177 protein-coding genes and 1 pseudogene are annotated in these 184,697 nt (G+C 65.5%); 105 read left to right on the plus strand and 73 right to left on the minus strand.

Translation table 11 applies throughout. The annotated features are described in order from the left end of the window. The 8 genes from AC1D02_RS19060 to hutC form a co-directional block, all read right to left on the minus strand. Positions 1-202: transposase (locus tag AC1D02_RS19060; RefSeq protein ID WP_477319769.1), on the minus strand; the 202-nt coding region annotated here is incomplete at its 3' end. Positions 203-278: 76 nt separating this feature from the next. Further along, on the minus strand, positions 279-749 hold the full coding sequence (locus AC1D02_RS19065) for a hypothetical protein (RefSeq protein WP_477319771.1): 471 nt from the start codon (positions 747-749) through the stop codon (positions 279-281). A gap of 184 nt (positions 750-933) precedes the next feature. Further along, on the minus strand, positions 934-2,685 hold the full coding sequence (locus AC1D02_RS19070; protein ID WP_477319773.1) for an ArnT family glycosyltransferase: 1,752 nt from the start codon (positions 2,683-2,685) through the stop codon (positions 934-936). Between the two features lie 100 nt (positions 2,686-2,785). Continuing rightward, positions 2,786-3,055, minus strand: a complete 270-nt coding sequence (locus AC1D02_RS19075) for a type B 50S ribosomal protein L31 (RefSeq protein ID WP_477319775.1) — start codon at positions 3,053-3,055, stop codon at positions 2,786-2,788. A 148-nt stretch (positions 3,056-3,203) separates the two neighbouring features. Then, a complete protein-coding gene (locus tag AC1D02_RS19080) occupies positions 3,204-3,446 on the minus strand; it encodes a hypothetical protein (RefSeq protein WP_477319777.1) in 243 nt (80 codons plus the stop codon). Between the two features lie 201 nt (positions 3,447-3,647). Continuing rightward, complete coding sequence (rho, locus tag AC1D02_RS19085) at positions 3,648-4,910, minus strand: transcription termination factor Rho (protein ID WP_305506505.1); 1,263 nt, start codon at positions 4,908-4,910, stop codon at positions 3,648-3,650. A gap of 139 nt (positions 4,911-5,049) precedes the next feature. Then, the gene (trxA, locus tag AC1D02_RS19090) at positions 5,050-5,376 is read right to left on the minus strand and encodes a thioredoxin TrxA (RefSeq protein ID WP_169465639.1); all 327 of its coding nucleotides are present in this window, start codon (positions 5,374-5,376) and stop codon (positions 5,050-5,052) included. Between the two features lie 270 nt (positions 5,377-5,646). Beyond that, positions 5,647-6,366, minus strand: coding sequence for a histidine utilization repressor (hutC, locus tag AC1D02_RS19095; protein WP_477319780.1), 720 nt, complete (start codon positions 6,364-6,366; stop codon positions 5,647-5,649). A gap of 128 nt (positions 6,367-6,494) precedes the next feature. Here hutC and ada point away from each other — a divergent pair, with 128 nt between their 5' ends. The 10 genes from ada to AC1D02_RS19145 all read left to right on the plus strand — a co-directional run bounded on the left by ada (position 6,495) and on the right by AC1D02_RS19145 (position 19,002). Further along, positions 6,495-7,553, plus strand: a complete 1,059-nt coding sequence (gene ada / locus AC1D02_RS19100; RefSeq protein WP_477319782.1) for a bifunctional DNA-binding transcriptional regulator/O6-methylguanine-DNA methyltransferase Ada — start codon at positions 6,495-6,497, stop codon at positions 7,551-7,553. Next, positions 7,502-8,236, plus strand: coding sequence for a 2OG-Fe(II) oxygenase (locus tag AC1D02_RS19105; protein WP_477320096.1), 735 nt, complete (start codon positions 7,502-7,504; stop codon positions 8,234-8,236). Before ada ends, AC1D02_RS19105 begins: the two co-directional genes overlap by 52 nt. Positions 8,237-8,503: 267 nt before the next feature. Then, positions 8,504-10,162, plus strand: a complete 1,659-nt coding sequence (locus tag AC1D02_RS19110) for an amidohydrolase (RefSeq protein WP_477319784.1) — start codon at positions 8,504-8,506, stop codon at positions 10,160-10,162. A gap of 89 nt (positions 10,163-10,251) precedes the next feature. Further along, the gene (gene hutU, locus AC1D02_RS19115; RefSeq protein WP_477319786.1) at positions 10,252-11,961 is read left to right on the plus strand and encodes a urocanate hydratase; all 1,710 of its coding nucleotides are present in this window, start codon (positions 10,252-10,254) and stop codon (positions 11,959-11,961) included. Next, positions 11,951-13,486, plus strand: a complete 1,536-nt coding sequence (gene hutH, locus AC1D02_RS19120) for a histidine ammonia-lyase (RefSeq protein ID WP_477319788.1) — start codon at positions 11,951-11,953, stop codon at positions 13,484-13,486. Before hutU ends, hutH begins: the two co-directional genes overlap by 11 nt. 15 nt (positions 13,487-13,501) lie before the next feature. After that, positions 13,502-14,284, plus strand: coding sequence for an N-formylglutamate deformylase (gene hutG / locus AC1D02_RS19125; protein ID WP_477319790.1), 783 nt, complete (start codon positions 13,502-13,504; stop codon positions 14,282-14,284). Further along, positions 14,281-15,663 (plus strand): formimidoylglutamate deiminase, encoded by a 1,383-nt coding sequence (locus AC1D02_RS19130; RefSeq protein ID WP_477319792.1) that lies wholly within the window; start codon positions 14,281-14,283, stop codon positions 15,661-15,663. The genes hutG and AC1D02_RS19130 overlap by 4 nt, the downstream gene beginning before the upstream one ends. Further along, positions 15,660-16,253 carry a HutD/Ves family protein gene (locus AC1D02_RS19135; protein ID WP_477319794.1) on the plus strand — a complete coding sequence of 198 codons (594 nt, stop codon included), beginning with the start codon at positions 15,660-15,662 and terminating at the stop codon, positions 16,251-16,253. Before AC1D02_RS19130 ends, AC1D02_RS19135 begins: the two co-directional genes overlap by 4 nt. Continuing rightward, the gene (gene hutI / locus AC1D02_RS19140; protein ID WP_477319796.1) at positions 16,250-17,476 is read left to right on the plus strand and encodes an imidazolonepropionase; all 1,227 of its coding nucleotides are present in this window, start codon (positions 16,250-16,252) and stop codon (positions 17,474-17,476) included. Before AC1D02_RS19135 ends, hutI begins: the two co-directional genes overlap by 4 nt. 62 nt (positions 17,477-17,538) lie before the next feature. Next, positions 17,539-19,002: an ABC transporter permease/substrate-binding protein gene (locus tag AC1D02_RS19145; RefSeq protein ID WP_477320098.1), complete on the plus strand. Its 1,464-nt coding sequence runs from the start codon at positions 17,539-17,541 to the stop codon at positions 19,000-19,002. Between the two features lie 496 nt (positions 19,003-19,498). On the opposite strand, the gene AC1D02_RS19150 is transcribed toward AC1D02_RS19145, so the two are convergent. Together AC1D02_RS19150 and AC1D02_RS19155 are read right to left on the minus strand one after the other, a co-directional pair. Continuing rightward, positions 19,499-19,996, minus strand: a complete 498-nt coding sequence (locus AC1D02_RS19150; RefSeq protein WP_477319798.1) for an N-acetyltransferase family protein — start codon at positions 19,994-19,996, stop codon at positions 19,499-19,501. Then, positions 19,993-20,931, minus strand: coding sequence for a DMT family transporter (locus tag AC1D02_RS19155; RefSeq protein WP_477319800.1), 939 nt, complete (start codon positions 20,929-20,931; stop codon positions 19,993-19,995). The genes AC1D02_RS19150 and AC1D02_RS19155 overlap by 4 nt, the downstream gene beginning before the upstream one ends. Positions 20,932-21,087: 156 nt before the next feature. Here AC1D02_RS19155 and AC1D02_RS19160 point away from each other — a divergent pair, with 156 nt between their 5' ends. After that, positions 21,088-21,222, plus strand: coding sequence for a hypothetical protein (locus AC1D02_RS19160; RefSeq protein WP_477319802.1), 135 nt, complete (start codon positions 21,088-21,090; stop codon positions 21,220-21,222). Here AC1D02_RS19160 and AC1D02_RS19165 read toward each other — a convergent pair whose 3' ends face one another. Continuing rightward, positions 21,223-21,669 carry an Mpo1 family 2-hydroxy fatty acid dioxygenase gene (locus tag AC1D02_RS19165; RefSeq protein WP_477319804.1) on the minus strand — a complete coding sequence of 149 codons (447 nt, stop codon included), beginning with the start codon at positions 21,667-21,669 and terminating at the stop codon, positions 21,223-21,225. It lies immediately after the preceding gene. 88 nt (positions 21,670-21,757) lie between these two features. Between AC1D02_RS19165 and AC1D02_RS19170 the strand changes: the two genes are divergently transcribed. After that, positions 21,758-22,261: a DNA-deoxyinosine glycosylase gene (locus AC1D02_RS19170; RefSeq protein WP_477319806.1), complete on the plus strand. Its 504-nt coding sequence runs from the start codon at positions 21,758-21,760 to the stop codon at positions 22,259-22,261. Positions 22,262-22,278: 17 nt separating this feature from the next. Here the strand turns inward: AC1D02_RS19170 and AC1D02_RS19175 are convergent, their stop codons facing one another. Beyond that, positions 22,279-22,965: a GNAT family N-acetyltransferase gene (locus AC1D02_RS19175; protein WP_477319808.1), complete on the minus strand. Its 687-nt coding sequence runs from the start codon at positions 22,963-22,965 to the stop codon at positions 22,279-22,281. 154 nt (positions 22,966-23,119) lie between these two features. On the opposite strand from AC1D02_RS19175, the gene AC1D02_RS19180 reads away from it, so the two are divergent. Both AC1D02_RS19180 and AC1D02_RS19185 read left to right on the plus strand, forming a co-directional pair. Further along, positions 23,120-23,818: a tetratricopeptide repeat protein gene (locus AC1D02_RS19180; protein ID WP_477319810.1), complete on the plus strand. Its 699-nt coding sequence runs from the start codon at positions 23,120-23,122 to the stop codon at positions 23,816-23,818. Between the two features lie 37 nt (positions 23,819-23,855). Further along, the gene (locus AC1D02_RS19185; RefSeq protein ID WP_477319812.1) at positions 23,856-24,614 is read left to right on the plus strand and encodes a hypothetical protein; all 759 of its coding nucleotides are present in this window, start codon (positions 23,856-23,858) and stop codon (positions 24,612-24,614) included. Here the strand turns inward: AC1D02_RS19185 and AC1D02_RS19190 are convergent, their stop codons facing one another. Then, complete coding sequence (locus AC1D02_RS19190) at positions 24,615-25,472, minus strand: HDOD domain-containing protein (RefSeq protein ID WP_477319814.1); 858 nt, start codon at positions 25,470-25,472, stop codon at positions 24,615-24,617. Positions 25,473-25,605: 133 nt separating this feature from the next. Here AC1D02_RS19190 and AC1D02_RS19195 point away from each other — a divergent pair, with 133 nt between their 5' ends. Beyond that, on the plus strand, positions 25,606-26,172 hold the full coding sequence (locus tag AC1D02_RS19195; protein WP_477319816.1) for a DNA-3-methyladenine glycosylase: 567 nt from the start codon (positions 25,606-25,608) through the stop codon (positions 26,170-26,172). A 72-nt stretch (positions 26,173-26,244) separates the two neighbouring features. Here AC1D02_RS19195 and AC1D02_RS19200 read toward each other — a convergent pair whose 3' ends face one another. Together AC1D02_RS19200 and AC1D02_RS19205 are read right to left on the minus strand one after the other, a co-directional pair. Then, a complete protein-coding gene (locus tag AC1D02_RS19200) occupies positions 26,245-27,942 on the minus strand; it encodes a methyl-accepting chemotaxis protein (protein WP_477319818.1) in 1,698 nt (565 codons plus the stop codon). Positions 27,943-27,978: 36 nt separating this feature from the next. Next, a complete protein-coding gene (locus AC1D02_RS19205; protein ID WP_477319820.1) occupies positions 27,979-28,428 on the minus strand; it encodes a cache domain-containing protein in 450 nt (149 codons plus the stop codon). 192 nt (positions 28,429-28,620) lie between these two features. On the opposite strand from AC1D02_RS19205, the gene AC1D02_RS19210 reads away from it, so the two are divergent. The 5 genes from AC1D02_RS19210 to AC1D02_RS19230 all read left to right on the plus strand — a co-directional run bounded on the left by AC1D02_RS19210 (position 28,621) and on the right by AC1D02_RS19230 (position 35,166). Then, positions 28,621-30,591 (plus strand): FAD/NAD(P)-binding protein, encoded by a 1,971-nt coding sequence (locus AC1D02_RS19210; RefSeq protein ID WP_477319822.1) that lies wholly within the window; start codon positions 28,621-28,623, stop codon positions 30,589-30,591. 3 nt (positions 30,592-30,594) lie between these two features. Beyond that, the gene (locus AC1D02_RS19215; RefSeq protein ID WP_477319823.1) at positions 30,595-31,839 is read left to right on the plus strand and encodes a YbfB/YjiJ family MFS transporter; all 1,245 of its coding nucleotides are present in this window, start codon (positions 30,595-30,597) and stop codon (positions 31,837-31,839) included. Beyond that, a complete protein-coding gene (locus AC1D02_RS19220) occupies positions 31,784-32,632 on the plus strand; it encodes a fumarylacetoacetate hydrolase family protein (RefSeq protein WP_477319824.1) in 849 nt (282 codons plus the stop codon). The genes AC1D02_RS19215 and AC1D02_RS19220 overlap by 56 nt, the downstream gene beginning before the upstream one ends. Further along, the gene (locus AC1D02_RS19225) at positions 32,629-33,183 is read left to right on the plus strand and encodes a carboxymuconolactone decarboxylase family protein (RefSeq protein WP_477319826.1); all 555 of its coding nucleotides are present in this window, start codon (positions 32,629-32,631) and stop codon (positions 33,181-33,183) included. The genes AC1D02_RS19220 and AC1D02_RS19225 overlap by 4 nt, the downstream gene beginning before the upstream one ends. A gap of 312 nt (positions 33,184-33,495) precedes the next feature. After that, positions 33,496-35,166, plus strand: coding sequence for a methyl-accepting chemotaxis protein (locus AC1D02_RS19230; RefSeq protein ID WP_477319828.1), 1,671 nt, complete (start codon positions 33,496-33,498; stop codon positions 35,164-35,166). Between the two features lie 99 nt (positions 35,167-35,265). Here the strand turns inward: AC1D02_RS19230 and AC1D02_RS19235 are convergent, their stop codons facing one another. The 5 genes from AC1D02_RS19235 to yjgA all read right to left on the minus strand — a co-directional run bounded on the left by AC1D02_RS19235 (position 35,266) and on the right by yjgA (position 37,783). Then, positions 35,266-35,463 carry a hypothetical protein gene (locus tag AC1D02_RS19235; protein WP_477319830.1) on the minus strand — a complete coding sequence of 66 codons (198 nt, stop codon included), beginning with the start codon at positions 35,461-35,463 and terminating at the stop codon, positions 35,266-35,268. A gap of 21 nt (positions 35,464-35,484) precedes the next feature. Continuing rightward, positions 35,485-35,751 (minus strand): hypothetical protein, encoded by a 267-nt coding sequence (locus tag AC1D02_RS19240; RefSeq protein WP_477319832.1) that lies wholly within the window; start codon positions 35,749-35,751, stop codon positions 35,485-35,487. 135 nt (positions 35,752-35,886) lie between these two features. Continuing rightward, the gene (locus AC1D02_RS19245; protein ID WP_477319834.1) at positions 35,887-36,555 is read right to left on the minus strand and encodes an alpha/beta hydrolase; all 669 of its coding nucleotides are present in this window, start codon (positions 36,553-36,555) and stop codon (positions 35,887-35,889) included. Positions 36,556-36,567: 12 nt separating this feature from the next. Beyond that, complete coding sequence (gene mog, locus AC1D02_RS19250) at positions 36,568-37,185, minus strand: molybdopterin adenylyltransferase (RefSeq protein ID WP_477319836.1); 618 nt, start codon at positions 37,183-37,185, stop codon at positions 36,568-36,570. Further along, positions 37,166-37,783: a ribosome biogenesis factor YjgA gene (gene yjgA / locus AC1D02_RS19255; RefSeq protein ID WP_477319838.1), complete on the minus strand. Its 618-nt coding sequence runs from the start codon at positions 37,781-37,783 to the stop codon at positions 37,166-37,168. The genes mog and yjgA overlap by 20 nt, the downstream gene beginning before the upstream one ends. Positions 37,784-37,875: 92 nt before the next feature. On the opposite strand from yjgA, the gene pmbA reads away from it, so the two are divergent. The 3 genes from pmbA to AC1D02_RS19270 all read left to right on the plus strand — a co-directional run bounded on the left by pmbA (position 37,876) and on the right by AC1D02_RS19270 (position 42,844). Further along, complete coding sequence (pmbA, locus tag AC1D02_RS19260) at positions 37,876-39,228, plus strand: metalloprotease PmbA (protein WP_477319840.1); 1,353 nt, start codon at positions 37,876-37,878, stop codon at positions 39,226-39,228. An 82-nt stretch (positions 39,229-39,310) separates the two neighbouring features. Then, positions 39,311-40,408, plus strand: a complete 1,098-nt coding sequence (locus tag AC1D02_RS19265; RefSeq protein ID WP_477319842.1) for a TRAP transporter substrate-binding protein — start codon at positions 39,311-39,313, stop codon at positions 40,406-40,408. A 216-nt stretch (positions 40,409-40,624) separates the two neighbouring features. After that, entirely contained in the window at positions 40,625-42,844 is a 2,220-nt protein-coding gene (locus AC1D02_RS19270) for a TonB-dependent receptor plug domain-containing protein (RefSeq protein WP_477319844.1), read from the plus strand. A 39-nt stretch (positions 42,845-42,883) separates the two neighbouring features. Here the strand turns inward: AC1D02_RS19270 and AC1D02_RS19275 are convergent, their stop codons facing one another. Beyond that, complete coding sequence (locus tag AC1D02_RS19275) at positions 42,884-44,014, minus strand: M14 family metallopeptidase (protein WP_477319846.1); 1,131 nt, start codon at positions 44,012-44,014, stop codon at positions 42,884-42,886. A 160-nt stretch (positions 44,015-44,174) separates the two neighbouring features. Between AC1D02_RS19275 and AC1D02_RS19280 the strand changes: the two genes are divergently transcribed. Continuing rightward, positions 44,175-44,435: a DUF2442 domain-containing protein gene (locus tag AC1D02_RS19280; protein WP_477319848.1), complete on the plus strand. Its 261-nt coding sequence runs from the start codon at positions 44,175-44,177 to the stop codon at positions 44,433-44,435. A gap of 143 nt (positions 44,436-44,578) precedes the next feature. Beyond that, positions 44,579-45,901, plus strand: coding sequence for a glucoamylase family protein (locus tag AC1D02_RS19285; RefSeq protein WP_477319850.1), 1,323 nt, complete (start codon positions 44,579-44,581; stop codon positions 45,899-45,901). On the opposite strand, the gene AC1D02_RS19290 is transcribed toward AC1D02_RS19285, so the two are convergent. The 3 genes from AC1D02_RS19290 to paaX all read right to left on the minus strand — a co-directional run bounded on the left by AC1D02_RS19290 (position 45,882) and on the right by paaX (position 49,122). Then, positions 45,882-47,534 (minus strand): cation acetate symporter, encoded by a 1,653-nt coding sequence (locus AC1D02_RS19290; protein WP_477319852.1) that lies wholly within the window; start codon positions 47,532-47,534, stop codon positions 45,882-45,884. The two genes, AC1D02_RS19285 and AC1D02_RS19290, sit on opposite strands and share 20 nt — an antisense overlap. Next, positions 47,531-47,836 carry a DUF485 domain-containing protein gene (locus AC1D02_RS19295; protein WP_477319854.1) on the minus strand — a complete coding sequence of 102 codons (306 nt, stop codon included), beginning with the start codon at positions 47,834-47,836 and terminating at the stop codon, positions 47,531-47,533. The genes AC1D02_RS19290 and AC1D02_RS19295 overlap by 4 nt, the downstream gene beginning before the upstream one ends. Before the next feature lie 365 nt (positions 47,837-48,201). Continuing rightward, on the minus strand, positions 48,202-49,122 hold the full coding sequence (gene paaX / locus AC1D02_RS19300; protein WP_477319856.1) for a phenylacetic acid degradation operon negative regulatory protein PaaX: 921 nt from the start codon (positions 49,120-49,122) through the stop codon (positions 48,202-48,204). Between the two features lie 189 nt (positions 49,123-49,311). Between paaX and paaA the strand changes: the two genes are divergently transcribed. The 17 genes from paaA to paaZ all read left to right on the plus strand — a co-directional run bounded on the left by paaA (position 49,312) and on the right by paaZ (position 65,628). Further along, entirely contained in the window at positions 49,312-50,298 is a 987-nt protein-coding gene (gene paaA / locus AC1D02_RS19305; RefSeq protein ID WP_477319858.1) for a 1,2-phenylacetyl-CoA epoxidase subunit PaaA, read from the plus strand. Positions 50,299-50,317: 19 nt separating this feature from the next. Beyond that, complete coding sequence (gene paaB / locus AC1D02_RS19310) at positions 50,318-50,602, plus strand: 1,2-phenylacetyl-CoA epoxidase subunit PaaB (RefSeq protein ID WP_477319860.1); 285 nt, start codon at positions 50,318-50,320, stop codon at positions 50,600-50,602. Then, a complete protein-coding gene (gene paaC / locus AC1D02_RS19315) occupies positions 50,599-51,357 on the plus strand; it encodes a 1,2-phenylacetyl-CoA epoxidase subunit PaaC (protein ID WP_477319862.1) in 759 nt (252 codons plus the stop codon). Before paaB ends, paaC begins: the two co-directional genes overlap by 4 nt. Next, entirely contained in the window at positions 51,357-51,878 is a 522-nt protein-coding gene (gene paaD, locus AC1D02_RS19320; protein ID WP_477319864.1) for a 1,2-phenylacetyl-CoA epoxidase subunit PaaD, read from the plus strand. The genes paaC and paaD overlap by 1 nt, the downstream gene beginning before the upstream one ends. A gap of 8 nt (positions 51,879-51,886) precedes the next feature. Beyond that, positions 51,887-52,963 (plus strand): 1,2-phenylacetyl-CoA epoxidase subunit PaaE, encoded by a 1,077-nt coding sequence (gene paaE / locus AC1D02_RS19325; protein ID WP_477319866.1) that lies wholly within the window; start codon positions 51,887-51,889, stop codon positions 52,961-52,963. A 20-nt stretch (positions 52,964-52,983) separates the two neighbouring features. Then, positions 52,984-53,775 carry a 2-(1,2-epoxy-1,2-dihydrophenyl)acetyl-CoA isomerase PaaG gene (gene paaG / locus AC1D02_RS19330; protein ID WP_477319868.1) on the plus strand — a complete coding sequence of 264 codons (792 nt, stop codon included), beginning with the start codon at positions 52,984-52,986 and terminating at the stop codon, positions 53,773-53,775. A gap of 3 nt (positions 53,776-53,778) precedes the next feature. Continuing rightward, a complete protein-coding gene (paaH, locus tag AC1D02_RS19335) occupies positions 53,779-55,338 on the plus strand; it encodes a 3-hydroxyacyl-CoA dehydrogenase PaaH (RefSeq protein ID WP_477319870.1) in 1,560 nt (519 codons plus the stop codon). Beyond that, positions 55,331-55,762 (plus strand): hydroxyphenylacetyl-CoA thioesterase PaaI, encoded by a 432-nt coding sequence (gene paaI / locus AC1D02_RS19340; RefSeq protein WP_477319872.1) that lies wholly within the window; start codon positions 55,331-55,333, stop codon positions 55,760-55,762. The genes paaH and paaI overlap by 8 nt, the downstream gene beginning before the upstream one ends. Before the next feature lie 29 nt (positions 55,763-55,791). Continuing rightward, a complete protein-coding gene (paaK, locus tag AC1D02_RS19345; protein WP_477319874.1) occupies positions 55,792-57,105 on the plus strand; it encodes a phenylacetate--CoA ligase PaaK in 1,314 nt (437 codons plus the stop codon). Positions 57,106-57,133: 28 nt separating this feature from the next. Further along, entirely contained in the window at positions 57,134-58,339 is a 1,206-nt protein-coding gene (gene pcaF / locus AC1D02_RS19350) for a 3-oxoadipyl-CoA thiolase (protein ID WP_477320100.1), read from the plus strand. Between the two features lie 33 nt (positions 58,340-58,372). Beyond that, the gene (locus AC1D02_RS19355; protein ID WP_477319876.1) at positions 58,373-59,524 is read left to right on the plus strand and encodes an ABC transporter substrate-binding protein; all 1,152 of its coding nucleotides are present in this window, start codon (positions 58,373-58,375) and stop codon (positions 59,522-59,524) included. Between the two features lie 9 nt (positions 59,525-59,533). Further along, positions 59,534-60,409, plus strand: coding sequence for a branched-chain amino acid ABC transporter permease (locus tag AC1D02_RS19360; RefSeq protein ID WP_477319878.1), 876 nt, complete (start codon positions 59,534-59,536; stop codon positions 60,407-60,409). After that, on the plus strand, positions 60,406-61,347 hold the full coding sequence (locus AC1D02_RS19365; RefSeq protein ID WP_477319880.1) for a branched-chain amino acid ABC transporter permease: 942 nt from the start codon (positions 60,406-60,408) through the stop codon (positions 61,345-61,347). The genes AC1D02_RS19360 and AC1D02_RS19365 overlap by 4 nt, the downstream gene beginning before the upstream one ends. Then, positions 61,347-62,102, plus strand: coding sequence for an ABC transporter ATP-binding protein (locus AC1D02_RS19370; protein WP_477320102.1), 756 nt, complete (start codon positions 61,347-61,349; stop codon positions 62,100-62,102). The genes AC1D02_RS19365 and AC1D02_RS19370 overlap by 1 nt, the downstream gene beginning before the upstream one ends. Before the next feature lie 10 nt (positions 62,103-62,112). Beyond that, entirely contained in the window at positions 62,113-62,841 is a 729-nt protein-coding gene (locus AC1D02_RS19375; protein ID WP_477319882.1) for an ABC transporter ATP-binding protein, read from the plus strand. Between the two features lie 16 nt (positions 62,842-62,857). After that, positions 62,858-63,457, plus strand: a complete 600-nt coding sequence (gene paaY, locus AC1D02_RS19380) for a phenylacetic acid degradation protein PaaY (RefSeq protein WP_477319884.1) — start codon at positions 62,858-62,860, stop codon at positions 63,455-63,457. A gap of 119 nt (positions 63,458-63,576) precedes the next feature. After that, complete coding sequence (gene paaZ / locus AC1D02_RS19385; RefSeq protein ID WP_477319886.1) at positions 63,577-65,628, plus strand: phenylacetic acid degradation bifunctional protein PaaZ; 2,052 nt, start codon at positions 63,577-63,579, stop codon at positions 65,626-65,628. On the opposite strand, the gene AC1D02_RS19390 is transcribed toward paaZ, so the two are convergent. Continuing rightward, positions 65,603-66,874, minus strand: a complete 1,272-nt coding sequence (locus AC1D02_RS19390) for an AI-2E family transporter (protein WP_477319888.1) — start codon at positions 66,872-66,874, stop codon at positions 65,603-65,605. The genes paaZ and AC1D02_RS19390 overlap by 26 nt on opposite strands. Positions 66,875-66,976: 102 nt before the next feature. On the opposite strand from AC1D02_RS19390, the gene AC1D02_RS19395 reads away from it, so the two are divergent. After that, complete coding sequence (locus tag AC1D02_RS19395; protein WP_477319890.1) at positions 66,977-68,338, plus strand: MBL fold metallo-hydrolase; 1,362 nt, start codon at positions 66,977-66,979, stop codon at positions 68,336-68,338. Here the strand turns inward: AC1D02_RS19395 and AC1D02_RS19400 are convergent. Together AC1D02_RS19400 and AC1D02_RS19405 are read right to left on the minus strand one after the other, a co-directional pair. After that, entirely contained in the window at positions 68,306-69,829 is a 1,524-nt protein-coding gene (locus tag AC1D02_RS19400; RefSeq protein ID WP_477319892.1) for a hypothetical protein, read from the minus strand. The two genes, AC1D02_RS19395 and AC1D02_RS19400, sit on opposite strands and share 33 nt — an antisense overlap. A 47-nt stretch (positions 69,830-69,876) precedes the next feature. Further along, a complete protein-coding gene (locus tag AC1D02_RS19405) occupies positions 69,877-70,176 on the minus strand; it encodes a hypothetical protein (RefSeq protein WP_477319894.1) in 300 nt (99 codons plus the stop codon). Between the two features lie 140 nt (positions 70,177-70,316). Here AC1D02_RS19405 and AC1D02_RS19410 point away from each other — a divergent pair, with 140 nt between their 5' ends. Continuing rightward, a complete protein-coding gene (locus AC1D02_RS19410; RefSeq protein WP_477319896.1) occupies positions 70,317-71,099 on the plus strand; it encodes an EAL domain-containing protein in 783 nt (260 codons plus the stop codon). A gap of 155 nt (positions 71,100-71,254) precedes the next feature. After that, positions 71,255-71,725, plus strand: coding sequence for an RcnB family protein (locus AC1D02_RS19415; protein ID WP_477319898.1), 471 nt, complete (start codon positions 71,255-71,257; stop codon positions 71,723-71,725). Positions 71,726-71,761: 36 nt separating this feature from the next. Here the strand turns inward: AC1D02_RS19415 and AC1D02_RS19420 are convergent, their stop codons facing one another. The 3 genes from AC1D02_RS19420 to argH all read right to left on the minus strand — a co-directional run bounded on the left by AC1D02_RS19420 (position 71,762) and on the right by argH (position 75,450). Beyond that, entirely contained in the window at positions 71,762-73,378 is a 1,617-nt protein-coding gene (locus AC1D02_RS19420) for a TRAP transporter large permease (RefSeq protein ID WP_477319900.1), read from the minus strand. Positions 73,379-73,466: 88 nt separating this feature from the next. Beyond that, positions 73,467-74,036 (minus strand): TRAP transporter small permease subunit, encoded by a 570-nt coding sequence (locus tag AC1D02_RS19425; RefSeq protein ID WP_477320104.1) that lies wholly within the window; start codon positions 74,034-74,036, stop codon positions 73,467-73,469. Positions 74,037-74,052: 16 nt separating this feature from the next. After that, entirely contained in the window at positions 74,053-75,450 is a 1,398-nt protein-coding gene (gene argH / locus AC1D02_RS19430) for an argininosuccinate lyase (RefSeq protein ID WP_477319902.1), read from the minus strand. 114 nt (positions 75,451-75,564) lie between these two features. Here argH and AC1D02_RS19435 point away from each other — a divergent pair, with 114 nt between their 5' ends. Beyond that, positions 75,565-76,131, plus strand: a complete 567-nt coding sequence (locus AC1D02_RS19435) for a hypothetical protein (RefSeq protein WP_477319904.1) — start codon at positions 75,565-75,567, stop codon at positions 76,129-76,131. A 63-nt stretch (positions 76,132-76,194) separates the two neighbouring features. Further along, positions 76,195-76,620, plus strand: coding sequence for a GNAT family N-acetyltransferase (locus AC1D02_RS19440; RefSeq protein ID WP_477319906.1), 426 nt, complete (start codon positions 76,195-76,197; stop codon positions 76,618-76,620). 1 nt (position 76,621) lies between these two features. Here AC1D02_RS19440 and AC1D02_RS19445 read toward each other — a convergent pair whose 3' ends face one another. Further along, positions 76,622-78,013 (minus strand): YfcC family protein, encoded by a 1,392-nt coding sequence (locus AC1D02_RS19445; protein WP_477319908.1) that lies wholly within the window; start codon positions 78,011-78,013, stop codon positions 76,622-76,624. Continuing rightward, positions 78,010-79,128, minus strand: coding sequence for a succinylglutamate desuccinylase/aspartoacylase family protein (locus tag AC1D02_RS19450; protein ID WP_477319910.1), 1,119 nt, complete (start codon positions 79,126-79,128; stop codon positions 78,010-78,012). The genes AC1D02_RS19445 and AC1D02_RS19450 overlap by 4 nt, the downstream gene beginning before the upstream one ends. Positions 79,129-79,474: 346 nt before the next feature. On the opposite strand from AC1D02_RS19450, the gene AC1D02_RS19455 reads away from it, so the two are divergent. The 3 genes from AC1D02_RS19455 to AC1D02_RS19465 all read left to right on the plus strand — a co-directional run bounded on the left by AC1D02_RS19455 (position 79,475) and on the right by AC1D02_RS19465 (position 83,042). Further along, positions 79,475-80,728: a cyanophycinase gene (locus tag AC1D02_RS19455; RefSeq protein WP_477319912.1), complete on the plus strand. Its 1,254-nt coding sequence runs from the start codon at positions 79,475-79,477 to the stop codon at positions 80,726-80,728. 159 nt (positions 80,729-80,887) lie between these two features. Further along, positions 80,888-82,303, plus strand: coding sequence for an IgA Peptidase M64 (locus AC1D02_RS19460; protein WP_477319914.1), 1,416 nt, complete (start codon positions 80,888-80,890; stop codon positions 82,301-82,303). Between the two features lie 250 nt (positions 82,304-82,553). After that, entirely contained in the window at positions 82,554-83,042 is a 489-nt protein-coding gene (locus tag AC1D02_RS19465) for a hypothetical protein (RefSeq protein WP_477319916.1), read from the plus strand. Between the two features lie 92 nt (positions 83,043-83,134). Here the strand turns inward: AC1D02_RS19465 and AC1D02_RS19470 are convergent, their stop codons facing one another. After that, positions 83,135-83,893: an SDR family NAD(P)-dependent oxidoreductase gene (locus AC1D02_RS19470; RefSeq protein ID WP_477319918.1), complete on the minus strand. Its 759-nt coding sequence runs from the start codon at positions 83,891-83,893 to the stop codon at positions 83,135-83,137. A gap of 115 nt (positions 83,894-84,008) precedes the next feature. Here AC1D02_RS19470 and AC1D02_RS19475 point away from each other — a divergent pair, with 115 nt between their 5' ends. Then, a complete protein-coding gene (locus tag AC1D02_RS19475) occupies positions 84,009-85,121 on the plus strand; it encodes an acyltransferase family protein (RefSeq protein ID WP_477319919.1) in 1,113 nt (370 codons plus the stop codon). Between the two features lie 10 nt (positions 85,122-85,131). On the opposite strand, the gene parC is transcribed toward AC1D02_RS19475, so the two are convergent. Beyond that, positions 85,132-87,528, minus strand: coding sequence for a DNA topoisomerase IV subunit A (parC, locus tag AC1D02_RS19480; RefSeq protein WP_477319921.1), 2,397 nt, complete (start codon positions 87,526-87,528; stop codon positions 85,132-85,134). A 179-nt stretch (positions 87,529-87,707) separates the two neighbouring features. After that, a complete protein-coding gene (locus AC1D02_RS19485) occupies positions 87,708-89,705 on the minus strand; it encodes a DNA topoisomerase IV subunit B (protein WP_477319923.1) in 1,998 nt (665 codons plus the stop codon). A gap of 592 nt (positions 89,706-90,297) precedes the next feature. Here AC1D02_RS19485 and AC1D02_RS19490 point away from each other — a divergent pair. Together AC1D02_RS19490 and AC1D02_RS19495 are read left to right on the plus strand one after the other, a co-directional pair. Beyond that, positions 90,298-90,750: pseudogene (locus tag AC1D02_RS19490) on the plus strand (response regulator); the annotation flags it as partial. Next, a complete protein-coding gene (locus tag AC1D02_RS19495; RefSeq protein WP_477319925.1) occupies positions 90,651-91,823 on the plus strand; it encodes a gamma-glutamyl-gamma-aminobutyrate hydrolase family protein in 1,173 nt (390 codons plus the stop codon). The pseudogene AC1D02_RS19490 and the gene AC1D02_RS19495, both read left to right, overlap by 100 nt. Before the next feature lie 39 nt (positions 91,824-91,862). Here the strand turns inward: AC1D02_RS19495 and AC1D02_RS19500 are convergent, their stop codons facing one another. From AC1D02_RS19500 to AC1D02_RS19520, 5 genes are all read right to left on the minus strand, one after another. After that, complete coding sequence (locus AC1D02_RS19500; protein WP_477319927.1) at positions 91,863-92,978, minus strand: YbdK family carboxylate-amine ligase; 1,116 nt, start codon at positions 92,976-92,978, stop codon at positions 91,863-91,865. Beyond that, positions 92,968-94,158 carry a cation:proton antiporter gene (locus tag AC1D02_RS19505; protein WP_477319929.1) on the minus strand — a complete coding sequence of 397 codons (1,191 nt, stop codon included), beginning with the start codon at positions 94,156-94,158 and terminating at the stop codon, positions 92,968-92,970. The genes AC1D02_RS19500 and AC1D02_RS19505 overlap by 11 nt, the downstream gene beginning before the upstream one ends. 180 nt (positions 94,159-94,338) lie before the next feature. Beyond that, a complete protein-coding gene (locus AC1D02_RS19510) occupies positions 94,339-95,508 on the minus strand; it encodes a vWA domain-containing protein (protein WP_477319931.1) in 1,170 nt (389 codons plus the stop codon). Beyond that, positions 95,502-96,089 carry a GNAT family N-acetyltransferase gene (locus AC1D02_RS19515; protein ID WP_477319933.1) on the minus strand — a complete coding sequence of 196 codons (588 nt, stop codon included), beginning with the start codon at positions 96,087-96,089 and terminating at the stop codon, positions 95,502-95,504. Before AC1D02_RS19515 ends, AC1D02_RS19510 begins: the two co-directional genes overlap by 7 nt. A 4-nt stretch (positions 96,090-96,093) precedes the next feature. Then, positions 96,094-96,960: an AAA family ATPase gene (locus AC1D02_RS19520; protein ID WP_477319935.1), complete on the minus strand. Its 867-nt coding sequence runs from the start codon at positions 96,958-96,960 to the stop codon at positions 96,094-96,096. Between the two features lie 150 nt (positions 96,961-97,110). Between AC1D02_RS19520 and AC1D02_RS19525 the strand changes: the two genes are divergently transcribed. Then, complete coding sequence (locus tag AC1D02_RS19525; RefSeq protein ID WP_477319937.1) at positions 97,111-97,437, plus strand: c-type cytochrome; 327 nt, start codon at positions 97,111-97,113, stop codon at positions 97,435-97,437. A gap of 10 nt (positions 97,438-97,447) precedes the next feature. Beyond that, the gene (locus tag AC1D02_RS19530; RefSeq protein ID WP_477319939.1) at positions 97,448-97,792 is read left to right on the plus strand and encodes a c-type cytochrome; all 345 of its coding nucleotides are present in this window, start codon (positions 97,448-97,450) and stop codon (positions 97,790-97,792) included. A 67-nt stretch (positions 97,793-97,859) separates the two neighbouring features. Here the strand turns inward: AC1D02_RS19530 and AC1D02_RS19535 are convergent, their stop codons facing one another. From AC1D02_RS19535 to AC1D02_RS19545, 3 genes are all read right to left on the minus strand, one after another. Next, on the minus strand, positions 97,860-98,288 hold the full coding sequence (locus AC1D02_RS19535) for a DUF1841 family protein (protein WP_477319941.1): 429 nt from the start codon (positions 98,286-98,288) through the stop codon (positions 97,860-97,862). A 119-nt stretch (positions 98,289-98,407) separates the two neighbouring features. Continuing rightward, entirely contained in the window at positions 98,408-99,934 is a 1,527-nt protein-coding gene (locus AC1D02_RS19540) for a retroviral-like aspartic protease family protein (RefSeq protein WP_477319943.1), read from the minus strand. Positions 99,935-100,082: 148 nt separating this feature from the next. After that, positions 100,083-100,694, minus strand: coding sequence for an RNA pyrophosphohydrolase (locus AC1D02_RS19545; protein WP_477319945.1), 612 nt, complete (start codon positions 100,692-100,694; stop codon positions 100,083-100,085). A gap of 213 nt (positions 100,695-100,907) precedes the next feature. Here AC1D02_RS19545 and AC1D02_RS19550 point away from each other — a divergent pair, with 213 nt between their 5' ends. The 3 genes from AC1D02_RS19550 (at position 100,908) to AC1D02_RS19560 (ending at position 104,025) form a co-directional block, all read left to right on the plus strand. After that, positions 100,908-102,641, plus strand: a complete 1,734-nt coding sequence (locus tag AC1D02_RS19550; RefSeq protein WP_477319947.1) for a proline--tRNA ligase — start codon at positions 100,908-100,910, stop codon at positions 102,639-102,641. 59 nt (positions 102,642-102,700) lie between these two features. Next, on the plus strand, positions 102,701-103,246 hold the full coding sequence (locus AC1D02_RS19555; RefSeq protein ID WP_477320106.1) for a lytic transglycosylase domain-containing protein: 546 nt from the start codon (positions 102,701-102,703) through the stop codon (positions 103,244-103,246). 167 nt (positions 103,247-103,413) lie between these two features. Next, the gene (locus tag AC1D02_RS19560) at positions 103,414-104,025 is read left to right on the plus strand and encodes a DUF2442 domain-containing protein (protein ID WP_477319949.1); all 612 of its coding nucleotides are present in this window, start codon (positions 103,414-103,416) and stop codon (positions 104,023-104,025) included. 97 nt (positions 104,026-104,122) lie between these two features. Here AC1D02_RS19560 and AC1D02_RS19565 read toward each other — a convergent pair whose 3' ends face one another. Together AC1D02_RS19565 and ffh are read right to left on the minus strand one after the other, a co-directional pair. Continuing rightward, entirely contained in the window at positions 104,123-104,518 is a 396-nt protein-coding gene (locus AC1D02_RS19565; protein ID WP_305506319.1) for an SWIB/MDM2 domain-containing protein, read from the minus strand. Between the two features lie 224 nt (positions 104,519-104,742). After that, the gene (gene ffh, locus AC1D02_RS19570; RefSeq protein WP_477319951.1) at positions 104,743-106,110 is read right to left on the minus strand and encodes a signal recognition particle protein; all 1,368 of its coding nucleotides are present in this window, start codon (positions 106,108-106,110) and stop codon (positions 104,743-104,745) included. 130 nt (positions 106,111-106,240) lie between these two features. On the opposite strand from ffh, the gene AC1D02_RS19575 reads away from it, so the two are divergent. The 11 genes from AC1D02_RS19575 (at position 106,241) to AC1D02_RS19625 (ending at position 119,091) form a co-directional block, all read left to right on the plus strand. Then, on the plus strand, positions 106,241-106,981 hold the full coding sequence (locus tag AC1D02_RS19575) for a substrate-binding periplasmic protein (protein WP_477319953.1): 741 nt from the start codon (positions 106,241-106,243) through the stop codon (positions 106,979-106,981). 92 nt (positions 106,982-107,073) lie between these two features. Continuing rightward, on the plus strand, positions 107,074-108,048 hold the full coding sequence (locus tag AC1D02_RS19580; protein WP_477319955.1) for an ABC transporter substrate-binding protein: 975 nt from the start codon (positions 107,074-107,076) through the stop codon (positions 108,046-108,048). A gap of 12 nt (positions 108,049-108,060) precedes the next feature. After that, on the plus strand, positions 108,061-108,879 hold the full coding sequence (locus AC1D02_RS19585) for an ABC transporter permease (RefSeq protein WP_477319957.1): 819 nt from the start codon (positions 108,061-108,063) through the stop codon (positions 108,877-108,879). A 1-nt stretch (position 108,880) separates the two neighbouring features. Beyond that, complete coding sequence (locus tag AC1D02_RS19590) at positions 108,881-109,678, plus strand: ABC transporter ATP-binding protein (protein ID WP_477319959.1); 798 nt, start codon at positions 108,881-108,883, stop codon at positions 109,676-109,678. 71 nt (positions 109,679-109,749) lie between these two features. Further along, positions 109,750-110,553, plus strand: coding sequence for a cytochrome C assembly family protein (locus AC1D02_RS19595; protein ID WP_477319961.1), 804 nt, complete (start codon positions 109,750-109,752; stop codon positions 110,551-110,553). Further along, complete coding sequence (locus AC1D02_RS19600; RefSeq protein ID WP_477319963.1) at positions 110,550-110,795, plus strand: PP0621 family protein; 246 nt, start codon at positions 110,550-110,552, stop codon at positions 110,793-110,795. Before AC1D02_RS19595 ends, AC1D02_RS19600 begins: the two co-directional genes overlap by 4 nt. Before the next feature lie 5 nt (positions 110,796-110,800). Further along, positions 110,801-112,456 carry a sensor histidine kinase gene (locus AC1D02_RS19605; protein ID WP_477319965.1) on the plus strand — a complete coding sequence of 552 codons (1,656 nt, stop codon included), beginning with the start codon at positions 110,801-110,803 and terminating at the stop codon, positions 112,454-112,456. Between the two features lie 13 nt (positions 112,457-112,469). Beyond that, positions 112,470-113,873: a sigma-54-dependent transcriptional regulator gene (locus AC1D02_RS19610; protein WP_477319967.1), complete on the plus strand. Its 1,404-nt coding sequence runs from the start codon at positions 112,470-112,472 to the stop codon at positions 113,871-113,873. A 76-nt stretch (positions 113,874-113,949) separates the two neighbouring features. Further along, the gene (ampD, locus tag AC1D02_RS19615) at positions 113,950-114,612 is read left to right on the plus strand and encodes a 1,6-anhydro-N-acetylmuramyl-L-alanine amidase AmpD (RefSeq protein WP_477319969.1); all 663 of its coding nucleotides are present in this window, start codon (positions 113,950-113,952) and stop codon (positions 114,610-114,612) included. Positions 114,613-114,914: 302 nt separating this feature from the next. Beyond that, entirely contained in the window at positions 114,915-117,836 is a 2,922-nt protein-coding gene (locus AC1D02_RS19620) for a ribonucleoside-diphosphate reductase subunit alpha (protein WP_477319971.1), read from the plus strand. 151 nt (positions 117,837-117,987) lie between these two features. Further along, complete coding sequence (locus AC1D02_RS19625; protein ID WP_477319973.1) at positions 117,988-119,091, plus strand: ribonucleotide-diphosphate reductase subunit beta; 1,104 nt, start codon at positions 117,988-117,990, stop codon at positions 119,089-119,091. A 1,126-nt stretch (positions 119,092-120,217) separates the two neighbouring features. Here the strand turns inward: AC1D02_RS19625 and AC1D02_RS19630 are convergent. Beyond that, complete coding sequence (locus AC1D02_RS19630; RefSeq protein WP_477319975.1) at positions 120,218-120,898, minus strand: hypothetical protein; 681 nt, start codon at positions 120,896-120,898, stop codon at positions 120,218-120,220. Further along, positions 120,883-121,116, minus strand: coding sequence for a hypothetical protein (locus tag AC1D02_RS19635; RefSeq protein ID WP_477319977.1), 234 nt, complete (start codon positions 121,114-121,116; stop codon positions 120,883-120,885). The genes AC1D02_RS19630 and AC1D02_RS19635 overlap by 16 nt, the downstream gene beginning before the upstream one ends. A 110-nt stretch (positions 121,117-121,226) precedes the next feature. Here AC1D02_RS19635 and AC1D02_RS19640 point away from each other — a divergent pair, with 110 nt between their 5' ends. Together AC1D02_RS19640 and AC1D02_RS19645 are read left to right on the plus strand one after the other, a co-directional pair. After that, positions 121,227-121,754, plus strand: coding sequence for a YggT family protein (locus tag AC1D02_RS19640; RefSeq protein ID WP_477319979.1), 528 nt, complete (start codon positions 121,227-121,229; stop codon positions 121,752-121,754). Further along, on the plus strand, positions 121,754-122,068 hold the full coding sequence (locus AC1D02_RS19645; protein WP_477319981.1) for a DUF167 domain-containing protein: 315 nt from the start codon (positions 121,754-121,756) through the stop codon (positions 122,066-122,068). Before AC1D02_RS19640 ends, AC1D02_RS19645 begins: the two co-directional genes overlap by 1 nt. A gap of 95 nt (positions 122,069-122,163) precedes the next feature. Here AC1D02_RS19645 and AC1D02_RS19650 read toward each other — a convergent pair whose 3' ends face one another. From AC1D02_RS19650 to AC1D02_RS19685, 8 genes are all read right to left on the minus strand, one after another. After that, positions 122,164-123,102, minus strand: coding sequence for a carbohydrate kinase family protein (locus AC1D02_RS19650; protein ID WP_477319983.1), 939 nt, complete (start codon positions 123,100-123,102; stop codon positions 122,164-122,166). A 9-nt stretch (positions 123,103-123,111) separates the two neighbouring features. Further along, entirely contained in the window at positions 123,112-124,290 is a 1,179-nt protein-coding gene (locus AC1D02_RS19655; protein WP_477319985.1) for a zinc-ribbon and DUF3426 domain-containing protein, read from the minus strand. A 7-nt stretch (positions 124,291-124,297) separates the two neighbouring features. Beyond that, positions 124,298-125,242, minus strand: a complete 945-nt coding sequence (gene prmA, locus AC1D02_RS19660; RefSeq protein WP_477319987.1) for a 50S ribosomal protein L11 methyltransferase — start codon at positions 125,240-125,242, stop codon at positions 124,298-124,300. Beyond that, the gene (accC, locus tag AC1D02_RS19665) at positions 125,239-126,636 is read right to left on the minus strand and encodes an acetyl-CoA carboxylase biotin carboxylase subunit (RefSeq protein ID WP_477319989.1); all 1,398 of its coding nucleotides are present in this window, start codon (positions 126,634-126,636) and stop codon (positions 125,239-125,241) included. Before accC ends, prmA begins: the two co-directional genes overlap by 4 nt. A 93-nt stretch (positions 126,637-126,729) precedes the next feature. Then, positions 126,730-127,194 (minus strand): acetyl-CoA carboxylase biotin carboxyl carrier protein, encoded by a 465-nt coding sequence (gene accB / locus AC1D02_RS19670; RefSeq protein ID WP_477319991.1) that lies wholly within the window; start codon positions 127,192-127,194, stop codon positions 126,730-126,732. An 89-nt stretch (positions 127,195-127,283) separates the two neighbouring features. After that, entirely contained in the window at positions 127,284-127,721 is a 438-nt protein-coding gene (gene aroQ / locus AC1D02_RS19675; RefSeq protein ID WP_477319993.1) for a type II 3-dehydroquinate dehydratase, read from the minus strand. A 154-nt stretch (positions 127,722-127,875) separates the two neighbouring features. Next, complete coding sequence (locus tag AC1D02_RS19680; protein ID WP_477319995.1) at positions 127,876-128,397, minus strand: TlpA family protein disulfide reductase; 522 nt, start codon at positions 128,395-128,397, stop codon at positions 127,876-127,878. 14 nt (positions 128,398-128,411) lie between these two features. Next, on the minus strand, positions 128,412-129,023 hold the full coding sequence (locus tag AC1D02_RS19685) for a hypothetical protein (protein ID WP_477319997.1): 612 nt from the start codon (positions 129,021-129,023) through the stop codon (positions 128,412-128,414). Between the two features lie 109 nt (positions 129,024-129,132). Between AC1D02_RS19685 and mpl the strand changes: the two genes are divergently transcribed. The 9 genes from mpl to corA all read left to right on the plus strand — a co-directional run bounded on the left by mpl (position 129,133) and on the right by corA (position 137,570). Further along, the gene (mpl, locus tag AC1D02_RS19690) at positions 129,133-130,500 is read left to right on the plus strand and encodes a UDP-N-acetylmuramate:L-alanyl-gamma-D-glutamyl-meso-diaminopimelate ligase (protein WP_477319999.1); all 1,368 of its coding nucleotides are present in this window, start codon (positions 129,133-129,135) and stop codon (positions 130,498-130,500) included. Then, entirely contained in the window at positions 130,497-131,075 is a 579-nt protein-coding gene (locus AC1D02_RS19695; RefSeq protein ID WP_477320001.1) for a YqiA/YcfP family alpha/beta fold hydrolase, read from the plus strand. Before mpl ends, AC1D02_RS19695 begins: the two co-directional genes overlap by 4 nt. Further along, a complete protein-coding gene (locus AC1D02_RS19700; RefSeq protein ID WP_477320003.1) occupies positions 131,072-131,653 on the plus strand; it encodes a chorismate--pyruvate lyase family protein in 582 nt (193 codons plus the stop codon). The genes AC1D02_RS19695 and AC1D02_RS19700 overlap by 4 nt, the downstream gene beginning before the upstream one ends. 3 nt (positions 131,654-131,656) lie before the next feature. After that, on the plus strand, positions 131,657-133,711 hold the full coding sequence (locus tag AC1D02_RS19705) for a ribonuclease catalytic domain-containing protein (RefSeq protein ID WP_477320005.1): 2,055 nt from the start codon (positions 131,657-131,659) through the stop codon (positions 133,709-133,711). A gap of 88 nt (positions 133,712-133,799) precedes the next feature. Next, positions 133,800-134,651: an energy transducer TonB gene (locus AC1D02_RS19710; protein WP_477320108.1), complete on the plus strand. Its 852-nt coding sequence runs from the start codon at positions 133,800-133,802 to the stop codon at positions 134,649-134,651. Continuing rightward, on the plus strand, positions 134,648-135,454 hold the full coding sequence (gene aroE / locus AC1D02_RS19715; protein WP_477320007.1) for a shikimate dehydrogenase: 807 nt from the start codon (positions 134,648-134,650) through the stop codon (positions 135,452-135,454). The genes AC1D02_RS19710 and aroE overlap by 4 nt, the downstream gene beginning before the upstream one ends. After that, positions 135,451-136,158, plus strand: a complete 708-nt coding sequence (gene mtgA, locus AC1D02_RS19720) for a monofunctional biosynthetic peptidoglycan transglycosylase (protein WP_477320009.1) — start codon at positions 135,451-135,453, stop codon at positions 136,156-136,158. Before aroE ends, mtgA begins: the two co-directional genes overlap by 4 nt. Then, positions 136,155-136,532, plus strand: a complete 378-nt coding sequence (locus AC1D02_RS19725; protein WP_477320011.1) for a DUF4124 domain-containing protein — start codon at positions 136,155-136,157, stop codon at positions 136,530-136,532. The genes mtgA and AC1D02_RS19725 overlap by 4 nt, the downstream gene beginning before the upstream one ends. 72 nt (positions 136,533-136,604) lie before the next feature. Next, the gene (gene corA, locus AC1D02_RS19730) at positions 136,605-137,570 is read left to right on the plus strand and encodes a magnesium/cobalt transporter CorA (RefSeq protein WP_477320013.1); all 966 of its coding nucleotides are present in this window, start codon (positions 136,605-136,607) and stop codon (positions 137,568-137,570) included. A gap of 191 nt (positions 137,571-137,761) precedes the next feature. Here the strand turns inward: corA and AC1D02_RS19735 are convergent, their stop codons facing one another. The 3 genes from AC1D02_RS19735 to thiD form a co-directional block, all read right to left on the minus strand. Continuing rightward, on the minus strand, positions 137,762-139,033 hold the full coding sequence (locus tag AC1D02_RS19735; RefSeq protein WP_477320015.1) for an NRAMP family divalent metal transporter: 1,272 nt from the start codon (positions 139,031-139,033) through the stop codon (positions 137,762-137,764). Between the two features lie 155 nt (positions 139,034-139,188). Beyond that, positions 139,189-140,484 (minus strand): glutamate-1-semialdehyde 2,1-aminomutase, encoded by a 1,296-nt coding sequence (hemL, locus tag AC1D02_RS19740; RefSeq protein ID WP_477320017.1) that lies wholly within the window; start codon positions 140,482-140,484, stop codon positions 139,189-139,191. A 26-nt stretch (positions 140,485-140,510) separates the two neighbouring features. Further along, on the minus strand, positions 140,511-141,341 hold the full coding sequence (thiD, locus tag AC1D02_RS19745) for a bifunctional hydroxymethylpyrimidine kinase/phosphomethylpyrimidine kinase (protein WP_477320019.1): 831 nt from the start codon (positions 141,339-141,341) through the stop codon (positions 140,511-140,513). A gap of 98 nt (positions 141,342-141,439) precedes the next feature. Between thiD and AC1D02_RS19750 the strand changes: the two genes are divergently transcribed. The 6 genes from AC1D02_RS19750 to AC1D02_RS19775 all read left to right on the plus strand — a co-directional run bounded on the left by AC1D02_RS19750 (position 141,440) and on the right by AC1D02_RS19775 (position 150,710). Then, complete coding sequence (locus tag AC1D02_RS19750) at positions 141,440-141,592, plus strand: rubredoxin (RefSeq protein WP_133112224.1); 153 nt, start codon at positions 141,440-141,442, stop codon at positions 141,590-141,592. Positions 141,593-141,698: 106 nt separating this feature from the next. Then, positions 141,699-142,094, plus strand: coding sequence for a response regulator (locus AC1D02_RS19755; protein WP_305506245.1), 396 nt, complete (start codon positions 141,699-141,701; stop codon positions 142,092-142,094). Between the two features lie 23 nt (positions 142,095-142,117). Then, positions 142,118-142,492 (plus strand): response regulator, encoded by a 375-nt coding sequence (locus AC1D02_RS19760; RefSeq protein WP_477320022.1) that lies wholly within the window; start codon positions 142,118-142,120, stop codon positions 142,490-142,492. A gap of 1 nt (position 142,493) precedes the next feature. Beyond that, positions 142,494-143,027, plus strand: a complete 534-nt coding sequence (locus AC1D02_RS19765) for a chemotaxis protein CheW (RefSeq protein ID WP_477320024.1) — start codon at positions 142,494-142,496, stop codon at positions 143,025-143,027. Positions 143,028-143,099: 72 nt separating this feature from the next. Next, positions 143,100-145,409: a methyl-accepting chemotaxis protein gene (locus tag AC1D02_RS19770; protein WP_477320026.1), complete on the plus strand. Its 2,310-nt coding sequence runs from the start codon at positions 143,100-143,102 to the stop codon at positions 145,407-145,409. Positions 145,410-145,421: 12 nt separating this feature from the next. Next, positions 145,422-150,710: a hybrid sensor histidine kinase/response regulator gene (locus tag AC1D02_RS19775; protein ID WP_477320028.1), complete on the plus strand. Its 5,289-nt coding sequence runs from the start codon at positions 145,422-145,424 to the stop codon at positions 150,708-150,710. Between the two features lie 7 nt (positions 150,711-150,717). Here the strand turns inward: AC1D02_RS19775 and AC1D02_RS19780 are convergent, their stop codons facing one another. Beyond that, entirely contained in the window at positions 150,718-152,136 is a 1,419-nt protein-coding gene (locus AC1D02_RS19780) for a cryptochrome/photolyase family protein (RefSeq protein ID WP_477320030.1), read from the minus strand. Between the two features lie 179 nt (positions 152,137-152,315). On the opposite strand from AC1D02_RS19780, the gene AC1D02_RS19785 reads away from it, so the two are divergent. From AC1D02_RS19785 to AC1D02_RS19810, 6 genes are read left to right on the plus strand one after another with little or no spacing between them, the layout of a single operon-like run. Further along, complete coding sequence (locus AC1D02_RS19785) at positions 152,316-152,975, plus strand: YqgE/AlgH family protein (protein WP_477320032.1); 660 nt, start codon at positions 152,316-152,318, stop codon at positions 152,973-152,975. Next, positions 152,975-153,370 carry a Holliday junction resolvase RuvX gene (gene ruvX, locus AC1D02_RS19790; protein ID WP_477320034.1) on the plus strand — a complete coding sequence of 132 codons (396 nt, stop codon included), beginning with the start codon at positions 152,975-152,977 and terminating at the stop codon, positions 153,368-153,370. Before AC1D02_RS19785 ends, ruvX begins: the two co-directional genes overlap by 1 nt. Then, positions 153,354-153,884 (plus strand): bifunctional pyr operon transcriptional regulator/uracil phosphoribosyltransferase PyrR, encoded by a 531-nt coding sequence (gene pyrR / locus AC1D02_RS19795; protein WP_477320036.1) that lies wholly within the window; start codon positions 153,354-153,356, stop codon positions 153,882-153,884. The genes ruvX and pyrR overlap by 17 nt, the downstream gene beginning before the upstream one ends. Beyond that, positions 153,877-154,842 carry an aspartate carbamoyltransferase catalytic subunit gene (locus AC1D02_RS19800; protein WP_477320038.1) on the plus strand — a complete coding sequence of 322 codons (966 nt, stop codon included), beginning with the start codon at positions 153,877-153,879 and terminating at the stop codon, positions 154,840-154,842. Before pyrR ends, AC1D02_RS19800 begins: the two co-directional genes overlap by 8 nt. Beyond that, positions 154,839-156,125: a dihydroorotase gene (locus AC1D02_RS19805; protein WP_477320040.1), complete on the plus strand. Its 1,287-nt coding sequence runs from the start codon at positions 154,839-154,841 to the stop codon at positions 156,123-156,125. Before AC1D02_RS19800 ends, AC1D02_RS19805 begins: the two co-directional genes overlap by 4 nt. A gap of 51 nt (positions 156,126-156,176) precedes the next feature. Next, positions 156,177-156,902 (plus strand): lysophospholipid acyltransferase family protein, encoded by a 726-nt coding sequence (locus tag AC1D02_RS19810; protein ID WP_477320042.1) that lies wholly within the window; start codon positions 156,177-156,179, stop codon positions 156,900-156,902. On the opposite strand, the gene AC1D02_RS19815 is transcribed toward AC1D02_RS19810, so the two are convergent. Further along, positions 156,903-157,748 (minus strand): symmetrical bis(5'-nucleosyl)-tetraphosphatase, encoded by an 846-nt coding sequence (locus tag AC1D02_RS19815; protein ID WP_477320044.1) that lies wholly within the window; start codon positions 157,746-157,748, stop codon positions 156,903-156,905. Between the two features lie 118 nt (positions 157,749-157,866). Between AC1D02_RS19815 and rfbC the strand changes: the two genes are divergently transcribed. The 7 genes from rfbC to AC1D02_RS19850 all read left to right on the plus strand — a co-directional run bounded on the left by rfbC (position 157,867) and on the right by AC1D02_RS19850 (position 164,500). Then, the gene (gene rfbC, locus AC1D02_RS19820) at positions 157,867-158,412 is read left to right on the plus strand and encodes a dTDP-4-dehydrorhamnose 3,5-epimerase (protein WP_477320046.1); all 546 of its coding nucleotides are present in this window, start codon (positions 157,867-157,869) and stop codon (positions 158,410-158,412) included. Between the two features lie 178 nt (positions 158,413-158,590). Continuing rightward, entirely contained in the window at positions 158,591-159,685 is a 1,095-nt protein-coding gene (locus tag AC1D02_RS19825; protein WP_477320048.1) for an MraY family glycosyltransferase, read from the plus strand. An 83-nt stretch (positions 159,686-159,768) separates the two neighbouring features. Further along, a complete protein-coding gene (locus tag AC1D02_RS19830) occupies positions 159,769-160,077 on the plus strand; it encodes an H-NS histone family protein (protein WP_305512133.1) in 309 nt (102 codons plus the stop codon). Between the two features lie 184 nt (positions 160,078-160,261). Continuing rightward, a complete protein-coding gene (locus AC1D02_RS19835; RefSeq protein WP_477320050.1) occupies positions 160,262-161,641 on the plus strand; it encodes a phosphomannomutase/phosphoglucomutase in 1,380 nt (459 codons plus the stop codon). 14 nt (positions 161,642-161,655) lie between these two features. Then, on the plus strand, positions 161,656-162,636 hold the full coding sequence (waaC, locus tag AC1D02_RS19840; protein ID WP_477320052.1) for a lipopolysaccharide heptosyltransferase I: 981 nt from the start codon (positions 161,656-161,658) through the stop codon (positions 162,634-162,636). Then, positions 162,633-163,901, plus strand: coding sequence for a lipid IV(A) 3-deoxy-D-manno-octulosonic acid transferase (waaA, locus tag AC1D02_RS19845; RefSeq protein ID WP_477320054.1), 1,269 nt, complete (start codon positions 162,633-162,635; stop codon positions 163,899-163,901). Before waaC ends, waaA begins: the two co-directional genes overlap by 4 nt. A gap of 53 nt (positions 163,902-163,954) precedes the next feature. Continuing rightward, entirely contained in the window at positions 163,955-164,500 is a 546-nt protein-coding gene (locus AC1D02_RS19850) for a YcxB family protein (protein WP_477320056.1), read from the plus strand. A 4-nt stretch (positions 164,501-164,504) separates the two neighbouring features. On the opposite strand, the gene AC1D02_RS19855 is transcribed toward AC1D02_RS19850, so the two are convergent. The 11 genes from AC1D02_RS19855 to miaB all read right to left on the minus strand — a co-directional run bounded on the left by AC1D02_RS19855 (position 164,505) and on the right by miaB (position 176,678). Beyond that, on the minus strand, positions 164,505-165,401 hold the full coding sequence (locus tag AC1D02_RS19855) for a M48 family metallopeptidase (RefSeq protein ID WP_477320058.1): 897 nt from the start codon (positions 165,399-165,401) through the stop codon (positions 164,505-164,507). A gap of 44 nt (positions 165,402-165,445) precedes the next feature. Continuing rightward, positions 165,446-166,186 (minus strand): lysophospholipid acyltransferase family protein, encoded by a 741-nt coding sequence (locus AC1D02_RS19860; protein WP_477320060.1) that lies wholly within the window; start codon positions 166,184-166,186, stop codon positions 165,446-165,448. A gap of 21 nt (positions 166,187-166,207) precedes the next feature. Continuing rightward, complete coding sequence (gene gmhB / locus AC1D02_RS19865; RefSeq protein ID WP_477320062.1) at positions 166,208-166,762, minus strand: D-glycero-beta-D-manno-heptose 1,7-bisphosphate 7-phosphatase; 555 nt, start codon at positions 166,760-166,762, stop codon at positions 166,208-166,210. Between the two features lie 5 nt (positions 166,763-166,767). Beyond that, positions 166,768-168,855, minus strand: a complete 2,088-nt coding sequence (gene glyS, locus AC1D02_RS19870; RefSeq protein WP_477320064.1) for a glycine--tRNA ligase subunit beta — start codon at positions 168,853-168,855, stop codon at positions 166,768-166,770. 25 nt (positions 168,856-168,880) lie between these two features. Continuing rightward, the gene (gene glyQ / locus AC1D02_RS19875; protein ID WP_477320066.1) at positions 168,881-169,795 is read right to left on the minus strand and encodes a glycine--tRNA ligase subunit alpha; all 915 of its coding nucleotides are present in this window, start codon (positions 169,793-169,795) and stop codon (positions 168,881-168,883) included. Positions 169,796-169,899: 104 nt separating this feature from the next. Continuing rightward, positions 169,900-171,456, minus strand: coding sequence for an apolipoprotein N-acyltransferase (lnt, locus tag AC1D02_RS19880; RefSeq protein ID WP_477320068.1), 1,557 nt, complete (start codon positions 171,454-171,456; stop codon positions 169,900-169,902). After that, on the minus strand, positions 171,456-172,334 hold the full coding sequence (locus AC1D02_RS19885; protein WP_477320070.1) for an HlyC/CorC family transporter: 879 nt from the start codon (positions 172,332-172,334) through the stop codon (positions 171,456-171,458). Before AC1D02_RS19885 ends, lnt begins: the two co-directional genes overlap by 1 nt. 158 nt (positions 172,335-172,492) lie before the next feature. Beyond that, entirely contained in the window at positions 172,493-173,698 is a 1,206-nt protein-coding gene (locus AC1D02_RS19890) for an NAD(P)/FAD-dependent oxidoreductase (RefSeq protein ID WP_477320072.1), read from the minus strand. Positions 173,699-173,825: 127 nt separating this feature from the next. Continuing rightward, positions 173,826-174,290: an rRNA maturation RNase YbeY gene (ybeY, locus tag AC1D02_RS19895; protein ID WP_477320074.1), complete on the minus strand. Its 465-nt coding sequence runs from the start codon at positions 174,288-174,290 to the stop codon at positions 173,826-173,828. Then, entirely contained in the window at positions 174,274-175,320 is a 1,047-nt protein-coding gene (locus AC1D02_RS19900) for a PhoH family protein (protein ID WP_477320076.1), read from the minus strand. Before AC1D02_RS19900 ends, ybeY begins: the two co-directional genes overlap by 17 nt. After that, positions 175,317-176,678 (minus strand): tRNA (N6-isopentenyl adenosine(37)-C2)-methylthiotransferase MiaB, encoded by a 1,362-nt coding sequence (miaB, locus tag AC1D02_RS19905; protein ID WP_477320078.1) that lies wholly within the window; start codon positions 176,676-176,678, stop codon positions 175,317-175,319. Before miaB ends, AC1D02_RS19900 begins: the two co-directional genes overlap by 4 nt. A gap of 634 nt (positions 176,679-177,312) precedes the next feature. Between miaB and AC1D02_RS19910 the strand changes: the two genes are divergently transcribed. Then, positions 177,313-177,654: a hypothetical protein gene (locus AC1D02_RS19910; protein ID WP_477320080.1), complete on the plus strand. Its 342-nt coding sequence runs from the start codon at positions 177,313-177,315 to the stop codon at positions 177,652-177,654. A 109-nt stretch (positions 177,655-177,763) separates the two neighbouring features. On the opposite strand, the gene AC1D02_RS19915 is transcribed toward AC1D02_RS19910, so the two are convergent. Together AC1D02_RS19915 and AC1D02_RS19920 are read right to left on the minus strand one after the other, a co-directional pair. Next, positions 177,764-178,609, minus strand: coding sequence for an HDOD domain-containing protein (locus AC1D02_RS19915; RefSeq protein WP_477320082.1), 846 nt, complete (start codon positions 178,607-178,609; stop codon positions 177,764-177,766). Beyond that, entirely contained in the window at positions 178,606-178,941 is a 336-nt protein-coding gene (locus tag AC1D02_RS19920) for a hypothetical protein (protein WP_477320084.1), read from the minus strand. Before AC1D02_RS19920 ends, AC1D02_RS19915 begins: the two co-directional genes overlap by 4 nt. A 139-nt stretch (positions 178,942-179,080) precedes the next feature. On the opposite strand from AC1D02_RS19920, the gene AC1D02_RS19925 reads away from it, so the two are divergent. The 5 genes from AC1D02_RS19925 to AC1D02_RS19945 all read left to right on the plus strand — a co-directional run. Then, the gene (locus AC1D02_RS19925) at positions 179,081-180,649 is read left to right on the plus strand and encodes a sensor histidine kinase (RefSeq protein WP_477320086.1); all 1,569 of its coding nucleotides are present in this window, start codon (positions 179,081-179,083) and stop codon (positions 180,647-180,649) included. 99 nt (positions 180,650-180,748) lie between these two features. Continuing rightward, positions 180,749-181,357: a glutathione transferase GstA gene (gene gstA, locus AC1D02_RS19930; RefSeq protein WP_477320088.1), complete on the plus strand. Its 609-nt coding sequence runs from the start codon at positions 180,749-180,751 to the stop codon at positions 181,355-181,357. Then, positions 181,358-181,906: a DUF1697 domain-containing protein gene (locus tag AC1D02_RS19935; RefSeq protein WP_477320090.1), complete on the plus strand. Its 549-nt coding sequence runs from the start codon at positions 181,358-181,360 to the stop codon at positions 181,904-181,906. A gap of 539 nt (positions 181,907-182,445) precedes the next feature. After that, positions 182,446-184,410: an AAA family ATPase gene (locus AC1D02_RS19940; protein WP_477320092.1), complete on the plus strand. Its 1,965-nt coding sequence runs from the start codon at positions 182,446-182,448 to the stop codon at positions 184,408-184,410. A gap of 83 nt (positions 184,411-184,493) precedes the next feature. Next, positions 184,494-184,697, plus strand: a 204-nt coding sequence (locus AC1D02_RS19945) for a transposase (RefSeq protein WP_477320094.1), incomplete at its 3' end; no start/stop codon positions are given.

The following is a 184,697-nucleotide window of genomic DNA, read 5'->3' on the forward strand; positions in this document are numbered from 1 at the left end:
GGACCGACAGCTTGAAGTCGGCGCTATACGGGCCGACCTGATTGCCCGCGATGAACGTGCCATGAGCCTGGAACCAGCTAATCCAACGATGGACCATCGAATGCGCAAGCCCGCGCTGCCTGGCCAGCTGCTTGTAGCCTATATCGCCATCAAGATACTGACGGACGACGGCCAGCTTGAATTGCTCGTCATACTTTGTCATAAACCACCTAAAAGTTGGCGTCCAACTTTTAGGTGGCACTTCAGACCTGACCCCAGGTCTTGGTCCGCGGCTGATGTCAGGCGGCGAGCTTCTGCTGCAGCATCCGCAAGGTCGCGAACGGGCCGCCGACCAGGATCGCATGCTCGTGCACGGTGATTGCGATCGCGTTGCCCTTCATGTGGAACAGCGTCGGCTTGCGGCTGTAGACGCGGATGCACTCGGCCGGCGATTCGGCCGGCGCGTAGCCCATCGCGAGGATGGTCTCGTCGAGCGTCTTGATGAAGTGATGCGCGTGGAAGCGGGTGAACACTTCGAACTTGGCCGGCAGCGCGGCGAACACCGGCACCATGCCGCCCAACAGGACCGGCACCAGGATGAAGCCGACCGGCGTGGTCGGATCGAACGCCATGAACAGCGCCGCGATCAGGGTCAGGCCGATCACCAGCGTGAGCGCCAGCGACAGCGTATCGCGCCAGGACTGCACCGGTCCCAGCGCGCGGTAGCACTCGTTGGACCTGACGACCTGCGACAGCGATACGCTTTTCATGGTGTGCTCCTGAAAGAGAATCGAATGGACAGCCTTCATTCTCGACGCCAAGTCCGATAACGAATTGATATTTCTCAAGTCGAATAGCGGTCTCGGCACGCGAAATCGCGCGCCAGCACAAGGCTTATGCAGGGTGGGTAAAACGCGAGCGCAGAGGCCGGCTATGAGCCGGTCGCCGCGATGATTACGGCGCCGGAGCGGGCGCCCCGGCCGCGCCGGCGACGCGGCGATACAGGCGGAAGCGCTCGATACGGTCGATCGCGCGCCGGCCTTCCCACAGCAGCGACCACTGCTTGCCGCGGAACGCCTGCTGGATCTCGCGATCGTCCTTGACCAGCACGCTGTCCTGCAGCAGCAGCACGTCGCACTTGGCGCCGTCGGCGCCGGCGAACGCGAGTCCGCCGTAGTAGGCGAACGAGGCGCGCTGCGCCGGACCGACATTGGTGGCGATGCAGCCGTCGCCTTGCGGCAGGTGCGCGGCGATCTGCTGCGCGACGGTGCGGTAGCTCTTGCCGAAGTTCAGCTGTGGCAGCAGCAGCGTCATCAACAGCACCCAGAACAGGATCAGGCCGCCCGACGACAGCACCACCGCGCGCCACAACACCGCCGGCTGGCGCGAGATGCGCCAGTGCACCAGCACGAACCAGCCGATGGTGGCCGCGGCGGCGACCAGGAAGGACAGCAGGCCGAACTCGGCGTGGAAGCCGGGCAGCAGGCGCGCCGCGTTCTTCGCCAGCTGGTGCGGCCAGCCGGTCAGCGTGGCGATCCACCACAGCCAGGTCACGGCGGCGATCATGGTCAGCACCATCACCGAGAACCAGTCGATCGCGTTGATGGCGCCGCGCTTCATCGCCGGCAGGCCGAAGGCGGCCATGATCGCCAGCGGCGGCAGCAGCTTGAGCAGGTCGCCGTTTTCGGGCGACGGGTCGAACAGGATCAGCAGCGCGAGCGCGCCGACGAACGACAGCGGCAGCACGATGTGCAGCAGGTGGCGCTGGCGCCGCCAGGCGTAGATCGCCCACAGCGCGAACGGCCAGGCCGGCCAGAAGAACCAGATGCCGACCTTGAAGAAGGTCTTGAGCGACTCGCGCGACGGCAGCCCGATCTGGCTGAAGTTCCAGGCCATCCAGGCCTCGACCGGCGACAGGTTCAGCGGATGCAGCACGGCCGACGGCACGATCCACAGCAGCACGATCAGCAGCGCCACCAGGGCGGCCGTCGCCAGGTCGCGCAGCGTGCGCGCCATCGGCATGTCGAGAAAGCGCGTGCACAGCGCCAGCGCCAGCGTCAGCGTGACGGGCGACAGCCAGCCGCGCGTGAGCGTCAGCGTCCCCAGCGCCACGCCGACCAGCACGGCGTTGCGCGGACCCGGCGATTCGACATAGCGCACCGCGCGGTAGAGGAAATACGCCAGCAGCGAACCTTGCAGGGTGACCGCCAAGGTTTCGTGGCTATGCAACAACAGTCCGAGGCAGCCGAGGTAGATCAGGGTGGCGGTGTCGGCCAGGGTGCGGCCGTAGTCGTTCGGCTCGGGCTGGCCGCCGAAGGCCAGGCGCAGCGGCTGGGCGTCGGCGCGCCGGCCCAGGTGGAAGGCGGTGTACCAGACCGACAGCGCGCCGGTCACGAAGATGCCGATGGTCGACACGCGCGCGGCCATCACGTCGCCCAGCAGCCAGCCGAACAGCTTGATGCACAGGGCGCCGAGCCAGAATGCCAGCGGGCCTTCCTCCGCGGCCGGCAGGCCGGCGATATTGGGCATCAGCCAGTCGTTGATGCCGCCGTGCGCCATGGTCCACATGATGCCGAAGCTGGCCGCATCGTCCTTCCACGGATCGCGCCCGATCAGCCCCGGCAGGATGTAGAGCAGGCCGAGGCCGAAGATGGCCCAGCGTGGCAGGGCGAGGGTGGCGGCGGCGGGGAGGCGGACTGGCTTCATCGATAACATTGGTAGCGGGCTCAGCCCTTAATTTGCTTAGTGCGTAGTATCCGCGAAAAAAAAGCAGCCGTAGCTGCTTTTTTCACGTGCTGCGGAAAACTTAGCCGTTGGCGACTGCAGTCTTCGAACCGACAGCGCCGAATTTCTGGCGGAATTTCTCAACGCGGCCAGCGGTGTCGACGATCTTGTGCTTGCCGGTGTAGAACGGGTGCGATTCAGCCGAAACTTCGATCTTCACCAGTGGGTACTCAGCACCTTCGTGGGTGATTTTCTCGCGGGTCTGGATGGTCGAACGGGAGATGAATTTGAAGTCGCACGACACGTCGTGGAACACAACATCGCGGTAATCTGGGTGGATATCTTTACGCATGGTCTTGCCTCTTGAATGTTGGTAGCCAAACTGCACTTCGTCGGTCGTCTTGCCTCTTGACCCGATTGCCGGTCACTTGCCAGGGGTTAGTTACTGCAACCGGCGATTATAAACTAGGCGGGGGCGGGAGGCAATCGGAACTGTGCAGCTAGCCGCCGAGACGCCCGCTACTTAGCAAAGCGGCAATAACTCCGGCGAAGCCGATCAGCATGCTGATTGCCAGTCCCACGATCCAGTGGGTCATCGTAGTGAATGATTTGTGCATGTCGACTTCGAGCCTCGAAATACGTTCGTCGAGCTGCGAGCGCAGCTCGATAAGGTCGGACTTGGTCGCAAGCGTCGGCAGGATTACATCGAAACGGGTTTCGAGGATGATTAATCGCCTATCCATTTTATGATAGTAGGCAGCGGGGTCGCCGTTGGCAAGCTCAGGCTCGGGGGATATCTGAAGGTGCGCTCATGGCAGCGAATGGCTGGTCGGAATACACCACTGTCGCATCGAACCATCGCTACAGGCGTGATCTGCATCTATCGTGCGCCGGGAACTAAAAAGGGACGCCGAAGCGTCCCTTTGTCGATGCTTCCAATGGCGTTAGCCGCCGCGGCGCATCAGGTCGAAGAACTCCACATTGTTCTTCGTCGCCTTCATCTTGTCGAGGATGAACTCCATCGCCTCGATCTCGTCCATCGAGTACAGCAGCTTGCGCAGGATCCAGATCTTCTGCAGCTGGTCCGGCTTGATCAGCAGTTCCTCGCGGCGGGTGCCCGACTTGTTCAGGTTGATCGCCGGGTAGACCCGCTTCTCGGCGAGGCGGCGCTCGAGGTGCACTTCCATGTTGCCGGTACCCTTGAATTCCTCGAAGATCACGTCGTCCATGCGCGAGCCGGTTTCGATCAGCGCGGTGGCGATGATGGTCAGCGAGCCGCCTTCTTCGATGTTACGCGCGGCGCCGAAGAAACGCTTCGGACGCTGCAGCGCGTTGGCGTCGACACCACCGGTCAGCACCTTGCCGGAGGCAGGAATCACGGTGTTGTAGGCGCGCGCCAGGCGGGTGATCGAGTCGAGCAGAATCACGACGTCCTTCTTCATCTCGACCAGGCGCTTGGCCTTTTCCATCACCATCTCGGCGACTTGCACGTGGCGCGTGGCCGGCTCGTCGAAGGTCGAGGCGACGACTTCGCCGCGCACCGAGCGCTGCATCTCCGTCACTTCCTCTGGACGCTCGTCGATCAGCAGCACGATCAGGGTGCAGTCAGGATGGTTCGCGGTGATCGCGTGCGCCATGTGCTGCAGGATGACCGATTTGCCCGACTTCGGCGATGCCACCAGCAGGCCGCGTTGGCCTTTGCCGATCGGCGCGATCAGGTCGATGATGCGGCCGGTGATGTTCTCCTGGCCCATCATCTCGCGCTCGAGGCGCAGCGGCTCGTTCGGGTGCAGCGGCGTCAGGTTCTCAAACAGGATGCGGTGCTTCGACGCTTCCGGCGATTCGCCGTTGACCTTGTCGACTTTGACCAGCGCGAAATAGCGCTCGCCGTCTTTCGGCGTGCGCACTTCGCCTTCGATCGAGTCGCCGGTGTGCAGGTTGAAGCGGCGGATCTGCGACGGCGAGATGTAGATGTCGTCGGTCGAAGCCATGTAGGACGCGTCGGGCGAGCGCAGGAAGCCGAAGCCGTCCGGCAGCACTTCGAGGGCGCCGTCGCCGAAAATTTGTTCGCCCGACTTGGCGCGCTTTTTCAGGATCGCAAACATCAGTTCCTGTTTGCGCAAGCGAGCCGCGTTGTCGATGTCGAGGCCAATGGCCATCTCGAGAAGTGCCGAGACGTGCATTGCCTTCAGTTCAGATAAGTGCATGAGTTGAGTCCCGTGACGGGAATTAAAGGTAGGGGAGGGAGTTACGTGGGTTAATCAAGGGGGAGGAGTCAGACGAGGGCTGGTTCTCTTCCCGGCCGGATCGGGCGGCTAGCGCGGGCGCGCTGCCGCCGGCATCATATCAGATGTTGCTGTCGATGAAGGAAGTCAGCTGGCCTTTGGCCATTGCGCCAACTTTCTGCGCGGCGGCGACACCGTTCTTGAACAGGATCAGCGTCGGGATGCCGCGGATGCCGAACTTGGCCGGCACGGCCTGGTTCGCGTCGACGTCCATCTTGGCGATCAGGATCTTGCCGTCGTATTCCTTGGCCACTTCTTCCAGGATCGGGCCGATCGCCTTGCACGGACCGCACCACTCGGCCCAGAAGTCGACCAGCACCGGGCGCTCGGACTTGAGCACGTCGGCTTCGAAAGATGCATCGCTGATGTGTTTGATATTTTCGCTCATGTTCTTTCCTCAACAGAGGGTGGGGTCAAATTACGCCTTGGCTGCGGACCTCGGGTCGGCATGCCAGCCAGCTTCCTTTTCTTGCAACACTTATGGTGGCGACGGAGTGCGCAAATTCAATAAGTGGAGGGGTGACAAGGGGGCGTCAGGCGGGGAATTAGACGAAATAATAACCTATTTTCCCAAAAAGGGGCGTGGCTTTGCACGAAAAGTTAGGGTTTGTGCAAGCGCCCTTGCTCTGGGCCGAATTCGGGCCGGCTCGACGGAACTTTATCCGACGCTGCCGGTGTATTGATATAGTGCGCCCGGATGCCACATCGTCACCACCGAGGCGACCTTGCCCATCGACGTGGTGCGGCGCTTGAGCACCAGGCAGCTCTCGTGCGGCGCGATCGCCAGCATCTCGGCCACGTCGCGCGGCGCCGCCAGCGCCTCGATGCTGTAGGTGGCGCCCTGCAGCGGCGCCGCTTCCATCAGGTGCTGGTTCGGGGTGATGGCGCCGAAGTCCTGCTCCAGGTAACGCGGCGCGCAGGCCGGGTTGACCCAGCGGTCCTCGACCTGGATCGGAATCGCGTTTTCGAAGTGGACGATCACCGAGTGGAACAGCGCGCTGCCCGGCGCCAGATCGAACTGCTGCGCCAGCGCCTCGCCGGCCTTGGCCTGCTCGAGCAGGCGCAGGCTGCTGGCGTGGACGTGGCCGCGCGCGCGGATCTCGTCGGCGATGCTCTTGATCTCGACCAGCGTGGCCTGGTATTTTTTCGGCGCGACGAAGGTGCCGGAGCCCTGGCGGCGCGTCAGCACCTGTTCGGCGGTCAGCTCGCGCACGGCGCGGTTGACGGTCATGCGCGAGACGCCGAACTGGCGCACCAGCGCCTGCTCCGACGGGACCACCTCGCCTTCCTTCCAGCGGCCCGCGGCGATCTCGCCGGTGAGGTAGTCTTTGATACGCTGGAAAATAGGCGTGCTGTCTTGCGCGATCTGGTCTTCCAAACTACTCTCCGAAGGGCGGTCCTAAAATTCGATTCTAGCACTGGAATTCAAAAGCAAGACCCGGGGTGACTTGATCTGCCGCGGGGCGCAGCATGATGGTTCGAGCATGAACCGACAGAGGCAACACGATGACAGCATCACACTACACAAGCGAGGCGGCGCGCTGGGAAGCGGTCCAGCAGCGCGACGCCCGGGCCGACGGCCAGTTCTGGTATTCGGTCCGCAGCACCGGCGTCTACTGCCGGCCTTCGTGCGGCGCGCGTCCGGCGCTGCGCAAGAACGTCGCCTTCCACGCCAGCTGTGCCGATGCCGAGCTGGCGGGCTTTCGGCCCTGCCTGCGCTGCAAGCCCGACCAGCCGCCGCTGGCCGAGCGCCATGCGCAGGCGGTGGCCGCGGCTTGCCGCCTGATCGACGCCAGCGAAGACGAGCCGGACCTCGACAGCCTGGCGCAGGCCTGCGGCATGAGCCGCTTTCACTTTCACCGCATCTTCAAGGCGCACACCGGCATCACGCCGAAGGCCTACGCGGCGGCGCGGCGCGCGCGGCGCATGCAGCAGGAGGTGGCCGGGGCGCCCAGCGTCACCGACGCCATCTACGCGGCCGGCTTCAATTCGAGCGGGCGCTTTTATGCCGCCGCCGACGGGGTGCTCGGCATGAGCCCGAAAGCGTTCCGCGCCGGCGGCAGCGGCGCCTCGATCCGCTTCGCCATTGGCGCCTGCTCGCTTGGCGCGATCCTGGTCGCCGCCACCGACAAAGGCATCTGCGCGATCCTGATCGGCGACGACCCGGACCTGCTGGCGCGCGATCTGCAGGACCGCTTCCCGCGCGCCGAACTGCGCGGCGCCGAGTCCGATTTCGAACAGACGGTGGCCAAAGTGGTCGGCTTCGTCGAGCATCCGGCGATCGGGCTCGATTTGCCGCTCGACGTGCGCGGCACCGCCTTCCAGCAGCGCGTGTGGCAGGCGCTGCGCGCGATCCCGGCCGGCGAAACCGTCAGCTACGCCGAACTGGCCGAGCGGGTCGGCGTGGCGCAGGGCGCGCGCGCCATCGCCGGCGCCTGCGCGGCCAATCCGGTGGCGGTGGCGATTCCGTGTCACCGCGTGGTGCGGCAGGACGGATCGATCTCCGGCTATCGCTGGGGCGTCGAGCGCAAGGCCGCACTGCTCGAACGCGAGAGCGGCGCGTGAGGCTCGAGTGGGAGCGCATCGCCGCGGAACTCGATGAACACGGATGCGCGGTGGCGCCTGGACTGCTGACGCCAGCCGAATGCGCGGCCTACGCCGCCAGCTATGCGTCGTCCGAGCTGTTTCGTAGCCGGGTGGTGATGGAGCGGCACGGTTTCGGGCGCGGCGAGTATCGATATTTTGCATACCCGCTGCCGGACGGACTAGCGCAGCTGCGCGCCGAACTGTATCGGCCGCTGGCCGCCATCGCCAATCGCTGGCACCGGGCGCTCGGCATCGACACGCGCTTCCCGGAGCGGCATGACGAATTCATCGCGCGCTGCCATGCGGCGGGCCAACTGCGTCCGACGCCGCTGATGCTGCAGTATCGCGAGGGCGACTACAACTGCCTGCACCAGGACCTGTATGGCGAGCACGTGTTCCCGCTGCAGGTGGCGGTGCTGCTGTCGCGGCCGGGCGAAGATTTCAGCGGCGGCGAATTCGTGCTGACCGAGCAGCGGCCGCGGATGCAGTCGCGGGTCGAGGTGGTGCCGCTGCGGCAGGGCGACGCCGTCATCTTCCCTGTAAATTTGCGGCCAGTGAACGGCGCGCGCGGGCGATACCGGGTCGCGATGCGCCATGGCGTGAGCCGGCTACGCTGCGGGCTGCGCCACACCCTCGGCATCATCTTCCACGACGCGACCTAGTCATAATAACAATTTGGGGTCAGACCCGTGTTTTTGGAGGCTCTTTGCAGTTTGGTCCGAATTTTAAGCGGGTCTGACCCCGATTTGTTGGACGCGACTCAGGGTGGGAAGGGGCTGACCCAGATGGGTCAGGCCGAGGTTTCTAATAATTGGGGGTCAGACCCGTCTTTTTGGAGGCTCTTTGTAGTTTGGTCCGAATTTTAAGCGGGTCTGAACCCATTTGTTTCCGCTACACTCACGAAATAAAATTCTTTCGGAGATCTGTCGATGCGCCTGACCACGCTGTTTACCCTCGCTTCCATCGGCGCCTTGTCCGCCGCCCACGCCGCGACCATCATCGACCGCGCCAACGGCTACACACTCAATAGCAAGGGCGAACTGGTGCACTTCGTGTCGCTCGCGTTCGATGACAAGGGCAAGATCATCGCGCTCGGGGGCGCGCCCGAAGTCGCAGCCAAGGTGCCGAAAGCGCGCCACATCGACATGCAGGGCAAGACCGTGCTGCCAGGCCTGATCGACGCGCACGGCCACGTGTTCAGCCTCGGCGACATGCTGACCCAGCTCGATCTCTCCGGAACCGCGACGCTGGCGGACGCGCTCAAGGCGGCCGGCGCCTACGCCAAGGCCAACCCGAACCAGGCCTGGCTGCGCGGACGCGGCTGGAACCAGGAGGTCTGGAAGCTGGGCCGCTTCCCGACCGCGGCTGAACTGGACGGCGCCGTGTCCGACCGCCCGATATGGCTCGAACGCGTCGACGGCCACGCCGGCTGGGCCAACCGCCGCGCGCTGCATCTGGCCGGCATCACCAAGTCGACGCCCGATCCCGCCGGCGGCAAGATCATGCGCGACGCCAGCGGCAATGCGACCGGCGTGCTGGTCGACGCGGCCATGGACCTGGTCAACAAGGTGCTGCCGAAGCAGACCGAGGCCGAAGCACGCGTTACGCTGGACCGCTCGCTGGCCGAGATCGCGCGGGTCGGCCTGACCAGCGTGCACGACGCCGGCATCGAAGTCGGCAACGATACCCTGTTCCGCGACTACGCCGACCACGGCAAGCTCACCGCGCGGATCTACGCCATGATCGGCGGCACCGAGCGCGATTTCGACCAGCTGTCCAAAAAAGGCCCGCTGAAAACCTACGCCGACGATATGTATGCGCTGCGCGCCGTGAAGCTGTATTCGGACGGTGCGCTGGGCAGCCGCGGCGCGGCGATGCTGGAGCCATACAGCGACGAGAAAACCTCGCACGGCCTGCTGTTCCACAGCGACGCCGATCTGCGCGCGATGATGCAGAAGGCGATGAAGAAGGGCTACCAGGTCAACGTGCACGCGATCGGCGACGCCGGCAACCACCAGGTGCTCGCGGGCTTCGAGCAGCTGGTGCCGAAGACCGCGACGTCCGGCCTGCGCCACCGCATCGAGCACGCGCAGGTCGTCGCGCTGGCCGACATTCCGCGCTTCCGCGACATCGGCATCATCCCGTCGATGCAGCCGACCCACGCCACATCCGACATGAACATGGCCGAGCAGCGCGTCGGCGCCGAACGGATCAAGGGCGCCTACGCCTGGCGTACCTTTCTCAAGCAGGGTTCGCACATCGCCTGCGGCTCCGACTTCCCGGTCGAATCGCCCAACCCGTTTTACGGCATCCACGCCGCCGTCACGCGCCAGGACGCAAAAAGCCAGCCCGCCGCCGGCTGGCACGCGGAACAGGCGATGAAGCTGCGCGAAGCGTTCCGCTGCTTCACGCTGGACGCCGCCTTCGCCGCCCACCAGGAGAACCTGGTCGGCACGCTGGAGGCGGGCAAGTGGGCCGACTTCATCGTGGTCGACCGCGATATGTTCACCATCGCGCCGGCCGATATCGCCAAAACCGTCGTGCTGCAAACCTGGGTCGCCGGCCGCCAGGTGTTCCAGAAGAAGTGATGCCGGCCGGGTGAAGCGCTGAAAAAGGTTGACTGGCTTGTATAGACAACTTAGACTTTCAGCTAACTTCACCCACTCCAGGAGCTGTCATGAGCACCGACGTCGATCCCCGCTTCGATTCCACCCGCGTGATCCACGCGCCACGCGGCACTGAGCTGTCCTGCAAAAGCTGGCTCACCGAGGCGGCCTACCGGATGCTGCAAAATAACCTGGACCCGGCGGTCGCGGAGAATCCGCAGCACCTGGTGGTCTACGGCGGCATCGGCCGCGCCGCCCGCAACTGGGCCTGCTTCGACCAGATCCTTGCCTCGCTGCGCACCCTCGAAGACGACCAGACCTTGCTGATCCAGTCGGGCAAGCCGGTCGGCGTATTCCAGACCCACAGCGAAGCGCCGCGCGTCCTGATCGCCAATTCGAACCTGGTGCCGAAGTGGGCGACCTGGGAGCATTTCAATGAGCTGGACCGCAAGGGCCTGTTCATGTACGGCCAGATGACGGCTGGCAGCTGGATCTACATCGGCACCCAGGGCATCGTGCAGGGCACCTACGAGACCTTCGCCGAAGCCGGGCGCCAGCATTTCGGCGGCGACTGGGGCGGCCGCTGGATACTGACTGCGGGCCTGGGCGGCATGGGCGGCGCGCAACCGCTGGCGGCCAGCTTCGCCGGCGCCGTCTCGCTGAACATCGAGTGCCAGCAGAGCAGCATCGACTTCCGCCTTCGCACCGGCTACCTGGACAAGCAGGCCGCGAACATCGACGACGCGATCGCGCTGATCAAGCAGCACACCGAAAAGCGCGAGGCGGTGTCGATCGGATTGCTGGGCAACGCGGCCGACGTGCTGCCGGAACTGGTGCGGCGCGCCAAGGCCGGCGGCGTCGTGCCGGACCTGGTCACCGACCAGACCTCGGCGCATGACCTGATCAACGGCTACCTGCCGATCGGCTGGAGCGTGGCCGAATGGAAGGCGGCGCAGCAGGATCCTGGCCAGCACGCGCGCCTGCGCGACGCGGCCGCGGCGTCCTGCGCGCAGCACGTGCAGGCGATCCTCGACTTCCACGCGATGGGCGTCAAGGCGGTCGACTACGGCAACAACATCCGCCAGGTCGCGTTCGACCAGGGCGTGGCCGACGCGTTCTCGTTCCCCGGCTTTGTGCCGGCGTATATCCGGCCGCAGTTCTGCGAAGGCCGCGGGCCGTTCCGCTGGGTGGCGCTGTCGGGCGACCCGGAGGACATCTACAAGACCGACGCCAAGATCAAGCAGCTGTTCCCCGAGCAGAAGCAGGTGCATCACTGGCTCGACATGGCGCGCGAACGCATCGCGTTCCAGGGCCTGCCGGCGCGCATCTGCTGGCTCGGACTGGGCGAGCGCCACATCGCAGGCCTGGCGTTCAACGAGATGGTGCGCACGGGCGAGCTGAAGGCGCCGATCGTGATCGGCCGCGACCACCTCGACACCGGCTCGGTCGCCAGCCCGAACCGCGAAACCGAGAGCATGCGCGACGGGACCGACGCGGTGTCCGACTGGCCGCTGCTGAACGCGATGCTCAACACCGCCGGCGGCGCGACCTGGGTGTCGCTGCATCACGGCGGCGGCGTCGGCATGGGCTACTCGCAGCACGCCGGCATGGTGATCGTCGCCGACGGCACCGACGCCGCGGCCAAGCGCCTGGCGCGCGTGCTGGTCAACGACAGCGGCTCGGGCGTGATGCGCCACGCCGATGCCGGCTACGAAACCGCAATCGCCTGCGCCGAACGCAATGGCCTCGACCTTCCAATGATCAAAAAAGATGACCGATAAAATGTGGACCCTGACCCCTGGCGCGATGACGCTGACCGACCTGCGCGCCGTGTGGGAAAACGCCGCGCCGCTGGCGCTGGCCGACAGCGCCTGGCCGGTGATTGAAGCATCCGCCGCCTCCGTGCGCGCGATCGTCGCCAAGGGCGATGCCGCCTACGGCATCAACACCGGCTTCGGCATCCTGGCCAAGTCGCGCATTCCCGACGACCAGCTTGAAAAGCTGCAGCGCAACCTGATCCTGTCGCATTCGGTAGGCACCGGCGAACTGCTGTCGGACGCCGTGGTGCGCCTGATCATGCTGATGAAGATCGGCAGCCTGGCGCGCGGCTTCTCCGGCGTGCGCCCGGTAATCGTCGAAACCCTTATCGCGCTGTACAACAAGGGCATCATGCCGGCGATTCCGGCCAAAGGTTCGGTCGGCGCCTCGGGCGACCTCGCGCCGCTCGCGCACATGACGCTGGCGATGCTCGGCGTCGGCGAGGTGCGCGTCGACGGCAAACTGATCGACGCGACCGAAGCGCTGGCCGCGGCCGGCATCGCGCCGGTGGTGCTGGCCGCGAAAGAAGGACTGGCGCTGATCAACGGCACCCAGGTGTCCACCGCGCTGGCGCTGCACGGCCTGTTCATGGCCGAACGCCTGCTGGAAGCGGCGATCGTCGCCGGCGCCTTGTCGCTCGACGCGGCCAAGGGCAGCGACGCGCCGTTCGACGCGCGGGTGCACGAGGTGCGCGGCCAGCCGGGCCAGATCGCCACCGCCAAGATCTATCGCGACCTGGTGACGGGGAGCGCGATCCGCGCCTCGCACCTGGTCGGCGACGAGCGCGTGCAGGATCCGTACAGCCTGCGCTGCCAGCCGCAGGTGATGGGCGCGGTGATGGACATCATCGGCAATGCCGGCCGCACCCTGCTGATCGAGGCGAACGCGGTGACCGACAATCCGCTGATCTTCGGCGGCGAGATCATCTCGGGCGGTAACTTCCACGCCGAGCCGGTCGCCTTCGCGGCCGACACGCTGGCGCTGGCGATCGCCGAAATCGGCGGCCTGGCCGAGCGCCGCATCGCGCTGCTGATCGACGCCACCTTGTCCGGCCTGCCACCGTTCCTGGTGCGCGAGCCGGGCGTCAATTCCGGCTTCATGATCGCCCACGTCACCGCAGCCGCGCTGGCGTCCGAGAACAAGTCGCTGGCCCATCCGGCCAGCGTCGACAGCCTGCCGACGTCGGCCAACCAGGAAGACCACGTCAGCATGGCCACCTTCGCGGCGCGCCGGCTTGACGATATGGCGCACAATACGGCTGTCATCATCGGCATCGAACTGCTGGCCGCGGCGCAGGGCATCGATTTCCACCGCCCGCTGACCAGTTCGGACCACCTCGAGCACGTGCATGAGCAGCTGCGCCGCGACGTGCCGTTCTTCGAGGCGGACCGCTTCTTCGCGCCGGACATCGAGGCGGCCAAGCAGATGGTGATCAAGGGGACGCTCAGCGCGTCGTGCAAGGAGCTGTTCACGGCGCTTCATCAATAAGGAGCAGGAGTGGCGATGGATTTCGAGTTCAAGGCCGGCAGCCTTCCGATCCTGGTGTCGATGCCGCACGCCGGCGCAGACATCCCGGACGACATCGCCGCGCTACTCGCGCCGTGCGCGCTCGCGCGGGCCGATACCGACTGGCACCTGCCGGAGCTGTACGGCTTCCTCGCCGAGATGGGCGCCTCGACCATCGCCGCGCGCTGGTCGCGCTACGTCATCGACCTGAACCGCCCGCCGGAGGACACCAACCTGTACCCAGGGATGGACACCACCGGCCTGTGCCCGGTCGACACCTTCGGCCGCGAGCGCCTTTATCTGCCCGGGCGCGCGCCGTCCGAAGCGGAGATCGCGCGCCGCCTCGAACTGTACTGGCGCCCCTACCACCAGCAGCTGCGCACCGAACTCGATCGCCTGCTGGCGCTGCACGGCAGGGTGGTGCTGTGGGACGCCCATTCCATCGCCTCGGTGGTGCCGCGCTTTTTCGAAGGCCGGCTGCCCGACCTGAACTTCGGCACGGCCAACGGCGCTTCGTGCGATCCGAGCCTGACCGAGGCCGTGGTCGCGCAGGTGCCCGATCGTTACAGCGTCGCCGTCAACGGCCGTTTCAAGGGCGGCTACATCACGCGCCATTACGGCGAGCCGGCATCGGGCGTCCACGCCATCCAGCTCGAGATGTGCCAGTGCCTGTACATGGACGAAGCCGTGCCTTTCGCCTACCGGCCCGACCTCGCGGCCGAAGTGCAGCCGGGCCTGCGCGACATGATCGCGGCCGCCGCCGACTGGGTGCGGTCATGAGCGGCGCGCTGTTCGCCCGCCGCGCGCTGCTGCCGCAGGGCTGGGCTGCGGACGTCTTGATCCAGTGGGACGACGCCGGTGTGCTGACCGCGGTGACGCCAGGGGCGGGGTCAGGTCCGGCGGACCTGACCCCGGGGCAGACGGCGGAGTTGGTATTGCCCGGCATGGTGAACCTGCACTCGCACGCGTTCCAGCGCGCTCTGGGCGGGCTGACCGAAACGGCCGGCGACAATCCGGACAGCTTCTGGACCTGGCGCGAACTGATGTACCGGTTCGCCCGCAACATCAAGCCGGAGCAGATCGAAGCGATCGCGGCGCAGCTGTTCTCCGAATGCCTGCGCCACGGGTATACATCGGTGTGCGAATTCCATTACGTGCAACGCGACCCGAGCGGCGCGCTTTACGCGCGTCCGGCGGAAACGGCCGAACGCGTCGCGTCGGCGTCGCGCGCAGCCGGCATCGGACTGACGATGCTGCCGGTTCTATATAGTTACGCCGGCTTCGGCGCGCTGGCGCTGGGCGGCGACCAGCAGCGCTTCCGGACGGATCCCGACCAGGTGCTGCGCATGGTCGAGGCGCTCGAGCCGCTGCGCGGCGGCCAGTTCGAAGTCGGCGCGGCGCCGCATTCGCTGCGCGCGGCCTCGGTCAGCCAGATCCTCGAACTGACCAGGGCGTTGCCGGCCGGTCGCCCGCTGCACATCCACATCGCCGAACAGCAGGCCGAAGTCCTCGGCTGCGTCGAATTTTCCGGCATGCGTCCGCTGCGCTACCTGACCGAGCACGTTGCGCTCGATGCGCGCTGGTGCCTGGTGCACGCGACCCATATCGACGCCGATGAAGTCGACCGCATCGCCGACAGCGGCGCCGTCGCCGGCCTGTGCCCGACCACCGAAGCGAACCTGGGCGATGGCATCTTCCCGCTCGAGCAATTCATCCACGCGGGCGGGCGCTTCGGCATCGGCAGCGACAGCCACGTGTCGCAAAGCCCGGTCGAAGAACTGCGCTGGCTGGAGTACGGCCAGCGGCTGCAGCATCAACGCCGCAACGTCGCGGTTTCGCACACGCAGCGCCGGGTTGGCGAATTCCTCTGGCAGGGCGCCTTGCAAGGCGGCGCGCAGGCCAGCGGACGGCCGGTGGGCAGCCTCGAAGCGGGACGGCGCGCCGACCTGCTGGTGCTCGACAACGAACATCCGAACCTGGATGGCGCGGCGACAGACGATGTATTGGGCGCCTTCGTCTTTGCGGGGAACGACAACCTGGTGCGCGATGTGCTGGCGGGCGGGTGCTGGGTGGTGCAGGGTGGCCGCCACGTCGACCAGGACGCCATCACGCGACGCTACAAACAAGCCCTTGCCGAACTGCGGGAGTTTCGCTCATGACCATGCTGATACCGTTTGCCAGCCTTGCCCCGGTGCCTTGGAAGAACGGCGGCGGCAGCACGACCGAGATCGCGGTCGAACCGCCGGAGTCGCAGTTCCATGACTTCGACTGGCGCATCAGCCTTGCGACGGTCACGCAGGACGGCCCGTTCTCGCTGTTCCCCGGGATCGACCGCACGCTGGCGCTGGTGGAAGGTCCGGGCCTGCTGCTCGACATCGACGAGTGCCGCCGCTTCGTGCTGGGCGACGAAGACACGGTGATAGAATTCCCGGGCGAGGCGGCGGTGCAGGCGACCCTCAACGGCGGGCCGACCATCGACTTCAACGTGATGACGCGGCGCGAACGCTGTCATCACAAGTTCGGGCGCCGGCGCGTTGAAGGCAAGTCGGGCTTCGCGCCGCGCGCCGACCGCACCGTGCTGTTCCTGGCCGAAGGCGAGAGCCTGTCGGTCAGCAGCGACAACGAGCGCATCGGCCTGGTGCGCTTCGACGCCATCGTGTTCGACACCGAAACTGTCTGGACGCTCGAAGCGTCCGAGGAGGCAACCATCTTCATCGTCGACATCTATCTCGGGCACGACGAGTCATGACGGGGGGCGTCACCGTCTTCACCAACCTGCACCTGGCCACGATGGCCGACGGCTATGGCGAATTGCGCGATGGCGCCGTGCGCGTCGAGCAGGGACGAATCGTGTGGGTAGGGCCGCGCGCGCAGGCGCCGACCGACTGCGCGGCTATCGTCGATGGCGCCGGCTGCTGGCTCACGCCGGGCCTGATCGACTGCCACACGCACATCGTCCACGCCGGCAACCGCAGCGGCGAATTCGAGGCGCGCCTGAACGGCGCCAGCTACGAGGACATCGCGCGCGCCGGCGGCGGCATCATGTCCACCGTGCGCGCCACCCGCGCCGCGTCGGAGCAGGAGCTGCTCGATCAAAGCCTGCCGCGCGTGGCCAGCCTGCTGGCCGAAGGCGTGACCACCATCGAGGTCAAGTCGGGCTATGGACTCGAGCTGGAATCGGAAGCGAAGATGCTGAGGGTGGCGCGGCGCATTGGCGAGAGAGTGCCGGTCGACGTCGCGACAAGCTTCCTCGGCGCGCATGCGCTGCCGCCGGAGTATGCGGGCCGGCCGGACGAGTATATCGACGCCTTGTGCGAGCAGATGCTGCCGAAACTGGCGGCGCAAGGATTGGTGGACGCGGTCGACGCGTTCTGCGAGCGCATCGGATTCTCCAATGCGCAGACCGAGCGCCTGTTCGAGGCGGCGCGCAAGCTCGGCCTGCCGGTCAAGCTGCACGCCGAGCAGCTGTCGGACCAGCGCGGCGCGCAGCTGGTGGCGCGTTACGGCGGTTTGTCCGCCGACCATTTGGAGCACCTGAGCGAAGACGGGGTGGCCGCGATGGCCGCTGCCGGCACCGTGGCGGTCCTGCTGCCCGGCGCCTACTACTTCCTGCGCGACACCACGCCGCCGCCGGTTGCGCAGCTGCGCGCGGCCGGCGTGCCGATGGCGGTGGCGACCGACTGCAATCCCGGCACTTCGCCGTTGACGTCGATCCTGCTGGCCATGAACATGGCCTGCACCCTGTGGCGCCTGACGCCGATGGAGGCGGTGGCCGGCTGCACGATCCACGCCGCGCGGGCGCTGGGGCGCGAGGCCGACATCGGCACCATCGAAGTAGGCAAGCGCGCCGATTTCGCGCTGTGGGACATCGCGCGGCCAGCCGACCTTTCTTATGCGATGGGCTTCAATCCATGCCGGGGCGTCGTCAATGCGGGCGTGCTGCGCGCGCCGATGGTAAGCTGGCGCGATTGACGATACCTGGAGAGTGCGTGCGCACCAGACTTGACGCGGCCCTTCGCTGGCTGGCGGTTTTCATGATCGCGTCCTGCGTGAACGCTTACGCCGACGACGGCGTGCTGCGCGTCGGCTCCAAGCGCTTTACCGAATCGTACATCCTCGGCGAGGTGCTGACCCAGACGGCGGCCCCGCATGGCAAGGCCGAACATCGCCAGGGCCTGGGCAACACTGCCATCGTGCTCGCCGCGCTGCAAGGCGGCAGCATCGACGTCTATCCCGAATACCTCGGCACCATCGACCTCGAGATCCTCAAGAACGACAAGCCCACTTCGCTGGGGGAGATGCGGGCGGCGCTCGCGAAGATCGGGCTTGGCGTCGGCGTGCCGCTCGGCTTCAACAACACCTATGCGCTGGCCACCCGAAGCGACGGCAAGGTCAGCAACCTGTCCGACCTGGCGCGGCATCCCGAACTGAAGCTCGGACTGTCGCACGAATTCATCGGCCGCGCCGATGGCTGGCCCGGGATGGCCAAGCGCTACGCGCTGCCGCAGCAGCCGCGCGGGCTCGATCACGGCATCGCGTACGAGGCGCTGGCGCAGCGACAGGTGGACGTGATCGACATCTATTCGACCGACGCCAAGATCCGCCAGTATGGACTGCGCGTGCTGGACGACGACCTGCACTACTTCCCGCGGTACGACGCCGTGCTGCTGTACCGGCTCGATGCGCCGAAGCGCTTTCCTGCGGCATGGCGCGCGATCGGGCAGCTGGAAGGGCGCATCTCGCCGGCCGCGATGATCGCCATGAACGCCGCGGTGGAGCTGGAAGGCCAGAGCTTTGCGAAGGTCGCATCGAACTGGCTGGCGGGCGCCCAGGCCAAGGCGGGGCCGCGCAGCGCGCTGATGGCCAAGATGTTCGACGCCAGCCTGTGGAAGCTCACGCGTGAGCACATCACGCTGGTGCTGCTGTCGGTAGCGCTGGCGTGCCTGGCCGGCATCCCGCTCGGTGTGCTGGCCGCCTTCGTGCCGCGGCTGCGGCAGCCGGTGCTGGCGCTGACGGGCGTACTGCAAACGGTGCCTTCGCTGGCGCTGCTGGCGATGCTGATTCCGCTGCTCGGGATGATTGGCACGGTGCCGGCGCTGGTCGCGCTGTTCGTGTATGCCTTGCTGCCGATCGTGCGCAACACCTGCACCGGCCTGCTGCAAGTGCCGCCGGGCCTGCGGATGGCTGCGCTGGCCTTGGGGATGGAGCGGCGCGATCGCCTGGTGCACATCGACCTGCCGCTGGCGCTGCCGGTGATCCTGGCGGGCGTGAAGACGGCGGCGGTGATGAGCGTCGGCACCGCCACGATTGCCGCGTTCATCGGCGCCGGCGGTTATGGCGAGCGCATCACGATCGGCCTTGCTCTCAACGACAACGACATGCTGCTGGCTGGCGCAATTCCTGCGGCGGTGCTGGCCTTGCTGACCCAGGGCGCCTTTGAAATGCTGGAATGGCTGCTTTCCGCGCGCACAGCACAAAAGCAGAAGTTCGCGGCTTAGATCGCGACAAACCCCTAAGACCAAGCGGTCAGACCCGATTTTTGTTTCGAATCAGGTCAAGATACCGAAAAAAAATCGGGTCGGATCCGGCGCCGCCAATTGTTGTTTCGAATCGAGCCAAGAAGCGCACGAAAAAGCGGGTCTGACCCCGGTCTTGAAGGGCCTGCAGAACATGCGGGTCAGACCCGATTTTTGTTTCGAATGGGGTCGAAAAGCCGAAAATAAGAGCGGGGGGCGATCGGACCTCGGCAATTGTTGTTTCGAATCGGGCCAAAAAGCGGAAGAAAAAGCGGGTCTGACCCCGGTATTGAAGGGTCTGAGAAGGTGCAGAACAATTGATTAGGATCAACCCGAAGTTTTCCAGCCGGATAATGATGGAAGCAACGGTTGCACAGTTTCGCTGTACAGCCTTTCCGAGTCTCCCCTCCCATCCTAGACAAATGGGTTTCACCCACGGTGTTCCTTCCCGTGGGTTTTTTATTTCAGGGCAAGGAAATCAGCGCGCGTTGGCGGCCAGCTGGGTCAGCGCGTCGCCCGTCACGCGGCAGATGCGCCACTCCGGCATCACGTCCGCGCCCACGCCCTTGTAAAACTGGATCGCCGGTTCGTTCCAGTCCAGCACCGACCACTCGAACCGGCCGCAGCCTCGCTCGACCGCAATCTGCGCCAGCCGCACCAGCATCTGGCGGCCGTAGCCCTTGCCGCGGTGGACTTGTTTGACGTACAGGTCTTCCAGGTACAGGCCCTTGCGGGTGAGGAAAGTCGAGAAATTGTGGAAGAACAGCGCGAAGCACACCACCTCGTCGCCCTCGACGCCGACGATCGCCTCGCACGATGGATGCGCGCCGAACAGGCCCTCATGCAGCAGCGCTTCGGTCGCCACCACCATGTGTTCCAGTTTTTCGAATACGGCCAGTTCGACGATCAGCGCGTGGATGTGGGCGACGTCGGACGGCTGGGCCGGACGCACAAGGAAGGCAGGGGATACGGTCATGGAGTCTCTAAAACAGGAGTGGATGGAACAGGGGAAATGGGACGCGGCGCCGGCGCGCGCACGGCCCAGGCGACGCTGGCCAGGCACAGTACCATGCCCAGCCACTCGAACGGACCGGGCCGGTAATGTTCGAGCCGGATCGACAGCAGCACTGAAATCACCGGCGTGACGACGCCGATGTACACGGCTTTCTGCGAGCCGATCCGGTTGATCAGCGTGAAGTAGGCCATGAAGGCGATCACCGAGCCGAAGATCGACAGGTAGAACAGGCCGAGCCAGTAGCGCGGCGCGGCCGGCGCCGCCAGCGGCTGGCCGGTCAGCGCGATCCACGCCAGCACCAGCGCGGTGCCCCAGAACATCGACCAGGCCGTGGTCAGGATCAGGTTCGACGATTGCTCGCGCACCTTGCCGACGATCACGCTGCCGGCCGAGCTGGAGATGGTCGCCACCAGCGCGAGCGCCAGCCCGAGCAGGAAGTGGCCGCTGCCGCCAAGCCCGATGTCGCGCCAGGCTGCGCCGATCGAGCGCGAGAACAGCAGCGCCACGCCGGCTGTGGCGACGGCGCCGGCCGACCAGGTGCGCGTGCCGATCGGGGCGCCGAACAGGAGGCGCGCGCAGATCGGCGTCCAGAACACCATCAAGGCGAACAGCACCGCCACCAGCGCGGAGACCAGGTATTGCTCGGAACCGTAGGTGCACACGTATGACAGGCCGAAACTGAGGAAGCCCTGCAGCATCAGCCAGCGCTGGGCGCGCCACGGCAGGCGCAGGCGGTCGCCGCGCAGCAGGCACCAGGCGAACAGGGTTGCCGCGGCGATGCCGAAGCGATAAGCGACCGACGCCGCCGGCGCCACTTCGCCCAGTTGCAGCGTGATGGCCCAGAAGGTCGAGCCCCAGATCAGCGAGCAGACGGTAAACAGGAGGGGAGAGGACATCGCGAAAGTATACGGTCTTTCGCAGTTTCTTGTTAGACATGGCCTCGAAACGACAGCGCCATCGCGCACGATTGAGATGCCGCAAGGCGCGCCGGAATCCGCACTGGGGCGCCGATTCGGACCGGTATCATGGTGCCATCTGCGCTGAGGCCTCCCATGAAACCGTCCATCCCCCTTCGCATCCTGATCCTGCTCGGCTACGTCGTCCTGTGCACCACGCTGGTGCTGCTCGAACAGGCCGACGGCCCGGCCCAGGTCAGCCAGGCGCCCGCGGCCGAGGAGTACGAATGATCAGTACTGAACGTTCAGGCGGCGGTACAGGAAGCTGAGCACGAACAGCGGCCCGATCAGCAGGAAGCGCAGGTCGTCCAGGAACGACGGCTTCCTGCCTTCGATCTTGTGGCCGATGAACTGGCCGATCCAGGCCAGCACGAAGATGGCGATCGACAGCGGCAGCACGGTCGCCGGCGGCAGCGCGCGCAGCAGGCCCAGCATCAGCGCCGTCATCACCAGCATGCCCATTGCGAACGGGCGCGACAGCTGGAAGTAGTACCACAGCGCCGCCGCGCTGACCGCCAGCGCCAGCAGCGGGTGGACCGCCCAGATGATGCCGAGCAGCGAAAACACGATGACCGGCACGCACACGAAGTGGATCAGCTCGTTGGTGTGATTCAGGTGGCTCTCGCCGTATTTGGCCAGCAGCGTGTCGATGTCGCGCGCTTGTCCCGTTTCGAGCATGATGGTCTCCGTCTGTTTTGTTGTGATTTTGGCCGTGCGGGACGATTCTACACCGGGCAACGCCAGCGCCATCGGCTAGAATCGCGGCATGCCCGCACCCAGCACATCCACGGCCAGCCTGACCGGACTGGCGCCGGTCGTCGACGCCGGCACCCGCATCCTGATCCTCGGCAGCTTCCCGGGCGCGGCGTCATTGGCGGCGCAGCAGTACTACGCGCATCCGCGCAACCAGTTGTGGCCGATCCTGTCGACGCTGACCGGCGAAGACCTGGCCGCGCTGCCCTACGCCGACCGCTTGCCGCGCCTGCTCGCGCATCGCTTCGGCCTGTGGGATGTGCTCGGCGCCTGCGAGCGCGAAGGCAGCCTCGATTCTGCCATTCGCAAACCGGCGGCCAATGATTTCGAGCGCCTGCGCGAACTGTGCCCGCAGCTTCGCACGGTGGGCTTCAATGGCCAGACCTCGGGAAAATTCGCGCGCCAGTTCGCCGACGCCGGCTACCGCACGCTGGTCCTGCCATCGACCTCGCCGGCGCATGCATCGCTGTCGCTCGCGCACAAGATGGAGCACTGGCGCCTGCTGCTGGATGGTTGATCGTCCACGATGATGCGCTAGCCCTGTAACGCCACCACCCGCACCACCGTTTCCAGGTAATCCTCGAAGCCCATGCGCAGGTACAGCTGGTGCGCCGCTTCGTTCGCCCGCATCACGTGCAGGAATGGCACTTCGGCGCGCGCCATCTGGCGCTGCACCAGCTTCGCCATCAGCTTGCGCGCCAGGCCGCGGCCCTGGTAGTCGGGGTGCGTGCACACGCCGCTGATCTCGCGCAGGCCCGGCGCGTTCATGCGCTCGCCAGCCATCGCGATCAGCCGTTCGCCGTCGAAGTAGCCGAAGTATTCGCCCAGCTCGATGGTGCGCGGTCCGAACGGTCCCGGGCGCGTCAGCGTCGCCAGCGCGACCGCCCGCCCGGCGTGCGCCGGCGTCAGCGCGATCGCATCCGGCGCCTCGTCGGCGGTCGGCGCCGCGGCGTTCCACACCATCCGGAACATGGTCGCTTCGGCCTCGATGCGCCAGCCTTCCGGCGCGGCGCCGGTCCAGCTGTCGCAGTAGAAGCGCTCGCCAGGCTCGCAGTACGGCGTCAGCGCGGCGAAGTCGGGCTGGTCCGCATCGGCAAAGGCGAGGATCGGCGAGAAGCCGCGCGCATACCGCCGCGCCCCGCCGGCGCCGGCCGCGTAGCGCGCCTGTGGTCCGGTCAGGGTCTGCCAGAAAATGTCGTCGAGAAGAGGATTGCGTTCCATGCGGATCTGGCGAAGAGAAAAAATGATTGTATTACAGCGCCCGCCGCAGGAAATACGCCGCGTCGTCATGATCAATTCGAAATATTGCAATAAAATAATAGCTGGAATACACTGAAAGCCGCCAGCCATCCGAACCGGAGCCGCCATGCGAGTCTTGCAGTCCATCCTTCTGCCCTTCTTCCTGTTGGCGCCCGCCGCCGTCGTTGCGCAAGATGTCCCGCATGGCGCCCCCGCGCCGCCGGAGGCAGTCATCCTGACCGACAAGGCGATCAGCCTGCACAACAATTTCCGCATGCGGCCCGACGAGACCGACAGGAACGTTCAGTACCAGTACGGCCTGCGCTACGAAACCGGCAACGGCGTGCTGATCGATCTGCCCCAGGCGGCCCAGTGGTACCGCAAGGCGGCGATGCGGGGTCACGTCGATGCCATGCTGGCGCTTGGCCAGATGCACCAGAGCGGCCGCGGCCTCGAACAGGACGACGCCCAGGCGGTCGACTGGTATCGCCGCGCCGCCGCGGAAGGATCGCTGCCGGCGCAATACAACCTGGCGCTGATGCTGGCGCACGGCGCAGGCGTGCCGCAGGATTATTCGAAGGCCGCCGACCTGTACGAACGCGCCGCCCAGCGCGGCTTCGCCAAGGCCCAGTACAACCTCGCGGTCATGCTGGCGCTCGGCCAGGCCGGCGAACCGGACGTGGAAGCCGCTTACAAGTGGTTCCGCATCGTCGGCAACGACGGCAACACGCTGGCGCAAACCAACATGGCGCGGCTCGCCGCGCGCATGAGCGCGGACCAGCTGGCGCGCGCCGAACAACTGGCCAGGCAGTGGCGGCCGATCAAGCCTGACTGACACCAGCGCATTTCCCCTGTCTTGCGGAGGCTGCGACATGAGAACCATGGATTTCGGATCGGCACGACCATCGCGCCAGGCGAAACGGGCGGCCACGCTGGCGCTGGCGGTGCTGGTGCATGTGCTGGCGCTGGTCGTGGTGGTCAATTCCGGCATGATGCGCTTTAACGCCGGCGCCGCGCAGCAGGGCGCGCCGGCGCGGTTCTTTGTCGACGTATACCTGCCGAAGCCGGCGCCGCATCCGGCTCCGGTGCCGGCCGCAGCCGTCACCGGGGCGGCCGCGACGGTTGCCGCGCCTGCCCCGCACATCGCGCCGCGCAGCGCCGTCGAAGTGGTCATCCTTCCGCGCGAGACGCCCGACACCGTGCACCTGCCGCTGCCGCCGTCGGTCGCCGAGGCGCCGGCGGCCAGTCCCGCCGAAATCGCGGCGGCCAGCACCGATGCGGGCGCGGCGTCCGGACAGGCCGGCGTGAAGGACGACGCGCCGAAGGTCATCGCCATCGAGACCATCGGCACCCGCTCGGCCACGTATTCCATACCCGCATTGAGCACGCAGGGGCCGGGAGCCAGGCCGCAGGTGTTCAAGGTCGACATCGGCAACTACAGCGACATCGAACTGGCCATCATCGACCATCTGATCGAGCAGATCCGCGCGCGCTATCCGGACGAGATCACGTGGGAGTCGAAGGCGCGCGGCGGCATCATTCGCGTGTCGATGCGGCGCGAGGATCACGACGCGCTGGTGAAATTCCTGCGCGCCGAACTGTTCGCCAAAAAGAAGGCGACGCCTTACTGATTACTGGCTGAATGCGTCCAGCAGCTGGTCGATCAGGTCGGTGACTTCGTCTTCGGCCAGACCGAGATAGGCGCAGGCGCGCTCGCCGCCCTTGTCCCACTCGGGCGACTTGGCGTGGCCCTGGTAGGCCTGCAGCGCGCGCTCGGCGAGCAGGGACAGCGCGACCAGCGAGCGCACCGCGTCGTCGCTGGCGCGGTCGTCGATCACGCCGTAGTCGTGGTGGTGCAGGATCGCCCACGCGACGTCGGCCGACAAGCCCCAGTTACGCGCCAGCAGGCAGCCGATCGCGGCGTGGCTGGTGCTGTGGCGCTCGTGCTCGATGTCGGTGAAGCGGCGCTCGTTATCGGCCGCGGCGATCTCGAAGGTCGCGCCGTAGCCGTCGAAGCGATCCAGCAGCAGCGCCACGCCGGTGTCGCAGAACAGGCCGAAGGTGTGCGCCACGTCCGGCGCGCCGATGCGCAGGCGGCGCGACAGGAACACCATGGCCTGCGCGCGCCGGGTCGACAGGTCCCAGAACGCCGCCAGCGAGACTTTGCCCGAGGCGATCGCTTCGCGCGCCAGGAGGCCGGTCATCAGCGCCGCGACCTGGTTGATGCCGAGGAAAGCGATGGCCTGGTCGACCGACTTGGCCTGGCGCTTGCCGCCGTAGAACGAGGAATTAGCCAGCTTGAGCAGGGCGCCGGCCATGCCGACGTCGCTCGCGATGGTGCGGCCGATCGCCGCCGGCGACGGCTCAGCCGAAGCGAGCTCGCCTTGCAGGTCGGCCAGCAGGCTTGGACGCGGCGGAATCCGGATCGACTTGATCAAGGCGTCGACCGGGTCGGCGTCCGGCTGCGCGAGTACTGCAAGGTTGTTCATGGGATCACTAAGAATTCATTGCTTTTGGGAACTAATCGACATGATAGCCCAGCCCCGGCGCGGCCGCACCCTTCCCGCGCAATCTGTGGCTTTCCGAACTGAACAAGACGCGCGCGCATTATAAAATTGCCACATGAGCAAATCGATTGTGGCCGGTATCGACTTTCGCGCGCCCTCGGACGAGGTGGCGCGGCAGCTGATCGGCGTGCTGGTGCTGGTCGACGGCGTGGGCGGGCGCATCGTCGAAACCGAGGCTTACGACCGCGCCGATCCGGCCTCGCACAGCTACTCCGGGCCGACCGAGCGCAATCGCGCCATGTTCGGCGCGCCGGCGCACGCCTACGTGTACCGCTCCTACGGCATCCACTGGTGCCTCAACTTCGTCTGCCGCGAGGAAGGCCACGGGGCGGGAGTGCTGATCCGCGCGCTCGAGCCGCTGGCCGGCCTGGACGAAATGCGCGAGCGGCGCGGCCTGGACGACGTGCGCCTGCTGTGCTCCGGTCCCGGCAAGCTGTGCCAGGCGCTGGGGGTGACGCGCGCGCACAACGGCATGGCGCTGGCGCTGCCGCCGTTCGAGCTGACGCCGGGCGCCGGCCCGGTGGAGGTGGTGGCCGGTCCGCGCATAGGCATCTCGAAGGCGAAGGAGACGGTGTGGCGGTTCGGGCTGGCCGGCTCGCGCTTCATCAGCCGCCCGTTCTGATTGCGCGAAAATTCCGCTGCGCCGTGCGACCCCGGGGTCAGGTCCGGCGAACCTGACCCGCACCAAGGCCGTTCAGCCGTGCTTGCGGCGTGCAGTACGATGTCCCAGCTTGAGCGGCGCCGCGCCCCGCATGCCGCTGCCCGGCGCCCGCCGCTCCTGCGGGTCGCGGAAGGTATCGGCGGCCGGCGCATCCGCTTCCTCTGCCGCCTGCGCCTCGTCCTCCATCCCGTCGATCTTGAAGATCGACACCGCCTGCGCCAGGTTGATGGTCTGCTCGTGCAGGCTGGCCGCCGCCGCCGCGGCCTCCTCGACCAGCGCGGCGTTCTGCTGCGTCATGTCGTCCATCTGCCCGACCGCGTGATTGACCTCGGCGATGCCCTCGGCCTGCTCCGAGCTGGCCACGCTGATGCGCGCGATGATGTCGTTGACTTGCTGGACCGACGCGACGATGCTGCCCATGCTGCTGCCCGCTTCGTTGACCGAGACGCTGCCGCCGTCGATGATCGCCACCGACGCCGCGATCAGCGCCTTGATCTCCTTGGCCGCTGCCGCCGATCTTTGTGCCAGCGTGCGCACTTCCGACGCCACCACCGCGAAGCCGCGCCCCTGCTCGCCGGCGCGCGCCGCTTCCACCGCCGCGTTCAGCGCCAGGATATTGGTCTGGAACGAGATCCCGTCGATCACGCCGATGATCTCGACGATCTTGCGCGAGCTGGCCTTGATCGACTCCATCGTCGTCACCGCGCGGTCGACCGCCTTGCCGCCGTTGGCCGCCAGCGTCGCCGCCGACGCCGCCAGTTCGGTCGCCAGGCGCGCGTTGTTGGCGTTGTCCTTCACAGCGATGGTCAATGTCTCCATCGCGCTGGCGGTCTGCTCGAGCGAGCCGGCCTGCATTTCGGTGCGGGTCGACAGGTCCAGGTTGCCGGTGGCGATTTCCTGCGACGCCGTGTCGATCGAGCGCACCGACGACAGGATGCGGCGCAGCGAGTCGGTCAGCTTGCCGATGGTGTGGTCGAGCGCGCGCGAGGTGGCGGCGATTTCGTCGCGCCCGTCGGTGCCGGCGCCGCCCACCAGGCGCCCCTCGGCCAGCTCGCCCACCACATCGGCGATCGCCCGGATGTCGCCCAGCATCGCGCGCCGCACCAGGAAGGTGGCCAGCATCGACAGCCCGATCGACAGCAGCACCAGCAGCGCCATCGTCATCACCAGCGTGCGGAACTCCGACTTGGCCGCGGCGAACGCATGCTCCGACAGCGCGCGCTCCAGCGCCGACAGCTGCACCAGCTGGCTATTGAGCAGGCCGAACTCCTTCTCCGCCTTGCTCATCGACGCGGTGGCGGTCGACTGGTCCACCTGCGCCAGTTCCATCGTCTGCTGCACGCTCTTGCGGTAGCCGACCAGTGCGGCGCTCGATGCGTCGATGATCTTGCGTTCGGCCGGCTCGGCCACCGCCGCCATCTCCGCCAGCCGCGCCGCGATCGCCGCGTGCTTGCGGCCGATGTCGACGCTCAGCGCATCGACCCGCGCCTTGGCGAAACTGCCGTTGATCCACGCCAGCAGCTGGTAGATGTTGGCGTGCGCGTACTTGGCATCGCCCGACACGTCGGCCGCCGCCTTGAGCCGCGCGGCGCGCACCTGCACCAGGTTTTCCAGCGACGCGTTCTGGCGCACCATGCCGTAATAGGCGCTGCCGGCGGTGACGATCAGCAGGATCAGGACCAGCCCCGGCGCCAGCAGCAACTTGGGACCAATGCGTAATTTTTTCAGCATGCCGACTCCTGCCTGTGGTGATTCCGACGACGACGACTACTTCTTGTAGATGCCCGCTTCGAGCGTCACGTCGCCGACCAGCTGGATGTAGGTGGTCTTGGCCTCGACCTTGCCGCTGGCCGGATTCTTGAACTTGTAGTCCACCCAGCCCTTGCCCTTCTTCTTGGCCAGTTCGAGGATCTCGCGGCGGAACAGCTTGCCGTCGGCGTCGGGCACGTCGACCAGGTCCTTGCCGATCATCGCCGCGTTGACCGGATTGGCCAGGATCACGCCCTTGGCGTCGCGCATGGTCAGGTACAGCGCGCCCTGCACGTAGTCGGGATCCTTGGCGTTGATGCGCTTGATCATTTCCTCCTTGCTGCTCGATTTCATGAAGGCGGCGCCCTTTTCGACCATCGAGACCGCATCCTTCTCGGACGGATCGGCGTAAGCGCAAGGGGCCCAGGCGAGGGCGGCGGTGAGGACGGCGGCGCTGAGCAGTTTCATTATTTCCTCCGGGAAATTCATTGACGGTATCTACTGTACCGCCGGCCCGCAAACGCCATTTGCGTATTCTCAAACGCACTGTTCGCCCACAATTGATTGCGGTCCCGCAACTTGCCCGCTGGCATCCGCACCTATGATTCCTCTTCGGAAATAATTCGATTCCGCGTGCACTCCCACCTGATGAGGACTCACATGGTCAAGATTGCGATTATCGGCCTCGGGCCGCGTGGCATTTCGGTGTTCGACCGCATCATTGCCTACGCGCGCAACGACGCCAGCGCGACGCCGCTCGAGCTCTACCTGTTCGACAGCAAGGAGTTCGGTCCCGGCTGCCATACGACCGACCAGGCCGACCACTTGCTGGTCAACACCGTGGCCTGCCAGATGACCCAGTTTTCCGACGACACCGTGCGCGGCGCCGGCCCGCTGCTGTACGGGCCTTCGTTCTCCGACTGGCTCGCCAGCCGCAACAGCATCAGCGGCATCGGCCCCAAAGAGGAGATCGACCGCAACGGCTATTACTCGCGCGCGCTGTTCGGCGACTACCTGCGCTGGGGCTTCGAATACCTCAAGAAGCTGGCGCCGCCGCACATGACGATCTTCCTGCACAACTACGCCGGCGTCGACGACCTGGAATGGAAGGGCGAGCGCTGGCAGGTCTCGTACGACGGCTGCGCCTACCCGGCCGACTTCGTGTTCCTCACCACCGGCCACGCGCGCAAGGTCCTGTCCGAGCCGGAACGCGCGCTGACGGCGAAAGTCGAGGCGGCGCGCGTGCGCAATCCGCGCCTGCAGCTGGTGCTCGAGCCTTACCCGATCCGCAACGCCGTATCGAGCGTGACGGCCAGCGACACCATCGCCATCGAAGGCATGGGCCTGACCAGCTTCGACCTGATCTCGCAGCTGACCGCGGGCCGCGGCGGCAAGTTCGAATCGTGCGGCAAGATGGAACCGGCGGCGCGCCTGCGCTACCGGCCGTCGGGGCAGGAACCGAAGATCCTGCTGTACTCGCGCTCCGGCCTGCCGCTGACGGCGCGGGCGGTCAACCAGAAGGGCGTGTTCGGGCAGTACAAGCCCAAGTTCCTCACCTTCGCCAAGGTCGAACAGCTGCGCCGCGAGTCCGGCGGCGGCCAGCTCGATTTCGAAAAGCAGATCATCCCGCTGCTGTGGTGCGACATGCAGTTCGCCTATTACTTCGCCTACCTGCACCACAAGCGCGACAAGATCGCCGCGCTCATGTTCAGCAACGAGTTCATGGCCTGCGAAAGCGGCAAGGCGCGCCAGGCGCTGATCGACCGCCACATCGACCGCCGCGAGCAGCTGTCGTGGGAAAAGCTGGTCGACCCGATCCCGCCGCTGGCGCTCAAGAGCCGGCGCCAGTTCGACGACTGGCTGCGCGGCCACATGTGGCGCGACGTCGAGCATGCGCTGCGCGGTAACCTCGACAGCCCGGTCAAGTCGGCCTGCGACGTGCTGCGCGACGTGCGCGACGTGGTGCGCAGCGCGATCGACTTCGGCGGCCTGTACGAACACTCGCACCGCTGGGTGCTGTCCGAATTCCTGCCGATCATGAACCGGCTTGCGGTCGGCCCGCCCAAGGAGCGCATCGCCCAGCTGCTGGCGCTGATGGACGCCGGCACCGTGATCGCCGACTTCGGGCCCGGCGCCCACAGCACCCTCGACGAAGGCAATGGCTGCTTCGTGGTGCACAGCCACTGGAAGGGCGATCCGGCCACCGCCAACGTGCTGGTGCGCGGCCGGGCCTCGCTGCCGGGACCGATGGAAGACAAATCGCCGCTGATGCGCAAGCTGGTGCAGCGCGGGATCGTGCGGCCCTTCATGAACGGCCAGTTCCACCCGGGCGGGATCACGGTCGACCGCAACATGAACGTGGTGGCGCAGGACGGTTCGTCGCAGACCACGCTGTGGGCGCTCGGCACCCTGGTCGAAGGCTGCAAGTTCTACACCTTCGTGCTGCCGCGGCCCGGCGCCAACTCCACCACCATGGTGGACGCGGGCCGCGCGGTCGGCCTGATGATGGACGCCATCGCCGAGCGCTGCGCCGTGCCCGCGCCGGAAGTGTTCGAGCCGGTGGCGCTGCGCCTGGTGCCCGAACCGCAGCCGGCGCCAGCGCCGAGCGGCGCCGCGATGGTCCAGAACTGAGCGATGAAGCGCGCGATCCCGGCCGGCCTGTGCGGCATGGCCGCCACGCTGGCCGGGGTCGGCATCGGCCGCTTCGCCTACGTCGCGATCCTGCCGCTGCTGGTGCAGCAGGCCTGGTTCAGCCGCACCGAGGCCGGCTGGCTGGGCGCGGCCAATCTCACCGGCTACTTACTCGGCATCGGCATCGCGGCGTGGCTGGCGCGCTCGATGACGGCGGCGCGCATGGTGCAGCTGGCGATGCTGCTGTGCGCCCTGAGCTTTTTCGGCTGCGCCTGGCGCGGCGGCGGCATCGCCTGGTTCATCGGCTGGCGCGCAGTCGCCGGCGCCTGTGGCGCCATCCTGATGGTGCAGGCGCCGGTGCTGATTTTGCCGCGCACGCCGGTCGAACGGCGCGGCCGCGTTGGCGGGCTGATTTTCTCCGGCGTCGGCCTCGGCATCGTCGCCGCCGCCACGGTGGTGCCCGCGCTGCTGCACGAAGGCCTGACCGCCACCTGGATCACGCTGGGCCTCATCTGCCTGCTGCTGACCGCCATCACCTGGAATTTCTGGACGGAGGCGCCGGAAGCGCCGCAGCCCGAATTCGCGCTGAACTGGCGCCTGCCCGCGCCGGTGATGCTGCTGCTTGCCGCGTACGCGCTCAACGCGGTCGGATACCTGCCGCACACCTTGTTCTGGGCCGACTACATCACGCGCGAGCTGCACCGGCCGCTGGCGCAGGCCGGCTTCTTCTGGGCCTGCTTCGGCGTCGGCGCCGCCTGCGGGCCCTATCTGACCGGCGTGGTGGCCGACCGCATCGGCCTGACGAGTACCCTGTTCATCGGCTTCTCGCTGAAAGCCGTCGGCGTGGCGCTGCCGCTGGCGGCGAACGGCGATGCGGCGCTGCTGGTGTCGTCGGTGCTGGTCGGCTTCTTCGCGCCCGGGATCGTCGGCGCCGCATCGGGCTACGCGCTGGAAATCGGCGGCGCCGGCGCGCACCGGCGCAACTGGACCGCGATGAACTGCGGCTTCTCGCTGGCGCAGGCCGGCGCCGCCGCCATCATGGTGTCGGTCATGAGCGGGCGCCAGTCGTACGCGCTGCTGTTCGCCGCCAGCAGCGCCGCGCTGGCGCTGTCGGCGCTTTGCATCGTCGCCATTGCGCTGCTGCGCGAACGGGTAAAATGCCAGCCTGGCATCCTCCCTTCGAAAGCAGAAAATGAAATTGGTCCGCTATGGCCGTCCCGGCAAAGAGAAACCTGGCCTGATCGATGAATTCGGCCGGCTGCGCAGCCTGGCCGGCGTGATCGACGACATCGGACCGGCGCTGCTGTCGGACAAGGCGTTGCGCAAGCTGGCCAAGGTCGATCCAGACAGCCTGCCGCTGGTGCGCGGCGAACCGCGCTTCGGCGTGCCTTTGAGCGGCGTGGGCAAATTCATCGGCATCGGCCTCAATTACGCCGACCACGCCGCAGAAACCGGCATGGCGATTCCGAAAGAGCCGATCGTGTTCATGAAGGCCGTCTCCAGCCTGTCCGGCCCGGACGACGACGTGGTGCTGCCGCCCGGCGCGAAGAAGGGCGACTGGGAAGTGGAGCTGGGCGTGGTGATCGGCACCCGCGCGCAGTACGTCGGCGAAGCCGATGCGCTGAACTACGTCGCCGGCTTCTGCGTCGTCAACGACGTGTCCGAGCGCGGCTACCAGTTCGAAAGCTCGCAATGGGACAAGGGCAAGGGCTGCGATACCTTCGGCCCGGTCGGCCCGTGGCTGGTCACGCGCGACGAAGTGATCGACCCGCAGCGGCTCGACCTCTATCTCGAATTGAACGGCAAGCGCATGCAGACCGGCTGCACCGAGACGATGATCTTCACGGTGGCGCAGCTGGTCAGCTACCTGTCGCGCTTCATGACGCTCGAACCGGGCGACATCATCGCCACCGGCACGCCGCCCGGCGTGGGCGTGGGCCGCACGCCGCAGCGCTTCCTCAAGGCCGGCGACACGCTGCGCCTCGGGATCGCCGGCCTGGGCGAACAGCAGCAGAAAGTGGTCTCGAAGGCAGCGCGATGAACGACCGCCTCGGCCCGATGGACGCGGACCAAATGACGCCGGAGCAGCGCGCCGCGGCGCAGGTGATCATCGACGGCCCGCGCGGCGCCCTGTACGGCCCGTTCGTGCCGCTGCTGCGCAGTCCCGAGCTGATGGAAAACGCCCAGCGCATGGGCGAACACCTGCGCTACCGCAGCGCGATCGGCACCCGCCTGTCGGAGCTGGCGATCCTGGTCACCGCGCGCCAGTGGAACCAGAAGGTCGAGTGGGCGATCCATGCGCCGATCGCCGAACAGAATGGCATCCCGGCCGACGTGATCCATGCCATCGCCGAACGCCGGGAGCCGCCCGCGCTGCGCGAGGACGAAGCGGCGGTCTATGCGTTCTGCACCGAACTGCAGCAGCAGAAGCGCGTCTCCGATCCGACCTACGCCGCGGCGCTGGCGCTGTTCGGCGAACACGGCGTGGTCGACCTGATGGGCATCAACGGCTACTACACCTTCCTGGCGATGGTGATGAACGCCGCCCAGACCGCGCTGCCGGAAGCATCCGCCTGGATCTTGCCGGACTGACCACAGGCGCGGCCAAAACGCGTTGCCACGTATTGACATGCCACTTCGACAGCGTCGCGCGGTCGCCACGAATAAATGTAACCACGCAATCGTAGTGCTCGTTTTCGCTTGCTTGGAAGCAAGTTCTGACCGTACCATGACTTCATGCTGTCGCGAGTGCGCGCAAGCGTGAATTCCGTAGCGGCCCCATCCCTGCCGAACGCAACGCGGTAAAGACCGCGGTTCCCATCCTGGTTTCCCTCGAGCTTCTCCGTCGCCGGAGCTGAGCGTGAACCGGCGTCGGCTTTTCGATCAATGTATAAGGAAGCAACAATGTCGTTTTCAAGTTTGAAGATTGGTGCGCGGCTCGGCCTCGGGTTTGCCCTGGTGCTTGCCTTGCTGGCTGCAATCGCGGGGCTGGGGTTGGTGTCGATGGGCCGTATCGACACGCGCATGGCGCAGATCGTCGACAACCACAACGTCAAAATCGCTTCGGCCAGCGCTATCAGTGAAAACTTCCGCGATCTCACCGGCGTGGTGTCTAACCTGGTGCTGGTGAGCGATCCGGGCGACGTCAAGGAGCAGGTCGAGAAGCTCGCTGCGGCCCGTGCACGCTACGGCAAAGCGAAGAAGGAGTTCCTCGCCACCGAGCAGAACGACAAGGAAAAGGCCTTGATGGCCAAGCTCGACGCCGCCATCGCTTTCGCCAAGCCGAAGGTCGACAAGACCGTGGAAATGGGCATGGAGGGCAAGCGCGAAGAAGCCACCGACTACATGCTTAAGGAATCGGCGCCTGGCACCGCCGCGGCCATCGTCGTCATCGATGAAATCGTCGCTTATGAAAAAGCGCAGGCGCGCGCCGCCGCCGCGGATGCCAAGTCGCAGTACAACACCGCCAATATGCTGATGCTGATGCTGGCCGCGATCGCCATCGTGGCAGGCGCAGCCATCGCCTGGTTCATCACCCGCTCGATCACCGGTCCAATCGGCCACGCCGTGACGCTGGCCGAGGCGGTCGCCGCGGGCGACCTGAGCACCAATATCGTTGTCAGCGGCCGGGACGAAACGGGTCAGCTGATGGCGGCGCTCAAGCACATGAGCGACAGCCTGAACACGATCGTCGGCGAAGTCCGCGCCGGCACCGATTCGATTTCGACCGCCTCGGCCGAAATCGCCAGCGGCAACCTGGACCTGTCGGCGCGCACCGAGCAGCAGGCCGGCGCACTGGAAGAAACCGCATCGTCGATGGAAGAATTGACCTCGACCGTCAAGCAGAACGCCGACAACGCGCGCCAGGCCAATGTGCTTGCCGGCTCGGCGTCGGAAGTGGCGGTCAAGGGCGGCCAAGTCGTGTCGCAGGTGGTGGACACGATGGGCGCGATCAACGCGTCGGCCAGGAAGATCGTCGACATCATCGGCGTCATCGACGGCATCGCCTTCCAGACCAACATCCTGGCGCTGAACGCTGCCGTCGAAGCGGCGCGCGCCGGCGAGCAGGGACGCGGCTTCGCCGTGGTGGCGACCGAAGTGCGCAACCTGGCGCAGCGCTCGGCCGCGGCGGCGAAAGAAATCAAGGTACTGATCGGCGATTCGGTCGCCGCGGTGGAAACCGGCTCGAAGCTGGTCGACGAAGCCGGCGCCACGATGGACGACATCGTCTCCAGCGTCGCCCGCGTGACCGATATCATGAGCGAGATCACGGCCGCCAGCCACGAGCAGGAAGCGGGCATCGAACAGATCAACCAGGCGATCGGCGAGATGGACTCGGTGACGCAGCAGAACGCCGCGCTGGTGGAAGAAGCCGCCGCCGCCGCAAGCTCGCTGCGCGAGCAGGCCGGCAACCTGGCGCAGGCCGTTGCGGTGTTCAAGCTCGATGCGGCGCAGGCGCCGGTCAAAGCTCCGGTGCGACCGATCGCCAGCGCGCCGCCGAAAAAGGCAGCGGCCGCGCCAAAGCGCATCGCCAGCCCGAAAGCGGCGGTCAACGACAGCTGGGAAGAGTTTTGATGTAACGGAAAGATTGGGTCAGGTCCGCCGGACCTGACCCCTGGCGTGCAGGGTAGAGACTTCTGGGGCAGGTCCGATCGGATCTGGCCCCAGCTTTTTTTATGCCAGCGCTTCCTTGGCCGCTTCTTCCGGCGTCAGGCCGTCATAGAACTGGTCGGTGAACCACTCGACCTGCTCCTCGATGTGATCCTGCGCTTCCTTGATGGTGGCCCCGCCGGCGACGAGATGCTTCTCCACCTCGATGCACCAGTTAATCAGCGCCATCGTCTCTTCGTCCAGCTCTTCTTTCTTAGCCATCGTAGTTCCCCTTGATCGAATTTACGCCGCCAGGCCCTTGGCCAGCAGTTCGCCGACCAGCGTGTTGAGGTCGACCGCGCGTTCCTTGGCCTGATCCTGCAGCTGCTTCACCAAGTCGGCGTTCAGTTTGACGGCGAACGGCATCAGTCCCGCGGCCTGATCGAGCTTGCGCTGTTCGCGACGGTCGACGGTGGCGGGCGCGCTGTTGCCGAAACCGCCGGCAACCGGGGCCGACATATTGCCCATCAATTTCTTGGCGTCGCTCTTTGCCATGCCGGTTTTTTTCATGTGATGCTTTCTGGGTGAGGGTGTTCGGGGGATTTTACGCCGCCAGGAAAATCACGGCGTTTGATAGATTCGCTACGCGCGAAGCAGTCGTCCCTGCGCAGGCGGGAACGACGGTCTTGAAGTAAGCGGGAAAGCTTACGCTATAACTTTTTTGAGCCAGGCGCCGATATGCTCGACCTCTTCCTGGCACAGCGAGTGCTGCATCGGATAGTCGTGCCACTCGACCTGGTAGCCGATCGACTTGAGCAGGTCGCGCGACTGCTCGGCGCGCGCAATCGGGATCACCCCGTCGGCTTGGCCGTGCACCATGAAGATCGGCGTGTCGATCGACGCTTCGCTGCGCTCGGACGGCACGGTCGCCGACAGCGGCACGTAGCCGGACAGGCACATCAGGCCGGCCAGCTTTTCCGGATGGCGCAAGCCGGTCTGCAGCGCCATCGCGCAGCCCTGCGAGAAGCCGGCCAGGATGATGCGGTCGGCCTTGATGCCGCGCGCTTTCTCGCGCTCGATCAGCGCCTCGACCTGCAGCTGCGAGCGGCGCAAGCCGCCTTCGTCTTCGCGCCGGCCCAGGTCCGAGTGCACGATGTCGTACCAGGCGCGCATCACGTAGCCGCCGTTGACCGTCACCGGCATCGTGTCCGCATGCGGGAACACGAAGCGGATGCCGGGCAGGCCGGCGAGGTCGAGTTCGCGCACCAGCGGCACGAAGTCGTTGCCGTCGGCGCCCAGGCCGTGCATCCAGATAATCGCGACGGTCGGATTCGGCGCGGTTTCGATTTCGATATTTTCGAGCAGCTTGGTCATGCGTTATTCCATTCAGTTGGTTTGCGGGCGCAGCGCCGTCTTCGGGCGCCACGCCTTGCACACGGCCGGATCGGTTTCCATGTACGGGCCGCCGATCAGGTCCACGCAATACGGCACGGCCGCGAAGATGCCGCCGACCAGCTGCTTGCCGTCGGCGTCCTTCAGGCCTTCCATGGTTTCCTTGATCGCCTTCGGCTGGCCGGGCAGGTTCATCACCAGCGCCGCGTGATCCGGCGTCTCGCGGATCACCGCGACCTGGCGCGACAGGATCGCGGTCGGCACGAACTGCAGGCTGATCTGGCGCATCTGCTCGCCGAAGCCGGGCATCTCCTTGGTGCCGATCGCCAGCGTCGCCTCTGGCGTGACGTCGCGCCGCGCGGGACCGGTGCCGCCGGTGGTCAGCACCAGGTGGCAGCGCTGCATGTCGACCAGATCGACCAGCGTGCGCTCGATCTCGGCGCGTTCGTCCGGGATCAGGCGCGTCTCGACGCGGAACGGCGTCGTCAAGGCGGACTTCAGCCAGTCTTCGAGCGCGGGGATGCCCTTGTCTTCGTACACGCCGCCGCTGGCGCGGTCGGAGATCGACACCAGGCCGATCACCAGTGGATCGTTATTCGTCGTCGTGCTCATCGTCTTCCGCGTCGATGTCGAGGTCTTCGTCGTCGCCGTCGGCCTTGGCGGCCTGGCCCTTCTTCGACAGGTCCTTGAGGATCTGGAAAATCTCGCGATAGGCTTTCGGCGGCTTGTTCTCGCCTTGCTCCTTGCGCGCATTGCGGATCAGCGCGCGCAGGTGCTGCACGTCGAGTTCCGGATGCTCGGCCAGCAGCACCGTCAGCGCCTTGTCGTCGGCCAGCAGCTTGTCGCGGCGGCGCTCGAGCGCGTGCAGCGCCGCGGTGTCGGCCTTCGACATGCCTTTCCAGCTGTCGATGGTGCGCTGGATGACCGCGATTTCCTCTTCATCGAGGGTGCGCATCTTCTTGCCGACGAATTGCATCTGGCGGCGACGGCCTTCGTGATTGGTGATGGTCTGGCACATCAGGATCGCGTCCAGCACGTCCTCCGGCATCGGCACGCGCTTGACGCGGTCGCGCGGCGCGTTGACCAGTTCCTCGCCCAGCTTCTGCACTTCGAGGCTCTGGCGCTTGGCTTCGGACTTGGATGGACGCTCGTACTCTTGTTCGAATTCGGAGGATTGGAACCCGCAGGCACCGCGGTTTGGATTTGGCATGATATGGATCCAGAAGGCGCAAGGCCGACCAGTAAAAACAGTAAACGACTGCTATCATAACTGTTTTAGCGCCCAACCGAAGAAAACACCCCATGAGCGAATCCGTCTTTATCCATTCCCAGGACCAGCTGAAACAGCTCGCCGCCGACGTTCTGGCGTTCGCGCGCGAGAAGGGCGGCACCGACGCCGCGGTCGAAATCAGCGAAGGCAGCGGTCTGGCGGTGACGGTTCGACGGGGCAAAATCGAGACGATCGAGCAGAATAAGGACAAGGGCATGGGCGTGACGGTCTACATCGGCCAGAAGCGCGGCAATGCCAGCACCTCGGACTTTTCGCCGGCGGCGCTGCGCGCCACGGTCGATGCGGCGTACAACATCGCGCGCTTCACGGCCGAAGACGACTGCGCCGGCCTGCCCGACGCCGACCTGCTCGAAATGGCGCCGCGCGACCTGCGCCTGTGCTACCCGTGGCGCATCTCGACCGAGGAAGCCGTCGCGCTGGCGCAGCGTGCCGAAGGCGCCGCGTTCGAGGTCGACCCGCGCATCACCAACAGCGAAGGCGGCAGCGTGCACGTGCAGCAGTCGCACTTCGTGGCGGCCAATTCGCGCGGCTTCTCGGGCGGCTACCCGTTCTCGCGCCACACGCTGTCGGTGGCGCCGATCGCCGGCAAGGGCGCAAAAATGCAGCGCGACGACTGGTACACCTCGGTGCGCGACGCCAGCAAGATGGCCTCGCCGGAGTCGGTCGGCCGCTACGCCGCCGAACGCGCGCTGGCGCGCCTGAACGCGCGCAAGCTCGATACCCGCAGCTGCCCGGTGCTGTTCGAAGCGCCGCTGGCCGCCGGCCTGCTCGGCGCCTTCGTCCAGGCCACCTCGGGCGGCGCGCTGTACCGCAAATCCACCTTCCTGCTCGATTCCCTGGGGCAATCGGTGTTTCCGAAACACATACAGATTCTGGAAGACCCGCACCTGATCGGCGGCGTCGGCTCGGCGCCGTTCGACGAAGAGGGCGTGCGCACGGTGCGCCGCAAGGTCGTCAAGGACGGCGTGGTGCAGGGCTATTTCCTGTCGACCTACTCGGCGCGCAAGCTGGGCATGCAGACCACCGGCAACGCCGGCGGCTCGCACAACCTGTCGATGACGTCGACCGACACCCGGCGCGCCGACGACTTCGCCGGCATGCTCAAGAAGATGGGCCGCGGCCTGCTGGTCACCGAGCTGATGGGGCAGGGCACCAACTACGTCACCGGCGACTACTCGCGCGGGGCGTCCGGCTTCTGGGTCGAGAACGGCGTGATCCAGTACCCGGTCGAGGAAATCACCATCGCCGGCAACATGAAGGACATGTTCCGGCAGATCGTCGGCATCGGCAATGACGTCCTCATCCGCGGCAACAAGTCGACCGGTTCGATCCTGATCGAAAACATGGTGGTGGCCGGCAGTTAATTTTTTCCATTGCAAGGTTTTCTTCGCGCTAATACACTAGCCCCGGGCAATACCCGCGATAAAACCAACAGGAGACTATGCAATGGAACGTCGTTCCTTCCTCAAGAAAGCGGCCGTCAGCGCCGGCGTGGCCGGTGCAGCCGTTGCGCCGACCCTGGCGCAGGCAGCAGACCTGCCGACCATCAAATGGCGCCTCGCCAGCAGCTTCCCGAAAAACCTCGACACCATCTTCGGCGCGTCCGAGATCTTCACCAAGCGCGTCTCCGAGCTGACCGGCGGTAAATTCCAGATCCGCGCGTTCGCCGCGGGCGAGATCGTGCCGGCGCTCGAAGTGATGGACGCGGTCCGTTCCGGCACCGTCGAAATGGGCCACACGGCTTCCTACTACTACGTCGGCAAGGACCCCACGTTCGCGTTCGACTGCGCCGTGCCCTTCGGCCTGACCTCGCGCCAGCAGCAGGCCTGGTTCGAATTCGGCGGCGGCAAGCAGCTGATGCGCGAGTTCTTCAAGGACTACAACATCATCAACTTCATGGGCGGGAACACCGGCACCCAGATGGGCGGCTGGTTCCGCAAGGAGATCAAGACCGTCGCCGACCTGAAGGGCCTGAAGATGCGCATCAGCGGCCTGGCCGGCAAGACGATGGCGCGCATGGGCGTGGTGACGCAGCAGCTGGGCGCCGCCGACATCTATCCTTCGCTGGAAAAGGGCACGATCGACGCGGCCGAATGGGTCGGCCCGTACGACGACGAAAAGATCGGCATCTACAAAGTGGCGCCGTTCTACTACGCGCCGGGCTGGTGGGAACCCGGCCCGCAGCTGTCGTTCTACATCGGCCTGAAGGAGTGGGAGAAGCTGCCGAAGGAGTACCAGGCCGCGATCGAGACGGCGACGTACGAAGCCCACGTCTACATGCAGGCCGACTACGACGCCAAGAATCCGGCCGCTCTGGCGCGCCTGATCAAGAACGGCGCCAAGGTCCGCTTCTTCTCGAAGGAGATGATGGATGCCGGCTTCAAGGCCGCTACCGAGATGATGGACGAGGAAGCTGCGAAGAACGCCAAGTTCAAGAAGATCTACGAGCCGTGGAAGGCGTTCCGCAAGGAGCAGAATACGTGGGCGTCGGTGGCCGAGGCGACCATGCAGAACTACCTGATCAGCGCAACCCGCGGCAAGTAGCGAAGCCGGGGTCTGGTCCTGCGGACCTGACCCCATTTGTATTTACGGCGAAGTCAAATCGTGTCAGGTCCGCGGGACCAGACCCTTCAAATGCGCACTTCGCCACACATATCCCGCATTCCGTCGCATTTCCCCCCATTCCCCGCGCTCGTTCTGCGATGATGGCGCCCGTGGTCGATAACGGCCATTCCGCTTACTCAAAACAGATCGAATTCAATGCACAAGCAATCCCTCTGCCTGCGACTGCTGCTCGCGGCGCCGGCCATCTTCGGCGCGTTCGCAGCCCACGCCGCCGGCCAGCAAGACACCGCCGTCCAGGCGTCCGCTCCGATCCAGAAAGTAGAAATCAAGGGCGCCGCGGCTTCGTATGACGCGCGCCGCAACGACACCGCCACCAAGATCGTCGTCTCGCAGGACGAAATCCTGCGCAACGGCGACACCACCATCGGCGAAGTGCTCAAGCGCCTGCCGGGCGTGACGATCGGCGGCGTGCAGGGCCGCGGCGGCGACATCCGCATGCGCGGCCTGGGCAGCGGCTACACCCAGATACTGCTCAACGGCGAGCCAAGCCCGCCCGGCTTCTCGCTCGATTCGATCTCGCCCGACATGATCGAGCGGATCGAGATCATGCGCGCGGCCACCGCCGAATACAGCACCCAGGCGATCGCCGGCGCCATCAACATCGTCCTCAAGCGCGCGATCGTCACGGCGCAGCGCGAGATCAAGGCCGGCTTCCAGGAAGAGCACGGCCATTACGGCACCAATATCAATTATCAGCTGGCGGACAAGAAGGGGCCGCTGTCGTATGCGATCGGCGGCGCCGTCACTTACGCGAAGTTCGCGCGGCCTTCGGAAGTTGTGACCGAGGGCAGCAACGCCGCCGGCGTTCAGACCACGCTGCGACGCGCCGATCAGATCAATGACGGCAGTTTTGCGGCATTCAACGTGTCGCCGCGCGTAAACTGGACGCTGGGCCCGGGAGACGTGATCACCTCGCAAAGCTTCGTCAACGTCAATCGCTTCACCGGGGCGAACACGGAACGTGTCCGCACGCTGGTCGGCGACGCCCCGCGTTTCAGCAGCACCATCGTCGATATCGAGTCCAGTTCGGCGCTGTTGCGCAGCGATTTGACCTGGGCGCGCAAGCTTTCGCAGGGCGCCAAGCTCGATTTCAAAGCCGGCGTCAATTACGGCAAGCGCGAAACGCGCGCGCCGTCGCTCAATTTCGACGCAGCCGATACGCTCATGCTGACACGCCTGATCACTTCCGACGTGACCGACAAGGGATTTTCCGCCACCGGCAAATATTCGACGCCGATTTTCGAAGGCCACGCGCTCGCCGCCGGTTGGGACGGCGCTTACAGCAAGCGCTTCGAAGACCGCATCCAGCGCGAAAAATCGGCGCTGCCTTGCCCGTTCCCTGCCACGGACGCGCGCAGCGTGAGTTGCCCGCGCGACCTCGACCAGGTGTTTAACGCCAATGTCTCGCGCCTGGCGCTGTTCGCCCAGGACGAATGGACCGTTACGCAGCGCTGGTCGGTATATTTCGGCCTGCGCTGGGAAGGCATCGAGACCCGCAGTGAAGGCGTGGGCTACGCGGCGGTCGACAACAAGTCGAGCGTATGGAGCCCGCTGTTCCAGACCTTGTGGAAAATTCCCGGCTCGAAGAGCGACCAGGTGCGCGTGGGCCTGACCCGTACCTACAAGGCGCCCGGCGTCGGCAGCCTGATTCCGCGCCGCTTCGCTTCCAACAACAACACGCAGACTTCGCCGGACCAGCAGGGTAATCCGCTGCTCAAGCCGGAACTCGCGTGGGGCCTCGACCTGGCGTATGAACATTACCTCGAAGGCGGCGGGCTGCTCACGGCCAGCACCTACGTGCGCCGCATCGAAGACATCATGCACAACACCGTCTCGCGGGTCGACGGGCTGTGGGTCTCGATGCCCGTGAACGACGGCGTGGCCAACACGCGCGGCATCGAGCTCGAAGCCAAGCTGCCATTGCGCACGCTGGGCAAGACGCTGCCGAACGTCGACTTCCGCGCCAACATGGCGCGCAACTGGTCGACCTTGACCACGGTGCCGGGCCCGAACAACCGCCTCGATTCGCAGACGCCGTTCAGCGCCACCGTCGGCGCGGACTGGAAGCTCGACAAGCTGCCATTGACGCTGGGCGCCAGCTACAGCTTCCAGAACGGCGGGCCGGTACGCATTTCGGAAAACCAGTATTCCTACTCGGTGCCAAAGCGCTCGCTGGATATGTACGGGCTGTGGAAGTTCAATCCGAAGAACCAGCTGCGCGTATCGGTGGCGAACGCGCTGCATCAGGAGAATGTACAGCAATCGGCGTATGCCGATGCGAACGGACGCCTGAGCGACACGACGATTACTCCGACCTACGTCGTGGTGCGCGCGCTGATGGAAATGAAGTTCTAAGAGAGGATGGGGTCAGGTCCGTCGGACCTGGCCCCATTTTTATTTGAGTCGGCGAACAGCTTGCAGGATCGGCTGCAGCACCGCGGCGCCAAGCCGCGCACTGCGCGCGCCGTCCCAGCCGGTGTGCGCGTCAGGATCGTTGGCGTTGTCCTTGAACGGCAGCTCCAGCGTCAGCGACAGGCAGCCGAACGCGTGGGTGATGTGCGGCGAACCCATGGTCAGCACCTCGTCGGTGTACGGCGCCGGCGGATAACCGTGCACGTCCTGGAAGTCCGGGCTGGCTATCTTGAAATCGTCCGAGAACTGCTTCTGCGCCGCCGCCTGCTCGGCGCTGAAGGTCGGCAGGGCGTCGCTGCCGGCCACGAACACGTACGGCAGGCCTTCGTCGCCATGCACGTCGAGGAACAGGTCGCAGCCGGTTTCCTTCATCTTCTGCTTGACCAGGAACACCTCGGGGCTGCGCTCCATCGACGGCGCATTCCACTCGCGGTTCAGGTTCGCGCCGGCCGCGTTGGTGCGCAGGTTGCCGCGCACCGAGCCGTCCGGATTCATGTTCGGCACCACGTAGAACACGGCTTCCTTCAGCAGCTGGCGGCCGAACGCGTCGGCCGGGTCGAGCAGCGCGTCGAGCATGCCTTCGACCAGCCACTCGGCCATCGTCTCGCCCGGATGCTGGCGCGCGATCACCCACACTTTTTTTCGCGCCGCCGGGTCGCCGACGACCAGCAGGTTCATGTCGCGGCCTTCGACCGTGCTGCCCAGGTCGAGCATGCGCACGTGCTCGGACATCTGCGCGCGGTCCAGCAGCTCGAGGTGGCGCTCCCAGGAATACGGCTCGAAGTAGGCGTAGTAGACGCTGTCCATGCCCGGCGTGTGCTCGATCGTCATGACCTGGCCGTCGAAAGTGGTCGGCACGCGGAACCAGTTCACGCGGTCGTAGCTGGCCATCGCCTGGTAGTCGTTCCAGCCGTCCGGATACGCGGTCTGGCCGGCGTTCAGGAAGCGCAGCGTGCACGCCTCGCCTTGCGCGCCCTGCAGGCGGAAGTAGAACCACTGGGTGATGTCGGCGTGGGAATCCTTGCGGATGTTCAGGTCGATGGCGTTGGCGCTTTTGGCGTTGACGACTTCGATGGCGCCGGCGTCGAACTGGCAGCTGATCTTGATAGACATGGTAAGTCCTGTAGATGGAAGAAGCGTGAACCCTGCATGATACTGGAAGCGGCCGGACGGCAGCGCTTGTGCTATGTCAAATCGCTGACGCGGGCATTTTGCTACCGTTGATTTTTGGGGCGCGCACGGGGCGCGTCCGAAGGGTTTCGTGGAGAGTGTCATGAGCGCCATTTGTTTTTCGCACGCCGAGGTCACCAGCATCAGCCGGCTCGGTTTCTGGCTGCAGTTCGGCGACGAGGAACTGTACCTGGCGTTTCTCGAATTCCCCCGTTTCGAGCATGCCACCGTCGCCCAGATCACCCACGTGATCTGCGCCAGCACCAGCCGGGTGTACTGGCCGGCGCTCGACCTCGACCTGTCGCTCGAGTCCATCCGCGATCCATTGGTGCGCGAGTACGGACGCGCCAATCACGACTGCTGACGGACGGAAGATGGGGTCTGGTCGCGCGGACCTGCCCCCATCCTGACCGCGGCAGCAGTCGTGCTGCACGAAACCGCAAACTATTTCATAATCGGCACGCCTGCCTTTGCGAACGCCATGGCGGCCCGACGTGGAGTAGCTCAATGCGCCCGAAACCGCCGTCGACCGACATCGAACTGGAAATGCTCCAGCGCGAGTCGTTCCACTATTTTATGCAAGAGGCCAACCCGGAGAACGGACTGGTGGTCGACAAGTGCGCGCCCGGCTGGCCGGCCAGCATCGCCGCCGTCGGCCTCGCGCTGGCCGCGTACCCGGTCGGCGTGGAGCGCGGCTTCGTCACCCGTGCCGCGGCCGTCGAACGCGTGCTGGCGACGCTGCGGTTCTTCTGGCGCAGCCCGCAAGGCACGGAGCCGGACGCCACCGGCTACCGCGGCTTCTATTACCACTTCCTCGACATGCGGACCGGCCGCCGCGCATGGCAGTGCGAGCTGTCGACCATTGACTCCACCTTCCTGCTGGCCGGCGCGCTGGCGGCGGCGAGCTACTTCGACGGCGCCAACGGCGAGGAGGAAGAGATCCGCGCGCTGGCCGATGCGCTCTACCGTCGTGCCGACTGGGCCTGGGCCCAGGTTGACGGCGGCGCCGTCTCGCTCGGATGGAATCCGGAAACCGGATTCCTGCCGTATCGCTGGCAGGGCTATGACGAGGCGATGCTGCTGTATGTGCTGGGACTGGGCTCGCCGACCCATCCGCTGTCCGCGCAGAGCTATCAGGACAAGGTCGCGGGCTACCAGTGGCAGCACAGCTACGGCCACGATTACCTGTATTCCGGTTCGCTGTTCACCCACCAGCTGTCGCACATCTGGATCGATTTTCGCGGCATCCAGGACGGCTTCATGCGCGGCAAGGGCATCGACTACTTCGAAAACAGCCGCCGAGCCACGTACGTGCAGCGCGAGTACGCGATCGACAATCCGCTCGGCTTCGCCGGTTACTGCGCATGCTGCTGGGGCATCACCGCCAGCGACGGTCCGGGTCCGGCGGTCCTCGACATCAGCGGCAAAAAGCGCGAATTCTACGATTACGTCGCGCGCGGCGCACCGCACGGCCCCGACGACGGCACGGTCGCGCCGTGGGCGGCGGTGGCTTCGCTGCCGTTCGCGCCGGAGATCGTGCTGCCCGCGATCGACCACCTGGTGCATGAACTGGATCTGAAGGCCGGCCACGCCTATGGCTTCAAGTCGACCTTCAACGCGACCTTCCCGCGCAACTGCGCCAATCCGCACGGCTGGGTCTCGCCCTGGCACTACGGCATCAACGAAGGCCCGGTGGTGCTGATGGTGGAGAACTTCCGCAGCGAGCTGCCGTGGCGCCTGATGCGCGGCTGCCCGTACATCGTCGACGGCTTGCGGCGGGCCGGCTTCGCCGGCGGCTGGCTGGACCGGTTCAATGGCCGGCCGTCGTGACGGCGCCGATTCCCGTTTCCGAACGCACCTCCTGGGCCTCGTAGCCGGCCCGGTCGATGCCCGCGCGGGCGCTGTGGTCGAGGATCGAGAACAGCCAGATCCCGACGAAGCCGGCGGTCATCGAAAACAGCGCCGGCGACTGATACGGGAAGATGGCCGCCTCGTACCCGAACACGTCGACCCACAACGACTTCGACACGATGGTCAGGCCGACCGCGGTGAACAGGCCGAGAAAGCCGCCGATGGTGGCGCCGCGCGTGGTGCAGTTCTTCCACAGCACCGACATGAACAGCACCGGGAAGTTGGCCGACGCCGCGATCGCGAACGCCAGCGACACCATGTAGGCGATGTTCTGTTTTTCGAACACGATGCCCAGCAACACCGCGACGATGCCCAACGCCACGGTGGTCAGGCGCGAGACGCGCAGCTCGTCGATGCTGGTCGCCTTGCCCTTCTTGAAGACAGTCGCGTACAAGTCGTGCGACACGGCCGAAGCGCCGGACAGCGTGAGGCCCGCCACCACTGCCAGGATCGTCGCGAAGGCGACCGCGGACATGAAGCCCAGGAACACGTTGCCGCCGACCGCGTTGGCCAGGTGGATCGCCGCCATGTTGTTACCGCCAAGGAGTTTGCCGCCTGCGTCCATGAAGGCCTGGTTGGTCCCGACCAGCACGATGGCGCCGAAGCCGATGATGAAGGTCAGGATGTAGAAGTAGCCGATCCAGGTGGTGGCCCAGAACACCGACTTGCGCGCTTCCTTCGCGCTTGGCACTGTGAAGAAGCGCATCAGGATGTGCGGCAGGCCGGCGGTGCCGAACATGAGCGCCATGCCGAACGAGATGGCGTAGATCGGATCGGTGATGAAATTCCCCGGCCCCATGATGGTCTGGCGCTTCGGATGGACCCCGACCGCCTTGGCGAACAGCGCCTCGGGGCTGAAGTGGAATTGCGCCATCACGGCCAGCGCCATGAAGGTGGCGCCCGACAGCAGCAGGCCGGCCTTGATGATCTGAACCCACGTGGTGGCCGTCATGCCGCCGAACAGCACGTACACCATCATCAGGGTCCCGACGATGACCACGGCGATCCAGTACTCCAGCCCGAACAGGAGCTTGATCAACTGGCCGGCGCCGACCATCTGCGCGATCAGGTAGAACGCGACGACGACCAGCGTGCCGGAGGCGGCGAAGGCGCGGATCGGCGTCTGCGCGAAGCGGTACGCGGCGACGTCGGCGAAGGTGAAGCGACCGAGATTGCGCAATCGCTCGGCCATCAGGAAGGTGATGACGGGCCAGCCGACCAGGAAGCCGATCGAGTAAATCAGGCCGTCGTAGCCGTTCAGGAAAACCGCCGACGAAATGCCGAGGAATGAGGCCGCCGACATATAGTCGCCCGCGATCGCCAGGCCATTCTGGAAGCCGGTGATGCCGCCACCCGCGGTGTAGAAATCGGCGGCCGACTGCGTGCGCTTGGCGGCCCACTTGGTGATGAACAGGGTGAAAATGACGAAGGCGGCGAACATGCCGATGGCGGTCCAGTTGGTGGGCTGCTTCACGGTGGGGCCGATCACGTCGGCGGCGAGGGCGGCGCCGGCCGCCGTCAGCGCCAGCAGCGTGGCGGCCAGGCGTTTCATAGCACCTCCCGGCGGATGGTGTCGGTCAGGTCGTCGAACTGCTTATTCGCGCGCCAGACGTAGATGCCGGTCAGGATGACGGTAAACACGATGACGAACAGGCCCGCCGGAATGCCCCAGGTCAGCACGCCGTCGCCGACGCGCCTGGCCAGCAGCTCCTTGTCGAACGCGATCAGCAGAATAAAGCCGTAATAGACGATCAGCATCAGCGCGGTAAGTGTCCAGCCGAACCAGGTTCGGATCCGCACCAGTTTCTGATAGCTCGGGTTCGCGACGATTTTCTGGACGAGGTCTTCGTGCATGGCGGTACTCCGGTTGCGCGTTCCATATCGTTTTGACCGCGCCCCTGCCCAACAGTTCCCGCACCTGAAAAACGATCGGGGTCAGACCCGCTTTTTCGATGGCATTGTTCGCATTTCACCGTTAAAAAAGCGGGTCTGACCCCGGGGGATTTGCGTCTGATTGAGATCGGTCTAGCCCGCCGAAGCGCTGGAAGAAGGCGGCGTCGGCCAGCGGCGCGTCCGAATCCTCCCGCCGCATCGCCGCCACCACATGTTGTTCGTCGGCACCGGACGATCAGGGTCAGACCCGCTTTTTCGATGGCATTGTCCGCATTTCACCGTTAAATAAGCGGGTCTGACCCCGGGGGATTTGCGGCGAATCTACATCAGTCGAGCCCGCCGAAGCGCTGGAAGAAGGCGGCGTCGGCCGGCGGCGCGTCCGGATCCTCCCGCCGCATCGCCGCCACCACATGTTGTTCGGCGGCGCCGCAAATTGACCGATAAAGCGCGCGCGCCAATTCGTACGCGCGCGCGCCCGGCCATGGATCGGGCAGCAGCTCCACCGGCAGCATCGGATCGTGCAGCTGCACGCGCCGGTAAGCGTGAATGAGCAGCGTGCGGATGACGAACGCCTGTTCCGGCGGCAGCCCCGCTTCCTTCAGCGCCAGCAGCGGCTCGAACTGGTCGATGAACTGCTGGTAGCCGGCGATCACGTCCGATAAATCCCATCCTTCGCCGACCAGCTCCGGCAGTGGCCGGCCCGGCACCTGCGCCAGCGCCTGCGCGCCGCAGATGAACAGCTTGCCCTCGGCGCCCAGGCGCACCAGCACGTCGCGCAGCACCTCGGTGTCGCCGGCCGGATGGCCGTACACGCCCGGCGACAGCTGCGCGTAGCCTTCCCACAGTAGCTCCTTGCGCAGCGCAGCGCGCAGCGGCGCCTCGATCGCGCCGCCGGCCGACAGCAGCAGCGTCCACAGGCCGTCCCAGTGCACCTCGAGCGGCGCGTAGATGCGGCGGTTGGCGCGCTCGAAGCGCGGCAGCGCCCGCGCCGGAATCGAATACGAACTGCGGCGCCGGTCGCGGTTGGCCACCAGCCAGCCGTCCTGCGCCAGCCGCGACACGCTGGTGCGCAGCAGCCGGTCATTCACGCCGAACGGCGCCAGCAGCTCGATCAGGCTGCCCAGCCACACGGTGCCGCCGTGCGGCGCCACGGCATCGCCGAAAATCGTCATCACCAGCGACTTGGAGCGCGGCGGGTCGCTGGCCAGGAAGTGGGCGATCCATTCGGTGCTGGTCAGTTGTTTCATAGAGGAAAAGTGTCCTTTTGTCAGGCCTTGCCGCAGTTTACTTTAGTGGCGGATCGGCGCAGGATTAATTTTCAGACATTAAAGAATGACTACAGGATACAGAAAATAAATGTGACACAAAATTTCTGTGTACTTCTCGTTTTTTGTATCGTATTATGGATTTTCAGATTCAGCAAATGGAGAGTGAGCATGTACGCACAACTGGTCGAAACCGGGCTCAAGAAAGTCCAGTCGATTGCCGACATGGGCGAGGAGGAGCGCGCGTTCCAGGATCGCATCGACGCCGGCATCAAGATCGAAGCGAAGGACTGGATGCCCGACGCCTACCGCAAAACCCTGATCCGCCAGATTTCGCAGCACGCGCACTCGGAAATCGTCGGCCAGCTCCCCGAAGGGAACTGGGTCACACGCGCGCCTACCCTCAAGCGCAAGTCGATCCTGCTGGCCAAGATCCAGGACGAGGCGGGCCACGGCCTCTATTTATATAGCGCCGCCGAAACGCTGGGCGTGTCGCGCGACGAGTTGCTGGCCGCCCTCCATTCCGGCAAGGCCAAGTATTCGTCGATCTTCAATTACCCGACCCTGTCGTGGGCCGACATGGGCGCGATCGGCTGGCTGGTCGACGGCTCGGCCATCATCAACCAGATCCCGCTGTGCCGCTGCTCGTACGGTCCGTACGCGCGCGCCATGATCCGCGTCTGCAAGGAAGAATCCTTCCACGCGCGCCAGGGCTACGACATCATGATGAGCCTCGCCAAGGGCACGCCGGAGCAGAAGGCGATGGCGCAGGACGCCCTCAATCGCTGGTGGTGGCCGTCGCTGATGATGTTCGGCCCGTCGGACGCCGAGTCGGTCAACAGCGCGCAGTCGGCGCAGTGGCGCATCAAGCTGTTCTCGAACGACGAACTGCGCCAGCGCATGGTCGACCAGACCGTCCCGCAAGCCGAATTCCTCGGCCTGACGGTGCCCGATCCCGACCTCAAATTCAATGCCGAAACCGGCCACTACGAATTCGGCGAGATCGACTGGAGCGAGTTCCACAACGTCCTCAAAGGGAACGGCCCTTGCAACAAGGAGCGCCTGCGGACCCGCGTCAAGGCCTGGGACGACGGCGCCTGGTTCCGCGAGGCGCTGGTCGCCCACGCGGACAAAAAAGCGGCGCGCGCCGCGGCATAACGAGATTACGGAGCAAGCAATGAGCAAAGAATGGCCCCTGTGGGAAGTCTTCATCCGCAGCCAGCACGGCCTGGCGCACAAGCACGTCGGCAGCCTGCACGCGCCGGATGCCGAGATGGCGGTCAATAACGCCCGCGACGTCTACACCCGCCGCAACGAAGGCGTGTCGATCTGGGTCGTGCGCGCCACCGACATCGTCGCTTCCAGCCCGTCCGACAAGGGCGCGCTGTTCGAGCCGGCCAACAACAAGGTCTATCGCCACCCGACCTTTTTCCCAATGCCTGAAGAAGTGAAAAACCTGTGAACGCCGCCGACAAAATCGACTATCTCCTGCGCCAGGGCGACAACGCGTTGATCCTGTCGCAGCAGCTCTCGCAGTTGTGCGGCAAAGGTCCCGCGCTGGAAGAGGACATGGCGCTGACCAACGTCGCGCTCGACCTGCTGGGCCAGACCCGCATGTGGTACGCCTACGCCACCGAACTCGAAGGCGCCGGCCGCAGCGAGGATGACCTCGCATTCCTGCGCGACGCGCCGGCCCTGCGCTGCTGCCTGCTGGTCGAACAGCCGAACGGGAACTACGCCGACACCATGATGCGCCAGTTCTTCTTCGATACCTGGCACTACTTCCTGATGCTCGCGCTGACCAAATCGAGCGATGCGCGCGTCGCCGAAATCGCCGAGAAGTCGATCAAGGAAGTGACCTATCACCTTCGCCGCAGCGGCGACCTGATCGTGCGCCTCGGCGACGGCACGCCGGAAAGCCATGCCAAGTGCCAGGCCGCGGTCAACCAGCTGTGGGCCTACACCGGCGAGATGTTCATCTACGACGCGGTCGACCTGGCGATGGTCGCGGAGGGCGTCGCTCCCGCGGCCGAACTGCTGCGCGCCGACTTCATCGAGCACGTCTCCGAGATCTTCACCGAAGCCACGCTGGAGATGCCTCCCGCCGACGCCTGGATGCACCGCGGCGGCAAGAAGGGCGTGCACAGCGAGCACCTCGGCTACATCCTCGCCGAGATGCAGTTCCTGCAGCGCGCCTATCGCGGAGCCGAGTGGTAATGAGCCAGCAGGCAGTGAGCACCGCGCAGGTCTGGGACTGGCTCGGCCAGGTCACCGACCCCGAGATCCCGGTGATCTCGGTGGTGGACCTCGGCATCGTGCGCAACGTCGAGTGGCAGGATGACGAATGCGTCGTCACCATCACGCCGACCTACTCCGGCTGCCCGGCGATGCAGGTGATCGCCGAATCGGTGACCGAGGCGCTGCACCAGCATGGCGTGACCAACGTGCGGCTGGTGAACCAGCTGTCGCCGGCGTGGACCACCGACTGGATGAGCGATGCCGGCAAGGCCGCGCTGAAAGGCTACGGCATCGCGCCGCCGGCGCAGCAGGTGATCGACATCAGCGGCCTGCACGCCGGCGTCAAGCGCAATGCGCTGCAGCCCAGGCTGACGGTGGCCTGCCCGAACTGCGGTTCGACGCACACGGAGCTGACCAGCCAATTCGGATCGACGCCGTGCAAGGCGCTGTACAAGTGCCTCGACTGCCGCGAGCCGTTCGACTATTTCAAGTGCCACTAAGGCCAATCATGAGCAAATTCTACCCATTGTCGGTCGCCGCGGTTCACAACGAAACGCGCGACACCATTGCCGTCACCTTCAACGTTCCGCCGGAACTGAAGGACAGCTTCAAGTATCAGCAAGGCCAGCACCTGACCCTGCGCGCCCTGATCAACGAAGAGGACGTGCGCCGGTCCTACTCGATCTGCTCCGCCGTTCACGACAGCCTGCTGCGCGTGGCGATCAAGCGCACCCAGGGCGGCCTGTTCTCGACCTGGGCCAACGACACCTTGAAGCCTGGCGCCACCCTCGAAGTGATGCCGCCGATGGGCCACTTCAACGTGCCCCTGAACGCCGAGCAGTCGCGCAACTACGTCGCATTTGCGGCCGGCAGCGGCATCACGCCGATCCTGTCGATCATCAAGACCACGCTGGCGACCGAGCCGCACAGCCGCTTCACCCTGTTCTACGGTAACCGCGCCTCGTCGACGGTGATCTTCAAGGAGGAGCTGACCGACCTGAAGGACATCTACATGGACCGCCTGCAGCTGGCCTACGTGATGAGCCGCGAGCAGCAGGACATCGAACTGTTCAACGGCCGCATCACCAAGGAAAAGACCGAGCAGCTGCTGAAGCACTGGGTCCGCGTCGAGGACATCGACGTCGCCTTCATCTGCGGCCCGGAAGACATGATGCTCGGCGTCTCCGCCGCGCTGCAGGAAGCCGGCATGCCGAAGCACGACATCAAGGTCGAGCTGTTCGCCGCCAGCATCCCGAAGCACCAGCACAAGCCGCGCGCGATGGCAGCCGACGTGCCGCACGAGACACAGGTCACCGTCATCATGGACGGCAACCACACCAGCTTCACGATGGACAAGGACAAGGAGTCGATCCTCGACGCCGGCCTGCGCGCCGGCATCGACATGCGCTACTCATGCAAGGGTGGCGTATGCTCAACCTGCCGCTGCAAGCTCCTCGAGGGCAAGGTCGACATGGACGTGAACTACGCGCTGGAAGACTACGAGATCGCGCGCGGCTTCGTGCTGTCGTGCCAGAGCTTTCCCGTCACCGACAAAGTGGTGGTCGACTTCGACCAGGCCGAATAAGAACAAAACAAGGAGACCGCATGAACTACGAGAACATCCTGTTCCAGATCGAGAATGGCATCGCCAAGCTGACGCTGAACCGTCCCGACAAACTCAATAGCTTCACCCAGGCCATGCACATCGAAGTGCGCCACGCGCTCGCGCTGACGGCCACCGATCCGACCGTGCGCGTGCTGGTGCTGACCGGCGCCGGCCGCGGCTTCTGCGCGGGCCAGGACCTGGGCGACCGCGCGGTCGAACCGGGCCAGCAAGGCGTCGACCTGGGCGCCTCGGTCGAGCAGTTCTACGCGCCGCTGGTGCTGTCGCTGAAAGCGCTGCCGATGCCGGTGATCTGCGCCGTCAACGGCGTCGCCGCCGGCGCCGGCGCCAACCTGGCGCTGGCCAGCGACATCGTGCTGGCCGCGAAATCGGCCAGCTTCATCGAAGCGTTCTGCAAGCTGGGCCTGATCCCGGACACCGGCGGCACCTGGCATCTGCCGCGCCTGATCGGCCACGCGCGCGCCACCGGCCTCGCCATGCTGGGCGATAAGCTGCCCGCCGAGACGGCGGAGCAGTGGGGCCTGATCTGGAAGTGCATCCCCGACGCCGCGCTGATGGACGAGGCAATGGCCATGGCCGAACACTTCGCGTCCGCGCCGACCAAGGGTCTCGCCTTCACCAAAAAGGCGCTGCAGGCCAGCTACGCCAACACCTTGCAGGAACAGCTCAAGTTAGAGGGCGAGATGATGCGCGAGCTTGGCTACAGCCACGATTACAAGGAAGGCGTCGCCGCGTTCATCGCGAAACGCCCGGCCCACTTCAAGGGAGAATAAGCGATGGCGCTCGACAAAGGCAGTGTGGTCGCCGTCATCGGCAGCGGCGCGATGGGTTCCGGTATCGCCCAGGTGGCGGCAGCGGCCGGCCATCCGGTGGTGCTGTTCGACACCCGTGAAGGCGCCGCCGCCAAGGCGATCGCCGACATCGGCAAGGTGTTCGGCAAGCTGGTGGAGAAGGGCCGCATGACGGGCGCCGACGCCGAAGCGGCCAATGCGCGCCTGCGCGTCGCCGACAGCCTGGAAGACGTGCGCGGCGCCGCCATTGTCGTCGAAGCGATCGTCGAAGACCTCGACGTCAAGCGCAAGCTGTTCGCCGAACTGGAAGCCATCGTCGGCGACGACTGCATCCTCGCCACCAACACCTCGTCGATCTCGGTCACCGCCATCGCCGCGCAGCTGCGCCGTCCGCAGCGCCTGGTCGGCATGCACTTCTTTAACCCGGTGCCGCTGATGGCGCTGGTCGAAGTGATCAGCGGGCTGGCCACCGAGCAGTCGGTCGCCGACACCGTGTTCGCTACCGCCGCCGCGTGGGGCAAGAACCCGGTGCACGCCAAGTCGACGCCGGGCTTCATCGTCAACCGCGTCGCCCGCCCGTTCTACGCCGAGGCGCTGCGCCTGTTGTCCGAGCAGGCCGCCGATGCCGCGACCATCGACACCATCGTGCGCGAGTCCGGGGGCTTCCGCATGGGCCCTTTCGAGCTGATGGACCTGATCGGCCACGACGTCAATTTCTCGGTGACGAAGTCGGTACACCAGGCCTACTTCGGCGATCCGCGCTTCACCCCCTCGGTGCTGCAGCAGGAGATGGTCAACGCCGGCTTCCTGGGCCGCAAATCCGGCCGCGGCTTCTACCGCTACGGCGACGACGCCAGCGTGCCGGCGCCGCAGACCGAGCCGGCGATGGCGAAACCCGATTCCGTCAGCGTCAGCATCGAACCTGGCGTGCTGCACCCGATCACCGACCCGATGGAGCAGCGCCTCAAGGCCGCCGGCTACACCGTCACCCACCGCAAGCCCTTGCCCGGCGCGGGCGAGCACGAGGCGCCGGCCTTCCACTGCAACGGCGCCGCCGTGTTCCTGACCGACGGCCGCACCGCGACCGAGCGCGCCACCGCCAACAAGCATCCGGACACCGTGCTGTACGACCTGGTGCTTGATTTTGCCGGCGCCAGGCGCATCGCGCTGGCGCGCGCCGACCAGTGCAGCGACAACGGCTACAACGCCGTCGTCGGCCTGTTCCAGTCGGCCGGCTTCGCGGTCACCCGCATCGACGACGTGCCGGGCATGGTCGTGATGCGCACCGTCGCCATGCTGGCCAACGAGGCGGCCGACGCCGTCAACCAGGGCGTGTGCAGCGCCGCCGCGGTGGACACCGCCATGCAGAAGGGCGTGAACTATCCGCGCGGCCCGCTGGCGTGGACCGACGCGATTGGCGTTGCGCAGGTCGTCACCGTTTTGTCGAACCTCGCCGCCGGCTATGGCGAAGACCGCTACCGCGTCTCGCCGCTGCTGCGCCGCAAACTGGCCGCCGCGCCGGCAGGAGCGCGTTTTCATGCATAACGATCCCCAGGCTTTGGCCGAACTGGCCGGCAAGACAATGTACGAGCGCGACCCCGCCAGCCAGGCGCTGGGCATGCTGCTGGCCGAAATCCGTCCCGGCTACGCGCGCATGACCATGCCGGTGCGTCGCGACATGTTGAATGGCCACGCGACCTGCCACGGCGGCTACATCTTCATGCTTGCCGACAGCGCCTTCGCGTTCGCCTGCAATTCGCACAATCACAACACGGTGGGCGCCGGCTGCACGATCGATTACCTGGCGCCGGGCCGCGAAGGCGACCTGCTGACCGCCGAAGCGACCGAGCAGGCCCTGTCCGGCAAGACCGGCGTGTATGACATCAGGGTGCACAACCAGGACGGGCGCACCATCGCGCTGTTCCGCGGTAAGTCGCACCGGGTCGCGGGGTTGGTCGCAGAAGTCTGATTTCAGTTTCGAGAACGAGGGAGACAACCATGGTTCAACGCACACCCGCTCCAGGCGACCTGGAGCCGATCGAACGCGCCAGCCGCGACGAATTGCAGGCGCTGCAGCTCGAGCGCATGAAGGCCACGCTCAAGCGCGCCTACGACAACGTGCCGCATTACCGGGCCGCGTTCGACGAGAAGGGCGTTCATCCTGACGATCTGAAGACCTTGGCGGACCTGGCGAAATTCCCGTTCACTGAAAAGAAGACCCTGCGCGAGAACTATCCGTTCGGCCTGTTCGCGGTGCCGCGTGAAGAAGTGGTGCGCATCCACGCGTCGAGCGGCACCACCGGCAAGGCCACCGTGGTCGGCTACACCCAGAACGACATCGACACCTGGGCCGGCGTGGTGGCGCGCTCGATCCGCGCCGCGGGCGGGCGCAAGGGCGACATGGTCCACATCGCCTACGGCTACGGCCTGTTTACCGGCGGCCTGGGCGCCCACTACGGCGCCGAGCGCCTGGGCTGCACCGTGATCCCGATGTCGGGCGGCCAGACCGAGAAGCAGGTGCAGCTGATCTGCGACTTCAAGCCGGACATCATCATGGTGACGCCGTCGTACATGCTCAACATCATCGAGGAATTCCAGCGCCAGGGCATGGACGCGGCCGACTCCTCGCTCAAGGTCGGCATCTTCGGCGCCGAGCCGTGGACCGACGCGATGCGCGGCGAGATCGAAGCGCGCGCCGGCATCGACGCGGTCGACATCTACGGCCTGTCCGAGGTGATGGGCCCTGGCGTGGCCAGCGAATGCATCGAATCGAAGGACGGTCCTGTCATCTGGGAAGACCATTTCTATCCCGAGGTGATCGATCCCGAGACCGGCGAAGTGCTGCCGGACGGCGAAGAGGGCGAGCTGGTATTCACCTCGCTGACCAAGGAAGCGCTGCCGATCATCCGCTACCGCACCCGCGACCTCACGCGCCTGCTGGCGCCGACCTCGCGCTCGATGCGCCGCATGGGCAAGATCACCGGCCGTTCGGACGACATGCTGATCATCCGCGGCGTGAACGTGTTCCCGACCCAGATCGAGGAGCTGATCCTCAAGATGCCGGCCCTGGCGCCGCACTACCAGCTGATCGTCTCGCGCGACGGCCACCTCGACAAGCTCGAAGTGTTCGGCGAACTGCGCGACACCAGCATGGCGCAGGAAGCCGTGGCCCTGCTGGGCCGCGACCTCGAACACCAGATCAAGACCTTCGTGGGCGTGTCCACGCGCGTGACCTTGATGGCCTCCAATGGCATCGAGCGCACCATGACGGGCAAGGCCCGCCGCGTGATCGACAAACGCCCGAAATCTTAATTAACAGGAGCAGCCAGTGACCCAACAAATTAACGACGCATTCATCTGCGACGCCATCCGCACCCCGATCGGCCGCTTCGGCGGCGCCCTTTCCACCGTGCGCGCGGACGACCTGGCAGCCTTGCCGATCGCCGCGCTGATGGCGCGCAATCCCGGCGTCGACTGGTCGAAGGTCGATGACGTCTACTACGGCTGCGCCAACCAGGCCGGCGAAGACAACCGCAACGTCGCCCATATGGCGAGCCTGCTGGCCGGGATTCCGGTCGATGTCCCCGGCAGCACCATCAACCGCCTGTGCGGCTCCAGCCTGGACGCAATCGGCATCGCCGCGCGCGCCATCAAGTCCGGCGAAGCGAACCTGATCATCGCCGGCGGCGTCGAGAGCATGACGCGCGCGCCTTTCGTAATGGGCAAGGCCGACAGCGCATTCTCGCGCGCCGCCAAGATCGAAGACACCACCATCGGCTGGCGCTTCGTCAATCCGCTGATGAAGGCGAAGTACGGCATCGACTCGATGCCCGAGACGGCGGAGAACGTCGCGCGCGAGTTCAATGTCAGCCGCGCCGACCAGGATGCGTTTGCGATCCGCAGCCAACAGCGCTGGGCCGCCGCGCACGCCGCCGGCTTCTTCAAGGACGAAATTGTGCCCGTGTCGATTCCGCAGAAGAAAGGCGAAGCGCGCCTGTTCGAGACCGACGAGCATCCTCGTCCGGAGACCACCATCGAGATGCTGGCCAAGCTGAAGGGCGTCGTGACGCCGGACGGCAGCGTCACCGCTGGCAATGCCTCGGGCGTGAACGACGGCGCCTGCGCGGTCCTGATCGCATCGGGCAGCGCGGTCGAACGTTTCGGCCTCAAGCCGCGCGCCCGTATCGTCGGCATGGCCACCGCCGGCCTGGCGCCGCGCATCATGGGCTTCGGCCCGTCGCCGGCATCGAAGAAGGTGCTGGCGATGGCCGGCCTGACCATCGACCAGATGGACGTGATCGAACTGAACGAAGCCTTCGCCGCCCAGGGCCTGGCGGTCACGCGCGACCTCGGCCTGGCCGACGACGACGCCCGCGTCAACCCGAACGGCGGCGCGATCGCGATCGGCCACCCGCTCGGCGCTTCCGGCGCGCGCCTGGTGACGACCGCCGTCAACCAGCTGCACCGCACCGGCGGCCGCTACGCGCTGTGCACCATGTGCATCGGCGTCGGCCAGGGCATCGCCATGATCATCGAACGCGTTTAAACAAAACAAAACCACCACCCCGAGGAGACAAAGATGTTCAAGACCATGCTCAAGAAGTCCGTCCTGTTCGCAGCCATGGCGCTTGCCGCCGCCAGCGCATCGGCCGCCGACCCGATCAAGATCGGTTCGGTGCTGTCGGTATCCGGACCGGCCGCCTTCCTCGGGGACCCTGAACTAAAAACCCTGCAGCTGTACATCGAGAAGATCAATGCCGAGGGCGGCGTCCTTGGTCGCAAGCTGGAGCTGGTGCACTACGACGACGGCAGCGACGCTGCCAAGGCCAACAGCTTCACCAAGCGCCTGATCGAGTCCGACAAGGTCGACGTCCTGATCGGCGGCACCACCACCGGCGCGACCATGGCGATGGCGCCGCTGGTCGAGAAAGCCAGCCTGCCGTTCATCTCGCTGGCCGGTGCGGTGGTCGTGATCGACCCGGTCAAGAAGTGGGTCTTCAAGACGCCGCACACCGACCGCATGGCGGCCGAGAAGGTTTTCGAGGACATGAAGAAGCGCGGCATCACCAAGGTCGGCCTGCTGTCCGAGACCAGCGGCTTCGGCGCCTCCGGCCGCAAGGAGACCCAGGCGGTCGCCGCGAAGTACGGCATCACGCTGGTGGCCGACGAGACCTACGGCCCGAAGGACACCGACATCACCGCGCAGCTGACCCGCATTAAAAGCACGCCGGGCGTGCAGGCAGTGTTCGTGTTCGGCCTGGGCCAGGGCCCGGCGGTCGTCACCAAGAACTACGGCCAACTGGGCATGACCGCGGTGCCGATGTACCAGTCGCACGGCGTCGCATCCGACGAGTACCTGAAGCTGTCCGGCAAGGCCGCGGAAGGCGTGCGCCTGCCGACGCCGGCCCTGCTGATCGCCAACGCGCTGCCAGCCGGCGACGCGCAGAAGACCATCGTCACCGGCTACGACAAGGCTTACAAGGACAAGTACAAGGTCGATCCTTCGACCTTCGGCGGCTACGCGCTCGACGCGCTGAACCTGTCGGTGGATGCGATCAAGCGCGCCGGGGGCACCGACCGCGAGAAGGTGCGCGCCGCACTGGAGAGCACAAAGGGCTTCGTGGGCACCACCGGCGTCTTCAATATGTCGCCGACCAACCACATGGGCTTGGACCTGTCCGCGTTCCGCATGGTCGAGGTCAAGAACGGCGACTGGGTCCAGCTCAAATAAGGCCTTGCGATGCTCGCTCAATTCCTCCAGTTCCTTTACTCGGGAATGACGGTCGGCTCCACCTACGCGCTTGCCGCGCTGGGCTTCACGATCATCTACAACACCAGCGGTGTGATCAACTTCGCCCAGGGTGAGTTCATCATGATGGGCGGGATGCTGGCGGCCGTCATGGCCGGCGCCGGCGTTCCGCTGCCGCTGGCGATCGTCGGCGCCGTCATCGGCACCGCCATCGTCGGCCTGGTGATGGAGAAGGCCGTGATCGAGCCTGCGCAGAACGCCCAGGTGGTCACGCTGATCATCATCACCATCGGCGCGTCGCTGACGATCCGCGGGCTGGTGCAGATCTGGCTGGGAAAGGGCACGCATTCGCTTGCGCCGTTTTCGGGCGACACGCCGATCATGCTGTTCGGCGCCAGCCTGTTGCCGCAAAGCCTGTGGGTGCTGGGCGTCACGCTCGCCATCGTCGGCGCGCTGGCCTGGTTCTTCGGCCGCACCTTGCTCGGCAAGGCAATGCTGGCTACCTCGCACAACAAGCTGGCGGCGCAGCTGGTCGGAATCAACACGCGCCGCGTACTGCTGCTGTCGTTCGGCCTGGCCGCGCTGCTCGGTGCATTCGGCGGCATCCTGGTCGCGCCGATTACCTACACCTCGTATGACGCCGGCATCATGCTGGGCCTGAAGGGCTTCGTCGCCGCGGTGCTGGGTGGCCTTGGCGGCGGCCTTGGCGCGGTGGTCGGGGGGCTCATCCTCGGCATCGCCGAAGCCATGACGGCCGGGTACATCTCGTCGTCGTACAAGGATGCGGTGCCGTTCGTGCTGATCCTGCTGATCCTGTTCTTCATGCCGCGCGGCCTGTTCGGCGCCAGGATCTCGGAGCGCGTATGAAGCTGCTTCAATCCCGGCACGGCGGGCTGCTGGTGCTCGCGGTGGTGCTGGCGGCGCTGCCGCTGGTGCTGCCGAACTCGTTCTACGTCGACGTGGCGATCCGCATCGCGCTCAACGCCATCGTGGTCATCGCGCTGAATCTTCTGATGGGCTACACCGGCCAGATCAGCCTCGGCCACGCTGGTTTCTACGGCCTTGGCGCGTATTCGTCCGCCGCCCTGACGACGCATTTCAACTGGCCGCCGCTGGCCGCGCTGGCTGCCGGCGCCGCCGCGACCGGCCTGCTGGCGTGGGTGCTGGCGCGCCCCGTGCTGAAACTGAAAGGCCACACGCTGGCGATGGCCACGCTGGGCCTCGGCATCATCATCGCCATCGTCATCAACAACGAGCAGCAGTGGACCGGCGGCCCTGACGGCATGGCGGTTCCATCGTTCACGCTGGGGACCTTCGCGGTCGCAGGCGAGACCGCCTGGTACGCGGTGGTCGCTGTCCTGCTCCTGCTGATGACGTGGCTGGCGCTGAACCTGATCGACTCCCCGGTCGGCCGCGCTCTGCAGGCGATCCATGGCTCCGAAATTGCCGCGCGCGTCGCCGGCGTCGACACGACGAAGTTCAAGGTGCGCGTATTCGTCCTGTCCGCGGTGGTGGCCAGCATCGCCGGCTCGATCACCGCCCACTATTCCGGCTTCATCACCCCCAACATGGCCGGCTTCTTCCACTCGATCGAGCTGGTAACGATGGTGGTGGTGGGCGGCATGGCGTCGGTGTTCGGCTCCATCATCGGCGCCGCGCTGCTGACCGTGCTGCCGCAGCTGCTGCAGACTTTCGAAGGCTGGGAAGTGGTGGTATTCGGCGTGATCCTGATGGCCACGATGATCTTCCTGCCGCGCGGCCTGGTGCCGAGCATCGCGCAGCGCATGCGCGCGAGGAGCAAATGATGCTGGCGATCGAACACCTCAGCAAAAGCTTCGGCGGCGTGCACGCGGTGCAGGACGTGAGCTTCAACGTGCGTGAAGGCGCGATCCATTCCGTGATCGGGCCTAACGGCGCGGGCAAGACCACGCTGTTCAACCTGGTCAGCGGCATCTACACGCCGACCACCGGCAAGATCATGTTCAACGGCGAGAACGTCGCCGGCATGGCGCCCGATGCGTTGGCGCGGCGCGGCTTGAGCCGCACCTTCCAGAACCTCCAGGTGTGCATGAACATGAGCGCCATCGACAACGTGATGGTCGGCTCGCACCTGCGTCTGAATCAGAACATGTTCGCGTCGATGCTGCGCCTGCCGGCCGTGCGCCGCGCGGATGCCGAATGCCGCGACGAAGCGGCGCGCCTGATGCAGTTCGTCGGAGTCGGCAAGTACCTCGGCGCGGACGCCAGCCAGATGCCCTACGGCGCCCTCAAGCGCCTCGAGATCGCGCGCGCACTGGCGGCGGCGCCGAAGATCCTGTTGGTGGACGAGCCGGCGGCGGGCCTGAACCACACCGAGACCGGCGAAATCGAAGACCTGATCCGCAAGGTCGCGCAGTCCGGCGTGACGGTGCTGCTGGTGGAGCACGACATGAAACTTGTGATGAACCTGTCGGACCACATCCTGGTGCTCGACTACGGCAAGACGCTCGCCGAAGGCACGGCCGCGGAAGTGCGCGCCAACCCCGACGTCATCGCCGCCTATCTCGGCGCGGCCGCGTAAAGGAATGACCATGCCAGATTTTTCCGCCGCGCCGCCGGTGCTGCAAATTCAGGGGCTGCACAGCCGCTACGGGCCGATCCAGGCGCTGCACGGCGTCGACATCGAAGTGCGCCAGGGCCAGCTGGTGGCGCTGGTCGGCGCCAACGGCGCCGGCAAGACCACCTTGCTGCGGGCGATATCGGGGGTGCAGCCGGTCAGCGCCGGCGCGATCCGCTTCGGCGGCGCGGACATTACGCGCATGAGCGCCGACGCCCGCGTGCGCGCCGGTATTTGCCAGGTGCCGGAAGGGCGCCAGGTGTTCGGCCCGATGTCGGTGGAAGACAACCTGCGCCTGGGCGCCTACACCCGCCCGAAAGGCGAGCTGGCGGCGGACCTGGAGCGCGTGTTCGGTCTGTTCCCGGTGCTGAAGGAAAAGCGCGCGCTGACGGCCGGCATGCTGTCCGGCGGCCAGCAGCAGATGCTGGCGATGGCGCGCGCGCTGATGGGACATCCGAAGCTGCTGCTGCTCGACGAGCCGAGCATGGGCCTGGCGCCTCTCTTGATCCGCGAGATATTCCGCATCGTCGAAGAACTGCGCGACGCCGGCATCACGATCTTCCTGGTGGAGCAGAACGCCCACGCCGCATTGGCGATCGCCGATGTCGGCTACGTCATCGAGACCGGCGCCATCGTGCTGTCCGGCCCCGGTCCCGAACTGCTGGACAACGAGCAGGTGCAAAGCGCCTACCTCGGCATGTAAACTAATCGAGAGATCTATGGTCAAAGTATATGAGATCAACGGCGTCACCCCAGTCGTCCACCCGTCGGCGTACGTGCATCCAAGCGCGGTGCTGATCGGCGACGTGATCGTCGGCCCGCGCTGCTACATCGGCCCCCTGGCGTCGATGCGCGGCGACTTCGGACGGCTGATCCTGGAAGAAGGCGCCAACCTGCAGGATTGCTGCGTGATGCACGGCTTCCCCGGCGACGACACCGTGGTCGAAGTCGATGGCCACATCGGGCACGGCGCCGTGCTGCACGGCTGCCGCGTCAAGCGCAACGCGATGGTCGGCATGAACGCGGTGGTGATGGACCAGGCGGTGGTGGGGGAAGATTCGATCATCGCCGCGATGAGCTTCATCAAGGCCGGCATGATCATCCCGCCGCGCAGCATGGTGATGGGATCGCCCGCCAAGGTGGTGCGCCAGCTGGAAGACAAGGAAATCGCGTGGAAGAGCTTCGGCACCACGCAGTACCACGAACTCGCGGTGCGCTCGATGAAGACCATGCGCGAAGTCGAATCGAAGGACGAAGTGGAGCCGGACCGCAAGCGGATCGAGTTCGGCTTCGACATGCACAAGCCCAAAGACCAATAACCGCGTCGTTCCTGCGGAGGCAGGAACCCTTGCTGAGCGTGCAGAAGAGGTGGACGCAAATTCAGCATAGGTATCTGCCTTCGCAGGTACGACGATCCAGAAAACGACGGAGAGAACATATGACCAACGTATCAACCCTGCAAAGCCTGATCGGCGGCCGCTGGCTCGGCGCCGAGCCGCACGTGCCGCTGCACAGCGCCATCAACAGCAACCTGATTTACCACACCCACGCCGAGAAGATCGACTTCGAGGAAGCCGTCGTATACGCCCGCCGCACCGGCGTGCCGGCCCTGATGCAAATGGACTTCCAGACCCGCGCCCAGACGCTCAAGGCGCTGGCGCTCTACCTGATGGACCGCAAGGAAGAGCTGTACGCGATCTCGATGCACACCGGCGCCACGCGACCGGACAGCTGGGTCGACGTCGAAGGCGGCATCGGCACCCTGTTCGCGTTCGCCAGCATGGGCAGCCGCGAGCTGCCGTCGTCGAACGTGCTGCACGAAGGCCCCGCCATCGCGCTGGGCAAGCGCGGCGGCTTCGCCGGCACCCACATCCTGGTGCCGCGCGGCGGCCTGGCGGTGCACATCAACGCCTTCAACTTCCCGATCTGGGGCCTGCTCGAGAAGTTCGCGCCAAGCTTCCTGGCCGCGATGCCGTGCATCGGCAAGCCGGCCACCGCGACCAGCTACCTGACCGAGGCGGTCGTGCGCATGATGCACGAATCTCGCCTGATGCCTGACGGCGCGATCCAGCTGGTGATCGGCAGCACCGGCGACCTGCTCGACCGCCTGAACGGCGCCGACGTGGTGACCTTCACCGGTTCGGCCGACACCGCGATGAAGCTGCGCTCGAACAAGAACATCCTGTCCAACTCGATCCCGTTCACCGCCGAAGCCGATTCGCTGAACTGCGCGATCCTGGGACCGGACGTGACGCCTGACGACGCCGAGTTCGACCTGTTCGTCAAGGAAGTGGCGCGCGAGATGACCGGGAAGGCCGGCCAGAAATGTACCGCCATTCGCCGCATCATCGTGCCGGAGAACCGTGTCGATGCGGTGGCCGAGCGCCTGCGCGACCGGCTGTCGAAGATCGTCGTCGGCGATCCGAAGCTGGAAAACGTGCGCATGGGCGCCCTGGCGTCGAAGGACCAGCAGCGCGATGTCGCCGAACGCGTCGCCATGCTCGCCGAGGGCAACGAGATCGTCTACGGTGCAGGCGATGATTTTGCGCCGCTGGGCGAGGGCGCCTCCGAAGGCTCGTTCTTCGCGCCGACCCTGCTGCTGTGCCGGAATGCGATGGACAACGACGCGGTTCACGACATCGAGGCGTTCGGCCCGGTCAGCACGATGATGACCTATTCCGGCCTCGACGAGGCGATCGAACTGGCGCGCCGCGGCAAGGGCAGCCTGGTGTCGACCCTGTGCACCAGGGATCCGATGGTTGCCGCACGCGCGGTGCCTGGCCTGGCCGCGTATCACGGCCGCGTGCTGGTGCTGGACCGCGAGGCGGCGGTCGATTCGACCGGCCACGGCTCGCCGCTGCCGCAACTGAAGCACGGCGGCCCGGGCCGCGCGGGCGGCGGTGAAGAACTGGGCGGTGTGCGCGCCGTGCGCCACTTCCTGCAGCGCGCCGCGCTCCAGGGTTCGCCGACGATGCTCGCTGCGGTCACCGGCGAATACGTGCGCGGCGCCGCGGTGCAGGAAAGCGACCTGCACCCGTTCCGCAAATACTTCGAAGACCTGCAGATGGGCGACTCGCTGCTGACGCACCGCCGCACCGTGACGGAAGCGGACATCGTGGCGTTCGGCGGCATCTCGGGCGACTTCTTCTACATGCACTTCGACGAAATCGCGGCGAAGGATTCGCAGTTCGGAAAGCGCATCGCGCACGGCTACTTCGTGCTGTCGGCCGCGGCGGGCCTGTTCGTCTCGCCGGCGCCGGGACCGGTGCTGGCCAACTACGGCCTCGACAACCTGCGCTTCATCACGCCGGTGGCGATCGGCGACACGATCCGCGCGCGCCTGACCTGCAAACGCAAGGTCGACCGCAACCGCACCGACGAGCGCGGCGTGGGGCAGGGCGTGGTGGCGTGGGACGTGCAGGTCACCAACCAGAACGACGAACTGGTGGCCAGCTACGACATCCTTACGTTGGTGATGAAGAAGAACTAACCAGGCCGGGGTCAGGTCCTTCGGACTTGGCCTCTTCCTCCTTCTGGGTAGCGTTCTCCTGCAGTTTCTTCTCTTCGGAGATCTCCAGCGCGATGCCGGCGGCTTCTTCGGCCGGCATGCCGTCGGTGCGTCTCAGGTATTCCTCTTCGCCGATCACATCGTCCGCTTCGATTTCATCATCCTTTGCCTGCATCGTCTCGCCCGGCATCTCGACCTTCAATTCATCGATCAGCATCAGCAGCGTCGCGGCGACCGGCAGTGCCAGCAGTGCGCCCGCGATTCCGTACAGCGTGCCGCCGGCGATCAGCGCGAACAGCACGATCGATGAAGGCAGCCGCAGCGCGCGGCCATACACGACCGGGATCAGCACCCGGCTTTCGAATTCCTCGTAGCACAGCAGCAGCACGAACACCACGGTGGCGGCGAAGCTGCTGGTGGCCATCGCCGCCAGCACCGCCGGGACCATTGTCAGGAAGATGCCGATGAACGGGAGCACGTCGGCGATGCCGCCGAACGCCGCGATCGCCACCGCGTTGGGCACGCCGCACGCGGTCAGCAGGACGAACAGGAAGATCGCCATCATCGCGCAGGTGATGACCTGGCCGCGCACGTAGCCGCCGACGATGGTTTCCAGGTTGAGCAGGATGCGCGACAGTTTGATGTGATGCGCGCGCGGGATCGCCGCGTACAGCGCGCCGCGCAGGCGGTCGCGGTCGATCATGATGTACAGCGCCAGGAAAAATGCACCGGCGCCGTAGGCCACGATCTCGAACAGGTCCTTCGAGATCGCCATCGCTTCGGCGCTGTACGACTTGAACAACGCCGCGTATTTAATGCTGCGGATGCTCTCGGCCAGCGATCCGGTCAGTGGATACGACGACAGGAAGTGCACCAGCTGCGCGCGCAGTTTAGGCTCCTGCTGGATCAGGCTCGCTACCTGTTCGACCAGGGCCGGGACGGTGAACACCGCCAGCAGGCCGAAGACGACCAGCATCGCCGCGAACACCACGCCGATCGCCACGTTGCGGTGAATCTTGCGCCGCTCCAGCGACTCCACTGCGGGATTGAGCGTCCCGACCAGCATCAGCGCCGCGATCAGCACCAGGATGACCGGCACCAGCCGGGTGAGCAGGGCGACCGCCACCACCATCGCGACGATGGTAATCAGGGTTTTCGGCGCCAGCTCGATGCGCAGCGTGCGCCTGCCGACTTCGGGATCGGTCTTGTTGGAGGATGGGTCGGTCATTGCAGCGGCCTTCAATATGGGATTGTATGGACAGCATCCACCGTTTTCCCGGCCGCATCTGTGCGCTACCGCTCCAATGGGCGCACGGTCTATACTGGGCGGATGTCCCTGACCATTTCCCGCATCCTCCACGCCGGCTACCTGTTCGGCTGCGACGGCGCGCAGATCGCTTTCGACCCGATCTTCGAAAATCCGTTCAGCCGCAATTGCCACGCCTTCCCGCAGGTCCGCTTCGACCTGGACCAGGTGCGCAAGCTGGACCTGGCCGCGGTGTTCATCTCGCACTTCCACGACGACCACTGCTCGCTCGAGAGCCTCGACCTGCTGGACCGCGCGACGCCGATCTACCTCTACTGCCTGTTCGACGAGCTGTTCGCCATGATCCGCGAACTGGGCTTCGAGCAGGTTCACCAGCTGCGCACCGACCAAGCGGTGCAGGTCGGGCCGTTCACCGTCACGCCGCGAGAGGCGCTCGATGCGGACGTCGATTCGATGTTCCAGATCGAGGCGGCGGGCCTGAGGGTGCTCAACGTGGTCGATTCGTGGATCGCGCCGGCGGCGCTAGCCGAGCTGGCGCGCCTGGCGCCGTGGGACATGGTCCTGTGGCCGTTTCAGACAATGCGCGAGATCGAGGTCATTTCGCCGATGCGCGCCGACCACTCCGCGCCGGAGATTCCGCAAGAATGGATGGACGAACTAAAAATTCTCGCGCCTCGCTACGTCGTGCCCAGCTCCTGCCAGTTCGTGCAGGAGCCGTGGTCCTGGTACAACCATGCGATGTTCCCGATCAGCTACCGCCAGTTCGGCGACGCCGTCGCGGCTGCGCTGCCGGCGACGCGGGTGATGCGGCTTGACCCATCGGTGTCGTTCGTGCTCACCGCGGATGCGCTGACCGCCGCGCCGCCATTGAGCTGGGTGCTGCCGGTGGGCGACCAGGATGTCGATTACGACTACCGGCCCGACGCGGCGCCGCCGACCACCGCCGACATCGCGCGCCGCTTCGATCCGCTCACCGCCGCGCAAACCGAACTGGTGATGGCCTGGTGCCGCACCGGCCTGCCGGAAAAATACCGGTCGATGGAACTGCCCGAGGACAGCTACTTCGCGAAGCCGCGGCACTGGCGCCTGGCGGTGTACGACCACACCGGCGCCGCGGTGCATTTCGATTACCGCGTGCAGGGAGACGCCATCGAACCGGCCGGCGACGGCGCCATCGGCTGGCTGACCGAGATGTCGGTGGCGAAGATCTACGCCGCGCTGGCGCTGGGCGAGTCGCTGACGTCGATGTACGTGCGGATCAACGACACGGTGTTCGACGCAAAAACCGAGGAAGAAATCGAGGCGGCCGACGTGGTCGACGATCCCCTGATCCGCTGCCTGTTCAGCGACGCCTTCGGCGCCTACCAGGCCGCGCAGCTGCGGCGCCTGAAATCAGCGGCGCAGCTGCCGGGCGATCGCCAATAGCGCATCGCGGGAGGCGTCATCGACGCCTGGTGCGGCCAGGTCGTACAGCATGCCGTCGGAGAGCCACATCAGTCGCGTGATGGTTTTCTTCTCGCTGCCTTGCTGGCTGATCATCATCCCCGGCGCGCCATTGACGTCCGCGTTAATCAGCTCCCTGGTGAAGATTGCTCCGCCACCACGCGTGAGCAGATCGGTCTCCTCCAGCCGCACCCGCCCAAGTTGCGGATGACTGAACAGGCGCGACAGCCCGCTCCATGACTTATTGTTGTAGACGCCGTGTGTAGTCGCCCCCAGCAGCGCTTGTCCCTTCAACGTGGTGGCATCGAGATTTGCCGGCGAAAAGGTGATCGAGGGGACCGCCTGGTTCCGGGCGCGGTGCTCGGCTTCGATCACGGCGAAGTCGGGCACTTCATGTTCGGCTGCCGGGATCACCTTGTGCTCCTTCAGGAATTGCACCCTGGCGCGTATCTTTTCCTTTTCCGGCTCCGGAAGGTTCTGTTCGTCGATCGACTTCAAGGACAACCCGCCCGGCGCCGTGGCCCTGGCGGGTAGAGGATCCGCGGCCATGCCCGGAGCGCGCGCGAGCCAGTGCAGGACGTTCAGCAGGAACTGCGCGTTCTGGCCGGCGGCCGGCGCGTTCATGCCGAAAGGCCGCGCCTGCGGGCCTGCCAGCTGGGCGGTGAACATGCCGGCTTCGCCGAACACCGCGACACGGCCCTTGCCGAGCGGGAGCAGCGCGCCCTGCGACCACCCGGCAATCGGTACGCGCGGCGTGGTGGCATCGAACTTGAACGGCTCCTTCGACTCCAGCGAGACAAATCCGGGCGCGAACGTCATCACCGGAATCGCGCCGGCGGGGAGCTTGAAAGCCGAGCCGGTAAAGCTGACCACATGGCGCACGCGCTCCGACGGGTTACGGCCCTCGGTGACCGCGCTGGGCAGGAGTCCGTGGGTAAAATCGAAGTCGATCGGCCCGACGTTTCCGTCTGCGCGGCCCGCGAAACCATTGGAAAATTCAACGCCGAATGCACGGGCCAGCGTGGCGGCGGCGCCGGCAAAGGGCATGTGGTCGGCGATCAGCATCAGAGATCCGCCGTTGTTCACCCACGCGCGCAGCGCGGCGATTTCGGCGTCGTTGAAAGCGGCGGGATTCGGCAGCCGCCAGTCGCGCTGGTTGGCTTCGTTGAGCGCATTGACGACGACCAGCACGTCGATGCCCGCCAGTGACTGCGCGGACAGCGCCGCGCCGGTTCCGGCGACGCGGAAGCCGTCGCGGCGCAGCAGCTGGGCGAACGGCTGGTACCGGCCACCGACAGTATGGAAGTTATGGTGGCCCGAATCGATGGCGATGCGCGGCCCGGCGTTTTCTTCGTAGGCGGGAGCATTCAGCGTCGGGCGATACGAGAGGTCCGCGACTTGCTGCGCCTGCGCTCCACTAGCGCAAAGGGCCAGTAAGGCGGCACCGAGGCATCGATATGCGGTAGCGGCCACCCCGGGGTCAGGTCCGGCGGACCTGACCCCATCGTTCAGAAACCGTCTCATTTGGCTGCCGCGAGCGCCGGCATCGGCGTCGCAATTACAATCTGCAGGCTTTGTTCGGCCGTGAAGCCCTTCTTGCGCAGCGCATCGAACAGGTTCTTCTTGAAGCTCGCCACCCGCTCCGCGGTCTCGGGACGCTCGGCCACTTTGAGCTGCGCGGCGATCTGGGTCTCAATCGTGCGTTCAAGCGTGGCGTCGGTCACCTGCAGCATCTCGCCGGGACTTGGGCGCGATGGCATTTGCGCGAAGGCGGCGCCGCAGACGGCGATCAGGAAGGCTGGCAGATATTGGCGGCGCATGGTGTCTCCGTGGGGTGCGATGGCCTCAATCTATCAGCGGGCGCCACGAATGTCCATTACAGCAAGCCCATGTTTTCGCGCGCGGCCGCTTTGCCGGGCTCTGCTAGAATTCCCTGGTCGTCAAAACGAGGAACCGCAACATGATTGAGATTGTGCCCGAGAAGGTGCGGCTGGCCGCGAATGTGGCTTGCCCAGGCTGCCGCGATGGCGAACCGGTCGGTTTCGAGTTTGAGTATGCCTACCAGCCGATCGTCGATTTCTCCGGCCGCACGATCTACGCCCATGAAGCGCTGGTGCGCGGCCCGCAAGGCGAATCGGCGGCCAGCGTGCTGGCACAGGTCACGGCCGACAATGTATACCGTTTCGACCAGGCCTGCCGCGTCAAGGCGGTGGCCGGCGCGGCCCGCCTCGGCATGCGTGAACTGTTGTCGATTAATTTCCTGCCGAATGCGGTGTACCGGCCGGAGGTGTGCATCCGCAGCACTTTCGAGGCGGCGCGGGTGCACAACTTTCCGATCGAGCGAATTATCTTCGAAGTCACCGAGGGCGAGCGGGTGCAGGACCGCGAACACCTGGTGAACATTTTCCGCGAATATCGGCGCTTCGGCTTCCAGACCGCGATCGACGACTTCGGTGCCGGCTACGCGGGCTTGAACCTGCTGTCGGAATATCAGCCCGACCTGATCAAGATCGACATGGACCTGGTGCGCAATATCGACAGCAGCGCGCCGCGCCAGGCGATCGTGCGCGCCGTGACTGCAATGTGTCGCGAGCTGGGCATCCGGGTGCTGGCAGAAGGCATCGAAAGCCGCGCCGAACGCGACTTCCTGGCCGACGCCGGCATCAGCCTGATGCAGGGTTATTTCTTTTGTAAACCGGTGTTCCAGGGACTCGGGGAAATCGATCCCGCAGCCTGGGAGTAGGAGCCTGTGCGGGCGTGGCGCCGTCAGCTGCACTGATACGTCTTGTAAGGTCGCTTACCTGAGCGCGATAGATTCGCGCCAGGCAAGCTGGTCTAATAGAGTCGTTAGTGCAGCAAAGCGGATGTCCTCCGTTCCCACATCACAAAGGAATCCTAATGAACACCAAAACTGTTATCTCTGGCCTGATGGCTGTGTGCATGATGGCAAGTGCTCCCGCTTTCGCTCAACGCTACGATCACGGCGGCGACCGTTACGACCAGGCGCAGCGCGGCACCGATTACAACCGCTATCAGGACCGCAATCAAACCGAGCGCCGCGACTGGAACGCGCGCAGCGACCGCCATGACCGCAACGACAACTACGGTCGCAACGACTACGGCCGCAACAACTACAGCCAGTCGCGCTATTCGTACAACGACGGACGCCATGACGGCTACCGCCAGGAGTTTCGCCGCGGCGGATATCTGCACAGCGAGTACCGCGGCAGCCGCTATGTGGTCAGCGACTGGCGCGCCCGCCGCCTGAGCGCGCCGCCGTACGGCTACCAATGGGTGCAGGCCGACGACAACTACGTGCTGGCGGCCATCGCCACCGGCCTGATCGCCCAGGTCCTGTTGAATAACTAAGCGCCACGCTGGCTGCCGTTCGCGGCAGCCAGTTTCTTATTTCACTTCCGGCTCGTACGACGGCGCCGGCATGTCCTGCTGCGGCACGTCGATCTTCAATTCCAGCTGTTCCTTCATGTCGGTCTTCTTCTCCACGGACACCAGGCGCGGGAACGCGATAATCAGCGCTACCATCACGACCTGGATCAGCACGAACGGAATTGCGCCCCAGTAGATGTCGGTCGTCTTGACTTCCTTGGGCGCCACCGAGCGCAAATAGAACAGCGCGAAGCCGAACGGCGGGTGCATGAACGAGGTCTGCATGTTCACGCCGAGCAGCACCCCAAACCAGATCAGGTCGATGCCGAGCTTCTCCGCCACCGGTCCGACCAGAGGCACCAGGATGAACGCCAGCTCGAAGAAATCGAGGAAGAACGCCAGCAGGAAGAACATGATGTTCACCACCACCAGGAAGCCGGTGGCGCCGCCCGGAAGGCTGGTGAGCAGGTGCTCGACCCACAGGTCGCCGCTGACGCCGCGGAACACCAGCGAGAACACGGTGGAGCCGACCAGGATGAAGATGACGAAGGCCGACAGCCGCGTGGTCGACATCATCGCCTGGCGCACCAGGCTCCAGGTCAGGCGCCGGTTGGCGGTGGCCAGGATCAGCGCGCCGGCCGCGCCCATGCCGCCGCCCTCGGTCGGCGTGGCCAGGCCGATGAAGATGGTGCCTAGCACCAGGAAGATCAGCGCCAGCGGCGGAATCAGCACGAAGACGATTTTTTCGGCCATGCGCGACAGCAGGCCAAGCTTGAGGTGCCGGTTTGCCAGCGCGAACGCGAAGGCGGCGGCGGTCGCCACGCCGGCCGAGAAAATACCCAGTTCATCTCCCGCGAGATTCGGGTGGCGCGCGCCGTACCAGCTGGCGAAGCCAAAGCCGATCGCCACCGTCGCCAGCGTCAGCGCCAGCAGCGAACGCACGCCGCTGTCGCCGTTCGGCTCCTTCAGGTTGCGCGCCTCGGGCGGCAGCGCCGGCACGTGCGAGGGCCTGAAGATCGACACCGCCAGCACGTAGCCGGCGTACATCGCGGTCAGCAGCAGGCCGGGCACGAAGGCGGCGCGGTACATGTCGCCGACCGAGCGGCCGAGCTGGTCGGCCATCACGATCAGCACCAGCGACGGCGGGATGATCTGCGCCAGCGTGCCCGACGCGGCGATCACGCCGGACGCCAGGCGCTTGTCGTAACCGTAGCGCAGCATCACCGGCAGCGAGATCAGGCCCATCGAGATCACCGAAGCGGCCACCACGCCGGTGGTCGCCGCCAGCAGCGCGCCCACGAAAATCACCGCATAGGCGACGCCGCCACGGATCGGCCCGAACAGCTGGCCGATGGTGTCGAGCAGGTCCTCGGCCATGCCGGATCGTTCGAGGATCAGGCCCATGAAGGTGAAGAAGGGGATCGCCAGCAGCGTGTCGTTGGCCATGATGCCGAAAATCCGGTTCGGCAGCGCCTGCAGCAGTTCGGGCTTGAGCAGTCCCAGCTCGATGCCGACAAATCCGAAGAACAGGCCGTTGGCGGCCAGGGAAAACGCTACCGGAAAACCCGACAGCAGGAAGATGACCAGCGTCCCGAACATGATGGGCGCCAGGTTGGCGATGATGAATTGTTCCATGTGTCTCCGGCGTTGTTCTTATTGTGGTTGTTCGGCGGTTGGCGTCAAACCCGGGGTCAGGTCCGGCGGACCTGACCCCATGTTTTCGCTACAGCTGGTTGGCTGTTTTGATCGCTTCGATTTCTTGTTCGGGCGTGGTGACCTGCTTGGCGAATTCGTGGCCGTCGATGCGCCCGGCGAGGAAGGCGATGCGCTTGATGATCTCGGAGATCCCCTGCAGCATCAGCAGCGCGAAGCCGACCGGCACCAGCAGCTTGACCGGCCAGACGATCAGGCCGCCCGCGCTCGACGACATCTCGGCGCTGACGAAGGAGTAGCGCGCGAACGGGATGCCGTAGTAGAGAATCAGCAGGCACACCGGCATCAGGAACAGCAGGAAGCCGGCCAGGTCGATCCAGACCTGGGTGCGCCTGGAGAAGTGGCCAGTGACGACGTCGATGCGCACGTGCTCGTCGCGCCGCAGCGTGTTGGCGCTGGCCAGCATGAACACGGCGGCGAACAGGTACCACTGGATTTCGAGCCAGCTGTTCGAGCTCATTTTGAAGATGTAGCGCACCAGCGCGTTGCAGGCGCAGATGATCACCGCGGCGAGCAGCGCCCAACTCACGGCGCCGGCGATTTTCTCGTTGAGGGTGTCGATGGCGCGCGACAGGGACATGAACATCTGCTGCTCCTTATTGACCCAGCTGGCCGCGGATGCGGGCAATCGCCGCGCGTACCTGGTTCGGCGCGGTGCCGCCGACGTGGTCGCGGGCCGCGACCGAGCCTTCCAGCGTCAGCACGGCGAACACGTCGTCCTCGATCAGCGGGGAGAACTCGCGCAGGCGCTCGAGCGTCATTTCGGACAGGTCGCACCTGGCGTCGTCGCAGGCACGCACGGCGCGCGCGACGGCTTCGTGGGCGTCGCGGAACGGCAGGCCCTTCTTGACCAGGTAGTCGGCCAGGTCGGTCGCGGTGGCGTAGCCCTGCAGCGCCGCGGCGCGCATCGCGTCCGGCTTGACGGTGATCCCGCCGGCCATGTCGGCGAAGATGCGCAGCGTGTCGGTCACGGTGTCGACGGTGTCGAACAGCGGCTCCTTGTCTTCCTGGTTGTCCTTGTTGTAGGCCAGCGGCTGGCCTTTCATCAGGGTCAGGAGGCCAGTCAGGTGGCCGTACACGCGGCCGGTCTTGCCGCGTGCGAGTTCCGGCACGTCCGGGTTTTTCTTTTGCGGCATGATCGACGAGCCGGTGCAGAAGCGGTCGGCGATGTCGATGAAGCCGACCCGTGGGCTCATCCAGATGATCAGTTCTTCCGACATGCGCGACACGTGCATCATCACCAGCGCGGCGGCGGCGCAGAACTCGATCGCGAAGTCGCGGTCCGAGACGGCGTCCAGCGAGTTGTGGCAGACGTCGTCGAAGCCCAGCGTTTTTGCCACACGCAGGCGGTCGATCGGGAAGGTGGTGCCGGCCAGCGCGGCGGCGCCCAGCGGCAGGCGGTTGACGCGCTTCCGCGCATCGAGCATGCGCTCGACGTCGCGGCCGAACATTTCGACGTAGGCCAGCATGTGGTGGCCGAAGGTGATCGGCTGGGCCACCTGCATGTGGGTGAAGCCGGGCAGGATGGTGTCGGCGTGCTTGTCGGCGACGTCGACCAGCGCGCCGCGCAAGGCCTGCAGCAGCTCCACGATGTCGTCGATCGCCGCGCGCACGTACAGTCGGATGTCGGTCGCCACCTGGTCGTTGCGCGAACGGCCGGTGTGCAGGCGCTTGCCGGCATCGCCAACCAGTTCGGTCAGGCGCTTCTCGATGTTCAGGTGGACGTCTTCCAGGTCGAGCAGCCATTCGAAGCTGCCGGCCTCGATTTCGCCCTTGATCTGGGCCATGCCGCGCTCGATTTCGGCGCGGTCGGCGGCGCTGATGATGCCCTGCGCGGCCAGCATCTCGGCGTGCGCGAGCGAACCCTGGATGTCGAACATCGCCAGGCGCTTGTCGAAGAAGACCGAGGCGGTGTAGCGTTTGACGAGGTCGGAGACCGGTTCGGAGAAGCGCGCCGACCAGGCTTCGGCCTTCTTGGAGAATTGTTCTGTCATGATTTGGGGCCTTGTTTGATTTACCTGATTATAAACAAGGTAAGCGGGAAGGCGTGACTTTCGGCCCGAAATGCCCGATCATTTCGGCCACCAGACCAATAACAGGAGATATGCATGAAGCCTTCGGTACCGGCAGCACTGATCATCGCCATGGCGCTCGGCGCCTTCACCGCTCCGGCCGCGCTGGCGCAGGACGCCAAGCCGGCGCCGGCCACCGTGATGCCGTTCGCCCAGCCGGCCGACGTCGGTTCGTCCGACGCCATCCTGGCCGCGCTGTACGACGTAATCTCCGGCCCGGCCGGCAAGCAGCGCGACTGGAACCGACTGCGTTCGCTGTTCGCGCCGCAGGGCAAGCTGATGGCGGTCGCCAATCGACCGGACGGCAGCATGCCGTTGATCGTGATGACCGTGGACGACTACATTGGCCGCAACACCAAGGCGTTCGCCGAAGCCGGCTTCTTCGAGAGCGAGCTGACGCGCACCACGGAGAGCTTCGGGCCTATCATGCATGTGTTTTCCACCTATGAGGCACGCCGTGCGCCGGCGGACGCCAAGCCGTTCATGCGCGGCATCAACAGCATCCAGCTGTACAACGACGGCCAGCGCTGGTGGATCCTCAACGTGGTGTGGCGCGCGGAAAACGACAAGAATCCGCTGCCTGAAAAATACCTGAAGCGCTGATCGCAGGACCAGACCCCCCGCTTCGGAAAGTCTGTAGAATTGGTTTTTTTACAGGATATCCCCATGTCCAGCCTACAGATCAGTACCGACCGGGCGGAGCTCGACGTTCCGCTGATATACCGCTTTCTCAGCGAGCAATCGACCTGGGCCGTCGGCATCTCGCGCGCCGTCGTCGACCGCGCGATCGAAAACTCCCTCTGCTTCGGCGGCTACGTCGATGGCCGCCAGGTCGCCTTCGCGCGCGTGGTGACCGACTTCGCCACCTTCGGCAATCTCGTGGACGTGTTCGTCATTCCGGAGTACCGCAACCGCGGCTACGCGAGCGAGATTATGAAGGCCGTGATGAACCACCCGAGCCTGAAAGGCCTGCGCCGCTTCACGCTGGCCACCGGCACCGCCGGCGGCCTGTTCGAGAAGTTCGGCTTCGCGCCGCCGCAGCGCCCGGAGACGCTGATGGAACGCTACTTCCCGAACATCTACCTGTCCTGATTTACTGCCAGTTCATCAGCACCGGCGGCACCAGCAGGGCCAGCGCCAGCACCAGGTAGATCAGCTGCAGCGGCACCATCCAGCGCGCCCAGGTCAGCCAGGGAATGCGCGCCAGCGCCAGCACGCCGACCGTGATGCCCGAGGTCGGGATCATCGGGGTGCTCAGTTCGCCCAGCTGGAACGCCAGGATCGCGGTCTGGCGCGTCACCCCCACCAGGTCGGCCAGCGGCGCCATGATCGGCATCGTCAGCGCGGCCTGGCCGGTGCCGGAGTGGATGAAGAAGTTGATCACCGACTGGATCACGTACATCTTCTGCGCCGCGATGATGGGCGAAGACGACTGCACCAGCGGCACCAGGCCGTGCAGCATGGTGTCGATGATGTGGGCGTCGCGCGCCAGGATCACGGTGCCGCGCGCCAGCGCGATCACCAGCCCGGTCGTCACCAGGTCCCTCGCGCCCTGGATGAAGGCCGCCACGAACTGGTCGGCATCGAGCCGGCCGACGACGCCGATGGCGATCGCCATTACCAGGAACAGCGCGCCGATCTCCTCGATGAACCACTGGTAGCGCACCACGCCGAACACCATGATGCCGAGCGTGGCGACGAACAGCGCCAGCACCGCGCCGTGGGTGCGCGTCATGCCGGCCAGCGTGCCAAGGTCGGGCACCAGCTCCTTGCGCTTTTCCAGGTCCAGCGCATAGGTCGGGCTCTTGGTCGGATCGCGCTTGATGCGCGCGGCGTACCACATCATGAAGAGGATGGTGACCGCGGTGCAGGCGGCCCAGGCGACGATCCGGTAGCCCATGCCCGAAAACACCGGCACGCCGGCGATGCCTTGCGCGACGCCGACGTTGAACGGGTTGAGGAAGGCGGCGCCGAAGCCGACCTGCGAGCCGACGAAGGGAATCGACACGCCGACCACCGAGTCGTAGCCCAGCGCCAGCGCCAGCGGCACGAAGATCAGGATGAACGGGATCGCCTCCTCGGCCATGCCGAAGGTCGCGCCGCCCAGCGAGAACAGCGTGATGAAGACCGGGATCAGCGCCGCGCGCACCGCCGGCGAGCGGGTGTGGGCGCGCGCGATCGAGCGGATCATCGAGTCGACTGCCTCGGTCTTCTGCAGCACCGAAAAGGCGCCGCCGACGATCAGCACGAAGGCGATGATCAGCGCCGCTTCGACGAAGCCCTTGATCGGCGCCATCATCAGCGCCACCGGACCTTGCGGCTTGCTGTCGATGTAGTGGAACGTGGCCGGGTCGACCAGCGCGCGGCCGTTGACCATGTGCGTGTCGTACTGGCCGCCCGGGACGAACCAGGAAGCCAGCGCGATCATCGCCAGGATGAGGAACAGCAGGACGAAGGTGTTGGGCAGGCGCAGGTGCTTCCTCATTGGGACAGCAGCTTTCCGGCGCGGAAGGCCTTGGCGCCGGCGATCTTCCCGACCGCCATGCCGCGCAACAGGTGGCGGTGCGCGGTGCGCGCGAAGAATACGCCCGGCACGGTCGGCGCCAGCTTCGTGACCTTGCCGCTGACCGGATCGATCAGGTCGGCGATCGCTTCGCCCGCCGCGACCTTGTCGCCCAACTGCTTGAGGAACACCAGCACGCCGGCGTGCGGCGCGTTGACCGGCTCGACGCCTTCGAGCGGGGTCGGCTCGCACAGCGGCGCCGGCAGCGTTTCCAGCGGCACGTCGATCACGCCGCTGTGGCCGAGGAACTGCAGCAGCGCGTGCGAGTCGCGCTGCGCCAGCTCGTAGTTCACGTCCATCTCGCCGCGCAGTTCGACGGTGGTCGACAGGCAGGCCATCGGGATCGGCGTCTTCGGGCCGAAATGCGCGGCCAGGTCCCACCACAGGCGGCTGCAGGCTTCGTCGAACGGCTCCTCGCCCGCCTCCAGCGCCAGCAGCACCGCGTGCGCGCCCATCAGCGCCGACAGCGGCGCCACCGCATCGGCCAGCGGCGTGCCGGTATATATATGCACCACCGCCTCGTTATCGCAGTGCAGGTCGAGCACGATGTCGGCGTCGATCGCCATCCCGAGCAGGATCTTCTTCAGCGCTTCGGCATCGGTCGACGGCGCCCAGCTGGCCACCGAGGCGCGCGCATGCTCGCGCAACAGCGCGACGTTGGCGCCGGCGTCCGGGCCCAGCTTCCCTTCGAGCGAGGCCTTCAGGTCTTCGGCGACGTGCTTGTAGGCGCGGTTGAAGTTGGTGCCGGTCGACAGGTCGAAGCGGCCGAACGGCGCGCCGATGATGGCCTGCGCCAGGCCGAGCGGATTCGCCGCCGGCACCAGCACGATCTCGCCGAGGATCTTGTCCTGCGCCTCCAGCGCGGCCAGCTCGGTGCGCAGGAACTGCGACACCAGCATGCCCGGCACCTCGTCGGCGTGCAGCGCGGCCTGGATATACACTTTCTTGCCCTGGCCCGGCTTGCCGAAGTGGAAGCTGGTCAGTTGGTAATTGCCGCCGCTTTCGGGGCGCGAGATTTGATGTCGATGTGCTTGCATGGTGGGCGCGGTAACAGATGACGAAGGCACAGTGTGGCATAACTATTAGCGTAACGACAAGCCGCGACGAATTGGGGCTCCGGGATGGAGGACGGGAGACATTGGAACCCGTCGGTTTGCGCACCGGCAAGTCGCGCCAGGCGCGCGAAGGTATGCTGGACGAGTCAGCGTAGCGCCATGATTGTTTGATAACGAGTATTATTGAAATGCAGGCTATGACCCGATTATTGCGGATGTCCGTGGCCGCAGCGCCAGCTGGCGAGCGCACCTTGCGCACCGGCCGGGCGCCAGCTGCGACGCCGCCGGGTGAGCGAACTGCTCACCCTTTTTTTTGGAAGGAAGCATCATGTTGACGATCCTGATCCGCGCCGCGCTGCTTGCCGGCCTGGCGTTCGGCGGATTGGCCCAGGCGGCCGATCCGGTGGCGCCGAAGGGTTCGCTGGTGATCGTCGGCGGCGCGCTGCGCGCCGATAACGGCGCCGTGTGGAGCCGCATCGTCGGCCTGGCAGGCGGCGAGGGCGCGCGCATTGCGGTGTTCGCCTCGGCCTCGGCCAACCCCGAGGCGGCGGCCAAGTTCAACATGGCGCTGCTGAACGAATACGGCGCCGACTCCTTCTTCATCCCGGTGGCGGTCAAGCTGGCCGGCACCGATTACCTCGCCGCGGCCGACGACCCTGACCTCGCGGCGGCGGTGCGCAAGGCCGGCGGCGCCTATTTCGCCGGCGGCGACCAGGGCCGCATCACGCGCGCGCTGCGCCGTCCCGACGGCAGCAACTCGCTGGTGCTCGACGCGCTGTGGGAGATGTACCGCAACGGCGGCGTCATCGCCGGCTCCAGCGCCGGCGCGGCCATCATGAGCAGCACCATGTTCGACGAGCCCAAGACCGTGCTGGCCACGCTCAAGACCGGCGTGGCCGAGGGCCACGAGATCGCGCCGGGGCTGGGCTTCATCGGCGACGACGTGTTCGTCGACCAGCACCTGCTGGTGCGCGGGCGCTTTGCGCGCATGCTGCCGGCGATGCTCAAGAAAGGCTACAAGCTGGGGCTGGGCATCGACGAGAACACCGCGATGGTGGTGGGGCCCACGCGCGAAGTCGAGATCATCGGCTACAAGGGCGCGCTGGTGATCGACCTGCACAGCGCCAGCACGGAGCCGGGCGCCTTCAACCTGACCAACGCCAAGGTCAGCTACCTCGATAACGGCGACCGCTTTAACATCGCCAGCGGCGAGTTCACGCCGTCGCCGGACAAGCGCGCCGGCAAGCTCGATCCGGCCAAGCCGTACTACCGCGAGCCGCTCTTCAACGCCGACATCCTGGGCAATGCCACCGTGGTCGACCTGATGGGCAAGCTGATCGACAGCGACCAGCAGGAAGCGATCGGCCTGACCCTGGGCAGTCCGCGCAGCGTGCAGCCGGACCTCGGCTTCGAATTTCGCTTCACCCGCGCGCGCGACAGCGTCGGGTACGCGTCCGACCTGACCGAAAACTACTCGGTGTACAACGTGCGGCTCGACATCCGGCCAATCCAGATCCGGCTGCCGCTGTACCAGTACAAGAACGAGCGGGCAGGGTACGCCCAGGTGCGCGGGCAGGAATAACCATCGAGGTTGGTCTGCGGCCGCGACAAAATCGGGGACTCGGCGTCCCCGTCGCTCCGCCGGACCTGACCCCAGCCCTTGGGCGCCGGCGCATGCAACACCAAGGTGACACGTTTTTAGTTTTACAATGCTGCTCTACCATTATCCCCGAGGAGCAGCATGTCCCTGATCCGATTCCTGGCCTGCGCGCTGGCGCTGGCCGTCACCACCGTCGCCTACGCGCAGGCGCCCGCCACCATCCGCGTCGACTATCTCCACTCCGGCAACGCGCTGTCCGACAGCTACGCGATCGAACGCGTGTTGGTCGAGCCGCTGCCGTGGCCCGGCGACCTGGCGCAGAACATCGACACCTCCAATCGCGGCAACAACAAGGTCGAAGTGGTCGACGCCAAGACCGGCGACCTGCTGTACTCGCGCGGCTTCTCGACCATCTTCGGCGAATGGCGCACCACCGACGAGGCGAACAAGACCACCCGCGGCTTCCACGAATCGGTGCGCTTCCCTGCGCAGGGCAAGCCGGTGCGCGTGCGCATCCTCAAGCGCGATGAGCGCAACGAGTTCTCCGTCGTATGGAGCACCGAGGTCGATGCGGCCGCGCCCGACGTGGTGCGCAAGCAGGCGCCGGCGCCGGCGCAGCCGATCCCGATCCGGGTCAGCGGTCCGTCGCCGCAGAAGGTCGACCTGCTGGTGCTGGGCGACGGCTACACCGCGGCCGACATGAAGAAGTTCGAAGCCGACGCGCGCCGCCTGGCCGACCACCTGTTCAAGGTGTCGCCTTTCCGCGAGCGCGCCAACGACTTCAACGTCTGGGCGATGGCGGTGCCGACGCCGGAATCGGGCGTGACGCGGCCGTCGACCGGCGTGCATCACGCGTCCGCGCTGGGCACGCGCTACGATATCTTCGGCAGCGAACGCTATGTGCTCACGCTGGACAACCGCGCGCTGCGCGACATCGCCCAGTACGCGCCGTACGAGTTCATTGAAATCCTGGTCAACAACGACACCTACGGCGGCGGCGGCATCTTCGGCCAGTTCAGCACCGCGGCGGCGAGCAACGACTGGGCCAACTACCTGTTCGTGCACGAATTCGGCCACCACTTCGCCGGCCTGGCCGACGAGTACTACACTTCCCCGGTGGCTTATCAGTCGAGCAACGCGCGGATGGAACCGTGGGAGCCGAATGCGACCGCGCTGCGCGACGCGGCGAAGCTGAAGTGGAAGAAGTTCGTCAAGGCCGGCACGCCGCTGCCGACGCCGTGGCCGAAAGCCGAGTACGAGCAGTTTTCGCGCGCCTACCAGGCCCGCAGGGCCGCCCTGCGCAAGGAGAATCGCCCGGAGTCCGAAATGAGCGCGTTGTTCAAAGAAGACCTGGAGCACACCAAGGCGCTGTTCTCGAAGGCGCCGCACCAGCACCAGGTCGGCGCGTTCGAGGGCGCCAATTACGAGGCCAAAGGTTTCTTCCGGCCTGAGATGCAATGCATCATGTTCGACCGAAGTGAAACTTTCTGTAACGTATGCCAGGATGCAATCAGCACGATTATCGACCTCTACGCCCGGGGGCCGGGGCGAAAGTGACGACTTCAGCGGTAATTGGATTGGAAGACTGTGTCAACCGGCGCATCACGCGGACCGTTGAGGGCGTAACAGCGGGCATTATCTATGTACGGTAGCGTACAGACGCTGTTGTTATAACGTCATATTCTGTCATTGTTCCTGAACGAAAGTTTTGGACGAGAAATGAAAGAAGACGCCGGACTGACGCTTGCGAAGGCTTGGCCCACAACGTCCCAGATGCTCCCCCACTTATCACTAAAGGAATTTCACCATGAATAAAGTACTCGCTGCCCTGATCGCCGGTCTGTTCGCTGCTTCGGTGTACGCCCAGGCTCCTGCTACCGCACCGGCCGCTACTCCTGCCGTGGTCAAGGCGGATGCCAAGGCCGACAAGAAAATCGTGAAGGCCCAGGCTGAAGAAGCCAAGGATGTCGCGAAGGCTGACGAAAAAGCCCAGAAGGCCGCCGTCAAAGCTGAAGCCAAGAAGGCCAAAGCCAAAGCCAAGGCAGCCAAAAAGCACGCTGACGTCAATGCCGATGTCGCCAAAGCCGATCCGGAAGACAAGATGAAAGCTGCCGCCAAGGCCGACGAGAAGCATGTCGAAGCCGACGTGAAGGCGACGAAGACCATGGCCAAAGCCGACGCAAAAGCCGAGAAGGCAGCTGTCGAAGCGAAGAAGGAAAAGACCATCGCCCACGCCAAGTCGACCGAAAAGAAAGCTGAAGCCGTGTCGGACGTGAAGAAAGCAGAAGCCAAGTAATTTCGGCTCGCAGTAAAAGCAAGAGGGACAGCGCGAGCTGTCCTTTTTTTTTTGCGCTCGGTGTCAGGTCCGGCGGAGCTTACCCCAACCGCTCAGACAAACATCCCGCCCGACGCCTCGATGCGCTGCGCATTGATCCAGCCGCTGTTCTCGCTGAGCAGGCTGGCGATCGCCCCGCCGATATCGTCCGGCAGTCCGACCCGTCCCAGCGCCGTCTGCGATGCGACGAACTCGTTGATCTGCGCATTGTCGCGCACCGCGCCGCCGCCGAAATCGGTTTCGATGGCGCCCGGCGCGATCGCGTTGACGGCGATGCCGCGCGCGCCCAGTTCCTTCGCCATGTACTTGGTCAGCACCTCGATCGCGCCCTTCATCGACGCGTAGGCCGCGTAGCCGGGCAGCGCGAAGCGGGTCAGCCCGGTCGACACGTTGACGATGCGGCCGCCGTCGGCGATCAGCGGCAGCAGTTGCTGGGTCAGGAAGAACACGCCCTTGAAGTGAATGTTGAACAGCTGGTCGAACTGCGCCTCGGTGGTCTCGGCGAACGACGCGTGGATGCCGATGCCGGCGTTATTGACCAGGAAGTCGAAGCGCTCGCGCTGCCACTTTGCCGACAGCAGCTCGCGCACCTGCGCGGCAAACGCGGCGAACGAGCCGACGTCCCCTGTGTCGAGCCGGAGTGCCGCGGCACGCGCGCCGGCGGCCTCGATCCCGGCCACGACCGCATGGGCGGCCGCTTCGTCGCTGTGATACGTGAGGATGACGTCGACGCCTTGCTGCGCCAGCTTCAGGGCGGCGCTCTTGCCGAGGCCGCGGCTGCCGCCGGTGATGATTGCGAGTTTGTTTGCCATGATCCATTTCCCCTTCGGTTGAGTGCGATGAAAATCAGTGTATTGGGGAAGTGACGCCAGACAAAGATGCGATTCGCGATTACACTGTTCGCCTTTTGAGAATAATGGCTGCGAAATGAACCAGGCTCAGAATATCCGATTGCCCGGCCTGGACTTGCTGCGCGCGTTGGCAATCGTCTGGGTGATGCTGTATCACCTTGCCAGCTACGGCGTCACGATGCCGGCTATCGTGGATCGTGGCTGGATGGGCGTGGACCTGTTCTTCGTCCTGAGCGGATACCTGATCGGCTGGCAGCTGTTAAAGCCATTCACGCATGGGGAGCAGCCATCGTGGTCACGGTTCTTTCAGCGCCGCGCGTGGCGCGTGCTGCCGGCTTACTTCACCGTGCTCGGCCTGTACCTGGCCGTGCCCGGCGTGCGCGAGGGTGGCGCGATGGCGCCGCTATGGCAGTTCCTGACCTTTTCGACGAACCTGTTCCCGGATTACTTCCGCCACCGTACCTATTCGCATGCGTGGTCGCTGTGCGTTGAAGAGCATTTCTATCTGTTGCTGCCTGCCGCAGTCTGGTTACTGGCCCGCAGGCCGGATGCACGGATGGTGGTGCTGACGGCCGCTGCGATCCTCATAGGCGGAATGGCGCTGCGCGGCTGGCTGTGGCAGCACGAGGTGGCGCCGTACCTCAACGTCCACGGCGGCGAACAAAATTTCGTGCTGCGCTACGTCGAAACGATCTACAACCCCACCTATACGCGCCTCGATGGGCTGCTGGCCGGCGTCATGCTGGCGCTAATGCGGGTATTCAGGCCGGTGTGGTGGGCGAAGGCACTGGAGTATGGATGGGCCTTCCTGGCAATCGGCGTGGCGGGCATGGCCGCGGCCATGCACATCGAACCCGCCAGCCTGGCCGGCGTGGTGTTCGAATTTCCGCTGCTGTCGGCCAGCATTGCGTGCGTGGTCGTCGGCGCGGCGAGCCCGCGTACGTGGCTGGGCCGTTTCGCCATCCCCGGTGCGCGCTTAATTGCCGCGCTTTCTTTCAGCTTGTACCTGACGCACAAGCAGGTCTATTACTGGCTGCATGGCGTGGCGGGCGAAGTAGTGGAGAGATCGGACCTGGTCGCGTTCGCCGCGTATAACGGCGCGGCGCTGGCGATTGCGGCGTTGTTGTATGCCGCGGTGGAGCGGCCCGGATTGAGGATGCGCGAGCGGGCTCAGGTCCTGCGGACCTGAGCCCCGAACATCAGGCGTCGGAGTCGGTGGTGCGCATCGCCAGCGAGATCGCCTTGACCTTCTGCACCAGCGGCTTGCCTTTGAGCGCGCGCTTGCCGAAGTGCGGCTCGAGCCCGGACGCGAACAGCTCCACCACGCGCGGCTTCGACCCCGCCCAGGTGCCGACGACGTTGACGCCCTTCTGCGTGATCGGCTGGACCGCCAGCAGCTTCTCTTTCGGCTCGAGGTGCATCAGGATCACGCCCTTGCCGCCATTGGTGAGCACCTTCATCTCGTCCATGCCGAACACCAGCACGCGGCCCTTCTCGGACAGGCAGGCGATCGCGCCGGCTTTTTCCGCGACCACGCGCGGCTGCAGCAGCACTGCGCCGTCCAACGTGAAGAACGACTTGCCGCCCTTGAGCCGGCTGACCATGTCGCCCGCTTTCGAGACGAAGCCGTAACCGGCCGACGAAGCGAGCACCAGTTGCGTGCTCGCGCTGCCCGCGAAGTAATGCAGGATGCGGGCGCCGCCCGACAGGTCCACCAGCGTGGTGATCGGCACGCCGTCGCCGCGCGCTCCCGGCAGCGCCGCCACCGGCACCGAGTACACCTTGCCGTTGTCGCCGAAGGCGAGCAGGGTATCGATGGTGCGGCATTCGAACGCGCCGTACATCGCATCGCCCGCCTTGAAGGTGAACTGGGCGGCGTCGTGGCCGATGCCGGTACGCGCGCGCACCCAGCCTTTTTCGGAGACGATCACGGTGACCGGCTCGTCGATGACCTTCTGCTCTGCCACTGCCTTCTGCGCTTCCTCGATCACGGTGCGGCGCTTGTCGCCGAACTGCTTGGCGTCGGCCTCGATCTCGCGGATGATCACGCGCTTCATGGTCGACGGATTGTCGAGGATGTCCTGCAGCGTGGCTTTTTCCTTGCGCAGTTCGGCCAGCTCCTGCTGGATCTTTATGGTTTCCAGGCGCGCCAGCTGGCGCAGGCGGATCTCGAGGATGTCCTCGGCCTGGCGGTCGGACAGGCGGAACTCGGCGATCAGCGCCGCTTTCGGCTCGTCCGAATTGCGGATGATGTGGATCACCTTGTCGATGTTCAGCAGGACCGCCTCGCGGCCTTCCAGGATGTGGATGCGGTCGTCGACTTTCGACATGCGGTACTCGGTGCGGCGCCGCACCGTCACGAAGCGGAACTCGATCCACTCCTGGATGATGTCGGTCAGGCCCTTCTGGCGCGGGCGGCCGTCGCCGCCGATCATCACCAGGTTGATCGAGTTGGACGACTCGAGCGAGGTGTGCGCCAGCAGCATCAGCATGAACTCGCCCTGGTCCTGGTTCTTCGACTTCGGCTCGAACACCAGGCGCACCGGCGCCTCGCGGCCCGATTCGTCGCGGATCGTGTCGAGCGAGCCGAGGATGGTCTGCTTGAGCGTGGTCTGCTCCGGCGACAGCGCCTTCTTGCCCAGCTTGATCTTCGGGTTGGTCAGTTCTTCGATCTCTTCGAGCACCTTCTGCGACGACACGCCCGGCGGCAGCTCGGTGACGACAGCCTGCCACTGGCCGCGCGCCAGCTCTTCGATCTTCCAGCGCGCGCGCACCTTCATGCTGCCGCGGCCGGTCGCGTACATCTCGGCGATCTGCGACGCCGGCGTGATGATCTGGCCGCCGCCGGGGAAGTCCGGGCCGGGGATGATCGCCATCAGCTCGGCGTGGGTGAGCTTCGGATTGCGGATCATGGCAACGGCGGCCTGCGCCACTTCGCTCAGGTTGTGCGACGGGATCTCGGTGGCCAGGCCGACCGCGATGCCCGAGGCGCCGTTCAGCAGGACCATCGGCAGGCGCGCCGGCAGCGTCTTCGGCTCGGTGGTCGAGCCATCGTAGTTCGGCTGGAAGTCGACCGTGCCCTGGTCGATTTCATCCATCAGGATGCGCGCGATCGGCGTCAGGCGCGCCTCGGTGTAGCGCATCGCCGCGGCGCCGTCGCCGTCGCGCGAGCCGAAGTTGCCCTGGCCGTCGATCAGCGGATAGCGCAGCGAGAAGTCCTGGGCCATGCGCACCAGCGCGTCGTAGACCGACTGGTCGCCGTGCGGGTGCAGTTTGCCGAGCACGTCGCCGACCACGGCGGCCGACTTGCGCGGCTTGGCGGTCGGGCCGAGACCCAGCTCGTTCATCGCAAACAGGATGCGGCGCTGGACCGGCTTCTGGCCGTCGCACACGTCGGGCAGCGCGCGGCCCTTGACCACCGAGACGGCGTAGTCGAGGTAGGCGCGCTCGGCGAAGGTCGACAGCGTCAGCGACTCGCCGTCGTCTTCCGGCGGCGGTGGCGGCGGTGGCGGCGGATCGTTCGGCGGCGGCGGAGGGGGAGCGGCGTCCTCGGGGACCGGTTGGGGAGCGTCGAAAAGAGTGGCTTGATTAGACATAGTTATTTCAATTCAATTCGGTAATTCAGAAACCCGGGTCAGACCCCATTTTTATTCGGTCACGCCCCACTTTCAGGCGCCCGGCTTGGCTTTCGCAGCCGCAGAAACCGGGTCAGACCCCATTCTTATTTTGGCAAAGTAAATTCGGCCAATTAAAAAACGGGTCTGACCCCGCGGTTTTAGATGTCGGCTTCGGTCTCGTTGCCGTGCTCTTCGATCCAGGCGCGGCGGGCGGCGGCTTCGCCTTTACCCATCAGCATGTTGAAGCGCGCCGACGAATCGGCCTGGCTGAAATAGCCCAGCGTGACCGGCAGCAGCCGGCGCGTGTCCGGGTTCATCGTGGTTTCCCACAGCTGCTCGGCGTTCATCTCGCCCAGGCCCTTGAAGCGCGAGATGCCCCAGGCGCCTTCCTTGACGCCGTCCTTGCGCAGCTTGTCCTCGATCGCCACCAGCTCGCCGGCGTCGAGCGCGTACAGCTTCTGGATCGGCTTCTTGCCGCGCGCCGGCGCGTCGACGCGGAACAGCGGCGGCCGCGCGATGCAGATGTGGCCATGCGCGAACAGCGCCGGGAAGTGCTTGAAGAAGAGGGTGAGCAGCAGCACCTGGATGTGCGAGCCGTCGACGTCCGCATCGGACAGGATGCAGATTTTCCCGTAGCGCAGGCCCGACAGGTCCGGCGTGTCGCCGTAGCTGTGCGGGTCGACGCCGATCGCCACCGCGATGTCGTGAATTTCGTTGTTGGCGAACAGGCGGTCGCGGTCGGTCTCCCACGAGTTGAGCACCTTGCCGCGCAGCGGCAGGATGGCCTGGAATTCCTTGTCGCGGCCCATCTTGGCCGACCCGCCCGCCGAGTCGCCCTCGACCAGGAAGATCTCGTTGCGCGAAATGTCCGACGATTCGCAGTCGGTCAGCTTGCCCGGCAAAACCGCCACGCCGGACGACTTCTTCTTCTCCACCTTTTGCAGCGAGCGCAGGCGCGACTGGGCCTGCTTGATCACCAGCTCGGCCAGCTTCTTGCCGTATTCGACGTGGTGGTTCAGCCATACTTCGAGCGGCGGCTTGGAGAAGGTCGACACCAGGCGCACCGCGTCGCGCGAATTCAGGCGTTCCTTGATCTGGCCCTGGAACTGCGGATCCAGCACTTTGGCCGACAGCACGAACGAGACGCGCGCGAACACGTCTTCGGGCAGCAGCTTGACGCCCTTCGGCAGCAGCGAGTGCATCTCGACGAAGTTCTTCACCGCGCCATACAGGCCGTCGCGCAGGCCCGACTCGTGGGTGCCGCCGTTCGGGGTCGGGATCAGGTTGACGTAGGACTCGCGCACCACGGCGCCTTCCTCGGTCCACGCGACAACCCACGCCGCGCCTTCGCCCTCGGCGAAACCGTCGTCGGCGCCGTTCGAGTACTGCGCGCCTTCGAACACCGGGATCAGCGTCTCGCCGTTGGAGGTCTGGGCCAGCATTTCGTTCAGATAGCCGCGCAGGCCTTCATCGTATTTCCAGCTCTGGACGTCGCCCGTCCTGGCGTTGGTCAGCGTGACCGTCACGCCCGGCAGCAGCACCGCCTTGGAGCGCAGCAGGCGCTGCAGCTCGACCTTCGAGATCTCAGGCGAGTCGAAATACTTCGGATCCGGCCAGGCGGTCACGCGCGTGCCGCTCTTCTTGCCGTCGCGCGGGGCAGGGCGCGAGGTAAGCGGCTCGATCACGTCGCCATTGGCGAACACCAGGTGGTGCAGGCCGTTGCCGTCCGGTTCCTTGCGCCACACCGTGATCTCGAGGCGGGTCGACAGCGCATTCGTCACCGAGACGCCGACGCCGTGCAGGCCGCCCGAGAATGCATAGGCGCCGCCCGAGCCTTTGTCGAACTTGCCGCCGGCGTGCAGGCGCGTGAAGACGATCTCCACCGTCGGCACGCCTTCCTCGGGATGCAGGCCGACCGGGATGCCGCGTCCGTCGTCCTCGACCGTGATCGAGCCGTCCGTGTTGACCGTCACCGCGATGTGATTGCAGTGGCCGCCGAGCGCTTCGTCGGAGGCGTTGTCGATCACCTCCTGGATGATGTGCAGGGGATTTTCGGTCCGGGTGTACATGCCCGGACGCTGTTTGACGGGCTCGAGTCCCTTGAGGACCCGGATCGAGGCTTCGCTATAGTCGGATGCTGGTTTTTTGGTTGCCATACGTGGTCAAACTAATAATTTGAATTGGGAAATGCCTGGGCATTCTATCGTGTCTGCCGCAAAGGGGGAGAAGAACTGGATAAAAACACAGTCTTTTCCGGCGGTATTCTACGCAATTGTCGACCGTGTTTACAATTGACCGCCACGAAATCGAGAAAATAGTTAGCATCGCGTTGCAAAGCTTGATGTAGAACGACCTTGTACCAGAGTGATTGTGCTTGCCAGTCGGCGCAATTGTGACTAGATTCAAAGCGAGGCAGCGCCAAAAGGGCCGCTGGCCCGCCCTTTGCGTGCCAACATGCATTCTTCTAAATTTCCGTTCGCAGTGCGCCTGATCGGTTTCGAGGCGCCAGAATTCGCTGAGGTCTGCGCGGCGCTGGCACAGGCGCCGCCGGCCGGGCCGTCGTATTTCTGCCTGCTCGAGGATAGCCTGCAGGAGCCCGATCTCTACATCGTCAACGGCGATCACCTCCCGGCACTGGCCGCCCTGTCCGGCGCCAACCCCACTGAGATCACCCCCGCCCTGATCATCGGCGCCACCGCTCCCGCCTTTCCCTTCCCCCAGTTGCCGCGTCCGGTCGACCCGACCCGCATGCACCACCTGCTGGCCGGCCTGGTGCACAAGCGCGCGCAGGCGCTGGCGCAGCTGACCGCGCGCGGCCTGTCGCCGGTGGTGATCGAGCGGCGCCGCAAGCCGCGCCTGGACATCGACCTGACCGATCCGGTCCAGCACGAGCAGAAGCGCAAGGAGCCGCCGTCGGGCGCCATCCTGATCGTCGACAAGGGCGGCGCCTTCCGCGACCACGTGGCCAAGGTGTTCGGGCCGCGCCGCTGGCCGGTCGAGTGGACCGACAGCGCCGGCGCCGCGGTGAGGCTGTGCGACGAGACGGCGGTGTCGGTCCTGATGATCAACACCTCGACGCCGCAAGTGGACCCGTACCGGCTGTGCGCCGACGTCAAGGGCTTGCCGGCGGCCGAGCGCACCGCGGTGGTCTTCCTGGTCGGACGCAGCTTCGCCTACGACGCGCCGCGCGCGCGCGCGGTCGGCGTGCGCGGGCTGCTCGACAAGCCGGTGGCCGACCGCCACCTGTACTCGGCGATCAAGAAGCTGATGTCGCTGCCGTAAGCAAGATGGGGTCGGCTCCGCCGGACCTGACCCCGCTTTTTCATGCGAGGACGATGACCGATCCTGATCAAGCGCCGGGCCGTTCGCCGGACCGCCGCGAGCCGGGCGACTTGCCGCGCTGGCAGCGCCGCGGCGACACGCCGCTGGCGCTGGCCGGGCGCGTGCTGTCGTCGCGCTTTCGCGCGCTGCGCGACCGCTTCAGCCGCGGCTTCATGCGGCGCACCCTGCGCATCGGCGTGTCGGCGCGGATCTTTCATCCCGAGCCCGGCGCCACCGGCCTGCGCTCGAAAAACCTGCAATACCTCGAAGAGTCGATCGCCCGGTGGGTGATGTCGCGCGACGTGCTGGTGTTCATGGTCCCAACGGTAAACACCAGCGGGCTCCTCCACCCCAGCAACATCACCCTGCGCCACTACGCGCGCCACCTCGACGGGCTGGTGCTGCAGGGCGGGGCGGACGTGTCGCCGCAGACGTATTCGGAAACGGCCACGCGGCCCGAGTGGAGCGGCGACCGCGCGCGCGACATCTACGAGCTCGAGCTGCTGCATGAATTCGTCGGCGCCGGCAAGCCGGTGCTGGGGATATGCCGCGGCTGCCAGCTGATCAACGTGGCCTTCGGCGGCACCTTGTACCAGGATGTGGTCTCCGATTTCCCGGACGGGATGGCGCACGTGAACGACGAGTACGACGCGCACAAGCATGCGATCGTGTTCGCGCCAGGGTCGACCTTGGGGCGGCTGTTCCCGGACCAGAAGCGGCCGGTGGTCAATTCGATCCACCACCAGGCGGTCAAGGACCTGGGGCGCGACATCGCGATCGAGGCAATGTCGGATCCGGACGGCGTGATCGAAGCGATCCGCTACCAGCGCGCCGACTTCGTCATGGGGCTGCAGTGGCATCCCGAGTTCCACCGCGCCGGCGGACGCGAGCTGCTCGACTGCACGCCGATCCTCGACGAGTTCCTGCGCGCCGCGCGCGAGACGCGCTTTTGAAGTTGGGGCCAGGTCCAGCGGACCTCACCCCATCTCGGATCAGCCGCGGAAAATGCGGATCGCCTCGTCGACCATTCCTTCGCAGCCGCCGTGCACCTCATACTGCTGCCGCAGGAACGACGCATCGCCGCCGGTCTCCGCCACTTCGCGCAGGTGCGCCAGCGCCGCAGAGCCGCCCAGCGCCTCCGCATGCGGCGCCATCGCCGCCAGCGTCTGCAAAATATCCTCGCGCAGCCCCACCGTCCGGTAGGTCTTTGGATGCGTGACCGCGCCATCGAGCCCGAAACGGCAGGCCTGGAAGCGGTTGTAGTTGTAGACCAGGTAGTCGTCCTCGCACGGCGCCGCTTCGCGCCGCTCCAGCAGGTGCCGGCACAGCGCCTGCAAGTAGCCCGCCAGCGCGGCGGCCCGTTCCACCGTCAGCGGCGTGTCGCACACCCTCAGCTCGATGGTGCCGTATTCGGGCTTCGGCCGGATGTCCCAGTAAAAGTCCTTCATGCTCTTGACGATGCCGGTCGCTTCCATCTTGGCGTAGTAGCCGCTGCCGAAGTCGTCCCAGCTGAGCGTGAACGGCGCGCGCCCGCTCATCGGAAACGCGAACACGGAATTCAGACGCGCCGAATCGAACAGCGTGTCGCGCCCCTGCACGAACGGCGACGACGCCGACAGCGCGATGAAATGCGGCACATAGCGCGACAGCGAATGCAGCAGGAACAGCGCATCGTCGCCCGAGGTGCAGCCGATGTGCACGTGCTGGCCGAAGATGGTGAACTGCTTGGCCAGGTAGCCGTACAGCACCGACAGCTCCTGGAAGCGCTGCTTGGGATAGATTTTCTGCTCGGACCAGTGCTGGAATGGGTGGGTGCCGCCGCCGCCGATGCCGATATTGAGCTTGTCGGCCGCCGCGACCAGCGTGTCGCGGATCGCCCGCAGTTCGGCCAGCAGCGGCGCGTGGTGAGTCTGCACGCTCGAATTAATTTCGATCATGCTCTCGGTGATCTCCGGTGTGACGTTGCCGGGGAAGGGCTTCTGCGCCAGCAGGTGCAGCAGGTCGGGGCTGGCCGGCGTCAGGTCGAAGTCCGACCGGCTGGTCAACTGCAGCTCAAGTTCGACGCCGAAGGTCAGCGCATTCGATTTGGCAAACGGTTCAAGCGCCATGCTGGCCCTCCGGGGTTTCGCGCGCCCATACCAGGGCGCGCTGCAGGATGACGGGCGCGCCCAGTTCCAGCAGCAGGCTCACCGCCGCCATCGCCTGCGCGGCCGCCGGCAGCGCGACGCCGTTCACGCGCGCGTGTTCGAGCACGAGGATGATGAAGATCGACAGCGGCGCCAGTCCCAGCCCGGTCAGCGCGCCCTTGCGCCACGAGATGCCGGACAGCGGCGAGAACAGCGCGACGCCGGCTGTCTTGGTCACCAGGCGCACCGCCACCATCGCCAGCGAGGGCACCAGGCCGGCGCTGACGATGCGCCAGTCGAGCAGGGACGCGGCGTACACGTACAGCAGCACGGTGAGCAGGTCGCCCAGCGCGCCGAAGCTGCGCTGGGCCTGGCCGTAGGCGACGCGGCGGTGGCGCGCGGTCAGGCCGAAGGCGAGGGCGGCGACCACCGGCGACAGGTGGAAGGTGTAGGTGACGGAGACCAGCAGGATCACCGACAGCGCGAAGGCGACGGTGGTGTCCTGCGCCAGGTTGCCCAGCGCGCGCAGCAGCGCGGAGACTGCCACGCCGGCGAAGGCGCCAGCCAGGCCGGACACCACCAGCGAGCGGAAGCTGATCCACGCGGCCTCGCCGAGGTCTTCCGTGCTGCGGAACATCCAGTAGCCGACCACCAGGTTGAAGGCGAAGACGGCCAGCACGCAGTTCACCGCGGCCAGGTGCATCACCCGCTCGGTGACCTGGCCGGAGGCGCGCTGCTCGTTGACGACGCGGACCACCGTCGCCGGCGAGGTGGCCATCGACAGGGCGGCGAGCATCAGCGCGGTGGTCGGCTCGGTGCCGAAGGCGAGGGCGATCCAGCGCACGCCGATGAAGGTGGCGCCGGCTTCGACGAGGCTGGCCACGCCGAGCCACGGATTGGCGCGAAACCAGCGCAGGTTGATGCGGTAGCCCAGTTCGAACAGCATCAGGCCGAAGGCGATATCGGCCGCCACCAGCGCGGCGCCGCCGTTGGGCACCGGCAGGATGCCGATCTGGCCGCTGGCCAGCGCGAAGCCGACCAGGCCGTAGAAGGTGACGCGCGGCAGGCCGGTGAAGCGCTGGCCGAATTCGCCGGCCAGCCAGGCCAATGCGATGGCCACTGGCCAGGCCAAGCTGGTCAGGATCGACAGCAGGTCGGGCATGGGGTGTCCTGTGCGGGTCGGTGATGGCCGATTTTACAAGACGAGGCAGGGCGGACGCGGCACGTTTCCACAACGATAACGTATCGAATGTCGTACCAGCGAAGGCTGGTACCCATGCTGAACATGATGCGCCAATTCGCCGGCTCAACATGGGCACCAGCCTTCGCTGGTGCGGCGGGCTTATTTGCTCAGCAAGCGCATGCCGCTTTCCAAACCGGCGATCGTGAGCGGGAACATGCGGTTGTTCATGATCTGCTTGATCACCGAGATCGACTGGCGGTACTGCCACACGCCTTCCGGCTCCGGATTGAGCCAGATGAACTTGGGGAAGGCGTTGCAGAAGCGCGCCAGCCATTCGGCGCCCGCTTCCTCGTTGTTGTACTCGACCGACCCGCCCGGCGCCAGCACCTCGTACGGGCTCATGGTCGCGTCGCCGACGAAGATCAGCTTGGTGTCCGGCGGGTACTTGCGCAGGATGTCCCAGGTCGGGAAGCGCTCGGCGTTGCGGCGCCGGTTGTTCTTCCACAGGTAGTCGTAGACGCAGTTGTGGAAGTAGAAGAACTCCATGTTCTTGAATTCGGTCCTGGCCGCCGAGAACAGCTCCTCGGTGCGCTCGATGTGGTCGTCCATGCTGCCACCCACGTCGAGAAGCATCAGCACCTTGATCTTGTTCTTGCGCTCGGGCTGCATCTTGATGTCGAGCCAGCCAGCGTTGCTGGCGGTGGCGCGAATCGTCGCGTCCAGCGCCAGTTCTTCTTCGGCGCCTTCGCGCGCGAACTTGCGCAGCCGGCGCAGGGCGACCTTGATGTTGCGCGTGCCCAGTTCGCGCTCGGCGTCGTAATCCTTGTAGGCGCGCTGCTCCCACACCTTGACCGCGGTCCGGTTGCCGCCGGCGCCGCCGATGCGGATGCCTTCCGGGTTGGTGCCGCCATTGCCGAACGGCGAAGTGCCGCCGGTGCCGATCCACTTGCTGCCGCCCTGGTGGCGCTCCTTCTGCTCCTTGAGCAGCTCATTCAGGCGGTCCATCAGCTTGTCGTAGCCGAATTTCTCCAGCGCGGCCTTCTGCTCGGGCGTCAGCTCGCGCTCCATGCGCTTGAGCAGCCAGTCGAGCGGGATCGCGCTGCCCGCCTCGAAGGCGCCGCTGACGCCCTTGAAGTACTGGGCGAACGCGCGGTCGAACTTGTCGAAGTGTGCCTCGTCCTTGACCAGCGCAATGCGCGCCAGGTAGTAGAAGTCGTCCATCGACTGGCCGGCCAGGTTCTTTTCCATCGCTTCGAGCAAGGTCAGGAATTCCTTGATCGTGACCGGGATCCTGGCGTCCTTCAACGTGAAGAAGAAATCGATCAGCATGATGAGCCGTGCTTCTGCAGCCGGTAGGCCAGCTGCTCGCGCACTTCGGGCCACTCGCCGCGCACGATGCTGTACATGACCGTGTCGCGCACGGTGCCGTCGCGGCGCGGATGGTGGTGGCGGATCACGCCGTCCTTCTTGGCGCCGAGCCGCTCGATCGCCGCCTGCGAGGCGTAGTTGAAGTTATCGGTGCGCAGGCCGACCACCGCGCAGCCCAGCGTGTCGAAGGCGTGCGACAGCAGCAGCATCTTGCAGGTGCTGTTGACGTGGCTGCGCTGGCGGCTCTTCGCGTACCAGGTCCAGCCGATTTCGACCCGGTCCACCGCCGGCACGATGTCGTGGTAGCTGGTGGTGCCGATGACGGTGTCGCCTTCGAGCACGGCGAACGCGAGCCGGCCCGGCATGTCGCCGGCGGCGGCGATGTAAGCGTCGACCTGGTCCGGCTCGGGCACGGAAGTGATGCGCAGCTTCCACAGCTCGCCGTCGCTGGCTGCCGCGCGCAGGCCGCCGGCGTGATGCGGCGCCAGCGGCTCGAGCCGCACGCCGTTCGCTTCGAGGGTAACGGGGACGACGTGGATCATGGCGTCAGCGGTTGGTGCGCGACATGTAGACCAGGCGCTCGAACAGGTGCACGTCCTGTTCGTTTTTGAGCAGCGCGCCGTGCAGCGGCGGCACCACCGACTTGGTGTCCTTGCTCCGCAGCGCTTCCGGTCCGATGTCCTCGGCCAGCAGCAGCTTGAGCCAGTCGAGGAACTCGGACGTCGATGGCTTCTTCTTCAGGCCGGGGACGTCGCGCACTTCGTAGAAGCTTTGCAGCGCCTGCGCCAGCAACTCCTGCTTCAGGGTCGGATAGTGGACCTTGACGATCGCCTCCATCGTGTCCTTGTCGGGGAATTTGATGTAGTGAAAGAAGCAGCGGCGCAGGAAAGCGTCCGGCAGCTCCTTCTCGTTGTTGGAGGTGATGATCACCAGCGGCCGGTGGCGGGCGACGACCATCTCGCGCGTCTCGTAGACGTAGAACTCCATGCGATCGAGTTCGCGCAGCAGGTCGTTGGGGAACTCGATGTCGGCCTTGTCGATTTCGTCGATCAGCAGCACCACCGGCTCGGGCGCGGTGAACGCCTGCCACAGCACGCCCTTGACGATGTAGTTGTGGATGTCGCGCACGCGCTCGTCGCCCAGCTGCGAGTCGCGCAGGCGCGAGACGGCGTCGTATTCGTACAGGCCCTGCTGCGCCTTGGTGGTCGACTTGATGTGCCACTGCATCAGCGGCATGCCCAGCGCGTCGGCCACTTCCTCGGCCAGCATGGTCTTGCCGGTGCCCGGCTCGCCCTTGATCAGCAGGGGGCGCTGCAAGGTCAGCGCGGCGTTGACCGCCAGTTTCAGGTCGCTGGTGGCGACATAGCTGTCGGTGCCTTCGAAACGGGGCGGCGGTAAATGTTGAGCGTGCATGGAGTCGGAGCCGGAAATGATGGAATTGGATCGAGTATAAGCCAAGCGCGGAATGTGGACTGCCTGACGGCATTCAGTTAGAATCGCGTGCTGGTAGACTAAATTGTAACTTTTGCGCTAGCACCCGATTACTCTTTACCTTTGCAACCTATGAAAAAAATCTTCGCACTTCTCGTGCTCGCCGGCGTCGCCAATGTCGCCGCCGCGGCAGACATCGTCGGAAATCCCAAGGCTGCAGCTGCCAAGGTAGAAATGTGTATCGGCTGCCACGGCATCCCTGAATACAAGGCCTCGTTCCCGGAAGTGTACCGGGTGCCGAAGATCGGCGGCCAGTCGGCCAAGTACATCGAGAGCGCGCTCAACGCGTACAAGAAGGGCGAGCGCAAGCATCCGTCGATGCGCGGCATCGCCGCCAGCCTGTCCGACCAGGACATCGCCGACATCGCCGCGTTCTACGCGCAGACCACGCAGAAATAAGGACAGCCAAATGAAAAAACTGATGATTGCGCTGGCCGCCGCCGTGGTGTCGTTCAACGCTGCCGCGGGCGGCAATGTCGCCTCCGGCGAAGCGCTGGTGAAGAAGTACAGCTGCGCGGCCTGCCATGGCGCCGACTTCAACAAGCCGGTCGATCCGAGCTATCCGAAGCTGGCCGGGCAGCATCCGGACTACCTGGCGCACGCGCTGACCGCCTACAAGCGCGGCGACGGCGCCAATGGCCGCAACAACCCAATCATGAGCGGACAGGTCAAGCCGCTGTCGGACAAGGACATCGCCGACATCGCCGCCTACCTGGGCAGCCTGCCGTCGACGCTGGCGACCGGCCACCGCTGATTTCTCAGCGCTCAATGAAGATGGGGTCAGGTCCGGTGGACCTGACCCCTTTTTTTTCGTCCGCGGCTTAGCGGGAGGCGCGCTTGCGCACGCATTCGATATACGCGTCGGCATCCGGCGGCACGCCGTTGCGCTGCGAATTCCAGATCATCTCGCCGAGGCATTCCATGATCTGATGGTGCGCGTCGTGCTGGCCGAGGCGCGCTGTCAGCGCGTTGATGGCGTCGCGGATGCCGCGCGGCTGGTCGACCGAAGCCTGTTCTGAAATCGACAGGTGCATCGACAGGTGCAAAAAGGGGTTGGCCTCGCCGCCTTCGACCGAGTAGTCGCGCGCCAGGGCCGCCTCGGTGTCGGTCAAGGTGTCGGCGTATTCCGGATGCAGCGCAATCCAGTCGCCGGCGATCCCCTCCATCGGGCTGAGGATTTCGCCCGCGCGCTGCTTGCGGAAGGTCTCGCAGAAAAAACGGCGGACGTCGTCGGAGGAGGGTGTGAACATGGCAAAGGCGGTCAGGGCAAGGCAGGAGCGCCATTGTAACGCCTGCTCAGTCGGGCCGCTGCCGCGGCTTGGGGAACACTTCGCCGCCCTCGTAACCGATATGGAAGCGCTCCTGGTAATTAGGCGCCCGGCGCCGGACGCCCGCATTCGGCGCGCCATGCGTCGCTGAGCGTTTTGGCCTTGTCCTTCTCGCCCTGGGCGCCGGCCAGTTCGGACATCATCAGCTTCGCGTCGCAGGTGCGAACCCGTGCTTGCGCCGAATCCTTGCCGGCTTGCCTGGCCAATTGGGCTTCGTCGATCCGCCCGAGGAAGAAGTCGGCCACCGGCGCCGGCCACTCGCGCCGCTTGTCGGCGGCCACGCGCGACTCGAGCGCGCGCGCCGCGCCGGCCGGATCGCCGCCCTGCAGCTGTGCGAGGAACAGGTAGAGCGCGGCGCGGCTTTCATCGGGATGCTGGCGCAGCACGTTGCCGAACAGCGCGGCGGACTCGGCCGATTTCCCGGCATGCAGCAACGCCGGGCCGACGATATAGGCGGCCCGCGGGTGGCCTTGTTGCGCCGCCTTTTGCAGCCAGGACGAAGCCGCCGCGGTATCGCGCGCCACGCCGCTGCCGGCGCGGTATTTGTTGGCCAGGATGTACTGCGCGTGCGGATTGCCCTGGTCCGCCTCCTTCTGCAGCCAAGGCTCGATCGCCACCGCGCCGCGCGTGAAGATGTCACCGCCCAGATAAGTGATGTACGGGCGCCGCTGGCTCATCGCAAACAGCACCCGGTGCGAACGCAGGAAGTCGGAGCCGAGCAGCACGTCGGCGTGCTGGCGCCCGGTGTTCGGATCGGCGGAGATGTGCAGCTCGGCGTCGCGGATGGTCTCGCCGCCGATCTTCAGCGTCTTGAATACGGCGCGCCACTGGTCCAGCTTGTCGGCGCCGACGCCCACCGCGCCAGCCGCCCTGATGGTGCCGGCCGAGTTGATGTCCACGCCGGCCTTGCGCGCGCCATTGATGAACACGAAGCTTGCCGACGCGCCGCTGTCGATGATGGCATCGAGCTTGACGCCATTCAGCTCCACCTCGAACACCTGGTTGCGGCTATCGCCGAAGCTGCCGGTGAAAGGTACTGCCACCGCGTCGCCCCAGTAGGCGAGATGGCTGTCCTTGCAATCGAGCGGACGGAAAAAGCGTACCTGCTTTTCGGCCAGCGAGAATTCAATATCGGCCTGGAACAGGAAGTCGGCGCCAACGATGGCGTCGAATTCGGGCACCGCTCCCATTTCGCCGATCACGTTGAGATTGCGCCTGCCGGTATGGGTGGGTCCCACCTGCAGGTCGTCGACACGGACACCGTACAGGCGCGTTTCGCCGCCGATGCCGACGGCATGGGCACCGGTCGCGTACTGGCGCAGGTCGAGCCGGTCTGCGGCGTAGCTGGTCATCATGGTGCGGCTCGCGCCGGTATCAATCAGCATCGGCGCCGGCTTGCCATTGATGAAGCCGTCGATCGCAGGCTGGAAGTTGGCGCCGAGATAACGCAGCGGCAATTCGCCGATCTGGACGTATTTGCAGGCGGCCTGGTCGGCCGCAATCGCGGGGGCGGAGAGGAGGGCGGTGAAGGCGAGCGCGAGGGCCCGGCGTCGGAATATTGTAATCATGCAAGATTTTAACGCAACATTTTGCATAAAAATCAAGCTTGCATAAATAAAATATCACACGGTTATAGCGGCCTTCGGCATTCACCCCGGGGTCAGGTCCGGCGGACCTGACCCCTTTTTTGACGCCGGCGCGGCGCTCCCTGGCGGGCTACTCCTTGGTTGGCGCCAGCACCAGCTGCGGCTCGGCGGCGCGCGCCGGTTCGGCCGGCGCCGCCTGGCGCGGCGCGTGCGGCTGGCGCAGGTAGCGCGCGGTGTGGCGCCGCTCGTGCGTGTGCCCGCCATTGGCCGGCCACGTCAGGAAGCGCGACAGCTCCTGCAGGGCGCGCTGGTACACGTCCCGCTTGAACTCGATCACCACGTCGAGCGGCACCCAGTAGTCGTGCCAGCGCCAGGCGTCGAACTCGGGATGGTCGGTTAGGCGCAAGTTGACGTCGTTGTCGCGCGCGACCATGCGCAGCAGGAACCAGATCTGCTTCTGGCCACGGTAATGCCCGCGGATTTCACGCTTGATGAAATGATCGGGCACCTCATAGCGCAGCCAGTCGCGGGTCCGACCCACGATCTTGACGTGCTCCTGGCGCAGCCCGATTTCTTCCTCGAGCTCGCGGTACATGGCCTGCTCCGGCGTTTCTCCATATTTGATGCCCCCTTGCGGGAACTGCCACGAGTGCTCGCGCACGCGTTTCCCCCACCACACCTCGTTCTGGGCGTTCAGCAGGATAATGCCGACGTTGGGCCGAAACCCTTCACGGTCGAGCATGGTTCACCTCAACACTTTCTGCCAGCGCGTGCTTCTTCTGTTTTTACATACGAATCCGACGGGCAACGCCCGATCCCGCCTGGTTTTCGACGCGCGAAAACGGCGGGAGCCGGAGAATCGGACCCATTTGCACAAAGATTGGACGCATCGGCCAGCTAATCCTTTAAAATTAGGTTGATTATAACTCTCTCTTTTTAAAAAGAATTCATCGATATGCGCGCCTCCCGATTTTTTATTTCAACCCTCAAAGAAGCGCCGTCCGACGCCGAGATCGTCAGCCACCAGCTCATGATGCGCGCGGGCATGATCAAGCGCCTCGGATCGGGCATCTACACCTACATGCCGACCGGCCTGCGGGTGATCCGCAAGGTTGAAGCGATCATCCGCGACGAGATGAACAAGGCCGGCGCGATCGAGCTCTTGATGCCGCTGGTCCAGCCGGCCGAGCTGTGGCAGGAAACCGGCCGCTGGGACAAGATGGGCCCGGAACTGATGCGCGTGAAAGACCGCCACGGCCGCGACTACGCGATCCAGCCGACGTCCGAGGAAGTCATCACCGACGTGGTGCGCACCGAAATCAAGTCGTACCGCCAGCTGCCGCTGAATTTTTATCATATCCAGACCAAGTTCCGCGACGAGCGCCGTCCGCGCTTCGGCCTGATGCGCGGCCGCGAGTTCACCATGAAGGACGCCTACTCGTTCGACCGCGACCTGGCCGGCATGCAGGCCTCGTACAAAGTCATGTTCGACGCCTACACCAGGATTTTCCAGCGCTTCGGCCTGAAGTTCCGCGCGGTGGCCGCCGATAACGGCGCCATCGGCGGCACCGGTTCGCATGAATTCCACGTCATCGCCAGCACCGGCGAAGACGCGATCGTCTACTGCCCGACCTCGGACTACGCCGCCAACATGGAAGCGGCCGAAGCGATGGCGCTGGCCGCAAGCCGTCCGGCCGGCGCGCAGGCGCTGACCAAGACCTCGACCCCCGGCACCGTCAAGTGCGAGCAGGTCGCCAGGCTGCTGAACCTGGACCTGGCGCAGACGGTGAAAACCATCGCGCTGACCGTCGAAAAAGAAGTCGACGGCAAGCAGGTCAAGGAAAACTGGATGCTGCTGCTGCGCGGCGACCACGAGCTGAACGAAGTCAAGGTGGCCAAGGTGCCGGGCCTGGCGACCCACCGTTTCGCCACCGAAGCCGAGATCCTCGAGTGCTACGGCACCATCCCGGGCTACCTGGGGCCGATCGGCACCAGGCAGCCGGTCAAGGTCGTGGCCGACCGCACGGTCGCCAACATGGCCGATTTCGTCTGCGGCGCCAATGAAGAAGGCTTCCACTACACCGGCGCCAACTGGGGCCGCGACATCGCCGAGCCGATCGTGGCCGACCTGCGCAATGTGATCGAAGGCGACGCCTCGCCGGACGGCAAGGGCGTGCTGGCGATCGAGCGCGGCATCGAAGTGGGCCACGTGTTCCAGCTGGGCACCGCCTACTCGGAAAGCATGAAGGCCACCTTCCTCGACGAAAACGGCAAGCCGGCGCCGCTGCAGATGGGCTGCTACGGCATCGGCGTGACCCGCATCCTGGGCGCGGCGATCGAGCAGAACTTCGACGACAAGGGCATCATCTGGCCGACCGCCATTGCGCCGTTCGAGCTGGTGCTGTGCCCGATGGGCATGGACCGCAGCGAGATGGTCAAGGCCGAAGTCGAGAAGCTGTACGCCGACCTGCAGGCGGCGGGCGTGGACGTGATCGTCGACGACCGCGGGCTGCGTCCGGGCGCCATGTTCGCCGACTGGGAGCTGATCGGCGTGCCGCACCGCGTGGTGATCGGCGAGCGCGGCCTCAAGGAAGGCAACCTCGAGTACCAGGGTCGCCGCGATGCGGAGGCGACGGCGGTGCCGGTGGCCGGCATGGTCGAGTTCATCAAGGGCAAGCTGGCCCAGTGAGAACTGCCGTGACATGGCTGGCGCGCGGGCTGCTCGCGGCCGGCCTGGCCTGCGGCGCGATGGCGCACGCCGGCAACCAGAAGGAAGAAGCGCTGGCCGTCTCGGTCAAGCTGGCGCTGGCGAACGCCATCAAGGATGCGCGTCCGCCGCAGCCGGTGTTCCGCGACGAGGCGGCCAGGCAGCGCTACCAGCAGTGGCTGGCGGTGATGTCCGAGCGGCTCAAGCGCAAGTTGCCGGACGCGCAGTCGCGCACCGAGTTTCTGGAAACCGCGTGGTATGAAGCGACGCGGGCCGGACTCGATCCGGGGCTGGTGCTGGGACTGATCCAGGTCGAGTCGGCGTACCGCAAGTACGCGGTGTCGATGGTGGGCGCGCGCGGCTACATGCAGGTGATGCCGTTCTGGACCAACGTGATCGGCGACAGCGACCGCAAGAAGCTGTTCCACATGCAGACCAACCTGCGCTACGGCTGCGCGATCCTGCGCATGTACATCGACATGGAAGCGGGCAGCCTGTACCTGGCGCTGGGGCGCTACAACGGCAGCCGCGGGCGACCCGAGTACCCGAACGCCGTGCTGGCCGCGTGGAAGAAATGGGAAATGTGATGCGACTCAGCACACCTGGGCCTGACCCATGGGCAGACCCTTTGTCGTCGCCATCTGAGAGCCGGTGATTAGGCGTCCCCGTTGCTCCTGGGGACTCGACCCCATTTTCGCTTCGCCCCTGTCTGCGCTCAAAGTGATCCGTCGCCACCCGGCTAGGGTGGGATGCGATGCCCGACGTGTTGAATTTATTCGGATTCCGTGTCGTGATCTACTACAACGATCACCAGCCTGCGCACGTCCACGTGGTTGGCAAGGGTATTGAAGCCGTGTTCGAGTTGAATTGCCCGAATGGTCCGTCTATAGTGAGGACTCAACACAGATTTCCGCGCAAGGATTTGATACGGATTTGGGGCGAGATCGATGCACTGGAGGGGACATTAATGGGCATTTCTGACGTCGAGTTCGAAGCGGCGACGCGACGCGGAGAATTGATGCAAGCCATATGGCCAGCTGCCATTGCTGTGCGCTACGATAGCGTCGCGCATCGCATCGTTATTTCGCTGTCATCCCGCATTGATGTGTCGTTCTCGCCCTCCGACGCGCAGGGGTTTGAGGACGCTCGTCCGGAGGACTTGGCGACCGCTGAGATCAGCCCATCAGGTTTCGGGGTTTCCTTTCCGAAGATTAATGCTGATATTTATATACCGGGACTTCTGCAGGGTCGAATGGGATCCGAGCGCTGGATGGCGGCGCGGCGCGCGACGGGGGAGCCGAAAGAACGCGCGAATGTGAGCGATGATCTCGGAGGTGAGCCAACGCCGGTGCGCCCAATGTTATAGACAAGTTATTAATTTTGCGCGCGCGCTGCATAAAAACAAAAGCCCCGGTTTTGAAACCGGGGCTTTTTCCATTTCAGCCGTTACGGCCTGGATGTTCTTATTTCAGGTGATCCGAAATGAGCTTGGTCATTTCGAACATCGAAACTTGTGCCTTGCCGCCAAATACGGCTTTCAGCTTGTCGTCGGCATTGATCATGCGACGGTTTGCTGCATCTTGCAGGTCGAGCTTCTTGATATAGTCCCACACCTTTTTGGTCACTTCGGTGCGTGGCAGCGGAGTGGCGCCCACTACTGCGGCCAGCGTCGTCGACGGGGTCATCGCCTTCATGAAGGCGGCGTTAGGCTTGCGTGGTGCTGCTGGCTTTTTGGCTGCGGCGGCTTTTGGAGCTGCCTTTGCTGGAGCTGCTGCTTTCTTCGCCGCCGGCTTGGCCGCTGGCTTGGCTGCTGCTTTCTTTGCTGGAGCTGCTGCTGGGGTTTTTTTGGCTGTTGCCATCTTCGAGCCTCCTAAACAAACACAATGGGAAATTGCGCAATTGATCGCACGGCTTATATTGGTGGGCTTTTACTGTTGTTGCAAGTCTTTTTCGATTTTTTTCGTGCGGAAACTAACGAAAATCGCCGTTATGGCGCCGCCCGGGCGCTTGCCCGGCGAATTTGCATAAAAAAACCGGCTGCGGAAGCGTTCCGTCAGCCGGTTTTGGCAGCGCGCCGGGCGCCTTAACGCAGGCCCGGCATCATGCCTTTCATGCCGCGCATCATCTTCATCATGCCGCCGCCCTTGAACTTTTTCATCATCGTGTTCATCTGCTCGTACTGCGCCAGCATGCGGTTCACTTCCTGCACCTGGACGCCGGCGCCGGCCGCGATGCGGCGCTTGCGGGTCGCCTTGATCAGCTCCGGCTTGGCGCGCTCCTGTGGCGTCATCGAGTCGATGATGCCGCACATGCGCCGCACCTGCTTGTCGGCCTGGTCCATGTTGGCGCCGCCGGCGGCCTGCTGGAACTGGGCCGGCAGCTTGTCGAGCAGGCTGGCCATGCCGCCCATCTTCTTCATCTGGCCCAGCTGGGCCTTGAAGTCGTTCATGTCGAACTTGCCGCCGACCTTGATCTTGTTGGCCAGGTCGGCCGCCGCCTTGCTGTCGACGCCCTTGCGCGCTTCTTCGACCAGCGCCAGGATGTCGCCCATGCCGAGGATGCGGTTGGCCATGCGCTGGGCGTCGAACGCTTCGAGCCCGTCGAGTTTCTCGGACACGCCGGCGAACTTGATCGGCTTGCCGGTGATGTGGCGCACCGACAGCGCCGCGCCGCCGCGCGAGTCGCCGTCCAGCTTGGTGAGCACGATGCCGGTCAGCGGCAGCGCGTCGTTGAAGGCCTTGGCGGTGTTGATCGCATCCTGGCCCAGCATCGCGTCGACCACGAACAGGGTCTCGATCGGCTTGACCGCCGCATGCACCGCGGAAATTTCCTGCATCATCGCTTCGTCGATGCCGAGGCGGCCCGCGGTGTCGATGATCAGCACGTCGTGATAGTGCTTCCTGGCCCAGTCGAGCGCCGCGCGGGCGATGTCGACCGGCTTGTCGGTGGCAGACGACGGGAAGAAATCGGCGCCGACCTGCCTGGTCACCGATTCGAGCTGGGCGATCGCGGCCGGACGGTAGACGTCGGCCGAGACGGTCAGCACTTTCTTCTTTTTCTCTTCGCGCAGGTACTTGGCGAGCTTGCCGACGGTGGTGGTCTTACCCACGCCCTGCAGGCCGGCCATCAGGATGATCGCCGGCGGCTGCTGCGCAAAGCTCAGCTGCGAGGCCTCCGGGCCAAGGTCGGCGCCCATCAGCGCGCCCAGTTCGCGCTGCACCACGCCGACCAGCGCCTGGCCTGGCGAGAGCGAGGCGAGCACTTCTTCGCCGAGCGCCTTTTCCTTGACCTTGCCGATGAATTCGCGCACCGCCGGCAGGGCGACGTCGGCCTCGAGCAGCGCCAGGCGCACTTCGCGCAGCATCTCGGCGGTGTTGGCTTCGGTCAGGCGAGCCTCACCGCGCATGGTCTTGACGACCTTGGCAAGGCGTTGGGTTAAGTTATCTAGCATGGCGAACCTGGTGAAAACATGGATTGGCCCGGTCCGGCCGGGCGGTTTGTGTGGCATTTTACCTCATAGCGGCGCGCCGGCAGGCCGGATGCTGCTACCATCCGGGGTTGGAAATTGCACTAAAGCATTTATGCCGATGATTCCCCTGATCCTGCTGCTGTTGCTGTGCGCCCCGGCCGGCGCGGCGACCGTGCGCATGGCGTTCGGCGACAATCTGCCGCCTTATATATTAGTGGCGACGCAATCGGGCATCGAAGTCGACATCGTGCGCGAGGCGCTGGCCTGGCGCGGCCACGTGCTGCGGCCGGTCTTCATGCCGATGGGACGGGTGCCGGTGTCTTTCCTGTCCCGCAAGAGCGACGCGATCATGTTCGACGTCGGCCAGGACATGCGCGCCGCCGGCGGCGTGTACGGCGATCCGCCCGTCATTTACGACAACTTCCTGTATACGCTGGCCAGGCGCCGGCTGTCGATCCGGACGCCGTCCGACCTGAAGCTGCGCTGGGTGATGTCGTTCGTCGGCGCCTCCAGCCGCTATCCCGAGTGGTTCAGCAAGCTCGACCGCAACGAGCACTATGTCGAGCGCAATAACCAGCAGTCGCAGCCGCAGTTGCTGGCGATGGGCCGCTACGACGTGGTGGTCAGCGACCGCACCATCTTTACCTACTACGCGCGCCAGCTCGAACGGCGCGATCCCGCCTTCCACATGCCGGCGGTGCAAGAGCACCCGCTGCCGCGCGCCAACCCGCGCCACTACCGCCCGGTGTTCCGCGACGCCGCCGTGCGCGACGACTTCAACGCCGGCCTGGCCTGGCTGCGCAAGACCGGGCGCTACGACGCCATCTACGCGCATTACCTGAACGGCGAGTAGTCAACATCGTTAAAAAGCCTGTCTCGAATGGCAACAGCTTGCTATGATCTAGCCAAACAATTCTTGATCAGCAACTACTTAGGGAGACAGGCATGACTAGCAAGATGTTCTGCAAGACCATCGCAATCGCGGCAATGCTGGTGGCGGGCGGCGCCCAGGCGCAGGAAGTGGTTCGGCTCGGCAACCTGAAATTCGCCCACTACGGCGCGGTGTCGTACATGAAGGAAATCGCGCCGAAGTGCGGGATCAAGATCGAAGAGAAGATTTTCGCCAAGGGCCTCGACGCCATGCAGGCGGTGATCGCCGGCGAACTCGACGTCGCCACCACCGCCTCGGAAGCGGCCATCTCCGGCCGCGCCAGCGGCGCCCCGATTTTCGTCGTCGCCGGCTTCGCCAAAGGCGGCGCGCGCCTGGTCGCCCGTCCCGAGCTGAACATCAAGACCGTCAAGGACCTGAAGGGCAAGAAAGTCGGCGTCACGCGCGGCGCGATCCAGGAAGTGCTGCTGATGGCCGAGCTGCAAAAGCACGGCCTGACCGCCGACAGCGCGCCCGGCAAGGATGTCCAGCTGATCTACCTGTCGTATCCCGACCTGAACGCTGCGCTGCTGGGCAAGAACATCGACGCCATGATGCAGTCCGAGCCGCAGTCCTCGCAGGCGATCAACAAGAATTTTGGCGCCGAGGTGATCAAGCCGTACGACACGCCGATCGGCGAGCCGGTGCGCACCATGGTGATGACCGAGAAGTTCTATAAGGAGAAGCGCCCAGTGGCCGAAAAGTTCATGCGCTGCTTCGTCGAAGCGACCAAGACCTTTATCGACAACAAGGCGCTGGCCGAGAAGTACGTGCGCGAGACCGTGTTCAAAGGCCAGATCACGACCGACGATTTCAACGACGCGATGGGCAACGCCGAGTACACCTATGACGTGACGCCGGAGCACATCCAGGTCACCACCGACATCATGGTAAAAACCGGCGTCGGCCGCATGGCCAAGCCGCCCGTCGCGACGGAGTGGGTCAAGACCGACCTGCTGAACGCGGCCAAGAAAAGCCTGAACGTCAAGTAAGAGGCCGCTTTGATGACGAAAGGGAAATTGCAGGGAGTCGGGATCGGGCTGGTGGTGCCGGCCCTGATCATCGCGGTATGGCAGGCGGTCGCGATGCTCGGCTGGGTCAATCCCCAGGTGTTGCCGTCGCCGCTCGCGGTGGTCGAGAAGTGGATCGCCTACCTGCTGCCGATGCAGCCGTACGTCGAAGGCAGCAGCCGGCTGGCGTGGATGTTCTCCGGTGAGCTGATCATCGACTCGATCGGCAGCATGTACCGCGTGCTGGTCGGCTTCTTCCTCGGCGCCGGGCTGGCGCTGCCGATCGGCCTGGCGATGGGGGCCAGTCCGCGCGTGTACGCGTGGTTCAACCCGCTGTTCCAGCTGCTGCGGCCGATCCCGCCGATCGCCTACATCCCGCTGTCGATCCTGTGGTTCGGGCTGGGCAATCCGCCGGCCGTGTTCCTGATCGTGCTCGGCGCCTTCTTCCCGGTGCTGATGAACACCATCGCCGGCGTGCGCCAGGTCGACAGCATCTACCTGCGCGCCGCGCGCAACCTGGGCGCCAGCCAGCGCACCATGTTCCTGCGGGTGATCCTGCCGGCGGCCGTGCCGTACATTCTGGCCGGCGTGCGGATCGGCATCGGCACCGCCTTCATCGTCGTCATCGTCTCCGAGATGATCGCGGTGAACAACGGCCTTGGTTTCCGCATCCTCGAAGCACGCGAGTACTTCTGGTCCGACAAGATCATCGCCGGCATGATCACCATCGGCCTGTGGGGCCTGGCGATCGACGTCGGCATGAACCGCCTGAACAACCATCTGCTGCGCTGGCACCGCGGCCTGGAAACCTAAGATGAGCGACACCCATATCGTCATATCCGGCGTCAACAAGATCTTCCAGACCGGCGAGCGCGAGCTGGTCGCGCTCAAGGACATCAACCTCGAGATCCCGCGCGGGCAGTTCACCTGCCTGCTGGGGCCTTCCGGCTGCGGCAAGTCGACCCTGCTGAACGCGGTGGCCGGCTTCTCGCTGCCCACTTCCGGCAGCATCACCGCCGACGGCAAGCCGGTTACCGAGCCGGGTCCCGACCGCGGCATGGTGTTCCAGGAGTACGCGCTGTTCCCGTGGATGACGGTGGAGGACAACGTCGGCTTCGGGCTGGAGATCAAGGGCATGGCGAAAGCCGAGATCCGCCGGCGCGTCGACGGCCTGCTGGCGATGCTGTCGCTGTCGGACTTCCGCACGCGCTTCCCGAAAGACCTGTCGGGCGGCATGCGCCAGCGCGTGGCAATCGCCCGGGTGCTGGCGCTGGACTCGCCGATCATGCTGATGGACGAGCCGTTCGGCGCGCTCGACGCGCTGACCCGGCGCAACCTGCAGGACGAACTGCTGCGCATCTGGGCCGAGCTGAAAAAGACCATCCTGTTCGTCACCCACTCGATCGAGGAAGCGATTTACCTGGCGGACCGGATCGTCGTGATGACTTACCGGCCCGGCATGGTCAAGCGCGACATCATCGTCGACCTGCCGCGCGAGCGCGATCCGGCCTCGCCCGAGTTCAATGCGCTCAAGCGCGAACTGGGGCAGCTGGTGATGGAAGAGCAGCAGCGCCATCACCATGACGAGCTGCGCATGGCGGCGGTCGATTGATTTTCAAGGGTGTCGTACCTGCCTTCGCAGGTACGGCACCCGGCCCGTTCCGATGGTGTAAACTTCGAGTAATGCAGACCACCTTCTTCTTCGCCTCCGCACTGGCCTACGCCGTATGCGCCTTCTTGCCGGTCCGGCAAGGCGCGCTGATTTCGGCCGTCACCGCCGTCGCCTGGCTGCTGCACGGCGCGGCGCTGTGGGGCGACATGCGCGCGCCCGGCGGCCTGCGCGTCGGCTTCGCCATCATGCTGTCGGCCGCCCTGTGGGTATCGGTCGCCGCCTACTGGCTGGAAAACCGCAACTTCGCCCTCGACGGCCTGCGCCGCCTGGTGATGCCGTGCGCCGCGCTTGCCGCCGCGCTGCCCGCCGTCTGGCCCGGCAGCGTGTTCCAGCTGCAGGGCCAGTCGCCCGCCTTCGGCTGGCACATCGCCGTCGCCATCCTGGCCTACAGCACCCTGACCATCGCCGCCTTCCACGCAGTGCTGATGGCGCTGCAGGAGTCGCGCCTGCACACCCGCGCGCCCGGCGCCGGCTGGCTCGGCGGCGCCCTCGACCAGCTGCCGGCCCTGCTGACGATGGAAAAACTGCTGTTCCGCCTGATCGGCATCGGCTTCGTCCTGCTCAGCCTCACCGTCCTGTCGGGCATAGTGTTCTCCGAACAGCTGTTCGGCGCCGTGCTGAAGTGGGACCACAAGACCATCTTCGCGCTGCTGTCCTGGATCCTGTTCGCCGCGCTGCTGGCCGGGCGCCGCTGGAAGGGCTGGCGCGGCAAGACCGCGCTGCGCTTCACGCTGGCCGGCTTCGCCACGCTGGTGCTGGCCTACGTCGGCAGCCGCTTCGTGCTCGAAGTCCTGCTGCACCGGGCGGTCGCATGAGCCGCCTGTTGTTCTGGCTCGCGCTGGCCGTGCTGGTGGTGTTCGCCATCCGCAGCAAGCTGCGTTCGTCCACGATGAAGGGACCGGACGCGCGCCGCTCGGACCACCTGCCGCGCGAAGGCGCCAGCGAGCCGATGGCCTGCTGCGCCCACTGCGGCATCTACTTCCCCGCCTCCGAAGCGGTGCACGCCGACGGCCGCGACTACTGCAGTCCGGGCCACGTCCGGCTGCCGTCGAAGTAGCGCAGATGGTGCGCAGTAAATCGCTGTCGGCCGAATCGCGCGAAACCTTCTGGCGCTCGCTGCAAACGCTGAACGCCACCCGCGTCGTCATCGCGATCGTGCTGCTGCTGTACGTGAGCTTCGACAGCAAGGGACCGCGCGACGCCCACCTGTACGCCGAAACCTGCATGGCCTACCTGGTTTGCGCCGCGCTGTTCGGCCTGCTGACCATCTATTGGCGGCGCCGCTTCCTGTACCAGCTCGGCGCCCAGCTGGCGCTCGACCTGATCGTCATTTCGCTGCTGTACACCGGCGCCGGCGGCATGCGCAGCGGCCTGGCCATCCTGTACCTGTTCCCGCTGGCCGGCGCGGCGATCCTGGCGCCGCTGCTGATGGCGCTGTTCGCGGCGGCGCTGGTGACCCTGTTCCTGGTCGGCGGCAGCTTCTGGGACACGCTGCTCGGCGGCGACGCGCCGCTGCTGCAATCGGGCGTGTACGGCGCCGCGCTGTTCTCGGTGGTGCTGCTCTTGAGCCGGCTGGCCAAAAAGCTGATCGGCCAGGAGGAACTGGCGGCGCGGCACGGCGCCGACCTGAAGATCCAGCAGGCGATCAACCGCATCGTGATGGCCGACGTCGGCGACGGCATCCTGGTGGTGGGCGCCGACGGTCGGGTCTTCACCAGCAATCCCGCGGCCCAGCGCATGCTGGCGCTGGCCGGCGAGGGCGCCGATTTCGTGCTGGCCGCAGAGGCGCCGCTCGCGCCCATCTGGGACGCCTTCACCGCCTGGATGGCGCTGCCGGCGGGCGAGGGCAGCGGCGCCTTCGTCACCATCAAGCCGGGCCAGGACGGCGGCGCCCTGCATGGCGCGCGGCCGGACCTGGGCGCCCACCTGCAGCTGCGTTTCGCGCGCGTCGAGACGCCGGACGGCGCGGCCGACCGCTTCGTCATCTTCCTGCAGGACGTGACCGCGATCGAAAACCAGGCGCAGCAGCTCAAGCTGGCGTCGATGGGACGCCTGACCGCCAGCATCGCGCACGAGGTGAGGAATCCCTTGTCGGCGATCGGCCACGCCACCTCGCTGCTGGCCGAGGACCTGTCCGAGCCCTCGCACGCGCGCCTGCTGAAGATCGTCGGCGACAACGTGGCGCGGGTGAACCGCATGGTCGAGGACATCCTGCAGCTGTCGCGCAAGGTGCAGCCGCACAACGAGCCGCTGGCGCTGGATGCCTTCCTCGGCGAGATCGGCGCCGAGTTCCAGGAGACCCACGCACTGGCCGAAGGCATGATCGCGGTGCGCGGCGCCGGCCAGGCGCCGGTGCGCTTCGACCCGCTGCACCTGCGTGAAGTGGTGGTCAACCTGCTGACCAACGCGATCCGCTACGCCAGCGGCACGCCCGGCTCGATCCGGCTGTCGGTGGTGGGCGATCCGTCGGGCCGCCAGGAGCTGCACGTGCAGGACGACGGCCCCGGCATCACGCCCGAAGTGCGCGCCCACCTGTTCGAGCCGTTCTACACCACGTCCAGCAAGGGCACGGGCCTGGGCCTGTACCTGGCGCGCGAGCTGTGCCTGAACAACGGAGCCATGCTCGATTATGAATACCGCATCGATTCCGGCACCTACGGCCTGCGCAAGCCGACCGGCCGGTTCGTCATCACGTTCGCGCAGCAGCACTCCCTGTAACGGAAAGGCATCCATGAGTTCACCCCGCATCCTGGTCGTCGACGATGAAGCCGACCTGCGCGAACTGCTCGACATCACGCTGGCAAAGATGGGCCTCGACGTCGACAGCGCCGAAAACCTGCGCGCGGCGCGCGCGCTGTTCGCCGCCAACGATTACGCGCTGGTGCTGACCGACATGCGCCTGCCCGACGGCCTTGGCCTGGAACTGGTGCGCGAAGTGGCGGCCAGCGGCAAGGGCACGCCGATCGCCGTGATCACCGCCTACGGCAGCGCCGACAACGCGGTGATCGCATTGAAAGCCGGCGCCTTCGATTACGTTTCCAAGCCGGTGGTGCTGGAAGACCTGCGCGTGATGGTGCGCTCGGCCCTGCGCCTGGCGCCGGCGGCCGGCGCGCCCGCCGCCGATGCCGCAACGGCCAGCCGCCTGATCGGCGACTCGCCGGCGATGCAGGGCCTGCGCGCCCAGATCGGCCGGCTGGCGCGCTCGATGGCGCCGATCGCCATCTCCGGCGAGTCGGGCAGCGGCAAGGAACTGGCGGCGCGCGAGATCCACGCGCAAAGTTCGCGCGCGGCGCGCCCCTTCATCGCAGTCAACTGCGGCGCGATTCCCGAGCAGCTGATGGAAGCGGAGTTCTTCGGTTACCGCAAGGGCGCCTTCACCGGCGCGGCCGACGAGCGCGACGGCTTCTTCCAGGCGGCCAACGGCGGCACCCTGATGCTCGACGAAGTGGCCGACCTGCCGCTGGCGATGCAGGTCAAGCTGCTGCGCGCGATCCAGGAGCGGCGCGTGCGCAAGATCGGCGCGACGGCGGAAGAGCCGGTCGATGTGCGCATCATCAGCGCCACCCACAAGGACCTGGCCAAGTGCGTCGAGCGCGGCGAGTTCCGGCAGGATTTGTTCTACCGCCTGAACGTGATCGAGCTGACCTTGCCGCCGCTGCGCGAGCGCATGGGCGACCTGGCCGTGCTGACCGACGGCATCCTCGCGCGCCTGGCCGGGCCGGGGCAGAAGGCGGTGCTGGGCGCCGGCGTGCTGGACGCCCTGAGCGCCTACTCCTTCCCGGGCAATGTGCGCGAACTGGAAAACGTGCTCGAACGCGCGCTGGCGTTTGCCAACGACGGCGTGATCGAGGTGGGCGACCTGTCGCTGAAAAGCGCGCGCGTGGCCGAAGCCGCGCCGGCTCCTGCGCCCGTGCCGGCGCACGCGGCAGCGCCCGAACCCGCGCCAGCGGCGGCAACGAGCGATTTGCCGAGCGACCTGCCGGGCTACCTGGCCCAGGTCGAGCGCGACATCATCCTGCGCGCGCTGGCCCAGACCCAGTTCAACCGCACCCAGGCCGCGCAGCTGCTCGGCATCAGCTTCCGTCAGCTGCGCTACCAGATGCAAAAGCTCGATATCCAGGAGCCGGAACAATGAAGTCGGATATATCCCGCGGCGCCGACAACCCCGGGGTCAGGTCCGGCGGACCTGACCCCAGCCCTTGGGCGGCGCCATGAAAATCGGCGCCGACGGCTGGTGCCCGCAGGCGGCGCGCTACGAGTCGCCCAATTGCGACGCACGCCCGGCCGGCGCCCAGGTCGACCTGCTGGTGCTGCACAATATCAGCCTGCCGGCCGGGAAGTTCGGCGGCCCGCACATCGCCGACTTGTTTACCAACCGCGTCGACTTCCACGCCGATGCCTCGTTCGCCGACCTGCGCGGGCTGGAGGTGTCGGCCCACTTCCTGGTGCGCCGCGACGGCCGGGTGATCCAGTTCGTGTCCTGCAACGACCGCGCCTGGCACGCCGGCGTGTCGCAATTCGACGGCCGCGACAAGTGCAACGACTTTTCGGTCGGCATCGAAATCGAGGGCTCGGATTTTGTTGCTTTTTCGCCAGCGCAATATGATTCGGTCGCCGCCCTGACCCTCGCGCTGCTGGAGCGCTATCCGCTGGCGGGCATCCAGGGGCATGAGCACGTCGCGCCCGGCCGCAAGACCGACCCGGGACCGTATTTCGACTGGGAAATGCTCTCCAATACTCTCCGAAAATCGGCCGAAAAACTGCCCCAAAAAGAGGCAATGTTAGTGACCGCTCACCGGCCAATCGGCATCCTTTCCGCGCTGAAAAATGTCAAGTGGCCTGACCCGAAATTAAACGAAATATTTAGTGTCTAATGGTGTTGGAAAGTTATTGCGTGGCATTGAGTCAGGCACTACAATTAGTCTCATCTTAACGCTCATGACTAGATATAGTGGTGCCGAGGGATTCAACCCCGACACAGTTTCACCACCGCCGGCTACAGCGAGGCGGTGTCGAATCAGAGTTTTCAACCCATGTTTAACGTCGTTTGCCCAACAGGCTGCAACGGTTGGATGGGTATTCTTTTGCTTTTTAATTTGTTGACGGACCGCTGACCGAGCGGACTAATTGATAACAATGGCAGCAGCACGACTGCATGCCGACCTGGGGAGCCTCAATGCAAACATCACAAGACACTTCTTCCAACCTGCACGTCACCCCAGGTGCCACGGCGCCCGCGGCCGACGCCAGCGCGGCCGACATCGCGGCGCGCGGCGATTACCGCATCATCCGCCGTAACGGCGCCGTCGTCGCCTTCGAGCCGACCAAGATCGCCATCGCGATGACCAAGGCCTTCCTCGCCGTGAATGGCGGGCAGGGCGCGGCATCGGCGCGCATCCGCGAACTGGTCGAGCAGCTGACCGCGAACGTGGTCGCCGCCCTGGTGCGCCACCATCCGAACGGCGGCACCTTCCATATCGAAGACGTGCAGGACCAGGTCGAACTGGCTTTGATGCGCTCGGGCGAGCATGACGTCGCCCGCGGCTACGTGCTGTATCGCGCCAAGCACATGGAAGAGCGCCGCGCCGCCAAGGAAGCCGCCGGCGGCAAGGCCGACATCGCCGCGCCGCAGATCCACGTGGTGGAGAACGGCGAGCGCCGTCCTCTGGACATGAACCAGGTCCGCGACCTGATCAACGCCGCCTGCGTCGGCCTGGAAAAGCACGTCGACGCCGACGCCATCCTGGCCGAGACGGTCAAGAACCTGTACGACGGCGTGCCGGTCGAAGAGCTGCACAAGTCCGCCATCCTGGCCGCCCGCGCGCTGATGGAAAAGGACCCTGCGTACTCGCAGGTGACCGCGCGCATCCTGCTTCACACGATCCGCAAGGAAGTCTTCGGCACGGACACGCCGCAGGCGAAGGCAGCAGCCGCCTACGTCGAGTACTTCCCGAAGTACATCGCCAAGGGCATCGAAAACGAACTGCTCGACCCGGAACTGGCCAATTACGACCTGGCCAAGCTGGCCAAGGCGCTGGTCGCCGACCGCGACCTGCAGTTCGGCTACATCGGCCTGCAGACCCTGTACGACCGCTACTTCCTGCACGTGCGCGATATCCGCATCGAGATGCCGCAGGCGTTCTACATGCGCGTCGCGATGGGCCTGTCGCTGCGCGAAGAAAACCGCGAAGCGCGCGCCATCGAGTTCTACCACCTGCTGTCGTCGTTCGACTTCATGAGCTCGACCCCGACCCTGTTCAACTCGGGCACCCTGCGTTCGCAGCTGTCGTCGTGCTACCTGACCACCGTCTCGGACGACCTGGAAGGCATCTACGACGCGATCAAGGAAAACGCGCTGCTGGCCAAGTTCGCCGGCGGCCTGGGTAACGACTGGACCCCGGTGCGCGCGCTCGGCGCCCACATCAAGGGCACCAACGGCAAGTCGCAGGGCGTCGTGCCGTTCCTGAAAGTGGTCAACGACACCGCCGTCGCGGTCAACCAGGGCGGCAAGCGCAAGGGCGCGGTCTGCGCCTACCTGGAAACCTGGCACATGGACATCGAGGAATTCCTCGACCTGCGCAAGAACACCGGCGACGATCGCCGCCGCACCCACGACATGAACACCGCCAACTGGATCCCGGACATGTTCATGAAGCGCGTGATGGAAAAGGGCGAGTGGACCCTGTTCTCGCCGTCCGAGACGCCTGACCTGCACGACAAGGTCGGCAAGGCCTTCGAAGCGGCTTACCTGGGCTACGAAGCCAAGGCCGCCGCCGGCGAAATGCGCGTCTTCAAGAAGATCGCCGCCCTCGACCTGTGGCGCAAGATGCTGTCGATGCTGTTCGAAACCGGCCACCCATGGATCACCTTCAAGGATCCATGCAACATCCGTTCGCCGCAGTCGCACATCGGCGTGGTCCACAGCTCGAACCTGTGCACCGAGATCACCCTGAACACCGGCCCGGATGAAATCGCAGTCTGCAACCTCGGGTCGGTCAACATGCCAGCCCATATGAAAGAGGGCAAGCTCGATCACGTCAAGCTGCAGAAAACCGTGCGCACCGCAATGCGCATGCTCGACAACGTCATCGACATCAACTACTACGCCGTCGAAAAAGCACGCAACGCCAACATGCGCCACCGTCCGGTCGGCATGGGCGTGATGGGCTTCCAGGACTGCCTGCACATGATGCGCGTGCCGTTCGCCTCGAACGAAGCGGTGGCATTCGCCGACACCTCGATGGAAGCGGTCTGCTACTACGCCTACCTGGCCTCGACCGAGCTGGCCGAAGAGCGCGGCCGTTACGCGTCGTACGAAGGTTCACTGTGGGATCGCGGCATTTTGCCGCAGGATTCGGTGAAGTTGCTGGCAGAAGAGCGCGGCGGCTACCTGGAAGTCGACTCGTCGTCGGCGATGGACTGGACCCCGGTGCGCGAGCGTATCAAGCAGTTCGGCATGCGTAACTCGAACTGCGTGGCGATCGCTCCGACCGCGACCATTTCGAACATCATCGGCGTGTCGGCCTGCATCGAGCCGACCTTCCAGAACCTGTATGTGAAATCGAACCTGTCGGGCGAATTCACCGAAATCAACGCCTACCTGGTGCGTGACCTGAAGGCCCGCGACCTGTGGGACGAAGTGATGATCGCCGACCTGAAGTACTTCGACGGCTCGCTGGCCAAGATCGACCGCATTCCGCAGGACCTGCGCGAGATATACGCCACCGCTTTCGAAGTGTCGCCAAGCTGGCTGGTGGAAGCCGCATCGCGCCGCCAGAAGTGGATCGACCAGGCGCAGTCGCTGAACATCTACATGGCCGGCGCCTCGGGCAAGAAGCTCGACGAGACCTACAAGCTGGCCTGGCTGCGCGGCCTGAAGACGACCTACTACCTGCGCACCATCGCGGCGACGCACATGGAGAAGTCGACGTCCAAGACCGGCGCGCTGAATGCGGTGGCGGTGGACGGCGGCATGTCGGCCAGCGCGCAAGCGGCTGCGGCCCCGGTGGCTGCGGCGCCGGCGGCGGTGGAAGACGGCGCGGCCTGCTACCTGCGTCCAGGCGACGACGGTTTCGAGGAATGCGAAGCCTGCCAGTAACACCAAAATAGTTACACCGTCGGTCCTGCCACCGGCAGGACCGACCTCCTGCGAAGGCAGGAGCCTATACTGAATATGTTCAGCATGGATTCCCGCCTCCGCGGGAATGACGGTTTTTAGTACAACACATATATACAAGGAAGAATCCACTATGTTGTCATGGGACGAAGACACCAACCAGGCGCCACGCATGCCGCAGGGCGCCGCTGAAGCGCCGGCTGCTGCCGAGGCGGTCGCCAAGCGCGTCAACGCGGACGACAAGCGCATCATCAACGGCAAGACCGACGTCAACCAGCTGGTGCCGTTCAAGTACAAGTGGGCCTGGGACAAGTACCTGGCCGGCTGCGCCAACCACTGGATGCCGCAGGAAGTAAACATGCAGCGCGACATCGAGCTGTGGAAGAACCCGAACGGGCTGACCGAAGACGAGCGCCGCCTCGTCAAGCGCAACCTCGGCTTCTTCGTCACCGCCGATTCGCTGGCCGCCAACAACATCGTGCTGGGCACCTACCGCCACATCACGGCGCCGGAATGCCGCCAGTACCTGCTGCGCCAGGCCTTCGAAGAGGCGATCCACACCCACGCCTACCAGTACATCGTCGAGTCGCTCGGCCTGGACGAGTCGGAGATCTTCAACGCGTACAACGAAGTCAAGTCGATCCGCGACAAGGACGAGTTCCTGATCCCGTTCATCAACACACTGACCGATCCCGAGTTCAAGACCGGTACCGTCGAGTCCGACCAGACCCTGCTCAAGTCGCTGATCGTGTTCGCCTGCCTGATGGAAGGCCTGTTCTTCTACGTCGGCTTCACCCAGATCCTGGCGCTGGGCCGCCAGAACAAGATGATGGGCGCTGCCGAGCAGTACCAGTACATCCTGCGCGACGAGTCGATGCACTGCAATTTTGGCATCGACCTGATCAACACGATCAAGATGGAAAACCCGCTGCTGTGGACGCCGGCCTTCCGCGAAGAGATCAAGGGCCTGTTCCTGAAGGCGGTCGACCTCGAGTACGCGTACGCCGAAGACACCATGCCGCGCGGCGTGCTGGGCCTGAACGCATCGATGTTCAAGGGCTACCTGCGTTTCATCGCCAACCGCCGCTCGGTGCAGATCGGCCTCGAGCCGCTGTTCCCGCAGGAAGAGAATCCATTCCCGTGGATGAGCGAGATGATCGACATGAAGAAGGAGCGCAACTTCTTCGAGACGCGTGTGACCGAGTACCAGACCGGCGGCGCGCTGAACTGGGAGTAAACATCCCGCCGCCAGGCTCCGGTCTGGCGCCGAATCGAAAAGCCCGGCGCACTCCGCCGGGTTTTTTTATGCCCGCGACAACCACGGGTGCATCGGCAAGCTCCCGCAGCGCGGACAACCCCGGGGACTCGGCGTCCCCGTCGCTCCGCCGGACATGACCCCTGACTTTGATCCGCGTCGCGTGAACTTGCGGAGTCTGGTCCCGCGGGCGTGACACCATCTTCTGTTCATGACGTCGAAGTCGTCTCTTCGATTTTCACTCCCCGCGCGCGCGAAATATTCGACGCGATGAGCGCGACGACGAAAACGCGTTGCTGCGACACGACGAAATTTTCGCGACGTGCGCGCGTGGTCTCAACGCGACGCGGATGCGCTTCACGCACCATCGAACTTCAGCCGTCGCGATCCAACCGAAGCCCCACCGCCCGCCGAGTCGAGGCTGGCGAAAATCCGTCCGCTGTGCATAAAGCCCATAGGTACGGGCGATATGCAAAGCGATGGTCTTCGGCGGCGGCGCCGTTGCATCCGCATGCAGCGGTAGCGACACGCTATCGCGCCGCGCATTTTCGTCATCGCGACCTCTCGCGATACGCGTGTCGGCGCACGCGCGACGCGCAATCCGCGGCTCGCATCACGCATCTCACGCAAACGATTTGAAAAAAGCTCGCGAAATAATGAGTGTGCCAGTTGCGCACTGGTAAGGTTTTCGTGTACTTTACGAGATTGAAATTGTCGAAATGAGAATGCGCCGGTTTTTCGAGCGCGCTTCGACAAAAAAAAGATCAAAATAGGACGTTGATTCACACAGATATGCACCTGACCTCACCGCAAAAATTGAGCCGCACTGCCTGATCGACGTTCAGGCATGGCGGCTTTTTCATTTCGTGGTTGGCGCAAACAAGATGTGGACAGCGACCTGGTAATGCCGATTTCTGTCGTCGCGATGACCGCGGCGACGACGGCTGAAGTGCTGCAATCGTGAGGAGTTGCAGCAGTTCAGCTGGTGCCGAATTCATTAGCATAAACAAGCCACGCGTTTGTGCCGATGAATAATTCGCTCGACCAATACGGGTCGGACGGGTTTAAACCTTGTAGCGTATTTTTTTCATCGCAGATGAAGGAGAACTCAAATGGCAACAGCAGCAAAGAAACCAGCAGCAAAGAAACCGGCCGCAAAAGCAGCCGCCAAGCCAGCAGCGAAAGCAGCAGCTAAACCAGCAGCGAAGAAGGCGGCAGCCAAGCCGGCCGCCAAGCCAGCCGCTAAAAAGGCAGCAGCCAAGCCAGCAGCGAAAAAAGCAGCAGCCAAGCCAGTCGCTAAAAAAGCCGCAGCCAAGCCAGCAGCAAAGAAAGCAGCTCCAAAAGCAGCAGCCAAGCCAGTAGCGAAAAAAGCCGCAGCGAAGCCAGCAGCCAAGAAAGCCGCTCCAAAGGCAGCAGCAAAGAAAGCCGCTCCTAAAAAAGCAGCAGCGAAGAAGCCAGTAGCGAAAAAAGCTGCAGCCAAGCCAGCAGCCAAGAAAGCCGCTCCAAAAGCAGCAGCCAAGAAAGCCGCTCCTAAGAAAGCCGCAGCCAAGCCAGCAGCCAAAAAAGCCGCGGCGAAGCCAGCGGCCAAGAAGGTAGCGTCGAAGGCCGCAGCCAAGCCAGCAGCGAAAAAGGCAGCAGCCAAGCCCGCAGCGAAGAAAGCCGCAGCGAAGCCAGCAGCGAAAAAAGCAGCCGCAAAAAAACCAGCAGCATCTAAAGCAGCGGCCAAGCCAGCAGCAAAGAAGGTGGCGGCTAAGCCAGCAGCAAAAAAGTCCGTTAAGGCGGCGGCCAAGCCAGCAGCGAAACCTGCAGCAGCACCAGCGGCAGCACCAGCAGCCAAGCCAGTAGCGAAAAAAGCTGCTGCGCCGAAGAAGCCGGCAGCACCAAAAGCGGCAGCAATGCCGAAGCCAGCCGCACCGGCAGCCGCTCCAGCGGCAGCACCTGCAGCCGCGGCGCCAGCACCAGCTCCTGCTCCGGCAGCGAAGACCGTGTTGTCGCCAGCAGCAGCATGGCCGTTCCCGACCAGCAGCCGTCCTTAATAGGCAGCTGGGCCTGGATCAGGCAGAATACCGCTGTGTGACTCGTATCACACAGCGGTTTTTTTATTCAAGGAGTCGTTTGTGCTGAGTATTCTCCAGTTGATCGTGGATGCCGCCGCCACCGTGCTTGGCGGCGTATTGCTGCTGCGTTTCTGGATGCAGGCGATCCGCGTACGCCCACCGGCTTCGGTGGCGCAATTTACCTTTACCCTTTCCGACTGGCTGGTGCGCCCATTGCGCCGGCTGGTGCCCGGCGTCGGCGGCTACGATTGGGCCAGCCTGATCGGCGCCTTCCTGGTGGTCATGCTGGCCACTTCGGTGCTGTTCCTGGCCGGCTTGCCGGGGCAGACCGTGTTCCTGATGGCGCTGTACCGCTTCCTGAACTGGATCCTGTACGGCTTCATGGCGCTGCTGATCATCGAAGCGATCTTCAGCTGGGTCAATCCGCACGCGCCGCTGGCGCCGCTGGTGCGCGCGCTGAACGATCCGCTGCTGCGCCCCCTGCGCCGGGTGGTGCCGCTGCTCGGCGGCTTGGACCTGTCGCTGCTGGTCGCCCTGATCCTGCTGCAGATTGCCCAGCTCCTGCTGCGCATGGCCTTCGGGTTCTGATGACCCGCGCCTGGTGTTCCGCACTGCCTGGCGGCGTGCGGATCGCCGTCCAGATTACTCCCAACGCGAAGAAGACCGAAGTGATCGGCGTGGTCGATGACGCCCTCAAGGTGAAACTGCAGGCGCAGCCGATCGAGGGGAAGGCGAATGAGGCGCTGGTGAAGTTTTTGGCGGGGACGCTGGCGGTGCCGCGCAGTGCGGTGGCCATCACGCATGGGATGACCAGCAAGCGCAAGCTGATTGAAGTCAGATCGAACGAGCTGACGGTTGACGATGTCGTGTCGCGATTGGCGCCGACAGGACCGGGGGTGTAGCAGGGGTTTAGCGAAGCGGAGCTTCGCTCCTGCGGAACGGTCGAGCCTTGCAAGGCTCGACTCCTTCCAGGTCCGGCGGACCTGACCTCAACTTCTTAATAGCGGTAGCCGAACTCTTTTTCGAAGCGGTCGGCGATCTCCGCCGCGGTAAACACATGGTTTTGCCCGCCCTGCGACGCGATCTTGATCGATCCGAGCAGGCTCGCGAGCTTGCCCGTCGTCGGCCAGTCAAAGCCGTTGGCGATGCCGTACAGGAGGCCGGCGCGATACGCGTCGCCGCAGCCGGTCGGATCGACCACCGCCGTCGCCTTCACGCTCGGGATGTCGAAGCGCTTGCCGCCGGCGTAGATCTCCGAGCCCTTTTCGCCGCGCGTGATGATCAGCGCATCGAGCTTGGCCGCGATGTCGGCCAGCGTGAGCCCGGTGCGATCCATCAGCATCTCGAATTCGTAGTCGTTGGCCGCGACGTAGCTGGCCTTGTTGATGAAGTCGATCAGCTCTTCGCCGCTGAACATCGGCAGCTGCTGGCCCGGGTCGAACATGAAAGGCACCTTTTGCGCCGCGCAGTCGGTGGCGTGCTTGAGCATGCCGTCGCGGCCGTCCGGCGCGATGATCGCCACCCGCAGCTCGCCGTGGTCGGCCACGTTGTTTTCATGGGCGAACTGCATCGCGCCCGGGTGGAAAGCGTTGATCTGGTTGTTGTCCAGGTCCGCCGTGACGAAGCACTGTGCCGTGTAGGCGTGGCCGATCTTGCGGATCGCGCGCGTTGCGATGCCCAGCTGCTCGAAGCGGTCCATGTATTCGCCGCCGTCCTGGCCGATGGTCGCCATGATCAGCGGGTCGCCGCCCAGCATCTTGAGGTTGTAGGCGATGTTCGCCGAGCAGCCGCCGTATTCGGTGCGCAGGGTCGGCACCAGGAACGAGACGTTCACCTTGTGCAGCTGGTCGGCCAGCAGCGCCTCGGAGAAGCGGCCGTGGTACTGCATGATCTTGTCGAAGGCGAGCGATCCGCAGATCAGGGTGGTCTTGTTCATGTGTGGGCCCTATGGGTAGAAGATAGCGATATGGTAACCGGAAGCCTTGACCTGGTTCAGTTCGAAAAACACCTTCACCGGCTGCTCGGAGCGCGGCGCGAAGCCCTTGGCGGCGATCGTCGGCGGCAGGTAGTTCACCGGAGCGATCACGCGCCGCACGAGCGCTTTGTCGTTGGCGTCGGTCAGCGTCAGCTCCAGGTGCGGCCAGGCCTGCGCCAGGCGGCTCTGGTTACGCAGCAGGGTCACGTAAGAGAACGTGGTGGCGTTCACCGGCTGCAGCTCGCCCGTCTCGACGCTTAGTTCGTCGATCTGGGCAGGCAGTTCGATTTTGCAGCCGAGGACCGAGCACGCGGCGGCCAGCGCCGGCTTGGCTTGCGGGTAGCGCGCCGCCAGCACGTTGCGGAAAGTGGTCACGCCCTGCGCGGCCAGCGCCAGCACCAGCAGCGCCGAGCCGCCGGCCAGGATCAGGCGGCGGGTGCGGCCGGTTTCCTCGCGCAGGCGGCTGCGCCGGACAAACTCCGGCTCCTCGACCGCGAACTCGGCGTCGGGCACCACCGGCTCCGGCGAGAAGACCAGCGGCTCGGGCTTCTTGCGCTTGGCGGCGTGGCGGCGCACCGATTTTGCGACGGCCGTCTCGGTGTCGGGCGCCGCGGCGGGCAGGGGCGCGGCGGCGGCGGACTCGCGCATCAGCAGTTGCGCGGGCGGCGGCTCCGAAGGCTCGGCTGGCGCCGGCTCGGCTTCCATCGGCTCCGGTTCTTCGTCAGGCGGGGGCAAGGCGATGATCTCTTCATCGACCGGCAGCGCTGAAGACGGGGTCAGGTCCGCCGGACCTGACCCCGTTGGCTCCGGCTCGGGTTCCGGCTTTACCGGCTCGGGCACGATGCCGAACGGATCGAAGGTGGTGTCGAAATCGAGCGTGTAGATGGGTTCTTCTTCCGCTTTCTCCGCCTCCTGGGCGTCGATCTCGGCGATCTGCGCGTCGAACGCGTCGCTGGCCGATGGCTCGGCCGGAACTTCAGCGGGAGTGGGAGGAGAGGTCGGAATGGCGTCGAGGTCGACCAGCGCGGCATTGCCGTCGAAGACCTCGCCGCAGGCGCCGCAGCGCACTATCCCCCCACGTAACTTCAACTGGTCCGAGGCGACCCGGAAAGTCGTGTTGCAGTGGGGGCAGATAGTGGCGAGCGCCATGCCTTTGCTACGCGCGGGCAGGTGGAACGGTGTCGTTGCCAAGGACGCCGTGCAGCGCCACCCAGCCTTCGTGCTCCGCCCAGACGGCCAGCTTGATGAACGGCGCGTAGGCGGCGATCACTTCGTCGGCCTGGCGCGCCAGCACGCCAGACAGGATCAGGGCGCCGCCCGGCGCGATGCGGCCCGACAGCATCGGCGCCATCAGCTTGAGCGGATTGGTCAGGATGTTGGCGACGACGATATCGAACTTGCCGGTTGCATGCTGCGGCTTGGCCGATTGCGCAAAGTCATTCGGCAGGTAAAAGTCGATCTCGACATGGTTGCGCACGGCGTTGTCGCGTGCCGACTCGATCGCCTGCGGATCGATGTCGACGCCGGCCACGTCGCCCGCGCCCATTTTCTTGGCCACCATCGCCAGGATGCCGGAACCGCAGCCGTAGTCGAGCACCGTCTTGCCCGGCGCCGGATGGGCTTCGAGCCACTCCATGCACAGGCGGGTGGTCGGATGGCTGCCGGTGCCGAACGCCAGGCCCGGATCCAGCTCGAGGATCAGCGCCTGCGGATCGGGCGCCTCGTGCCAGCTCGGCACGACCCAGATGTTCTTGCCGATGTGGATAGGCGCGAACTGCGATTGCGTCAGGCGCACCCAGTCCTCGTCGGCGACGTCGCGCGTGGTGAACGCCGGCGCCTCGGCCAGGCCGATTGCCGCCGCCGCTTCGGCGACGATCGCGGCCTGGTCGGCGTCGACGTCGGTCAGCGCGACGACCCGGCTGTGATCCCACGCCGCTTCGGTCGGCTCCATGCCAGGTTCGCCGAACAGCGGCTTTTCCTGGTCGGTGCCTTCGTCGGCGTCCTCCACCGACACCGACAGCGCGCCCGCTTCCATCAAGGCGTCGGACAAGGCCTCGGCATGGTCGCGCGCGATTTCGATGACGACTTCGGTCCAGCTCATTGCTCTGCCTTGTCTTCCTTGGCGCTCAGCGAAGGCACTTTCGGCAGGTCCGGCTTGTTGGCCAGCTTCTGCTCGAGGTAATGGATGTTGGTGCCGCCTTCGATGAAGCGCGCGTCCACCATCAGTTCGCGGTGCAGCGGGATGTTGGTCATGATACCTTCGACCACCATTTCCGACAGCGCGATCTGCATGCGGCGGATCGCCTGGTCGCGCGTGGCGCCGTAGGCGATGACCTTGCCGATCATCGAATCGTAATGCGGCGGCACGTAGTAGCCGGCGTAGGCATGCGAATCGACGCGAATGCCAGGACCGCCCGGCACGTGCCAGCCGGTGATGCGGCCAGGCGACGGGGTGAACTTGAACGGGTCTTCGGCGTTGATGCGGCACTCGACCGCGTGGCCCGACAGCATGATGTCGCGCTGGCGGAAACGCAGCTTCTCGCCGGCGGCGATGCGGATCTGCTCCTGCACGATGTCGACGCCGGTGATCATTTCGGTGACCGGGTGCTCGACCTGCACGCGCGTGTTCATCTCGATGAAGTAAAACTCGCCGTTCTCGTACAGGAACTCGAACGTGCCGGCGCCGCGGTAGCCGATCTTGCGGCAAGCTTCGGCGCAGCGGTCGCCGATCTTTTCGATCAGCTTGCGCGGGATGCCCGGCGCCGGCGCTTCCTCGATCACCTTCTGGTGGCGGCGCTGCATCGAGCAGTCGCGTTCGCCCAGCCAGACGGCGTTTTTATGTTCGTCGCAGAGAATCTGGATTTCCACGTGACGCGGATTTTCCAGGTACTTCTCCATATAGACTTCCGGATTGCCGAAAGCGGTGCCGGCTTCGGTCTTGGTCATCGCGACCGCGTTCAGCAGGGCCGCTTCGGTATGCACCACGCGCATGCCGCGACCGCCGCCGCCGCCGGCCGCCTTGATGATGACCGGATAGCCGACCTTGCGGGCGGTCTGCACGATCTCTTTCGGATCGTCCGGCAGCGCGCCGTCCGAGCCTGGCACGCACGGCACGCCGGCCTTGATCATGGCCTGCTTGGCCGAGACCTTGTCGCCCATCAGGCGGATCGAATCGGAGCGCGGGCCGATGAAGACGAAGCCCGATTTTTCCACGCGTTCGGCGAAGTCGGCGTTCTCCGACAGGAAGCCGTAGCCCGGGTGAATCGCCTCGGCGTCGGTCACTTCGGCGGCGCTGATAATGGCCGGCATGTTCAGGTACGACAGCGTCGATTGCGCGGGGCCGATGCAGACCGATTCGTCGGCCAACTTCACGTATTTCGCGTCTTTGTCGGCTTCGGAGTGAACGACAACCGTCTTGATGCCCATTTCGCGGCAAGCGCGCTGGATCCGCAGCGCGATTTCACCACGATTGGCGATGAGAATTTTTTCAAACATGGTAGGTTCGGTGTTTCTGTGAGGTCCGGCCGAAGCCGGGAACTGCATGGTGAGTCAGGAGCGCCGCGGCCCGCGCGGGGCCGCAGGGGCTGCTTAGCCGATCACGAACAATGGTTGACCGAATTCGACCGGCTGGCCGTTTTCAACCAGGATCTTGGTCACGACGCCGGACACTTCCGAGTCGATTTCGTTGAGCAGCTTCATCGCTTCGATGATGCACAGGGTGTCGCCTTCCTTGATGGTGGCGCCAACTTCGACGAACGCCGGCGAACCTGGCGCGGACGAACGGTAGAAGGTGCCGACCATCGGTGATTTGACGATGTGGCCGGTCGGCTCGGCGGCGACGGCGGCCACTGGAGCGGCGGCCGCGGCTGGCGCCTGCGCCGGTGCGGCGTACTGCTGGGGCATGCCCTGCGACGGCATCATCATCATCTGGCCCTGCGGCATGGCCGAGGTTTTGACGATGCGAACCTTGCTTTCGCCTTCGGTCACTTCGAGTTCAGCGATGTCCGATTCGGCGACCAGGTCGATTAAAGTCTTGAGCTTTCGTAGATCCATGTGAAACCCCTTGGAATTATTGTGGTTGTAAAGGTAAGCGGCGCGCCTGGGTGAAGCGTGCCGCCAAAAATGCGTGAAGTTGACGAAGATTAACGCTTTTTGAGCGCAAAGTCGATGGCATACCGATATCCATCCGTGCCGAGCCCGCAGATCGTGCCGGCCGCGATGGCGGACAGGAACGAATGGTGGCGGAACGGCTCGCGCTGATGAATGTTCGATATGTGGACTTCCACGAACGGTATCTCAACTGCGGCGAACGCGTCGCGCAATGCGACGCTGGTATGGGTCAGCCCGCCTGGATTGATGACGATCGCGTCGACGCCGTCGGTTTTGGCGGCATGGATGCGGTCGATCAGCGCGCCTTCGTGGTTGCTTTGAAAGCACTCGATGGATGCGCCGGCCGCTTGTGCTTGCGCAGTGGCAGCGCGTTCGACGTCCGCGAGCGTCTCGCTGCCGTACACCTCAGGCTCGCGGGTGCCGAGCAAATTCAAATTGGGGCCATTCAGCAGCAACAGCTTTTTTACCATGGTCGGCGGTATCGAATGACGCGAAAGTCTGGCATTTTGCCGCCAACATCGGGGAATGGCAAGCGATAAAATTGCTCGCCGGCCTAATAGAACGACCGTTCGCAGAGGTTCCGGGGTCAGGTCCGCAGGACCTCACCCCGCATTTGACGCTAGCTCAAAGCTTGGCCAAATCCGCTTTCAGTTCCTTGAACTTGATCTGCCCAAGATAGGTTTTCTTCACCTTGCCATCCGCCCCGATCAGCACGGTATAAGGCAAGCCGCCCGCCTTGTTGCCGAACTCGCGCGCCAGGTCGGTACCGCTCATGCCGGCCACGTACAGCGGATAAGTGACCTTCACCTTGGCCGCGAACTGCGCGATATTGGTCGGCGTATCGATGCCGATGCCGATCACGTTGATGTTCTTCGGCGCGATTTCGCCGGCCAGCTCGGCCAGTTCCGGCATCTCCTTGACGCACGGCGCGCACCACGGCGCCCAGAAATTGACGATCAGCGCCTTGCCCTTGAAGGCGGACAGCGCCTGCGCCTTGCCGGCCGCATCGTTCATCGACTGCGCGAACAGCGAACTGACGGCGCCGGCCGCGGCGGGCGCCGGGGCAGTGGTTTTCATGCCGACGGCGGCGCCGGCGACTGCGCAGGTCAGCGCGACGGCCGCAATGACTAAGTTTTTCTTATGCATGGAGTTCCAATTCATTAAGTGGAGGCGAGCAGCGCGCGCACCGCGTCGATGTCTGCGCGGTGGGGACTGCCATCGGCGCGCGGCTTGAGCGCGCCGCGCAGGTCGTTCATTTCATACAGCTCGGCATGCACCTGCTGCTTGCGCCAGTGGAAGCTGACGGTCTCCACCGGATCGTGCCGGCCGCCCTTGAAGTGCGGCGTTTCCGAGATGTCTATATTAACGTCGCGGTCGAGCAGGAACATGATGACGTCCTTGGCGCTGTCGGCGAACAGCTGCAGGTGGATGTCGTCGTGCTCGCCGGCGGTGCCGTTCAGCACGGCGCCGGTCAGGTAAGGGCGAAACTGTTCCAGCTGCTCCATCACCTGCAGCGCCAGCTCGCGCAAGCCGCGCAGGATCGCCGGCTGGGTCGCGCCCTGAAACAGCGCCTGGTACTTGCGCACTTCGTCTTCGATTTCCAGGTTATCGGGCAGCAGGTTCGGCCGGGGCTGGTCGTCGCCGAGCACCTGGCGCGCCGCCTTGCGCTTTGCCGAGTCGTAATCGGCGCCGTCCTGGGCGATCATGCGCGCGGCGCGGGCGGCGATTTCTGCCCGCAACAGAGTGGGGTCGTTGTTCTGAGTGGCCATCATGGACGAGATGATACTCTGGAACGGTAAACGGCGGCGGGTCAGGTAAAATCGCGTATTCTAAAATTAAACAGTGCGTTCCAGCATCGCTCGGCGCCGTCCAGAGACCATCATGCATATTCATATCCTCGGCATTTGCGGCACCTTCATGGGCGGCCTGGCCGTCCTCGCCAAGGAGGCCGGCCACCGCGTGACGGGCTGCGACGCCAACGTCTATCCGCCGATGAGCACGCAGCTCGAAGCCCAGGGTATCGAGCTGATCCAGGGCTTCGGTCCCGAGCAGGTCAACCTGAATCCGGACCTGTACGTGGTCGGCAACGTGGTCTCGCGCGGCAATCCGCTGGTCGAGGAAATCCTCAACCGTTCGCTGCCCTACATGTCGGGCCCGCAGTGGATCGGCGAGCACATCCTGCGCAACAAGTGGGTACTGGCCGTGGCCGGCACGCACGGCAAGACCACCACCTCGGCGATGCTGGCCTGGATCCTGGAAGACGCCGGCTACTCGCCCGGCTTCCTGATCGGCGGCGTGCCGATGAACTTCGGCATCTCGGCGCGCCTGCAGGGTGACGCCGACTCCGACTTCTTCGTCATCGAGGCCGACGAATACGACACCGCCTTCTTCGACAAGCGCAGCAAGTTCGTTCATTACCACGCCAAGACGGCGGTGATGAACAACCTCGAATTCGACCATGCCGACATCTTCCCGGACATCGGCGCCATCGAAACCCAGTTCCACCACCTGGTGCGCACCGTGCCGGGCGTCGGCCGCCTGGTGGTCAACGGCGACGAGGCCTCGCTGGCGCGCGTGATGAAGCGCGGCTGCTGGAGCGAGCACGAAAGCTTCGGCGCCGGCGACACGGTCAACTGGTCGATGGTCGAGCACCAGGGCGGCGACTTCGACGTCGTCTTCAACGGCGACACCGTGGGTACCGTCAACTGGGGCCTGACCGGGCGCCACAACCGCTCCAACGCGCTGGCCGCGATCGCCGCGGCGCGCCACGTCGGCGTGCCGGTCGCGCAGGCGGCCGAATCGCTGTCGCGCTTCGAGAGCGTCAAGCGGCGCATGGAAGTGCGCGGCGTGGTCAATAACGTCACCGTCTACGACGACTTCGCCCACCACCCGACCGCGATCGCCACCACCGTCGGCGGCCTGCGCCAGAAGATCGGCGGCGAGGGCCGCATCCTGGCCGTGCTCGAGCCGCGCTCGAACACCATGAAGCTGGGCGCGATGAAGGATGCGCTGCCGGGCAGCCTGAAGGACGCCGACCTGGTGTTCGGCTTCGGCAGCCAGCAGGCGCTGGGCTGGAGCCTGGCCGACGCCCTGCGTCCGCTGGGCGCCATCGCGCACAGCTTCGACCAGATCGACTTCCTGGTGCAGGCGGTCGCGGTGGCCGCCAAGCCGGGCGACCATATCCTCGTGATGAGCAACGGCGGCTTCGGCGGCGTGCACCAGAAGCTGCTCGAGGCGCTGGCAAAATGATTTTGTATTTGCACGGGTTCCGCTCGTCGCCGGCTTCGTTCAAGGCGCGGGTGGTGGCCCGCAAGATGGCGGAGCTGGGTCGCGCCGATGAACTGGTGTGCCCGCAGCTGCCGGCGTCGCCGAAAGAAGCGATGGCGCTGGCGCTCAAGCTGGTCGGCGACACGCCGGCGAGCGAGCTGGCCATCGTCGGCTCCTCGCTGGGCGGCTTCTACGCGACCTGGCTGGCCGAGCGCTTCGGCTGCCGCGCCGTGCTGCTGAACCCCGCAATCGAACCGCTCAAGGACCTCGACCAGCACGTCGGCGTGACCACCGCCTGGCATTCGGACCAGCCGTTCGAGTTCAAGCGCGAATACATCGACGAACTGCGCGCGCTCGCCGTCGAGAAGTTCACGCACCCGGAACGCTACTTCCTGATCGCCGCGACCGGCGACGAAGTGCTGGACTACCGCGACATGGTGCGCCACTATGCCGGCGCGCGCCAGGTCGTCATCGACGGCAGCAACCATGCGATCACCGAATTTGCCGATTATGTCGACGACGTGCTGGCCTTCTGCCTGCCGGAAGCGGCGCGGTGAGGAGCGGCTCGCTGCGCCAGGCGCGCTGGCACCGCCACGTCAACGCGGTCGCGCCGACCGACGCGATGCGCGCCTGGCTGACCGAAGGCGGCTCGCTGACCGCGCGCTTGATCCGCCACAGCGCGGCCTTCCGCGTGCAGAAGCTGCATCAGCGCAGCGCCCTGTGCCTGTCGGACGAGGCGAAGAAAATCGGCATGGCGCGCCCCGGCCGCGTGTGGGAGCGCGAAGTGCTGCTGCGCTGCGACGGCGAGCCGGTGGTGTTTGCCCATACCGTGGTGCCGCTGTCCGACAGCGCCAGCGACTGGCCGCTGTTCGGCCACCTGGGCGAGCGCTCGCTGGGCAGCACCCTGTTTTATGATCCGCTGGTGCGCCGCGGCGAGCTCGAATTTGCCCGCCTGCGCGCCGGCCATCCGCTGGTGCAGCGCGCCCACGCCGCGCTCGGCGCCGCGGACGACACTGTTTACTATGCGCGCCGCTGCCTGTACCGGCGCCATCAAGGCACCCTGCTGGTCACCGAGGTATTCTTGCCTTCAGTCATCAATCTGGTTGCCGCCCCAACATTAAAGAACGTGAAGTGAACAATGAATCTATTTTTTGAAGAATCCGGCGATTTCAAGGTCGGCACCGTGCTGTCGCAGGCGGGCGAGGCCTACCAGGTTGAAATGCCGAGCGGGAAGCGCACCAAGGTCAAGGTCAAGGACGTGCTGCTGCAGTACGAGAAGCCGACGCCGGCCGAACTGCTGGAGCAGGCCAAGACGATCGCCGCCGAAGTCGACCTCGAATTCCTGTGGGAAGTCGCGGGCCAGGAAGAATTCGGCTTCGCCGACCTGGCCAAGGAATACGTCGGCCACGCGCCGCAGCCGCCGGAGTCCGCGGGCCTGATCCTGGCGCTGCACAGCGCGCCGATCTACTTCTATAAAAAGGGCCGCGGACGCTACAAGGCCGCGCCCGAGCAGTCGCTGCGCGCCGCGCAAGCCGGCATCGAGAAGAAAAAGCAGCAGGCCGTGATCCAGGCCGGCTATGTCGAGGAGCTGAAGGCCGGGCGCCTGCCGGCGGCGATGCAGCCAATCGTGCAGCAGCTGCTGTTCAAGCCCGACAAGAACACTATCGAGTACAAGGCGATGGAAGCGGCGTGCGAAGAACTGCACACGACGCCGCAGCGGCTGATGCTGGCCACCGGCGGCGTTGCGTCGCCGAAGGACCTGCACATGACGCGCTTCCTGTTCGAGAACTTCCCGCGCGGCGCCGGCTTCCCGAGCGTGCCGGTGCCGGCCACGCCGGGCGGCTTGCCGGCCGCCGACGTCGCCGCGTTCTCGATCGACGACGTCACCACCACCGAAATCGACGACGCTTTCTCGGTCACCACGCTCGCCGACGGCAAGGTCAAGGTCGGCATCCACATCGCCGCGCCGGGCCTGGGCATCCGTCCGGACGACGCGGTCGACAAGATGGCGCGCGGGCGCATGTCCACCGTGTATATGCCTGGCGATAAAATCACCATGCTGCCGGACGAAGTGGTCGACGCCTTCACGCTGGCCGAGGGCAAGACCTGCCCGGCGCTGTCGCTGTACGCCACGCTGGACCCGTCCGACTGGTCGGTGCTGTCGACCGAGACGCGCGCCGAGATGGTGCCGATCAAGAGCAACCTGCGCCACAACCACCTCGACGACCTGGTCAACGAGGAGACCCTCGCCAGCGGCGAGGGCGAGTATCCGCACAAGGCCGAGATGATGCAGCTGTGGCAGTGGGCGCTCAAGCTCGAAGCCGGCCGCATGAAAAAGCGCGAAGAGTTCGGCCTGAAGCCCGAGCAGAACAACCGCGTCGACTACAACTTCTACGTCGACGACGACGTGGTCTCTGTGGTCAAGCGCAAGCGCGGCGCTCCGCTCGACAAGATCGTCGCCGAGCTGATGATCTTTGCGAACAGCACCTGGGGCAAGCTGCTGCACGACAGCGGCGTGCCTGGCATCTACCGTTCGCAGGGTACCGGCGGCGGCGCCGGCTGGGCGGCCAAGCTGCAGGTCCGCATGGTCACGCACGCGGCCCCGCACCAGGGCCTCGGAGTCGACCAGTACGCGTGGAGCACCTCGCCGCTGCGCCGCTACACCGACCTGGTCAACCAGTGGCAAATCCTGGCCTGCGCCGAGCATGGCGTGACGGCGCCGCTGGTGGCGCCGTTCAAGCCGCGCGACGCCAACCTGTTCGCGATCGTGTCGGCGTTCGACGCCGCCTACTCGGCCTACAACGACCACCAGCAGAACATGGAGCGCTACTGGTGCCTGCGCTGGCTGGGCCAGGAAGAGGCGCGCCAGGTCGAGGCGGTGGTGCTGAAGGATGAAGTGCTGCGCCTGACCGACATCCCGCTGGTGATCCGCCTTCCGGGCATGCCGCAGGTGGCGCGCGGCGCCCAGGTCAAGCTGGATATCCTGCGCTGGGACGAGGTCGACCTGTCGATCGAGGCGCGCCTGCTGGAAGTGCAGCAGACCGCGGCGGTCGAACTGGGCGACGAGGAAGAGGATACCGGCGAAGCCGCGGCGGCCGAAGCGGTCGAAGCCGAAGGCGCCGTGGCGGTGGTGGAGGCGTCGGGGCCTGGTCCCGCGGACCTGAGCCCATCGTCGGAAGTCGACGCGGCCTGATCGCGATGCGGTAGAATCATTTCATTCTGTACGTCAATAGTTTCGAAGTTGGTTACGCGTGAAGTCTCTCTTAGAAAACCGCACCATGATGATCGCCATCGCCTTTTCGGTGGTGGCGCATGCAGCCCTGCTGGCGGTGCGCTTCGTCGCGCCCGACGCCTTCAAGATCCAGCCGGCGGATCCCGGGCTGGAGGTCATCCTGGTCAACGCCAAGCACGCCAAGCGGCCGCTCAAGGCTGACGCGCTGGCCCAGGCCAACCTGGACGGCGGCGGCCAGGCCGATGCCGGCCGCTCGAAGTCGCCGCTGCCCGACATGCGCAAGACCGAGGACGGCGACAGCCTGAAGGCGATGCAGAAAAAGATCGCCGACTACGAGGCGCAGCAGCAGAATTTGCTGACCCGCGCGCGCGCGTCCAACTACAAGGCGCCGCCGGTGACGGAGAAGGACAAGCCCGATCCGCGACGCTCCGGCGAAGACCTGCTCGAATCGTCCAAGGCGATCGCCCGCGCCACCGCCGAGATCAGCACCGTGATCGAGGAACAGAACAAGCGCCCTAAGAAAACCTACATCACGCCGAGCACCCAGGAAGTCGGCTACGCCATGTACTACAAGGCGATGCAGAAGCGCGTCGAGGAAATGGGCACGCTGAACTTCCCGCAGGTGAACGGCCGCAAGCTGTACGGCGAGCTGGTTCTGTACATCCCGATTTTCCAGGACGGGACGATCTATGTGAAGGATGGCGGCGTGCGCATCGAGAAAAGCTCCGGCAACCCGGACCTCGACAAGGCGGCGATGGCAATCGTGCGGCGCGCCGCCCCATTCGGCAAATTCCCGCCTAATATGCTGTCATCGGACCGCGACGACCTATGGGTCATCATCACCCGGTTCAAATTCACGCGCGAGGAAACCATGAAAGCGATGCCGGGAGGCGGGCAATGAGCGACCGCTATTGTGTGATCGGGAACCCGGTGGCGCATAGCAAGTCGCCGGCCATCCATGCCGCCTTCGCCGCCCAGACCGGGCAGCAGCTGGTGTACGAACGCTGCCTGGCGCCGCTCGACGCCTTCGCCGCCACCGTGCAGCAGCTGGTTGACGCCGGGTGCAAGGGCGCCAACGTGACGGTGCCGTTCAAGCTCGATGCCGCCGCGCTGGCCGATACCTTGTCCGACCGCGCCCACGCGGCCGGCGCGGTCAACACCCTCAGCTTCACGCCACAGGGCATCGCCGGCGACAACACCGACGGCGCGGGGCTGGTCAACGACATCCTGAATAACGCCGGCGTTTCCATCGCCGGCAAGCGCGTGCTGCTGCTCGGCGCCGGCGGCGCGGCGCGCGGCGTAGTGCTGCCGCTGCTGCAGCAAGGCCCGCGCGAGCTGGTCATCGCCAACCGCACCGCAGCCACCGCCGGCGCGCTGGCCGTGCGCTTCGGCGGCGTCACGTCCGCCTGCGAGTTCGCCGACCTGGCCGGCCAGTTCGACATCGTCGTCAACGCCACCTCGGCCAGCTTGGCCGGCGACATCCCGCCCGTGCCGCCCGCCGTATTCGGCGCCGGCGCGCTGGCCCTCGATATGATGTACGGCAGCGAGCCGACCCCGTTCATGCGCTTCGCGGCTGGACACGGCGCCAACGCCCGCGACGGCCTGGGCATGCTGGTCGAGCAGGCCGCCGAAGCCTTCTTCATCTGGCGTGGCGTGCGCCCTGAAACCGCCGCGGTACTGGCCTCGCTCCGTATGCCGGCATGACCCGGGCGCGCAAGGGCGGCCGGGGCTGGCTCAAGTGGATCATCCTCGGTCCGCTGCTGGCCGTGTTCCTGCTGCAGCTGTACTTCTTCCTGCAGATCTGCTGGTGGACCCGCTTCAATCCGTCGATGACCAGCTTCATGAGCGCGCAGCTGTCCGAGCTGCGCCAGACCAATCCGAACGCGGCGCTGGAGCAAAAGTGGGTGCCGTATGCCTCCATCTCGCCGAACCTGAAGCGCGCGGTGATCGCGTCGGAGGACGCCAACTTTGCCGAGCACCTGGGCGTCGACTGGGTCGCGCTGGAGAAGGCCTACGCGCGCAACAATACGCGCCGCAAAGTGGTCGGCGGCGGCTCCACCATCACCCAGCAGCTGGCCAAGAACCTGTTCCTGTCCGGCTCGCGCAGCTATGTGCGCAAGGGCCAGGAGATGATCATCGCCTTCATGCTGGAGACCGTGATGAGCAAGCAGCGCATCCTCGAGATCTACCTGAACGTGGTCGAATTCGGACGCGGCGTGTTCGGCGCCGAAGCGGCCGCGCGCCACTATTTTCGGGTGCCGGCGGCCGGCCTGAATACGGCGCAGGCGGCCAAGCTGGCCGTGATGCTGCCCAATCCGCGCTTCTACGACCGCCATCGCGACACCAACTACCTGGCGCGCCGCACCAGCCTGATCATGAACCGCATGAATTCCGCCGAGCTGCCGTGAAAACGAAAAGCCATCAGCGCGGCGCGCTGAACCTGGTGTGGGTCGCGATTCTCTCGGCCGGTGTGGCCGCGACGGCGATGGCTGCGCTGTGGTCGATGCGGCACGACCGCAACCTGTTCGCGGACGGTGTCGACAAGCTGGCCAAATCCGCGCCGTCGCTGCCGAGCCAGCCCGCGGCGCCCATGCGAAAGTGCAAGATCGACGGCAAGACAGTCATCTCGAACACCGACTGCAAGGACAGCAACAAGACCAGCAAGACGATCGACATCGTCGCCACCAGCGGCGTCGAGGCGCCCAAAGTGCCGGCGCCCGCGCCGGTCGAGGCGAGCTCGGACCCGGCACTCGACAAAATCATCGAAAAACAGACGCGCTAAGGTTAAATTGCTGACGTTTGTGTGTCCTTGCGGGTACACTTGCGAAGTTTCGTATCCGGCCGAGAATTTCGCATGATCAACGTATTTGTCCTACAAAATGGCCGGCTCAACCAGGTTCCGATCGACACCCGTGAAGACCTGGAAAGTGTGGAGCCCGTCTGGGTTGACCTGACTGATCCGACCGACGACGAGCGGTCCTGGGTCAAGGCGATCTATGGCGTGATCCTGCCGGGCGAAGACGAAGTCAAGGACATCGAAGCGTCGGCGCGCTATTACGAGGCGGAAAACGGCGACCTGCACCTGCGCACCGACTTCCTGCTGGAAGAGGACGATGGCCCGTCGCGCATCGTCACGGTCGCGTTCATCCTGGCGCGCAAGATGCTGTTCTCGGTGCACACCGACGACCTGCCGGTATTCCGCCTGGTGCGCATGCGCGCGCGCTCGCGGCCGGGGTCGATCGCCGACTACATGGACGTGCTGCTCGACCTGTATGCGACCGACGCCGAGTATTCGGCGGACGCGCTCGAAGGCATCTACCAGAACCTTGAAGAAGTATCGGGCCGCGTGCTGCAGGAAGAATTCACCGACCAGGACGCGGCGGCGGCGCTGAATGCGATCGCGCACGAGGAAGACTTGAACGGCCGGATCCGCCGCAACATGATGGACACGCGGCGCGCGGTCAGCTTCCTGATGCGCGGGCGCCTGCTCAACGCCGAGCAGTTCGAAGAAGCGCGCCAGATTCTGCGCGACATCGAATCGCTGGACGGCCACACCTCCTTCCTGTTCGACAAGATCAACTTCCTGATGGACGCCACGGTCGGCTTCATCAACATCAACCAGAACAAGATCATCAAGATCTTCTCGGTGGCGTCGGTCGCCTTCCTGCCGCCGACGCTGATCGCCAGCATCTACGGCATGAACTTCAAGTGGCTGCCGGAGCTGGACTGGACCTTGGGCTACCCGTTTGCACTGGCGCTGATGATCACAAGCGCGATCGCCCCGTTCTGGTACTTCCGCCGCCGTGGCTGGCTGAAATGAACGTTGGGGTCAGACCCGCTTTTTGTTCTGCCACCGGCGCATACGCGAAATAACATTGGGGTCAGACCCGCTTTTTGTTCTCCCATCGGCGCATGCGCCAAAGAACATTGGGGTCAGACCCGCTTTTTGTTCTGTCATGGGCGCATACGCCAAATAACATTGGGGTCAGACCCGAGCGGTCAGACCCATGTTTACATGGTCGCAAACATGGCGACGACCGCCACCAGCATCACAGCGACGCCGAGCCACCCGATGATGGTATGCCGCCGCGACAGCGTGAACGCCCCCATCAGCTTCTTGTTATGCGCCAGCATCATCATCACCGCCATGATCGGCACCGCGATCACGCCGTTGATCTGCGCCGACAGCACCAGCGCCTTGATCGGGTCGATCGGCGCGAAGTTGAGCAGCATGCCGCCGATCGTCGCCAGCGCGATGATCCCGTAAAACTCCTGCGCTTCGACCGCCTTCAGGTCGAGCCCATTGGCCCAGCGGAAGCTCTCGGTCACCGCGTACGCGGCCGACCCGGCCAGCACCGGCACCGCCAGCATGCCGGTGCCGATGATCCCCAGCGCGAACAGCAGGAACGCGAATTCGCCGGCGACGGGCCGCAGCGCCTCGGCCGCCTGCGCCGACGTCTGGATCGTGGTGATCCCGTGCGCCCCCAGCGTGACCGCGGTGGTCAGGATGATGAAGTACGCGACCAGGTTGGAGAACCCCATGCCGACGAAGGTGTCGACCTTGATGCGTCCGAGCTGGATCGGCGCGTCCTTCGGCTGGCGCCGCAGCGACTGCGCGTTGCTGTCGGCGCGGATTTCCTCGACTTCCTGCGACGCCTGCCAGAAGAACAGGTAGGGCGAAATGGTGGTGCCGAAGATGGCGACGATCAGCGCCACCGATTCCTTGGTGAAGGTGAAGTCCGGCCACACGGTCTTGTGCAGCACCTCGACCCAGTCCAGCTTTACCGCGAACACGATGCCGACGTAGGCCAGCAGGCCAAGCGTCAGCCACTTCAGGTAGCGCACGTAGGTGCTGTACGGCAGCCAGACCTGCAGCGACAGGCACAGGACGCCGAAGCCGAGCGAATACATGTGCGCCGAGCCGACGCCCGTCACCAGCCGCGCCGCCTCGCCCATCGCGGCGATGTCGGCGGCGATGTTGATCACGTTCGCCGCCAGCAGCAGGATCACGATCGCGTACAGCAGCCACGGCGAATACGCGCGCCGGATGTTGGCCGCCAGCCCGCGCCCGGTGACGCGGCCGATGCGCGCCGACACCAGCTGGATGCCGACCATGAACGGATAGGTGAGCACCAGGGTCCACAGCGTATTGAAGCCGAATTGCGCGCCCGCCTGCGAATAGGTCGCGATGCCGGACGGGTCGTCGTCGGCGGCGCCCGTGATCAGGCCGGGGCCGAGGGCTTTGAGGGTGGCGTTGTCTTTAAGGCGGCGGATGAAGTGCATGAATGGCTCGCGCGCATGCGGCGCGGCCATCCCGGGGAAGGGTGGGCTAGCGCGCCGGCTGCATCAAAATTGGTATGGGAATGTTCATTTCGGGGCGGAGTGTAGCACGGCGGCCACCGTCGAAGGTGGCGCCATGGTTACAGTTAAGTTTCGCTTCAGGCCAGTTTGGCGAAAACCTTGCGCGCCGCCGCGACGGTCGCTTCGATCACCGCGTCGTCGTGCTGCGCCGAGACGAATCCCGCCTCGAACGCGGCCGGCGCGAAGTACACGCCTTGGTCGAGCATGCCGTGGAAGAAGGCGTTGAAGCGCGTTTTATCGCCGGCCATCATCTCGCTGTAGCTGGCCGGGACCGTGGCCGAGAAGTACAGGCCGAACATGCCGCCCACCGCATCGGCGCAGAAGGTCACGCCGGCTTCCCTGGCCGCGGCGGTCAGGCCGTCGACCAGCTTGTTCGCCTGCGCGCCCAGCTTCTCGTAGAAGCCCGGCTCCTGCACCAGCTTCAGCGTGGCCATGCCGGCGGCCACCGCCACCGGGTTGCCCGACAACGTGCCGGCCTGGTACACCGCGCCGATCGGCGCCATGTTGTGCATCAGCTGCGCGCTGCCGCCGAAGGCCGCCACCGGCATGCCGCCGCCGATCACCTTGCCCAGCGCCGTCAGGTCCGGCGTGATGCCGTACAGTTCCTGGGCGCCGCCCAGGCCGACGCGGAAGCCGCACATCACTTCGTCGAAAATCAGGATCGCGCCGTGCTTGGTGCACAGCTTGCGCATCGCCCCGAGGAACTCCGGCGTGGCGCGAATCAGGTTCATGTTGCCGGCCACCGGCTCGACGATCACGCAGGCGATGGTGTCGCCCATCGACTCGAACGCGTCTTCCAGCTGGGCGACGTTGTTGTAGTCGAGGACCAGGGTGTGCTTGACGAAGTCCTCCGGCACGCCGGCCGATGTCGGATTGCCGAAGGTGAGCAGGCCGCTGCCGGCCTTCACCAGCAGCGAGTCGGCGTGGCCGTGATAGCAGCCTTCGAACTTGACGATCTTGTCGCGTCCCGTGGCGCCGCGCGCCAGGCGCAGCGCGCTCATGGTCGCCTCGGTGCCGGACGACACCAGCCGCACCTGCTCGATCGACGGCACCAGCTTGCAGATCTCTTCGGCCATCTCGATCTCGCCCTGGGTCGGCGCGCCGAACGACAGGCCGCGCGCGGCGGCGTCCTGCACCGCCTTCACTACTGCCGGATGGGCGTGGCCGACGATCGCCGGTCCCCACGAGCCGATGTAGTCGATGTAGCGCTTCCCGTCGGCATCCCAGAAATACGGGCCTTCGGCGCGCGTGATGAAGCGCGGCGTGCCGCCCACCGATTTGAAGGCGCGCACCGGCGAATTGACGCCGCCCGGAGTAGTCAGCTGGGCGCGCGCGAACAGGGTATCGTTTTTGGAAGTGGTGTCAGTGGTCATGATGGGAGAAAGCGTGAAGGGTTGAATCAGAAGGCGCCAGTCGCGGCCCGGAAGAATTTGTTGGGTACCAGCTTGCCCATGCCGAAGCGCTGCGCCTGCGCCAGAGCGCCGTGGGTGAATTCCTGCGCCGCGCGCGCCGCGGCCTGCGGCTCGAGCCCGCGCGCGAGGTAGGCCGCCAGCGCGGCCGACATGGTGCTGCCGGCGCCGATGAACGGGCCGGCCAGGTGCTGCCAGCTGGCGGTGTCGATCGCGCCGGTCTCGTCGAACAGCGTGTTCGAGATGGTCGCGTCGATACCCTTGCCGGCGGCGCCGGTGCCGGTCACCAGCACCATCTCGCAGCCGATGCCGGTCAGTTCGGCCACGTCGGCGGCCAGCATGTCGCCGCTGCCGCCTTCGCGCCAGGTCTCGGCCATGCGCGCGATCTCCACCTGCGAGGCGAGCATCATGCGCGCCTGCGGCGCCAGGATCGAGCGGATCGCCATCAGCATGTCGTCGTCGGCCAGCCCCGAATCGGGAAGGCCGGACAGGAAGGGATCGAGCACCAGCGGAACGTCCGGATAGTCGGAGACGATTTCGGCGATCGCCGAGGCCTGCTCGATCGACAGCAGCGCGCCGACCTTGATCGCGGCCACCTGCATGTCTTCGAGCAGCACGCGGGCCTGGTCGACCACCCAGTCGGCGTCGATTTCGTCGCTGTCCTCGACCCGCGCGGTGTCGCCGATCAGCATGCCGGTCAATACCGACAGCCCGTGGCAGCCCAGCGCGGCGAAGGTGGCCAGGTCGGCCTGGACGCCGGTGGCGCCGACCGGGTCGGAGACGCCGAAGGTCAATATGAGGGGAGATGTTTGGTTTTGCACGGCCGGTGGATTAAGATACCTGATTCGGCATTTTACTAGATGGAAGGATTTACAACGTGAGTAGCAATGAAACAACGCAGGCGCCTTTTCAAACCTGGATGTGCCTGATCTGCGGATGGGTGTACGACGAAGCGGCCGGCTTGCCGGACGAAGGCATCGCACCCGGCACCCGCTGGGCCGACGTCCCGATGAACTGGACCTGCCCGGAGTGCGGCGCCCGCAAGGACGATTTCGAAATGACCGCGATCTAACCGCGGAGAAATAGTAGTTGACGTCGTAGTTGATTCACTGCAACATTTAACGCACAAAAGTCTTGCCGTATGGTATCGTGCTTATTCATGCTGAAGTGAACTGACTATGACGAACTCGCAGCAACCCACCGGTTTGAAGATCATGGTGATCGACGATAGCAGCACGATTCGCCGCTCCGCCGAGATATTCCTGACCCAGGCCGGCTACCAGGTCGTGCTGGCCGACGACGGCTTCGACGCCCTCGCCAAGATCAACGACCACCACCCGGCGTTGGTATTTTGCGACATCCTGATGCCGCGCCTCGACGGCTACCAGACTTGCGCACTCATTAAGAAGAGCGCCCGCTTCCACGCCACGCCGGTGCTGATGCTCTCCTCCAAGGACGGCCTGTTCGACCGCGCGCGCGGCGCCATGGTCGGCTCCTCGGCCTACCTGACCAAACCATTCAGCAAAGACAGCTTGCTGGCCGCCGTGCGCGAACATACCGCCGGCCTGACCTGAACACCTACCCGCAGGAGCGCCTCGTGGCCATTCATAACATCCTTATCGTCGACGACTCCCCGACCGAGCGCTATTACCTGACCGATATCCTGGTCAAGAACGGCTTCAACGTCACCACCGCCGAAAACGGCGAAGAAGCGCTGGCCAAGATCAAGCAGCAGAAGCCGGAACTGATCCTGATGGACGTCGTCATGCCGGGAGCGAACGGCTTCCAGGTGACCCGCTCGATCGCCCGCGATCCCGACCTGGCCAACGTCCCGATCATCATCTGCAGCAGCAAGAACCAGGAAACCGACCGGATCTGGGGCCTGCGCCAGGGCGCGCGCGGCTATCTGGTCAAGCCGGTCGATCCGCAGGCGCTGCTCGACAAGATCGCCGCGCTGGCCGCGGCAGTCTGACATGGCCCACAGCGACGCCGACCTCCACGCCCCGGCCCGGGTCGACCCGGCCGGGCGCCGCACGCGGCTGCGCCAGTACCAGGTGCAGCTGCTCGAACGCATGCAGGCCGCGCGCGCCAACACCGGCGCCGCCGTCAACCAGCTCGGCGTGCAGATCGGCGCCGACCGCTACCTGCTCGACCTGACCCAGGCCGGCGAAATCGTGCCGGTGCCGCCGCTGACCGTGGTGCCGCTGACCCAGGCCTGGTACCTCGGCCTGGCCAACATCCGCGGCAACCTGGTCGGCGTAGTCGACCTGGCGCGCTACCTCGACTTCGGCGACACCGCCGCCGGCTCGGACAGCCGCATCGTCACCTTCGCCGCCGCGCTGGGATTCAACTGCGGCCTGCTGGTGTCGCGCGTGTACGGCCTGCGCCACGGCGCCGGCATGGAAGCGGCGGACGGACGCCTGCGCGACGCCGACGGCAACGAATGGACGGCGCTGGACCTGGCCGCGCTGGTCGCCGACGAACGTTTTTTACACGTCGGCCTGTAAACCAATCATCGAACAAATGGTCTTACCTTAATAGGGACTGGAGCTGCAATGGGATTCGCCTCGAAACTGTCAATGGGTTTTTCGCCAAAGGCCAAGCCGGAACACGAGGTCGCGCTGACCTCGCCCGATACCCAATACGGCGCCAAGCCGGCGCCCAGGCTCGAGCCGGTGCCGACACCAGCGCCGGCCAGCGCCGACGCCGCCGGCGACGAGGCGGCCAGCCCCCTCAGCCTGGGCGGCATCATGCGCCGCAAGCGCGCGGCCGCCAGTCCCGAAGAAGAAGCCCAGGAACTGCAGCTGCCCCTGATCGGCCACCTGTCGCTGGCGCGCCAGCTGCGCATCCTGCTGGTCACCTTCGTCATCGGCATTTTGCTCACCATCGTCGCGCTGTGGCAGAACTCCGCCTCCAACGTGGTCGCCTCGGCCCAGACCCAGATCGCCTCCGATGCGCTGATGCACTCGCAGCGGGTCGGTAAAGCGGCGCCGAACGCGATCCAGGGCAGTCCGGAAGCCTTCACCCAGCTCGACGAAAGCCGCATCGAACTGACGCGCGACCTGAACCTGCTGGCGCACGGCGGCGAATTCGCCGGCCACCGCGTCCCGACGCCGTCGATCGGCATGGCCAAGACGCTGGCCGCCGCGCGCGCCAAGTGGTCCACCTCCGACAACGCCGCCGGCACCATCCTGAAAATGAAGACCGAGCTGACCGGCTTCAAGAACACCCTCAAGCAGCTCGACGAACTGTCGCCGCAGCTGCTCGGCATGACCGACGAACTGCTGACGCAGAAAACGGCGCGCGGCGGCAACCCGCGCGAACTGGCCGCGATCGGCCGCATGATGATGCTGACCCAGCGCCTGTCGCGCAGCGCCAGCGAATTCCTCACCTCCGGCGGCGTGCGTCCCGAGACCGCGTTCCAGCTGGGCCGCGACACCGGCATCGTGCGCTCCACCATCGACGGCTTCCTGAACGGCAGCGACACGCTGGGCCTGGGCGCCGTGCGCGATCCCGAAATGCGCGCCAAGCTGGTCGAGATCAAGGCCAAGTTCGACGTCTACCAGAAGCTGGTCGGCTCGATCCTCGCCAACCTGCCGCGCTTCACCGCGGCGAAAGGCGCCGAGCAGTCGATCTTCTTCGAAAACGAAGGCATCCGTAAAATGCTGTCCGACGTGCAGTCGACCTACCGCAACAACCAGGACTCGACCGACTCGTGGTTCTGGCTGATGGTGATCTCCTCGATCTTCACCCTCGCCGTGGCCGGCAGTATCAGCCGCGTGATGCTGCAGGATTCGCGCAACCGCACCCGCGGCGCCGACAGCCGTCGCGCCGAAGCCGAAGCGCTGCGCCTCCTGTCGCAAGCGAAGGAAGAAGAAGCCAAGGCCACCAACGACCAGAACCAGGCCGCGATTTTGCGCCTGATGAACGAACTGCAGGAAGTGGCGGACGGCGACCTGACCGTGCACGCCACCGTGTCCGAAGACATCACCGGCGCGATCGCCGACTCGGTCAACTACACCGTGGAGGAACTGCGCGGGCTGGTCGAGCGCGTTACCAACACCGCCGAGCAGGTGACCTCGCAGTCGACCCACGCACAGAACATCTCGACCGAGCTGCTGTCGGCGACGCAGCAGCAGTCGCGCGAGATCCAGGACGCGTCGGCCACGGTCCTGAAGATGGCGAGCGAAATTACCGACGTGTCCAAGTCCGCCAACGAGTCGGCCGAAGTGGCGCGCCAGTCGGTGGCGGCGGCGCACCAGGGTTCGACCGCGGTGGAAAACGCCATCAAGGGCATGCACGAGATCCGCGAGCAGATCCAGGAAACCTCCAAGCGCATCAAGCGCCTGGGCGAATCGTCGCAGGAGATCGGCGAGATCACCGAACTGATTTCCGACATTACCGAGCAGACCAACGTGCTGGCGCTGAACGCGGCGATCCAGGCGGCGTCGGCCGGCGAAGCGGGACGCGGCTTCTCGGTCGTGGCCGAGGAGGTGCAGCGGCTGGCGGAACGTTCGGCCGAAGCGGCCAAGCAGATCGGCGCGCTGGTGCGCACCATTCAGACCGACACCCACGACGCCGTGGCGGCTATGGAAAAATCGACCCAGGGCGTGGTCGAGGGAGCGCGCCTGTCGGACGCCGCGGGCGCCGCGCTGAACGACATCTCGGGCGTGTCGAACCGCCTCGCGGAGCTGATCCAGGGCATTTCGTTCGCTACCGGATTGCAGGCGACGTCGGCCAACGGCGTGGCGCACAACATCCAGCACATCCTGTCGGTGACCGAGCATACACAGGACGGCACGATGCAGACCGCCGAATCGATTCGCCAGCTGTCGACGCTGGCGCAGGAACTGAAAAACTCGGTCTCGCGCTTCCGCGTCTCCGCCTAAGGACTGCCTGTCATGACTGATTTTTCGCACGCGCCGCAATTCGATACAGGGCCGCTGTCCTGGGTGATCGGCGAGATCCGCGATGCCCTGGGCCGCTCGCGGGCCGCGCTCGACGAAGCGAAGGAGCGCGGCGCCGACGCCCGCGCCACCTCGCTGCAGCATGCGAAAACCCATTTGCACCAGGCCCACGGCGCGCTGCAAATGGTCGACGTCGAAGGCGTCGGCCTGATGACCCAGGCCTGCGAGCAGGCGCTCGAGCGCATGCGCGACGGCAGCCTCGAATGCAACGACGCCAATTGCGCGGCGGTGACCGAAGGCTACCAGGCCGTGATCGAATACCTCGACGAGCTGCTGGCCGGCGCCGCGCCCCAGCCGGCGCGCCTGTTCCCGTATTACCGCCCGCTGCAGGAAGCCCTGGGCGCGCAGCGCATCCACCCGGCCGACCTGCTGTTCGTCGACCTGTCGGTCAAGGTCGACCTGCCGCCGCACCAGGCGCCCGAGGCGCCCGACTACGCGGCGTTCCGCGCCCGTTTCGAGAAAGCCCTGCTGCCGTTCCTGAAAAGCGCCGAGCCTGAAGCGCAGCGCGCCAACGCGCTGGCGCTGCAGGAAGCGATCGCGCTGGTCGAAGACGCGCAGCAGGACGCTCCCGCGCGCACCTTCTGGATGGCGATGCGTTGCTTCGCCGAGCTGGTCGCCAGCGGCCAGCAGGCCAGCGACCTGTATGTGAAGCAGCTGTTCGGCCTGATCAACCTGCAGATCCGCCGCCTGTCGCAAGGCCAGGGCGGGCTGCCCGAAGCGATGCTGCGCGACGCGCTGTTCTTCATCGCCGCGGCCGGCGCGCCGGGCGCCGACGCCCAGCTGCTGCGCCGCGCCTATGGGCTGGCCGGCTTGGTGCCGTCCGATTACGACAGCCGCCGCTACGGCCGCATCGACCCGCAGGCGCTGAAGACCGCCAAGGACGCGCTGGCCCAGACCAAATCGGGCTGGGACCGCATTTCGTCCGAATCGGACGTCAAGCTGGAAGAAGGATTCAACCAGGCGCTGGCGACCCTTGCCGGCGCCAGCGACGAACTGGGCGCGCCCGCGCTGGCGCAGCTGCTGCGCGAGCTGGGACGCGCGGCCAGCGACTCGATCGCCTCGGGCCGCAGCGACCAGTTCAGCATGGAGATGGCCACCGCGATGCTGTTCGTCGAGCATGGCCTCGACCAGGTGCGCCAGCTGCCGGCCGATTTCGACGAACACGCCGAAGTCGTCGGCGCGCGCCTGCTGGCGCTGGCCGCCGGCGAAACGCCGCCGGACGCGCCGCAGTGGCAGGGCGACCTGTCGCGCCAGATTCAGCAAGGGCAAACTGTCGCCGTGCTGGCTGGCGAAATGAAGACCGGCCTGCGCCAGGTCGAAAAGGCGCTCGACGATTATTACGCCGATGCGGCAAAGCGCCCGGCGCTGGCCGACATCGACTCGGTGCTGTATCAATTGCAGGGCGCGCTGGCGATTCTCGACCAGGACCAGGCCATGCGCGCGGCCCAGCACGTGAAGGCCGCGGTACGCGCGCTGGCGGCGGGCGAGGGCGCGCCTGACGTGCAGGTCGACTCGCTGCAGAACATCGCGCAGAACGTTGGCGCGCTGGGCTTCTTCATCGACATGCTGGGCCAGAACTTCGACGCCGCCAAGAACCGCTTCCGCTTCGACGAGGCGGACGGCATGTTCCGCGAAGTGCCGTTCGAAAAAGCCGTCGCCGGCGACACGCCGTTCGACGTCGAGCCGGCCCCGGTCGCCGCCGAGCCGGAGCCGCAGCCGGCGCCCGCGCCGGTCCAAGCCGCGCCGGTGGTGCAGGAAGAGGACGCGGTCGAAGCCGAGCTGCTCGAGATCTTCATTTCGGAAGCGCAGGAAGTGCTGGCCTTTGTCGCCGACACGCTGCCGTCCGCGGTGGCCGAACCGTCGAACCAGGAAACGCTGACCAAGCTGCGCCGCTCGTTCCACACCCTCAAGGGCAGCGGCCGCATGGTCGGACTGACCCGCTTCGCCGACGGCGGCGCCGCCGTCGAACGCGTGATGAACGCGTGGCTCTCCGACAACCGCGCCGCGACGCCTGACTTGCTGGCGCTGCTGGACTACGCCGCCAAGGATATGGCCGCCTGGGTCGACGAGCTGGCCGCGACGGGCGCCTCCGCGCGCAGCAGCGCCGCGCTGGTCGACGCCGCCGCGGTGGTGCAGGAAGGCGGCGCGTTCGCCTTGCCTGGCGCCGAAGCCGCGCCGGAACAGCAGGAAGAGCCGGAAATCATCGACATGACGATGCCGGACGAACCGTTCGAGTTCGACGAGCCGGAACCAGAACCGGAGCCGGAGCCCGAGCCCGAGCCCGAGCCGGTTGCGGCATCCGGCGGCCAGGTCATCGAATTCCCGGGCGCCGCCGCGCCGCGCCCCGCGCCGCCGGAAGACAACATGCGTCGTTTCGGCGACCTCGAAATCCCGCTGCCGCTGTATAACATCTACCTCGCCGAAACCGACGAATTGATGCGCGTGCTGACGCAGGACTTCGGCGAATGGCGCCATGAGCCTTTCCGCGCGGTGTCGGACGCCGCGCTGAAAGCCTCGCATACGCTGGCCGGCACCTCCGCCACCGTCGGCTTCAAGGCGCTGCGCGCAGTCGCGCACGGCCTGGAGATGGCATTGCTGGCGCTGGCCGACCCGTCGCCGCAGCTGGCCGAGGCGCAGCGCGACCTCCTCGACGAAGCGCTCGAATGCGCGCGCCAGATGCTGCGCCGCTTCGCGCAGGGCGAGCTCGCGCCGGCCCAGCCGGAACTGGTCGAGCGCCTGGCCGAACTGCGCAACACGCTGATCGCCAACGTGCCCGAATCCGAGCCGGTGGCCGAGGACGAAGCGCCGCGCGCCGATCCCGCCATCGAAGCGATCGACCACATGCAGGACGGCGGTTTCGACGACAGTTTCGACGAGCCGATGCTGCAGCAGGCGGCGCCCGACCACGACCTGATGCTGCCGGAAGCCGGCCTCGAGCCGGAGCTGATCGCCGAACCCGAGCCGGTCGCGGTGGCCGAGGCGGTGGCGGCGCCGATGGACACCGTGTATCGGGACGACCTCGACGCGGACCTGCTGCCGGTCTTCCTCGAAGAGGCGGCCGACCTGTTCCCGGCGCTCGGCGACGGCCTGCGCAAGTGGCAGCAGAATCCTGCCGATGCGGCGCCGGCGGCGAACCTGCTGCGCACGCTGCACACCGTCAAGGGCAGCGCGCGCATGGCCGGCGCGATGCGCCTCGGCCAGCACACCCACGAAATTGAAACGCAGATCGAGAACATGGTGCACGCGGGGACCACGACCCCGGCCGCCTTCGATGAACTGCTGGCCAACTACGACCACGCGCTGCTGCTGCTCGAACAGCTGCAACAGCCGGCAGCACCGGCCGTTGCGGCGCCGGTCGCTGCTACGCATTCCGTAGCGCCCGAGCTGGCGCCGGTCGCGCCGGCCCGCACCGCGCTGGTGCGCGTGCGCGCCGACATCCTCGACCGCCTGGTCAACCAGGCCGGCGAAGTATCGATCACGCGCTCGAAGCTGGAAAACCAGGTCGGCTCGCTCAAGACTTCGCTGTCCGACTTCTCGGAAAACCTGGCGCGCCTGTCGCGCCAGCTGCGCGAAGTGGAGATGCAGGCCGAATCGCAGATCGCCTCGCGCATGTCGATTTCCAGCGAGCGCGAATTCGACCCGCTCGAATTCGACCGCTTCACCCGCCTGCAGGAACTGACGCGGATGATGGCCGAAAGCGTCAACGACGTCGCCTCCTTCCACGAAAGCCTGTCGCGCACGGTCGATTCCGCCAGCGCCGACCTGGTGCAGCAGTCGCGCCTGACGCGCGACCTGCAGCGCGACCTGATGCGGGTGCGGATGGTGCCGTTCTCCAGCCTGTCCGAGCGCCTGTTCCGGGTCGCTCGCCAGAGCGCCAAGGAACTCGACAAGCGCGTCAACCTCGACATCCGCGGCAGCGCGGTGGAAATCGACCGCAGCGTGCTGGAACAGATGGCCGCACCGTTCGAACACCTGCTGCGCAACGCCATCGTGCACGGCATCGAGTCGCGCGAACGGCGCGGCGCCGCCGGCAAGGCCGAAACCGGCGAACTGCTGGTGCAGGCCAGCCAGCAGGGTAACGAAGTGGTGATTCAGTTCAGCGACGACGGCGCGGGCCTCGACCTGAACAAGATCCGCGCCAAGGCGCGCTCCGCCGGCCTGCTGGCCGAAGGCGCCGAGATCACCGACCACGAAGCGGCCGACCTGATTTTCGAGCCGGGTTTCTCGACCGCCGACGCGCTCACCGAGCTGGCCGGCCGCGGCGTCGGCATGGACGTGGTGCGCTCGGAAGCGCAGGCGCTGGGCGGCCGGGTCGAAATCGAATCCAGGCCGGGCAGCGGCGCGCGTTTCACGATTCACCTGCCGCTGACGCTGGCCGTCACCCAGGTCGTGCTGACCTCCAGCGCCGGCAAGACCTACGCGCTGCCGTCGATCCTGGTTGAACAGGTGCTGCAGATGAAGGAAGCGGCGCTGGCCGAGGCGCAGGCCGCCGGCTTTGTCCAGTTCCAGGGCCAGAAGGTGGCGCTGCATTACCTGCCGACGCTGCTGGGCGACCGTGAAGCGCGGCCATTGGCGCAGCGCTCCTCGCCGGTGATGATCCTCAAGAGTGGCGTCGACCGGCTCGCCGTGCAGGTCGACGACGTGCTGGGCAACCGCGAGGTCGTCATCAAGAACATCGGGCCGCAGCTGTCGCGCATGATCGGCATCTCCGGCGCCACCGTGCTCGGTTCGGGCGAGATCGTCCTGATCCTCAACCCGGTCGCCTTGTCGCTGCACGCCGCGCATCATCCCGGCGTGTTCGGCATGGAGCCAGCCGCGCCGGTCGTGCAGCCGGCGGCGGGACGCGATGCGGTGATCATGGTGGTGGACGATTCGCTGACCGTGCGCCGCGTGACCCAGCGCCTGCTGGAGCGCGAAGGCTACCGGGTGATCCTGGCCAAGGACGGCGTCGACGCGCTCGAACACCTGCAGGAGACGATTCCCGACCTGATGCTGGTCGATATCGAGATGCCGCGCATGGACGGCTTCGACCTGACGCGCAACATCCGCGGCAACGACAGCACGCACGCGGTGCCGATCATCATGATCACTTCGCGCACCGCCGACAAGCACCGCAACTACGCGCTCGACCTGGGGGTGAATGCCTACTTCGGCAAGCCCTTCCAGGAAGACATGCTGCTGGCGGCGATCGCCGGCCTGCTCAAACGCGAAATGCCGGCGTAAGCGCCGGCTACGGAATCAGGTCCGCCGGACCTGATTCCGTTTTTTTCACTACCGCATACCTCTCCAGCGTCTTCGCGCGCGCCTCGGCGTGATCGACGATCGGCGCCCGCGGCAAGTGGATCTCCTTGTCGTCCAGCTCCGCAAGCTGCGGCAGCGAGTGCCGGATAAACTCCCCGCCCTTGTCGAACTTCTCCGACTGCGTGACCGGATTGAAGATGCGGAACCACGGCTGCGCGTCGCAGCCCGACGACGCCGCCCATTGCCAGCCGCCGTTGTTCGACGCCAGCTCGTAGTCGTTCAGGTGCAGCGCGAAATAGCGTTCGCCCCGACGCCAGTCGATGCCCAGGTCCTTGACCAGGAAGCTGGCCGCGACCATGCGCAGGCGGTTGTGCATGAATCCTGTGCGGTTGATCTGCGCCATCGCCGCATCCACCAGCGGATAGCCGGTGCGGCCCTCGCACCAGGCGGCGAACGCTTCTTCCGCCTGCGGCCCCGACTCCCATGCGACCGCGTCGTAGGCGGGCTTGAACGCGCGCTCGGCGACATGCGGATGGGTGAACAGGATCATCGCGTAGAACTCGCGCCAGATCAGCTCCGACAGCCACACCGGCGCGCCGGCGCCGCCCGCGCCGCTGGCGACCAGCTGGTTCACGCTGCGCACCAGGTGGCGGATCGACGTGGTGCCGAAGCGCAGGTGCACCGACAGTCCGGAGGTGCCGTCCACCGCCGGGTAGTTGCGCGCCTCGCCGTACTGCTTGATGCGCGCGACGAAACTCTCGAACTGCGCGGCGGCGCCGGACATCCCCGCGTGCATGCCGGCGGCTGCTATGTCGACCGGCTCGAACCCGATGTCGGCCAGCGACGGCAGCGTGGAGGCGCCCCGCGCCAGCCGCGCCGCATGCGGCTCGACCGGCCACGGCGCCAGCGCCAATGGCTCGGCCGCCATCCGCTTGAGCCACGCGTTCTTGTAGGGTGTGAATACGGAGAAGGGCTTGTCGGCCAAAGTCAGCACTTCGTCCTTCTCGAAAATGACCTGGTCCTTGAAGCTGAAGAACTGGCGCCCGTCCTGGGCCAGCGCGGCGGCGACGGCCGCGTCGCGCGCGATCGCCTGCGGCTCGTAGTCGGCGTTGGCGAACACCGCGTCGGCCCCGAGCTCCTCGGCCAGGCGCGGAATCTCGTCCTGCGCCACCGCGTGGCGCACGATCAGGTGCCCGCCCAGCTGGCGAAGTTCCGCCTCCAGCTCGGCCAGGCTGGCGTGGATGAAGGCGACGCGGCGGTCGCGGCGCGGCAGCGCGTCGAGGATTGCCTTGTCGAAAATGAAGGCGCAATAGACCTGTTTCGACGAAACTAGCGCCTGATGCAGTGCGGCGTGGTCGAAGGCGCGCAGGTCGCGGCGAAACCAGACTATTGACTTATGGAATTTCATTTCACGTGTGCAAGCTCAAGGGAGGGGGGAATTTTACTCGCTACGATGGCTGTAACCGCGCGCCGTAGGCGCTTCAGGTGGGCGCCGGCGCAAATCAGTGTAAACTATCGAAAAGTCCGAACTTGTAATCCGGATACTAGCAGGCAATACAGAGAGCAAGCCGGGAGAGAGTGACGCGTATGAAGAAGAGCAAGGTCGACAAAACGCTACCGATGCCGGGGCTGCCACGCGATCACGACGGCGAACTGGGCAGCACCATCGCGCCTTCTTCCTCCGCTTTCAACCTGGCCAACCACTTCCTGATCGCCATGCCGTCGATGCAGGACCCGGTGTTCGGCGGCACCGTCGTCTACATCTGCGAGCACAACGACAACGGCGTGCTCGGCGTCGTCATCAACAAGCCGACCGACATGACCATGGAGATCCTGTTCGAGCGGATCGACCTCAAGTTGTCCGACGGCCTGCGCACCACCGTGGTCAACGAACCGATCATGTTCGGCGGCCCGGTGCAGGACGACCGCGGCTTCGTGCTGCACACGCCCGGCGCGCACTACTCGTCGTCGCTGACGGTCACCGACGAAGTCGCGTTCACCACCTCGATCGACGTGCTCGAGGCGGTCGCCGCCGGCGACGGCCCGCAGCGCATGCTGGTGTCGATCGGATACTCGGGCTGGAGCCCGGGCCAGCTGGAAGAAGAGATCGGCCGCAACGGCTGGCTGACGGTGGGCGCCGACGCCCACGTGCTGTTCGACCTGCCGGTCGAAGAACGCTACAACGCAGCCATCAAGCTGCTCGGCATCGATCCGATGATGCTCGCGCTCGAGGCCGGCCACGCCTGATGGTGGAGATTGTTTTCGGCTTCGACTTCGGCATCAAGCGTATCGGCATCGCCATGGGGAACACCCTGACCGGACAGGCGCAGCCGCTGTCCGTGGTCAAGGCGATCGACAACGCCACCCGCTTCGCCCAGATCGGCGCTCTGGTCGCCGAATGGAAGCCGGCGCGCCTGGTGGTGGGCGAGCCGCTGCACCCTGACGGCGCCGAGCACGAGATGACGCTGCGCTGCCGGCGCTTCGCCAACCAGCTGCACGGCCGCTTCAACCTCCCCGTTATACTGGTCGACGAGCGCTATTCGTCGGCGGTGATCCAGGCCAGGCGCGGCGAAGTGATCGACGCCAAGGCCGCCGCAATCATTTTGCAACAATACTTTGACGACCATGCCAACAACAACTAAAGCTTTCGATGCCGAGGCACTGTACCGCGACCTGCTCGGCCAGGTGAAGACGGGACTGGAGGGTGTGGCCGACGTGGCCATCGTCGGCATCCACTCGGGCGGCGCCTGGCTGGCCGAGCGGCTGGCCGCGGACCTCGGCCTGAAGGGCCGGCTCGGCTTCATCGACGTCTCGTTCTATCGCGACGACTACGCCAAAAAGGGCCTGCACCCGGACGTCAAGCCGACCCAGATCGGCTTCAACGTCGACCGCGCCAACATCGTGCTGGTCGACGACGTGCTGTTCACCGGGCGCACCACGCGCGCGGCGATCAACGTGCTGTTCGACTACGGGCGCCCGGCCCGCATCATGCTCGCGGCGCTGGCCGACCGCGGCGGCCGCGAGCTGCCGGTGGCGGCCGATTTCGTCGGCGTCCGGGTTCAGCTCGATACTCCGCTCGAATCACAGCAGTCGCTGGTGCTGCAGCGCGCCGCCGACGGAACTCTCTCGCTCACCATTGAAGACGACCATGCTTAATCCGCAACTGAACAAACACGGCGAGCTGCAGCACCTGCTCACCATCGAAGGCCTGCCCAAGTCCATCGTCAACCACATCCTCGACACCGCCTCGTCGTTCGTCGGCATCTCCGACCGCGAGGTCAAGAAGGTGCCGCTGATGCGCGGTAAAAGCGTGTTCAACCTGTTCTTCGAAAACTCCACCCGCACCCGCACCACCTTCGAGATCGCCTCGAAGCGCCTGTCGGCCGACGTGATCAACCTGAACATCTCGGCGTCGTCGGCCAGCAAGGGCGAGTCGCTGCTCGACACGATCGACAACCTGGCCGCGATGCACGCCGATATGTTCGTGGTGCGCCACGCGCAGTCGGGCGCGCCCTACCTGATCGCCAGGCACCTGATCGACACGAAGCAGGGCCACGTCCACGTGGTCAATGCGGGCGACGGGCGCCACGCGCACCCGACCCAGGGCCTGCTCGACATGTACACGATCCGCCACTACAAGAAGGACTTCACCAACCTGACGGTGGCGATCGTCGGCGACATCCTGCACAGCCGGGTGGCGCGTTCGGACATCCACGCATTGACCACGCTGGGCGTGCCGGAAGTGCGCGCGATCGGCCCGCATACCCTGCTGCCGGGCGGCCTGGAGCAAATGGGCGTGCGCGTGTTCACCGACATGGACGAGGGCCTGAAGGGCGTCGATGTGATCATCATGCTGCGCCTTCAGAGCGAGCGCATGAGCGGCGCGCTGCTGCCGTCGGCGCAGGAATACTTCAAGAGCTACGGCCTGACGCCCGAGCGCCTGGCGCTTGCCAAGCCGGACGCGATCGTGATGCACCCGGGGCCGATGAACCGCGGCGTCGAAATCGATTCGGCAGTGGCCGACGGCGCGCAGGCGGTGATCCTGCCGCAGGTGACCTTCGGCATCGCGGTGCGGATGGCGGTAATGAGCATTTTGGCGGGAACCCACGGATGAAACTGCATATCAAGAACGGGCGCCTGATCGACCCGGCAAATCATATCGACGCACGGCAGGACCTGTTTATCGACGACGGCAAAGTGGCCGCGATCGGCGCCGCGCCGGCCGGCTTCGTTGCCGACCGCACCATCGACGCCGCCGGCCTGGTGGTGGCGCCCGGCCTGGTCGACCTGTCGGCGCGCCTGCGCGAGCCGGGCTACGAATACAAGGCCACGCTGGAATCGGAAATGCAGGCGGCGATGCAGGGCGGCGTGACCTCGCTGGTGTGCCCTCCCGACACCGATCCGGTGCTCGACGAGCCGGGCCTGGTCGAGATGCTCAAGCACCGCGCGCGCGGCCTGAACCAGGCCCACGTGCATCCGCTGGGCGCGCTGACCATGGGCCTGAAGGGCAAGGCGCTGACGGAGATGGCCGAACTCACCGAGGCCGGCTGCATCGGCTTCGCCCAGGCCGAGGAGCCGATCGAGGACACCACGGTGCTGCTGCGCGCGCTGCAGTATGCCAAGACCTTCGAGTACACCGTCTGGCTGCGACCGCAGGATGCCCACATCGGCCGCGGCGGCATCGCGCACAGCGGCCCGCTGGCGTCGCGCCTCGGCCTGGCCGGAGTGCCGGTGATGTCCGAGACCATCGCGCTGCACACGATCTTCGAGCTGGTGCGGGCCACCGGCGCGCGCGTGCACCTGTGCCGCATGTCGTCGGCCGCCGGCCTGGAGCTGGTGCGCGCGGCCAAGAAGGAAGGCCTGCCGGTCACCTGCGACGTCGGCGCCCACCACATCCACATGACCGACGCCGACATCGGCTTCTTCGACTCGAACGCGCGCGTGACGCCGCCGTTCCGCAGCCAGCGCGACCGCGACGCGATCCGCGCCGGCCTGGCCGACGGCCTGATCGACGCGGTCTGCTCGGACCACACGCCGGTCGACGACGACGAGAAGCTGCTGCCGTTCGGCGAAGCCTCGCCCGGCGCCACTGGCCTGGAACTGCTGCTGTCGCTGACCCTGAAATGGGCCGAGGACCATGCCGGCGGCGCGTTGCCGCTGGCGCTGTCCAAGGTGACCTGCGACGCCGCGCGCGTGGCTGGCCTGGCGGCCGGCCGGCTCGACGTCGGCGCGCTGGCCGACGTGGTGCTGTTCGACCCGGCGGCGCGCTGGAAGGTCGAGCGATCGGCGCTGGCCAGCCAGGGCAAGCACACGCCGTTCGCCGGCTACGAACTGGCCGGGCAGGTGATGGCCACCATCGTCGCCGGCCGGGTGGCGTACGAGCGCGCGCTGCGCTGATGAGCATGGGGTCGGGTCCGCCGGACCTGACCCCGATTTAATTGGTGTCATTTGAATATCCAGCCAGCCTGGCGCCTGTTGCGCGTCTTCCTCCACCTGTTCCGGGGCCTCGCCGTTTGCGCGCTGGTGTTTCCGTTCGCCGGCGCGCCGCGACGCGACGCGCAGATCCGCCGCTGGTCGCGCCGCCTGCTGGCCATCTGCGGGGTCAGCGTCGAGCAGCAGGGCGAGGCGCTGGAGCACGCGCTGGTGGTCGCCAACCACATCTCATGGCTCGACATCTTCGTCATCAACTCGCTGCAGCCGTGCCGCTTCGTCGCCAAAGCCGAGATCCGCGCCTGGCCCGTGCTGGGCTGGCTCGTCGCGCAGGCCGGCACTGTGTTCATCGCGCGCGGCAACCGGCGCGACCTGCGCCACACTTTCAAGGGCATCGTCGGCAGCCTGCAGGCTGGTGAGCGGGTGGCGTTCTTCCCCGAAGGGACCACCGCAGCGCAGGGCGGGAACCTGCCGTTCCATGCCAACCTGTTCGAGGCGGCCATCGACGCCAAGGTGATGGTGCAGCCGTACGCAATTGCGTACGTCGACGGCGCCGGAGCGCTGCATCCGAAGGTCGATTTCACCGGCGACATGAGCTTCGCCGCCAGCATGATCGCGATTCTTTCCGGACCGCCGATCCGCGCGCGGCTGGAGTGCCTCGCGCCGATCGACGCGACCGGCGCGCACCGGCGCGAACTGGCCGAGCGCGCGCAACGCGCGGTCGCCGGGGCGCTCAGGCGCTAGTTATTGTTTGCCGGCGTGGGCCCGGTACTCCGGGCAGTCCACCTGCAGCAGCGCGCGGTTCTCCAGGCAGACGGCGGAGAGCTTTCCGCCCCATACGCAGCCGCTGTCGAGCCCTATCACGTCATCGCGCAGCAGCAGCCCGAGCGCCGACCAGTGGCCGAACACCACCGTCACCTCCGAGGTCCGGCGTCCCGGCAGCTCGAACCACGGCAGCAGTCCCGATCCTTCCGGCGCGCCGGCATTTTCCTTGTGGCCGAACACCATCACGCCGTCCGGCGTGCAGAAGCGCATACGCGTGAAGGCGTTGACGATGCAGCGCCAGCGCGGCACGCCCTCGAGGGCGTCGTCCCAGCGGTCCGGCTGATTGCCGTACATCTGGCCGAGGAAATCGCGCCAGCCCGGCCCGCGCAGCACCGCCTCCACTTCGGCCGCCAGCGCCATCGCCTGGCCGGCGGTCCATTGCGGCAGCACGCCGGCGTGGAACAGCAAGTGCTGGCCGGCCATCAGGGCCAGCGGCCGGCGCCGCAGCCAGTCCATCAGCGCGTCGCGGTCGGGCGCGGCGAGGATCTCGTCGAAGGTGTCCGACTGCGAGGCCTGCTGCGCGCCGCAGGCCACCGCCAGCAGGTGCAGGTCGTGGTTGCCGAGCAGCGCCTCGATGCGTCCGCCGCTGTCCTCGCACAGCGCGGCGACCCGGCGCAGCGCGTCGAGCGAGGCGGGGCCGCGGTTGACCAGGTCGCCGACGAACACGATGGCCGCGTCCGGGCCGCCGTCGAGGGCGATCCGGTCGAGCAGGAGCTGGGCTTCGTGCATGCAACCTTGCAGGTCGCCGATGGCATAGGTTTTCATGGGGCGGCGAATTAATGACGATGGGGCGCAAGTTTCACATAGAATTGGGTTTTCGTCACATGCACGATTAGCAATGCGGCCGCATGTTTGCCGCAATTCACTTTACAAGGTCTCTCCCATGAAAGTTACTCCGACCGCTATCCCGGAAGTGCTGGTGCTGGAACCGCAAGTCTACGGCGACCAGCGCGGCTTTTTCTACGAAAGTTTCAACGCGCGCAGGTTCGAGGAAGTCACCGGCCAGCGCGTCAATTTCGTTCAGGACAATCATTCGAAATCGGCCCGGGGCGTGCTGCGCGGCCTGCACTACCAGATCAGCCAGCCGCAGGGCAAGCTGGTGCGTGTCACCGCCGGCGCGATTTTCGACGTGGTGCTCGACCTGCGCGCCGCGTCGCCGTTTTTCGGGCGCTGGGTCGGGGTCGAACTGTCGGCGGAAAATCGGCGCCAGATCTGGGTGCCGCCCGGCTTCGCGCACGGCTTCGTGGTGACCAGCGACAGCGCCGAGTGCCTGTACAAGAACACCGATTACTGGGCGCCGGAACATGAACGCTCGATCCTGTGGAGCGATCCCGCGCTGGCCATCGAGTGGCCGTTGGCGGGGGAACCGATCGTGTCGGCCAAGGACAGCCGCGGCACCTTGCTGGCCGACGCCGAGGTGTTCCAGTGATATTCGCGGGCTGCGCCCAGCGCCGCCCGCCAGTGTCGACGCCGCCTGCGAATTGGCCTTTTCCCCAAGTTGGGAAACGCGCGGCGAGTTATGCATTTGAATAAATTGAATATCACATTTTTTGCAGCGAGCAATGCCGCGCGGGCCGGCGTTGGGGATTTTTCTTTGCGAAAGAATAATGTTTTCTTTTCTCGTCAGTTTCTTCTTTTCCGCCTTGTTGTCACTGCTGGTGATCAAGCAGGTACGGCTGCGCGGGAGAGCGCTCGATTCGGATTTCGACGGGGTACAGAAAGTCCATGCGCATAACGTGGCGCGAATTGGCGGTATTCCAATTTTTATAGCGGTATTGTTCAGCGCCGCCATTTCCATTTGGCGCGTGCCGGCGCTGGCCAATTCGCTGTTATCGCTGTTGCTGTGTGCATCGATCGCCTTTATCGGCGGGATCGCGGAGGACTTTACCGGCAAAGTCAGCGCCGCGCGGCGCCTGCTGTTAACCATGGCGGCGGCCCTGGCGGCGTATTATCTGATCGACGCCCGGCTCGACCGGATTGATATTCCGTTCGGCTCCTGGCCGCTGCGCCACGCCTGGCTGATATTGCCGCTGACCGTCCTGGCGGTGGCGGGCATCGCGAATGCCGTGAATATCATCGACGGGTTTAATGGATTGGCCAGCGTGGTCACCATTTGCATGCTGGTGTCGCTCGCCTATGTGGCGGCGCAGGTAGGCGATGTGATGGTGGTGGTGGCGGCGCTGATGGTGGCCGGCGCCACCGCCGGCTTCCTGATCTGGAATTATCCGGTCGGACTGATTTTTCTCGGCGACGGCGGCGCCTACTTCCTCGGTTTCATGCTGGGCGAACTGGCGCTGCTGCTGGTGGTGCGCAATCCGCAGGTGTCCACCTGGTACGCGGCATTGCTGCTGATTTACCCCGCATTCGAGACGATATTCTCCGCTTATCGGCGCATGTTCGTGCGTGGCACATCGCCCGCGATGCCCGATGGTATTCACCTGCATAGCCTGATTTTCCGGCGCGTGGTGCAATGGGCGGTGGGCCGCAAGGAAGGGCGCGCGCTGGCGCGGCGAAATGCGCTGACCTCGCCGTATTTATGGCTGCTATCGCTGATGGCGGTAATTCCGGCCACGCTTTTCTGGCGTCATACCGAAGTCCTGATACTGTTCTGTTTATTGTTTATCGTCAGCTACGTATGGCTGTATGCGCGTATTGTTCGATTCAAGTCGCCGCGCTGGCTGATTTGGAGCAAGAAGGACTAGCATTTAAATGTGGATGTAGTATATTGCGACAATTGGTGAGAATTTTGCTAATGTCGTTATAACTCAACTTCTAAGGAACAATGATGGATCTCTCGAATATGTCGGTCGGTGATTTGCGCAATCTGCAGGACCAGATCAAGCAGGAAATGAAAAAGCGCGAACACCAGGAAGTGGCGAAAGCGCGCGAGCAGATCCTCGCAATTGCGCAAAGCGTCGGCGTACCACTGAAGGACCTGATCGGCGCCGGCGTGCGCGCAAAGACCGGCACCGTGGCGGTACGTTTCCGTCATCCGGATAACGCGTCGCAGCAATGGACTGGCCGCGGCCGCCAGCCGAAATGGGTCAAGGAATGGGTCGAAGGCGGCAAATCGATCGACAAGCTGCGCGTCTGATTCTCCCGCAGGGCCGGTTTGTCCGGTTTTCTGCCCAATAGCGGCAAGTTCCGCGGGTGCGCATTTCCCAAGCCCCCCGCTTGCCGCTACAATACCCCCGCATTCCCGTCGTCCGCCGCTCCTGGTCCTAGGATGGCGCGCGCAATTCCCCGATCCGGCTCGTTTCGTTCAAGGCAGATAATTCATGGTTGCGCTTTCAAAATCGATATTCAAGGCTTATGACATTCGCGGTGTAATCGGCAAAACCCTCGACGCCGGCGTGGCGCGCCAGATCGGCCAGGCATTCGGCCGGGCCGTGCTGGCCAAAGGCGAACGCAGCGTGGTGATCGGGCGCGACGGCCGCCTGTCGGGACCGGAACTGGCCGGCGCGCTGGCGCAGGGCCTGCAGGCGGCCGGCGTCGACGTCATCGACCTGGGCGTGGTGGCGACCCCGATGGTCTACTACGGCACCAAGGTGACCGGCGCGACGTCCGGCATCATGGTCACGGGCAGCCACAACCCGCCCGACTACAACGGCTTCAAGATGGTGCTGGCCGGCGAAGCGATCCACGGCGAGACCATCACCGCGCTGTACACCGACATCGCCGCCCACGACGGCCAGCCCGCCGCGCGGCAGGGCGCCTACAGCACCCGCGACATCCGCGATCAATACCTCGAGCGCATCATCGGCGACGTCAAGCTCGCGCGCCCGATCAAGATCGCGGTCGACTGCGGCAACGGCGTGGCAGGCGCCTTCGCGGGCGACCTGTTCCGCGGCATGGGCTGCGAAGTCATCGAACTGTTCTGCGAAGTCGACGGCCACTTCCCGAACCACCACCCGGATCCGGCCCATCCCGAGAACCTGCAGGACCTGATCGAATGCCTGCGCACCAGCGACGCCGAAATCGGCATCGCCTTCGACGGCGACGGCGACCGCCTCGGCGTGGTCACCAAGGACGGCCAGATCATCTATCCGGACCGCCAGATGATGCTGTTCGCGGCCGACGTGCTGACCCGCCATCCTGGCGCGCAGATCCTGTACGACGTCAAATGCACGTGCCACCTGGCGCCGTGGATCGCGCAGCACGGCGGCGAGCCGCTGATGTGGAAGACCGGCCACTCGCTGGTCAAGGCCAAGCTGCGCGAGACCGGCGCCCCGCTGGGCGGCGAAATGAGCGGCCATATCTTCTTCTCCGACCGCTGGTACGGCTTCGACGACGGCCTGTATTCGGGCGCGCGCCTGCTCGAGCTGCTGACCCGCGTGGAAGACCCGTCGGCGCTGCTGAACGCGCTGCCGCAGTCGGACAGCACGCCCGAACTGCACCTCGAACTGGCCGAAGGCGAGAACGTCGCGCTGATCGACCAACTGCGCAAAGACCCGTTTGCCGGCAACGAGCGCATCATCACGATCGACGGCCTGCGCGTCGAGTACGCCGACGGCTTCGGCCTGGCGCGCTCGTCGAACACCACGCCGGTGGTGGTGATGCGCTTCGAAGCCGAATCGCAGGCCGCGCTGGCGCGCATCCAGGCCGAGTTCAGGCGCGCGATCCTCGCCGCCCGGCCGGACGCCAGGCTGCCGTTCTGATTGCCGGGCTGCGCTTGAAGATCCTGCTGGTACGCGTCTCGTCGCTCGGCGACGTCCTGCATAATCTGCCGATGGTGGCCGATATCCTGCGCCGCCATCCTGACGCGACGATCGACTGGGTGGTGGAGGAGGGCTACGTCAGCCTGGTGCGCCTGAATCCCCACGTCCGCAACATCATCCCGTTCGCGCTGCGGCGCTGGCGCAAGAGCCTCGGCTCGAAAGCCACGCGCGCCGAAATCGCCGCCTTCTTCCGCGCGGTGCGGGCGGAGCGCTACGACTATGTGTTCGACACCCAGGGACTGCTCAAGACCGGCGTGATCATGGGCGCGGCGCGGCTGGCGCCGGGTGGGCGCAAGGTCGGCCTGGCCAACGGCAGCGAAGGATCCGGCTACGAAGGCATTTCGCGCATCTTCCACACCGACAGCATCGCGCTCGATCCGCGCACCCACGCGGTCGCGCGCGGGCGCCTGGTGGCCGGCGCGGCGCTGGGCTACGCGGTCGACACGCAGCCCGATTTCGGCCTGCCTGGCCCGGACCTGTCGCAGCGCCCGCACTGGATGCCGGAAGCGCCATACGCCGTCTTTTTCCACGGCACCGCGCGCGCCGCCAAGAAATGGCCGGCCGCGAACTGGATCGCCACCGGCCGCTGGCTGGCGCCGATGCCGGTGCTGCTGGCGTGGGGATCGGAAGACGAAAAGCGCGAGGCCGAACTGATCGCCGCCGGCATCCCGGACGCGATCGTGCTGCCCAGGCTGTCGATGATGGAAGCGGTGACGTTGGCGCGCAATGCGGCGCTGGCGATCGGCGTCGACACCGGCCTGACCCACATCGCCGCCGCCTTCCTGCGGCCCACCATCGAACTGTATTGCGACTCGCCCAAGTGGAAAACCGAGGGCAACTGGTCGCCGCGCATCGTCAACCTGGGCGACAAGGGACAACCGCCGTCGGTCGACGACGTCACCAGCGCCTGCGCGCGCCTGATCGGCGCCGCATGAACCGTTCCACTTACTCGCTGCTGTGGCGCCTGGCGCTGCCGCTGGTGCTCGGGCGCCTGTGGTGGCGCGGCCTGCGCGAGCCGGGCTACCGCAAGCACTGGAGCGAGCGCCTCGGGCGCTACGGCGACCAGGGCGCCGGCTGGCACACGATCTGGATCCACGCCGTGTCGGTGGGCGAGACGCGCGCCGCCGAGCCGCTGGTCGACGCCCTGATGGCGGCCTATCCGGAAAGCCGCATCCTGATGACGCACATGACGCCGACCGGACGCGCCACCGGCGCCGCGCTGTTCGCGCGCCACGGCCAGCGCCTCCAGCAGTCCTATTTGCCGTACGACCTGGCGCCGATGGTGTGGCGCTTCATGCGCCACTTCACGCCGCGCATCTGCATCCTGATGGAGACCGAGGTGTGGCCGAACCTGATCGCCGTGTGCGCCAAACGCGGCGTGCCGGTCGCGCTGGTCAACGCGCGCCTGTCGGAACGCTCGCTGCAGCGCGCCGGCCGCCTGGGCCACCTGATGACCGATGCGGCGCGCGCGATCACGCTGGTCGCGGCGCAGACCGAAGACGACGCGCGCCGCGTGCGCACGCTCGGCGTGCCGAACGTCGAAGTCACTGGCAGCATCAAGTTCGACGTGGTGGTGCCGCCAAGCGCAATCGACGCCGGCGCGGCGCTGCGCGGGCGCATCGGCGGCCGGCCGGTGCTGCTGTGCGCCAGCACGCGCGAGGGCGAGGAGACGCTGATCCTGGACGCCTTCACGCGCATGCAAGCGCGGCCGGCCGGCATGCTGCTGCTGATCGTGCCGCGCCATCCGCAGCGTTTCGACGACGTGGCGAAGCTGGCGCAATCGCGCGGCCTCACGCTGGCGCGGCGCTCCGAGGCCGGCGCGGTGGGCGCGGACGTGCAGGTGATGCTGGGCGACTCGATGGGCGAGATGTTCGCCTACTTCGCCGCCAGCGACTGCGCCTTCATCGGCGGCAGCCTGCTGCCGCTGGGAGGCCAGAACCTGATCGAAGCCTGCGCGCTGGGCAAGCCGGTGCTGATCGGCGAGCACACCTTCAACTTCGCGCAAATCAGCGACGAAGCGGTGGCGGCGGGCGCCGCGCAGCGCGTGCGCGACGCCGGCGACATGCTGGCGCAGGCCTCGCGCTTGCTGGAAAACGGCGCCGAGCGCGCCGCGATGGGCCAGCGCGCAGCGGCCTTCGCCAACCGTCATCGCGGCGCGACCGCGCGCACGGTTGAACTGTTGCGACGTCATATTTACTAATTTGATACCATGTGTTTTTTCAGGTCCGATCCATCCGGACAGACGGGGTTCGCATGTTGTGGTTCAATCATCCGAAGCCGGTCGGCGGCCGCAAGCCGGTAGCCCTCCTGGTTCAGCAGCACATCGATCCGCCCACCACGCACTCGGTCCAATCTTCGCCTCCCGCGTTACCCGCCTTGCATGAAATCGACGACGACCAGCTGCAGCCGCTGGCGTTCGAGGTGCGCTACACCTTGTCCGAATACGTCAGCTTCATGTGGCATCACGGGCGCAACCTGATTCGCCGGCGCCGCATCCGCGCGCCGACCAGCTGGTACATGCTCCTCAAGAGCACCTGGTCGGCCGCCTTCCATTTCGTGATGCAGGGGCGTTCGCGCCACACCTACGAATTCACCATCGACCGCCATGGCATCGTTCGCACGGGGCCGGGCGGCGTGACCTTGATCGGATGGGAAGACGTATCGGCGATTCGCAGCTATGCGCGCGGGCGCCTGATGGTGCTGCGGCGCGGCACCCTGCCGATTCCCGAGCGCTGCCTCGACCGCGGCCAGTCCGCCAACCTGGGCATGTATGCAGCCTGGGTAAAGGCCGCGCAGTAAGGACTCAGTCGGGGAAGATGACCGGGAGTTCCTGCGAACGCTTGCGCAGCGCCGCTTTGGCGCCGTCGTAATCCGGATACACCGATTCGACCGCCGCCCAGAAGCGCGCGCTGTGGTTCATTTCCAACAGGTGCGCCAGTTCGTGCGCCACCACGTAGTCGATCAGGGGCAGCGCGTAGTGGATCAGGCGCCAGTTCAGTCGGATGCTGCCCTCGACCGAGCAGGAACCCCAGCGTGTGCCGGCCGACGACAGCGTCATCGAGCTGTAGCTCACGCCAAGGCGCGCGGCGTAAATATCCAGCCGCTCCGCAAACACCCGCTTCGCTTCGTCCTGCAGCCAGAGCCGCACGCGCTGCTGCAGCTGCCATTCCGACAGGCCGGGCGCCACGCCGACGCACAATTGGCGCGCCTGTTCGTCGAAGCGGCAATGGCTGCGCGCGGCCGGCTCGAGCCGCAGCACGATCTCGCCGCCCATGAACGGCAGTTCGGCGCCGTCGACCCATTGCACCGGCGGCTTCTGCTGGCGCAGCGCGCGCCGTTCGCCGCGTTCGTGCAGCTTGGCCAGGATCCAGCGCTGCTTGGCGCGGATCGCGTTGTCGATTTCGGCCAGGGTGATGCGCTTGGGCGCGGTGACGCGCAGGCCGTCGTCGTCGATCATGAAGCCGATCGAGCGGCGCGAGGAGCGGCGCAGCGAGTAGTCGATCGTGTGGGAGCCGAGAACGATGCTGCGCAGCGGCGGCGCGTCGGGGGCGCGCGGCGGTGGAGGGAGAGTGATGCGGGGCGGCGCCGGCGGCGCCTTGAACAGCGCGCGCGGCGGCGAAGGCGAAGCGGACGGCTCGAGCGCCGCGAAGAAATCCTGCGCGAACAGTTCGAGCTGGCCGTCGACGCCGGGCGACTTCATGTCCTGCTTTGGCGCGTTGGCCCGGATTAAGTCGCCGACCCCGCTCAGCCAGCGCTGTAGGCGTGGGGCGAAATGACGCGCATTTCTGACTCTATCCAATTTTCTACCTCTTGCATCATGCTGTCGGGAGTGTGGCCATCAGGCGAGATCGGCTTGCCGATCGAGACCGTGATCACACCGGGACGTTTCAGGAACGAGTTCTTGGGCCAGCACTCACCTGAATTATGCGCGATCGGGACCACCACCGTGTTGGTCTCCACCGCCAGCCGGGTGCCGCCGCTTTTATATTTTCCCGCTTGCCCGACCGGGATGCGGGTCCCTTCCGGGAACATGATAATCCATTGGCCGTCGGCCAGGCGGCGCTTGCCCTGGGCGACCACGTGCTTGAAGGCGTTCTTGCCCTGGCTGCGATCGATCGGGATCATGCGCAGCAGCGCCATGCCCCAGCCGAAGAAGGGAATATACAAAATCTCCTTCTTGAAGACATACACCAGCGGGCGCGTCAGGCTAGGCAGCAGGAAGATGGTTTCCCATGCCGACTGGTGCTTCGACAGCACGATGGCCGGCGCGTCCGGCAGGTTGTCGTAGCCCTTGAAGCGGTAGTGGATGCCGCAAATGACTTTCGCGCACCAGATCACGAACACGTTCCAGCGCGAGGTCACCCAGTAGCGCGTGTTGTAGGGCAGCGGCGCGGCCAGCAGGCACACGAACACCCAGACCACGGTGGCGACCACCATGACGATGGTGAACAGCAGGGAACGCAGGAACAGGCCGATATTACGCAAAGTCAGTCTCCGGGAGGGCTATCAGTTTGGCGAGGGAAGCGGCGCTTTGAGCAGCGCGTTGACCATCGCGGCGAGGTCGGGGAATACTTCGGTGCCGGGCGGCAGGCCGCCGGTTTCGAAAGTCTTCTGGCCTTTCCCGGTCAGCACCAGGTAGGGCGCGCAGCCGCATTTGAAGCCGGACTGCAGGTCGCGCAGCGAATCGCCCACGGTCGGCACGCCGCGCAGGCTGACCTTGAAACGCTTGGCGATTTCTTCGAACATGCCGGACTTCGGCTTGCGGCAGTCGCAGTTGTCGATCGCCGCGTGCGGGCAGAAGAAGATCGCGTCGATCGTCGCGCCGACCATTTGCGCGCGCGCGTGCAGCTTCTGGTGGATCGCGTTCAGGATGGTCATGTCGAACAGTTCGCGCGCGATGCCCGACTGGTTCGACGCGATCACCACGCGGTAGCCGGCCTGGTTCAGGCGCGCGATCGCTTCCAGCGAGCCGGGGATCGGAATCCACTCGGCCGGCGACTTGATGAAGTCAGGCGAGTCGTGGTTGATGACGCCGTCACGGTCCAGGATGATTAGTTTCATAAAAATCAGACTGCCAGTTTCGAAATGTCGGCGACGCGGTTCATCATGCCGTGCAGCTGGGACAATAGCGCCAGGCGGTTGTTGCGCAGCGCCGGGTCTTCGGCATTGACCATGACGTCGTTGAAGAAGCCGTCGACGTCGTCGCGCAGCTGCGACAGCGTCTTCAGCGTGCCCGTAAAGTCGCCGCGGGCGAAAGCGGCATCGACTTCGGGACGCACGCGCGCCACGCTGGCGGCCAGCTTCTTCTCGGCGTCTTCCTGCAGCAGGCCCTCGCTGACGGTGCCGATGGCGCCCTCGGCCTTCTTCAGGATGTTGGTGATCCGCTTGTTGGCCGCGGCCAGCGAAGCGCTTTCGGGCATCTCGGCGAAGGCCTTGACCGCTTCCAGGCGCTGCACGATGTCGTCGAGGCGGTCCGGGTCCTGCGCCACCACCGCTTCGACTTCGTTGGCCGAGAAGCCGCGCTCGCGCAGGATGCCGCGCAGGCGATCGATGAAAAAGCCCTTCACGTCGGCGGACGGATCCTTGAAGTCCTTGCGGTAGTCGAACACCGAGGCGGCGTCGGCCAGCAGCTCGCCGATCGACAGCGGCAGGCGCTTTTCCAGCATCATGCGCAGCACGCCCAAGGCGTGGCGGCGCAGCGCGAACGGGTCCTTGTCGCCGGTCGGCGCCAGGCCGATCGACCAGATGCCGACCAGGGTTTCGAGCTTGTCGGCCAGCGCCACGGCGGTGCCGGTGGCGGTGGACGGCAGCGCGTCGCCGGCAAAGCGCGGCTGGTAGTGTTCCGACGCGGCCAGCGCGACTTCCTCGTGCTCGCCGTCGTGGCGCGCGTAGTAGGCGCCCATGATGCCTTGCAGTTCGGGGAATTCGCCGACCATGTCGGTCAGGAGGTCGGCCTTGGCCAGCATCGCGCCGCGCTCGGCCAGCAGCATGTCGTAGCCGAGGCGTTTGGCGATCGCGCCGGACAGCCGGGTGACGCGCTCGGTGCGCTCGGCCTGGGTGCCCAGCTTGTTGTGGTAGACCACGTTGGCCAGCAGCGGCAGGCGCGATTCGAGCGACTTCTTCTTGTCCTGCTCGAAGAAGAACTTGGCGTCGGACAGGCGCGGGCGCACCACGCGCTCGTTGCCGCCGACGATGGCCTCGGGCGTGTCGGTGGCGATGTTCGAGACGATCAGGAAGCGCGAGCGCAACTTGCCGGCGGTGTCGGTCAGCGCGAAGTATTTCTGGTTGGTCTGCATGGTGAGGATCAGGCATTCCTGCGGCACGGCCAGGAACTCGTCCTCGAAGCGGCATTCGTAGACCACCGGCCATTCGACCAGCGCGGCCACTTCGTCGAGCAGCGACTCGGGCATCAGCACCTGGTCGGCGCCGGCCTTTTCCAGCAGCGCGGCGCGGATCGCGTCCTTGCGCTGCGCGGTGCTGGCGATGACCTTGCCTTCGTTTTCCAGCATGCCGGCGTAATTGACCGGATGCGAGATCGAGATCGGCTGGCCGGCCGAAAGGAAGCGGTGGCCCAGCGTGGTGCGGCCGGCGGACAGGCCCAGCGCGGCCAGCGGCACGATCTCTTCGCCGTGCAGCGCGATCAGCGAATGGGCCGGGCGCACGAACTGCACGGTGGCGCCGCCTGGCCTCTGGTAGCTCATTAATTTAGGGATCGGCAGTTTGCCGAGCGCGTCGTCGAACGCGGCCTGCAGGCCGGCCGCCAGGGCGCTGCCTTCGGCGGTGTAGGTGTAGAAGAAGCTCTCGGCCTTGCCGTCGGCGGCGCGTTCGAGCTGCGCCACGGTGACGTCGGCGCGGCCCATCGCGGCCAGCTTTTTGGCCAGCGGCGCGGTCGGGTTGCCGTCGGCGTCCAGCGCGACCGACACCGGCAGCACTTTTTCGCGGATCGACTTGTCGGGCGAAGCGGCGCGCACGTTGGTGATGGAGACCGCCAGGCGGCGCGGCGTGGCAAAGGCGGTGGTCACGCTGTCGGCGTCGAGGAAGTCGCGCGATTTGAGGCCCTGCTCGATGCCGGCGGCGAAAGCGGCGCCCAGTTTGACGAGCGCCTTCGGCGGCAGTTCTTCGGTCAGCAGTTCGACGAGTAATGTCTGGTTCATGGTTCTGTTCTTATAGGTCGTGGGCTCAGGCGGCTTCCTGCGAGGCGCGCGGCGCCATCGGGAATCCCAGCTTTTCGCGCGAGTCGTAGTAGGCCTGCGCGACCAGGCGCGACAAGGTGCGCACGCGGCCGATGTAGGCGGCGCGCTCGGTCACCGAGATGGCTCCGCGCGCGTCGAGCATGTTGAAGCTGTGCGAAGCCTTCATGATCTGCTCGTAGGCCGGCAAGGTCAGCGCCAGTTCGACCAGGCGCTTCGCCTCGGCTTCGTGGTTGGCGAAGGCGGCGAACAGCAGCTCGGTGTTGGCGTGCTCGAAGTTGTAGGTCGACTGCTCGACTTCGTTCTGGTGGTAGACGTCGCCGTACGACAGCGTCTTTTTAACGCCATTCTCTTCCCACTCGGTCCACACCAGGTCGTAGACGTTTTCGACGCCCTGCAGGTACATCGCCAGGCGCTCGATGCCGTAGGTGATCTCGCCCAGCACCGGCTTGCAATCGAGGCCGCCGACCTGCTGGAAGTAGGTGAACTGGGTCACTTCCATCCCGTTCAGCCAGACTTCCCAGCCCAGGCCCCAGGCGCCCAGCGTCGGGCTTTCCCAGTCGTCCTCGACGAAGCGCACGTCGTTCTGCTTCAGGTCCAGGCCCAGCGCTTCGAGCGATCCGAGATACAGGTCGAGGATGTTTTCCGGCGCCGGCTTGAGCACAACCTGGTACTGGTAATAGTGCTGCAGGCGGTTCGGGTTTTCGCCGTAGCGGCCATCCTTCGGGCGGCGCGACGGCTGCACGTAGGCGGCGCGCCATGGCTCCGGGCCGATCGCGCGCAGGAAGGTGCCGGTGTGGAAAGTGCCGGCGCCGACTTCCATGTCGTACGGCTGGAGCAGGGCGCAACCTTGCTTGTCCCAGTAGGTTTGCAAGGTCAGGATAATTTGTTGGAATGTGAGCATCGTGGCGTGGAGCCGCGCGAGTAGGCGCGGGCAGTAGGTGAATTTGCTAAACGACCAATTTTAGCGGGTTTTGCGCGACGGCTGGGAACGTAAATGCCAAAACCTCACTGCGCCGCGGCTTTCCGGAAGCTTCGTCCGGAAAACCACGCCGCGGCGAGGGCCAGCGCGCCCAGCGCCAGGAATAAATAGTTGCCGAAGCGAATGTACGGGGTGAAGCCTTCCATGCCCTGCACGCGCGCCGACAGCACGCCGCGCTGGTAGGGCGGCAGCACGGCCAGCACTTTGCCGTGCGGGTCGATGACGGCGGTGGCGCCGCTATTGGTCGCGCGCAGCATCGGGCGCCCCGTCTCCATCGAGCGCATGCGCGAAATCTGCAGGTGCTGCGGGATCGCGACCGACTCGCCGTACCAGGCCAGGTTGGAGGAGTTGAGCAGGATCGTGGCCGGCTGCGGCGCATTGCGCAGCTGGTCGGCGATTTCTTCGCCGAACGCGTCCTCGTAGCAGATGTTGGGCAGCACGCGCTGGTCCTTGACGGCGAACGGCGCCTGCACCGCCGGGCCGCTGGTGAAGTCGCCCAGCGGGATTTGCATCATCTGGACGAACCAGTGGAAGCCTTGCGGGACGAATTCGCCGAACGGCACCAGGTGGTGCTTGTCGAAGCGGTAGGTCTCTCCGCCCGGGCCGATGCCGGCCACGCTGTTGGAGAAGCGGGTCGGGCTGTCGGTCAGCGGAATCCCGTACAGCAGGCTGCTGCCGCTGTCGCGCGCGAACTTCGCGAGGCCCGGCAGGTAGTCGGGCGGCAGCTGCTGCGGGAACAGCACCACCGCCGTCTCCGGCGTGGCGATCAGGTCGGCCGGCGCCGCGGTGATCATCTCGCGGAACAGGTCGAGCGCTTTTAATATGTAGGGCGCTTCGAATTTTTCGCCCTGCGGCACATTGCCCTGCAACAGGCGCACCGACAGCAGGCCGCCGTGCGGGCGGGTCCAGTCGATGTGTCTGAGGCCGAAGCCGGCCGCCATGATCGCGCACAGCAGGCCGATCGCCTGCCAGCGCGCGCGCTGGGTCAGCATCGCCAGGCAGCTCGAACAGAGCGCGACCAGCACGCCGATGCCGTACACGCCGACGATGGGCGCGTAGCCGGACAGCGGACTGTTATGGTGGGCGTAGCCGGAAGCGGCCCAGGGGAAGCCGGTGAACACCCAGCCGCGCATCCATTCGGACACGCCCCAGGTCACCGGCAGCACCAGCAGCAGGAAGCTGGCCACCGGCAGCGACCAGCGGCGCCTCAGCCATGCCGCGAAGCCCATCGCGAACGATGCGAACAATCCCATGTAGGCGCCGAGCAGCAGGATCGCCAGCGCGGCCAGCGGCGCGGCCAGCCCGCCGAAGCGGTTCATCGCGATGTACAGCCAGTGCATGCCGGCCACCGACCAGCCCAGGCCGAAGGCCCAGCCGATCCAGCCGGCGCGGCGCACCGAGGTGTCCATGCCGACCTGGTAGAACACGAAGGCGAGCAGGGGGAACTGCAGCGGCCAGGAGCCGAACGGTGCGAAGGTGAACAGCGACAGGCCGCCGGCGATGGCTGCGAACAGCATCGGCCAGGCGGTGCCGCGCGGCGTGGCGCCGGCGTAGGTAGGGGCTGCGCGAGGACGGCGCAGCATCAGTCGTGTTCGTCCTCGGCCAGCGGCAGGCGCTCGACCAGCAGCACGTGGATCTGGCGGGCGTCGGCGCGCAGCACTTCGAAGCGCAGGTTGTCGATGTCGAACAGCTCGCCCTTGTGCGGCATGCGCCCGAGGTGGTTGGCGACCAGGCCGCCGATGGTGTCGACGTCCTCGTCGACCAGCGACGAGCCGAGTTCCTGGTTGAACTGTTCGAGTTCGGTCAGCGCCTTGACGCGCCAGCGCGGCCCGAGCTGGCCTTCCTTGATCGACAGGACGTTGTCCTCTTCCTCGTCGAAGTCGTATTCGTCCTCGATGTCGCCGACGATCTGTTCCAGCACGTCTTCGATGGTGATCAGGCCGGCCACGCCGCTGTACTCGTCGACCACGATGGCCATGTGGTTATGGTTGGCGCGGAAGTCGCGCAGCAGCACGTTCAGGCGCTTCGACTCCGGGATGAAGATGGCGGGGCGCAGCATGTCGCGCACGTCGAACGATTCTTCGGCGTAGTAGCGCAGCAGGTCCTTGGCCAGCAGGATGCCGACGACCTTGTCGCGCTCGCCCTCGATGGCGGGGAAGCGCGAGTGGGCGGTGCCCAGCACGCTGGGCATCCATTCTTCGATTGGTTTGCCGATGTCGATCACGTCCATCTGCGAACGCGGGATCATGATGTCGCGCGCGGACAGGTCGGAGACCTGGAACACGCCCTCGATCATCGACAGCGCGTCGGCGTCGATCAGGTTGCGCTCGTGCGCGTCGTGCAGCACTTCGAGCAGCTCGTCGCGATTTTCGGGCTCGGGGGAGATCAGTGCGGTCAGTCGTTCAAACAGTGACCGGTGGGGTTTGGCGTCCGTGCGGACGTCCGTAGGGTGCTCTGGCATAGTTGGCGTGAGCCGTTGTTTCGGTTGGCGTAGGATACACTAAAACTGCAAATGCCCGTTTTTTAGGCAGGTGTGGCGGCGTTCCTGGTACTGGAAAAGCCGCGGACCAAGGGCTGGGGTCAGGTCCGCCGGAACTGACCCCGCCGTTGTCGCCGCCGTCAGCGCTGCAACGATGTCCGCGTCGGCGAATACAGGTCGGTCCAGCGGTTGGGCCGCCCGAGGATCTGGTCGGCCACCAGGATCGCGCCGGCGGTGCAGTAGGTCATGCCGTTGCCGGAGTCGCCGGTGATGATGTAGACGTTGGACTGGTCGACCGGGTAGTGGCCCAGCATGGCGATGCCGTCGTGCGGCTCCATGATGCGCCCCGACCACTGGTACTCGACCTGGCCCGCGCCGGGAAAGCGCGCCCGCGCCCACGCTTCGATTTCGGCATAGCGGCGCTGTGGGTCGATGGCGTCGCTCTTCACATGGTCCTGGCCGCCGACGATCAGCAGTTCGTGCGCGGCGCCCGGCGCCGCCGCGGCCAGGCGTACGTAGTAGTACGGAGTGCCGGTGTCCCACATCAGCACGCGCGGCAGGGCGTCCTTCGGAACGCGCAGGCCGATCACGTAGCTCTGGTAGGCCTGCTGCCGGTCGCGCGGCGCGAAGCGGCGGTCGAACGGCGCATTGGTGGCGATGACCACGGCGCGGGCATTGATGTCGCCGTGCGCGGTGCGGACCGACTGCAGGCCGGCGTCGCCTTCGATCGTCGCCGCCGTCGTGCCGCCGCAGATGCGTCCGCCCAGCGTGGTGATGGCGCGCGCCAGGCCGGCCAGGTATTTGAGCGGATGGAACTGCGCCTGGCGCGCGAAGCGCAGGCATGGGCCAGTGTCGAACGGCAGTCCCGGCACGCGCTCGAGGCGGCGCACGTCGAGGCCCAGGCGCGAAGTGATGGCGTATTCCGCCTCCAGCACCGCGTCCCATTTGCCGTGCGGGTTGAACAGGTAGCCGTCGAGGCGCTCGAAGTCGCAGTCGATCTGCTCGGCGCGCACGATCGATTCGACGCAGTCGGTGGCGCGGCGGTAGCTGTCGGCCAGCAGCGCCGTCTTCGAGGCGCCCAGCATGCGCTCGAGCCCAGCAAAGCGTTCGTCGGGCGGGAACATGTGCGCGGTGGTGCGGCCGGATTCTCCGGCGGCCACGCCGACGCTGTCGATCACGACCACCGATTTTCCCTCGCGCAGCAGCATGTAGGCGGTGGTCAGTCCGGCGATGCCGGCGCCGATCACGCACACGTCTGCCGCCTGGTCGCCGTCGAGCGGCGCGAAGGTGGGCATGCTGGAGGTGTCCAGCCACAGCGAGCCGTTCTGTTCTTGTAATGGTTGCATAAGCACGCTCCTGTCTTCTGGTTCTTGTAAGGAAGGAACCATTGGACCAAATCAGGGGCGTGCGCTACGGTGCGATTACGTACATATGAGACGTAACCGATTGCAACAAATGTGACGGGATGTGGACTTATGCGGCGTAGGGATCGGGGAAGCCCAGCGACTCGAGGATGTCGCGCTCGAAGTCTTCCATCTCGCTCGCATCGTCGTCGAGCTCGTGGTCGTATCCCTGCGCGTGAAGCACGCCGTGCACCACCAGGTGCGCCGCGTGTTCCTCGACCGTCTTCTTTTGTTCGGCCGCTTCGCGTTCCAGCACGTCGGTGCACAGGATGATGTCGGCGCGGGTCGGCTCGTCGTCGCCGATTTCCTCGCCTTCGTTGTAGGCGAAGGTCAGCACGTTGGTGGCGTAGTCCTTGGCGCGATAGTGCTTGTTCAGCATGCGCCCCTCGTCTTCGGCGACGAAGCGCACGGTCAGTTCGGCCGGTCCGAGCAGGGCGGCCTGCACCCAGCGCCGCAGCTTGGCGCGCGTGACGGTCGCTTCGAGGCGGTCGTCGGGATACTGCACCGTCAGCGAGAGTTTATTTTTTTCGGACATTGCGGGCGGCCGGTTTGGGCAGCGCGACCAGGTCCTGGATCGAAGCTGCGGATTCATAGGCGTCGACGATGCGCGCGACGAGCGGATGGCGCACCACGTCGGCGCTGGAGAACTGGGTGAAGGCGATGCCGCGCACGTCCTTGAGCACGTGGACCGCGTCGATCAGGCCGCTCTGCTGGGTCCTGTGCAGGTCGACCTGGGTGACGTCGCCGGTGATCACGGCCTTGCTGCCGAAGCCGATCCGGGTCAGGAACATCTTCATCTGTTCGACGGTGGTGTTCTGCGCCTCGTCGAGGATCACGAAGGCGTGGTTCAGCGTGCGGCCGCGCATGTAGGCCAGCGGCGCGATCTCGATCACCTGTTTCTCGAACATCTTCTGGGTGCGGTCGAAGCCGAGCAGGTCGTACAGCGCGTCGTACAGCGGGCGCAGGTAGGGATCGACCTTGGAGGCCATGTCGCCGGGCAGGAAGCCGAGCCGCTCGCCCGCTTCGACGGCGGGACGGGTCAGCACGATGCGCTTGACCGCGTCGCGTTCGAGCGCGTCGACCGCGCAGGCCACCGCCAGGTAGGTCTTGCCGGTGCCGGCCGGGCCGACGCCGAACGCGATGTCGTGTTCGAGGATCGCGCGCAGGTAGGCGATCTGGTGCGGCGTGCGCCCGCGCAGGTCGGAGCGGCGCGTCTTGAGCACCGGGGTGGTGTGCTCGCTCATGTCCGGATGCTCCGGATCGGGATCGGGGCTGGTCAGCGCCGGCGTCAGGCCGGAGCGCTGCTCCACCAGCGCAAGCTGGACTTCCTCGATCGGGACGATCTTGTTGGCCACCGCGTAGAAGCGCTCGAGGATCTCCACCGCGCGCTCGGCGTTGCTGCCGCTGACGATGAATTTTTCGCCGCGGCGGAAGATGGTGACGTCGAGCGCGGCCGAAATCTGGCGCAGGTTCTCGTCGAGCGGCCCGCACAGGTGCGCGAGGCGGGAGTTATCGAGCGGCTCGGGGATGAAGTAGGACGGCTGGATCGGGGTCTTGGTTTTCAACTGGCTTTCGCGATCATGTCGGCGCTGGCGACCAATTCGCCGCGCAAGGTGTAGTTAAAGCTTTCGGTGATGCGCACGTCGGCCATCTGGCCGACCAGCGCGTCGAAGTGCTCGCCCGCGGCGAAGTTGACCACGCGGTTGTTCTCGGTGCGGCCCTGCAGCTCGCCGGCGTCTTTCTTGGAGGCGCCTTCGACGAGGATGCGCTGCACGGTGCCGACCATCGCCGCTGAAAACTTGCGGGTGTTGGCGTCGATCGCGGCCTGCAGGCGCTGCAGGCGCGCCAGCTTGACCTCGTGCGGCGTGTCGTCGGCCAGGCTGGCGGCCGGCGTGCCGGGGCGCTTGCTGAAGATGAAGCTGTAGCTGGTGTCGAAGCCGACGTCGGCGATCAGTTTCATCATCGCCTCGAAATCGGCGTCGGTCTCGCCGGGAAAGCCGACGATGAAGTCGGACGAGATCGACATGTTCGGGCGCACCGCGCGGATGCGCCGGATGATGGACTTGTATTCGAGCGCGGTGTAGCCGCGCTTCATGGCGCCCAGCACCTTGTCGGCGCCATGCTGGGCCGGCAGGTAGAGGTGGTCGACCAGCTGCGGGATTTTCGCGTAGGCGTCGATCAGGCGCTGGGTGAATTCCTTCGGGTGGCTGGTGACGAAGCGGATCCGCTCGACGCCGGGAATCTCGGCGACGTATTCGAGCAGCAGCGCGAAGTCGGCGACCTCGCCGCCTTCCATCTCGCCGCGGAAGGCATTCACGTTCTGCCCGAGCAGGGTGATCTCGCGCACGCCCTGCGCGGCCAGGCCCGCCACTTCGGCCAGCACGTCCTCGAAGCGGCGCGACACTTCCTCGCCGCGGGTGTAGGGCACCACGCAGTAGCTGCAATATTTGCTGCAGCCTTCCATGATCGACACGAAGGCGGCGGCGCCGTCCTTGCGGGCCGGCGGCAGGTGGTCGAACTTTTCGATTTCCGGGAAGCTGATGTCGACCTGCGACGCTCCGCTGGAACGCCGCTCGCGCATCATCTGCGGCAGGCGGTGCAGGGTCTGCGGGCCGAACACCATGTCGACATAGGGCGCGCGCTTGACGATCGCCTCTCCCTCCTGCGAGGCGACGCAGCCGCCGACGCCGATCAGGAGGTCGGGCCGCGCCAGTTTCAGTTCGCGCAGGCGGCCCAGGTCGGAAAACACTTTTTCCTGCGCCTTTTCGCGCACCGAGCAGGTGTTCAGGAGGATCACGTCGGCGTCCTCCGGCGTGTCGGTGCGTACCAGGCCGTCCGAGGCGCCGAGCACGTCGGCCATCTTGTCCGAGTCGTACTCGTTCATCTGGCAGCCGAAGGTCTTGATGAATACTTTTTTCTGCATGGAGGGTTTTCTGATCTGTGCTGACGACATGACAACTTGGCCTGTCAGTTTACCGTAAATCGCACCCGGGGGACGAACGCCTGCACCTGGCGATTTCGCTAACGTTTTGAAACACTATTTACAGGAACATCATGAGTTAAAGAAATAAAGTGGTGCAAACTTTAATTAAAGATATTGGTTTGAGTAAATGATACGACCCGTTTCCGGCCGAAAACATTAACGATTGCTTGATTGGCTTGGAGTTATTTCCTGTTGTAAATCAATGGGTTCCAGCGGAATCGTGAAGCGCAAAATTAATACAAGAAAAGTCTTGCGTGCGCCACAGATTGCCCCAATGTGTTGAAATGACGTTGTGACAAGTTTTCCGTACGATAGCTTGATTTCAAACAAGGTGGGCGTTGCCAAGGTCGGATGTACTGATGGCGTATGAGTCTGATAATTTGTTTGTTTAACAAGTTCGGCGGGGAGCGAGTAGCGCGATGCGCAATCGACCCGGGGAAAAGCGGCAGCGCACGATCGAACCACGGTCCGTGATCAGGCTTTCACTGTTTTTCCGGGAACTTAGGTAGACGAAAGATAGTCTTTAACAATGTTCGTAGCAGAATTATTTTAACCAACACACACGAGGTAAATCATGGCACACCATGCGCTTGCATCCCAAGAAAGCTACAACCCGAACCACCTGCTCGATATTCTGCTCGGCAAAATGCAGCTGAAGAACGACGCTGCCCTGTCGCGCATGCTCGAGGTGGCCCCGCCGGTCATCAGCAAGATCCGCCACCACCGCCTGCCGGTCGGCGCCTCGCTGCTGATCCGCATGCACGAAGTGACGGGCATGAGCATCCGCGACCTGCGCGATTTGATGGGCGATCGCCGGACCAAGTATCGTCTGTCGGACGCCCAGGGCCGTCCAAAGGCGGAGGAAAAGGCGGCGGCCGCGGAGCCTGCGGCCACCACCGGCAACTATGCCCATTGATGCCGCGGGCATGGCGGCCGGCGCCGTCATGCCTTCAGCAGGCAGCGGTTCGGCGCCGTAAGGGCGCCGCGCGCGCCGCCGGGCACGCTTGTGCCCAGCCTCCGGTGGGTCACGCCATCAGGACGGCGGAAATTTCCTCGAACTGCAGTTCGGTTTCGCGGAACACGTGCAGATAGGCTTCTTCGTTGAGGCCGAGGGCGTTCCACGCCACCGCCGAGACCGGCGGCACCAGGTCGTCTTCCTCGCCCGCCAGGTCGAGCGCATGGACGATCGCGTTCGCCACGTGGATGATCGTGGCCAAAAATCCCGCGCCCGGCGCTTCCGGATCGTGATGCTGGGCGATCGCCTGCTTCATCGTGTCCGAAAAATTCCAGTGCCCGGCCAGCGCGACCCCGGCCGCGACGTGGTCCACGCCCAGCACGGCGCGTTCGGCGTCGAGCATCTCGCAGTCTTTCGCCGCGCGCAGGGCGATCGCCTCGGCGTATTGCTGCGGATAGGTGCTGACCAGCACCAGGCGCCCGATGTCGTGCAGCAGCCCGGCGGTAAACGCATAATCCTGGTTGAAGCGCATGCGCCGCGCCAGCACCCGCGCGCAGGCGGCCGTGGCGATCGAATGGCGCCAGAACGCCTTGTCATTGAAGCCGGCGCACTGGCCCTGGGCGAAGCAGCCGGTCACGGCGGCGGCGGTGATCAGGTTGCGCGTGGTCTGGAAGCCGAGGAAAGTCAGCGCCTGCTGGATCGTGGTGACTTTCACCTGCAGCCCATAGGCCGACGAGTTGGCCAGGCGCAGCGTCTTGGCCGTCAGCGCCTGGTCGTGCGACACTTTTTTCGCCAGCACCGAGATGTCGGCGTCGTCCTGGTCGATCGCGGTGAGCAGCTCCATCACCACCGCGGGAAGCGACGGCAGGTCCCGCAGGCGCGCGACGACGTCGTCGAGCGTGATCGGGGCGCTCATTGTTCGATCTCCCGGCCCAGCCGATAGTCTTCGACGTAATGGTGCAGGATGCCGGTGGCCCAGTCGTCGTTATTGTCGATGTCGTTGTTGCGGAACAGGCGGCCGAGGCGGGCCTTGACCGTGGCTTCATCGGGCGCCGGGACGGCGTCGGCCTCGCCGGTGCGCACGGCCAGCATCTCGATGCCGTGGCGCGGCAGCAGCGCGATGATCGGCGCGGTCAGCACCGCGCCTTGCGGCAGCAGCACCTGGCCTTGCTGGTCGAGCAGGACATCGGAAAGCACCATGCCCGGCCTGACTTCGGACAGCGGCAGATGCTGATAAGCTGAACTCATTGATCCTCCATTACGATGATGTAATTTTACCATCGCAGTCCGGCGCCGAGCGAAAGTTTCCGGCGGTTCATGCTCCCTTGCCAAGGCGCAGGGCTTCCCTTACATTGGAAGCAACCCCGCGCGTTCCCGGAAGGATCGAATGTTCAGTATTCAAAGCCGGCTGCAACTGCTGTTCGTGCTGATCGTCACGCTGGTGCTGAGCATCTCGGGGACCTACGCCCAGTACTCGCTGGGCAAGGAACTCGAGGCCAGCAACCAGCGCCTGCGCGATGGCGTGCTGACGCGATTGCAGATCAGCCTGCCGTCGGCGCTGTGGGACCTCGACAAGGCCAAGGTCGACACCATCCTCGAAGCCGAAATGCTGCCACCGGAGGTGGTGTCGATCCGGGTCTACGACAGCGCCGTCGGGCTGTTCGCCGGCAAGCAGCGCGGCGCCAACGGCGCGTTGGTGCCCTCGGCCCGGGTCGCGCCGGCGGGCACGCCGGTCGAGGCCGCGCTGGAATTTCGCGACGCCGGCTCGACCGGCACCAGCATCCGCCCGGTGCCGGTGGGCAAAGTGGTGGTGACCTTCAGCCGCGCCCAGATCGACGCCGCGCTGGCGTCCGAGCTGACGCGCCGGGTGATCGAAGTGCTGGTGCTCGACGTGATCCTGGTGCTGGCGCTGTCGCTCGCGCTGCGGGTGGTGTTCCGGCCGCTGCGGCGCCTGCGCGACGGCCTGTTCGAGCTGGCCACGCGGGGCGGCGGCGAGGTCGAGGAACTGCCGGAAAACCGGCGCGACGAGCTGGGCGAAGTGATCCGCGGCTTCAACCAGATCCAGCGCCGCCTGAAATCGACCATCGTGCGCATCCGCGAAGCCGAGGACGCCGCGCGCACCTCGGCGCGCCAGACGGCCGAGGCGCTGGACGACCTGCGCCAGACCCAGGAGTCGCTGCTGCAGGCCGAGCGGCTGGCCTCGCTTGGCGGCCTGGTGGCCGGCGTCGCCCACGAAATCAACACGCCGGTCGGCATCGCGCTGACCAGCGCCTCGGTGCTGAAGGACGCGACCGACCAGATGCAGGCGGCGGTGGCCGACGGCGGCCTGAAAAAATCGGTGGTGCTGCGCTACCTCGACACGGCGGCCGAAAGCGCGCGCCTGATCATGAACAACGCCCACCGCGCGGCACACCTGATCCACAGCTTCAAGCAGATCGCGGTCGACCAGACCAGCGAGGCGCGGCGCCGCTTCGCGCTGATGGAGTATGTGGAGGAAATCGTCACCAGCCTGCAGCCGAAGCTGAAAACCATCCACATCGACATGAAGCTCGACGGCGCGTCCGACATCATGCTCGACAGCTACCCGGGCGCCTTCGCCCAGGTCATCACCAACCTGGTGCTCAACTGCGCCGAGCACGCGTTCGGCGCCGACCAGGAAGGGCGCATCGAGATCAGCGCGCGCCAGGCGGGCGACATGGTCGAGATCGCGCTGGCCGACAACGGCAAGGGCATCGCGCCGGACGCGCTGGACCGCATCTTCGAGCCCTTCTTCACCACACGGCGCGGGCAGGGCGGCACCGGCCTCGGCCTGAACATCGTCTACAACCTGGTCGCCAAGCAGTTCGGCGGCACCATCACGGCGCGCAGTTCGCTGGGGCTGGGCACCGAATTTTCCCTGCGCATGCCGCGCGTGGCGCCCCAGCCGGCGGCCGAAGCGGCGACCGCGCAGGGCTAGCACGCAGGGCTTGCGCGCGCCCAAGCGAGGCCGGCCATTTTGTTATATTCTCGCCATTCTTGCCATTTTGTCGCCGCCCACCCTTCGTAAAGGATCGCTATGAAACTGTACTTCGCCCCTGGCGCCTGCTCCATGTCGCCGCACATCGCCCTGCAGGAATCCGGCCTGCCGTACACGACCGAGAAGGTCGACCTGCGCGCCAAGAAGACGGCCAGCGGCGCCGACTACCTGGAGATCAACCCGAAGGGCTACGTGCCGGCGCTTGTGCTCGACAATGGCGAAATGCTGACCGAAGGCCCGGCGATCGTCCAGTACATCGCCGACCAGGCCAAGGACAAGCAGCTGCGCCCGGCCGCCGGCACCGTCGAGCATTACCATTTGCTGGAGTGGCTCAATTTCATCAGCGCCGAAATCCACAAGGGCTTCGGGCCGCTGTTCAATCCCGCGTCCACGGACGACGCCAAGACCCAAGCGCTGGCCAACCTCACCAGGCGCTTCGGCCAGGCCGACAAACTGATGAACGGGCGCGACTACCTGGTGGGCGACAAGTTCAGCGTGGCCGACGGCTATTTGTTTACCATCCTCAACTGGACGAAGAAGACCGGCCCGGACCTCGCCGGCATGCCGAACCTGCAGGCTTTCCAGGCCCGCATCGCCGCCCGTCCGGCGGTGCAGCAGGTGATGCGTGACGAAGGCCTGCTCGGCTAGATGGGCGCGAACCCGGGCATCGCGCTGCTGCGCGGAATCAACGTCGGCCGGGCCAAGCGCATCGCCATGGCCGACTTGCGCACCCTGTTCGAGGAGCTGGGCTTCACCGATGTGCGCACGGTGCTCAACAGCGGCAACGTGGTGTTCGGCGGATCCAGGCTCGCGCCGGGCAAGGCCGCGGCGGCGATCGAGGCGGCGCTGGTGCAGCGACTCGGGGTCGCCTCGCGCGTCACGGTGCTCGGCGCCGACGAGCTGCGGGCGGTGGTCGACGGCAATCCGCTGCTCGGCCAGGCCACCGACCATGCGCGCATGATGACCTTCATGCTGGCCGGCGCCGACCAGCGCAAGCTGCTCGAACCGCTGGCGCGCCAGGACTGGGCGCCGGGCGCGCTGGCGATCGGCGAACGCGCCGCCTATGTCTGGTGCCCCGATGGCGTGCTCGACAGCGCCGCCGCCGCGGCGGTGACCAAGGCGCTGGGCGACGCCACCACCTCGCGCAACTGGAATACTCTGTCCAAACTGCAGGCGCTGTGCGCGCCTGCTGCCTGAGCCGGCGCTCGCCGGCTCCGCCTTAGCGCGATTGCCACAATCCCAATCTCCATTGCGAATCTAATATGTCCGGCGGCATTTTTATGCCCTCTGTTAACCAGAATCCCGATTCGAATTACAATGATGGCTCGGCCGATAGAGTGCGCTCGCGCACATAATCAAACTGATAATAAAAAACCGCGCCAAGCGGCTGATTTTAAAGTCAATTTTCGCCTGTGCAATTATTGAAGTTTCAAATAACACCGCGCTTGTTTATCAAAACCATCATTAACTTAGCAGCTCAATAACTGAATGAATTACCGCAATGTTCACATTTGTTGCGGTACACGAAGTTTTACACTAATTTATTTGGACCTGCGTTTTTTTTGAAGGTATAGTCACTACATCGGTATTGCCTTCAAGCATTAAAACGATGGCAAACGGTCATGAATTGGCCGTAGTGGCATTTGAATGCCCCTGCCAGCCGCCGCGCCACGACTCCGCCGGCATCCAAGACTGTTTGCACCTGCGCCACGCGCACTTTTTGTCCAAAGAGAACCATGCCATATCTTGCCAAATTACAGATCGCCTTCAAGAACATGTACGTGCGGCTCGCCGCCGTGCTGCTGATCGCCTCGCTCGTCTGGCTGGCGGTCGTGCGCGCCGACGTCGCGCAGGATCCTAGCCCGGTCGTCCAGTCGCAGAACATTTCCGAGATCACCGAACTGGCCGCCCGCAAGGACCAGCTCGACTATCTGATGGTGGCCAAGCCGCTGTCGGAGTCGCCCCGCTATATCTTCAAGTTCAAGGGCGCCAGCGAGCTGCACGTGGTCAAGGTGCCGTCGACCTCGCACCTGAGCCTGGAGCGCGAAGTGCTGCTCAAGAACGCGATTCCGTATTCGATCGCCAAGGAAGAATACCTGGCCTCGCACAAGGCCGTGCTGCTCGACGAAGGCGAAAACAGCGCCACCGCCGAGGCGACCGCCTTCCTCAAGCGCCACGCGCTCGACATCCTGGTCATCTTCTTCATCATCTACGCCCTCAAGTTCGGCATCCCGGGCATGGGCATGAACGCGTCCGTCATCTCGCCGGACAAGCTCAAAGGCAGCATGGACGACCTGATCGGCATGGAAGACATCAAGCAGGAAGTGCTGCACCTGGAAGACATGATCCGCAACCGCGCGGAGTACAAGTCGCACAACATCGACAAGCCGTTCAACGTGATGCTGACCGGGCCTGCCGGCACCGGCAAGACCAAGCTGGTCGGCTACCTGGCCAAGAAGCTCAACGTGCCGCTGATCCAGGCGTCCGGTTCGGCGCTGGAGTCGGGTTTTGTGGGCGGCGGTTCGAAGGCGCTCAATGCGCTGTACCGCAAGGCCTGCGCCAAGGGCAGCTGCATCATCTTCCTCGATGAAGCGCAGACCCTGTTCATGCCGCGCGGCCGCGGTGAAAAGAAGTGGGAAGACGATACCGCCAACACGCTGCTCGGGCTGCTGGACGGCGTCAAGAGCGACAAGGGCGCCGGCGTGATCTGGGTGGTGGCGTCGAACTTCGACGACGCCTCGTCCGAGATGGACGAAGCGATGCTGCGCCGCTTCTCGGTGAAGATCAACTTCCGCCTGCCGAACAAGAGCGAGCGCAGCGAGCTGCTGAAGAGCTTCTTGTCGCGCAAGAAGGACGGGCTGGTCGACTGGAATGACCTCGACCTCGGCCAGGTCGCCGAGATGACCGCCAACCTCAGCCCCGCGCTGCTGGAGACGGTGGTCGAACGCGCCAGCATGATCTCGATCCAGGAAAAGACCATCATCAACACCGACCTGATGTTCCGCGCCTTCGAACGCGCGACCCTGGGCCTGACCGACCGCGCCACCACGGCCGAAAAGCACAAGCAGCGCGAGCGCGTTGCCCTGCACGAGCTGGGCCACTTCTTCATGCAGATCGATCCGTATCTGCGCCAGGGCATGTCGCTGGAAGAAGTGAAAGAGAAGTCGCACCTGCTGAAGATCAGCACCGAGTCGGTGTCGAAGATCGGCGCGCTGGGCTATGTGCTGCAGTCCGGCGACGACGTCTCGCTGCGCACCCTGGAAGAACTCGAGCAGGACGTGATCCAGCTGTACGGCGGCGTCGCGGCCGAGGAACTGTTCTACGGCGCGCGCGGCATTTCGGTGGGCAGCCAGAACGACATCGAGAAGGCCACCAAGATGCTGAACCTGATGGTCAACCGACTGTCGATGTATTCGCGCTCGAAGATCGACTACTCGCAACTGGGGCAGGACCAGCACGGCGAGCATTCGGTGCGCCAGGTGGAAGAGAAGTCGGATGAGCTTTATAGCTACACGCTGGGCGCGATCCGCGATTACAAGGCGGTGATCGAATCGATCAAGGACACGCTGCTGGACCAGTACGTGCTGTCGAAGGACGCCGTGTTCGCCCTGCTCGAAGAGCGCCATGACATGCTGATGTCGCACCTGTCGGGTCCCCGCGGCGCCAGCCTGAAGCTGTGCGGAGACGGCGCCGCGGTGTAAGTCAGCCGCGGCTCAAAAAATGGGGTCAGGTTCGCAGAACTGAAGTGCCACCTAAAAGTTGGACGCCAACTTTTAGGTGGTTTATGACAAAGTATGACGAGCAATTCAAGCTGGCCGTCGTCCGTCAGTATCTTGATGGCGATATAGGCTACAAGCAGCTGGCCAGGCAGCGCGGGCTTGCGCATTCGATGGTCCATCGTTGGATTAGCTGGTTCCAGGCTCATGGCACGTTCATCGCGGGCAATCAGGTCGGCCCGTATAGCGCCGACTTCAAGCTGTCGGTCCTG

The organism is Massilia sp. P1_C10 (genome assembly GCF_056406475.1).

Excerpts from the sequence above, each read along its gene's own strand:
- gmhB (WP_477320062.1), bottom strand. The coding sequence starts at position 166,762 with ATGAAACTAATCATCCTGGACCGTGACGGCGTCATCAACCACGACTCG.
- AC1D02_RS19355 (WP_477319876.1), top strand. The coding sequence starts at position 58,373 with ATGTTCAAGACCATGCTCAAGAAGTCCGTCCTGTTCGCAGCCATGGCG.
- AC1D02_RS19515 (WP_477319933.1), bottom strand. The coding sequence starts at position 96,089 with ATGATCCACGTCGTCCCCGTTACCCTCGAAGCGAACGGCGTGCGGCTC.
- trxA (WP_169465639.1), bottom strand. The coding sequence starts at position 5,376 with ATGAGCGAAAATATCAAACACATCAGCGATGCATCTTTCGAAGCCGAC.
- AC1D02_RS19580 (WP_477319955.1), top strand. The coding sequence starts at position 107,074 with ATGACTAGCAAGATGTTCTGCAAGACCATCGCAATCGCGGCAATGCTG.
- paaZ (WP_477319886.1), top strand. The coding sequence starts at position 63,577 with ATGACCAACGTATCAACCCTGCAAAGCCTGATCGGCGGCCGCTGGCTC.
- AC1D02_RS19685 (WP_477319997.1), bottom strand. The coding sequence starts at position 129,023 with ATGATGGCCACTCAGAACAACGACCCCACTCTGTTGCGGGCAGAAATC.
- AC1D02_RS19285 (WP_477319850.1), top strand. The coding sequence starts at position 44,579 with ATGCGCCCGAAACCGCCGTCGACCGACATCGAACTGGAAATGCTCCAG.
- paaK (WP_477319874.1), top strand. The coding sequence starts at position 55,792 with ATGGTTCAACGCACACCCGCTCCAGGCGACCTGGAGCCGATCGAACGC.
- AC1D02_RS19530 (WP_477319939.1), top strand. The coding sequence starts at position 97,448 with ATGAAAAAACTGATGATTGCGCTGGCCGCCGCCGTGGTGTCGTTCAAC.
- yjgA (WP_477319838.1), bottom strand. The coding sequence starts at position 37,783 with ATGCCAAATCCAAACCGCGGTGCCTGCGGGTTCCAATCCTCCGAATTC.
- AC1D02_RS19780 (WP_477320030.1), bottom strand. The coding sequence starts at position 152,136 with ATGAAATTCCATAAGTCAATAGTCTGGTTTCGCCGCGACCTGCGCGCC.
- rho (WP_305506505.1), bottom strand. The coding sequence starts at position 4,910 with ATGCACTTATCTGAACTGAAGGCAATGCACGTCTCGGCACTTCTCGAG.
- mog (WP_477319836.1), bottom strand. The coding sequence starts at position 37,185 with ATGAGCACGACGACGAATAACGATCCACTGGTGATCGGCCTGGTGTCG.
- AC1D02_RS19805 (WP_477320040.1), top strand. The coding sequence starts at position 154,839 with ATGAAACTGCATATCAAGAACGGGCGCCTGATCGACCCGGCAAATCAT.
- AC1D02_RS19920 (WP_477320084.1), bottom strand. The coding sequence starts at position 178,941 with ATGAGTTCAGCTTATCAGCATCTGCCGCTGTCCGAAGTCAGGCCGGGC.
- AC1D02_RS19420 (WP_477319900.1), bottom strand. The coding sequence starts at position 73,378 with ATGGAACAATTCATCATCGCCAACCTGGCGCCCATCATGTTCGGGACG.
- AC1D02_RS19435 (WP_477319904.1), top strand. The coding sequence starts at position 75,565 with ATGAAGCCTTCGGTACCGGCAGCACTGATCATCGCCATGGCGCTCGGC.
- AC1D02_RS19645 (WP_477319981.1), top strand. The coding sequence starts at position 121,754 with ATGACCCGCGCCTGGTGTTCCGCACTGCCTGGCGGCGTGCGGATCGCC.
- AC1D02_RS19265 (WP_477319842.1), top strand. The coding sequence starts at position 39,311 with ATGGAACGTCGTTCCTTCCTCAAGAAAGCGGCCGTCAGCGCCGGCGTG.
- AC1D02_RS19590 (WP_477319959.1), top strand. The coding sequence starts at position 108,881 with ATGAGCGACACCCATATCGTCATATCCGGCGTCAACAAGATCTTCCAG.
- AC1D02_RS19370 (WP_477320102.1), top strand. The coding sequence starts at position 61,347 with ATGCTGGCGATCGAACACCTCAGCAAAAGCTTCGGCGGCGTGCACGCG.
- pmbA (WP_477319840.1), top strand. The coding sequence starts at position 37,876 with ATGAGCGAATCCGTCTTTATCCATTCCCAGGACCAGCTGAAACAGCTC.
- AC1D02_RS19405 (WP_477319894.1), bottom strand. The coding sequence starts at position 70,176 with ATGCGCCGCCAATATCTGCCAGCCTTCCTGATCGCCGTCTGCGGCGCC.
- prmA (WP_477319987.1), bottom strand. The coding sequence starts at position 125,242 with ATGAGCTGGACCGAAGTCGTCATCGAAATCGCGCGCGACCATGCCGAG.
- paaY (WP_477319884.1), top strand. The coding sequence starts at position 62,858 with ATGGTCAAAGTATATGAGATCAACGGCGTCACCCCAGTCGTCCACCCG.
- lnt (WP_477320068.1), bottom strand. The coding sequence starts at position 171,456 with ATGCTGCGCCGTCCTCGCGCAGCCCCTACCTACGCCGGCGCCACGCCG.
- glyS (WP_477320064.1), bottom strand. The coding sequence starts at position 168,855 with ATGAACCAGACATTACTCGTCGAACTGCTGACCGAAGAACTGCCGCCG.
- AC1D02_RS19415 (WP_477319898.1), top strand. The coding sequence starts at position 71,255 with ATGAACACCAAAACTGTTATCTCTGGCCTGATGGCTGTGTGCATGATG.
- AC1D02_RS19600 (WP_477319963.1), top strand. The coding sequence starts at position 110,550 with ATGAGCCGCCTGTTGTTCTGGCTCGCGCTGGCCGTGCTGGTGGTGTTC.
- AC1D02_RS19155 (WP_477319800.1), bottom strand. The coding sequence starts at position 20,931 with ATGTCCTCTCCCCTCCTGTTTACCGTCTGCTCGCTGATCTGGGGCTCG.
- AC1D02_RS19520 (WP_477319935.1), bottom strand. The coding sequence starts at position 96,960 with ATGCACGCTCAACATTTACCGCCGCCCCGTTTCGAAGGCACCGACAGC.
- AC1D02_RS19940 (WP_477320092.1), top strand. The coding sequence starts at position 182,446 with ATGCCATATCTTGCCAAATTACAGATCGCCTTCAAGAACATGTACGTG.
- AC1D02_RS19465 (WP_477319916.1), top strand. The coding sequence starts at position 82,554 with ATGAATAAAGTACTCGCTGCCCTGATCGCCGGTCTGTTCGCTGCTTCG.
- AC1D02_RS19395 (WP_477319890.1), top strand. The coding sequence starts at position 66,977 with ATGTCCCTGACCATTTCCCGCATCCTCCACGCCGGCTACCTGTTCGGC.
- AC1D02_RS19585 (WP_477319957.1), top strand. The coding sequence starts at position 108,061 with ATGACGAAAGGGAAATTGCAGGGAGTCGGGATCGGGCTGGTGGTGCCG.
- pyrR (WP_477320036.1), top strand. The coding sequence starts at position 153,354 with ATGCCAACAACAACTAAAGCTTTCGATGCCGAGGCACTGTACCGCGAC.
- AC1D02_RS19505 (WP_477319929.1), bottom strand. The coding sequence starts at position 94,158 with ATGCCCGACCTGCTGTCGATCCTGACCAGCTTGGCCTGGCCAGTGGCC.
- AC1D02_RS19550 (WP_477319947.1), top strand. The coding sequence starts at position 100,908 with ATGCGCGCCTCCCGATTTTTTATTTCAACCCTCAAAGAAGCGCCGTCC.
- AC1D02_RS19135 (WP_477319794.1), top strand. The coding sequence starts at position 15,660 with ATGACCATGCTGATACCGTTTGCCAGCCTTGCCCCGGTGCCTTGGAAG.
- AC1D02_RS19440 (WP_477319906.1), top strand. The coding sequence starts at position 76,195 with ATGTCCAGCCTACAGATCAGTACCGACCGGGCGGAGCTCGACGTTCCG.
- AC1D02_RS19080 (WP_477319777.1), bottom strand. The coding sequence starts at position 3,446 with ATGGATAGGCGATTAATCATCCTCGAAACCCGTTTCGATGTAATCCTG.
- paaB (WP_477319860.1), top strand. The coding sequence starts at position 50,318 with ATGAGCAAAGAATGGCCCCTGTGGGAAGTCTTCATCCGCAGCCAGCAC.
- AC1D02_RS19885 (WP_477320070.1), bottom strand. The coding sequence starts at position 172,334 with ATGCCAGAGCACCCTACGGACGTCCGCACGGACGCCAAACCCCACCGG.
- AC1D02_RS19775 (WP_477320028.1), top strand. The coding sequence starts at position 145,422 with ATGACTGATTTTTCGCACGCGCCGCAATTCGATACAGGGCCGCTGTCC.
- paaA (WP_477319858.1), top strand. The coding sequence starts at position 49,312 with ATGTACGCACAACTGGTCGAAACCGGGCTCAAGAAAGTCCAGTCGATT.
- AC1D02_RS19500 (WP_477319927.1), bottom strand. The coding sequence starts at position 92,978 with ATGGCGCTTGAACCGTTTGCCAAATCGAATGCGCTGACCTTCGGCGTC.
- AC1D02_RS19595 (WP_477319961.1), top strand. The coding sequence starts at position 109,750 with ATGCAGACCACCTTCTTCTTCGCCTCCGCACTGGCCTACGCCGTATGC.
- parC (WP_477319921.1), bottom strand. The coding sequence starts at position 87,528 with ATGTCTAATCAAGCCACTCTTTTCGACGCTCCCCAACCGGTCCCCGAG.
- AC1D02_RS19815 (WP_477320044.1), bottom strand. The coding sequence starts at position 157,748 with ATGAAAACCTATGCCATCGGCGACCTGCAAGGTTGCATGCACGAAGCC.
- AC1D02_RS19070 (WP_477319773.1), bottom strand. The coding sequence starts at position 2,685 with ATGAAGCCAGTCCGCCTCCCCGCCGCCGCCACCCTCGCCCTGCCACGC.
- AC1D02_RS19190 (WP_477319814.1), bottom strand. The coding sequence starts at position 25,472 with ATGAACAACCTTGCAGTACTCGCGCAGCCGGACGCCGACCCGGTCGAC.
- AC1D02_RS19240 (WP_477319832.1), bottom strand. The coding sequence starts at position 35,751 with ATGAAAAAAACCGGCATGGCAAAGAGCGACGCCAAGAAATTGATGGGC.
- AC1D02_RS19925 (WP_477320086.1), top strand. The coding sequence starts at position 179,081 with ATGTTCAGTATTCAAAGCCGGCTGCAACTGCTGTTCGTGCTGATCGTC.
- AC1D02_RS19275 (WP_477319846.1), bottom strand. The coding sequence starts at position 44,014 with ATGTCTATCAAGATCAGCTGCCAGTTCGACGCCGGCGCCATCGAAGTC.
- hutG (WP_477319790.1), top strand. The coding sequence starts at position 13,502 with ATGGATTTCGAGTTCAAGGCCGGCAGCCTTCCGATCCTGGTGTCGATG.
- AC1D02_RS19535 (WP_477319941.1), bottom strand. The coding sequence starts at position 98,288 with ATGTTCACACCCTCCTCCGACGACGTCCGCCGTTTTTTCTGCGAGACC.
- AC1D02_RS19245 (WP_477319834.1), bottom strand. The coding sequence starts at position 36,555 with ATGACCAAGCTGCTCGAAAATATCGAAATCGAAACCGCGCCGAATCCG.
- AC1D02_RS19460 (WP_477319914.1), top strand. The coding sequence starts at position 80,888 with ATGTCCCTGATCCGATTCCTGGCCTGCGCGCTGGCGCTGGCCGTCACC.
- AC1D02_RS19625 (WP_477319973.1), top strand. The coding sequence starts at position 117,988 with ATGTTGTCATGGGACGAAGACACCAACCAGGCGCCACGCATGCCGCAG.
- AC1D02_RS19565 (WP_305506319.1), bottom strand. The coding sequence starts at position 104,518 with ATGGCAACAGCCAAAAAAACCCCAGCAGCAGCTCCAGCAAAGAAAGCA.
- rfbC (WP_477320046.1), top strand. The coding sequence starts at position 157,867 with ATGAAAGTTACTCCGACCGCTATCCCGGAAGTGCTGGTGCTGGAACCG.
- AC1D02_RS19445 (WP_477319908.1), bottom strand. The coding sequence starts at position 78,013 with ATGAGGAAGCACCTGCGCCTGCCCAACACCTTCGTCCTGCTGTTCCTC.
- AC1D02_RS19375 (WP_477319882.1), top strand. The coding sequence starts at position 62,113 with ATGCCAGATTTTTCCGCCGCGCCGCCGGTGCTGCAAATTCAGGGGCTG.
- AC1D02_RS19540 (WP_477319943.1), bottom strand. The coding sequence starts at position 99,934 with ATGATTACAATATTCCGACGCCGGGCCCTCGCGCTCGCCTTCACCGCC.
- AC1D02_RS19705 (WP_477320005.1), top strand. The coding sequence starts at position 131,657 with ATGAATCTATTTTTTGAAGAATCCGGCGATTTCAAGGTCGGCACCGTG.
- AC1D02_RS19295 (WP_477319854.1), bottom strand. The coding sequence starts at position 47,836 with ATGCACGAAGACCTCGTCCAGAAAATCGTCGCGAACCCGAGCTATCAG.
- AC1D02_RS19680 (WP_477319995.1), bottom strand. The coding sequence starts at position 128,397 with ATGCATAAGAAAAACTTAGTCATTGCGGCCGTCGCGCTGACCTGCGCA.
- ybeY (WP_477320074.1), bottom strand. The coding sequence starts at position 174,290 with ATGTCCGAAAAAAATAAACTCTCGCTGACGGTGCAGTATCCCGACGAC.
- AC1D02_RS19825 (WP_477320048.1), top strand. The coding sequence starts at position 158,591 with ATGTTTTCTTTTCTCGTCAGTTTCTTCTTTTCCGCCTTGTTGTCACTG.
- waaA (WP_477320054.1), top strand. The coding sequence starts at position 162,633 with ATGAACCGTTCCACTTACTCGCTGCTGTGGCGCCTGGCGCTGCCGCTG.
- AC1D02_RS19470 (WP_477319918.1), bottom strand. The coding sequence starts at position 83,893 with ATGGCAAACAAACTCGCAATCATCACCGGCGGCAGCCGCGGCCTCGGC.
- AC1D02_RS19560 (WP_477319949.1), top strand. The coding sequence starts at position 103,414 with ATGCCCGACGTGTTGAATTTATTCGGATTCCGTGTCGTGATCTACTAC.
- AC1D02_RS19165 (WP_477319804.1), bottom strand. The coding sequence starts at position 21,669 with ATGCTCGAAACGGGACAAGCGCGCGACATCGACACGCTGCTGGCCAAA.
- AC1D02_RS19195 (WP_477319816.1), top strand. The coding sequence starts at position 25,606 with ATGAGCAAATCGATTGTGGCCGGTATCGACTTTCGCGCGCCCTCGGAC.
- AC1D02_RS19170 (WP_477319806.1), top strand. The coding sequence starts at position 21,758 with ATGCCCGCACCCAGCACATCCACGGCCAGCCTGACCGGACTGGCGCCG.
- AC1D02_RS19915 (WP_477320082.1), bottom strand. The coding sequence starts at position 178,609 with ATGAGCGCCCCGATCACGCTCGACGACGTCGTCGCGCGCCTGCGGGAC.
- AC1D02_RS19110 (WP_477319784.1), top strand. The coding sequence starts at position 8,504 with ATGCGCCTGACCACGCTGTTTACCCTCGCTTCCATCGGCGCCTTGTCC.
- AC1D02_RS19215 (WP_477319823.1), top strand. The coding sequence starts at position 30,595 with ATGAAGCGCGCGATCCCGGCCGGCCTGTGCGGCATGGCCGCCACGCTG.
- AC1D02_RS19605 (WP_477319965.1), top strand. The coding sequence starts at position 110,801 with ATGGTGCGCAGTAAATCGCTGTCGGCCGAATCGCGCGAAACCTTCTGG.
- AC1D02_RS19650 (WP_477319983.1), bottom strand. The coding sequence starts at position 123,102 with ATGAACAAGACCACCCTGATCTGCGGATCGCTCGCCTTCGACAAGATC.
- AC1D02_RS19610 (WP_477319967.1), top strand. The coding sequence starts at position 112,470 with ATGAGTTCACCCCGCATCCTGGTCGTCGACGATGAAGCCGACCTGCGC.
- AC1D02_RS19160 (WP_477319802.1), top strand. The coding sequence starts at position 21,088 with ATGAAACCGTCCATCCCCCTTCGCATCCTGATCCTGCTCGGCTACGTC.
- AC1D02_RS19185 (WP_477319812.1), top strand. The coding sequence starts at position 23,856 with ATGAGAACCATGGATTTCGGATCGGCACGACCATCGCGCCAGGCGAAA.
- glyQ (WP_477320066.1), bottom strand. The coding sequence starts at position 169,795 with ATGCTCACATTCCAACAAATTATCCTGACCTTGCAAACCTACTGGGAC.
- accC (WP_477319989.1), bottom strand. The coding sequence starts at position 126,636 with ATGTTTGAAAAAATTCTCATCGCCAATCGTGGTGAAATCGCGCTGCGG.
- AC1D02_RS19785 (WP_477320032.1), top strand. The coding sequence starts at position 152,316 with ATGAAGAAGAGCAAGGTCGACAAAACGCTACCGATGCCGGGGCTGCCA.
- AC1D02_RS19750 (WP_133112224.1), top strand. The coding sequence starts at position 141,440 with ATGTGCCTGATCTGCGGATGGGTGTACGACGAAGCGGCCGGCTTGCCG.
- AC1D02_RS19935 (WP_477320090.1), top strand. The coding sequence starts at position 181,358 with ATGGGCGCGAACCCGGGCATCGCGCTGCTGCGCGGAATCAACGTCGGC.
- paaG (WP_477319868.1), top strand. The coding sequence starts at position 52,984 with ATGAACTACGAGAACATCCTGTTCCAGATCGAGAATGGCATCGCCAAG.
- AC1D02_RS19205 (WP_477319820.1), bottom strand. The coding sequence starts at position 28,428 with ATGAAACTGCTCAGCGCCGCCGTCCTCACCGCCGCCCTCGCCTGGGCC.
- AC1D02_RS19210 (WP_477319822.1), top strand. The coding sequence starts at position 28,621 with ATGGTCAAGATTGCGATTATCGGCCTCGGGCCGCGTGGCATTTCGGTG.
- AC1D02_RS19225 (WP_477319826.1), top strand. The coding sequence starts at position 32,629 with ATGAACGACCGCCTCGGCCCGATGGACGCGGACCAAATGACGCCGGAG.
- AC1D02_RS19235 (WP_477319830.1), bottom strand. The coding sequence starts at position 35,463 with ATGGCTAAGAAAGAAGAGCTGGACGAAGAGACGATGGCGCTGATTAAC.
- gstA (WP_477320088.1), top strand. The coding sequence starts at position 180,749 with ATGAAACTGTACTTCGCCCCTGGCGCCTGCTCCATGTCGCCGCACATC.
- hemL (WP_477320017.1), bottom strand. The coding sequence starts at position 140,484 with ATGACCACTGACACCACTTCCAAAAACGATACCCTGTTCGCGCGCGCC.
- paaE (WP_477319866.1), top strand. The coding sequence starts at position 51,887 with ATGAGCAAATTCTACCCATTGTCGGTCGCCGCGGTTCACAACGAAACG.
- hutU (WP_477319786.1), top strand. The coding sequence starts at position 10,252 with ATGAGCACCGACGTCGATCCCCGCTTCGATTCCACCCGCGTGATCCAC.
- AC1D02_RS19390 (WP_477319888.1), bottom strand. The coding sequence starts at position 66,874 with ATGACCGACCCATCCTCCAACAAGACCGATCCCGAAGTCGGCAGGCGC.
- aroE (WP_477320007.1), top strand. The coding sequence starts at position 134,648 with ATGAGCGACCGCTATTGTGTGATCGGGAACCCGGTGGCGCATAGCAAG.
- AC1D02_RS19735 (WP_477320015.1), bottom strand. The coding sequence starts at position 139,033 with ATGCACTTCATCCGCCGCCTTAAAGACAACGCCACCCTCAAAGCCCTC.
- AC1D02_RS19755 (WP_305506245.1), top strand. The coding sequence starts at position 141,699 with ATGACGAACTCGCAGCAACCCACCGGTTTGAAGATCATGGTGATCGAC.
- AC1D02_RS19270 (WP_477319844.1), top strand. The coding sequence starts at position 40,625 with ATGCACAAGCAATCCCTCTGCCTGCGACTGCTGCTCGCGGCGCCGGCC.
- AC1D02_RS19220 (WP_477319824.1), top strand. The coding sequence starts at position 31,784 with ATGAAATTGGTCCGCTATGGCCGTCCCGGCAAAGAGAAACCTGGCCTG.
- AC1D02_RS19830 (WP_305512133.1), top strand. The coding sequence starts at position 159,769 with ATGGATCTCTCGAATATGTCGGTCGGTGATTTGCGCAATCTGCAGGAC.
- paaI (WP_477319872.1), top strand. The coding sequence starts at position 55,331 with ATGCATAACGATCCCCAGGCTTTGGCCGAACTGGCCGGCAAGACAATG.
- AC1D02_RS19850 (WP_477320056.1), top strand. The coding sequence starts at position 163,955 with ATGTTGTGGTTCAATCATCCGAAGCCGGTCGGCGGCCGCAAGCCGGTA.
- AC1D02_RS19890 (WP_477320072.1), bottom strand. The coding sequence starts at position 173,698 with ATGCAACCATTACAAGAACAGAACGGCTCGCTGTGGCTGGACACCTCC.
- AC1D02_RS19130 (WP_477319792.1), top strand. The coding sequence starts at position 14,281 with ATGAGCGGCGCGCTGTTCGCCCGCCGCGCGCTGCTGCCGCAGGGCTGG.
- AC1D02_RS19175 (WP_477319808.1), bottom strand. The coding sequence starts at position 22,965 with ATGGAACGCAATCCTCTTCTCGACGACATTTTCTGGCAGACCCTGACC.
- paaX (WP_477319856.1), bottom strand. The coding sequence starts at position 49,122 with ATGAAACAACTGACCAGCACCGAATGGATCGCCCACTTCCTGGCCAGC.
- AC1D02_RS19230 (WP_477319828.1), top strand. The coding sequence starts at position 33,496 with ATGTCGTTTTCAAGTTTGAAGATTGGTGCGCGGCTCGGCCTCGGGTTT.
- AC1D02_RS19360 (WP_477319878.1), top strand. The coding sequence starts at position 59,534 with ATGCTCGCTCAATTCCTCCAGTTCCTTTACTCGGGAATGACGGTCGGC.
- AC1D02_RS19855 (WP_477320058.1), bottom strand. The coding sequence starts at position 165,401 with ATGAAGTCGCCCGGCGTCGACGGCCAGCTCGAACTGTTCGCGCAGGAT.
- AC1D02_RS19525 (WP_477319937.1), top strand. The coding sequence starts at position 97,111 with ATGAAAAAAATCTTCGCACTTCTCGTGCTCGCCGGCGTCGCCAATGTC.
- AC1D02_RS19765 (WP_477320024.1), top strand. The coding sequence starts at position 142,494 with ATGGCCCACAGCGACGCCGACCTCCACGCCCCGGCCCGGGTCGACCCG.
- AC1D02_RS19280 (WP_477319848.1), top strand. The coding sequence starts at position 44,175 with ATGAGCGCCATTTGTTTTTCGCACGCCGAGGTCACCAGCATCAGCCGG.
- accB (WP_477319991.1), bottom strand. The coding sequence starts at position 127,194 with ATGGATCTACGAAAGCTCAAGACTTTAATCGACCTGGTCGCCGAATCG.
- AC1D02_RS19475 (WP_477319919.1), top strand. The coding sequence starts at position 84,009 with ATGAACCAGGCTCAGAATATCCGATTGCCCGGCCTGGACTTGCTGCGC.
- AC1D02_RS19075 (WP_477319775.1), bottom strand. The coding sequence starts at position 3,055 with ATGCGTAAAGATATCCACCCAGATTACCGCGATGTTGTGTTCCACGAC.
- AC1D02_RS19635 (WP_477319977.1), bottom strand. The coding sequence starts at position 121,116 with ATGCTGCTGCTGGCGACAACACGGTCTTCGCTGCCGGAGCAGGAGCTG.
- paaH (WP_477319870.1), top strand. The coding sequence starts at position 53,779 with ATGGCGCTCGACAAAGGCAGTGTGGTCGCCGTCATCGGCAGCGGCGCG.
- ruvX (WP_477320034.1), top strand. The coding sequence starts at position 152,975 with ATGGTGGAGATTGTTTTCGGCTTCGACTTCGGCATCAAGCGTATCGGC.
- AC1D02_RS19365 (WP_477319880.1), top strand. The coding sequence starts at position 60,406 with ATGAAGCTGCTTCAATCCCGGCACGGCGGGCTGCTGGTGCTCGCGGTG.
- paaD (WP_477319864.1), top strand. The coding sequence starts at position 51,357 with ATGAGCCAGCAGGCAGTGAGCACCGCGCAGGTCTGGGACTGGCTCGGC.
- AC1D02_RS19425 (WP_477320104.1), bottom strand. The coding sequence starts at position 74,036 with ATGTCCCTGTCGCGCGCCATCGACACCCTCAACGAGAAAATCGCCGGC.
- AC1D02_RS19145 (WP_477320098.1), top strand. The coding sequence starts at position 17,539 with ATGATCGCGTCCTGCGTGAACGCTTACGCCGACGACGGCGTGCTGCGC.
- AC1D02_RS19800 (WP_477320038.1), top strand. The coding sequence starts at position 153,877 with ATGCTTAATCCGCAACTGAACAAACACGGCGAGCTGCAGCACCTGCTC.
- corA (WP_477320013.1), top strand. The coding sequence starts at position 136,605 with ATGATCAACGTATTTGTCCTACAAAATGGCCGGCTCAACCAGGTTCCG.
- AC1D02_RS19510 (WP_477319931.1), bottom strand. The coding sequence starts at position 95,508 with ATGCTGATCGATTTCTTCTTCACGTTGAAGGACGCCAGGATCCCGGTC.
- AC1D02_RS19450 (WP_477319910.1), bottom strand. The coding sequence starts at position 79,128 with ATGCAAGCACATCGACATCAAATCTCGCGCCCCGAAAGCGGCGGCAAT.
- AC1D02_RS19655 (WP_477319985.1), bottom strand. The coding sequence starts at position 124,290 with ATGGCGCTCGCCACTATCTGCCCCCACTGCAACACGACTTTCCGGGTC.
- AC1D02_RS19150 (WP_477319798.1), bottom strand. The coding sequence starts at position 19,996 with ATGACCGTATCCCCTGCCTTCCTTGTGCGTCCGGCCCAGCCGTCCGAC.
- AC1D02_RS19770 (WP_477320026.1), top strand. The coding sequence starts at position 143,100 with ATGGGTTTTTCGCCAAAGGCCAAGCCGGAACACGAGGTCGCGCTGACC.
- AC1D02_RS19910 (WP_477320080.1), top strand. The coding sequence starts at position 177,313 with ATGGCACACCATGCGCTTGCATCCCAAGAAAGCTACAACCCGAACCAC.
- mtgA (WP_477320009.1), top strand. The coding sequence starts at position 135,451 with ATGACCCGGGCGCGCAAGGGCGGCCGGGGCTGGCTCAAGTGGATCATC.
- ffh (WP_477319951.1), bottom strand. The coding sequence starts at position 106,110 with ATGCTAGATAACTTAACCCAACGCCTTGCCAAGGTCGTCAAGACCATG.
- AC1D02_RS19575 (WP_477319953.1), top strand. The coding sequence starts at position 106,241 with ATGCCGATGATTCCCCTGATCCTGCTGCTGTTGCTGTGCGCCCCGGCC.
- AC1D02_RS19455 (WP_477319912.1), top strand. The coding sequence starts at position 79,475 with ATGTTGACGATCCTGATCCGCGCCGCGCTGCTTGCCGGCCTGGCGTTC.
- AC1D02_RS19290 (WP_477319852.1), bottom strand. The coding sequence starts at position 47,534 with ATGAAACGCCTGGCCGCCACGCTGCTGGCGCTGACGGCGGCCGGCGCC.
- hutI (WP_477319796.1), top strand. The coding sequence starts at position 16,250 with ATGACGGGGGGCGTCACCGTCTTCACCAACCTGCACCTGGCCACGATG.
- AC1D02_RS19555 (WP_477320106.1), top strand. The coding sequence starts at position 102,701 with ATGGCGCACGCCGGCAACCAGAAGGAAGAAGCGCTGGCCGTCTCGGTC.
- AC1D02_RS19695 (WP_477320001.1), top strand. The coding sequence starts at position 130,497 with ATGATTTTGTATTTGCACGGGTTCCGCTCGTCGCCGGCTTCGTTCAAG.
- miaB (WP_477320078.1), bottom strand. The coding sequence starts at position 176,678 with ATGCAGAAAAAAGTATTCATCAAGACCTTCGGCTGCCAGATGAACGAG.
- AC1D02_RS19545 (WP_477319945.1), bottom strand. The coding sequence starts at position 100,694 with ATGCTCGACCGTGAAGGGTTTCGGCCCAACGTCGGCATTATCCTGCTG.
- AC1D02_RS19485 (WP_477319923.1), bottom strand. The coding sequence starts at position 89,705 with ATGGCAACCAAAAAACCAGCATCCGACTATAGCGAAGCCTCGATCCGG.
- argH (WP_477319902.1), bottom strand. The coding sequence starts at position 75,450 with ATGACAGAACAATTCTCCAAGAAGGCCGAAGCCTGGTCGGCGCGCTTC.
- mpl (WP_477319999.1), top strand. The coding sequence starts at position 129,133 with ATGCATATTCATATCCTCGGCATTTGCGGCACCTTCATGGGCGGCCTG.
- AC1D02_RS19200 (WP_477319818.1), bottom strand. The coding sequence starts at position 27,942 with ATGCTGAAAAAATTACGCATTGGTCCCAAGTTGCTGCTGGCGCCGGGG.
- ada (WP_477319782.1), top strand. The coding sequence starts at position 6,495 with ATGACAGCATCACACTACACAAGCGAGGCGGCGCGCTGGGAAGCGGTC.
- ampD (WP_477319969.1), top strand. The coding sequence starts at position 113,950 with ATGAAAATCGGCGCCGACGGCTGGTGCCCGCAGGCGGCGCGCTACGAG.
- AC1D02_RS19065 (WP_477319771.1), bottom strand. The coding sequence starts at position 749 with ATGAAAAGCGTATCGCTGTCGCAGGTCGTCAGGTCCAACGAGTGCTAC.
- aroQ (WP_477319993.1), bottom strand. The coding sequence starts at position 127,721 with ATGGTAAAAAAGCTGTTGCTGCTGAATGGCCCCAATTTGAATTTGCTC.
- AC1D02_RS19620 (WP_477319971.1), top strand. The coding sequence starts at position 114,915 with ATGCAAACATCACAAGACACTTCTTCCAACCTGCACGTCACCCCAGGT.
- hutH (WP_477319788.1), top strand. The coding sequence starts at position 11,951 with ATGACCGATAAAATGTGGACCCTGACCCCTGGCGCGATGACGCTGACC.
- AC1D02_RS19835 (WP_477320050.1), top strand. The coding sequence starts at position 160,262 with ATGGTTGCGCTTTCAAAATCGATATTCAAGGCTTATGACATTCGCGGT.
- AC1D02_RS19710 (WP_477320108.1), top strand. The coding sequence starts at position 133,800 with ATGATCGCCATCGCCTTTTCGGTGGTGGCGCATGCAGCCCTGCTGGCG.
- AC1D02_RS19410 (WP_477319896.1), top strand. The coding sequence starts at position 70,317 with ATGATTGAGATTGTGCCCGAGAAGGTGCGGCTGGCCGCGAATGTGGCT.